This is a genomic window from Niallia sp. FSL R7-0271 (genome assembly GCF_038005785.1).
Lineage (GTDB): Bacteria > Bacillota > Bacilli > Bacillales > Cytobacillaceae > Niallia.
In genome coordinates, this window is sequence record NZ_JBBOTZ010000001.1 from 188,015 (window position 1) to 418,700 (window position 230,686).

General features: G+C 39.9%; 209 protein-coding genes, 12 tRNA genes, 6 rRNA genes, 6 riboswitches and 1 other annotated feature (1 of these 234 only partly in view). Of the genes, 190 read left to right on the forward strand and 37 right to left on the reverse strand.

Annotation, left to right across the window (positions count from 1 at the left end; genetic code table 11):
• Window positions 1-41: 41 nt before the first annotated feature.
• Complete coding sequence (locus MKX82_RS01070) at window positions 42-689, forward strand: SDR family oxidoreductase (protein WP_233316822.1); 648 nt, start codon at window positions 42-44, stop codon at window positions 687-689.
• A gap of 38 nt (window positions 690-727) precedes the next feature.
• Here the strand turns inward: MKX82_RS01070 and cysI are convergent, their stop codons facing one another.
• Both cysI and MKX82_RS01080 read right to left on the reverse strand, forming a co-directional pair.
• Window positions 728-2,452, reverse strand: a complete 1,725-nt coding sequence (gene cysI / locus MKX82_RS01075; RefSeq protein ID WP_251646678.1) for an assimilatory sulfite reductase (NADPH) hemoprotein subunit — start codon at window positions 2,450-2,452, stop codon at window positions 728-730.
• Between the two features lie 22 nt (window positions 2,453-2,474).
• On the reverse strand, window positions 2,475-4,292 hold the full coding sequence (locus MKX82_RS01080) for an assimilatory sulfite reductase (NADPH) flavoprotein subunit (RefSeq protein ID WP_341074556.1): 1,818 nt from the start codon (window positions 4,290-4,292) through the stop codon (window positions 2,475-2,477).
• A gap of 291 nt (window positions 4,293-4,583) precedes the next feature.
• Here MKX82_RS01080 and MKX82_RS01085 point away from each other — a divergent pair, with 291 nt between their 5' ends.
• The 11 genes from MKX82_RS01085 to MKX82_RS01135 all read left to right on the forward strand — a co-directional run bounded on the left by MKX82_RS01085 (window position 4,584) and on the right by MKX82_RS01135 (window position 13,276).
• Window positions 4,584-5,492 carry a LysR family transcriptional regulator gene (locus tag MKX82_RS01085; protein WP_233316825.1) on the forward strand — a complete coding sequence of 303 codons (909 nt, stop codon included), beginning with the start codon at window positions 4,584-4,586 and terminating at the stop codon, window positions 5,490-5,492.
• A gap of 134 nt (window positions 5,493-5,626) precedes the next feature.
• On the forward strand, window positions 5,627-6,214 hold the full coding sequence (locus MKX82_RS01090; RefSeq protein ID WP_251646676.1) for an ECF transporter S component: 588 nt from the start codon (window positions 5,627-5,629) through the stop codon (window positions 6,212-6,214).
• A gap of 91 nt (window positions 6,215-6,305) precedes the next feature.
• Complete coding sequence (locus MKX82_RS01095) at window positions 6,306-6,728, forward strand: CBS domain-containing protein (RefSeq protein ID WP_233316827.1); 423 nt, start codon at window positions 6,306-6,308, stop codon at window positions 6,726-6,728.
• Between the two features lie 194 nt (window positions 6,729-6,922).
• Window positions 6,923-7,036, forward strand: a riboswitch (SAM riboswitch).
• A gap of 93 nt (window positions 7,037-7,129) precedes the next feature.
• Window positions 7,130-7,279, forward strand: coding sequence for a YezD family protein (locus MKX82_RS01100; protein WP_233316828.1), 150 nt, complete (start codon window positions 7,130-7,132; stop codon window positions 7,277-7,279).
• Between the two features lie 79 nt (window positions 7,280-7,358).
• On the forward strand, window positions 7,359-8,096 hold the full coding sequence (locus MKX82_RS01105; protein WP_341079341.1) for a phosphoadenylyl-sulfate reductase: 738 nt from the start codon (window positions 7,359-7,361) through the stop codon (window positions 8,094-8,096).
• An 18-nt stretch (window positions 8,097-8,114) separates the two neighbouring features.
• A complete protein-coding gene (locus tag MKX82_RS01110; RefSeq protein ID WP_396953819.1) occupies window positions 8,115-9,191 on the forward strand; it encodes an inorganic phosphate transporter in 1,077 nt (358 codons plus the stop codon).
• 78 nt (window positions 9,192-9,269) lie between these two features.
• Entirely contained in the window at window positions 9,270-10,418 is a 1,149-nt protein-coding gene (gene sat / locus MKX82_RS01115; protein WP_341074558.1) for a sulfate adenylyltransferase, read from the forward strand.
• Between the two features lie 17 nt (window positions 10,419-10,435).
• Window positions 10,436-11,047 (forward strand): adenylyl-sulfate kinase, encoded by a 612-nt coding sequence (gene cysC, locus MKX82_RS01120; RefSeq protein ID WP_233316831.1) that lies wholly within the window; start codon window positions 10,436-10,438, stop codon window positions 11,045-11,047.
• Window positions 11,048-11,158: 111 nt separating this feature from the next.
• On the forward strand, window positions 11,159-11,932 hold the full coding sequence (gene cobA / locus MKX82_RS01125) for a uroporphyrinogen-III C-methyltransferase (RefSeq protein ID WP_251646674.1): 774 nt from the start codon (window positions 11,159-11,161) through the stop codon (window positions 11,930-11,932).
• Window positions 11,932-12,690: a sirohydrochlorin chelatase gene (locus tag MKX82_RS01130; protein WP_341074560.1), complete on the forward strand. Its 759-nt coding sequence runs from the start codon at window positions 11,932-11,934 to the stop codon at window positions 12,688-12,690. Before cobA ends, MKX82_RS01130 begins: the two co-directional genes overlap by 1 nt.
• Window positions 12,683-13,276, forward strand: a complete 594-nt coding sequence (locus tag MKX82_RS01135; RefSeq protein ID WP_237940553.1) for an NAD(P)-dependent oxidoreductase — start codon at window positions 12,683-12,685, stop codon at window positions 13,274-13,276. Before MKX82_RS01130 ends, MKX82_RS01135 begins: the two co-directional genes overlap by 8 nt.
• A gap of 69 nt (window positions 13,277-13,345) precedes the next feature.
• Here the strand turns inward: MKX82_RS01135 and MKX82_RS01140 are convergent, their stop codons facing one another.
• The 3 genes from MKX82_RS01140 to MKX82_RS01150 form a co-directional block, all read right to left on the reverse strand.
• Entirely contained in the window at window positions 13,346-14,527 is a 1,182-nt protein-coding gene (locus MKX82_RS01140) for a DHH family phosphoesterase (RefSeq protein ID WP_233316835.1), read from the reverse strand.
• A 123-nt stretch (window positions 14,528-14,650) separates the two neighbouring features.
• Window positions 14,651-17,740 (reverse strand): isoleucine--tRNA ligase, encoded by a 3,090-nt coding sequence (gene ileS / locus MKX82_RS01145; RefSeq protein WP_445738836.1) that lies wholly within the window; start codon window positions 17,738-17,740, stop codon window positions 14,651-14,653.
• Window positions 17,741-17,823: 83 nt separating this feature from the next.
• Window positions 17,824-18,069, reverse strand: a binding site (T-box leader).
• Window positions 18,070-18,155: 86 nt separating this feature from the next.
• On the reverse strand, window positions 18,156-20,048 hold the full coding sequence (locus MKX82_RS01150) for a terpene cyclase/mutase family protein (protein WP_445738822.1): 1,893 nt from the start codon (window positions 20,046-20,048) through the stop codon (window positions 18,156-18,158).
• 148 nt (window positions 20,049-20,196) lie between these two features.
• On the opposite strand from MKX82_RS01150, the gene MKX82_RS01155 reads away from it, so the two are divergent.
• The gene (locus MKX82_RS01155; protein ID WP_341074566.1) at window positions 20,197-21,078 is read left to right on the forward strand and encodes an SMP-30/gluconolactonase/LRE family protein; all 882 of its coding nucleotides are present in this window, start codon (window positions 20,197-20,199) and stop codon (window positions 21,076-21,078) included.
• Between the two features lie 34 nt (window positions 21,079-21,112).
• On the opposite strand, the gene MKX82_RS01160 is transcribed toward MKX82_RS01155, so the two are convergent.
• Window positions 21,113-22,576 carry a SulP family inorganic anion transporter gene (locus MKX82_RS01160; RefSeq protein WP_341074568.1) on the reverse strand — a complete coding sequence of 488 codons (1,464 nt, stop codon included), beginning with the start codon at window positions 22,574-22,576 and terminating at the stop codon, window positions 21,113-21,115.
• Between the two features lie 153 nt (window positions 22,577-22,729).
• Here MKX82_RS01160 and MKX82_RS01165 point away from each other — a divergent pair, with 153 nt between their 5' ends.
• The 3 genes from MKX82_RS01165 (at window position 22,730) to MKX82_RS01175 (ending at window position 24,965) form a co-directional block, all read left to right on the forward strand.
• The gene (locus tag MKX82_RS01165) at window positions 22,730-23,269 is read left to right on the forward strand and encodes a recombinase family protein (protein ID WP_233316840.1); all 540 of its coding nucleotides are present in this window, start codon (window positions 22,730-22,732) and stop codon (window positions 23,267-23,269) included.
• Window positions 23,270-23,291: 22 nt separating this feature from the next.
• Window positions 23,292-23,828 (forward strand): GrpB family protein, encoded by a 537-nt coding sequence (locus MKX82_RS01170; RefSeq protein WP_233316841.1) that lies wholly within the window; start codon window positions 23,292-23,294, stop codon window positions 23,826-23,828.
• Window positions 23,829-23,939: 111 nt separating this feature from the next.
• On the forward strand, window positions 23,940-24,965 hold the full coding sequence (locus tag MKX82_RS01175; RefSeq protein WP_233316842.1) for a DUF3231 family protein: 1,026 nt from the start codon (window positions 23,940-23,942) through the stop codon (window positions 24,963-24,965).
• Window positions 24,966-25,011: 46 nt separating this feature from the next.
• Here the strand turns inward: MKX82_RS01175 and MKX82_RS01180 are convergent, their stop codons facing one another.
• Window positions 25,012-25,749 carry a MurR/RpiR family transcriptional regulator gene (locus MKX82_RS01180; RefSeq protein ID WP_237942198.1) on the reverse strand — a complete coding sequence of 246 codons (738 nt, stop codon included), beginning with the start codon at window positions 25,747-25,749 and terminating at the stop codon, window positions 25,012-25,014.
• A 227-nt stretch (window positions 25,750-25,976) separates the two neighbouring features.
• Between MKX82_RS01180 and MKX82_RS01185 the strand changes: the two genes are divergently transcribed.
• The 3 genes from MKX82_RS01185 to MKX82_RS01195 all read left to right on the forward strand — a co-directional run bounded on the left by MKX82_RS01185 (window position 25,977) and on the right by MKX82_RS01195 (window position 27,997).
• Entirely contained in the window at window positions 25,977-26,276 is a 300-nt protein-coding gene (locus MKX82_RS01185; protein WP_233316843.1) for a PTS sugar transporter subunit IIB, read from the forward strand.
• Window positions 26,277-26,406: 130 nt separating this feature from the next.
• The gene (locus MKX82_RS01190; protein ID WP_233316844.1) at window positions 26,407-27,747 is read left to right on the forward strand and encodes a PTS sugar transporter subunit IIC; all 1,341 of its coding nucleotides are present in this window, start codon (window positions 26,407-26,409) and stop codon (window positions 27,745-27,747) included.
• Window positions 27,716-27,997 carry a hypothetical protein gene (locus tag MKX82_RS01195; protein ID WP_341074579.1) on the forward strand — a complete coding sequence of 94 codons (282 nt, stop codon included), beginning with the start codon at window positions 27,716-27,718 and terminating at the stop codon, window positions 27,995-27,997. The genes MKX82_RS01190 and MKX82_RS01195 overlap by 32 nt, the downstream gene beginning before the upstream one ends.
• 102 nt (window positions 27,998-28,099) lie before the next feature.
• Here the strand turns inward: MKX82_RS01195 and MKX82_RS01200 are convergent, their stop codons facing one another.
• Window positions 28,100-28,570 carry an Lrp/AsnC family transcriptional regulator gene (locus MKX82_RS01200; RefSeq protein ID WP_233316846.1) on the reverse strand — a complete coding sequence of 157 codons (471 nt, stop codon included), beginning with the start codon at window positions 28,568-28,570 and terminating at the stop codon, window positions 28,100-28,102.
• A 198-nt stretch (window positions 28,571-28,768) separates the two neighbouring features.
• Between MKX82_RS01200 and MKX82_RS01205 the strand changes: the two genes are divergently transcribed.
• Window positions 28,769-29,707 (forward strand): DMT family transporter, encoded by a 939-nt coding sequence (locus MKX82_RS01205; protein WP_341074580.1) that lies wholly within the window; start codon window positions 28,769-28,771, stop codon window positions 29,705-29,707.
• 202 nt (window positions 29,708-29,909) lie between these two features.
• Window positions 29,910-30,890 carry an oxygen-dependent tRNA uridine(34) hydroxylase TrhO gene (gene trhO, locus MKX82_RS01210; RefSeq protein WP_233316848.1) on the forward strand — a complete coding sequence of 327 codons (981 nt, stop codon included), beginning with the start codon at window positions 29,910-29,912 and terminating at the stop codon, window positions 30,888-30,890.
• Window positions 30,891-30,929: 39 nt separating this feature from the next.
• On the opposite strand, the gene MKX82_RS01215 is transcribed toward trhO, so the two are convergent.
• Window positions 30,930-31,622, reverse strand: a complete 693-nt coding sequence (locus MKX82_RS01215) for a metal-dependent hydrolase (protein ID WP_233316849.1) — start codon at window positions 31,620-31,622, stop codon at window positions 30,930-30,932.
• A gap of 409 nt (window positions 31,623-32,031) precedes the next feature.
• Between MKX82_RS01215 and MKX82_RS01220 the strand changes: the two genes are divergently transcribed.
• The 17 genes from MKX82_RS01220 to MKX82_RS01300 all read left to right on the forward strand — a co-directional run bounded on the left by MKX82_RS01220 (window position 32,032) and on the right by MKX82_RS01300 (window position 46,724).
• Window positions 32,032-32,478 carry a hypothetical protein gene (locus tag MKX82_RS01220; RefSeq protein WP_237940557.1) on the forward strand — a complete coding sequence of 149 codons (447 nt, stop codon included), beginning with the start codon at window positions 32,032-32,034 and terminating at the stop codon, window positions 32,476-32,478.
• A 181-nt stretch (window positions 32,479-32,659) separates the two neighbouring features.
• Window positions 32,660-33,268, forward strand: a complete 609-nt coding sequence (locus tag MKX82_RS01225) for a sigma factor-like helix-turn-helix DNA-binding protein (RefSeq protein WP_233316851.1) — start codon at window positions 32,660-32,662, stop codon at window positions 33,266-33,268.
• Complete coding sequence (locus MKX82_RS01230; RefSeq protein WP_233316852.1) at window positions 33,265-33,423, forward strand: YvrJ family protein; 159 nt, start codon at window positions 33,265-33,267, stop codon at window positions 33,421-33,423. The genes MKX82_RS01225 and MKX82_RS01230 overlap by 4 nt, the downstream gene beginning before the upstream one ends.
• Window positions 33,420-33,659, forward strand: a complete 240-nt coding sequence (locus MKX82_RS01235) for a helix-turn-helix domain-containing protein (protein ID WP_233316853.1) — start codon at window positions 33,420-33,422, stop codon at window positions 33,657-33,659. Before MKX82_RS01230 ends, MKX82_RS01235 begins: the two co-directional genes overlap by 4 nt.
• A gap of 154 nt (window positions 33,660-33,813) precedes the next feature.
• A complete protein-coding gene (locus MKX82_RS01240) occupies window positions 33,814-34,137 on the forward strand; it encodes a PadR family transcriptional regulator (RefSeq protein ID WP_233316854.1) in 324 nt (107 codons plus the stop codon).
• Complete coding sequence (locus tag MKX82_RS01245) at window positions 34,130-34,681, forward strand: HAAS signaling domain-containing protein (RefSeq protein ID WP_341074585.1); 552 nt, start codon at window positions 34,130-34,132, stop codon at window positions 34,679-34,681. The genes MKX82_RS01240 and MKX82_RS01245 overlap by 8 nt, the downstream gene beginning before the upstream one ends.
• Window positions 34,681-35,481, forward strand: a complete 801-nt coding sequence (locus tag MKX82_RS01250) for a DUF4097 family beta strand repeat-containing protein (protein WP_237940558.1) — start codon at window positions 34,681-34,683, stop codon at window positions 35,479-35,481. Before MKX82_RS01245 ends, MKX82_RS01250 begins: the two co-directional genes overlap by 1 nt.
• A gap of 141 nt (window positions 35,482-35,622) precedes the next feature.
• Complete coding sequence (locus tag MKX82_RS01255; protein WP_233316857.1) at window positions 35,623-36,198, forward strand: TetR/AcrR family transcriptional regulator; 576 nt, start codon at window positions 35,623-35,625, stop codon at window positions 36,196-36,198.
• 58 nt (window positions 36,199-36,256) lie between these two features.
• Window positions 36,257-37,684 carry a lincomycin efflux MFS transporter Lmr(B) gene (gene lmr(B), locus MKX82_RS01260; RefSeq protein ID WP_233316935.1) on the forward strand — a complete coding sequence of 476 codons (1,428 nt, stop codon included), beginning with the start codon at window positions 36,257-36,259 and terminating at the stop codon, window positions 37,682-37,684.
• A 292-nt stretch (window positions 37,685-37,976) separates the two neighbouring features.
• Window positions 37,977-38,633 (forward strand): sugar transferase, encoded by a 657-nt coding sequence (locus MKX82_RS01265; protein ID WP_233316858.1) that lies wholly within the window; start codon window positions 37,977-37,979, stop codon window positions 38,631-38,633.
• A 256-nt stretch (window positions 38,634-38,889) separates the two neighbouring features.
• On the forward strand, window positions 38,890-40,098 hold the full coding sequence (gene tuaC, locus MKX82_RS01270; RefSeq protein WP_341074590.1) for a teichuronic acid biosynthesis protein TuaC: 1,209 nt from the start codon (window positions 38,890-38,892) through the stop codon (window positions 40,096-40,098).
• A gap of 2 nt (window positions 40,099-40,100) precedes the next feature.
• Window positions 40,101-41,036 (forward strand): NAD-dependent epimerase/dehydratase family protein, encoded by a 936-nt coding sequence (locus MKX82_RS01275; protein WP_341074593.1) that lies wholly within the window; start codon window positions 40,101-40,103, stop codon window positions 41,034-41,036.
• Between the two features lie 29 nt (window positions 41,037-41,065).
• Window positions 41,066-42,532, forward strand: coding sequence for a teichuronic acid biosynthesis protein TuaE (gene tuaE / locus MKX82_RS01280; protein ID WP_341074594.1), 1,467 nt, complete (start codon window positions 41,066-41,068; stop codon window positions 42,530-42,532).
• A complete protein-coding gene (locus tag MKX82_RS01285) occupies window positions 42,522-43,193 on the forward strand; it encodes a hypothetical protein (protein WP_233316862.1) in 672 nt (223 codons plus the stop codon). Before tuaE ends, MKX82_RS01285 begins: the two co-directional genes overlap by 11 nt.
• Before the next feature lies 1 nt (window position 43,194).
• On the forward strand, window positions 43,195-43,953 hold the full coding sequence (tuaG, locus tag MKX82_RS01290) for a teichuronic acid biosynthesis protein TuaG (protein WP_341074595.1): 759 nt from the start codon (window positions 43,195-43,197) through the stop codon (window positions 43,951-43,953).
• A gap of 11 nt (window positions 43,954-43,964) precedes the next feature.
• Window positions 43,965-45,122 (forward strand): teichuronic acid biosynthesis protein TuaH, encoded by a 1,158-nt coding sequence (gene tuaH, locus MKX82_RS01295; protein WP_341074597.1) that lies wholly within the window; start codon window positions 43,965-43,967, stop codon window positions 45,120-45,122.
• Window positions 45,123-45,335: 213 nt separating this feature from the next.
• Window positions 45,336-46,724, forward strand: a complete 1,389-nt coding sequence (locus tag MKX82_RS01300; RefSeq protein ID WP_233316865.1) for a protoporphyrinogen oxidase — start codon at window positions 45,336-45,338, stop codon at window positions 46,722-46,724.
• Between the two features lie 31 nt (window positions 46,725-46,755).
• Here MKX82_RS01300 and MKX82_RS01305 read toward each other — a convergent pair whose 3' ends face one another.
• Window positions 46,756-47,472, reverse strand: a complete 717-nt coding sequence (locus tag MKX82_RS01305) for a tryptophan-rich sensory protein (protein WP_341074600.1) — start codon at window positions 47,470-47,472, stop codon at window positions 46,756-46,758.
• A gap of 234 nt (window positions 47,473-47,706) precedes the next feature.
• On the opposite strand from MKX82_RS01305, the gene MKX82_RS01310 reads away from it, so the two are divergent.
• From MKX82_RS01310 to murB, 3 genes are all read left to right on the forward strand, one after another.
• Window positions 47,707-49,296, forward strand: coding sequence for a histidine kinase N-terminal 7TM domain-containing diguanylate cyclase (locus MKX82_RS01310; protein WP_341074602.1), 1,590 nt, complete (start codon window positions 47,707-47,709; stop codon window positions 49,294-49,296).
• A 50-nt stretch (window positions 49,297-49,346) separates the two neighbouring features.
• The gene (locus MKX82_RS01315; protein ID WP_233316868.1) at window positions 49,347-50,168 is read left to right on the forward strand and encodes an ABC transporter ATP-binding protein; all 822 of its coding nucleotides are present in this window, start codon (window positions 49,347-49,349) and stop codon (window positions 50,166-50,168) included.
• Window positions 50,169-50,315: 147 nt separating this feature from the next.
• A complete protein-coding gene (gene murB, locus MKX82_RS01320; protein WP_341074605.1) occupies window positions 50,316-51,230 on the forward strand; it encodes a UDP-N-acetylmuramate dehydrogenase in 915 nt (304 codons plus the stop codon).
• Between the two features lie 30 nt (window positions 51,231-51,260).
• On the opposite strand, the gene MKX82_RS01325 is transcribed toward murB, so the two are convergent.
• A complete protein-coding gene (locus tag MKX82_RS01325) occupies window positions 51,261-51,893 on the reverse strand; it encodes a VanZ family protein (protein WP_237942200.1) in 633 nt (210 codons plus the stop codon).
• Window positions 51,894-52,133: 240 nt separating this feature from the next.
• Between MKX82_RS01325 and MKX82_RS01330 the strand changes: the two genes are divergently transcribed.
• Both MKX82_RS01330 and ilvD read left to right on the forward strand, forming a co-directional pair.
• On the forward strand, window positions 52,134-53,033 hold the full coding sequence (locus MKX82_RS01330; protein WP_233316937.1) for an aldo/keto reductase: 900 nt from the start codon (window positions 52,134-52,136) through the stop codon (window positions 53,031-53,033).
• 293 nt (window positions 53,034-53,326) lie between these two features.
• Window positions 53,327-55,003 carry a dihydroxy-acid dehydratase gene (ilvD, locus tag MKX82_RS01335; RefSeq protein ID WP_233316870.1) on the forward strand — a complete coding sequence of 559 codons (1,677 nt, stop codon included), beginning with the start codon at window positions 53,327-53,329 and terminating at the stop codon, window positions 55,001-55,003.
• A 35-nt stretch (window positions 55,004-55,038) separates the two neighbouring features.
• Here the strand turns inward: ilvD and MKX82_RS01340 are convergent, their stop codons facing one another.
• The 4 genes from MKX82_RS01340 to MKX82_RS01355 all read right to left on the reverse strand — a co-directional run bounded on the left by MKX82_RS01340 (window position 55,039) and on the right by MKX82_RS01355 (window position 58,447).
• On the reverse strand, window positions 55,039-56,052 hold the full coding sequence (locus tag MKX82_RS01340) for an AI-2E family transporter (protein ID WP_233316871.1): 1,014 nt from the start codon (window positions 56,050-56,052) through the stop codon (window positions 55,039-55,041).
• Between the two features lie 77 nt (window positions 56,053-56,129).
• Entirely contained in the window at window positions 56,130-57,356 is a 1,227-nt protein-coding gene (locus MKX82_RS01345; RefSeq protein ID WP_233316872.1) for a cation:proton antiporter, read from the reverse strand.
• The gene (locus MKX82_RS01350; RefSeq protein WP_233316873.1) at window positions 57,356-57,862 is read right to left on the reverse strand and encodes a cation:proton antiporter regulatory subunit; all 507 of its coding nucleotides are present in this window, start codon (window positions 57,860-57,862) and stop codon (window positions 57,356-57,358) included. The genes MKX82_RS01345 and MKX82_RS01350 overlap by 1 nt, the downstream gene beginning before the upstream one ends.
• A gap of 21 nt (window positions 57,863-57,883) precedes the next feature.
• Complete coding sequence (locus tag MKX82_RS01355; protein ID WP_233316874.1) at window positions 57,884-58,447, reverse strand: tyrosine-type recombinase/integrase; 564 nt, start codon at window positions 58,445-58,447, stop codon at window positions 57,884-57,886.
• A 616-nt stretch (window positions 58,448-59,063) separates the two neighbouring features.
• Here MKX82_RS01355 and MKX82_RS01360 point away from each other — a divergent pair.
• From MKX82_RS01360 to MKX82_RS01385, 6 genes are all read left to right on the forward strand, one after another.
• Window positions 59,064-60,371, forward strand: a complete 1,308-nt coding sequence (locus tag MKX82_RS01360) for a hemolysin family protein (RefSeq protein WP_237940570.1) — start codon at window positions 59,064-59,066, stop codon at window positions 60,369-60,371.
• 248 nt (window positions 60,372-60,619) lie between these two features.
• Complete coding sequence (locus MKX82_RS01365) at window positions 60,620-62,080, forward strand: PTS mannitol transporter subunit IICB (RefSeq protein WP_341074612.1); 1,461 nt, start codon at window positions 60,620-60,622, stop codon at window positions 62,078-62,080.
• Window positions 62,081-62,287: 207 nt separating this feature from the next.
• Window positions 62,288-64,402: a BglG family transcription antiterminator gene (locus MKX82_RS01370; RefSeq protein ID WP_341074613.1), complete on the forward strand. Its 2,115-nt coding sequence runs from the start codon at window positions 62,288-62,290 to the stop codon at window positions 64,400-64,402.
• Window positions 64,390-64,821 (forward strand): PTS sugar transporter subunit IIA, encoded by a 432-nt coding sequence (locus MKX82_RS01375; protein WP_233316878.1) that lies wholly within the window; start codon window positions 64,390-64,392, stop codon window positions 64,819-64,821. The genes MKX82_RS01370 and MKX82_RS01375 overlap by 13 nt, the downstream gene beginning before the upstream one ends.
• A gap of 1 nt (window position 64,822) precedes the next feature.
• The gene (locus MKX82_RS01380) at window positions 64,823-65,971 is read left to right on the forward strand and encodes a mannitol-1-phosphate 5-dehydrogenase (protein WP_233316879.1); all 1,149 of its coding nucleotides are present in this window, start codon (window positions 64,823-64,825) and stop codon (window positions 65,969-65,971) included.
• A 113-nt stretch (window positions 65,972-66,084) separates the two neighbouring features.
• Window positions 66,085-66,942 carry a glycosyltransferase family 8 protein gene (locus tag MKX82_RS01385; protein ID WP_233316880.1) on the forward strand — a complete coding sequence of 286 codons (858 nt, stop codon included), beginning with the start codon at window positions 66,085-66,087 and terminating at the stop codon, window positions 66,940-66,942.
• Window positions 66,943-67,023: 81 nt separating this feature from the next.
• Here MKX82_RS01385 and MKX82_RS01390 read toward each other — a convergent pair whose 3' ends face one another.
• Window positions 67,024-67,149 carry a hypothetical protein gene (locus MKX82_RS01390; protein ID WP_233316881.1) on the reverse strand — a complete coding sequence of 42 codons (126 nt, stop codon included), beginning with the start codon at window positions 67,147-67,149 and terminating at the stop codon, window positions 67,024-67,026.
• Window positions 67,150-67,358: 209 nt separating this feature from the next.
• Between MKX82_RS01390 and MKX82_RS01395 the strand changes: the two genes are divergently transcribed.
• The 11 genes from MKX82_RS01395 to MKX82_RS01445 all read left to right on the forward strand — a co-directional run bounded on the left by MKX82_RS01395 (window position 67,359) and on the right by MKX82_RS01445 (window position 79,924).
• The gene (locus MKX82_RS01395; protein ID WP_251646688.1) at window positions 67,359-69,455 is read left to right on the forward strand and encodes a transglycosylase domain-containing protein; all 2,097 of its coding nucleotides are present in this window, start codon (window positions 67,359-67,361) and stop codon (window positions 69,453-69,455) included.
• Window positions 69,456-69,878: 423 nt separating this feature from the next.
• Window positions 69,879-70,823, forward strand: a complete 945-nt coding sequence (gene qoxA, locus MKX82_RS01400) for a cytochrome aa3 quinol oxidase subunit II (RefSeq protein ID WP_233316882.1) — start codon at window positions 69,879-69,881, stop codon at window positions 70,821-70,823.
• Window positions 70,823-72,778, forward strand: a complete 1,956-nt coding sequence (qoxB, locus tag MKX82_RS01405; protein ID WP_233316883.1) for a cytochrome aa3 quinol oxidase subunit I — start codon at window positions 70,823-70,825, stop codon at window positions 72,776-72,778. The genes qoxA and qoxB overlap by 1 nt, the downstream gene beginning before the upstream one ends.
• Window positions 72,778-73,377, forward strand: a complete 600-nt coding sequence (qoxC, locus tag MKX82_RS01410; protein WP_245399827.1) for a cytochrome aa3 quinol oxidase subunit III — start codon at window positions 72,778-72,780, stop codon at window positions 73,375-73,377. The genes qoxB and qoxC overlap by 1 nt, the downstream gene beginning before the upstream one ends.
• Before the next feature lie 3 nt (window positions 73,378-73,380).
• On the forward strand, window positions 73,381-73,680 hold the full coding sequence (gene qoxD / locus MKX82_RS01415; protein ID WP_233316884.1) for a cytochrome aa3 quinol oxidase subunit IV: 300 nt from the start codon (window positions 73,381-73,383) through the stop codon (window positions 73,678-73,680).
• Window positions 73,681-73,928: 248 nt separating this feature from the next.
• The gene (locus tag MKX82_RS01420; RefSeq protein WP_233316885.1) at window positions 73,929-74,885 is read left to right on the forward strand and encodes an ABC transporter permease; all 957 of its coding nucleotides are present in this window, start codon (window positions 73,929-73,931) and stop codon (window positions 74,883-74,885) included.
• On the forward strand, window positions 74,872-75,828 hold the full coding sequence (locus MKX82_RS01425; protein ID WP_237940573.1) for an iron chelate uptake ABC transporter family permease subunit: 957 nt from the start codon (window positions 74,872-74,874) through the stop codon (window positions 75,826-75,828). The genes MKX82_RS01420 and MKX82_RS01425 overlap by 14 nt, the downstream gene beginning before the upstream one ends.
• Complete coding sequence (locus MKX82_RS01430; protein ID WP_233316887.1) at window positions 75,822-76,580, forward strand: iron ABC transporter ATP-binding protein; 759 nt, start codon at window positions 75,822-75,824, stop codon at window positions 76,578-76,580. Before MKX82_RS01425 ends, MKX82_RS01430 begins: the two co-directional genes overlap by 7 nt.
• A 270-nt stretch (window positions 76,581-76,850) precedes the next feature.
• Window positions 76,851-77,798 carry a siderophore ABC transporter substrate-binding protein gene (locus MKX82_RS01435; protein WP_282581412.1) on the forward strand — a complete coding sequence of 316 codons (948 nt, stop codon included), beginning with the start codon at window positions 76,851-76,853 and terminating at the stop codon, window positions 77,796-77,798.
• A gap of 153 nt (window positions 77,799-77,951) precedes the next feature.
• Window positions 77,952-78,941, forward strand: a complete 990-nt coding sequence (locus MKX82_RS01440; protein WP_233316888.1) for a Gfo/Idh/MocA family protein — start codon at window positions 77,952-77,954, stop codon at window positions 78,939-78,941.
• Between the two features lie 92 nt (window positions 78,942-79,033).
• Window positions 79,034-79,924: an ROK family protein gene (locus MKX82_RS01445; RefSeq protein ID WP_233316889.1), complete on the forward strand. Its 891-nt coding sequence runs from the start codon at window positions 79,034-79,036 to the stop codon at window positions 79,922-79,924.
• Between the two features lie 48 nt (window positions 79,925-79,972).
• On the opposite strand, the gene MKX82_RS01450 is transcribed toward MKX82_RS01445, so the two are convergent.
• On the reverse strand, window positions 79,973-80,416 hold the full coding sequence (locus tag MKX82_RS01450) for a GNAT family N-acetyltransferase (RefSeq protein ID WP_233316890.1): 444 nt from the start codon (window positions 80,414-80,416) through the stop codon (window positions 79,973-79,975).
• Window positions 80,417-80,591: 175 nt separating this feature from the next.
• On the opposite strand from MKX82_RS01450, the gene MKX82_RS01455 reads away from it, so the two are divergent.
• The 4 genes from MKX82_RS01455 to MKX82_RS01470 all read left to right on the forward strand — a co-directional run bounded on the left by MKX82_RS01455 (window position 80,592) and on the right by MKX82_RS01470 (window position 85,627).
• A complete protein-coding gene (locus tag MKX82_RS01455) occupies window positions 80,592-81,290 on the forward strand; it encodes a response regulator transcription factor (RefSeq protein ID WP_233316891.1) in 699 nt (232 codons plus the stop codon).
• Entirely contained in the window at window positions 81,280-82,689 is a 1,410-nt protein-coding gene (locus MKX82_RS01460; protein WP_233316892.1) for a sensor histidine kinase, read from the forward strand. The genes MKX82_RS01455 and MKX82_RS01460 overlap by 11 nt, the downstream gene beginning before the upstream one ends.
• Window positions 82,690-82,935: 246 nt before the next feature.
• Window positions 82,936-84,549: a trypsin-like peptidase domain-containing protein gene (locus tag MKX82_RS01465; protein WP_341074624.1), complete on the forward strand. Its 1,614-nt coding sequence runs from the start codon at window positions 82,936-82,938 to the stop codon at window positions 84,547-84,549.
• A gap of 181 nt (window positions 84,550-84,730) precedes the next feature.
• Window positions 84,731-85,627 (forward strand): peptidylprolyl isomerase, encoded by an 897-nt coding sequence (locus tag MKX82_RS01470; protein WP_233316893.1) that lies wholly within the window; start codon window positions 84,731-84,733, stop codon window positions 85,625-85,627.
• Between the two features lie 46 nt (window positions 85,628-85,673).
• On the opposite strand, the gene def is transcribed toward MKX82_RS01470, so the two are convergent.
• Window positions 85,674-86,249, reverse strand: a complete 576-nt coding sequence (def, locus tag MKX82_RS01475) for a peptide deformylase (RefSeq protein ID WP_341074626.1) — start codon at window positions 86,247-86,249, stop codon at window positions 85,674-85,676.
• Between the two features lie 208 nt (window positions 86,250-86,457).
• On the opposite strand from def, the gene MKX82_RS01480 reads away from it, so the two are divergent.
• From MKX82_RS01480 to MKX82_RS01515, 8 genes are all read left to right on the forward strand, one after another.
• A complete protein-coding gene (locus MKX82_RS01480) occupies window positions 86,458-87,183 on the forward strand; it encodes a hypothetical protein (protein WP_237940575.1) in 726 nt (241 codons plus the stop codon).
• A 461-nt stretch (window positions 87,184-87,644) separates the two neighbouring features.
• Window positions 87,645-87,890 carry a hypothetical protein gene (locus MKX82_RS01485; protein ID WP_233316896.1) on the forward strand — a complete coding sequence of 82 codons (246 nt, stop codon included), beginning with the start codon at window positions 87,645-87,647 and terminating at the stop codon, window positions 87,888-87,890.
• 199 nt (window positions 87,891-88,089) lie between these two features.
• Complete coding sequence (locus MKX82_RS01490; protein ID WP_233316897.1) at window positions 88,090-88,632, forward strand: helix-turn-helix domain-containing protein; 543 nt, start codon at window positions 88,090-88,092, stop codon at window positions 88,630-88,632.
• A 23-nt stretch (window positions 88,633-88,655) separates the two neighbouring features.
• Window positions 88,656-89,762 carry an ABC transporter ATP-binding protein gene (locus MKX82_RS01495; protein WP_233316898.1) on the forward strand — a complete coding sequence of 369 codons (1,107 nt, stop codon included), beginning with the start codon at window positions 88,656-88,658 and terminating at the stop codon, window positions 89,760-89,762.
• A complete protein-coding gene (locus tag MKX82_RS01500; protein WP_233316942.1) occupies window positions 89,752-90,555 on the forward strand; it encodes an ABC transporter permease in 804 nt (267 codons plus the stop codon). The genes MKX82_RS01495 and MKX82_RS01500 overlap by 11 nt, the downstream gene beginning before the upstream one ends.
• Window positions 90,552-91,355, forward strand: coding sequence for an ABC transporter permease (locus tag MKX82_RS01505; protein ID WP_233316899.1), 804 nt, complete (start codon window positions 90,552-90,554; stop codon window positions 91,353-91,355). The genes MKX82_RS01500 and MKX82_RS01505 overlap by 4 nt, the downstream gene beginning before the upstream one ends.
• A complete protein-coding gene (locus MKX82_RS01510; protein ID WP_233316900.1) occupies window positions 91,352-92,425 on the forward strand; it encodes an ABC transporter substrate-binding protein in 1,074 nt (357 codons plus the stop codon). Before MKX82_RS01505 ends, MKX82_RS01510 begins: the two co-directional genes overlap by 4 nt.
• Window positions 92,426-92,523: 98 nt before the next feature.
• Window positions 92,524-93,303, forward strand: a complete 780-nt coding sequence (locus tag MKX82_RS01515) for a divergent polysaccharide deacetylase family protein (RefSeq protein ID WP_233316901.1) — start codon at window positions 92,524-92,526, stop codon at window positions 93,301-93,303.
• A 198-nt stretch (window positions 93,304-93,501) separates the two neighbouring features.
• Here MKX82_RS01515 and MKX82_RS01520 read toward each other — a convergent pair whose 3' ends face one another.
• Together MKX82_RS01520 and MKX82_RS01525 are read right to left on the reverse strand one after the other, a co-directional pair.
• Window positions 93,502-95,016, reverse strand: coding sequence for a mechanosensitive ion channel (locus tag MKX82_RS01520; protein ID WP_233316902.1), 1,515 nt, complete (start codon window positions 95,014-95,016; stop codon window positions 93,502-93,504).
• Window positions 95,017-95,169: 153 nt separating this feature from the next.
• A complete protein-coding gene (locus MKX82_RS01525) occupies window positions 95,170-95,826 on the reverse strand; it encodes a potassium channel family protein (protein WP_233316903.1) in 657 nt (218 codons plus the stop codon).
• 138 nt (window positions 95,827-95,964) lie between these two features.
• On the opposite strand from MKX82_RS01525, the gene MKX82_RS01530 reads away from it, so the two are divergent.
• The gene (locus tag MKX82_RS01530) at window positions 95,965-96,867 is read left to right on the forward strand and encodes a YegS/Rv2252/BmrU family lipid kinase (protein ID WP_341074634.1); all 903 of its coding nucleotides are present in this window, start codon (window positions 95,965-95,967) and stop codon (window positions 96,865-96,867) included.
• A gap of 33 nt (window positions 96,868-96,900) precedes the next feature.
• Here the strand turns inward: MKX82_RS01530 and MKX82_RS01535 are convergent, their stop codons facing one another.
• From MKX82_RS01535 to mgtE, 3 genes are all read right to left on the reverse strand, one after another.
• Complete coding sequence (locus MKX82_RS01535) at window positions 96,901-97,353, reverse strand: Dps family protein (protein WP_233316905.1); 453 nt, start codon at window positions 97,351-97,353, stop codon at window positions 96,901-96,903.
• Between the two features lie 295 nt (window positions 97,354-97,648).
• Entirely contained in the window at window positions 97,649-98,809 is a 1,161-nt protein-coding gene (locus MKX82_RS01540; protein WP_233316906.1) for an FtsW/RodA/SpoVE family cell cycle protein, read from the reverse strand.
• 171 nt (window positions 98,810-98,980) lie between these two features.
• A complete protein-coding gene (mgtE, locus tag MKX82_RS01545) occupies window positions 98,981-100,339 on the reverse strand; it encodes a magnesium transporter (protein WP_233316907.1) in 1,359 nt (452 codons plus the stop codon).
• Between the two features lie 175 nt (window positions 100,340-100,514).
• Window positions 100,515-100,614, forward strand: a riboswitch (purine riboswitch).
• A 45-nt stretch (window positions 100,615-100,659) separates the two neighbouring features.
• Here mgtE and MKX82_RS01550 point away from each other — a divergent pair.
• From MKX82_RS01550 to uvsE, 12 genes are all read left to right on the forward strand, one after another.
• Window positions 100,660-101,994 (forward strand): 5'-deoxyadenosine deaminase, encoded by a 1,335-nt coding sequence (locus tag MKX82_RS01550; protein WP_341074635.1) that lies wholly within the window; start codon window positions 100,660-100,662, stop codon window positions 101,992-101,994.
• Window positions 101,995-102,315: 321 nt separating this feature from the next.
• Window positions 102,316-103,095, forward strand: coding sequence for a hypothetical protein (locus MKX82_RS01555; RefSeq protein WP_233316909.1), 780 nt, complete (start codon window positions 102,316-102,318; stop codon window positions 103,093-103,095).
• 20 nt (window positions 103,096-103,115) lie between these two features.
• Window positions 103,116-103,859, forward strand: coding sequence for a DNA/RNA nuclease SfsA (gene sfsA, locus MKX82_RS01560; protein WP_251646652.1), 744 nt, complete (start codon window positions 103,116-103,118; stop codon window positions 103,857-103,859).
• 43 nt (window positions 103,860-103,902) lie between these two features.
• Window positions 103,903-104,091, forward strand: a riboswitch (cobalamin riboswitch).
• Between the two features lie 189 nt (window positions 104,092-104,280).
• Window positions 104,281-105,240, forward strand: coding sequence for an ABC transporter substrate-binding protein (locus tag MKX82_RS01565; RefSeq protein WP_233316911.1), 960 nt, complete (start codon window positions 104,281-104,283; stop codon window positions 105,238-105,240).
• Window positions 105,227-106,258: a FecCD family ABC transporter permease gene (locus MKX82_RS01570; protein WP_341074636.1), complete on the forward strand. Its 1,032-nt coding sequence runs from the start codon at window positions 105,227-105,229 to the stop codon at window positions 106,256-106,258. The genes MKX82_RS01565 and MKX82_RS01570 overlap by 14 nt, the downstream gene beginning before the upstream one ends.
• Before the next feature lie 4 nt (window positions 106,259-106,262).
• On the forward strand, window positions 106,263-107,747 hold the full coding sequence (locus tag MKX82_RS01575; protein WP_341074637.1) for an adenosylcobinamide amidohydrolase: 1,485 nt from the start codon (window positions 106,263-106,265) through the stop codon (window positions 107,745-107,747).
• Complete coding sequence (locus tag MKX82_RS01580; RefSeq protein WP_341074638.1) at window positions 107,744-108,325, forward strand: cob(I)yrinic acid a,c-diamide adenosyltransferase; 582 nt, start codon at window positions 107,744-107,746, stop codon at window positions 108,323-108,325. Before MKX82_RS01575 ends, MKX82_RS01580 begins: the two co-directional genes overlap by 4 nt.
• 217 nt (window positions 108,326-108,542) lie before the next feature.
• Window positions 108,543-109,613, forward strand: coding sequence for a D-alanine--D-alanine ligase (locus MKX82_RS01585; RefSeq protein WP_237940578.1), 1,071 nt, complete (start codon window positions 108,543-108,545; stop codon window positions 109,611-109,613).
• 115 nt (window positions 109,614-109,728) lie between these two features.
• The gene (locus MKX82_RS01590) at window positions 109,729-111,111 is read left to right on the forward strand and encodes a UDP-N-acetylmuramoyl-tripeptide--D-alanyl-D-alanine ligase (protein WP_341074639.1); all 1,383 of its coding nucleotides are present in this window, start codon (window positions 109,729-109,731) and stop codon (window positions 111,109-111,111) included.
• Window positions 111,112-111,256: 145 nt separating this feature from the next.
• Window positions 111,257-111,940: an alpha/beta hydrolase gene (locus MKX82_RS01595; protein ID WP_237940580.1), complete on the forward strand. Its 684-nt coding sequence runs from the start codon at window positions 111,257-111,259 to the stop codon at window positions 111,938-111,940.
• Window positions 111,941-112,659: 719 nt separating this feature from the next.
• Window positions 112,660-114,150 carry a DEAD/DEAH box helicase gene (locus MKX82_RS01600; RefSeq protein WP_282581413.1) on the forward strand — a complete coding sequence of 497 codons (1,491 nt, stop codon included), beginning with the start codon at window positions 112,660-112,662 and terminating at the stop codon, window positions 114,148-114,150.
• Window positions 114,151-114,246: 96 nt separating this feature from the next.
• Window positions 114,247-115,221: a UV DNA damage repair endonuclease UvsE gene (uvsE, locus tag MKX82_RS01605; protein ID WP_237940582.1), complete on the forward strand. Its 975-nt coding sequence runs from the start codon at window positions 114,247-114,249 to the stop codon at window positions 115,219-115,221.
• 14 nt (window positions 115,222-115,235) lie between these two features.
• Here the strand turns inward: uvsE and MKX82_RS01610 are convergent, their stop codons facing one another.
• Window positions 115,236-115,958 (reverse strand): rhomboid family intramembrane serine protease, encoded by a 723-nt coding sequence (locus MKX82_RS01610; protein WP_233316919.1) that lies wholly within the window; start codon window positions 115,956-115,958, stop codon window positions 115,236-115,238.
• Between the two features lie 100 nt (window positions 115,959-116,058).
• Here MKX82_RS01610 and acpS point away from each other — a divergent pair, with 100 nt between their 5' ends.
• From acpS to MKX82_RS01680, 14 genes are all read left to right on the forward strand, one after another.
• On the forward strand, window positions 116,059-116,409 hold the full coding sequence (acpS, locus tag MKX82_RS01615) for a holo-ACP synthase (protein ID WP_233316920.1): 351 nt from the start codon (window positions 116,059-116,061) through the stop codon (window positions 116,407-116,409).
• 165 nt (window positions 116,410-116,574) lie between these two features.
• Window positions 116,575-117,585: a LolA family protein gene (locus MKX82_RS01620; protein ID WP_233316921.1), complete on the forward strand. Its 1,011-nt coding sequence runs from the start codon at window positions 116,575-116,577 to the stop codon at window positions 117,583-117,585.
• A 149-nt stretch (window positions 117,586-117,734) separates the two neighbouring features.
• On the forward strand, window positions 117,735-118,889 hold the full coding sequence (alr, locus tag MKX82_RS01625) for an alanine racemase (protein WP_341079346.1): 1,155 nt from the start codon (window positions 117,735-117,737) through the stop codon (window positions 118,887-118,889).
• 237 nt (window positions 118,890-119,126) lie between these two features.
• Window positions 119,127-119,408 (forward strand): CopG family ribbon-helix-helix protein, encoded by a 282-nt coding sequence (locus MKX82_RS01630; protein WP_127740842.1) that lies wholly within the window; start codon window positions 119,127-119,129, stop codon window positions 119,406-119,408.
• A gap of 4 nt (window positions 119,409-119,412) precedes the next feature.
• Window positions 119,413-119,763 (forward strand): type II toxin-antitoxin system endoribonuclease NdoA, encoded by a 351-nt coding sequence (ndoA, locus tag MKX82_RS01635; RefSeq protein WP_019156408.1) that lies wholly within the window; start codon window positions 119,413-119,415, stop codon window positions 119,761-119,763.
• 272 nt (window positions 119,764-120,035) lie between these two features.
• Entirely contained in the window at window positions 120,036-120,857 is an 822-nt protein-coding gene (locus tag MKX82_RS01640) for an STAS domain-containing protein (protein WP_233316922.1), read from the forward strand.
• Between the two features lies 1 nt (window position 120,858).
• Window positions 120,859-121,215 (forward strand): STAS domain-containing protein, encoded by a 357-nt coding sequence (locus MKX82_RS01645; protein WP_127740846.1) that lies wholly within the window; start codon window positions 120,859-120,861, stop codon window positions 121,213-121,215.
• A 3-nt stretch (window positions 121,216-121,218) separates the two neighbouring features.
• Window positions 121,219-121,620: an anti-sigma regulatory factor gene (locus MKX82_RS01650; protein WP_233316923.1), complete on the forward strand. Its 402-nt coding sequence runs from the start codon at window positions 121,219-121,221 to the stop codon at window positions 121,618-121,620.
• Between the two features lie 11 nt (window positions 121,621-121,631).
• Window positions 121,632-122,642 carry a PP2C family protein-serine/threonine phosphatase gene (locus MKX82_RS01655; protein ID WP_233316924.1) on the forward strand — a complete coding sequence of 337 codons (1,011 nt, stop codon included), beginning with the start codon at window positions 121,632-121,634 and terminating at the stop codon, window positions 122,640-122,642.
• 57 nt (window positions 122,643-122,699) lie between these two features.
• On the forward strand, window positions 122,700-123,032 hold the full coding sequence (locus tag MKX82_RS01660; RefSeq protein WP_233316925.1) for an anti-sigma factor antagonist: 333 nt from the start codon (window positions 122,700-122,702) through the stop codon (window positions 123,030-123,032).
• Window positions 123,029-123,502, forward strand: a complete 474-nt coding sequence (gene rsbW, locus MKX82_RS01665) for an anti-sigma B factor RsbW (RefSeq protein ID WP_233316926.1) — start codon at window positions 123,029-123,031, stop codon at window positions 123,500-123,502. Before MKX82_RS01660 ends, rsbW begins: the two co-directional genes overlap by 4 nt.
• Window positions 123,480-124,277 carry an RNA polymerase sigma factor SigB gene (gene sigB, locus MKX82_RS01670; protein WP_233316927.1) on the forward strand — a complete coding sequence of 266 codons (798 nt, stop codon included), beginning with the start codon at window positions 123,480-123,482 and terminating at the stop codon, window positions 124,275-124,277. The genes rsbW and sigB overlap by 23 nt, the downstream gene beginning before the upstream one ends.
• A complete protein-coding gene (locus MKX82_RS01675) occupies window positions 124,274-124,870 on the forward strand; it encodes a PP2C family serine/threonine-protein phosphatase (RefSeq protein WP_233316928.1) in 597 nt (198 codons plus the stop codon). The genes sigB and MKX82_RS01675 overlap by 4 nt, the downstream gene beginning before the upstream one ends.
• Before the next feature lie 140 nt (window positions 124,871-125,010).
• Window positions 125,011-127,185 carry a Tex family protein gene (locus tag MKX82_RS01680; protein ID WP_233316929.1) on the forward strand — a complete coding sequence of 725 codons (2,175 nt, stop codon included), beginning with the start codon at window positions 125,011-125,013 and terminating at the stop codon, window positions 127,183-127,185.
• A 53-nt stretch (window positions 127,186-127,238) separates the two neighbouring features.
• Here MKX82_RS01680 and cmpA read toward each other — a convergent pair whose 3' ends face one another.
• Complete coding sequence (cmpA, locus tag MKX82_RS01685; RefSeq protein ID WP_233316930.1) at window positions 127,239-127,352, reverse strand: cortex morphogenetic protein CmpA; 114 nt, start codon at window positions 127,350-127,352, stop codon at window positions 127,239-127,241.
• Window positions 127,353-127,511: 159 nt separating this feature from the next.
• Between cmpA and MKX82_RS01690 the strand changes: the two genes are divergently transcribed.
• The 20 genes from MKX82_RS01690 to tsaD all read left to right on the forward strand — a co-directional run bounded on the left by MKX82_RS01690 (window position 127,512) and on the right by tsaD (window position 137,493).
• Window positions 127,512-127,982 carry a SprT family protein gene (locus MKX82_RS01690; RefSeq protein ID WP_233316931.1) on the forward strand — a complete coding sequence of 157 codons (471 nt, stop codon included), beginning with the start codon at window positions 127,512-127,514 and terminating at the stop codon, window positions 127,980-127,982.
• A 182-nt stretch (window positions 127,983-128,164) separates the two neighbouring features.
• Window positions 128,165-128,239 (forward strand) — tRNA-Asn (locus MKX82_RS01695).
• 11 nt (window positions 128,240-128,250) lie between these two features.
• Window positions 128,251-128,341 (forward strand) — tRNA-Ser (locus MKX82_RS01700).
• Between the two features lie 12 nt (window positions 128,342-128,353).
• Window positions 128,354-128,425: transfer RNA gene (locus MKX82_RS01705), tRNA-Glu, on the forward strand.
• Between the two features lie 38 nt (window positions 128,426-128,463).
• A tRNA-Asp gene (locus tag MKX82_RS01710) sits at window positions 128,464-128,539 on the forward strand.
• Between the two features lie 10 nt (window positions 128,540-128,549).
• A tRNA-Gln gene (locus tag MKX82_RS01715) sits at window positions 128,550-128,624 on the forward strand.
• A 7-nt stretch (window positions 128,625-128,631) separates the two neighbouring features.
• A tRNA-Lys gene (locus tag MKX82_RS01720) sits at window positions 128,632-128,707 on the forward strand.
• A gap of 17 nt (window positions 128,708-128,724) precedes the next feature.
• Window positions 128,725-128,809: transfer RNA gene (locus MKX82_RS01725), tRNA-Leu, on the forward strand.
• A 54-nt stretch (window positions 128,810-128,863) separates the two neighbouring features.
• Window positions 128,864-128,947: transfer RNA gene (locus MKX82_RS01730), tRNA-Leu, on the forward strand.
• A gap of 66 nt (window positions 128,948-129,013) precedes the next feature.
• A tRNA-Arg gene (locus MKX82_RS01735) sits at window positions 129,014-129,090 on the forward strand.
• Window positions 129,091-129,096: 6 nt separating this feature from the next.
• A tRNA-Pro gene (locus MKX82_RS01740) sits at window positions 129,097-129,173 on the forward strand.
• A 34-nt stretch (window positions 129,174-129,207) separates the two neighbouring features.
• A tRNA-Gly gene (locus tag MKX82_RS01745) sits at window positions 129,208-129,281 on the forward strand.
• A gap of 132 nt (window positions 129,282-129,413) precedes the next feature.
• Window positions 129,414-130,962: ribosomal RNA gene (locus tag MKX82_RS01750) — 16S ribosomal RNA — on the forward strand.
• A gap of 418 nt (window positions 130,963-131,380) precedes the next feature.
• A 23S ribosomal RNA gene (locus tag MKX82_RS01755) occupies window positions 131,381-134,316 on the forward strand.
• A gap of 191 nt (window positions 134,317-134,507) precedes the next feature.
• Window positions 134,508-134,624: ribosomal RNA gene (rrf, locus tag MKX82_RS01760) — 5S ribosomal RNA — on the forward strand.
• Together the 16S, 23S and 5S rRNA genes with 12 tRNA genes alongside form the textbook arrangement of a ribosomal RNA operon.
• Window positions 134,625-134,641: 17 nt before the next feature.
• Window positions 134,642-134,715 (forward strand) — tRNA-Met (locus MKX82_RS01765).
• A gap of 141 nt (window positions 134,716-134,856) precedes the next feature.
• The gene (gene tsaE, locus MKX82_RS01770) at window positions 134,857-135,312 is read left to right on the forward strand and encodes a tRNA (adenosine(37)-N6)-threonylcarbamoyltransferase complex ATPase subunit type 1 TsaE (protein WP_341074657.1); all 456 of its coding nucleotides are present in this window, start codon (window positions 134,857-134,859) and stop codon (window positions 135,310-135,312) included.
• Window positions 135,309-136,007, forward strand: coding sequence for a tRNA (adenosine(37)-N6)-threonylcarbamoyltransferase complex dimerization subunit type 1 TsaB (gene tsaB / locus MKX82_RS01775; protein WP_237940586.1), 699 nt, complete (start codon window positions 135,309-135,311; stop codon window positions 136,005-136,007). Before tsaE ends, tsaB begins: the two co-directional genes overlap by 4 nt.
• A gap of 20 nt (window positions 136,008-136,027) precedes the next feature.
• Window positions 136,028-136,474, forward strand: coding sequence for a ribosomal protein S18-alanine N-acetyltransferase (rimI, locus tag MKX82_RS01780; protein ID WP_233319037.1), 447 nt, complete (start codon window positions 136,028-136,030; stop codon window positions 136,472-136,474).
• Window positions 136,474-137,493, forward strand: coding sequence for a tRNA (adenosine(37)-N6)-threonylcarbamoyltransferase complex transferase subunit TsaD (gene tsaD, locus MKX82_RS01785; protein WP_237940588.1), 1,020 nt, complete (start codon window positions 136,474-136,476; stop codon window positions 137,491-137,493). Before rimI ends, tsaD begins: the two co-directional genes overlap by 1 nt.
• A gap of 211 nt (window positions 137,494-137,704) precedes the next feature.
• Here the strand turns inward: tsaD and MKX82_RS01790 are convergent, their stop codons facing one another.
• The gene (locus MKX82_RS01790; protein WP_341074660.1) at window positions 137,705-139,630 is read right to left on the reverse strand and encodes an ABC-F family ATP-binding cassette domain-containing protein; all 1,926 of its coding nucleotides are present in this window, start codon (window positions 139,628-139,630) and stop codon (window positions 137,705-137,707) included.
• Between the two features lie 146 nt (window positions 139,631-139,776).
• Here MKX82_RS01790 and moaC point away from each other — a divergent pair, with 146 nt between their 5' ends.
• The gene (gene moaC / locus MKX82_RS01795) at window positions 139,777-140,268 is read left to right on the forward strand and encodes a cyclic pyranopterin monophosphate synthase MoaC (RefSeq protein WP_233319030.1); all 492 of its coding nucleotides are present in this window, start codon (window positions 139,777-139,779) and stop codon (window positions 140,266-140,268) included.
• A gap of 50 nt (window positions 140,269-140,318) precedes the next feature.
• Complete coding sequence (locus MKX82_RS01800; protein ID WP_233319027.1) at window positions 140,319-140,981, forward strand: redox-sensing transcriptional repressor Rex; 663 nt, start codon at window positions 140,319-140,321, stop codon at window positions 140,979-140,981.
• 62 nt (window positions 140,982-141,043) lie between these two features.
• Here MKX82_RS01800 and MKX82_RS01805 read toward each other — a convergent pair whose 3' ends face one another.
• Both MKX82_RS01805 and MKX82_RS01810 read right to left on the reverse strand, forming a co-directional pair.
• Entirely contained in the window at window positions 141,044-141,259 is a 216-nt protein-coding gene (locus MKX82_RS01805) for a YdiK family protein (RefSeq protein WP_233319025.1), read from the reverse strand.
• Complete coding sequence (locus MKX82_RS01810; RefSeq protein ID WP_233319023.1) at window positions 141,256-141,984, reverse strand: CPBP family intramembrane glutamic endopeptidase; 729 nt, start codon at window positions 141,982-141,984, stop codon at window positions 141,256-141,258. The genes MKX82_RS01805 and MKX82_RS01810 overlap by 4 nt, the downstream gene beginning before the upstream one ends.
• Before the next feature lie 382 nt (window positions 141,985-142,366).
• On the opposite strand from MKX82_RS01810, the gene groES reads away from it, so the two are divergent.
• The 13 genes from groES (at window position 142,367) to MKX82_RS01875 (ending at window position 157,062) form a co-directional block, all read left to right on the forward strand.
• A complete protein-coding gene (gene groES / locus MKX82_RS01815; RefSeq protein ID WP_127742660.1) occupies window positions 142,367-142,651 on the forward strand; it encodes a co-chaperone GroES in 285 nt (94 codons plus the stop codon).
• 52 nt (window positions 142,652-142,703) lie between these two features.
• Window positions 142,704-144,335: a chaperonin GroEL gene (gene groL / locus MKX82_RS01820; RefSeq protein ID WP_233319021.1), complete on the forward strand. Its 1,632-nt coding sequence runs from the start codon at window positions 142,704-142,706 to the stop codon at window positions 144,333-144,335.
• Between the two features lie 316 nt (window positions 144,336-144,651).
• Entirely contained in the window at window positions 144,652-146,253 is a 1,602-nt protein-coding gene (gene dcuS / locus MKX82_RS01825; RefSeq protein ID WP_341074669.1) for a DcuS/MalK family sensor histidine kinase, read from the forward strand.
• A complete protein-coding gene (locus tag MKX82_RS01830; RefSeq protein WP_341074671.1) occupies window positions 146,250-146,957 on the forward strand; it encodes a response regulator in 708 nt (235 codons plus the stop codon). The genes dcuS and MKX82_RS01830 overlap by 4 nt, the downstream gene beginning before the upstream one ends.
• 193 nt (window positions 146,958-147,150) lie before the next feature.
• A complete protein-coding gene (locus MKX82_RS01835) occupies window positions 147,151-148,119 on the forward strand; it encodes a 2-keto-3-deoxygluconate permease (RefSeq protein WP_233319013.1) in 969 nt (322 codons plus the stop codon).
• Between the two features lie 42 nt (window positions 148,120-148,161).
• Window positions 148,162-149,868 carry an NAD-dependent malic enzyme gene (locus MKX82_RS01840; RefSeq protein WP_341074673.1) on the forward strand — a complete coding sequence of 569 codons (1,707 nt, stop codon included), beginning with the start codon at window positions 148,162-148,164 and terminating at the stop codon, window positions 149,866-149,868.
• 192 nt (window positions 149,869-150,060) lie between these two features.
• On the forward strand, window positions 150,061-150,204 hold the full coding sequence (locus MKX82_RS01845) for a hypothetical protein (RefSeq protein ID WP_341074674.1): 144 nt from the start codon (window positions 150,061-150,063) through the stop codon (window positions 150,202-150,204).
• Window positions 150,205-150,216: 12 nt separating this feature from the next.
• Window positions 150,217-150,720 (forward strand): response regulator transcription factor, encoded by a 504-nt coding sequence (locus MKX82_RS01850; protein ID WP_341079349.1) that lies wholly within the window; start codon window positions 150,217-150,219, stop codon window positions 150,718-150,720.
• On the forward strand, window positions 150,717-152,117 hold the full coding sequence (locus MKX82_RS01855) for a sensor histidine kinase (protein WP_341074676.1): 1,401 nt from the start codon (window positions 150,717-150,719) through the stop codon (window positions 152,115-152,117). The genes MKX82_RS01850 and MKX82_RS01855 overlap by 4 nt, the downstream gene beginning before the upstream one ends.
• A 449-nt stretch (window positions 152,118-152,566) precedes the next feature.
• Complete coding sequence (locus MKX82_RS01860) at window positions 152,567-152,728, forward strand: hypothetical protein (RefSeq protein ID WP_341074678.1); 162 nt, start codon at window positions 152,567-152,569, stop codon at window positions 152,726-152,728.
• A 184-nt stretch (window positions 152,729-152,912) separates the two neighbouring features.
• A complete protein-coding gene (locus tag MKX82_RS01865) occupies window positions 152,913-153,671 on the forward strand; it encodes an ABC transporter ATP-binding protein (RefSeq protein ID WP_341074681.1) in 759 nt (252 codons plus the stop codon).
• The gene (locus MKX82_RS01870; protein ID WP_341074683.1) at window positions 153,668-156,154 is read left to right on the forward strand and encodes an ABC transporter permease; all 2,487 of its coding nucleotides are present in this window, start codon (window positions 153,668-153,670) and stop codon (window positions 156,152-156,154) included. The genes MKX82_RS01865 and MKX82_RS01870 overlap by 4 nt, the downstream gene beginning before the upstream one ends.
• Window positions 156,155-156,306: 152 nt before the next feature.
• Window positions 156,307-157,062 carry an IclR family transcriptional regulator gene (locus tag MKX82_RS01875; RefSeq protein ID WP_233318998.1) on the forward strand — a complete coding sequence of 252 codons (756 nt, stop codon included), beginning with the start codon at window positions 156,307-156,309 and terminating at the stop codon, window positions 157,060-157,062.
• A 45-nt stretch (window positions 157,063-157,107) separates the two neighbouring features.
• Here MKX82_RS01875 and pxpA read toward each other — a convergent pair whose 3' ends face one another.
• On the reverse strand, window positions 157,108-157,869 hold the full coding sequence (gene pxpA, locus MKX82_RS01880; protein WP_341074687.1) for a 5-oxoprolinase subunit PxpA: 762 nt from the start codon (window positions 157,867-157,869) through the stop codon (window positions 157,108-157,110).
• A gap of 313 nt (window positions 157,870-158,182) precedes the next feature.
• Between pxpA and MKX82_RS01885 the strand changes: the two genes are divergently transcribed.
• From MKX82_RS01885 to MKX82_RS01915, 7 genes are all read left to right on the forward strand, one after another.
• The gene (locus MKX82_RS01885) at window positions 158,183-158,902 is read left to right on the forward strand and encodes a DUF969 domain-containing protein (protein WP_233318994.1); all 720 of its coding nucleotides are present in this window, start codon (window positions 158,183-158,185) and stop codon (window positions 158,900-158,902) included.
• A complete protein-coding gene (locus MKX82_RS01890; RefSeq protein ID WP_341074689.1) occupies window positions 158,902-159,864 on the forward strand; it encodes a DUF979 domain-containing protein in 963 nt (320 codons plus the stop codon). Before MKX82_RS01885 ends, MKX82_RS01890 begins: the two co-directional genes overlap by 1 nt.
• A gap of 35 nt (window positions 159,865-159,899) precedes the next feature.
• Complete coding sequence (gene pcp / locus MKX82_RS01895) at window positions 159,900-160,547, forward strand: pyroglutamyl-peptidase I (RefSeq protein ID WP_341074692.1); 648 nt, start codon at window positions 159,900-159,902, stop codon at window positions 160,545-160,547.
• A gap of 175 nt (window positions 160,548-160,722) precedes the next feature.
• Complete coding sequence (gene pxpB, locus MKX82_RS01900; protein ID WP_341074694.1) at window positions 160,723-161,478, forward strand: 5-oxoprolinase subunit PxpB; 756 nt, start codon at window positions 160,723-160,725, stop codon at window positions 161,476-161,478.
• Window positions 161,475-162,473, forward strand: coding sequence for a 5-oxoprolinase subunit C family protein (locus tag MKX82_RS01905; protein WP_341074697.1), 999 nt, complete (start codon window positions 161,475-161,477; stop codon window positions 162,471-162,473). The genes pxpB and MKX82_RS01905 overlap by 4 nt, the downstream gene beginning before the upstream one ends.
• Window positions 162,474-162,512: 39 nt before the next feature.
• Window positions 162,513-162,671 carry a hypothetical protein gene (locus tag MKX82_RS01910; protein WP_341074700.1) on the forward strand — a complete coding sequence of 53 codons (159 nt, stop codon included), beginning with the start codon at window positions 162,513-162,515 and terminating at the stop codon, window positions 162,669-162,671.
• A gap of 139 nt (window positions 162,672-162,810) precedes the next feature.
• Window positions 162,811-163,659 (forward strand): STAS domain-containing protein, encoded by an 849-nt coding sequence (locus MKX82_RS01915; protein ID WP_233318981.1) that lies wholly within the window; start codon window positions 162,811-162,813, stop codon window positions 163,657-163,659.
• Between the two features lie 42 nt (window positions 163,660-163,701).
• Here MKX82_RS01915 and MKX82_RS01920 read toward each other — a convergent pair whose 3' ends face one another.
• Window positions 163,702-164,541, reverse strand: coding sequence for a manganese catalase family protein (locus tag MKX82_RS01920; protein ID WP_233318980.1), 840 nt, complete (start codon window positions 164,539-164,541; stop codon window positions 163,702-163,704).
• Between the two features lie 109 nt (window positions 164,542-164,650).
• The gene (locus tag MKX82_RS01925) at window positions 164,651-164,830 is read right to left on the reverse strand and encodes a hypothetical protein (RefSeq protein WP_233318978.1); all 180 of its coding nucleotides are present in this window, start codon (window positions 164,828-164,830) and stop codon (window positions 164,651-164,653) included.
• 260 nt (window positions 164,831-165,090) lie between these two features.
• Between MKX82_RS01925 and MKX82_RS01930 the strand changes: the two genes are divergently transcribed.
• The 29 genes from MKX82_RS01930 to purD all read left to right on the forward strand — a co-directional run bounded on the left by MKX82_RS01930 (window position 165,091) and on the right by purD (window position 202,980).
• Window positions 165,091-166,995, forward strand: coding sequence for a putative bifunctional diguanylate cyclase/phosphodiesterase (locus tag MKX82_RS01930; protein ID WP_341074703.1), 1,905 nt, complete (start codon window positions 165,091-165,093; stop codon window positions 166,993-166,995).
• Window positions 166,996-167,196: 201 nt separating this feature from the next.
• Window positions 167,197-168,624 (forward strand): TerD family protein, encoded by a 1,428-nt coding sequence (locus MKX82_RS01935; protein WP_233318974.1) that lies wholly within the window; start codon window positions 167,197-167,199, stop codon window positions 168,622-168,624.
• A gap of 88 nt (window positions 168,625-168,712) precedes the next feature.
• On the forward strand, window positions 168,713-169,672 hold the full coding sequence (locus MKX82_RS01940) for an AAA family ATPase (protein WP_341074707.1): 960 nt from the start codon (window positions 168,713-168,715) through the stop codon (window positions 169,670-169,672).
• Window positions 169,672-170,880, forward strand: a complete 1,209-nt coding sequence (locus MKX82_RS01945; RefSeq protein ID WP_341079351.1) for a DUF58 domain-containing protein — start codon at window positions 169,672-169,674, stop codon at window positions 170,878-170,880. Before MKX82_RS01940 ends, MKX82_RS01945 begins: the two co-directional genes overlap by 1 nt.
• Complete coding sequence (locus MKX82_RS01950) at window positions 170,877-173,108, forward strand: transglutaminase-like domain-containing protein (RefSeq protein ID WP_341074708.1); 2,232 nt, start codon at window positions 170,877-170,879, stop codon at window positions 173,106-173,108. Before MKX82_RS01945 ends, MKX82_RS01950 begins: the two co-directional genes overlap by 4 nt.
• Window positions 173,109-173,325: 217 nt before the next feature.
• A riboswitch (purine riboswitch) is annotated at window positions 173,326-173,427 on the forward strand.
• A gap of 232 nt (window positions 173,428-173,659) precedes the next feature.
• The gene (guaA, locus tag MKX82_RS01955; protein WP_233318968.1) at window positions 173,660-175,210 is read left to right on the forward strand and encodes a glutamine-hydrolyzing GMP synthase; all 1,551 of its coding nucleotides are present in this window, start codon (window positions 173,660-173,662) and stop codon (window positions 175,208-175,210) included.
• A 180-nt stretch (window positions 175,211-175,390) separates the two neighbouring features.
• A riboswitch (purine riboswitch) is annotated at window positions 175,391-175,493 on the forward strand.
• 130 nt (window positions 175,494-175,623) lie between these two features.
• Window positions 175,624-176,952: an NCS2 family permease gene (locus MKX82_RS01960; protein ID WP_233318967.1), complete on the forward strand. Its 1,329-nt coding sequence runs from the start codon at window positions 175,624-175,626 to the stop codon at window positions 176,950-176,952.
• A 119-nt stretch (window positions 176,953-177,071) separates the two neighbouring features.
• Window positions 177,072-177,914, forward strand: coding sequence for a glucose PTS transporter transcription antiterminator GlcT (gene glcT, locus MKX82_RS01965; protein WP_233318965.1), 843 nt, complete (start codon window positions 177,072-177,074; stop codon window positions 177,912-177,914).
• A gap of 191 nt (window positions 177,915-178,105) precedes the next feature.
• The gene (ptsG, locus tag MKX82_RS01970; RefSeq protein ID WP_341074715.1) at window positions 178,106-180,169 is read left to right on the forward strand and encodes a glucose-specific PTS transporter subunit IIBC; all 2,064 of its coding nucleotides are present in this window, start codon (window positions 178,106-178,108) and stop codon (window positions 180,167-180,169) included.
• A gap of 346 nt (window positions 180,170-180,515) precedes the next feature.
• A 16S ribosomal RNA gene (locus MKX82_RS01975) occupies window positions 180,516-182,064 on the forward strand.
• A 326-nt stretch (window positions 182,065-182,390) separates the two neighbouring features.
• A 23S ribosomal RNA gene (locus MKX82_RS01980) occupies window positions 182,391-185,326 on the forward strand.
• Between the two features lie 190 nt (window positions 185,327-185,516).
• A 5S ribosomal RNA gene (gene rrf / locus MKX82_RS01985) occupies window positions 185,517-185,633 on the forward strand.
• A 180-nt stretch (window positions 185,634-185,813) separates the two neighbouring features.
• Entirely contained in the window at window positions 185,814-187,049 is a 1,236-nt protein-coding gene (locus tag MKX82_RS01990; protein ID WP_341079352.1) for a sugar ABC transporter substrate-binding protein, read from the forward strand.
• 100 nt (window positions 187,050-187,149) lie between these two features.
• Window positions 187,150-188,037 (forward strand): carbohydrate ABC transporter permease, encoded by an 888-nt coding sequence (locus MKX82_RS01995; RefSeq protein ID WP_233316171.1) that lies wholly within the window; start codon window positions 187,150-187,152, stop codon window positions 188,035-188,037.
• A 16-nt stretch (window positions 188,038-188,053) separates the two neighbouring features.
• On the forward strand, window positions 188,054-188,884 hold the full coding sequence (locus tag MKX82_RS02000) for a carbohydrate ABC transporter permease (protein WP_233316173.1): 831 nt from the start codon (window positions 188,054-188,056) through the stop codon (window positions 188,882-188,884).
• Between the two features lie 167 nt (window positions 188,885-189,051).
• Window positions 189,052-189,612 (forward strand): DUF2179 domain-containing protein, encoded by a 561-nt coding sequence (locus tag MKX82_RS02005; protein WP_233316175.1) that lies wholly within the window; start codon window positions 189,052-189,054, stop codon window positions 189,610-189,612.
• On the forward strand, window positions 189,590-189,787 hold the full coding sequence (locus tag MKX82_RS02010; RefSeq protein WP_341074727.1) for an NETI motif-containing protein: 198 nt from the start codon (window positions 189,590-189,592) through the stop codon (window positions 189,785-189,787). Before MKX82_RS02005 ends, MKX82_RS02010 begins: the two co-directional genes overlap by 23 nt.
• Window positions 189,788-189,894: 107 nt before the next feature.
• Window positions 189,895-189,995: riboswitch (purine riboswitch) on the forward strand.
• A 127-nt stretch (window positions 189,996-190,122) separates the two neighbouring features.
• Complete coding sequence (gene purE, locus MKX82_RS02015; protein WP_233316177.1) at window positions 190,123-190,611, forward strand: 5-(carboxyamino)imidazole ribonucleotide mutase; 489 nt, start codon at window positions 190,123-190,125, stop codon at window positions 190,609-190,611.
• Window positions 190,598-191,752, forward strand: a complete 1,155-nt coding sequence (gene purK / locus MKX82_RS02020) for a 5-(carboxyamino)imidazole ribonucleotide synthase (RefSeq protein WP_251647201.1) — start codon at window positions 190,598-190,600, stop codon at window positions 191,750-191,752. The genes purE and purK overlap by 14 nt, the downstream gene beginning before the upstream one ends.
• 3 nt (window positions 191,753-191,755) lie before the next feature.
• The gene (purB, locus tag MKX82_RS02025) at window positions 191,756-193,048 is read left to right on the forward strand and encodes an adenylosuccinate lyase (RefSeq protein WP_341074737.1); all 1,293 of its coding nucleotides are present in this window, start codon (window positions 191,756-191,758) and stop codon (window positions 193,046-193,048) included.
• Between the two features lie 111 nt (window positions 193,049-193,159).
• On the forward strand, window positions 193,160-193,879 hold the full coding sequence (gene purC, locus MKX82_RS02030) for a phosphoribosylaminoimidazolesuccinocarboxamide synthase (protein ID WP_341074739.1): 720 nt from the start codon (window positions 193,160-193,162) through the stop codon (window positions 193,877-193,879).
• Window positions 193,872-194,126: a phosphoribosylformylglycinamidine synthase subunit PurS gene (gene purS, locus MKX82_RS02035; protein WP_144456273.1), complete on the forward strand. Its 255-nt coding sequence runs from the start codon at window positions 193,872-193,874 to the stop codon at window positions 194,124-194,126. Before purC ends, purS begins: the two co-directional genes overlap by 8 nt.
• Window positions 194,123-194,809: a phosphoribosylformylglycinamidine synthase subunit PurQ gene (gene purQ, locus MKX82_RS02040; protein WP_233316183.1), complete on the forward strand. Its 687-nt coding sequence runs from the start codon at window positions 194,123-194,125 to the stop codon at window positions 194,807-194,809. Before purS ends, purQ begins: the two co-directional genes overlap by 4 nt.
• Complete coding sequence (gene purL, locus MKX82_RS02045) at window positions 194,793-197,009, forward strand: phosphoribosylformylglycinamidine synthase subunit PurL (protein ID WP_233316185.1); 2,217 nt, start codon at window positions 194,793-194,795, stop codon at window positions 197,007-197,009. The genes purQ and purL overlap by 17 nt, the downstream gene beginning before the upstream one ends.
• Entirely contained in the window at window positions 196,994-198,406 is a 1,413-nt protein-coding gene (purF, locus tag MKX82_RS02050) for an amidophosphoribosyltransferase (RefSeq protein WP_233316187.1), read from the forward strand. Before purL ends, purF begins: the two co-directional genes overlap by 16 nt.
• Window positions 198,407-198,497: 91 nt before the next feature.
• The gene (gene purM / locus MKX82_RS02055; protein WP_341074749.1) at window positions 198,498-199,532 is read left to right on the forward strand and encodes a phosphoribosylformylglycinamidine cyclo-ligase; all 1,035 of its coding nucleotides are present in this window, start codon (window positions 198,498-198,500) and stop codon (window positions 199,530-199,532) included.
• A 13-nt stretch (window positions 199,533-199,545) separates the two neighbouring features.
• Window positions 199,546-200,115, forward strand: coding sequence for a phosphoribosylglycinamide formyltransferase (gene purN, locus MKX82_RS02060; protein WP_233316189.1), 570 nt, complete (start codon window positions 199,546-199,548; stop codon window positions 200,113-200,115).
• A gap of 48 nt (window positions 200,116-200,163) precedes the next feature.
• Window positions 200,164-201,699, forward strand: a complete 1,536-nt coding sequence (gene purH / locus MKX82_RS02065) for a bifunctional phosphoribosylaminoimidazolecarboxamide formyltransferase/IMP cyclohydrolase (protein WP_233316191.1) — start codon at window positions 200,164-200,166, stop codon at window positions 201,697-201,699.
• A 24-nt stretch (window positions 201,700-201,723) separates the two neighbouring features.
• Window positions 201,724-202,980 (forward strand): phosphoribosylamine--glycine ligase, encoded by a 1,257-nt coding sequence (gene purD, locus MKX82_RS02070; protein WP_341079354.1) that lies wholly within the window; start codon window positions 201,724-201,726, stop codon window positions 202,978-202,980.
• 34 nt (window positions 202,981-203,014) lie between these two features.
• Here the strand turns inward: purD and MKX82_RS02075 are convergent, their stop codons facing one another.
• Window positions 203,015-203,905 carry an SDR family oxidoreductase gene (locus MKX82_RS02075; RefSeq protein ID WP_233316401.1) on the reverse strand — a complete coding sequence of 297 codons (891 nt, stop codon included), beginning with the start codon at window positions 203,903-203,905 and terminating at the stop codon, window positions 203,015-203,017.
• A 203-nt stretch (window positions 203,906-204,108) separates the two neighbouring features.
• A complete protein-coding gene (locus MKX82_RS02080; RefSeq protein ID WP_233316192.1) occupies window positions 204,109-204,468 on the reverse strand; it encodes a YgaP-like transmembrane domain in 360 nt (119 codons plus the stop codon).
• Between the two features lie 139 nt (window positions 204,469-204,607).
• Here MKX82_RS02080 and MKX82_RS02085 point away from each other — a divergent pair, with 139 nt between their 5' ends.
• The 9 genes from MKX82_RS02085 (at window position 204,608) to MKX82_RS02125 (ending at window position 215,607) form a co-directional block, all read left to right on the forward strand.
• Window positions 204,608-206,353: an adenine deaminase C-terminal domain-containing protein gene (locus MKX82_RS02085; RefSeq protein ID WP_233316194.1), complete on the forward strand. Its 1,746-nt coding sequence runs from the start codon at window positions 204,608-204,610 to the stop codon at window positions 206,351-206,353.
• A 234-nt stretch (window positions 206,354-206,587) separates the two neighbouring features.
• Window positions 206,588-207,640, forward strand: coding sequence for a DUF3048 domain-containing protein (locus MKX82_RS02090; RefSeq protein ID WP_237940619.1), 1,053 nt, complete (start codon window positions 206,588-206,590; stop codon window positions 207,638-207,640).
• A 31-nt stretch (window positions 207,641-207,671) separates the two neighbouring features.
• Window positions 207,672-207,989 (forward strand): YerC/YecD family TrpR-related protein, encoded by a 318-nt coding sequence (locus tag MKX82_RS02095; RefSeq protein ID WP_237940620.1) that lies wholly within the window; start codon window positions 207,672-207,674, stop codon window positions 207,987-207,989.
• A gap of 243 nt (window positions 207,990-208,232) precedes the next feature.
• Window positions 208,233-208,922: a heptaprenylglyceryl phosphate synthase gene (locus MKX82_RS02100; RefSeq protein WP_341074756.1), complete on the forward strand. Its 690-nt coding sequence runs from the start codon at window positions 208,233-208,235 to the stop codon at window positions 208,920-208,922.
• 54 nt (window positions 208,923-208,976) lie between these two features.
• On the forward strand, window positions 208,977-211,184 hold the full coding sequence (gene pcrA, locus MKX82_RS02105; protein ID WP_233316198.1) for a DNA helicase PcrA: 2,208 nt from the start codon (window positions 208,977-208,979) through the stop codon (window positions 211,182-211,184).
• A 22-nt stretch (window positions 211,185-211,206) separates the two neighbouring features.
• The gene (ligA, locus tag MKX82_RS02110; protein WP_341074758.1) at window positions 211,207-213,222 is read left to right on the forward strand and encodes an NAD-dependent DNA ligase LigA; all 2,016 of its coding nucleotides are present in this window, start codon (window positions 211,207-211,209) and stop codon (window positions 213,220-213,222) included.
• A gap of 5 nt (window positions 213,223-213,227) precedes the next feature.
• The gene (locus MKX82_RS02115; RefSeq protein ID WP_237940621.1) at window positions 213,228-214,397 is read left to right on the forward strand and encodes a CamS family sex pheromone protein; all 1,170 of its coding nucleotides are present in this window, start codon (window positions 213,228-213,230) and stop codon (window positions 214,395-214,397) included.
• Between the two features lie 127 nt (window positions 214,398-214,524).
• A complete protein-coding gene (locus tag MKX82_RS02120; RefSeq protein WP_233316204.1) occupies window positions 214,525-214,962 on the forward strand; it encodes a YueI family protein in 438 nt (145 codons plus the stop codon).
• 216 nt (window positions 214,963-215,178) lie between these two features.
• Window positions 215,179-215,607: an organic hydroperoxide resistance protein gene (locus MKX82_RS02125; RefSeq protein WP_233316206.1), complete on the forward strand. Its 429-nt coding sequence runs from the start codon at window positions 215,179-215,181 to the stop codon at window positions 215,605-215,607.
• A gap of 78 nt (window positions 215,608-215,685) precedes the next feature.
• Here the strand turns inward: MKX82_RS02125 and MKX82_RS02130 are convergent, their stop codons facing one another.
• Window positions 215,686-216,123, reverse strand: a complete 438-nt coding sequence (locus tag MKX82_RS02130; protein WP_233316208.1) for a MarR family winged helix-turn-helix transcriptional regulator — start codon at window positions 216,121-216,123, stop codon at window positions 215,686-215,688.
• 205 nt (window positions 216,124-216,328) lie between these two features.
• Here MKX82_RS02130 and gatC point away from each other — a divergent pair, with 205 nt between their 5' ends.
• The 3 genes from gatC to gatB are packed head-to-tail and all read left to right on the forward strand — an operon-like array spanning window position 216,329 to window position 219,529.
• The gene (gene gatC / locus MKX82_RS02135) at window positions 216,329-216,619 is read left to right on the forward strand and encodes an Asp-tRNA(Asn)/Glu-tRNA(Gln) amidotransferase subunit GatC (RefSeq protein ID WP_233316210.1); all 291 of its coding nucleotides are present in this window, start codon (window positions 216,329-216,331) and stop codon (window positions 216,617-216,619) included.
• Window positions 216,620-216,631: 12 nt separating this feature from the next.
• Window positions 216,632-218,089 carry an Asp-tRNA(Asn)/Glu-tRNA(Gln) amidotransferase subunit GatA gene (gatA, locus tag MKX82_RS02140; RefSeq protein ID WP_237940622.1) on the forward strand — a complete coding sequence of 486 codons (1,458 nt, stop codon included), beginning with the start codon at window positions 216,632-216,634 and terminating at the stop codon, window positions 218,087-218,089.
• 12 nt (window positions 218,090-218,101) lie between these two features.
• Window positions 218,102-219,529 carry an Asp-tRNA(Asn)/Glu-tRNA(Gln) amidotransferase subunit GatB gene (gene gatB / locus MKX82_RS02145; protein WP_233316213.1) on the forward strand — a complete coding sequence of 476 codons (1,428 nt, stop codon included), beginning with the start codon at window positions 218,102-218,104 and terminating at the stop codon, window positions 219,527-219,529.
• 133 nt (window positions 219,530-219,662) lie between these two features.
• Here gatB and plsY read toward each other — a convergent pair whose 3' ends face one another.
• On the reverse strand, window positions 219,663-220,280 hold the full coding sequence (plsY, locus tag MKX82_RS02150; RefSeq protein WP_233316215.1) for a glycerol-3-phosphate 1-O-acyltransferase PlsY: 618 nt from the start codon (window positions 220,278-220,280) through the stop codon (window positions 219,663-219,665).
• 150 nt (window positions 220,281-220,430) lie between these two features.
• Window positions 220,431-222,101, reverse strand: coding sequence for a hypothetical protein (locus MKX82_RS02155; RefSeq protein ID WP_233316217.1), 1,671 nt, complete (start codon window positions 222,099-222,101; stop codon window positions 220,431-220,433).
• Window positions 222,102-222,320: 219 nt separating this feature from the next.
• Between MKX82_RS02155 and MKX82_RS02160 the strand changes: the two genes are divergently transcribed.
• The 6 genes from MKX82_RS02160 (at window position 222,321) to rlmD (ending at window position 228,139) form a co-directional block, all read left to right on the forward strand.
• Complete coding sequence (locus MKX82_RS02160; RefSeq protein ID WP_233316218.1) at window positions 222,321-222,884, forward strand: RNA polymerase sigma factor; 564 nt, start codon at window positions 222,321-222,323, stop codon at window positions 222,882-222,884.
• On the forward strand, window positions 222,881-223,369 hold the full coding sequence (locus MKX82_RS02165; protein WP_341074766.1) for an anti-sigma factor family protein: 489 nt from the start codon (window positions 222,881-222,883) through the stop codon (window positions 223,367-223,369). The genes MKX82_RS02160 and MKX82_RS02165 overlap by 4 nt, the downstream gene beginning before the upstream one ends.
• A complete protein-coding gene (locus MKX82_RS02170) occupies window positions 223,366-224,457 on the forward strand; it encodes a hypothetical protein (protein ID WP_233316222.1) in 1,092 nt (363 codons plus the stop codon). Before MKX82_RS02165 ends, MKX82_RS02170 begins: the two co-directional genes overlap by 4 nt.
• A 43-nt stretch (window positions 224,458-224,500) precedes the next feature.
• A complete protein-coding gene (locus tag MKX82_RS02175) occupies window positions 224,501-225,442 on the forward strand; it encodes a hypothetical protein (protein ID WP_341074769.1) in 942 nt (313 codons plus the stop codon).
• 203 nt (window positions 225,443-225,645) lie between these two features.
• Complete coding sequence (locus tag MKX82_RS02180; protein WP_233316227.1) at window positions 225,646-226,593, forward strand: diacylglycerol kinase; 948 nt, start codon at window positions 225,646-225,648, stop codon at window positions 226,591-226,593.
• Between the two features lie 178 nt (window positions 226,594-226,771).
• Window positions 226,772-228,139, forward strand: a complete 1,368-nt coding sequence (rlmD, locus tag MKX82_RS02185; RefSeq protein WP_251647187.1) for a 23S rRNA (uracil(1939)-C(5))-methyltransferase RlmD — start codon at window positions 226,772-226,774, stop codon at window positions 228,137-228,139.
• 172 nt (window positions 228,140-228,311) lie between these two features.
• Here rlmD and MKX82_RS02190 read toward each other — a convergent pair whose 3' ends face one another.
• Window positions 228,312-228,476 carry a hypothetical protein gene (locus MKX82_RS02190; protein ID WP_341074772.1) on the reverse strand — a complete coding sequence of 55 codons (165 nt, stop codon included), beginning with the start codon at window positions 228,474-228,476 and terminating at the stop codon, window positions 228,312-228,314.
• 479 nt (window positions 228,477-228,955) lie between these two features.
• Between MKX82_RS02190 and MKX82_RS02195 the strand changes: the two genes are divergently transcribed.
• Together MKX82_RS02195 and MKX82_RS02200 are read left to right on the forward strand one after the other, a co-directional pair.
• Window positions 228,956-230,275, forward strand: coding sequence for a sugar ABC transporter substrate-binding protein (locus MKX82_RS02195; RefSeq protein WP_341074774.1), 1,320 nt, complete (start codon window positions 228,956-228,958; stop codon window positions 230,273-230,275).
• 157 nt (window positions 230,276-230,432) lie between these two features.
• A protein-coding gene (locus MKX82_RS02200) for a carbohydrate ABC transporter permease (protein ID WP_233316402.1) crosses the window boundary here: on the forward strand, window positions 230,433-230,686 show its beginning. The gene runs 1,039 nt beyond the window's last position; only the first 254 of its 1,293 coding nucleotides appear in the window; its start codon is at window positions 230,433-230,435; its stop codon lies off the right edge, out of view.

The window sequence follows — 230,686 nt, forward strand, 5'->3', positions numbered from 1 at the left end:
AGACAATCTATATAAGGTATAAAAAAGGAGGAGCTAAAATAGTGAAAGTGTTAGTTGTAGGAGCAAATGGAAAAATAGGCAAACAGCTTGTAGACTTGTTGCAGAATGAGAACAAACATGCTGTGCGGGCTATGGTCCGTTCTGAGGAGCAAAGTGAGGCATATGCCAACAAAGGCATTGAAACAGTTTTAGCTAATCTTGAGGGAAGCGTGGATGAGCTGGCCGAAGCTATGAAAGGCTGTGATGCCATCGTGTTTACAGCTGGTTCAGGTGGAAGCACTGGGGCGGATAAAACATTGTTAATCGATTTAGATGGTGCAGTGAAAACTGTGGAAGCAGCCGAAAAGGTGGGAATTGACCGCTTTATCATGGTTAGTGCCTTACAGGCTCATAAGAGAGAAAATTGGAATGAGCATATTTTACCTTATTACGTTGCAAAGCATTATGCAGACCGCATGCTGCTCGCCAGCAATCTCAATTACACAATCATTCGGCCTGGAGGACTTACGGATGAGACTGCAACAGGAAGGATACAGCTTGGGGAAAATTTAACTAGAGGCTTTATTCCAAGGGGAGATGTCGCAAAAGTTATCGCCGCGTCTCTTGATGATTCAAGAACATATAAGCGTTCCTTTGATTTAGTTTCAGGTGAAGAGCAATTGCCGGAAGCCTTTAATCAACTAGCATGAAAAAAACCGAGATAGGAACAACCTATCTCGGTTTTTGCTTATACTGCATGGAAGTTTGTTCCGTCTGTCACTGCTTTAACAACACCAGCACGAATGACGAAGTCACCAAAGTGTTCGCCTTCTAATCTTTCTTTTGCGTAGCGCGGCAGAAGAACACCAAGCTCGCTTAAAATATCTTCTTCTCCGACATTTTCACGATAAAGCTTGCTCAATCTGCTTCCGTTAAAGGCTGCGCCAAGATACATGTTATATTTGCCAGGACCTCTTCCGATAAATGCGATTTCAGCGATTGTATGTCGAGCACATCCATTAGGGCAGCCTGTCATGCGAATAGTAATTTCTTTATCATGTAAGCCATTCGCATCGACGATTTCTTCAATCTTATCGATTAGGCGCGGCAAGTAGCGCTCAGCCTCTGCCATTGCAAGACCGCATGTCGGCAAAGAAACACAAGCAAGGGAGTTTCTGCGCAATGCAGAGAAATGCTTGCCATCTAATAGACCATACTGTTCGATTAGTTCTGTAATTTTTTTCTTATTTTTCGTTGATATATTAGCAATGATTAAGTTTTGGTTAGCTGTAAGACGGAAATCACCTGTATGGATTTTCGCAATTTCACGCAAGCCTGTCATCAGCTTGTAGTCATCAAAGTCTTTAATACGTCCGCCTTCTACAAACAGGGTGAAATGCCATTTCCCTTTAACACCTTTTTCCCAGCCATATCTGTCGCCATTATGATCAAAATGGAATTCCCTTGTTTCCTGTAAATCCCAGCCGAGGCGATACTCTAATTCTGCTTTAACATTTTCTAAGCCGAGGCGATCGACAGTATATTTAAAACGGGCATTTTTACGCACAGAGCGGTTTCCGTAGTCACGCTGGATGGTAATTACCTTTTCTGCAACTTCTAAAACTTGCTCAGGCTCACAGAAGCCAATAACCTTCCCGAGCTGTGGATACGTTTCTGTATCTCCATGTGTCATACCCATGCCGCCGCCGATGGAAATATTGAAACCAACCAATTTCCCTTCTTCAACAATCGCGATAAAGCCAAGATCTTGTGAGTATACATCCACATCATTAGAAGGAGGGACAGCTACCCCGATTTTAAACTTTCTTGGCAAGTAAACAGGACCGTACATTGGCTCTATTTCTTCATCCACTGTTGGAGAAGAAGCGACTTTTTCTTCATCAAGCCAGATTTCATGATAGGCACGAGTCCGAGGAAGAAGGTAATCGCTCAATCTCTGTGACCAGCTGAATACCTCTTCGTGAACTTCCGACTGATAGGGATTTGGATTACACATAACGTTACGGTTAACGTCACCGCAAGCTGCTATTGTATCAAGCATCGATTGGTGAATTTCCTGGATAGTGCTCTTCATATTCCACTTCAGAATACCATGCATTTGAAATGCCTGACGCGTTGTAAGCTTCAATGTTTGGTTACCATAACGCTGGGCAAGGTCATCCATTTTCAGCCATTGCTCAGGTGTTGCGACACCTCCAGGAGTTCGAACGCGAAGCATGAATTGATAAGCAGGCTCTAATTTTTGCTTTTGACGTTCATTCCGAAGGTCGCGATCATCCTGCAGATAACTTCCATGGAATTTCATTAGCACGTTATCATCATGTGGAATCCCTGATGTCAGAGGTTCCTGCATCGTGTCTGCTAAGCTTCCGCGCAAATAGTTACTGTCTATTTTTAGTTGCTCATTTGGAGAGGGTGGTCCTTCTGGTGCTGTTAATACTGGTCTAGCCATTAGAAAAACTCCTTTCAATTACTTAATAGACATCACGCTGGTAGCGTTTGTCCTGCTGCATTGCTGCAAGATATTTTTCGGCATCTTCACGGTTTAGATTGCCTTCTTTTTCAATGATGCTGATTAATGTTTCGTGTACATCATGGGCCATATGCTTTTCATCACCGCAAACATAAACAGCGGCACCTTCCTGCAGCCATTCGAATAATTCTTTGCTGTGCTCAAGCATACGATGCTGTACATAAACTTTCTCGGCAGTGTCGCGGGAGAATGCGACGTTCATTTTTGTTAATACCCCGCTTTTGAGGTAATTTTGCCATTCTGTTTGATAAAGGAAGTCTGTTACAAAATGCTGATCACCAAAGAACAGCCATGATTTACCTTCAGCACCGATTTCTTCACGTTCTTGGATAAAGGAACGGAATGGTGCAATACCTGTGCCTGGCCCAATCATAATGACAGGGGTATCAGGATTTTCAGGCAGCTTAAAGTTTTCATTCTGCTGGATAAATACTGGAATTTTATCACCTGGATTAAGACGCTCCGCACATAGTATCGAGCAAACACCTTTGCGTTCACGGTCATGGGCATTATAGCGGACTGCTCCAATTGTCAAATGAACTTCCTCAGGATTTGCTGTATAGCTGCTTGCAATAGAGTAAAGGCGCGCAGGCAATTTACGTAATTGCGAGATAAAGTTTTGAGCTGTAAAATTCCAAGGACCAAATTCACTAACTAAATCAAGCAAGTCCCTTCCATCTATATAGGCTTTCAATTGTTCTTGATTCTTGAGAAGATTTTGAAGCGCTTCGTTTGTCGAATACGCTGCTAACTTTTCTAATAAAGGTTTTGTTAAAACGGTTATTTCAAATTCGGAAAGAAGTGCTTCCTTAATGGAACGAATCTCACCTTTTTTATTAATAGAGACTGTTTCTTCTGGATTAAAGGACAGTTTATTAAGCAGCAGTTCAACAAGCTCTGGGTCATTCTTCGGATAAATTCCAAGGCTGTCTCCAGGTTTATATGTCAATCCAGATTCCTCAAGAGATAGCTCAATATGAAGCGTCTCTTTATTGGAGCCTCGGCCGTTTAAGTTTTGGATGTCCAGTACTTCAGCGAGGAAAGGGTTTGATCTAGAATATTCTGTTTCTGCCGTTGTTGCTGTATTTGGATTTGCTGTGCTTTGAGCAGCTGCTGCGCTTGTATTACCAAGCTCTGCAAGCACACCTTCGAGCCATTCATTTGCCGGCTCTTCAAAATCTAAGTCACAGTCAACGCGTGGAAATAGGCGCTTACCGCCAATTTCTTCTAAGCGTTCATCAAATTCTTTACCAGTCTGGCAGAAGAATTCATAGGAGCTGTCACCAAGTGCCAATACAGAGAAGCTCAAATCATCCAATTTAGGCGCTCTTTTACCATGAAGAAACTCATGGAATGTTAAGGCAGTATCAGGTGGATCTCCTTCCCCATGTGTGCTGACAATAATAAGCAAGTTTTTAACTTTCTTAATATTATTTGGCTTAAAGTCGCTCATTGATAATGTTGTAACATGGAAGCCTTTATCTGTCAGAGTTTTTGCACTCTTTTTGGCAAGGTTTTGTGCATTGCCTGTTTGAGATCCAAATAGGATTGTGACATCTTTAGTGACTGGTTCGGCAGGTGCAGGAGCAGAAGACGGGACTTCAGCTGCCAGTCCAGCGGGACTTACCGTTGTTGCTGCTGTTGCAGAAAGATAGCCGTTAAGCCATACCTTTTGTGTTTCTGATAAAGTCGGCAAAAGCCGATTTAAAAGCTCTGTCTGTTCCTGGTTAAAAGGACTGTTCGTTACTAGTAATTGCAAAAGTATTCACCTCACATAAAAATCCGTTGCTTTTTCAAATGTCAAAGTTCATTAATTAACAAACCGTTTTTAAGAAGTTGATTCTAACTAATTAATCCAATAAGACAAATCGGATTTTAGATAGATTCTTTTTTCTAATTGTTTCATGCATATATAATTGTACTTTACTGGAAGTCAAAGAATTAGTAAAATACATTTAACTTATTGGAGCTATTAATAATCTTAATAATTAAACAAATAGCTGTTTGGAATTTACATGTAAGATTCAAAAAGTCGAAAGGAGTGTTTTTGTTGCAGTATGATGCGTTAAAAACATTTGTCACCCTTGTAGAAGTGAAAAATTTCACTAAAACAGCTGAAATTCTGCTGATGTCTCAGCCAAGTGTAAGCCTCCATATTAAAAACTTAGAAAAGGAATTTCAAACGAAGCTGTTTGAACGTTCTCCAAAATATTTAAAAGTAACTCCTACAGGGGAAATTCTCTATGATTGTGCAGTACAAATGATTACTATATATGAACAGACAAGGCAAAATATATTAGACCACCATCATTCCATCAAAGGAGATTTAAAAATAGGCGCAAGCTTCACGATAGGAGAATATATACTGCCCCCATTATTGCTGGAACTTCAGAAAACCCATCCCGATTTGGCACTCCAAGTAACAATTGGTAACACAGAAGAGGTAGTCGAGTCAGTCAGACGTTATCAAGTGGATATCGGTTTAATTGAAGGACAAACTAATGATAAGGAAATTTCTGTCCATCCATTTATGGAAGACGAACTGTTTGTTGTTGCATCTGCTAAACACCCGCTTGCTAGTAAGGAAATGGTTCCTATAAAGGAATTGCAAAACCAAGCGTGGATTACCCGGGAAATCGGATCAGGGACGAGGGAATACTTGGATCATGTCATCCGTTCAAACGGATTGAAGATGAACACACTTCTGACAATCAGCAGCAACCAGGCGATTAAAGAAACGGTCATAAGCGGCCTAGGGTTAACCCTTTTGTCTAAATGTGTAATAGAAAGGGACCTGCAGGCAGGAAATCTTTCGACCATCTCCCTTGATAAAGAAGTATTTAAAAGGACACTCTCCTATGTATACTCGCCTGTTATGAAGGAAAAGCAGAATGTAAAAACATTTATTCAGGCATTAAACAGCAAGTATCCATACCAGGAAGAGGAACATAGAAATTAAGATAAACATGCATAAAGAAATAATAAACCGCAACTACCTAGAAAGGAAGCTTTTATAGTCGTTCGCCTATTGCCTCTTTTGGATTTTGTAGTATGATAACGAAGGAGATTTTTTTCGTTAAAAGGAGTATTGTTATGAACAAAAACAATAAGACATTTCGGATTGTCCTATTAGGGATGCTTTCTGCTATCATCATTATTCAAACGACAATCCCGTTTTTAGGATATATCCCGATTGGACCGCTTAGCTTGACGATTATTCAAGTAACAGTCATTATTGCAGCGATTGTTCTTGGCCCGAGGGAAGGAGCAATAGTCGGCGGTATATGGGGAATCATTACCTTTATCAGGGCATTTGTTGCACCGACAAGTCCAATTGCCCCGATTGTATTTACGAATCCCCTTGTCTCTGTTCTGCCCCGAATATTAATAGGTGTTGTAGCAGCATATGTATTTCATAAGCTGCTCAAAGACAAGCTTAATGAAACAGTTAGAATGAGTGTAGCTGGTGTGCTTGGATCTTTAACAAATACTGTTTTAGTGCTGGGATTGATTTATTTATTTTACCGGGAACCGTATGCGAATTTTCTAGAAATGAATATGGATCAGCTTTTGCCTGCGCTATTGACCATAATAGCTACTAATGGGGTTACCGAAGCAATTCTTTCAGGTATATTAGCCCCGATTATTTCAAAACCATTATTAAGAATTAGAAAAAAATAGCAGCTTAGGCTGCTTTTTTTTACGCCGTTTGCTGACATAATAATCTTTTAAAACGGCACAATATAAGAGATTAATTTTGGAGGTGAGTTTTTTGACAACTGTTAAAGATATAATGACAACGGATGTAAAGGTATGTCAGCCCCATGATTCTCTTGTGGAAGCGGCAAAAATAATGCGTGATGTTAACGTTGGGATTGTTCCTGTATGTGAAGGAAAAAAGGTTATTGGCATGATTACTGACCGTGATATTGTTATCAATGCAATCGCTGATGGCAAAGACGGAAATACGGTTCACTGCCATGATGTGATGACAGCGGATGTAACTACATGTACGCCTGATACAGATGTTCATGAATGTGCAAACATCATGTCAGAGAATCAGATTCGCCGCCTGCCTGTAGTTGAGAACGGCGAACTTGTCGGAATATGCGCGATTGGTGACCTTGCAAGAATCAATATTCATATGGATGAAGCAGGGCAAGCTTTGAGCGATATATCTGAACCACTTCATTAATTCTGTAAGCAAAAAAACTCGCTTTTTAAAAAGTGGGTTTTTTTGGCATGGACTTGCTGCTTATTTTTTATATATGCATATGTTAAAATAAGGTTATCAAAAAATTGTAAATGTTAGATGATTTAATTCCGACTAAACAACTAGAAAAACTTGTTGACAATATAATCAATTGTGATAAAATTTAGAAAAAACATTGCTTATCCAGAGCGACAGAGGGAATTGGCCCTATGATGTCCAGCAACCTGCATTTGTAACCAAGAGCAAGGTGCTAAATCCAACAAAATGGTCTCCATTTTGAAAGATAAGGTAGTTATATTACCTTGTGTCTTTCCGAATTGGGAAGATTTTTTTATTGCTATGATCATCGGTAACAGTTTTTTGTTTGTAGGAGGGATTTGTTAATGGGGGAAAAAACAAATCAACTGGACAAAATAAAAGATCAGTTGGAAGAAATGTTGAAAAATATGAAATTTGGCTCCATTACCTTAATTGTTCAGGATGGAAAAGTCATTCAAATCGAAAAAAGCGAAAAGATTAGACTTGGAAAATAAATTGCTGACTAGAGAAACTAGAGGCAGTTTTAACACAGGAATTGTGTTAAAGCTGTCTTTTTTGCATGTAAAGCAATTTATGTGGAGAGGAGTAGGCAACTTGAGTGAACTATTAACTTATGAAAATCTTGATCGTTATACATTGCCAGCATTCCCGAGCGACACAGAAACAAAAGGAGCTTTGGAAGTACTGGAATGGGCATATGAGACATATGAAGAGGAAATTGTATATGCCTGCAGCTTTGGTATAGAAGGAATTGTACTTATCGACTTAATTTCAAAAGTGAAGGAAGACGCCAAAATCGTCTTTTTAGATACAGATGTGCATTTTAAAGAAACATATGAATTGATAGAAAAAGTGAAAAAAAAATATCCGCTACTGCAAATTGAAATGAAAAAACCAGAATTAACATTGGCAGAGCAAGCAGAACAGTATGGGGATGAGCTATGGACATCTAATCCAAATAAGTGCTGTGAAATTAGAAAAGTTATTCCATTAAATTCTGTTCTTTCAGGTTCAACTGCTTGGATATCTGGATTAAGAAGAGAACAGGGCGGAGCAAGGGCGAATACGGAATATATCAATCTAGACAATAAATTCAAAAGTATTAAAGTATGCCCGCTTATTCACTGGACTTGGAAGGATGTTTGGAGATACGCACACAAGAATCAGCTTGACTATAATGTCCTTCATGATAACGGCTATCCGAGCATTGGCTGCAGAACATGCACACAGCCTGCTTTCACAATGGAAGATATGCGCTCTGGAAGATGGTCTGGCAAAGGAAAAACAGAATGCGGGCTACATTTACAATAACTTAAAGGAAACTAAATGATGATGATAATTCTTGCAGGCATAATGTCTTTATTCTTTGCCATGAACATAGGCGCAAGTGGTGCTGCGGCAAGCCTTGGCGTTGCCTATGGTTCAGGTGCGATTCCAAGCAAAAGGCATGCCCTCCTTTTATGCGGTGTTGCGATTTTTTTAGGGGCCTTTTTAGGAGGCAGTGAAGTAGTTAAAACGATAGGGGAAGATCTCATTCCAAGCAGCTTGCTTAATGCAAAAATCGTGTTAATTATTCTGTCATCTGCCGCCATTTCCCTGTTTATCGCAAATTTAATGGGGATTCCGTTATCAACTAGTGAAATCACTGTTGGCAGCGTTGTTGGTGTTGGCGTAGCATATAAAAGCCTTTTTATTGGACATATTTTATGGATTGTATTCTTTTGGATTTTTATTCCCTTCGTTTCCTTTGGAATTGCTTTGGCAGCAGGGAAGCTAATCATGCGAGCTGAGAGGAAGTACACTTGGCTGAAAGCGAGCAAATCACAGCGTTACTTATCCGTTTTCGTAATTGTTGTTGGTTTTTTTGAAGCTTTTTCGGCAGGAATGAATAATGTAGCTAATGCTGTTGGTCCGATGGTTGGAGCCAATCTCATCTCGATGAGCAGCGGAATATTAATAGGCGGTTTGGCTATCAGTATTGGAGCTATTTTGCTGGGTGGAAGGGTATTGCAGACAAATGGGAAGAAAATCGTCCAATTCAGCAAGCTGGAAGGCGGAATTATTTCTGGTATCGGAGCAACCTTAGTTACAATTGCTTCCATTTTTGGACTTCCTGTGCCGTTGACTCAAGTAACAAGCACAGCGATTATTGGCATCGGTGTTGCGAAGAATGGTGTAGGACTTTTCAAAAAGCAGATGATTCATCGAATTATAAAGGTATGGATTGTTTCACCAGTCTTGTCTCTTGTTATTTCCTACTGTCTTGTACAACTATTTGTTAAAAATGATTTCTACAATGTCATTGTGCTGTCGAGTGTATGTATCGCCACATTAGGCATCTTAAGCCTCGTGAAATCAATCAAAGAAGATAATCGCTCTATATATGAGGACGGAGGCGGCATTTGATATATGCAAATCCGTTTCTATTAAATATAAATAATAATATAACTAGATGTTAAATTAGGAAGGATAGGTGCAAAGATTATGGCATTAAGCAAACCTCATGGAGGAACACTAATTAATTTATGGGAACCAAATTATGATGTGAGCGGCATTACACAAGAGCTTGAAATTGATGGCGTTGCGCTAAGTGATTTAGAATTAATCGGAAATGGAGCTTTCAGCCCACTAACTGGGTTTTTGACACAGAAAGACTATGAATCTGTTGTAGAGAACATGAGGCTTGCTTCAGGGCAAATTTGGAGTATTCCAATTACACTTCCTGTATCACAAGAGCAAGCAGACAAATTAGAAGTGAATGACATAGTGAAGCTTGTACATGACGGTGATGTGTATGGTGTGCTTACTGTTGAAGATAAATTTATACCAAATAAAGAAAAAGAAGCAGAAGCTGTTTACCGCACTGCAGATTTGGCTCATCCTGGAGTAAAGAAGGTTTTTGAAAGAGGAAATGTGTATATTGGTGGTTCTATTAAACTGCTGAAAAAATTAAAAAGAACTAAATTTGAAAGCTTCTACCTAGATCCTAAAGATACTAGAGAAGTGTTCCAAGAGAAGGGCTGGAAGACTGTTGTCGGTTTCCAAACTAGAAACCCTGTGCACCGTGCTCATGAATATATTCAGAAGACGGCTTTAGAAACAGTGGATGGATTATTCTTGAACCCGCTTGTTGGTGAAACAAAATCAGATGACATTCCTGCAGATGTACGAATGGAAAGCTACCAAGTACTATTGAAAAACTATTACCCAGAAGACCGTGTATATCTTGCTGTTTTCCCTGCTGCAATGCGTTATGCTGGACCGAGAGAAGCAGTATTCCATGCACTTGTAAGGAAAAACTACGGCTGCACACACTTTATTGTGGGACGAGATCATGCAGGTGTGGGCAATTATTATGGCACATATGATGCGCAAAGGATTTTTGATCAATTTGAATCAGAAGAACTTGGTATTAATCTGTTGTTCTTTGAACACAGCTTCTATTGCAAAAAGTGTGAAAACATGGCGTCTACAAAAACTTGCCCTCATGACAAGGAATATCATGAAATCTTATCTGGAACAAAGGTGCGCGAGCTTCTAAGAAATGGTGAAATTCCGCCAAGCACGTTCAGCCGCAAAGAAGTAGTGGAAGTGCTGATAAAAGGCTTGAAAAACCAAGAGATCCATTCATAATACAGGGGGAAAAGTAAATGAGCGGCAAAAGTACAAATATCACATGGCATGAACAAACTGTTTCAAAAGAACGCAGAAGAGAGAAAAATAAACATCACAGCTATGTATTGTGGTTTACTGGTCTTTCCGGTTCAGGAAAATCATCTGTAGCTAACGCAGTTGCAGAGAGGCTGTTCCAAGATGATACGCTCACATATGTGCTGGATGGTGATAATATCCGTTTCGGAATCAATAAAGATCTTGGCTTCTCTGAAGAAGACAGGAAGGAAAACATTCGCAGAATTGGCGAAGTCAGCAAGCTGTTTGTAGACAGTGGGCAAGTGGTGCTGACTGCCTTTATCTCTCCGTTCCGCAATGATCGAGAAGGAGTCAGAGAATTGCTGGAGGGCAATGAGTTTGTTGAAGTATATGTGAAATGTTCATTGGAAGCTTGTGAAGCTAGAGATCCTAAAGGTCTTTATGAGAAGGCAAGGCAAGGAATCATCAAGGACTTCACAGGAATCAGCTCTCCTTATGAAGAGCCGGTTAATCCGGAGATTGTGATTGACTCGGAAAAAAATTCCATTGAAGAATGTGTGGAGCAAATTGTTCAATTTTTGAAAGAAAAAGGCTATTATAGAAATATATAAATATAGAAAGAAAGGAATTATAGTGTCTCTAGTTTTGAGAGAATCCTATAATTCCTTTCTGTTAATATGCCAAAGCTTAGGATTATGCAGCAACAGAGGAAGGTGAAAGATGTGGGGAAAGTTTATTTGGTAGGAGCAGGGCCTGGAGATCCTGATTTAATTACTGTTAAAGGGCTGAATTGCATTAAAAATGCTGATGTTATCGTATATGACCGACTTGTTAACAAAGAGCTGCTGCATTACGCAAAGCCGAAGGCAGAATTGGTATATTGCGGAAAGCTGCCGCATCATCATGTAATGAAACAGGAATTGATTAATCAGACGCTCGTCAAGCATGCTAAAAGAGGAAAGATAGTGACAAGATTAAAAGGGGGAGACCCTTTTGTATTTGGCAGGGGCGGAGAAGAAGCAGAAGAATTGGCTAAAAATCAGATTCCGTTTGAAATTGTGCCAGGCATCACTGCGGGTATTGCTGCACCGAGCTATGCAGGAATCCCCGTTACACACAGAGATTATGGTTCATCCTTTGCTTTTGTAACAGGACATATGAAGAATGGGGAAGAAGACAGCATCAAGTGGGAGGCATTATGCCATATAGATACACTTGCCATCTATATGGGAGTTAAAAACTTACCGAATATCAGGGAGAAGCTGCTTTCCTATCAAAAAAGCGGGGATACTCCTGTTGCCTTGATTAATTGGGGAACTACGAGCAGCCAGCGAACGATTGTAACAACATTAGATAAAGCTGTAGAGGATGCGCAAAACGGGCAGATTGAAAATCCGTGCATGATTATTATCGGTGAGGTTGTCCGCATGCGTGAAAAAATTAAATGGTTTGAAAACTCATTTGAAGATTCATTGGCGAAAGAAGTGGTTTTATAATGAAAGCAGTTTTGTATATATGCCATGGCAGCAGGGTAAAGGAAGCGAGTGACCAGGCAATATCCTTTGTAAAGGAATGCATGAAAGAGAATGATTACCCCATTCAGGAGTATTGCTTTTTAGAGCTCTCAGAGCCAAGCATTGAGGAAGGCTTTAAGACATGTGTAGAAAAAGGCGCAACAACGATAATAGCTGTTCCTGTCTTGTTGCTGACAGCAGCTCATGCAAAGATTGATATTCCTGAAGTCCTCGACGAACTCGTTAAAGCATATCCAGACGTAGCATTACATTATGGACGCCCGATTGGTGTACATGAGAAGATGGCAGAGATTGTCATAGCTAAAATTAAACAGTCTGAATTGTATGTTAAAAACAAGTCACTTGTTCTGCTTGTTGGCAGGGGCAGCAGTGATCCGGATGTAAAGCGGGATTTACGGGAAATTAGTGACTTGGTAGAGCGGTCGCTGGACGGTGTTAAAGTGGAGGACTGTTATTTGACAGCAGCATCTCCTAGCTTTGAAGCTGCCCTTCAGGCTGCAAGCAACTCTCAGTACGAAAATATCATCGTCATTCCATATTTGCTGTTTACAGGTATACTGATGAACACGATGCGCAAGACAATCAACGGATTATCAAATTCAAATAAAAACTATGCGCTTTGCAACTACTTAGGATACCAGCCTGCTATTGCTAGTATTCTGAAGGATCGAATTGATGAAGCAGCTGGGGCTAAACTGTATGTTCCCATTAATGGTTAATATGCAGAATAAGAAATGTATCGTTGCAGGTGGAGGCAAGGTTGCCTTAAGGAAAGTAAAAGCACTAATTGCAGAAGGTGCAAACATTACAGTTATTAGTCCTGTACTATGTCCTGAGCTTGAGGAGCTCGAGCAAGCGGGAGCAATCGCTGCAGTTAGAAAAAAAGCAGCAGAAAGTGATTGTAAGGATGCTTTTTTTGTAGTTACAGCAACGAATGACGATAAAGCAAACCAAAGATTAGCGAACAGGTTGAAGCACCGTATGCTAGTTAATAATGCTAGCTCTGCTGATAATGGAAACTGTCATATACCGGCAAGTTTGCAAAGAGGCAGGCTTATCTTAAGTGTGTCGACAATGGGTGCAAGCCCAATCCTCGCAAGAAAAATCAAGGATGAATGGGCACAGGAATACCCTGATGGTTTGGAGGATTATTTCGATTTTTTATTTAATGCCCGGGAAATGATTAAAAGAGCTAATCTAAATTCTGTTGATAAGAAGGGCTTGTTAGAGGAGATAACGGACAATAAATACAAGCAATCTCCACAATTGAGAGATGATTTTTATAAGCTGCTCCAAAACTTCTAACGAGGAATGTTAGAGGTTTTTTTGTGAGAAAAAATGCCTGCTGATCTTTCCAGACAGCAGGCATTCGTTTTAATTTTTTGTTTTTACATATTCCATCACATACCGAACGTACTTGTCGTCCTTACACATCCAGGCTCCGTGATTTCTCTTTAAAAAGTTTTCTCCTTCTTGGAAGGAAGAAAAAGTTTCAGGCAGCTTTGTTTTCTTTTTGTTGATAACCCATTGCTGCTTGCCAGTCGGATATAGATAAAATATATCATCATGTTTATTCTCATAAAGTGTGCCTAATGGAGAATTCTTCTTATTATATTCATTCTTTTTAGGATCTTCCCTTAATGCTTCAAGCGGGAATGTATCTGTTACGAAGTTTTTATATGCTTCACTCGTCATTGTGCAGCCAGACGCTTTCACATGTCCGCCTCCACCATATGTACCGGCAACTTTGGAGACATCGACGTGGTCATGAATGGTTCGGAAACCGACCCTCTTGCCGCCAATATTAAGGATTGCTATATAATCGAGATGCGGGTATTCTTTGCCTAGCTCATTGCCTAGTTCTGAGTGGTATGATTCGGCATAAACAACACCTGCATAAAGACCGTCGATTTGTGTTTGAACAAGCTCCCGCCGTTTGCGGCGAATATATCGTTCAATTTTTTTCTCTTCCAAATCAAGAATTTGCTGCTCTACTTCATCAAAGAAGAAGTGGTTGTTATTCTCAAGACGCGCAACCATTTTTTCTACAAATTCGTCAAATGATATTAAATAGAAAAGTGCATTCAGCTTTTGGGCATCAAAGTTTTCATTCTTTTCCCAATCCCATGTATCGTACTGTCTGACAAGCTCTACAAACTCAAGCACACTGTCAGAGGGAGTGAGATGCCCGTTTTTAACAAGGTACTCATATAATAATGAAGTAGCACAGGTGGAAATTCCTTCTTCATCTTCTACTACTACATGTCCCCATTCAAAATCATTTAAATGTAAGGCTGTTTTATGATGATCTATCAGTTGGACCTTGCCGCCCTTCTTATAGTAATCATCCAACCTGATAGCATTCTCTTCACTTACAGAAAGGTCTGTAACGATAAGGAATGTATCCTCAGGCTTTTGGTCAAGGAATCTTTCTACCTCAAGATTCAGGCTGGAAACAGAATTATAGCGGATTTCCACATCTTCTCCAAAGGCAAGCTTTGCGATGATTCCACAGCCGACCCCATCAAGGTCATTATGCGACAATAATTTATACATTTTTTTCACCCCTGCCCAATAGTATAATCTAATATGGAAAAAATAGAACATGTTTCTTTTGAAAAGGACATATAAACGAGAAAGACCTAAGGTAATATGTACTTAGGTCTGACTCTTATGGACTTATTCAAAAGCAACAAAAACCTGGTAGCTGCCTATACGCAATTCAGTCATGCTTTCTGACACTGTGTAACGAATGCTATTTAAAAGGACACCTTTATTAATAAGATTCTCATACTCCTGTGCCAAGGAAATAAATTCTTTTGATCCGCCAAGCTTCAAAGTAATCCGCTGCTCGACAGGCAAATTCTTTTGTTTTCTCAAGTCTTGAACAGAGCGGATAAAATCCCTTACTAATCCTTCTTTTGCTAATTCGTCTGTGATGCTAGTATCTATTATAACAGTAAAGTTCCTGTTTGACGCCTCGCTGTAGCCTGACATAGATGCAGTTTTCTGGACAAGCACATCCTCTTTAAAGAGTTCAACCTGCTGTTCGTCTGCTGTGATGGTTAACTTTCCATCGTAAAGAAACTGTTCTATCTCTTCTTTTGTGAGATGGCCGAGAGCTTTATGAACGGGATTTGCCTTTTTACCGAGACGCTTGCCGGCATTTTTGAAGTCGAGCTTGAGGCTGTATTGTACATAGCCTTTACTTGACTCAGTCCAGTCTATCGTTTTTACATTCAGCTCACTTTTAATGATTTGGCTGAAAGATTGCAATGCCGAAGGCGGAGTGTCATTTGAGACTATAGCCATCATGGCAAGCGGCTGTTTCGTCTTGATTTGGCTTTGATGCCGTATGTTTCTTCCCAGTTCCACAATTTCTCTTACACCGCTCATTTTCCTTTCAAGCTCTATGTCGATGTTCGCTTCTTCACCAGCTGGGAAATCTTCTAAATGAACGCTTTTTCCAGTCAGCTTATAATGAATATCTTCAGCAGTAAAAGGTGTGAACGGTGCGAGCAGCTTAGAGATATGAACAAGCAGGCTGTAAAGAGTATGGTAAGCACACGCTTTATCCTCAGACATGCCTTCACTCCAAAACCGTTCTCTGTTTCTTCTGATATACCAATTACTTACGTCTTCTAAAAGAGTGCCAATATGTCTTGCTGCATTTGTCAGCTGGAAGCTTTCCATTTCTTTGCGGACTTGCGAGACAGTTGAAGCAAGCCGGGAAAGAGCCCATTTATCCATCAAGGTTAAGGAAAGACTAGCTGGCGTTGAATTCGGATCAAATCCATCGATATCAGCATACATTTTGTAGAAATGATGAAGACTTGTTAGAGTATCGACTAGCTTTGACTTAGCTTCCTGTACATTTTTGACAGAAAATCGCTTCTGGTTCCAAGGTGCGCTGTCCTCTATCAATGCCCATCTTAGCGAATCGGCGCCAAACTTGTGGATCAGCTCTACTGGGTCAAGGGCGTTGCCTTTGCTTTTTGACATTTTTTGTCCTGCCTCATCAAGAACGTGGCCAGTCGCCAGTACATTCTTATACGGCAGCTCGCCTTTATAAAGAGTGGAGACAGCCAATAAGGAGTAGAACCAGCCTCTTGTCTGGTCAATTCCCTCAACTATCACATCGGCTGGGAATTGCCTTTGCCATAACTCCTCATTCTCAAAAGGGGTATGATATTGGGCGAATGGCATAGACCCGCTATCGAACCAGACATCGATTACTTCAGGTGTGCGCACCATCATTGTGCTGCAGGAAGGACAAGGGAATGTCACCTCATCGACATATGGTTTATGAAGCTCAAGCTCAGCAAGATTGCTGCCGGTTAATGCTGCTAATTCTGCTATTGATTTGGGAGCCTCCTGATGGTTACAGGAAGGACATTCCCATACATTTAAAGGTGTACCCCAATAGCGGCTCCGGCTTATATTCCAATCTACCATTCCCTCAAGAAATTTCCCGAAACGCCCGTCCTTGATAGTGTCTGGATGCCAGTTTACCTGCTGGTTATTAAGTAGCATTGCCTCCTTGACAGCTGTTGTTCGGATGAACCAGCTCTCTAGTGCATAATAAAGCAGGGGAGAATCACAACGCCAGCAGTGCGGGTAAGAATGTTCATATCTTTCTTTATGGAACAATAGCCCTTTCTCATGAAGGAGCTTGATGATGTCGACATCACAATCCTTAACGAATCTGCCTGTCAAAGGTGTGACCGCTTCTGTATATTTGCCCTGTTCATCCACGACTTGAACAAAGGAAAGGTTATTTTCTTGTACAAGACGATAATCGTCCTCCCCATATGCTGGAGCAATATGAACAATGCCAGTTCCGCTGTCTGCAGTCACAAAGTCGCCATGAACAACATAATGGCCTTTTGCGACTTTGATAAAGGAGAATGGCGGTTCGTAACTGAGACCGAGCAATGCAGACCCCTTCACTGTCTCTAAGAGGACGCTGTCAGGAGACATTAATGTAGGAGCCAAATCCTTTGCTACGATATATACTTCGTCTCCAGTCTGTATTCGAACGTAGTCTAACTTTTCATTCACTGCAAGAGCAACGTTTGCAGGCAGTGTCCAAGGTGTTGTCGTCCAGCCGAGGATAAACTCATTGTCCTTATTCTTTAGTTTAAACCTTACAGTTGCGCTCAAGTCCTTTACATCTTTATAGCCTTGCGCGACCTCATGAGAGCTTAATGATGTCTGACAGCTCGGGCAGTAAGGGGAAACTCTGTGACCTTTATAAAGCAGGCCTTTTTCATGGATGGTTCCGAGTATGTGCCATACCGATTCAATATACTCATTGCTCATTGTCATATAAGGGTTCTCCATGTCGACCCAGTATCCTAGTTCCTTTGTAAAGTCTCTCCATTGCTTTTCATAGGAGAAGACGCTCGCCTTGCATTTTTGAATAAATGCCTCTACTCCATATTCTTCAATGGCCTGCTTTCCGGATATGCCAAGCTCTTTTTCCACACCAAGCTCTACAGGCAGACCGTGCGTGTCCCAGCCAGCCTTTCGGATTACCTGCTTGCCTGCCATTGTCTGGTAACGTGCTATGATGTCTTTGATTGTGCGCCCAAGAGCATGGCCAACATGGGGTAAGCCATTTGCAGTAGGCGGTCCCTCGTAGAAAACAAAGGATTCCTGATTTTTTCTTGCCTCAACTGATTTTTCAAAAATATGATTGTGCTCCCAAAGAGCAAGGATTCTTTTTTCTCTTTCTGCTTGTGTTTCTTGCTGGCTATTTTTCATGATAAAATCCTCCTTGGATTTAATAGTTACCAGAAAATACCGGAACATGACAGAGTCGGAGTAAACAAAAAACACTCGTCCCTATAAATAGGGACGAGTGTATATACCCGCGTTACCACCCAAATTCTGCTGCAAAAAGCAGTCAGCGCTTAGTCAACGTACTATCATACGCGTTCCTTTTTAACGGGGGAAATCCCGTCAAGGCTTACTTTAAATATTCAGCCTTGCATCTCAGAGATGATTTTTCCGTCAGAATCCCTTGCCGGCTTCCACCAGTTCCGGCTCGCTTATAAGTTCATGCATGACGTACTTGTTCTCTTCATCGATTTATAAGTTTCTGGAATGTTTTGTATATAATATCACTTATTATACCTTAATTCAAGGTAATTGATTCTTGATATTTTAGTATATGAGCGGTTTAGGATTTAGTTGCTTGCAAGTAATGAGAAATGGCTAGCAGGGGGAAGATTTTGCTGTAGCTATAATAATCAATATAGAATTGCCCAGGCAAACCTATACCTGTAGGGTAGGTGAGGCTGCGTTCATCCTTCATGCCCTTTAAGAGAAATTCTATCCCTTTTGTTACAGCCTTGCTTTTCCACTCTCCTGCAGCAATTAACGCGTCAAGTGCCCATGCTGTCTGGGAATCTGTACTAAAGGGAAGAGGGATATAATGGCGCTTTTCGCAGCTATGACAAGATTCACCCCAACCTCCATCCTCTCTTTGAATAGTTTTCAGCCATTTGATGCCTTTCTTTATGCTCTGGTCGCTTGCTGCTGTTCCGGTTGCCCTTAAACCAGTGATAGCAGCCCATGTTCCATATATATAACAGACACCCCAGCGGCCATACCAAGAACCATCTTTTTCTTGATTGTCTATTAGCCATCGCGCAGCTGACTTAATATGAGGGTGTTTCTGTTGAAGTTTGGCAAAACGACCTAAATATTCAAGTACTCTGCCCGTCAAATCTGTTGTAGACGGGTCAACAGCAGCGTCCTTTGCATTCTCAATAGGAACATGCTGAAGAATCTCCCAATCAGTGTTTTTTTCAAATGCACCCCAGCCTCCATCGCTGTTTTGCATGGAAAGGAGATAGTTAGTTCCGCGCTGCCAGGAGCTATGAACATTCGTATTTAGAAGAGCTGTTCTAGTTAAAGCTCGCAAAGCGGCCGATGTATCGTCATTGTCTGGATTGTTTGTATTAATATCTGAAAAGCCCCAGCCTCCAGGAGTTGTATCTGGATTATGGACTTTCCAGTCTCCCGCTGCTGTATGCTGTTTTTTAAGGAGATAGTTAACAGACTTCCTAATAACAGGACTGTCAGGCAAGCAGCCTGCTTCTTGGAGACTGTAGCTTGTTAATGCTGTGTCCCAGACGGTGCTTGTTGAGTTTTCCAAGTGGGCGTTTTCTCCTTTTTTGTCAATCAGGGAGGATAATCCTGATATTGCCTTTTTAATAACCGGCGAATCCTTGCGATAGCCAATGGAAAGCAGGCCGTAAATCATAAAAAAAGTTGCACTAGCATAGCTGTAAAGTGTACCATCCTCTTCAAGCCGATCAAGTATATATTTTTCCGCATAATAATATCCGAGCTGATGGAGGTAAGCAGGCCATCTTCCAATTTGTTTTATTTCTTTCCAAACAAATGACAGTGGTGATCTTTCAGCCTCCAAATGAGCAATCGGGTTGAACATTTCCTCGCTTCTTCCGTACAGGTCGCTTAAATCAGGCTTGTTTTTAGTGTGGACGGCAAATTTTTTATTGGATGCAAGCAGCATAGGGATGAAATGAATGCGAGCATAGGCACTGAACTGAAAGAAATTAACAGGCTGGTAGGAAGGCAAAAGTAAAAAGGTCATTGGAACATAAACCATTCGGGACCATGGATACAGTCCGTTGGCAGAGAGCATCCATCTAATCATAAAATGGGCTTTGGAAATCCCTCCGTTTTGAACAATAAAGGACTTTGCCTTTATCATATTGTCGTCTGTCTGCTTAGCGTAACCAGAGTATAAAAGGGCCGTATACGCAATGATTGTCGCAGATAAATGCCCATTCGGTGCATCTATGTATGCTTTCCAATAGCCTTCTTTATGCTGGGAATTTTTTAAGGATGTGGCAAGAAGTTTAATATTATCTTCCTCCGTACTAATTTCCAACGCTCTGCATGTAATGATAAAGAAAGCATCTGTCATTAAACTGCCTTGAAAGCGAAAGCGGAAAGACCCGTCGCTATGCTGTAGCTTTACAAACTCATCAATTCTGTGTTTTTTTTCGTTTTCAATATCTGCTATTTTCAAGTTAATCACCTCAAATCTTGATTATCTATACATAAGGTATGCATCTCATCCCCAGTATCGTGAATACAAAGGCAAAAAGAATAGATGAAAGCAGTTTCTAGACAAAGGAATCGAGGTATAGGAAAAGAAAATACGAAGTTAGAAAGTAGGGAATTGTATGGTACATCATTTAAAGCTTGCAGTAGATGCAAATGCTGCCTTAGGAGAGGGACCGTTTTGGGATCACAAGGAAAATGTGCTTTATTGGGTTGATATTAATAACAAAAAAATCTGCATGTATAATCCAGCTGACAATGAAAATAAGGAATTAGAGCTTCCTGAGAAGGTCAGTGCTGTCATTCCGGCGAACAGCGGAAAGGGAGCAATAGCTGCTTTGGAAAATGGCTTTCATTATGTCGATCTTACAAACGGTGAGATTCAACCGATTTTTGATCCAGAAGAGCATTTGTCTAATAACAGGTTTAATGATGGGAAATGTGACGCACAAGGTCGATTTTGGGCAGGTACGATGAGCACAAAGGACGAGATGGAGCAAGGCGCGTTATATTGTTTGGATAAGGATGGCACGATTACAAAAAAGCTTGATAAGTTAAGCATATCTAATGGATTGGCTTGGTCATTGGATAACAAGTACCTATACTTGATTGATACCCCTGTGCAAAAGGTATACCGATTCGATTATGAAGTTCATTCAGGCAATATTGACAATAGCGTGGCTATTATTGATTTTTCAAATGAAGAAGGGTTTCCTGATGGTATGACAATAGATGAAGAGGGGATGCTGTGGATTGCTCATTGGGGTGGCGCGCGTGTATCAAGGTGGAATCCTCATAGTGGCGAAAAAATAGATGAAATTAAAGTGCCAGCCCAAAACGTTACCTCCTGTGTATTTGGAGGAGAAGAATTAAATGAGCTTTATATTACTACAGCTCAAGAAGGAATGACTTCAGAGGAATTGGAAAAATACCCGCTGTCAGGGGCACTTTTCACATGCAAAATGGACATAAAAGGTCTGCCTGGTAATTATTACGGCGGATAATGAAAAAGATTCATGGCAATTGCCATGAATCTTTTTAATGACCTGAAGGATTAGCATCAGGGTTTTGGAAAATGGCCAGCTTATCGACGAGTTTCTTACTGGCCGAATCAAGGCCGTTAATGCTGACTGTATTATTATTTTCTTTAAGTTTAAGGACTACTTTATCAATTGCTCCTACAGCAGAATCATCCCAAACACGAGCTGAAGAGAAATCAATGGAAATTTGCTTGTTCTGCTCAGATGTATCGAATGCTGCAATAAAGCTGTCAACAGAAGCAAAAAATAATTGTCCTTGCACAAAATATTTATACTCTTTTTCTGTTTGCTCTTTGTTTATTTTCAGATGAGATATTTTTGCAGCAAAGAACACCGCGCTCAAGATAACACCTGCAATTACTCCTTTTGACAAGTCATGTGTTGCAACGACTATAACTACTGTAACAACCATAACAATTGCGTCTGTTCGAGGAGCTCTTACTACATATTTAAAGGAAGACCAGTCAAATGTACCGATGCAGACCATAATCATAATGCCAACAAGTACAGGCATTGGTATTTGGACAACTAGATCTCCCAGCACAATAATCAAGAACATTAAAAATGCACCAGCAACAAAGGTCGAAAGTCTGCCCCTGCCTCCTGATCTTACGTTGATTCCAGACTGTCCAATCATAGCGCAGCCAGCCATACCGCCAAAAAAGCCAGTGATAAAATTGGCAATTCCTTGTCCTCTAGCTTCTCTGTTCTTATCGCTGTCTGTATCTGTTGCATCATCTAGAATGCTTGCAGTAAGAAGTGATTCTAGTAAACCTACAATCGCCATAGCGATACTGAATGGAAAAATAATAGCTAAAGTTTCAAATGAAAATGGTACATCCGGAATCAAGAAGGACGGCAAGGTTTGCGTAATATTTCCTAAATCGCCAACTGTTTCAACATGGATATGACCAAAAATTGCTACTGCTGTCAAAACGATGATTGCAATTAACGGTGCCGGCACTGCCTTGACATATCGAGGCAATATATAAACGATTAATAATGTTATGCCGACAAAAAGATAAGTCATATTAGAGATCCCAATAAAATGAGGAACTTGTGCCATAAAAATTAGGATGGCAAGGGAATTAACAAATCCAATCATAACCGCTCTCGGAATGAATTTCATCAGCTTAGCAATTTTAAATACTCCAAAAAGCACCTGAAATACTCCTGTCAAAATAGTTGCTGCAAAGAGGTACTGCAGACCGTAATCCCTTACTAGCGGTCCCATCAGCAATGCCATTGCCCCTGTTGCTGCGGAAATCATCGCAGGTCTACCGCCTGCAAAGGAGATGATGATTGCAATACAGAAGGAAGCATACAACCCTACCATCGGGTCGACTCCTGCAATAATCGAGAAAGCGATTGCCTCAGGAATAAGGGCCAATGCAACGACGATGCCTGAAAGAATATCAGCTCGTACATTGAAGAACCACTCTCGTTTTATTTTTTCTATCAAAATGTTCACCTCAATTTTTTATCGCAGTAGTTCAATAAGGAGAAGTGTAACAGAATTATTCCCAAAAGGGAATATATATTGGGAAGTTTTTTTACAAAACTCATTTTCCTATCTATAATGGTTAGTAGCAGAAATGACAAGGGAGCGAAAAAGATGATAATAGGTTATATGAGGCCATCTCAGGAAGATGAAGATTGTCAGCAGCAGGAGCAAATGCTTAAGGACATCTGCGGTAGTATAGTCCGGGAGGAGCATTCATCTGCTAAAAAAAGAGCGGTTCTTACTCAGATGCTGGAGCAAATAAATGAAGGGGACAAGATTGTTGTATCCAGATTATTTACGCTAGCTGATTCTAGCAGGCATCTATTTGAGCTGCTGGAAATACTAGAACAAAAAGGTGTCTACCTGCAAGCAATATATGAGGAAATTGACACAGAAGCAAAGAAGGAATACTCCCTAAGGAAAATGGTCGGCTATTTAGTGGAATTTCAAAATGAAATTATCAGTGAACGGACAAAAAAAGGAATGGAATATGCAAAACAAAAAGGCATCTCCACAGGACGGCCAAGAAAAGCAGATGAAAATGTAAAAAAGGCCATCAAAATGTATCAAAGCAAAAAATATAGTCTAAAGGAAATAAAAGAATCTACAGGCATAAGTAAATCAACTCTATACCGCTATCTAGAAAATTAGTGCGAAGAAGGGAGCTTGATGTATGAGGAAAGTGGAAGTGTGCCCATACAGCAATGAGTGGCGTGTTTTATTTGAAACAGAGAAAAAACTTCTTCAGCATATATTTGAAGCAGAGTTGCTGGAAATCCACCATATAGGGAGCACAAGCATACGAGGTATGAAAGCTAAACCAATCATTGACATTATGCCCATTGTAATAAATATACATAATATTGACAGCTATAATGGGAAAATGATTGAAATCGGCTATGAAGCAAAGGGAGAAAACGGAATTTCTGGCAGGCGATATTTTCAAAAAGGCGGCGATGAAAGGACACATCATGTTCATATTTATGAAGCTGGCAGTCCAGAGATTTTCCGTCATCTAGCATTTAGGGATTTTTTGCGTGCTAACAAGGAGGAAGCCGAGAAGTACGGTGATTTAAAAGAAAAACTCTCCCAAAAATATCCTGCTGATATACAGGCATATATAAACGGCAAACATGATGCCGCAGCATCTTTGGAACAAAAGGCTTTAAAATGGGCTAACCTCAGAAAATCAAACCTCCATTTCCAGTAACAATTTTATTCGTTAGGCACAAATTCCTCACAAGTATTTATCTGACAATTGCTGATAAAAACAAATAAAAAGGAGAATATAAGGAATATCAACATTCGTGGGAGGATCATCATGCCAGAACAGAATATTGAGCTTACTTCAACAGAGATTGCTTCGTTATGGACTTCTTATATGAATAACACCATGTCCAAGTGTGTGCTTAGCCATATGAGTAACTCCATAACCGATCAAACGATTGCAGATGCGATAGACAAAGCACTTGTTATCTCTGTCAAGGAGGTAGAGAAGCTTGAACAAATCTTTCAGGAAGAAAATTTTGCACAGCCGTATGGGTTTACAGACAAAGATGTGAATTTAGCAGCTCCTGCTTTGTTTACGGACACTTTCTCCCTTCAATATATTAATCATATGGCAAAAGCAGGTATGCTTGCATACAGCGGATTCACTGCAATGAGTTTTCGGGAAGATATCATCCAGCACTTTACAACAACCTTAAGCGAAACTGCCAAGCTTTATAACCAAACGAATAATGCATTAAAGGAAAAAGGGATGCTGGTTCGCTCACCTTACATAATCCCGCCTTCAGAAAATGATTATATTGACAGTAACAGCTACTTAAGCGGTTTGAATCTTTTTCATAAAAAACGCCCTTTGAATGCCATTGAGATTTCACATTTGTTTCTGAATACCCAAACGAATAATATCGGTTATAAAATCAGCCTTGCATTCGGACAAACATCTAATGACAAAGATGTTCAGGATTATATGATGCGAGGAAAGGATATCTCGCAAAAACATGTGAAAATCTTTGCTGATACGTTAATTGAGGGGAATATACAGAGTCCTATGTCTTCCGATATTGGGATTACGGAGTCCACAAACAAGACATTTTCTGATAAGTTAATGATGTTTCATATGTCTCTACTAAGTGCTTCTGGAATCGGTAACTATGCAGCAGCAGCTGGCGCCAGCCAAAGGAGCGATCTTGCCGTTAATTATGAGCGGCTTTCCTTTGAAATAGCACAGTATGCAAAAGCAGGAGCAAATATCATGATTAAAAACGCTTGGCTGGAGCAGCCTCCAGCAACAGCTGATCGTGAAAACCTCATTAAAAACAAAAAATCAGAACAGAGATGAAGGATAGAAGACAGAGCTATACATAAAAGCTCTGTCTTTTATCATATTAAGGCGCAGGTTTCTTTAAATTTTTTTGAATAATGTGAGCGCTTTCTTCCAATATGTACATAACCGGCATCTGGGATGTAATATTCGAATCCCCGAGAAATACTTCTGTCACATAATAGGCAATATTTATATCTGATATCCTGGCAAGCTGGCAGTTTTTACTATTAGTAATACTGACAATATTGGAACCTTCTACTTTCAGTTGATTTGCCAAGTTAAGAGTGAAGTCAGTTTCCCCAGAAACGGAAAGAATAATGGATGTACTGTTTTTTAAATCCTTGCTGTTTATTGGATAAAATGGATCTTTAATAAAGGAGGAGAATTTTCCAAGACTGGAAAAATACCTTGCACCATATTCGGCTAAAATGCCTGAACTTCCTGTACCTACAAAAATAATCTTATCAGTCCGCAACACGAGTTCTGCCATTTTTTGAATATCGGACTCAAGATTTCCTTTTAGCGTTCGTTCTAAAAACTCGGAGAGATAGTATTGAGTAGATTTCAGATTTTCTTGTTCATTTCTGTCCAAATATAGCTTGAGCTTTACTTTAAATTCTGAGAAGCCATCACAGTTAAGCTTCCTGCAGAAACGCAAGATGCTGGAAGTGGATACATGGGTTTGATCGGACAGCTCTCTAATCCGCATATAAATGACTTTATCGCTGTTTTTCGTAATGAAGTTATAAAGAATCATTTCCAATTCATTGAATGTTTGGACCATTTCTTTTGTAAACAGGTTAATCTCCTCCTAATAGGATCTGTTTTTATTCCAGCAATGATTTCAATCCACAATATAAATATAAAACAACATGTGCCATAATTGAAACAATTTCCACAAATTGAAACAAAAATCTAAGTATCTAAATTATATTGATTAATAAATGAAAGCGTATACAATACAATTTAAGGAGGAGTTAACAAAACCTAGATAGGTTAAAGAAAAAATATCTGGAGGGGTTCATAATGAAAAAACTGTTATTAGTTTGTGCAGCAGGGATGTCTACAAGTCTCTTAGTCAATAAAATGAAGGATGCAGCAGAGGAAAAAGGGGTAAGTATCGAGATATTTGCATTGCCTGTTTCAGAATGCCAAAGCGTAGCAGATCAGGTTGATGTGGTGCTGCTTGGCCCGCAGGTAAGATACCAGAAACCGCAGGTGGAATCCATTATCGCAGGCAGAGTTCCCGTCGAGGTAATTGACATGCGAGCATATGGAACGATGAATGGGAAAGCCGTTTTAGAAAGAGCACTTGAGCTGCTGTAATCAGCAGCTTACAAAGAGAAAAAGATCAGGCAAGACCTCCTGTACAGCATGAATTTACACCCATTGCCTAATCAAACAAATTCTTCATCTAAAGGGTGGAAGAATTATATATTAATAGGGGGAGTAACTTATGGGTTTTATGGCTAATTTTGAAAAATTTGCTGAGAAGGCTTTGGTGCCAGTTGCCTCTAAACTGAACTCACAGCGACATATTGTAGCAATTCGCGATGCATTCATTTTATCATTTCCGATTACGTTAGCTGGTTCACTTATCGTTTTGCTCAATTTCGCTGTATTGGCGCCAGATGGGTTTATTGCAAAAATACTGTTTCTTCACAAGCTGTTCCCTGGCTTAGCAGATTTACAAGCAGTCTTTTCCCCTGTCCTAAATGGATCGACGAATATTCTTTCTATGTTTATCGTCTTTCTAGTGGCAAGGAATATGGCAATTTCGCTTAAAGCAGATGAACTGCTGAGCGGCTTGACGGCATTATCTACATTCTTTATTATTTATCCGCCATATACGGCTGTTGAAGGAACTAACTTCCTGACTACACAGTGGGTAGGGGCCCAAGGTCTTTTCGTTGCCATTATAGTTGGTTTGATTGTCGGTGAGTTTTTCAGTGTGCTTTCCAAGTCAAAGAAATTGCAGATTAATATGCCAGCATCTGTCCCGCCTGCTGTTGCCAGGTCCTTTAAGGTGCTGTTCCCGATCATTATTATTACTGTAGTGTTCGCAGTTGGGAACGCTATCATCAATGCCTTTTATCCGAAAGGCCTGCATGAGTTCATTTATGCAGTAATTCAAACACCGCTAAAGCATTTGGGCACTAATATTTTCTCACTTGTTATTTTGGCAATTGTCTCTAACCTTTTATGGGTATTTGGGATTCATGGTCCAAACACGATTGCTGCTATTCGTGAGGCTATGTTTGCAGAAGCAGGTCTAGAGAACTTGAACTATGTGGCAGAACATGGTTCGGCATGGGGAGCACCATATCCTGTTACTTGGGCAATAAATGATGCCTTTGCTAACTATGGTGGTTCAGGGATGACATTAGGTTTATTGATTGCGATATTTATCGTCGCTAAACGGAAGGATTACCGAGATATCGGCAAGCTATCGATTGCTCCAGGATTATTCAATATTAATGAACCTGTCATTTTCGGTTTACCGGTCGTGTTAAACCCGATTTTGATTTTGCCATTCATATTGGTTCCTGCCGTGAACATTATCATAGGCTATGCTGCTATTGTGACTGGCTTAATTCCGCCAATTGCGTACTCTGTGCCATGGACGACTCCAGGTCCGCTGATCGCATTCTTAGGCACAGGAGGAAACTGGCTTGCATTAGTTATCGGCTTTGTTTGCCTGGCTGTCTCAACACTTATTTATATTCCATTTGTAATGGCAGCAAACAAAGCAGCTGCTGATAACAATGTCTCTAGCGATTCGGAGAAGTCCGCGTAAGAAAATGAACGAATATACAATTGAGTTCTACTGTGGGCAGATTAAATTTATAAAGGATTTTTTTGAGGGCTACCAAGACAGCAGGGTGTCCACATATGTGGAGCAATCAAGCAGAATAAAGGCTGACGTCAAGGTGCATACATTGCTGCCAATCCATGAAACAAAGAAGCATTTAGAGAATGTTTTTAAGCAGTCCAAATATGGATGCGCCCTCCATTTTACAGTTAAGGCAATAGATGAACCCTTTTAATAAATAAGCAAAGAAACCTCTATTTATAATAGAGGTTTCTTTTTTTATAACAATATTTGCTTCATTAAACAACTAAAGGCACAGAGTGTCTCTGAAGCTTTATCAAATCGGCAGGACCGTAGAGGATTTTATTTCTCTTAGGGCAAGGCTGGTATTTATTTTGGAGATGCCAAGTTTATTCAGCTTCTTGATAAAGCTCTCTAATCCACCTGTATCTTTATTGGCAACCTTCAACAAATAGTCGTACTCTCCTGTTAAACAATGACATTCCAATATTTCCTCCATACTGCTTAACACACCTTCAAGCTCTGCAATAGCTTCCTCTTGGTGGATATTAGTCGAAATGAAAATATAGCATAACAAATCAAACCCTAATTTTTTATGATTCAAGATTGCCACATGCCTCTCGATAAATCCCTCCTTTTCAAGGCGCTTAATGCGGGCATGTGTGGCTGGAGGAGATAAATTAACGAGTTTAGCAAGCTCGGCGTTGGAAATAGCGGCGTTTTTTTGCAATAAATCTAATAAAGTAATATCAACCGAATCGAGCACTTTATGAACAATGGATTCCATAAATGTAACCTGCCTTTCTTTTATTCTGATTCTGCTGTAAAAATCAGTACACTTCTTTATAAAATTCGGTAAAATCGAAAAATAAATATGAAAGTTTTGTATTTATTGCATTATACAGAATTTTATATCGTTTTAAAAGGTACGGTGATACGATATTAACAAGAAATTTCTAACTTTGTGCTTGAAGGAGTTGTTTGTATGCCGTATGTATTTCTGTTGATCACAAGCTTTTTATTTGGAGGGAATTTTGTTTTAGGCAAATTTCTTGTTGGGCATGCTTCGCCTGCAACACTGACAAGCTTAAGGTGGGCGCTTGCTGTTATCTGTCTGTTGCCGATTATTTGGAAACGAGAACAAAGATTGATTCCGCCTAAAGCTGCATTGCTGCCTTTATTCCTTATGGGTCTGACAGGAGTAGCTGCTTTTAATCTATTGCAATTTCAGGCATTAGAATATACTTCAGCTAGCAATGTAGGTTTAATCTCAACATTAAATACAATCTCTATTGCGCTGTTTTCCTTTCTTTTATTGAAGGAAAAAATCAATAGCTGGCAAATGGCTGCCATGCTTTTGTCCTTCTCTGGAGTTCTTGTTGTACTAACAGAAGGTACTTTAAGTCAGTTATTAGATTTACGCTTTAACAAAGGAGATTTATATATGATGGGAGCAGTATGCATTTGGGGGCTTTACTCTGTGTGCAGCAGGTGGGCAATGCAAAAAACATCACCGCTGATGGCCACCTTTTTTTCTGGAGCAATCGGTGTTGTTCTGCTCTTGCCATTTAATGCAGCTGATTTTTCAATCACAGAATTCAATGTTTCCTTCATGGTATCCATCCTTTATACCGGTGTTGTTTCAACAGTCGTTTGTATGGTGTTTTGGAATATCGGCGTACAAAAACTCGGTGCTACAGAAGCAGGGCTGTTCCTTAATTTCAACCCAATCTTTACGGCTGTGCTGGCGTCTGTATTTTTGCATGAGAAATGGAGCTGGATGCAGGTTATAGGAAGCCTTGTCGTTATCCTGGGCTGTATTCTTTTTACGAAGCTTAAAAAGCCTCCACAGCTTACTTTAAAAAAGAGTGCGATAGTAATTAATGAAGAGAAATCGAGAAATTTCGTCCATGGAAAAAAGTAGCCCTTTCTATTTTAGTGGAAATTTACTATAATAATAAGTACACATAAGCAAGAGGGGATTTCATAATTGGAGTCTCCTTTTGTTTGTTCTAAAATTCTTCATAGTGGATTTAGCAAGTGAGCAATGAGTTTTTACTGTTATCACTTTTATTGTATAGTTAAATATATGTTAATAAATTTGTATAGAACAGGATGTTGAAATAATGAGCGAAAAACCATATAGAGTACTTCTTTACTATAAATATGCAACTATTGAGAACCCAGAAGAATTCACTAGCGAACATTTAGCTTTTTGTAAGGAGCTAGGTTTGTTGGGACGTATTCTTGTATCATCAGAAGGAATTAATGGTACGGTATCTGGTACAGTTGAACAGACTGATAAGTATATCGAGGCAATGAGAAAAGACCCTCGTTTTGCAGACACTGTCTTTAAAATAGACGAAGAAGAGGGACATGCTTTCAAGAAAATGCATGTGCGTCATAAAAAAGAATTGGTAAACTTAAGTCTTGAAGATGATGTTAATCCGTTGGAGTTAACTGGAAACCATCTAAAACCAGCTGAGTGGCTGGAACAAATGCAGGATCCTAATGCCGTAATTATTGATGCCCGCAATGACTATGAGTTTGACTTAGGTCATTTCAGAGGAGCAATTAAACCTGAAATTGAAACATTCCGGGAATTACCTCAATGGATTCAAGACAACCGTGAAATGCTAGAAGGAAAGAAAATCCTGACTTATTGCACAGGCGGCGTGCGTTGTGAGAAATTCTCAGGCTGGCTTAAGCGCGAAGGCTTTGATGATGTATCACAGCTTGACGGTGGTATCGTAACATACGGTAAAGATCCAGAGGTGCAAGGTAAGCTTTGGGATGGCCAATGCTATGTATTCGACCAACGAATTAGTGTTCCAGTTAACAGAGTCGAGAATGTAGTAGTAGGTAAAGACTACTTTACTGGTGAACCATGTGAGCGTTATGTGAACTGTGCAAACCCAGAATGCAACAGAAAAATTCTTTGCTCACCTGAAAATGAAGAGAAGTTCATGAAGAGCTGCAGTCATGAGTGCCGTACACATTCAAGAAACCTTTATGTAAAAGCACATGACCTTACACCAGAACAAGTGGAAGCAAGAGTGAAAGAAATTGCTGAGTGGGAAGCAAACCATGCTGGCAATTTAGCTTAATGAAAAGAGGATGTCTTAAGGACATCCTCTTTTTGTATTTTACAATTCGATGCTTTCACCAATCTGAAGGACTTTGCCTTTAATACCGCGGTCTTTTAGCGCCTTTACGAAGGCATCTCCATCTTGTTCGATAGCTGGGAAAGTATTGTAATGGATAGGTATGATTAAATCCGCTTTATACCATTCTGCAGCCAGCACAGCATCTTCAGGTCCCATTGTATAGTGATCGCCAATTGGGAGGAATGCGATATCGATATCATGTCTGTCGCCAATAATCTTCATGTCTCCAAAAAGGCCTGTGTCACCAGCATGAAGAATCGTTTTTCCTTCTGCCTCAATGACGAATCCAGCAGGCATGCCGCCATAAAGAATATTTTTGTTTTCTTCATCAATGATACCAGAGCTGTGAAATGCATGTGTCATCTTCGCTTTGGCAAACTGTAAATCTAATGTGCCGCCAATATTCATTCCGATTGTCTCGGCGCCTTGCCAGGACATGTATGCAGCCAATTCAGGTATAGCAACAATTGGTGCATTATTTGCTTTGGAGATTGGTGCTGCATCTAGAATATGATCTCCATGAGCATGTGTTAATAGCACAGCATCAACCTTAATATCATCCACTTTCACTTTAGCTGCTGGGTTTCCACTGATGAAAGGATCAATAATAAGTGATTTTCCATTTGCTTCAATTACAATAGTTGATTGTCCGTGATAGGTAATCTTCATCATACCATCTCCCTTTTTTTTCTTTCCAATAATGACGCTTTGATTTTCACTACTTAGATTAGAATAGTTTAGCCGATTTTGCCAAGCAATATGCTTGTTAGCAGCTAGACTGTTTTTCTTTTGTCAGGAATATATTATAATGAGCCGTTAATCTGAGGAAATTGATGCACTAAATAATTAACGTATCTGTTTCTTAAGAAAATCATGTTCTTGGCAGATTTGTATGTGAACAAATTTTTTTCTACATAATGGGTAGCTTCTTGTTGGCTGACCAATCGGGTATTCAATGCAAGGCTAAAAGAAATAAAGTGTTTAAACACTATCATTTCAACTCCTGACAAGATTATTTTATAATTAGTGTAGTGGAAAAATTAGAATATAACTATTTTTCAGAATAAGGGGGATTCGGGAAATGGCAGAGAAGGTGGCTTTAAATTACGCATTAATGATTGAACAGGTCAAAAGCAGAGGATACAGCAATGAGGAAATACTTGAGGCTCTAAATAAGGGGAATATTGATTTCTTTCGAGAGTTTGGCAAGGGACTTCCAGATTGGGAAACGCTTTTCTCTTATTTTCATGATAAAAAGGAAAAAGTGGAACAGCTGCTTAGAGGCAATTATGAGATTGCATTTTTAACAAAAGGGACGTTAAAAAGATACTTGCTGTTTAAATTTGGTTTGGCTGAGGGCAAAGATTTTAAGGATAAGGGAGAAGTGCTTGGAGTATTTATGCTATCACGTGAAGACTACCAGGCTTTATCGAAAAATATAGCAAAAAACTGGATTATCACTAATGTAGAAGAGGATAAGAATAATGTACAATTTACAATTGAATTACAATTTAAACCAGTCCTCTAATAAAATTTTTATAAATAGGTTGTTATTTTTTCAAGAAATCTTTCTTTATTATATAGAGGAGGAAAGATTGATGAAATTCGTTCATGGAAGGATATGTTATAATAAGAAAGTGGCTAATGCGAGTTAGTCCCTTTTTTTACACTAAAAACAGAACATACGTTCCTTTTAGGGGGTGCTAATCATGTGTGAGGAATCTGTTAATGGATTGAAAAGGTTTATAGAAGAGAACAAAGAATTTATGGGAAATACAATTGTACAAGGTTTTTTACGGGAAAAGGGTCATTTTAAGCTGTTTGCCGACGCTGTTTGTTATCCTTCTAAAGAAAACAAAGAAAATTTAGATGAAGCGTTTAAAAAGTATTATTTTACGATTCGGTTCACGTCCTATATCTCCTCTTCCATACATTTTAGCACATTAAATTTTCATAGGAAGCAAAGGCTCTATGCAAACAGATATCCTTTGTTATTGGACGCTGAAACAGAAGATGGTAGGACGCATAAAGACAGAATGGAAGATAGGAATGCAAATTTGGAAGCATATGCAGAAAGGGAGGGAATTCGGGAAAGCATTTCTGAATATATAGCTGATCCTTTACTTTATGATGCAATACAATCACTGTCTGACTCCCAAAAGACCGTTCTCTATTTTGCTTATATTAAGAAGCTCAATGATACAGAGATAGCGGAGGTGATCCAAAAAAGCCAGCAATATGTGTCGAAGTGCCATCAAAAAGCTTTGCAAAGGATATACAGCTATATGGCCCAAAAAAAGGAGGATTATAGACGATGAGTATTGGAGACTTGACGCAATGGATGACAATTGTAAGCAATTACGCATTTCCGGTGAGTGTTTCTATATATCTGTTATTAAGAATTGATAAAAAGCTTGAACGGTTGGGAAAAGAGCTGACAAAAAGGACGGAAGAAGGAAAGGAAAATGGATGATGGCCACATTATATTCGTTAGTAAAAGAGTCGAAGATTAACAAGGATGCATTAGAAGAAGTGATAGAGATGTTTGAACCAAAGTTGAACAAAGCAGTCCAATATACTTCCCCTAATGAACAAGATGATCTCTCACAAGAATTGAAAATGCTGTTAATGAAATGCATTCAGCTATATGATTTAGATAATATCCCAGGCTTCTGGGAATTTAGAGACAAAATCAATAAAATCAAATAATAAGATAAAAGGCTCCTTTCGCCAGATAGCAAAGGAGCACTTTTTTTAAAAAAGTATTAATCAGTACCTTGCATTGAACAGTAGGTGGTGTTATATTATTAATCAAAGACCAGTACTGTTCATTGTATAGTACTAAAAGAAAGGAGATCTGTAATTGAACGTCCAATTTAAAAAGGGAGTCCTTGAGCTTTGTGTTCTTGTTCTGCTTGATAAACAAGACAGGTACGGATATGAGCTTGTTCAAAAAATTTCTGATCAGATCGAAATATCAGAAGGCTCTGTTTACCCGCTGTTAAGAAGGTTGACGAAAGAAGAATACTTTTCAACCTACCTCCAAGAATCTACAGAAGGCCCTCCAAGAAAATATTACAAGCTTACTGAAAAAGGCAGGGAATATCTCCAAACATTACTTAGTGAATGGCAACAATTCAGAGACGGTGTTGATACTTTAATTAAAGAAGGTGCTAGTGATGAATAAAGATCAATTTATAAAGGAACTGTCTGTGTTACTGAAGGATTTAAATGGTAAGGAAAAACAAGAGATATTGCATGATTACGAGGAGCATTTCCAATTTGGAATCGAAGAAGGCAAAGCAGAGAACGAGATTGCTGCTTCTTTAGGATCACCAAAATTGCTGGCAAAAGAAATACTTGCCAATTACCACCTTGAAAATGCTAAGGGTGCTCAAACAGCTGGAAATGTTATGCGGGCAGTATGGGCGGTGATTGGGTTGAGCTTCTTTAATATCATCATTGTGTTAGGTCCGTTTATTGCGCTTGTTGGTGTTATATTAGCTGGCTGGGCTGTAAGCATTGCCGGCATCAGTACTCCGCTTCTCGTTCTTCTTAACAATCTTTTTGGAAGTTCCTTTGATCTTTTTGAATGGTTTTTATCCTTTGTCTACTGTGGAGCTGGTTTAATGCTATTTGTAGGGATGCAATGGATAACAAAATGGTTTATGCACGGCTTCGTCCGTTATATTTCATTCAATACAGCATTAGTTAAAGGAGGCATCAAGTAATGAACAAACGAAAGTTACTGTGGGCTGGAGCAGTTTTGCTTGTGATTGGACTGATTGGCAGTCTAGCCACCTATAAACAAAGTGCAGAAAAATTTGATTTGAATGAAAGAAAAGTAATAGAAAGCAATAACTTTGAGCATGTGGAAATTTCAGCAGATAACGCTGCAATTGAAATTCATCCAATACAAGAGTCTTCAGCTTATGTTCAGCTATCGGGAACAAAAAGAGGAAATAGAGAATTGAATTATTCAGCAGAAGTTGAAAGCAATAAACTTAAAGTGATATTAAAGGAAAAAGGACATCAGCTTATTCCAATGAGCTTATTTGGGGACAGTGAGCTTAGCTTAGATTTGTACTTGCCGGAGAAACAATATGCCAGCATGATAGCAGATATTAAAAACGGCAGGATAAAAATGACAGAGTTGTCTTCAAGAGAAGTTGTGCTCCATACAGCAAACGGCCGTCTGGAATTGGCAAATATAACTGCAGAAACAGTTAAGGCAGACTCTTCTAATGGAAGAATTCAGTTGGATAATGTCTCAGGGGAAATCGATGGAAAAACAATCAATGGAAGAATTGAATTGAACGCAAGCGCATTAAATCAGGATATACAATTACAAACAAACAACGGCGAAATCTCCATAACAGCAGAGAAGGAACCAGAAAATGCTAACATAAGTGCAGAAACAGATAATGGGGATATTGAAATTTTTAAGCAAGCCAATTCTAATGTAATCTTCGGTGATGGTGAGTATAAGATAAGATTAAAAACAAATAATGGAGATATAGAGGTAAATTAAAAGAGTAGCCCTTTTTTCAGGAAAAAAGGGCTTATTTTTTTATGTGATTTTTTATTTAAAAAAGCAGTTGACAAGTAACCGTTTACAGAATTACCTTTATATAGACCAATCGTTATAATTTTTCCTAAGGAGGATATGAGCTTGGGTGAAAAGGGGAACACTCGTGAGTTGATCCTAGAGACTGCCTCTCGCTTATTCCAGATTCAAGGCTATTATGGAACTGGCTTGAATCAGATTATTGCAGAGAGCAATACACCAAAGGGATCACTTTATTACTATTTCCCTAGTGGTAAAGAGGAATTAGCAATAGAGGCAATAAAATATACAGAAAATGTGCTGTTGCAGAAGACAAAGGATATTCTGTTTTCCGTCAACGACGCAATAACAGCATTTCAGTTGCATATCAATGAAATCGCTGCTGATTTTGACAAGAAGGAAAGCATACACGGAATGCCAATCGGACTTATAGCGTCAGAAACAGCGTCGACATGTGAGCCAATTAGAAAGACTTGCTTAGTGACTTTCGAGAAATGGCAAGCTGTATATGCAGAAAAGCTTAAGGAAAGCGGATTTTCTGCTGAAGAGGCTGCAGATTTAAGTATACTTATCAATTCTATGATAGAAGGAGCCATCGTCCTGTGCTTAACAAAGCAATCAGGAAAGCCGATGAGAATTGTTGCAGATAAGCTTCCAAAGCTGCTGTCACAAGAATGTTAAGAAAGATGAAAGGGGATTTTTTATGGAAATGAATATGGACGCGGTAAAGGGGAAGGGAATGGAAGGAAGGCAATTTAAGACATTGCCTATCGTAACTTCTTTCTTGATTGCCGGTTTTATAGGTATGTTCAGTGAAACTGCCTTAAATATGGCATTGAATGATTTAATTGTTATTTTTAATATTGAGCCGACAACAGTTCAATGGCTGACAACAGGCTTTTTGCTTACATTGGGTATTTTAGTCCCAATTTCAGGATTATTGCTGCAATGGTTTAAAACTAGACAGCTTTTCTTTGCATCATTAAGTTTCTCTATATTAGGAACACTAATTGCTGCACTTGCACCAACCTTTGAATTTTTATTAGTGGCAAGAATTGTGCAGGCTGTCGGAACAGCGTTGCTGCTGCCGCTAATGTTTAACACGATTTTGCTGATTTTCCCTCCTGAGAAAAGGGGAGGAGCAATGGGAATGATCGGGCTTGTTATTATGTTTGCTCCAGCTACTGGGCCAACAATTTCTGGTTTGATTATTGAAAATCTGACATGGCATTGGATTTTCTGGATTTCCTTGCCGTTTCTAGTATTTGCTTTATTGTTCGGTATTCGTTATATGGAAAATGTCTCAACTGTTACAAAACCGAAAATTGATATAGTATCGATTATCTTGTCTACATTAGGCTTCGGCGGAATTGTATTTGGCTTCAGCAGTGCTGGAGAAGGCGGAGACCATTCAGGCGGCTGGGAAAGCCCGGTTGTAATTGTCTCTCTAATCGTAGGTGTAGTTTCACTTATTCTTTTCTCCATTCGTCAGTTTAAAATGGAACAGCCAATGATTAATCTTCGAGCATTTAAATACCCGATGTTCGTCTTAGGACTTATCTTAGTCTTCATGTCTATGATGCTTATTCTGTCTACGATGCTTCTTCTTCCAATGTATCTGCAAGGCGGTTTAGGTTTAACAAGCTTTACAGCAGGACTACTGTTGTTGCCTGGAGGTTTAATTAACGGATTCCTTTCACCAGTGATGGGAAGATTGTTTGATAAATATGGACCAAAATGGCTCGTCATTCCAGGTCTTGCCCTATGTTCAGTTGTTCTATGGTTCTTTACAGGAATTACAACAACATCAACAGTTGCGCTGATTATCGTGCTGCACAGCTGTTTAATGATTGGTGTATCCATGATTATGATGCCAGCACAAACAAATGGTTTAAACCAGCTGCCACCTCAATTATATCCTGATGGTACAGCGATTATGAACACATTACAGCAAGTTGCAGGAGCGATTGGTACAGCAGTTGGTGTATCTATATTGGCTTCTGGTCAGAAGAACTTCCTGGCAGGGGTAAGCAACCCTATGGACCCTGCTAATATTCCTGCTGCATTAACTTCAGGTGTACAAAGTGCCTTTACTTTTGCACTGATTGTAGCAATAATCGGATTTATTTGCAGTCTCGTAATAAAAAGAGTAAATCCAAAACATTAATCATAAAAAACAGTCTGTATGAAAAATGCAGGCTGTTTTTTTGTGCTTAGAATTTCGAGAATATTGAAGAACTTTGGCGAAATACCGCGCTAGCATCCGGCAACAAATCCTCTAAAACTGCTATTTTGCTAAGCAGCATCAAAGCAAGAGCATTTTTTCTCCTAAATATTAAAACTGTCTTTACAAAGATTTACCAATATTTAATTTTCCCTAAACGATTACCATACAATCTCATTCTATACTTGACACAAAGGTTCAAAATACACATAAACAGTCTACGAGGTGACAATATATGCGTGAAAAGAGCTTTAATATCTACCACGATTACACCATTGTCGAGGGGGAAAAGTTCTCTGTACCAAAGGAAGCAGAATACTACTTGTATACAAAAAGGTGTTTGGATCTGCTGCTGGCAAGCGTTGGGCTAATTTTAGCAATACCGATTATTGCTGTCTTCGCAATTCTAGTTGTGTTAGAGAGCCCAGGCTCCCCATTTTATATACAGCAGCGCGTTGGAAAAAACGGAAATTACTTTAATTTAATAAAGCTTCGCTCTATGCACAATGATGCCGAAAAGGAAGGCGCTAAATGGGCCGAAGCAAATGACCCGCGTGTTACGAAAGTTGGTCATTTCATGAGAAAAACTAGAATAGACGAGCTTCCTCAGCTGTTATCAGTTTTAAAAGGAGATATGTCTATTGTTGGTCCGCGTCCGGAAAGACCAGTCTTTACTGCACAGTTTGACAGTGAGATTCCTGGTTTTGCGAAAAGGCTAGCAGTAAGACCTGGTTTGACTGGACTTGCTCAGGTAAGCGGAGGATATGAAATTACTCCTCGTGAAAAACTTCAGTATGATCTTGAGTACATTTCAAATTTGACGTTTAAGCTTGAACTGAAGATTATGCTGAAAACAGTAAAGGTATTGGTTACAGGTGAAGGCGCGCGCTAATTGACCGTATCTAAAGAGTTAAGCATAGGAATGAGCAGATTTTAACATTGCCATAGTTTTAAGCGAAGTTGGACCAACAGTCCCAGCTTAAAGCATTGTGTCTGCTGTTCCTGCTTTTTAGTATGTTTCTAAAGCTAGTTTTTGCCTACCAGGTTTTTTGAGCTGGATTCAGATGAAAGTGTAGTGATTATGAGTCTAATGCTCGTTAATATGCTTTATTTCCAGTTAGCTAAATAAATGTAAAAGGAAGAGAAGCATGAAGATTCTATGGATTACGAGTGTTTATCCGAGTAAAGAACAGCCTGGCAATGGGGTATTCCATGAAACACAGGTTCAAGCTTTGAAAAAACGAGGGTTAGAGATAACGGTAATCTGCCCAACTCCGCAAAACCCTACCGTTTTAAGAGCGTTAAAGAAAACATATAAGCGCAAAACTTTGCCGTTTTATGAAGTACGAGAGGGAGTGAAGGTTTATAGGCCGATTTATAGAGCACTTCCAGGGCAGCTCAGATGGGCACAGCCGGACAAGAGAATTGCTAAGGCAATTCTAAAGACGATCCAAGACAAAAGTCTGCAATTTGATACGATCCACGCACATTTTGCGATGCCGTCAGGAGGCGCTGCTCATATTATTTCAAAAGAGCTGCAGAAACCATGGCTTTTAACACTGCATGGAAGTGATGTGCATATTTATCCTGCTTTTAGCAGAAGTGCCAACAAAGCATTTCAGCGCTCTGTTCACTCTGCCGATGAAGTGATATCAATCGGAAGACATCTTGCTCTAGCAGCAAAGGAAAAGACAGGCAGGGATAGCTTTGTTCTCCCTATTGGGATAAACCTTTCTAGATTTCAGGCTGCAGCATTGCCGAAGGAGAACGTAAGAAAAGAGCTTAAGCTGCCTTCTGACAAACAGCTGATTACCTTTATTGGAAGGCTTGTAAAGGAGAAAGGCGTGTATGAACTTGCTGAAAGTCTTAACCGACTGCCAAAAAATATGGCAGTTGTCTTAGTCGGAGATGGCCCTGCAATGGATGATTTAAAAAAGCATGAACAATATGGAAAAAGGCTGTTTCTTCCTGGCCAAATTAGCAATGATAAAGTGAAGGATTACTTGCAGGCAAGTGATATATTTGCATTGCCTTCTTATTCGGAAGGGATGCCGACTGTTGTCATAGAGGCAATATCTATGAAAGTGCCAGTTATTTGTACAGCAGTAGGCGGGGTACCCGACTTGTTCGGCGAGTTCAATCATTTGCTTATTAAGCCAAAGTCCGTTGACAGCATTGTTGAAAGAGTATTGGACTATCATTCAGAAAAATATGACCTTCCTATTATTAAGGATCAATTGCTTCAATATGTACAAGACAACTTCCATGTGGGCAGAAATGCTGAAGTCTTGGAAAAACGCTATCGGAAACTGGCATGGAATGAAGGCAAAGCTTCATTAAGCATTAAGGGGGATTAAGGATGAGCAGAGCAGTTGTAACAGGTGGAGCAGGATTCATTGGTTCCCATATTGTCGAAGAATTATTAGCAAATAATTATGAAGTGATTGTAGTTGATAATTTCACTACAGGTCATTATCGAAATATTAGCCATCTTCCTATTAAAATCTATGACTATGATATTACCGATCCTTCCTGCATTGATTTTATATCATCATTAAATCCGGAATATATTATCCATCAGGCTGCCCAAGTAAGTGTAGCTGAATCAGTACATGATATATTGCACGATGAAAATGTTAATGTAAAGGGTTCACTGCACGTCATTAAAGCAGGCATTAAAGCATCCATAAAAAAAATAGTATTCGCTTCATCGGCTGCTGTTTATGGAAATCCGCATTTTCTGCCTGTTACGACAGATCACCCTACAATGCCTGAGTCTCCGTATGGGTTAACAAAGCTGACTGTTGAGCGCTACTTGCAAATGGCTTATAAGTTTTACCGGTTGCCATACAGCATCCTTCGGTACAGCAATGTTTATGGTCCACGACAAGACGCGAAAGGAGAAGGCGGGGTTGTCTCTATATTTGCTGACAAGATAGCTGAAGGAAAAGCACCTGTTATATTTGGAGACGGCGAACAAACAAGGGACTTCATTTATGTAAAGGATGTAGCAAAGGCTAATGTTAAAGCGATGGAGGCGCAAGGGAATATTTGTGTAAATATCTCCACTCAAACCAAAATTACGGTCAATGAATTATGGGAGACAATGGTCAAGGCTGGTGATATCCAATTAAAAGCAGAGCATCAAGCTGCAAGGCCAGGGGATATTCTGCACAGCACTCTTTGCAATCAAAAAACATTGGATGTATTAAATTGGGTCCCGCAAACAAGCTTGGAAACGGGGTTAAAGGAAACGCTAGTTTTTACAAGGAGTATGCTCCAAGGAACAAAATGACTAATGGAAAGAAAGGGTCTGAACAGTAAATGGAAAGCAAGCAACTAGTTCGTCAGACAATTGGAGCGCTAATTGTTGTCATGGTATTACTCTCCCTTTTATATGCGATCCAAAATTTTGATATGAAGCTGCTGCTTCTTCTCCTCGGGGGCTTTGGGGGACTGCTCCTTTTTTTATACTTAAAATCGACTATTGGGCTGGAGGATATGGTGAGAGGGGCAGTTTATGCCCTTCTCATCACTACGTTTTTGAATCAGTCTATTATCAACATTAATATTGGTTTTTTTAGCTTGTTTTTGTATAGAATTCTGCTTATTGCTGCAGTATTTATTTATTTTATGTATGCCATTTCAGACAAGGGCTTAAAAAAAGACTTCGATGGTTTGTCTATTAAAGGTATCTGGCTGTTTTTAGCAATATGGCTTGTGTATGGAACAGTATCCATGCTTTGGGCAAGATCGATTATCGAAACATTCAAGTACATGTCGCTTATGTGGATGGGCTTGTTGTTCGTCTACTTAGCAAATGTCACATTTACAAGAGTATCCCGTCTGATAATCTTTTATGTCATTTGGATGGGAATGACGCTTCTTTTAATGGCCATTGGATTGGTGAACCATTATCTGCATATTCAACTGCCAACCTCGAGCCTTTATGGTGCTGGCGAATACAGAATCGGCTATCCGACAGCAGTGTTTTTTAACCAAAATGACTTTGCTGCATTTTTGAGTATTTCTTTCTTTTTCTATTTAGCAGCAGCAAAAAACGGCAGCAGTATAAAGGTCCGAATTCCTGCTCTTGTTTTGAGTGTTTTATCCTTTTATGTCATCTATTTGACACAATCTCGCGCAGGTATCCTTTCCGTATTAATCGGGCTGTGTTTTTATGTTTTCCTGCTGGTCAATGATAAGCTGAAAAAGCTGCTTTTAATCGGTGCTTTTTCAGCCGCAGGGATTGCAGTCCTCTTGTTTTCAGGAAGATTAATAGGGAAATTCCAGCATGCTTTCACACAAGCAAACCTTTATGGAGCAGATGAGACGATGCCCTCCAATTTGGCAAGAATAAATCTGCTACGAAATATACAGCAGTATATTATTGATACATTTGGTATTGGTGTAGGAGCAGGGAATATTCCTTATTACTTAAAAAACCATCCTGTATTTTCTACGGGAGGTGTGCAGCAGGCGCATAATTGGCTGGCTGAAATAGCAGGCAACTTCGGGATTTTTATCCTTCTTGGTTACGTAGGGCTTATCCTTTCCCTGTTTATCCAATTGTACAGGATCTACAAAAAGGCAAACAGCAGGACATATAAAATGCTTTTAGAGGCAAGCATGCTTGGACTGGCAGCTTTTATGGCATCCAGTATCAGTCCCAGCACAGTCAGCAATTTGTATTTTCATTGGGTATTGATGGGCTTTATCATTTCTGTCCTGTCAGTGTTTAAAAAAAGAATTAAAGCAATGGATAAGGGGATTGTATCTCATGAAAGATAGCATAAAACGAATTGTTGGCCGACTGAAGAAATATATATGGGCAATTTTAATTATTTGCGTGGCAATGCCGATTCTTGGCTGGTTCATGCCTACAGGCAACGGACAGTCGGAATACACATCAGAAGCGATAATCAAACTAGGAAACTATGAAACCAGCTATTTAACAAATGCTGATCAGCTTGTTTCCTTGTTATCAAATGAAGCATCATTTAAACAAATCCTCCCGGATGTTTGGGAAGAGGAGGTAACTGATAAGCTCGCTGTCTCCTCTACGCCTAGTAAACTGCTTGTGCTTAGCCTTACAGGAAAAACAGAAGAGGAAGCATTAAACAATCTGACAACTATTGTTGATGGCTTTATGAAGCTTGATCAGTCTTCCTTTGAAGAAAAAAGCACAATTATTGAATCAAGCATTCAGGCATTAGAGACAGAAAATGCAAGCAGTGATACGATTGTTGACCAACAGCGGTTTCTTTATGAATTAAAGAACGAAAAGCTTGGTCTCGAGCAGGCTATCTTGATTAAGGATGTTTATGTAAAAGGGCAGATAGTGGAGGCTTCTGCAGAAGACAGAGTTATATTAGGGGCTTTATTAGGTATCATGGCGAGTATTTTAATATTAATCACTCCAGAGTTTATACGAGCACATTCCCGACAGTGAGGTGTCTTTCTTGAAAGAATTAGTTTCGGTAATTATGCCTTCATATAACAGCAAGGATTATATTTCGTTCAGCATTGAGTCTGTTTTAAAACAGACTTACCCTAATTGGGAGTTGATTATTGTCGATGATTGTTCGACAGATGGAACCCCTGATTTGCTGGCAGAGTGGGCAAAAGCAGATGAGCGAATACATTTTATTAACAGGAAGGAAAACGGCGGAGCAGCTATGGCGCGAAATACAGCATTGGATTATTCGTCAGGGAGGTATATTGCCTTTTTAGACAGTGATGACAAGTGGAAGCCGAATAAACTGGAACTGCAGCTTCGTTTCATGGAAGAGAACAATTATGCCTTTACGTTTACATCGTATGAATATATTACAAAAGATGGAGAACAGCTGGAGAAGCAAGTTCACGCTCCGAGGATTATCTCCTATCAGGATATGCTGAAAAACACGATTGTCGGCTGTCTTACAGTCATCGTCGACAGAAGTATCATTGGTTCCTTCCACATGCCGAATATAAGAACTCGACAAGATTTGGCTACGTGGTTAAGTATCCTGAAAAAGGGACATAACGCTTATGGTATGAAAGAAATTCTGGCTGAATACCGTATCGGCAATGATTCTATTTCCAATAACAAGTGGAAATCAGCGCAAAAAACATGGTTTGTTTACCGGGAAATTGAGAGACTTAATCTCGCTAAAGCAGCATGGTGTTTTTCCCATTATGCTTACCATGCGATTAGAAAAAGGATATAAGGTGGTCAAAAATGAAATCAATCCATGTACTTGTAGCAACAGCAGAATGGGAGAATGACCAGTTGCGCTACAGAAGACATCGTTTGGCAGAATATTTGCATAAACAAGAAAAAACAGCTGAAGTGATTTGGTTATGTCCTGGGAAATCTCTGGACAGCGAGGCAGTAGAAATACTTCCAAACGGTATTAAGCAATGGAAAGTTGCTGATTTGGGTGACAATAAGCTGCTTCGTTTCAGCCGCTTTATATCTATATTCTATAAGAAAAAACTAGAGAAACTGGTTGCTTATTTACAGGCAAAGCAAAGTGCGTATGATATCAACCTATGGTACACCTATCCTGCTTTTCCAATTCTTGCGGAGATGTTCCCTTGGAGAAAAATTGTATATGATTGCAGTGATTTATGGGCAGCATCCATTGATGGAAACAAATCTGCAGTAAATATGCTTAAGTATAAGATTATTCAATCAAGTGAGAGCAGAATTATCGAGAGTGCTCATACTGTTACATGCACCTCTGTCTATTTAGCTGAGCAAGTAAAAGATAAGCTGCCAATCCCAAAACAAAAAAAGGTCTATACGTATGAAAATGGGGTTGATTTTTCGCTGTTTCAGCATAATGAGAAAGCTGCGCACGTGTTAGCAGACAAGGGAAATGGACCTGTGCTAGGGTATATTGGCGGAATAAAACCGAAGCTGGACTTTGCTCTTATTCAAGAAGCAGCAGAGCAAAGAAAGGATTGGCAGTTTTTATTTGTTGGGCCTGACGGAACGAACCAAAGTGAAGAATTCCAGAAATTATTGAAGCTTCCGAATGTTACTTGGACAGGAAGTGTACCGCCCACATTAGTTTCCCATTATATGAATTTAATTGATATAGGAATTATGCCGTATAAACCATCTACTTATAACAAAGCAATATTTCCGCTTAAGCTGTTCGAATTTCTTGCAGCAGGGAAGGCAGTTATTGGGACGAACTTGCCGTCAACCAAAAGATATGCTGAAAATGGCATCTATACACATCTTGAAGGAACCAGTGTTAGCAGCTTCCTAAAAGCATGCGAAGAGATCCGCATTAATAAAGCCGAGACAGAAACAGCAGAGAGAAGGATATCACTGGCAAAAACCAAAGATTGGAATATGATTTTCGCCCAAATGATGGAGCTATAAATAATTAAACAAAAAGGGAATGTAAGCAGCCGGCTTGCATTCCCTTTTCTTTATAGTTGCTGTGATGAGACTGGTAAGAGGATATAATGCTAAAATAGTTTTAGCAGCTTTATATAATTTGTGAACAAAAAGTCATTATATATCCGCTCTTTTTTAGTGGGAATAATGGCATAATACATCATATAGGAAAGATTATTTTAGGCGGTGTAATTATTGAAGACTATAGTCGTTGTCGGCGGAGGAATCACAGGATTGTCTGCCATGTACTATTTACAGAAATTAAAACGAGAACATAAGCTGGATATTAAGCTTATCCTGATTGAAGGGGAGATGTCGCTAGGCGGGAAAATTCACTCGATTCATAAAGGCGACTTCATCATGGAAACAGGCGCAGATTCAATTGTAGCACGAAATAAAAACGTTCTTCCCTTTGTACAGGAGCTTGGATTAGAAGAAGAGCTTGTCTATAATGCAACAGGGATTTCTTACATTCATACGAGAGATAAGCTTTTGGAAATCCCGAAGGACTCTGTATTCGGCATCCCTATGACATTAGAATCCTTGCTTTCGAGTGAGCTGATTTCCCAAAAAGGAAAGCTGGAAGCATTAAAGGATTTGTTAAGAACTAATAAGCATTTTACAAAGGAAACATCTATCGGCGAGTTTTTAGAGTACTTCTTAGGGAAAGAGATCGTCGAAAAGCAGATTACCCCTGTATTAGCAGGAGTATATTCTGGAGGTTTATATAACTTAACGATGGCATCAACGCTTCCGTATTTACTTGAATACAAGGAGAAGTATGGCAGCATTATTCGAGGACTGGGCAAGAACAAAAGTCAATTCCAGTCTGCCTCTAATAAAAAATTCATCTCCTTCCAGAATGGACTTTCCACCATTATAAACCGGCTGGAGGAAGTGCTGGAAGATGTTGAATTTAAAAAGGGTAAAGCAGTTGAATCAATCAAGAAAGAGCAGGATGGCTACAGTATAAGTCTAGCAGAGGGTGAAGCTGTTCAGGCACAATTTATTGTGCTGGCAGCACCTCATCAAGCTGCAGAAAAAATCCTTGCTGAAAGCAGCCTTTCTACAGAGTTTGCTAAGCTTCAAAACTCTTCTAATATCACCATGTATCTTGCTTATGATATTCCAGATGAACAGCTGCCAAAGGACGGAACAGGCTTTATTGTGGCAGAGGACAGCGATTTGACTTGCAATGCCTGTACGTGGACAAGCAGAAAGTGGACACACACCTCCAAAAGCAGCAGTCTGTTGCTTAGACTTTTTTATAAGAAATCTAATCCTGCATATGAGCAGCTTAATTCATTGTCTGAAGAGGAACTGTTAAAGGTCGCTAAAAAGGATATTGAAAAAAGTCTCGGAATTACAGAAAAGCCAATCAGTTATGAAGTGACGAAGTGGAATGAGTTAATGCCGGTTTATTCCTTGCAGCATAAATCCGCAATAGATACGATAAATGCTAAGATGGCCGAGCTTTTTCCAAATGTATTATTAGCAGGAAGCTCCTATTATGGAGTTGGAATTGCAGCCTGCATCGCAAATGGAGAGGAAACAGCAGGGAAATTGACCAAGTCTCTACTTTAAAAAAAGGTGCTGGATGAACCAGCACCTTTCCTTATGTTCTTTTCTTTTTAAATGGTATAAACACAAGAATAAGCAGCAACAGTGAGATAAACAAAGCCGAATAAGATACAGCTTGTGCAGATGACCAATTTTTGATTGCTATTGCAAGATAAGCCCAGATAATAACAAGGGAATATGCCCAATCCTTTTCAAAGATGCGAAAGAAAATCCCCAGAATACCGCCCATAGCTAACAGGGAAACGGTCCAAAGCGGGTCAGTGACATTTAAGCCGATATAAGTTACGTAATAGCTTATGTTAACAATAGAGGCTACGGATATCCACCCAATATAAATAGAAAAAGGGAAGATATCGAATAAACGATTAGACGCAGCCTTTATTGCTTTATAAAGGAAAAGCAAGGTTAATAGCAAGAGCAGAATGACGGCTACTGACAAGGCAAATAGTTCATAATGCCAGACGAGTATCCAGCCGGCGTTTAGAATGCAGGTAAGCACGAATAGAATGCTGTTTGTTTTCGAATATATAAGTGCTCTGTGTTTGCGCATAAAGCCGCGCGCAAGCCAAATTGCTAATAGAATATAAATAACTCCCCAAATCATAAAAGCATAAGAAGCAGGAGTTACAAGCACTGCTAATTTATTTGATATTTCGCCAGTTGTTTGCCCGTTGATAGGAATGATATTGGCGAGGGCATTTACTCCTACCATCATCACATAGAACAATAGGCTCAGAATTATATAGGCCAAGACAATTCCTCCTTTTTTATATACTTATTCCACCCACAACGAGAATATAATCCAAAAAAAGAAGAATACTCCAAGCAGATTGGGAGTATTCTTCTCCTTATCTATATGGATGATATAAAGAAAAAAACAGGGTATTATTTCCACTTTTATGTATTATCAAGTTTTAGTAGCAAGTTAGTTAACTTATTTAATATAATAAAAAAGGTCAAAATACCTGAATAGGGGCTAGTAAAAATGATGGACCAAATCATATTAACATATATTGTCATAATGACGGTTGGTGGGGTTTTACAGCTTGTATTGGCATTTATAGGCTATACCAATAGACATGTTTTTGCGGGAACTAGAACGTTTGCGTGGCTTTCGTTATTTTCAGCCATCTATGCATTCGGACATGCGCTAGAGCTTACGAGCAGTACAGGAACAGCGATTATGTTTTGGGTTGTGTTTCAATACTTAGGAATGCCGTTTTCTGCTCCAGCGACCTTGATTCTTGTTTTGCAGTACATAGGCTTGGATAAGCATTTGAACAGAAAAACCTTGCTCTTGTATTATCTCATCCCTGTGCTCACCTTTCTTTTTATCGTAACAAATGATTTTCACCATTTATTTTATAAACAAGTTAATTTTGTGCAAAGTCATGGTGCTTTATTGTTAGATATGACAGTAGGCCAATGGTATGTAGTTCATGGAAGCTACACATTTGGCACTTTGTTTGTCGGAGCTAATATTTTAATTTGGTATTGGATTAAGTCGAAGACAAAGCATTGGAAACAGGTACTAACACTTTTAATCGGCATTTTATTGCCAATTACAACATCATTGCTCTACTTATTAGGATTAACACCATATGGCATTGATCCTGTACCGATTGTGATGGGTATCACAGGCTTGTTGTATCTATGGGCGATTATGTCTACACATATGCTGACAGTGGCTCCTGTTGCAAAAGATTATTTATTTGAAAGCATGAGGGACGCAGTCATTGTTCTTGATTTGTCTGGAAAAATAGTTGAGTTCAATCCGCTTGCTTCCCTGCTGTTTCCTTCCTTGAAGAATGGAAAACAAATTGATGATATAATGGAAGACAGAGACCGACTTTTAGCATTTGGCGACAGAATAATAAATGATGATACTGTATATGAGATGGAATGGAAAGACAGTGGGAAATACTATCAAGTAAGGATATCGCCGATTCACAAACGAAATCATATTCTTGTGGGAACAGCGATTGTTATTATAGATATTACAGAACTAAAAGTAGTGCAGAAACAGCTGCGAGAATTGGCCTATAAAGATGGCCTTACAAAAATATATAACCGCACCTTTTTTATGGAGAAATCCAAGGAAGTGATAAGTCGGGACAGAGGTGCACAGGATTATACATCATTGCTGCTTTTTGATGTAGATCATTTCAAAGGAATCAATGATACTTTTGGACATTTTGCTGGTGATGATGCGTTACGGCATATTGTGTCTGTCACACAAGGCCTGCTAAAAGAAGACATGCTATTCGGAAGATATGGGGGAGAAGAGTTTATTGTGCTACTCCCTGGATATTCCCTTGAATCAGCAGCTGAAATAGGCCATTCAATCAGAAGTTGCCTTGAAAATTCGAGTTTTTACTCTAAAGCAGAAAAGATTGCTATTACAGCAAGCTTTGGAGTTGCAGCAACAGAGAACATCTCTCATCCGGAGGCTGCTTTAAGCGAGCTTGTTGAAAAGGCCGATGTTGCTCTGTATGAAGCAAAAAGGAATGGCAGAAACAGAGTATATGTCGGGATTAATAGTGAATATGAGGAATACAGCTTTATATCGCATTAAAACGAACTAAATGACTTAACATACGAAATAGGCTAGGGGTGAAAGCGCAAATGAATATCCTTTCAGCGAAAGATGTGAAAATAGGTTATGATGATAAAATCATTGTCGAGCAGCTGAGCCTGGAAATTGAAACAGGTAAAATTACAACCATCATCGGACCGAATGGATGCGGAAAGTCAACGATATTAAAAGCGCTGGCTAGACTAAATAAGGTGAAGGCTGGAGCTGTTTACTTAGATGGTGAGGCTATTCAAAAGATTCCAACCAAAAAAATCGCTAAAAAGATGGCGGTTTTGCCCCAATCTCCAGATGCCCCAAGCGGATTAACGACTTATGACCTCGTTTCCTATGGACGATCTCCACACCAAGTGGGATTTGGTCGGTTAGGGGAAAAAGATAAAGAAATAATTGATTGGGCACTTGAAGTGACAGGTCTAACTGAATGGAAGTATCAAGAGGTAGATACGTTATCAGGCGGTCAAAGACAAAGAGCGTGGATTGCAATGGCAATTGCCCAAGAAACAGAACTGCTTCTATTGGATGAGCCGACGACCTATCTTGATATGGCACATCAGCTTGAGGTGCTGCAATTGCTTAAAAAGCTCAATGAAGAGGAAAAGAGAACAATTGTAATGGTCATACATGATCTTAATCATGCTTCCCGTTTTTCTGATAAAATGATTGCCATGAAAAAAGGAAAGCTGAGAAAAGAAGGCACCCCGAATGAAGTCATGACAGCAGAAGTTTTAAAGGATGTCTTTCAAGTGGATGCAGAAATTGTTACAGATCCAAGGACAAATAAGCCGGCCTGTTTATCCTATGATTTGGTTGGTGCAGAAATGAGAAATACAGGGGTGCTGTCCCGAGGGTGATAGGCATAAAACAGCAAATTAACTCATATAATGTTACAAAAATATAAAATTCACATAAAAACAATAAGTGTTTTTGTTTCAAACAGTTAGAATGTTATACAATGGTAAATGGTAAAAGGATTGAAATATTAGCAGAAGGTTGAGATTATGAAAAATTATGATGTAAAAGAAAAGTTCTTACAGATAATGACAGAAGATGAAGTTAAGATAGATGAGCCGCTAAGTCAATATACGTATACAAAAATAGGAGGGAAGGCAGATTACCTGCTTTTTCCGACTACGTTTGAACAACTACAGAATGCTTATAAAGTAGCATTAGAGGCTGGAATTCCCATCACGATTTTAGGGAATGGATCTAATGTCCTTATAAAGGATGGAGGAATTCGTGGTGTTGTGTTCAACTTGACGAAGCTTGTGACCATTCGGCTTGAAGGAGATAAAGTATTTGCTGAGAGCGGAGCAGCACTTATCGATACTTCCCGATTCGCGCTTGAGCATTCCTTAGCTGGTCTTGAATTTGCTTGTGGAATTCCAGGCTCTATCGGCGGTGCGCTCTATATGAATGCAGGGGCTTACGGCGGTGAGATTGCAGATGTATTAGAGAGTGCAACTGTTCTGACTAGTGCCGGGGAAATCATCTCAGTACGTAAAGAGGATTTGGATTTAGGTTACCGCACAAGCAATATTGCCAAGAACCATTATGTTGTCTTAGAAGCGGTTTTTAAACTGCAACCAGGTAAACAGGAAGAAATTAAGGCGAAAATGGATGAACTGACATTTTTGCGAGAATCAAAACAGCCTCTTGAGTATCCTTCTTGCGGCAGTGTCTTTAAAAGACCTCCAGGCTACTTTGCAGGGAAACTGATACAGGACAGCAATCTTCAAGGAACAAAAATAGGCGGAGCGCAAGTTTCCACAAAGCACGCAGGCTTTATTGTCAATGTGGATAATGCAACTGCTGATGATTATATTTCTCTCATCAAACATGTTCAAAAGACAGTCAAAGAGAATTATGATGTTAACTTAGAAACAGAAGTTAGAATCATTGGGGAAGACAAATAAAAAATAACCACACTGAACTTTACAGTGTGGTTATTTTTTATTGATCACTTGAATGACAGGGATTTTCGGCGGATACTTAGTTGTGAATTTTTGGTGAATCTTAAATAGGATATATCCTAACATACTGCCTATAACATTTAAAATAAAGTCATCTATATCTGCAGCCCGGTTTACGGTAAAGAAGTATTGTGTAACCTCAATGATAAGCGAAGTAACAGCCCCGAGAAATACAGTTGCAAGCCATTTGAAGCGTCTGCGGTAAATAGCCGGGAACAGCATGCCAAAAGGAATAAACATGATAATATTGCCAAGTGTATAAAGCATCCAAAATATTGGAGGCTTATTTTCATATTGATAAAGAATCTGCACATACGGAATCAAGTTAATATTCTCTCTATTGCCGGGTGGAGTGAAATGGAACGGATTTAATGTCACATACATAACCATTAATAAGTAGAGAAAAAAGATATTGACGATCCATTCTCTTTTTGCGGCAACAAATTGCTTTTTCTTTGAGCGATATATTCTGTAATAAATCCAAACTGGCACCAGCATTAGCAGGATTATTGGAAAATTGAGCGTTAATTCGATATCCGTCTGAATCCAAATAATAAATAACAGGGCCAGAAAAGTGAGTAAAATAATCTTTTTCGGTATGTACACTTTCAAAACTCAAAATCCTTTCGTGTTATAACTATATTATATATATATGGCCAGGCAAATTAAAGTAGAAGCCGTAAATGAAAGAAGCAGATTGCTTTACTATTTATCCAATGATTCCCATAATAAAAGAGAAGGGTCATATTCTTCATAGGAATCGAGTGATTTCCTGAACGAAGCCCGAATTTGGAAATAAGGAGATGGAACATTTTGAGTAGTAAAGTTCAAATTGGGAAAACATCAATGAACGTCACAAAGCTAGGGTATGGAGCAAACTCAGTTGGAGGGCATAATTTATTTCCAAACTTAAAAGATGAAACTGGTAAGGAAGTAGTGAATGCAGCCTTAGATGCAGGAGTAGACTTTATAGATACTGCGTTTATTTATGGGCTGGGGAAATCAGAGGAGCTAATCGGAGAAGTGCTCAAAGAACGGGGAATTAGAGATAAAGTGGTTATTGCCAGCAAAGCTGCCCATAAAGCAGTCGACGGCAAGATTGTTCTCGATAATAGCCGTCAATTTTTGCGAGATTCAGTAGAGGAAAGCTTAAAAAAACTGCAGACAGATTTTATTGATTTGTTTTATGTTCATTATCCAGATGGTGTTACTCCACTGGCCGAAGTGGCAGGCACTTTAAAGGAATTAAAGGATGAAGGTAAAATCGGAGCAGTCGGTGCGTCTAACTTAAATGAAGAACAACTAAAGGAATTTAACAAGGATGGCTACTTGGAAGTATTTCAAGGAGAGTATTCGCTGTTAAAAAGGGAAGCAGAACATTCCTTTTTACCGTATTGTGCGGAAAATGGGATAAGCTTTGTCCCTTATTTTCCTTTGGCATCAGGGCTTTTGACAGGTAAATTCTCTAAAGATGCTAAATTTGATGATATTCGTGCAAAAGATCCGCTTTTCCAAGGAGATGCATTCCTTAAAAATCTCGAAAAAGTTGACCAGTTAAAAAAGCTGGCTGAAGAGAAAGGATTTGAAGCAACACATTTGGCACTTGCTTGGCTGTTAGAGCAGCAGGCAGTAGATGTCATTATTCCAGGAGCGAAAACGGTCGCTCAACTGCAAAACAACTTACGGACATTAGAAGTTACTTTAACAAATGAAGAGATAGCAAGTATCAGTAGAATCTTTTCTTGATAGATAAGGAGCATCCTTTACATAGGGTGCTCTTTTTGCTTCGGTTGATATTATTTCAAAATAGTAAAACTCGAAACAGAATAAGTCGGGGATATCCTCGTATTCTCCTTCATGTTAGTATATTTAACGCGTGGTGTAACGAAGGTCATAATTACTTGCTGGTTTTAAGCTGATATATTTTTTCTGAAAAACGTTGAGAAGAAATTATACCAATTTTTCTATGATAGTGTTACAATGATTTAAAGTTTAAATATACAGATAATTCGTTTTAATCGGAAAATGGAGGGGTAAAAGTGGCAGAGTTAAGAAGCAACATGATCAAAAAGGGGTTTGACCGCGCTCCGCACAGAAGCCTATTGCGTGCAGCTGGTGTAAAAGAAGAGGATTTTAATAAACCATTTATCGCTGTAGTGAATTCATATATTGATATTGTTCCAGGTCATGTCCATTTACAGGAGTTCGGAAAAATTGTAAAAGAAGCAATTAGAGAAGCAGGTGGCGTACCGTTTGAAATGAACACGATTGGTGTGGATGACGGTATTGCTATGGGGCATATTGGAATGAGATATTCGCTTCCGAGCCGAGAAATCATTGCAGACTCCATTGAAACAGTAGTTTCAGCTCACTGGTTTGATGGTATGGTATGTATCCCTAACTGTGACAAAATCACACCAGGAATGATGATGGCTGCAATGCGTCTAAACATTCCAACTGTGTTTGTCAGCGGCGGTCCTATGAAAGCAGGGGTTACTAGTGATGGCAGAAAGATTTCCCTATCATCCGTATTTGAAGGAGTAGGAGCATATCAATCAGGCAAGCTTGATGATAAAGGGTTGCTTGAATTAGAACAATTTGGCTGTCCGACTTGCGGTTCATGTTCAGGCATGTTTACAGCTAATTCTATGAACTGTTTAGCAGAAGCTTTAGGACTGGCATTGCCGGGTAATGGTACTATTTTGGCTGTGGCACCAGAGCGCAAAGAATTCGTGAAAAAATCTGCCAAGCAGCTTATGACTCTAATTGAAAAAGATATTAAGCCAAAAGATATCGTGACAGAAAAGGCAATCGATAATGCCTTTGCGTTGGACATGGCATTGGGCGGTTCAACAAACACTGTCTTGCATACATTGGCATTGGCTAATGAAGCAGGTATTGATTATCCGCTGGAAAGAATTAATGAAGTGGCAAACAGGGTGCCGCATCTGTCGAAATTGGCTCCATCCTCTGATGTGCATATTGAAGATTTGCATGAAGCAGGCGGAGTTTCAGCAGCGCTTAATGAGCTGTCGAAAAAAGAGGATGCTCTTCATTTAGATACATTAACTGTAACAGGCAGAACACTTGGTGAAAATATTGCTGGTTGTGAAGTGCAGAATTATGATGTTATCCGTCCAATTGATAACCCGCATACAGAAAAGGGCGGCTTGGCAGTATTGTTCGGCAACCTGGCTCCGGATGGCGCAATCATCAAAACAGGCGGTGTGCAAAACGGTATTACTAGACATGAAGGACCTGCAATTATATTTGAGTCACAAGAGGATGCTCTTGAAGGTATCTCTAAAGGCAAGGTACAGGCTGGTCATGTTGTAATCATTCGCTATGAAGGACCGAAGGGTGGTCCGGGAATGCCGGAAATGCTTGCCCCGACATCACAGATTGTGGGCATGGGTCTTGGGCCGAAAGTGGCATTAGTAACCGATGGGCGTTTCTCTGGAGCATCCCGTGGTTTGTCAATCGGCCATGCTTCTCCGGAAGCTGCTGAAGGCGGTCCGCTGGCATTTGTTGAAGATGGTGATCACATCGTTATTGATATCGAAAACCGTTCAATGGATGTTATCGTTGATGATGTGGAATGGGAAAGACGGAAGTCAGAATGGAAAGGGTTCGAACCAAAAGTTAAAACAGGTTATCTTGCCCGTTATTCTAAATTGGTTACATCTGCAAGCACTGGCGGAATCATGAAAATCTAATAAAAAAAGTCGATGGCATATGCCATCGACTTTTTTTATTCTTCCTCCGTATGAATGCTTTGCACTTGAAGGATATCGAGCAGGAAGACAAATACCGGTATACCAAGAATTAATCCCCAGACTCCGAAGAAGTGCTCTGAGAAAATCAAGACAATAAATGTAAAGAATACAGGCAAGTCTGTTTTAGAAGACATTAGTTTAGGATTCAGAACATAGGCCTCTAATGCATGAATGATGCAAATGAAAACGATGAGGATAATGATATACATATAACCGCCAATCGTATAACCTATTGTCAAAAGTGGAATGAGAGATATGACAACCCCTGCAACTGGTATCAAACCGAAAAGGAAGACCATAATCGACAGACCGAGCAATTGCGGGAATCCTAAAATCCATAAACCGATTGTTGTTAAAATACAATTAACTAATGCAATAATGAATTGTGCTTCCAAAACTTTTCCGAAAGTCAGTACGAACTTCTTTCCGAAGAAAGCTATTTCGTTGTAAAAAGCAGCAATTTTGCTTGTTTTAAAGTTTTCTTTGTACTTAAGAAGTCTTGGTTTTTCCAGCAGAAAGAAAAAGCTTAAAATAATCGCGAGCAAAAACTGAATGCTGAAATGGCTGATTGTCGTAAAGTAAACGACGATAACCCCAAGTCCTTGTTCTAAATAACTGTCAATATCCCTAGCTTGAATTGCCTTTACAATATAATTCAAGACGGCATTATCGTGAGGCTGGGAATAGAAATCCATCAGCTGTCTGACCAACGCTGTAATTTCTTCGATAAGCATCGGCAAATACTTAATGAAGCCGTAAGATAGTAAGCTGATTGTTATGAGGTAAAGCAGGCTAACAATGATGTTTCGTTTAATCGGTATTTTTTTGGAGATGATTTTTTCCAGCCTATCCATTAGAAATGAAAGGATAAAGGTGAAAAGCATCAAATTGATCATGCTTCTTAAAAAGTAAATCCCTAAAATAAGCAACCCGAAAATGACGATGCGCTTTGCACTTTTATTTGCTATTAATTTGTTTACTAACTCCATTCTCCTTCTCCTGACCCTTATTGTTATACTTCTTTACCTTAATTCTACCTTATATGGGAGAATATCATAACAAAAACTTACGATATTTGACTGGTTTTTTTCTTTTTTGTGTCAACTTTTTTCCATTTGAAAATTTTGTTCAGTAAATTGAATATTTTCGTTGATTCCTTTGTGAGCAAAGGACCTAAAATGGCAAGTATTAACACGTAAAGAGCAGAGAATGGCTTCAGCATTGGCATAAGACCGCCGGCAATGCCTAAGTTAGCGACGATGATGGAGAATTCACCGCGGGAAACAATTGTTAAGCCGATATTGGCTGATGCTTTGTGGGACAAACCTGTTCTTCGTCCGGCAATCATACCTGCAATGAAGTTTCCGAAAATAGTCAGGATGACAGCACCAAGAGTAAACCAGACTGCACCGCCTAATTCGAATGGATCGATTGTCAAACCGAAGCTAAAGAAGAAGATAGCTCCGAAAAAGTCGCGGAACGGAACAACAAGTTGTTCTATGCGGTGGCTGTGTTCTGTTTCAGAGAAAACAAGCCCTAATAGCAATGCGCCAATTGCTTCTGCAACGTGAATTGTTTCTGAGAAGCCAGCAACAAAAAATAGTGCTGCAAAGATAACGATGATAAAGATTTCGTTTGAGGAAATATCAAGCAACTTATTTAATAAAGGTGCGCCTTTGCGAGCGATAATGAAAAATAGCAGCATATATCCTAGAGCAGTTCCGATGCTGATCAGCGTTCCACCAATTGATGTGGAGTCGCCCATAACGAGTCCGGAAATGACAGATAAATAAACAGCAAGGAAAATATCCTCGAACATGATTATTCCTAAGATAAGCTCTGTCTCTGCATTACCTGTTCTGCGCAAATCGACAAGAACCTTTGCGACTATTGCGCTAGAGGAAATAGTGATAATACCTGAAATGATTAGTACCTCGATTAGGTCATAACCATTCAAGAATCCGTATAAAAGACCTAATGAGAAGTTGATTACTATATATATCGTGCCGGCAGTGACAATAGAGCGACCTGATTTAATCAGCTTGCCAACGGAGAATTCCAGCCCTAAATAGAACAAGAGGAATAAAACTCCGATTCTGCCCATGAAGTTAATGATTTCGGCACTTTCAATGAATCTCAGGTCAATTATTCCGAAGTGGGGTGCATGGGGACCAACCAGCATGCCGACAATGATTAAAAATGGGATAATGGAGAACTTCAATTTGCCTGCCAATATGGCTGCAAGGGCAACTAGAAGCAGTGCGGTACCAACTTCAAAAACTAAGTGATCCATTAAGTGTCACCTCCAGTGCTTTTTGTCAGTTGCTCAAGTATCAATCTTTTTAAATGCTGTCTTTCACCTGAAATGACAAGTGTATCGCCTGCCTCAACTAATGTCTCAGGTCCAGGGCTTAACATCTTATCTGCTCCTTTTTTCATGATAGCAATAACATTTACATTGTAATTGTTGCGGATATCCATATCTCCGATTGTATGATTAGCAGCTCTCGATTCACGCTCTACTTTATACCATTCAATAATGAGGTCGTTAAATGCCATCTCAATCGTTTCAAGCGCTTTAGGTTTGTATGCTAAACCACCTAATATACCGGCGATTTGCCTCGACTCTAAATCGTTGAATGTCACGCTAGAAATGCTTTCCTCATGATCGTCATCATCAAAATGATAAACCTCTCGTCTGCCGTCATCGTGAATGACGATAACTACCTTATCGTTATTTTTGGTTACTAGTTCGAATTTTTTTCCAATGCCAGGGAGTTCAGTCTCTCTGATATTCATCTTTCTTTCCTCCTTAATAATTTATAGGTTTACATCAATGCGAGGAGTGGTTACCTCTTCTTTGTTAATCCCAAGGAACTTGTATGTCTCTTGTTTTGTAGAATGGTTAAAGTGCCTCTGCAATAACGAAATGGCAACACCTCGCTTGTAAGCATGATAACCAAAGGTCTTTCGCATCGAGTTAGTACCGATATTGGAGCCGATGCCTAAAGCTTCTGCAGCCTGATGAATAATCCGGTATGCCTGCTGTCTGCTTAAATGATTTTTGGATTTCTTCGATTGGAATAAATAGCTTTCCGGTGGAAGCTGGCTCACTTGGATATAGTGAAGAATTTCCTTTTTAACCTTTTGGTTCAAATAAACCTTGCGCTCATCCCGAAGATCATCCTTTTTAATTGTGTAGAAATCGCGAATACCTGCCTCTTCGAGAAGATCAGAGATGCGGATATCCAGTAGCTCCGTAATCGTCAAACCAGTATTGATGCCAAGCAAAAACAGCAAGTAGTCCCGTTCAGACTGCTTCTTTAAATAGCGTTTCATACTGTTTATTTGCTTTAAGTCCTTTATTGCCTCTACAACTTCCATTTTCTTTTGCTCCTTTGGATTTAATGTAACTCAACATATAAAAAACATAGTATTGAGTAACATAACTCTATTATAGGTCATAATAGATGGTCAGTCAAATGTAAACGTTGTTCTGCTGTCAAAGCTAGAACTGCTGCTTCATATAAAGAGGTAGAAAAGGTTTTTTTCTTGAATATTATTTGTGTTCGACTATATAATTATTTCATTAAAGTAAAAAGTTTTTTGAGGGGGTGGAAGAAATGGGGCTGTGCAATTAAAGATTGATTTCCTAATAACAAAAAGAACTATTAATCATTACACGAACCTAGGTCTCTCCATCCATTTGCTAACAAGTTGCCGATTGCGATGAACTTGCTAAAAAAAGTTTCATCATTATATAGGAAGTGGTGGAAGGAAAATAGCTTAAATCTAAAAGAGATCAAGGTATGTAATGAGCACAAAAACGGGTATGGCCGTAATATCCATTGAGGAAAAAGGGGAGAATGGCCGCCCGACATAAAAAGAAGGAAGTTAGAAATACTATTCACATGAGTGTATTTCCTTCTTTGCAGGCATTGCTGCTTTTAAGCTAATTTTCTTATAATATCAGGAGGTGTAAGCCTTTTTAGGCTGTTCATTGGAAATTTTTAATTTAATTTTATTCGCAATACTTATAGCTTTTACAGGATTTTTTGTTGCAACGGAGTTTGCGATCGTCAAAGTAAGAGGATCGAGGATAGATCAACTGGTTGCGGAAGGAAGAAAAGGAGCTTTAGCGGCGAAAAGGGTAACTACTCATCTGGATGAATACTTATCTGCGTGTCAGCTTGGTATTACAGTTACAGCGCTCGGATTAGGGTGGATTGGTGAGCCGACGGTGGAAGCAATCCTTCATCCGGTATTCGAAAAGCTTCATATATCTGGATCACTTTCGACAATCCTGTCTTTTGGGATAGCCTTTATATCTGTAACCTTTATACATGTTGTAGTTGGGGAGCTTGCTCCGAAAACAGTTGCTATCCAAAAAGCAGAAACGATTACCTTGCTTTTTGCTCCGCCAATTATTTGGTTCTACAGACTTCTGTACCCGTTTATTTGGCTTTTGAACGGATCTGCCCGTGTCTTGACTGGAATGTTTGGCCTAAAGCCTGCCTCAGAGCATGAGCTAGCCCATTCGGAGGAAGAGCTCCGCATTTTAATGTCTGAAAGTTATAAGAGCGGTGAAATAAATAAAAATGAATTAAAATACGTGAACAATATTTTTGAATTCGATGAAAGAATAGCGAAGGAAATTATGGTTCCCCGTACAGAAATGGTCACAATCAGTGTAGACAATACTTTTGATGAAATCATGGACATTCTGGAAGAGGAAAACTATACTCGTTATCCATTAGTGAATGGTGATAAAGACAATGTTATTGGTCTAATCAACATTAGAGAATTCTTGACGGCAAGGATCCAAGAGAAGGAACAGATGGACCTGGAGAAATACATGAAGCCGATTATCCGCGTAATTGAGACAATACCTATTCGCGATTTGCTTATTAAAATGCAGAAGGAAAGAACCCATATGGCAATTTTGTTAGATGAATATGGCGGTACTTCTGGTATTGTTACAGCAGAGGATATATTAGAAGAAATCGTTGGTGATATCCGCGATGAGTTCGATGAAGATGAAGTTGCAGAAATTCGCAAGCTGAAAGAAAATCACTATATCTTAAGCGGTAAAGTACTAATCAGTGAAGTTAATGACCTGCTTGGCATTCATCTGTCAGAAGAAGAAGTTGATACAATTGGCGGCTGGTTCTTGACAAATAATTTTGAAGCGGTCGAAGGTGATGAAATTGAGGAAGAAGGTTTTATCTTCAAGCTGAAAAGTATTGAGGAACATCATATTCATTTCATTGAAGTATTTAAATCTGCTTTTGAAAAAGAAACAATTTAATAAAAAGAGGACTTCAGTGTGCATGAAGTCCTCTTTTTTTGCGGAAAATAACAGCAGATTATAAGTTAACAGTTTAAAACAGTAAATAAACCCAATAATAGGTATTTTTTTAAACTAATAATTGGAAAAGAATCATTCTATTTAATTATGTCAACATTGTGTCCGTCAAAGTTATGCTTAGTTTAAATTGTAACGAAGCTGAAACCGCTTTATCATTAAGGTTAGAAAGAATAAGGGGTGAACAATTAATGTCTAACGAAAATAATAAAGGTTTTCGCGTTAAAATACAGCGTTTCGGAAGTCACTTGAGCGGAATGGTAATGCCGAATATCGGCGCATTTATCGCTTGGGGAATCATCACAGCGCTTTTTATACCTAAAGGATATTTCCCAAATGAAGAATTAGCAAAGCTAGTTGATCCAATGATCAAATACTTGCTGCCATTATTAATCGGTTATACTGGCGGTAAAATGGTATATGATGTCCGCGGGGGCGTAGTCGGTGCAATCGCAACGATGGGTGTTATCGTCGGTTCAGATATACCGATGTTCCTTGGGGCAATGGTTATGGGTCCTCTTGGCGGATATTTAATCAAAAAGGTTGACGATCTGTTCAGAGGTAAAGTAAAAGCAGGCTTTGAAATGTTAGTAAACAACTTCTCAGCAGGTATTCTAGGAGCAATTATTACTATTCTTGCATTTAAGTTTGTAGGACCTGTTGTTGAAGCGATAAGCCAAATGCTTTCAAACGGAGTGGAGTTCATCGTTGATGCTAATCTACTTCCACTTGCGAGCATTATTATTGAACCAGCTAAAGTATTGTTCTTGAACAATGCAATCAACCAAGGTATTCTTGGACCAATCGGTGTAGACCAAGCAAAAGAAGTAGGGAAATCAATCCTATTCTTATTAGAAGCAAACCCAGGACCAGGTCTTGGTGTCTTGTTGGCTTATAGCATTTTCGGTAAAGGCACATCTAGACAAACTGCACCAGGTGCAGCTATTATCCACTTCTTAGGTGGTATTCATGAGATTTACTTCCCTTACATCCTGATGAAGCCTGCAATGCTATTGGCAGTTATCGGTGGAGGAATGAGTGGTGTGTTCACATTCACATTATTCAATGCAGGACTTGTAGCAACACCATCACCAGGAAGCATTATTGCCATTATGGCATTGTCTCCAAAAGGTGAGCATTTAGGAGTATTAGCTGGTGTAATCGTTGCAGCCGTTGTTTCCTTTGTAATCGGTGCAATCGTATTGAAAACAAGCAAAGGCGAAGCAGAAGACATCAACGCTGCTGCTGATAAAATGCAAGAGCTTAAAGGTAAAAAGAGCACTGTTGCCGGTGCAGTTACTGGTGCAGCTACTGGTGCTGATGCTTCTGTTGAAGCTGCTGAAGCAACAAACAAAGCTGCAGACTTCGATTACCACAGTGTGAAGAAAATCATCTTTGCTTGTGATGCAGGAATGGGTTCAAGTGCAATGGGTGCTTCTATCATGCGTAATAAAGTGAAAAAAGCAGGCATTGAAGGTGTGGATGTAACAAATACATCGATTGCCAACCTTCCAAGTGATGCAGATCTTGTTATCACACATAAAGATTTAACAGATCGTGCAGTTGCGAAGCTTCCAGATGCACACCATGTGTCTGTAGAAAACTTTATGAACAGCCCTAAATATGATGAGATTATCAATAACTTGAAATAATGATAAAAGGAGCATCGCCTAAAATGGTGATGCTCTTATTTATGTTGTAAAAGGATTAAAAGTGGGTAATATAAACAAAATGATTTTTACGATCTAATATTTAATAATGGCAACATTGAGTGTGAAAAAAATGCTATAACAACTGTTTGAATCCAAGTAATTACTTACTTATAATTAAATTATGTCAAGAAAACAAGGTGATATGGCATGGTTATTTCTGCTAGAGAAAGACTGATTCTGCAATTTTTGCTTGAAGATATGAAAGAGGATGTCACCATTAAGCAGCTTGCTGACATTGTAAATGTGAGTGAGCGGACAATCCATCGCGACCTGAAGAATATTGAAGATGTTCTGCAGGCATTTCATTTGAAGTTGCAGAAAAAAGCAGGAGTGGGAGTAAAGGTAATCGGTACACAAGGTGATATTTATCAATTAAGGGTCACCATCCTAAAGCAGGATTTTACAGAATATACCCCAGATGAAAGGCTTATCGTCGCATTATGTACACTGTTAGCCAATAAGGAGCCTGTGAAACTCTTTTCCCTTGCAAATGATATGGGTGTGACTACAGCAACGGTCAGTCATGACTTGGATAAGCTGGAGCCGATCATAAAAGAATACGACTTGCGGCTTGTGCGCAAACGGGGCTATGGAATCGAGCTGGAGGGTTCTGAAGATGCAAAAAGAAAGGCGATAACAAGTCTGATTTCAGAAAGATTTGATGTGCCGGAATTTTTGAAGATGGTCAGAGACAATATCCAAAAGAAATCCACCAACAAAATAGATTCCATTTCAGAACGGCTGTTAGGTCTCGTTCATAAGGAAAAGATTATCCTGATTGAGGGAATCATTGAAGATATTAATGAAGAGCTTCCTTACAGCCTGGCAGACAGTTCGTATGTAGGGCTGGTTGTCCATATTGCATTGGCGATGGAGCGTATCCAGCGGGGAGAAAATATCACTCTTCAGGAAGATTACTTAAGCGAGTTAAAGATAACAAAAGAGTTTGAATTCGCTCGTAAAATCGCCATGCGTCTGGAGCGGACCTTTGAGGTTGCAATACCAGATGAAGAAATTGGCTATATAACCATGCATTTGCGGGGAGCGAAAATTCGCTATGACAAGGATATAGGGATAAAGGATGAAAACATTGAGGTCGCTGTCATTGTACAGAGCTTAATAAAAAATGTGGAAAATTTGCTTCATACAAGATTATTAGATGAAACCTTATCTCAAGGGCTTTTAGCGCATCTCAAGCCAGCTTTATACAGGCTTAAACAAAAAATGAGAATTTCCAACCCGCTGCTAAGCGATATAAAATTGGACTATCATGACCTGTTTAAAGTTGTAAAAAAAGCAGCAGAATTAACATTACCTAAACTGCAGATTCCAGATGAGGAAATTGGTTATTTAGTTCTTCATTTTGGGGCAGCGTTGAATTCCAAGCAGCTTACGACTAAATTAAGGGTTTTAATTATTTGTTCAAGTGGAATTGGTACATCAAAAATGCTTGCCACCAAAATCGGCAATGAAATACCAGGGCTGTCTGAAATAAAAACAGCATCTGTGTTTGAATTGAAAAATATTACCCTTGATGATTATGATGCCATTCTTTCTACTATCCCGATTGAGGAAATCAACAGAGATTATTTTGTGGTAAGTCCGATTTTAACGAATCAGGAACTCGAGATTGTCAAAAACTACTTACAGGAAAAAGGTGGACAATTAACAGAATCAGCTGATCCAGCTGTTGATGGGATGGAGATATTATCCTTAAGCTTTGAGCATTTTGATCAGTTAGGAAAGCAAGTCACAGTTCTTGCCAATCTGCTCAAAAGTTTCGAAGTGTGGGAAGCAGCTACTAATGCTGATTTATCTAGGTTATTACAAGATGGGCTGGAAAAGCTTAAGCAAAAAGATTCCATCACAGATGCATCAGAAGTGTTACAGTCACTCCAGGCAAGAGAAAAGATAGGAGGCTTAGCCATTCCAGATACAACACTTGCTCTTTATCATACAAGAAGCAATTCAGTGGCGTTTCCATCTTTTAATATAATAAATACAACAAATGCTTTTGAATTAAAGGCGATGAATGGCGGAAGCGAAAAAGTTACAAGGATTTTGCTGCTCTTAGCACCATTCGATCTTGCTTCGTCCACTTTAGAATTGCTGAGCTTTATCAGTTCCCTTATAATCCAGTCGCAAACAAGCATCAGGATGTTTGAAAAGGGGTCAAAAGAAGAGTTGGCACATTTCATAAGCAACCAATACTTAAAAAACTATATTCATACAAATCAGGAGGCAACAAAATGTCTATATTAAAAAAAGAAAACATCATCTTAAACAGCAATGTATCTGAAAAAACGGAAGCTATTAAATTAGCTGGTCAAATCTTGGTAGATCAAGGCTATGTATCAGCAGATTATATTCCAGCGATGCTTCAAAGAGAAGAGATGTCGTCCACTTACATGGGGAACTTCCTAGCAATCCCTCACGGTACAGATGAAGCGAAAGCAGCTGTTCTTCAATCAGGTCTTTCTGTAGTGCAAGTCCCAAATGGTGTAGATTTTGGTGACGGCAATATTGTTAAATTGCTTGTTGGTATTGCAGGAAAAGATGGAGAGCATTTGGAAATCCTTTCTCAAATCGCTATCGTATGTTCTGAAGAAGAAAATGTAGAAAAGCTTGTACAAGCAAAATCAGAAGAGGAAATCATTTCAATTCTAAGCGAGGTTAACTAATATGAAAGCTATCCATTTTGGAGCAGGAAATATTGGGAGAGGCTTTATCGGTCTCTTGTTACATCAATCAAATTATGAAGTTCACTTTGTGGATGTAAATGAAAAAATTATTGATGAAATAAATCAAGAGGGAACATACCGAGTTCTCCTTGCGAACGATGCGAAGGATGAATTTACAGTTTCGAATATTAAAGGCATTAACAGTAAGGCGAACCCTCAGCTGGCTGTCGAGGAAATAGCTTCAGCTGATTTAGTAACAACTGCTATCGGTCCGAACATCCTTAAGTTCATTGCACCATTGATTGCAGACGGATTAAAAGCAAGAAAAGCAAATGATGGTTCATTCTTAAATATTATCGCATGTGAAAACATGATAGGCGGCAGCACAGAATTAAAAAAATTCGTGTTTGAGCACTTAAATGATGAAGAAAAGACTTGGGCTGAAGAATATATCGGATTCCCTGATTCTGCAGTGGATCGAATTGTTCCGAACCAGTCGAATGAAAAGCTGCTTGATGTTCTTGTAGAGCCATTTTTTGAGTGGGTTATTGATGAAACAAAAATTAAAGGCGAAAAGCCTGTAATTCCAGATGCGCATTTTGTTGAGAATCTGACTGCTTATATTGAAAGAAAACTTTTCACAGTTAATACTGGTCATGCTACTACAGCTTATTTAGGTAACAGAAAAGATTATAAAACTATATCTGAAACAATCGAACATAAAGATGTTGAGGAAAAAGTGCTGCAAGTATTGAGTGAGACTGGAAAAGTACTTGTTGAAAAATACAAGTTCGACAAGGATGAGCATCAAAAATATATCCAAAAAATTATTGGCAGATTTGCAAACCCTCATATCGTTGACGATGTGAAAAGGGTTGGACGTTCTCCGCTTCGTAAGCTAAGCCGTAATGACCGTCTGGTTGCACCGGCAATGGAATATATAGAATTGTTTAAAGAAAAGCCTGCTGGTTTAGTAGAAGTTATGGCATCGGCTCTGCTGTTTTTCTCTGGAGAAGACCAAGAGTCAGTTGAGTTGAAAGAATTAATTTTGGATAAAGGTGTGGAACAAGCATTCAGTGAAGTTTCCGGACTGCCTTTAGACAATCAACTAGTTGGTGCTGTCTCTGCTGCTTACAAAGAAATGCAATAAATTGTTTAGAAAGCTGTCCTTTAATGGGCGGCTTTATTTGTATTATTTTCCAAGAGGTTTCACTGAATTTGGACAAGGGTAAATTATTAGCAAATAGAAAGGAGCGAGTAGTAATGAATTCTAGCAAGACTATCCATGTAGTTTCTTCAACAGATGATAATTATGTTCCCCATCTAGGAGTAATGTTTGTCTCACTTCTAGAAAACACACAAAAAAACAGAAAGGTGCAGCTGTATGTCCTTAATGGCGGCATAACGGAGAAGAACAAACAATGGCTGCAAAACACTGTGGCCCCGTACCAAACTTCCATACAATTCCTGGACGTCGATCCAAAACAATATGAAAATGCAGTCGAAAGCAGACATATCACAAAAGCCTCCTATTATCGTATTTCCATTCCTGATTTAATTTCAGAACCAGATATTGAAAAGGTGCTTTATATTGACAGCGACACTGTTGTGCTTGAAGATGTCTCTTCCATTTATGATCAGGATATTTCTCCAAACATAGCTGCGGCTGTAATAGATTGTGGACTTCATGACAGATTAGCAACACTCGGTGTCAGTGAGGAAGCCAATTATTTCAATGCTGGTATCATGCTTATCGACTTAAAAAACTGGCGTGAGAACCAAATTACAGAGAAAGCCTTTGAGTATATTAAGAATGCAACAGATGAGCAGCTAGAATACCATGACCAAGATATTCTTAATACATTGCTTTGCAATAAGTGGCTGGAGCTTCATCCAAAATGGAATGCTCAGGCGTATTTATTGTTAAAACAGAGGAGATTAGAGTTTATAGATGAAATTAAAAAGCAAGAAGCCTTTAGCAAACCTGCCATCGTTCATTTCTGCGGAGAGGAAAAACCGTGGCTTAAAGGCTATGTTCATCCATATAAAAAGACATACTATCATTTCTTAGCTAAAACAGCGTCTGGATTAGAGCAAGGGACAAGCGCTAAGAATTTTTAAAGGGAAAAAGCTGATAAATTCAGCTTTTTTTATATAGAAGAGGCCGAAACTTAAGTTTCGGCCTCTTTTAATGTCTTTTATTTAGTTAGGCATTCGTGATCTAGAGCGAGTACTTCCTTTAGATTGCTTCTTTTTATCCATCATCTTTTTTACGATAGGATAGATGACAGGAGCCCATTTAATGACTGTACGTATCATTTTTTTCATATCTATCACTCCTTTTTCTTATCTATTCCCTGCAATAAGTGTATATAAACAAGCCAAAATGAGGCAGAGTCCTGTATTTTGGCTATAATAAATATTGTATTTGCAGAAGAAAGAGCATATAGTTTTTATTAAATGAGATGCAACAATTTAAGACGGAAATACGTCTAAATAGAAAGTATAGAGAAATAAGCAAAGGAAAGGGTAAAATGATGGAGAAAATCAAATCCCTGCTGGAGATGTTCTGGCGGTTTTGGAAAAGAAGACATTTAACACAAATTCTTCTTTTAGCATTGTTATTATTTGTTCTAGTTTCTATATTATATTTTATGTATTTAGCAAGTCAGGCAAATGTAAGTACGTTGAAGGCTGGGCTTAGCCAAGCTACTGTTATTTATGATAAAGACGGCGACGAGGCAACGGAGATAAAGACAGAACGGACAGAAGGCATTGAGCTTAAGGATGTGCCGGACTATGTACCGGGTGCAGTCGTTTCTATTGAAGATGAGCGGTTCTACAGCCATAATGGCTTTGATTTGAAAGGGATAACGCGAGCGTTTTTTAAAAACCTGCTTGCTGGAAGTATAACAGGCGGGGGCAGCACGATCACCCAGCAGCTGACAAAAAATGCACTGTTATCTTCTGAACAAACATACAAACGAAAAGCAGAGGAATTGTTTTTGGCTGTGGAAATAGAGAAGCACTACAGCAAGGATGAAATTCTGCAGATGTATTTAAATCATGTTTATTTTGGCAGCGGTGCTTGGGGTATTGATCAAGCAGCCAAAAAATATTACAACAAGAATATCAAGGATGTTTCCATAAGCGAAGCAGCATTGCTTGCAGGGCTTTTACAGGCTCCATCTTCTCTTGATCCGTACAAAAATTATGATGGTGCCATCAAGCGAAGAAATGTAGTGTTAGGGAAAATGAAAGAAGAAAATGTCATTACAGAAGATGAATATAAGGATGCTGTCGCTGAAAAGATTGTTCTAGAGGACGGCGGAGGTTCGTTCATTGACAGAGATTATCCTTATTTTGTTGATTCCGTTATAAGTGAAGCAATTTCCGAGTATGGTCTTACTCAAGAGGAAATTCTGACTAGAGGGTATAAAATTTATACAGAAATGGACCAGAATCTCCAATCAACACTTGAAAAAACATTTGCAAACGATGCGCTTTTCCCATCGAGCAGTGATGGAACAAGCGCACAGGGCGGGGCTGTGCTGCTCGACCCCGAGACAGGCGGTATAAGAGGTCTTGTTGGAGGCAGAGGCGAACAAGTCTTCAGAGGATTAAACAGAGCTACACAAATTAAGGTGCAGCCTGGTTCGACAATGAAGCCGCTGGCAGTTTACACCCCCGCATTGGAACAGGGCTATAAGACAACCTCCATTTTGAAGGATGAGCCGTTTAAAAAGGGTAACTATGAGCCGCAAAACTTCTCGAAAACATATCAAGGAGAAGTGCCAATGTATGAGGCGTTAGAGAAGTCCTTAAATGTTCCTGCTGTTTGGCTTTTAGATAAAATTGGCATTGATAAAGGGCTAGATGCATTAAATAGATTCGGCATTCCATATGATGAGAAAGAAGATAAATATTTAGGTATTGCGCTTGGAGGAATGTATGAGGGAGTGTCGCCGCTGCAGATGGCAGAAGCGTACTCAACATTTCCGAATGATGGCGTTCGGATGGAAGGACATTTAATCACTAAAATCGTCGGACCGACAGGCAATGTGATTGCAGAGTATAAGTCGAAGTCGACTAAAGTAACATCAAAATCCGTCGCAGAGGATATGACCTCGATGCTGCTGGATGTTATAGATTCAGGAACAGGCCAAGGAGCAAAGGTTACAGGCTTTGAGATTGCTGGGAAAACAGGCTCGACTCAATTAGACAATGCTAATCTGTCTGGCACAAAGGATCAATGGTTTGTAGGCTATACACCAAATCTAGTTGGAGCGATGTGGCTTGGGTATGATAAAACAGATGAGCAGCATTATTTAAAGAGTAAAAGCTCTGGAGATGTTGTGCCGATTTTTAAAACGATTATGGATCAAGCAGTACAGTATGTAGAACCAGAAAATTTCTCTGTAATATCTGTAAGTGACCAGCTTGCTGGCAAGACTGAGCGAACACAGAAAGTAGAGGAAACAAAAGAAGCAATCAAGGAAAAAGCGAAAGAGATACAGACTACCATTGAAGAGAATTCTTCCAAATGGGGCCAAGTATTGGATGAAATGAAAGAGGACGCAGGCATCATCAGTGATAAGCTCAAGAATAAATGGAATGAAATAATGGGTCAATAAAATAAAGGAGGCTGGAACACAATGTTCCAGCCTCCTTTATATGATTTGTGCCAATTTTTAAAGGAAAAAAAGAGTATATATAATAGAAGCGTTTAGTTTGGCTAAAAATGGTTCAATATCCTTTTAAAAAAGTATATGTGACAAGTTTATGGACATAGATTTTCATAGCCACATCTGCTATAATTACTGAGTTGGTATCTTCTTGGAAAATGTTTGCTAGATTTAGGGGTAAATCAATTATGACAATTGGTAAATTTATCCTTACGATTTTTGTCACATTTACAGGCTTCGAGATATGATATCATCATACAGGTAGTAATAATAGATATTTTACCTATTTAAAATGAATGTTCTATGTCTAAATCTTGAACATTCTGTGAATATTTTAACATTTAAAGTTAAATTGGAAGGAGATGCACTAAATTGAAGTCAAAAAAAGGCTTGTTATTATCACTTCTAGCGATTTTGCCAATTTTTGTACTGAGCGGCTGTGAAAGCATGGTTGTTTTTGATCCTAAGGGCCCTGTTGCTAAGAGCTTAATGGATTTGATCAACTGGTCGCTTATTTTTATGACAATTATCGTACTAGTTGTTTTTGGTTTGTTCGCGTACATTGTTTGGAAATACCGCGCTAAACCGGAAAACGAAGGCTATGAGCCGCCAGAGGAGCACGGAAGCACAGTGCTTGAAATTGTCTGGACAGTTATTCCTTTCTTAATTATCATTGCTTTGACTATCCCAACTGTTAAAACTATTTATGCAGTAGAGGATATTCCGAAGAATTATGAAGATCAAGAACCAGTTGTGATTAATGTAACATCTGCAGATTGGAAATGGATTTTCAGCTATCCGGAAGAAGGAATTGAAACTGTTAACTATGTAAAAATTCCTGCTGGTGTTCCGATTGAGTTCAAATTGACTTCTGCTGGAACAATGCAATCTTTCTGGGTTCCACAGCTTGCTGGGCAAAAGTACACAATGTATGGAGCTGAAACTGAGTTGTACTTAGTTGCGGATCATACAGGAGAATACTTAGGACAAAATACAAACTTCAACGGTAAAGGATATGCAGAGATGCAATTCAACGTAGAAGCTGAAACACAAGACGATTACGATGCTTGGGTTGATGAAGTTAAAGATACTGCACCTAAGTTGACAGAAGATAAATATAAAGAATTGTTGAAGCCGACTCATCTAGGGCGCATGACATTCTCTAATACTCATTTAGAGTGGATTGACCATGGAAAAGGCGGAACTTCTAACTACTACTTGAACCCTGAATTGTACAAAGTTCATGGTTATCAAGGTAAAATCTTCGATCATGAAGATGCAGACAGCGAAGAGAAAACTGATGGGGGTGAGCATTGATGGACATTAAATGGAATGAAATCCTTGTACAAGGAGATCCGTTGATCCTCGGTTCCCAAATCGGTATCGCATTGACGATGATTGGTGCTGTTGTTCTAATCACGTACTTGAAAAAATGGCGTTACCTTTGGGATGAGTGGATCACAACTGTCGATCATAAACGTATTGGTATAATGTACATCATTGTTGCGGTATTGATGTTCTTCCGCGGCGGTATTGATGGATTAATGATGAAAACACAAACAGCGGCACCAGACATGAAGTTCCTGGATGCACAGCACTATGATGAAGTATTTACAACACATGGTGTTATCATGATCTTGTTCATGGCGATGCCTGCTTTAATTGGTCTTATGAACGTTGTTATTCCGTTGCAAATCGGAGCGCGTGACGTTGCATTCCCGCAGCTGAACGCATTAAGCTTCTGGCTGACTTTCGCTGGAGCAATGCTTTTCAATATTTCTTTCGTAGTCGGTGGTTCACCAGATGCTGGTTGGACATCGTACTTCCCGCTTGCAGGTAAGGAGTTCACACCTGGGGTAGGTAACAACTATTACGCAATTGCCTTGCAGATTGCCGGGGCAGGTACATTGATGACAGGTATTAACTTTGTTGTCACAATCCTGAAAATGCGTACTAAAGGCATGACATTAATGAAAATGCCTATGTTTACATGGACTGCGTTATTGACAAACGTCCTAATCATTTTTGCATTCCCAATCCTTACAGTTGCATTAGCATTGATGACATTTGACCGTATGTTCGGTACACATTTCTTCACTGTTTCTGGCGGAGGAAATGCAATGCTTTGGAACAACTTATTCTGGCTATGGGGACATCCAGAAGTATATATTGTTGTCCTGCCGGCTTTCGGTATGTTCTCAGAAATTATTTCTACGTTCTCAAGAAAAACATTATATGGTTATAAATCTATGATTATTTCCATTGTTGGTATTGCGATTTTGAGTTTCGTTGTTTGGGTTCACCATTTCTACACAATGGGATCTGGACCTGTCGTTAACTCCGTATTCTCTATTACAACAATGCTGATTGCGGTTCCGACCGGGGTTAAGATTTTCAACTGGTTGTTTACCATGAGAAAAGGTCGTATCCAATTTACGACTGCAATGCTATGGTCACTTGCATTTATTCCAACCTTCACTATCGGTGGGGTAACAGGGGTTATGCTTGCAATGGCTGCAGCTGACTATCAATACCATAATACGTTATTCCTAGTGGCTCACTTCCATTATGTGTTGATTCCTGGGGTAGTATACGCAGTATTTGCTGGATTCTATTACTGGTGGCCAAAGATGTTCGGTCATGCATTGAACGAACGTCTTGGAAAATGGCATTTCTGGTTATTTAATATCGGTTTCAACGTAACATTCATGCCAATGTTCTTCCTTGGCCTTAAAGGTGCAGTTAGACGTTCTTACACGTTCTCTGCAGAATCAGGATTTGCACCGTTATTCGCAGTTTCAGCAGTAGGATCATTGATTCTAGCAGCTGGTTTCGCAGTATTAGTGTACAACATCTACTGGAGTGCACGTTATGCAAAACGCAATATCTCTACAGATCCATGGGATGCAAGAACATTAGAATGGCATACAGCTTCACCTGTACAGTTCTATAACTTTGCTCAACTGCCTGAAGTTAAAACATTAGATGCTTTCTGGCACATGAAGAAAAAAGATAAAGATGCGTTAGTTCTAAAAGAAGACGAGTTAGAAGAAATTCATATGCCAAGCAATTCAGGGCTTCCATTCATTATGTGTGTAATCTTTGGAGCTGCCGGATTCTTCATGGTATTTGAGTGGATTCCTCTAGCAGCAATTGCAGCTGCCTTTATATTCGTAGGCTTGCTTGTACGTTCCTTCGATTACGATGAAGGTTACCACGTAAAAGTCGACGAAGTTAAGAAAATTGAGCGTGCATGGAGGGGTGAAAAATAATGGCTAAAGTAGATACTTCTTTACCGTTGGAGTACCAAACGGAACAGAACCGTCTGAACATTTTCGGTTTCTGGATTTTCTTGGGTGCTGAAATAGTCTTATTTGCATCATTGTTCGCCGCACATGGCTCTCTATACAATGCATTCGCAGATGGACCTACTCCTAAAGATTTATTTATACTAAAAGACGTTATGATTGAAACATTGCTGCTGTTAACAAGTAGTTTCACATGCGGTATTGCTATCTGGTATATGCGCCGCAACAACTTGAAAGGCTTGTTAACATGGCTTGTTATTACATTGTTACTTGGTGCTGGTTTCGTATTCTTCGAGGTGACTGAGTTCATCCATTATGTTCATGAAGGTGCGAAAATGCAGACAAGCGCATATTTCTCAAGCTTCTTTGTACTGTTAGGAACACACGGACTTCACGTTTCTATCGGTATCGGCTGGGCAATTGCAGTTATTATTCAATTAGTTAAACGTGGATTGACACCTACGACTGCGCGTAAAACGTTTATTATCAGCTTATATTGGCACTTTTTAGACGTTGTGTGGATCTTTATCTTCACATTCGTTTATCTAGCAAGGATGGTGTAATAGATGGCGAAACATAATAGCAGTTTTCCGACAGGTCACGTAGCAGGATTTATCGTATCTATATTGCTGACTTTTGCAACAGTAGGTGCTGTAAGATATACAGATCTGCCTTTCGTGACAATCATGTGGATTATTGGTTCTTTAGCAGTTATCCAAGCACTTCTTCAGCTTTTCATGTTCATGCATTTAACTGAAGGTGAAGGCAAAATGCAAATGATTAATATCATTTATGCATTCTTCTGTGCGATTGTTGTTGCAGCAGGAACTATTTGGGTAATGACATCAGGACATGTTCATTACTAATTGATAAAAACCTCCGAGAAATCGGAGGTTTTTTTGTTGTTTTAAGCCTAGTACGAACGAACTAATTGAGAATAAAATGACTGGAAAATGGAAACTTGTTCAAGAAAAACCATTGACGATAATCAAAAAAATGATAAAATCAGTTTAAGAGCGTAAATGATAATGAAAATCATTTGAGAATTTTTTTTAGATAGAATTACTTTTTAAGGAGGCGAGTTGAGAGAGGTTTTTGACTCAATCTACCATCTATGAAGATAAGATATTTAGCCATCATGTTAATAGTGTTGTCAATCGCCTCCTTGTTTATAGGAGTTATTGATATTAATCCTTTGAGCATCTTTAAGCTGACAGAGGATCAAAAAGAAATATTATTAATCAGCAGGTTCCCCCGATTAATAAGCATTATTATTGCAGGTGTAAGCCTTAGCGTTTGCGGACTAATTATGCAGCAAATTACCAGAAATAAATTTGTGTCTCCAACAACAGCAGGCACGATGGACTGGGCAAGATTTGGCATTCTTATTGCGCTCATGATGTTCACAACTGCAACTCCGATTGTTAAAATGCTTGTTGCCTTCGTTTTTGCATTGCTTGGTACATTCCTGTTTATGCAAATACTGAATCGAATCAAATTTAAGGATGCCATTTTCATCCCGCTTGTCGGCTTGATGCTTGGAAACATCATCAGCTCCATTACAACATTCTTTTCTATGAAGAATGATCTTGTACAAAACATGTCATCATGGCTCCAAGGTGATTTTTCACTGATCATGGAAGGAAGATATGAGCTCCTGTACATAAGCATTCCTGTCGTCATTATCGCATATCTATATGCGAACAAATTCACAATCGCCGGCATGGGTGAAGAGTTTTCCACGAACTTAGGTCTTAACCATAAAAGAGTGGTAAATATTGGGCTGATTATTGTTGCCCTTGTTTCATCAGTTGTACTGCTCACGGTCGGTATGATTCCATTTTTAGGGCTTATCATTCCTAATATAGTCTCTCTCTACAGAGGAGATAACTTGAAGAACAGCTTAACGCACACAGCATTACTTGGTGCAAACTTTGTGCTGATATGCGATATCCTTGGACGGATAATCATTTATCCTTATGAAATCTCGATAGGTGTAATGGTTGGCGTTATCGGGAGTGCCATATTCCTTTATTTATTGATAAGGAGAAGAACGTATGAATCAGCCTAAGAGAAAACTTTTACTTCTAGCGATAATAGCCGTTCTGCTTATTGCAGTATTCATGCTGATAAAGGTGAGCAGTGTGAATTGGGAATATGTTATACCAAGAAGAGCAATCAAAATATTAGCAATATGCCTGACAGGCGGATGTATCGCATTTTCATCCATGGTTTTCCAGACCATCACTAATAACCGAATCCTAACACCGAGTATTCTAGGTCTAGATTCTTTGTATTTATTTATCCAAACGTTTGTAGTTTTCTTTTTCGGTTCACAGAGCTTAACGATGTTGAACAGTAATGTTAACTTTCTGTTATCAGTCGGGCTGATGATTCTTTTCTCAGTTGCCCTTTACTACTTGTTCTTCCGAAAAGGAAGTCAGAATATCCTGCTGCTTCTCCTGATTGGAATTATTCTTGGCAGCTTCTTCTCAAGTCTGTCATCTTTTATGCAGATGCTGATAGATCCTAATGAGTTTTTGATTGTTCAAGACAAAATGTTTGCTAGCTTTAATAGTGTAAATACGGATATTTTGACAATATGTATTGTGATAATTGCAGTGATTGCTATTTACGTGTCACGCTACAGCAAGTTTTTCGATGTAATGTCACTTGGAAAAGAGCAGGCAATCAATCTGGGAATTGATTATGATCGTGTTGTAAGAAATATGCTCGTTGTAGTTGCAATTCTGGTCAGTGTATCAACTGCTCTTGTCGGACCAATCACCTTCCTTGGATTGCTCGTCGTGAATCTTGCAAGAGAATTCCTTAGAACGTATAAACACAGCCAACTCATTGCAGGTTCCATCTTGTTAAGCATCATAGCCCTTGTTGGCGGTTTGCTCATAGTGGAAAGAGTGTTTACATTCTCGACAACAATCAGTGTTATCATCAACTTTGTCGGCGGAATTTATTTCATCTATTTATTGTTAAAGGAGAGAAGAGCATGGTAGAGGTCAAGAATGTCAGTAAACAATACAATGGAAAAAGCGTCCTTGAAAATGTGTCTCTTTCCATCGAAAAAGGAAAGATTACTTCCTTTATCGGCCCGAACGGTGCCGGGAAAAGCACATTGTTATCCATCATCAGCAGGCTGATTAAAGCTGACAACGGTGAAGTCCTGATTGATGGGCAAGATGTCTCCACTACAAAAAGCAATATTCTGGCAAAAAAGATTTCCATCCTCAAGCAGAGCAATCATATTAATATACGATTGACTGTTAAGGAACTAGTAAGTTTCGGAAGGTTTCCTTATTCACAAGGAAGACTGACGAAAGAGGATGAAACAGCCGTGGCAGAAGCAATTTCGTATATGGAGCTTGATGAAATTCAGCATAAATATTTGGATCAATTGAGCGGCGGTCAGAAACAGCGAGCATATATTGCGATGGTTATTGCACAGGATACAGAATACATCTTGCTCGATGAGCCGCTGAACAATCTGGATATGAAGCATTCTGTGCAAATCATGAAGGTTCTTAGAAGGCTTGTAAATGAGCTGGGAAAAACAGTTGTCATTGTAATTCATGATATTAATTTTGCCTCTGTTTATTCTGACAATATAGTGGCATTAAAGAATGGCAAACTAGTTAATAATGGTCCAGCAGACAGTATTATCAATCAAGCTGTTCTAAAGGATATCTATGAAATGGATATGCAGATTGAGGAGATTAACGATCATAAAATCTGTGTCTATTTCGCTTAAAATCATAAATTAATGACTGTAAAGCTAAGCGGAACTAATGGTAGATGTTCGATAAAAAGAAAGGAGGCAGTGTTTCTATGGAATACTTAAAAATAAGTCTCTTCGCCAGAAGAACCATAATAACACTACCATTAGCATTAGTACTTTTCTGTGTGACATTCTAGGAAAATGCACTAGGAAAATACTAATATCTCAATCATAGGATATTCTGTTTATCATTGCAATCAATTTAATTTAAATAATCTAAATATAATAATAGGGGTGTCTTAATTGAAGAAAAAACTATCTATATTATTCATAGCATTAGTTATGGCAGTATTAGCAGCTTGCGGCAATACTTCTACAAGCAGCAGTTCATCTGATAATGAAAAAGCAGCAGAACCAATTACAGTAAAACATGATTTAGGCGAAACAAAAGTTGATCCAAATCCAAAAAAAGTGGTTGTATTTGATATGGGTATCTTAGACACATTAGACAAACTTGGTGTAGAAGTAGCAGGTGTTCCACAAGACAGCCTTCCAGAGTATCTTTCAAAGTACAGTGACAGCAAATATACAAATGTCGGTGGACTTAAAGAGCCAGACTTAGAGGCAATAAGCGAATTGGCTCCAGATGTTATCTTTATTTCAGGCAGACAATCAGCAGCATATGAAGACTTAAGCGAAATTGCGCCAACTGTTTATGTGGGTGTTGATACGACTAAATATATGGAATCATTTAAGAGCAATATGGAACTAGTTGGACAAATCTTCGGTAAAGAAGATGCAGTAAAAGAAGAATTAGCAAATATTGATGAAACAATTTCAGCATTAAACGATAAAGCGAAGGCAGTAGAAGGTAAATCATTAGTAGTATTAGTAAATGACGGCAGTGTGAGTGCGTATGGATCTGGATCAAGATTCGGAATCATTCATGACGTATTTGGATTGGCTCAAGCAGATGAAAAAATTGAGGCTTCAACACATGGACAAAGCATTTCCTTTGAGTATATCGCAGAAAAGAACCCAGAATATCTATTTGTTGTAGATAGAGGCGCTGTTGTCGGCGGAGAATCCTCTGCAGAAAAAGTATTGGATAACGAGCTAGTTAACGGTACTGATGCAGCTAAAGACGGTCATATCATCTACTTAAATCCTAACTATTGGTACCTTTCTGGCGGTGGTTTGATTTCTACAGAAGAAATGGCGAAAGAAATCGATGCTGGTATTTCAAAATAATAATTTCTAAGATAGGAACCCGGTTTGCTTATAAGCAGAACGGGTTCTTTCATTTACAATTTATGAAAATGCTGCTATAGAGTTGCTTTTTCATAATTTTCGATAGAAAATATAAAAGAGAAAATATGTTTAAGATGGGCAAGGAGGATTTTCATGAGTATTCGATTTGGAATTATAGGAACAAACTGGATTACAGAATCATTTATTCAAGCAGCAAGTATGGTGGAGGAGTTCACTTTAGCTGCTGTGTATTCACGTTCAAAAGAAAAAGGTGAAGCATTTGCGCAAAAGTATAATGCAGAACATATATTCACAAGTCTGACTGAGATGGCAGAAAGTGATCAAGTCGATGCCGTATATATTGCAAGCCCCAACTCATTGCATGCGGAGCAGTCCATCCTTTTTTTAAAGAATAAAAAGCATGTTTTAACAGAAAAAGCATTCGCTTCGAATGTTAAGGAAGCGGAAATAATGATATCGGTTGCAAAAGAAAACAATGTGCTGCTGATGGAAGCTTTAAAGACAACCATGCTGCCTAATTTCAAGGTAATTCAAGAAAATATACATAAAATAGGGAAAGTTAGACGTGCTTTCGCAAGCTATTGTCAGTATTCTTCCCGCTATGACGCATACAAAGAAGGGAATATTCTTAATGCTTTCAAGCCGGAATTCTCTAATGGAGCATTAATGGATATCGGCGTGTACTGCATTTACCCAATGGTAGCCTTATTTGGAAAGCCTCAGTCTGTCAAAGCATCAAGCTATCTGCTTGAGAGCGGTGTCGATGGAGAAGGAAGCATCATTATGACCTATAAGGATATGGATATTGTGCTAATGTACTCTAAGATCACAAACTCCCTTATCCCATCAGAAATCCAAGGTGAGGATGGCAATATCTTAATAGATCAAATGAATACACCGCAAAAGATAGAGATAGCGTTCCGCAACGGGGAAAGAGAAGATGTTTCTGTTCAGCAAAAGGAAGAAGCTATGTATTACGAAGCGAAGGAGTTTATTGATACTATCCTTGCAGGGAAGACAGAATCGTCCATAAATTCCCTTGATTTATCCTTAGCTGTAATGGAAGTAATGGAAGAAGTAAGAAAACAAACAGGAATTGTGTTTCCTGCAGATAAAAAGTAAATCCTTGTTTAGACACTTAAAATAGCCTGGTGCTATTTTAAGAGAAAATATTGAAAGCGTTCTTACTGATTATGAAAAGGGGGAGAAAATGCATGAAATTATTCGGTGCAGTGGAGGCTGGCGGAACAAAATTTGTATGTGCGGCGGGAACGGAAACAGGAGAAATTAAGGAACGTATCTCAATACCTACTACTACTCCAGAAGAAACGATGCCAGAGGTAATTGCTTTTTTTAAAAAACATAAAGTGGAAGCAATCGGCATCGGCTCTTTCGGACCAATTGATGTAGATAATAATAGTCCGACATATGGCAACATCACGACAACTCCTAAGCTTGCTTGGAGAGATTACCCATTACTAAATGCGCTTAAGAAGGAATTTTCCATTCCAATGGGCTTCAATACGGATGTAAACATTGCAGCCTTAGGAGAAGCAGTTCTTGGAGCAGCTAAGGGACTTGACAGCTGTCTCTATATAACTGTAGGAACCGGAATAGGTGCAGGAGCAATAGTTCAAGGAGAGCTACTCCAAGGTTTAACACATCCTGAAATGGGTCACATCCTAGTGAGGAGACATCCTGAAGATAACTATAAGGGAAGATGTCCTTATCATGGAGATTGCCTTGAAGGATTAGCTGCAGGACCTGCTATTGAAGAAAGATGGGGCAAAAAAGCAATAGAATTAAGCGATAATGACAAGGTCTGGGAAATAGAAGGATATTATATTGCTCAAGCACTTATGCAATATATATTAATACTGTCACCGAAAAAAATCATCCTCGGTGGCGGGGTTATGAACCAGGAGCATGTTTTGTCACATATTAACCGCAATCTCAAGGAGCTTTTGAATGGCTATATCGAATTTCCCCAAGTCTCCTCAGATATAGACAATTATATTGTGAGACCGGGCCTTGGCGACAATGCAGGTATAACAGGCGGAATACTGCTGGCAAGCCGTGTATGGAAAGAAAGCATAAATAAATAATGAACAGGAAAAGCCTCCAGGGAAAACCCTTTTCCCTGAGGCTTTTTATTATTTTATCTCAAGCTGGACGAGAACAGGGCCGCCTGCAGGTGTAAATGTCTTCGTTATTTCAAAACCCCATTTTTGGTAAAGCCGGACTGCTGGCGTATTCTTCGCAGCAGTGCATACATGAACTGGTTTCCCCCGTTTTTCCAACAGGCTGCTTAGAAGTCTTGAAGCTACGCCTTGCTGAAAATAGGCAGGGTGAACAATGAGTCTGCTGATGAGAAGGATATTCTCTGTTTCCTCGTAAGAAAGAACACCAACCAATTCTTTATTAACCTTCCAGCCGATAAACACTTCACAGCTGTTCTGAATATGAAAGAGGCTCTCCTTTAATGGAGGCAGATCATCATATTCAATAAGATCAGCCTCCACTTGATAGGAAAGCTTTTGTAATTTATGAATAGCTCCTGCAGCTAATTCATCTGCTTGATTTAAATGGATAAGCATAAACATCAGCTCCTTTGTTGTTTCCTTTTATTATAAAGCTTAAGCATAATTTTGAAATTATGAACAAATTATTGCTAACCCATTAACATTCATTTAAACCTGTTCAAGAACTGTTGCATAGAGGAAGGAAAGCAGGTTTAATAAATAAAAAAGCAAGAGGCGGAGGGCAGCAAATATGAAAGTTTTAGTTGTAGAAGATAATATTGGTGTTTGCTCTATGTTAGAGATGTTTTTTGGGAAAGAAGGATTCAATGGAGTATTTCTTCATGATGGATTAGAAGGATATAAACATTTTATAAATAATGAATATGATATGGTTATTTTGGATTGGATGCTGCCGGGAATGGACGGAATAACAGTTTGTCGGAAAATTAGAGAAGTGGACCAAAATGTGCCGATTATAATGTTAACAGCAAAGGATACAGAATCTGATCAAGTTCTTGGTCTTGAGATGGGCGCTGACGATTATGTCACTAAGCCGTTCAGTCCGTTGGCGCTGACTGCGAGAATGAAAGCAATAATCAGAAGACAGGTAAAGGATAAAAATAGTTTGGAAGAAGCGTTAGAAACGAGTATCATTAAGATTAATAAGGAAACACGGGAAGTATATATTTCAGACAAGCTTATTCCTAATCTTACTCCTAAAGAGTTTGACCTTCTATCGTTTTTTGCACAGCATCCAAAACAAGTGTTTTCAAGGGATCAAATCCTTGAACAAGTGTGGGGCTTTCAATTTTACGGAGATGATCGTACAGTAGATGTTCATATTAAAAGGCTGAGACGGAAAATCGGCCGTGATAATCAGCCATTCTTTCACACTGTGTGGGGAGTAGGCTATAAATACGATGAAACGGTGGTAATGAATGAGAATTAAGTATTTATACCAGCAGCTGATCAGCCATATCAGTGTCATAGTAGTTGCGTTTTTAGTTGTAAGCATTGCCTCCACTCATTTTGTAGAGAAGGTCGTGCTCACCATTAAAGGACAGGAGCTTTATGATTATGGCATCAACATCCTGACAGATATTCAAGGAAACCAAATGCAGACCTCCGCTCAGGAAACACTGCTGAATTACGCAGATGTGCTCAAAAGCAGGGGCGTAACATTCGGGATTTTTGATACACAGCAAAATGTCATTGCATCTGTCGGCAAAAGAATTAATATAACGGATGAAGAATGGAATGCCATTAAAGACGGAGAGAACAATAAAGTAATTAAAAGCAGTACACGACGGGGCAATCAAGAAGTTACCCTTGTTGCTATTCCTTATAGTGTGAACGGAGAGGTGGAAGGTGGAATATTGCTGACCGCTCCTTTAAGTGATTCGAAGCAGCTTATAAATGAAATAAATAAATATCTTGTGTATTCTGTGTTTTTTGCATTTGGAGTAGCATTGCTGTTAAGTATATTGTTGTCGAGAATTCACGTGAGAAGGATTAAAAAGCTGCAGGAAGCAACAAGTCTTGTTGCTGTTGGAGACTACAGTGTCAGAGTTCACTCCTCGAACTTTGATGAGATTGGCGAATTAGCGAGTGACTTTAATTCCATGGTTGATCGTCTGCGTATTTCAAAGGAAGAGATAGATGCCTTAGAAAATCGACGAAGACAGTTCATGTCAGATGTATCTCATGAATTGAAAACACCGCTAACAACCATCAGCGGTGTTATCGAAGGACTCAATAATAATATGATACCTGAAGCAGAAAAAGGAAAAGGGATTACTCTTGTGAGTCAGGAAACGAAAAGGCTTATTAGGCTTGTGAATGAGAATTTGGATTATGATAAAATTCGCTCCAACCAGATAGTGCTGATGAAGGAAACAATTCAGCTTGGAGAAGTTCTGGAGATTATTCAAGAACAGCTTTATACACAGGCAGTCGAGAAAAATTTGGCAATCAATGTCGATGTGGCGGATGATATTTATATTTATGCCGATTATGACAGACTGATTCAAATTATTATGAATATCACGAAGAATAGTATTCAGTTTACAGATGCCGGCGAAATTTGGTTAAGAGGCAGAACGGATGAAAGTTATACAATAATAGAAATCAAAGATACAGGTATTGGAATGGACCCAGCAGAAATTGAAAATATTTGGAAGAGGTTTTATAAGGCTGATATTTCAAGAACGAATAATCCATACGGAGAGTTTGGGTTAGGGTTATCGATTGTAAAACAGCTTGTACAGTTCCATAATGGGAAAATTGAAGTAAGCAGCCAAAAAGGAGCAGGAACGAGATTTACGATTTATTTTCCAATATTTAAATAGGAGAGATGCTTCTGATTATGCTGGGTAGTAAGGTTTATGCTTAGCGTAATCAGAGCTTTTTTACTATCTGCAGCAACAGTAGGTGGAAATTCTCTATTTCGTCCTTAATTTTTCTAGGTCTATTAAAACTTTGTTAATAATTTATTCATATATAAGTTTTATTATATAAACATGAAATCAAAACAATAATTAATTTCTTCTTATAGATGATGCATAGTTGGTAATTATTATAGGAGGTATAAAACGATGAATGAGTTTGAAAAAAACAAAGAGAATATGAACGGAGAACAGGACTTTGAAAGCAAAAATGAGAGTGTGAACGAAGAACAAAATGTTGAAATGCAAAAAGAGCTCACAAACAATGCTGAGTTTACGGCAAGAAAGGAAGAAGACAAAGCGAATGATGAAGCAGTTGATTTAAACAAGCTGGAAGAAAATCCAATAGTAAAATCAGAGAATCAGGAGGATGACAGCCAAAATACAGGTATGTCCGACTTCGATAAGGCAGATGCGATAGCTCGTGAATATGAAAAAATGGCAAGTGACGCCGAGGAGGAAAGACTTGCAGCCCAAAAGCAGATTCACGTTCAGCAAACAATGGCAGCAGCTGCAACAGCTGAAGAGCCTTCTGGCAAAAGAAGCAAGGAGCGGCCGTCAGCAGGCAGTCCTAAATGGAAAGGGTTCTTTTCCTTGCTGGCAGCCGGTGTTGTCGGGTCTGCATTGACATTTGTTGCTGTTCCACATACGAATTTGCTTGATGGGCAGTATGAAAAGCTGGAACAACAGGTAGAGGAATTAAGTAGTAAAGTTGGCAATAGCAGCTCTAGCTCTAATAATATAACAGCACAGACTACATCAGCCCAAACTTCTGACAGTTCAACGTCCATTGCAGATATGGTTGAGTCCTCTTCTAAGGCAATTGTTGGAATTGTGAATGTTCAGCAACAAACAACGAGCCAATTTTCCCAAAGCACGTCCACTGACGTCGAATCAGGGTCAGGCTCTGGAATCATCTTTAAAAAGGATGATAAATATGCGTACATTGCTACAAACAATCACGTGATAGAAGGTGCGAATTCATTAGAGATCTCACTGTATAACGGTGATAAGACAAAAGGGAAATTAATCGGTGCAGATGCCCTTACTGACTTGGCTGTTGTCAGAATTGATGCGAAGTATGCTACGGATGTAATTAATTTTGGGGATTCCACTACACTGCGCCCAGGTGATCAAGTTTGGGCAATCGGTAACCCACTTGGCCTTGATTTATCGAGAACAGTTACACAAGGTATTGTAAGTGCGGTGGACAGAAGTATTACTGTTAACACATCTGCTGGTGACTGGGAGTTTAACGTAATTCAGACAGATGCGGCGATAAACCCAGGGAACAGCGGAGGTGCCTTGATTAACTCTGCAGGCGAGGTTGTCGGCATCAACAGCTTGAAAATCTCAGAGGATGGAGTAGAGGGGCTTGGCTTTGCAATACCAAGTAATGATTTGCTTCCAATCGTCAATGAAATCATTGAAAATGGCGAGGTAGAGCGTCCATATATCGGTGTCGGACTGGCAAGCTTAGAAGAAGTTCCGCAGATGTACTTGCAGGACCTTCCTGACTCTGTAACAAAAGGAGTTATGGTAACAAATATTGATTCTAACTCTGCGGCAGCTAAAGCAGGTCTTGAAGTACAAGATGTAATTGTCTCCATAAACGGAACTGAACTAGAAGGGTCTTCTGACTTGAGAAAATATCTATATACGAAAGTGGATATCGGCGATAAAGTAAAAATGGTCGTATATCATGATGGCAGTAAGAAGACAGTAGAGCTGACTTTAACGAGCAACAGCAGCAGCACTAATTAAGAGGCTTGTTTCATACTAAAAATCCCATCTGGTAAAATTACTAAAAATCAGATGGGATTTCTATTTTTGTTAATATTTTTGTAATATTTTTATGGTATGATGTATTTTATGTGGCAGTGGAATTGTCATATCTATTATGATAGTTTTAGTTTATTAAAATATAGTTTAGAGAGGACACAGGATGAAAAACAAAAAGATCATTTTACCCATTTTAGCAGTAGTACTAATAGCGTTGATCGTTGTTGCTGTTATTCTAGTTCAGAAGAATAACACAGTAGCATCTATCGATGGAGAAAAAATCACGCAAGATGACTTAAACGAGGCGTTGAATAAGCAATACGGGACATCTATCCTTGAGACTTTAATTGCTAATAAAGTAGTTGATTTAGAAGCGGAAAAAGAAAAAGTTAAGGTAACGGATAAAGAACAAGAGGACGAGCTTAACGAGCTTATTGAATCTTCAGGCGGCGAAGATGCTTTCAATGCTGCATTAGAAGCGAACGGTGCATCTAAAGCAGATATCGAAGAAGAGCTGTTGCGCTATTTGAAAATCAAAAAATTGCTTGAGCCAAGAATCGAAGTTACGGATGATGAAATCCAGGCTTACTTTGATGAAAACAAAGCAAGCTTTGACACTCCTGAGCAAGTAGAAGCAAGTCATATTCTAGTTGCTGACGAAAAAACAGCAAAAGAAGTGAAGCAAAAGCTTGATGACGGTGAAGATTTCGCTGATCTTGCAAAAGAATACTCAACTGATACAGCAACAAAAGAAAACGGCGGTGAGCTAGGATACTTCTCATCTGGCCAAATGGTTGAAGAGTTTGAAAAAGCTGCTTTCGCTATGGATGTAGATGAAATCAGTGATCCAGTTGAAACAACAAACGGCTGGCACATCATTAAAGTAACAGGCCATAAAGATGCAGTAGAAGCTAAATTGGACGATCATAAAGATGAAATTAAAGATACAGTGTTCGAGAGCAAAATGAACACAGAATACAGCACATGGTTGGAAGAAGTAAAAGCTGACTACGACATCAAGAACAACTTGGATACTGCTAGCACAACAAGTGCAAGCTAATGAAAAAAGCGACTTTCCTGTAAAAGGGAAAGTCGCTTTTTTATGCTTAAAGAGGATTGATATCCATATCTGGAAGCTGAAATGGATTAGTGCTGTTAATATGGTCCGGAAACAATATACCGTTTAAATGATCGATTTCATGCTGAAATATAATTGCTTCATAGTCTTTCAGTTTAATTTTTACTTCTTTCCCGTTAATATCATAAGCCTTCACTGTAATTCTTTTAAAACGGGGCACATAGCCAATGACAGGTCTGTCAATAGAGAGACATCCTTCGCTGTCAGGCAGGTATATCATGCTTGCAGAGTGGCTGATGATTTTTGGATTGATTAGCATATGCTCAAAGTTATTGCCATTTTCACCTTTAATAAAGGCCGCAAACATCCTTTTGTTAAGCCCGATTTGATTTGCGGAGATGCCGACACCGGGACGAAGCTTATACTTTTTAGCAAGGCTAGGGTCCTGGCTGTTTTTTAAGTATTGCAGCATGCACAGAAGCTCTTGTTTATCCTCCTCGGTTGGCGGCAGTGAAAGTTCAGGCATTTTCTCTCTGAGGATATCATCACCTTCTCTTACGATATCCTGCATCGTTATTACATATGATTGATTGTACTTGCTCATGTATTTAATCAACTCCATTATTGTCCTTTTATAGTCGAAAAACCATATAAGTAAAATAGCAAAAGAATGGATGGAAGTCTAATTCTAACTTACGGGATCATCATAAAAATAATGTCTGTTTTCTTCAAGTTAATTTACAATAAAAAATTACATAAATTATGAAACGAAGGAAAAGATAGGAGGGAAGGAAAATAAAGGAGGAAGCAATGTGAAAAAAATACTGGTAGTTGGATTGTTAACACTTAGTTTTATGATGCCTAGCTTTTTACATACAGCAAAAGCAGCTCCGGAGAACCCGCCGATAAACCATCAGGCGCCTGAGGAGGACCAAGCCTTCATTAAGAAGATGGCTGAGAGCTTAGGAATAAAAACAGACGGGAAAGACGGAGAAGCGCTAAAAAAGGAAATTCATGAGGTTTTAATTAAAAAAGAGGCAAGTAAGCTTGGTATTAAAACAGACGGAAAAGACATGAAGCAAATTGCTGCAGAGGTTCATGAAAAAAGACTGCAGGATGAAGCTAAAAAGCTGGGAATCAGCACAGAGGGCAAAGATCCACGCACGTTGATGAAAGAGTTATACGAAGCAAAGATTAAGCAAAAGGCAAAGGAATTAAATATTAAGACAGAAGGTAAAACACTTGAGCAGCTCAGTAAAGAAGTCAGAGAACAATTAATACTGTCAGAGGCAAAAAAATTGAACATTAAAACAGAGGGTAAGGATTTAAGAGCTCTTGCAAATGAAGTGAGAGAAGTCCAGATTACAAATGCCGCTAAGGAGCTTGGCATTGAAACGAAGGATAAAACACCGAAAGAACTGTTGAAGGAAATGATGATTAGTTACCCAGAAGAAGTGAAAAAGCTTAAGCTGCTGCCATTTCATGAAGGACCTATGATGGGGCATCACCATCGAGGCAAAGAAGCACGAGAGAATTAAATAACGATATTCTACAATACAGAGCTATAGACGCTGCTTTAAAGAGCAGCGTCTTCTCTATGGTTTATAGTGGAAAATTGTATTTTTATGCAAAATTAAAACAAATGATAAATGTACTATAAACCGGCAGAGAATAAGCAGTTTTTTAATAAAGGGAGTATTTGGAAGGAGAAACAGTGAGTGATTTGCGTAGTTTAATGCTATTTATCGACTAAATATTAAGACTATTATACCTGTGTTCTATATATTGAAATGATATGAAATACCTATTAACAAATCAGATTATCAACCCTAATATCTATTTTTGTAAAAAATATGCATAAATGAATGTTATTTTCGTTAATGATTAGTATTCTTATTTTACAGGGGTCTGTCTTTCATTCATTTTTGGTTAGAGAAATGAACAGAAGTCAGCTTAGATAAATTATCGAATAAGGGAGAAGCATTAGGAGGAATACATTTTGAAACAATATTCCAAACTACGAATTACCGAAAAAGATCAGAATATATACAACGCTTTGTGTGATTTGTATAAGGAAAAGAACGAGGAAGCTGGAATAGGTCCTACCGAGATTGGGATAAGAGTTGGCAGGGATTCGTATGATGCTTCTGCTTACTGTAATGCTTCACTTAAAAAGCTTATACATTTCGGGAAAATAGAAAAAGTGGAGAATGGAAAGTATAGACCGTTAATGGAGGAAGAATAAGTTTCTATTCAATGTGGGAGGATTTTGCGAAAGCAAAGTCCTCCATTTTTTTATATGTTGGATGTTTTTTTAAAATAGGATTGCAGTCCATTCAAATTATTGTATAATGAACGGAGTAAAATTAAACTTAAAGTTTAGTTTCAGTAAACTTTTATGACTTTGAGTTTACTATTTCTAAACAAAAAAGTAGGTTAAAAATATGGAAATAGGTAAAAAGATAAAGAACTTGCGTTTGAAAAAGGGTCTGACCCAGGAAGAGCTTGGGGAAAGGACAGATTTAAGCAAAGGTTATATATCACAGCTCGAACGAGATTTAAGCTCTCCTTCTATTGAAACATTCTTTGATATTTTGGAAGTGTTAGGCTGTTCTCCAAAAGAATTTTTTGATGATGAAGAGAGGAAGCAGAAGGTTGTTTATACAGAAGAGGATGTAACAGACTTTTTTGATGAAGAAAAAGGCTATCATATTCAATGGCTAGTACCGGAATCCAATGAAAAGGAAATGGAGCCAATAAAGCTTAGCTTTAGTAAAAAAGGTGAATTTAAAAAGTTTGAGCCTTCCCTGTCTGAAACATATGCCTTCGTTTTGGAAGGGGAAGTGCTGTTAAAGCTCGGAAAACAAGAATACAGAGCAAGACAAGGGGAGTCCATCTATTTCCATGCGACAGAGGAGCACCAGTTCTTTAACATCGCTGATGGTAAGTCCTCACTGCTGCTTGTAGCAACTGATTCTTACTTATAAATTTAGGAGAAAAGGAGAATATCATGCCAGGTGAATCTATTATAAGGTTTGAAAATGTAACAAAAGCCTATGACCAAAATACGACTGTGCTAGAGAATGTCAGCTTTGAAATAGAACGAGGCAAATTCTATACACTGCTTGGACCTTCAGGCTGCGGAAAAACAACAATTCTGCGCCTTATCGCAGGCTTTATGGAGCCGACTGAGGGGAATATTTACTTTAATGATAAAGTTATCAATAAAATTCCAGCGAATAAACGACAAGTAAATACGGTGTTTCAAGATTATGCGTTATTTCCTCATTTAAATGTTTTTGAAAATGTTGCCTTCGGTTTGCGCATTAAAAAGCTGAAAAAGCAGGAAATAGAGAAGCGAGTAAAGGACGCATTACGGTTTGTCAATTTAGATTCCTATGAGAATAGGGAAATAAGTGAAATGTCAGGTGGCCAAAAGCAGCGTGTGGCCATTGCGAGAGCTATTGTAAATGAACCGGAAATAATTCTTCTTGATGAGCCTCTTTCTGCATTGGATTTAAAGCTGCGCACAGAAATGCAGTATGAGCTGAGAGAACTTCAGCAAAGGCTTGGGATTACGTTTATCTTTGTCACACATGACCAGGAAGAGGCATTAGCAATGTCAGATGAAATATTTGTCTTAAATAAAGGCAAAATCGAACAAAGCGGCACACCTACGGATATTTATGATGAGCCGATTAATCGTTTTGTCGCTGATTTTATTGGAGAATCCAATATAGTCTCAGCGAGAATGGAGAAAGACTTTGTCGTTCATTTTGCAAGCAAAACATTTGAATGTGTCGACCAAGGCTTTAACCATAATGAAGCGGTGGAGGTTGTTATCCGTCCAGAGGATTTAAACATTACTTCACCAGATGCAGGAAAGCTTAAAGTAAAGGTAGATTCCCAGCTGTTTAGGGGAGTTCATTATGAAATTTGCGGATATGATGAGGATGGCAATGAGTGGCTTGTTCATTCCACTAAAAAAGTTGTTGTAGGGGAAGAAATTGGTCTTGATTTTGAAAAAGAGGCAATTCATGTCATGAGAATAGGAGAAACAGAAGAAGAGTTTGACAGACGCCTTGAGGCATATGAAGGTGCAAATGATGAAAAATAAGGCAAATTGGTATACGATTCCCTACTACTTATGGATTGCGTTGTTTGTAATTGCTCCTGTGGTGCTGATTGTTTATTATTCTTTTTTTGATATTGAAGATCAGCTGACATTCAGTAACTACGAAAAGTTTTTTACACCTGTTTACTTGAAAATGACGTTAAACTCCTTTTGGTATGCGTTTTTGATCACTTTTTTCTCCTTGATTATCGCTTATCCAACAGCATATATATTAACGAAGACTAAGCATAAGCAATTATGGCTGCTCCTTATTATACTGCCTTCATGGATTAACCTGCTTTTAAAGGCTTACGCATTTTTAGGGATTTTCGGAACATATGGTGCAGCAAACGAGGTGCTGGACTTCTTAGGAATTGGTAAACAGCAAATTCTGTTTACAGATTTCAGCTTCCTGTTTGTCAGTGTGTATATCTTTATTCCGTTTATGATATTACCAATCTTTAATGCACTAGAAAAGTTGAATCCTAGTCTTGTAGATGCGTCAAAAGATTTAGGTGCATCGAGCTGGACGACGTTCTCAAAGGTAATATTTCCATTAACAATAGATGGGGTCAAGTCAGGCTGCCAGGCTGTTTTTATTCCAGCATTATCTCTGTTTATGATTACAAGATTGATTGCCGGCAACAGAGTCATCACGCTTGGAACAGCCATTGAACAGCATTTCTTAATCACACAAGACTGGGGAATGGGTTCTACAATAGCTGTTTTCCTGATTATTATCATGATTGTGATTATGATGCTAACAGGTAGCAAGAAAGAGAGGGGGATAAGATGAATAAATTATCGAAAGTATCTGTACTATATTTAGTTTTCATTTTTATTCTTCTATATGCCCCAATCTTTTATTTGATTTTTTATTCCTTTAACAGCGGTGGTACAATGCATGATTTCCAAAGCTTCACTTGGAAGTGGTACAAAGAGCTGTTTCAAGACACAAGGCTGCTTGTGATTGTACTGAACACGATAATTGTCGCACTGCTGTCAGCATCGATTGCGACCATTATCGGTGTGTTTGGAGCAATCAGTCTTTCCATGATGAGAAGAAAACGATTAAGGAATACGGTGTTGTCCTTAAATAATGTTTTGATTGTAAGTCCTGATGTTATCATTGGTGCATCGTTTCTGATTTTCTTTACTATTTTAGGAATAAAACTCGGTTTTGTATCTGTTCTCTTGTCGCATATTGCCTTTTCTATTCCGATAGTGGTAATAATGGTGCTGCCAAAGCTTCAGGAAATGAGCCCAACCTTAATGGATGCAGCTTTTGACCTTGGCGCAGGCTGGAAGGAAGTTCTGTCGAAGGTTATTCTGCCATATATTGCTCCAGGTATCTATGCTGGATTTTTTATGGCGCTAACCTATTCTTTGGACGATTTTGCAGTTACCTTCTTTGTGACAGGCAATGGTTTTTCTACTTTATCTGTAGAAATATATTCATTGGCAAGAAGAGGAATTTCGCTTAATATCAACGCACTTTCTGCTTTGCTATTCTTTATTACACTGCTGCTTGTCATCGGCTACTATTTCGTTGCGAAGCGAACAGTCAGAAGGCATAAACCGGGGGTGAGCAAATGAAGGGGCTAATAAGAGGGCTGACAGCAGCTCTCATCTTATCAGCTATCCTAATGGCAGTTGTTCATCAAGTGAACAGCAGCAGAGGGTATGCGGGTGGAAATACGATAACGGTCTATAACTGGGGAGATTATATCGATGCGGACCTTATCGATAAGTTTGAAAAAGAGACAGGAATAAAGGTTATATATGAGACATTTGATTCAAATGAAGCGATGATGACTAAAATAGAACAGGGCGGCACGAATTATGATATTGCCATCCCTTCTGAATATATGATTGATAAAATGAAAGAGGAGAATCTCCTTCTCCCGATTGATCATACAAAGTTACCGAATCTCAAAAATATTGACAGCAGATTCATGAATTTATCATTTGATCCGGATAATAAATATTCCATCCCTTATTTTTGGGGAACAGTAGGTATAGTGTATAATCCCGAAATGCTCGGAGGGAAAAAGATAACTTCCTGGAATGACTTATGGGATAGTGACTTGAAAAACCAAATCATGCTTATAGATGGAGCAAGAGAAATAATGGGGATGAGCCTTAACAGCTTAAACTATTCTCTTAATGACAAAGATCATAAGCATTTGCGGGAAGCGAAGGAGAAGCTGGATACGCTGACTCCTAATGTTAAAGCAATAGTTGGGGACGAAATTCGTATGCTTATAGAAAACGAAGAAGCAGCGATTGGCGTACTATGGTCAGGCATGGCAGCTGAAATCATGTGGGAAAATGAAGAGGTAGAATATGTGGTTCCACAGGAAGGCTCTAATCTTTGGTTTGATAATATGGTTATTCCGAAAACAGCAAAAAATATTGATGGTGCTCATCAGTTTATCAATTTTATGCTTGATGCAAAAAATGCAGCACAAAACACAGAGTATGTTGGCTATTCGACGCCAAATAAAGCGGCAATGCAATACTTGCCGGAAGAAATTACTTCTGATAAACGCTTTTATTTAGATGAGGAAATGACATCGAAACTTGAGGTGTATGAGAATCTTGGGCAGCGGTCTTTAGCTGAGTATAATGATCTGTTCCTGGAATTCAAAATGCATCGCAAATAGTGACTTGGCTTTATGCCAAGTCATTTTTTTATGGAAGTAAATAAGTGGATGAAGTCTGGATTAGAAGAAAATACTAAGGGAAAAAGCGAGGTGTTTTTATGAGAAAAACATTATTACTTTTTTGTTTGCTCACCTTTTCCTGTGTGACTGCATATGCGGAGGGTGAAAAGCAGCAGGCAAAAAAAGAGCTTGCGATTGTCATTGATGATTTCGGCAACAATATGAAGGGAACAGAAGAGATGCTGAATCTGCCTGTGCCAATCACTGCGGCAATTATGCCATTTATGCCGACGAGCAAAGAGGATGCCATTAAAGCTCACAAAAAGGGGCATGATGTTATCATTCATATGCCGTTAGAGCCTAAGCAAGGTAAAAAAAGCTGGCTTGGTCCTGGAGCAATCACAACGAATTTAAGCGATGAAGAAATTAGAAAAAGAGTTGTCTCCGCCATTGAAAGTATTCCTTATGCAGTTGGGATGAATCATCATATGGGTTCAAAGGCTACAGAGGATGAAAGAGTGATGAGGATAATATTAGAAGAGTGTAAAAAACACGATTTATTTTATCTCGACAGCAAAACGACAGGGAAGAGCGTCGTAAAAAAACTGGCAGAGGAATTGCAAGTGCCTTATTTGGAGAACAATATGTTCTTCGATCACATTTATTCTAACCAGCATATCCAAAAGCAGGCAACAAGTCTTGTTAAGAACCTTAATAAGAAGGACGAGTATATTGCAATCGGCCATGTAGGCATTTCCGGTCCTGCTGTTGTATCTGTGCTGAAACAATATATTCCGTTATACCAAAAAGATGCCGAAATCGTGCCGTTGTCCACATTGGTAGACGGTTATGAATTGCTTGATACAGACTTGCCGTAAGAATAAGCAGCGGAGCAGCTGACCATCACGCTATGCAAAATTCACGCATATAACGCTGAAAAGCTGCGCCGTTTAGTTAAGCATAAACTATGAAATTGGTTTCATATCAACTAATAACTTATAAGAAATGACGGTTTTTTCAGATGATTGAAAAAAACTCCGCAAGCAAATTGCGGAGTTTCTTTACATATAAGCTTATTACATACTGCTGTCATCTTGATTCTTATTGATTCCTGATTCATCCATCTTTGCATCAAGCTTTCTTAATCTCTTAGCAGCAAAATCTTTTCCGCCAAGACCGAAGGCTAGTCCGAATGCAAGAGCTAGACCACCAAGGATAAGAGTGAATGCAGCTGTAACAATAGAAGAAGCAACACCTAATTGATCTAATGCCATAAAGATTGTAATGGCAATAATAGAGTACTTCGCTATGGAAGGAAGCAGTCTAAATGCCGCTCCATGAAGTAGTCCTGCAAGTGTGTTTTTCACAAGAACTCCGAGCCACAAACCTACACCAATAATTACAACAGCGGCAATGACTTGCGGCAAGTAAGCCACAACAGCCGTTGATAATGTAACTAAGAACTCAAGGCCGAGCAGATTTAATGCTTGGACTGCCATCAAGAAAACAACTAAAATTTGTGCAATTGAACCAATCAGGTTGGCAATGCTTGTAGAAGGTGCAATTCCTATCTTATGGACATAAGAATCGATTCCTAAGCCAGATAATAGGGATGAGACGATTTGTTTAATCCATTTACCAATCCATACGCCCAGCAATACAAGGAAGATTGCCACAGCAATGTTTGGAATCATTGTCAGTACATCATTCAGCATGCTTACTGCAGGCTGGGAGATTCCGTCTATATCCAGTTTCTCTAATGCAGAAATAACGACAGGAATCATAATGAAGATAAATACGATATTACCTACTATAGTAGATAGGGATGTTTTTTCAAATAACTTCGCCATTCCAAAGCGGTTAGCCAATGATTCTAAACCGACGCTTTGCAGGAAGCTTGTAATGATTGTGCGGACGATTTTTGCTGCAAAATAACCGACTAAAACAATCAACGCTGCTGCAAGAAGCTTAGGCAGGAATGCAAGAATATTTTGAAGCATGTTAGCAAATGGTTCTGAAACCCCGTATAAATCAAGTGCGCCTAAAACCGCAGGCAAGAAAAGAAGTAGTACAAAATAAAAGACGATATTCGCAATCTTGTCTATCAGGTTAGGCTGCTGTTGATTGTTGTCTAGTAATTTCCATTTGTTAAGTTTCTCATGGACTTTCAATGTGTTCCCTGACTTTTTAATCAAGTACTTTAAGCCAGAAGCAACCAGCCATGCAACCAATAGAATGATGGCAGCTTTTAGAATATTAGGGATTGCTCCAAAAATAGATGAGAGCATTGATACTAATGGTGATGTAATAACAGTTAAATTCAAGATGTTAAAGAAGAGACTGAATACATACACAAGTAGAATGTAAAATATTATTTTACTGATAATTTTTTCAGAAGAGTACTTTTTTGGTTTTCCTTCAGGAAAAATTTTATCATCGAGCTTTGTTTTCTGAAGTCCTTTATAAATGGCTTTCTCAATGATTTTTGCGATAATCCAACCGAGGATTAATACGACCACTGCCAAGAGAAAATCTGGCAATCTGTCTAAGTAGTTGTTCCATCCATTCCAATTTCCACTGTTATTTATCATATTATTCCTCCTTGTCATGACTTATTGTCCTTATTACCCGTCAGATTTGAGAATAAACTAAAAAGTTAGAAGGAAGGTTAGCTGAAATTGGAGTGGAAACAGAGAAGGTCTGCATTCTAGCTGCATAAAAAAAAGCGGATTTTCTCCGCTTGCTTATAATCCATCTTCTTCGAATCGGTAAATATCTTCATTGCTGCCGATGACAATCAGTGTATCGCCTTTATAAATTTTCTCTTCGGCAGAAGGGGAGACGATTGTATCGCCCTTTCGTTGAATGCCGATTATCGTACAGCCGAAATTGGCTCGAACATTTAATTCAAGAAGTGTTTGCTGGTGTACTTTCTCTGTGGCAGCTAATTCTACAATGCCGTGTTTATCTGACAGCTCAATATAATCAATCATTTTTTCAGAGATAACATGATGGGCGATTCTTTTAGCCATATCCCTTTCTGGATGGATGACTCGGTCTGCTCCTATCTTTTCTAGGACTCTTTTATGATAAGTATCTGCTGCTTTAACCCAAACTTGCTTCATGCCCATTTCTTTTAAAATCAAGGTTGTAAGTACGCTCGACTCAATGTCATCTCCCAAAGCAACAAAAGCATGATCCATGTTGCGGATTCCAAGAGTTGTCAGCGTTGCCTCGCTCATATTGTTGACCTGTACACAGTGCGTGGCAAACGGGCGGTATTTTTCGACCCTTTCCAGGCTTTGATCAATTGCCAATACCTCTGTTCCTGCCTCATGAAATTCTTTAACAAGACTCCCGCCAAAATTCCCTAGTCCAATCACCACAAATTGTTTTTTCACATAAGTTCCTCCGCTGCTTTTGTATTTGGACTATATTTTATCATAATGCTAGATATTTCCAAAGTTATGCAGAGACAAGTTAGCTTTTATGTACTTTATGGGTAAAGGGTATAAAAAGAAGGAGGATGCATAGAAACTATGAATTATAAAAATGCCCTTTTTATTTATAATGGCAATGCAGGCAAAAAGGAAACGGATGTACAGCTTCAAAGCTGTTTACCTGTGTTTGCAAATGAAATAGATCAATTGCATGTTTTTAAAACGAGCCGGCCAAAGCATGCTGCAGAAATATGCAGAGAGTATGGAGAGAAGGTAGATCTTGTAATTGTTCTTGGTGGAGATGGAACTATCCACGAATGCATAAATGGACTGGCCGGCTTACAGAAACGACCTGTGCTGACTGTCTTGCCAGGGGGGACATGCAATGATTTCAGCCGGACTTTAAATATACAGCAAAATTTGCAAAAAGCAGCCAAGGAGCTTGTTTCTAATGGAGAAGAAGAAGCTGTTGATATTGTTCAAACTGATTCTGCTTACTTCTTGAATTTTTGGGGGATAGGCATTGTTGCTGAAACATCAAATAATATTAGGGAAGAGGAGAAAAACGTTCTTGGAAAGGCGAGTTATGTTCTAAGTGCTATTAGAACCATCCAAAACACAGAGCCGAAAGAGCTTGTCATGAATATAGACGGCAAGGAAATACGTGAAAAGGCTGTTTTGGCAATAGTAGTGAATGGTAACTATATTGGGGGGAAACGATTGCCATTCTCCATTTCCTATAATGATGGAATGGTTGATGTTTTCCTTGTCAGGAATACAAATTTTCAGCTAGTAAAAGAGTTAAATGACTTGCGGAAAATTGACTTCGAAACAGATAAGGCGTTTATGGAGGAGGTTGTGTATATAAGAGGGAAACATATTAAAATAAGCTCTGAGCATTTTGTGGATGTGGATATGGATGGCGAGGTTTACACAAAAACACCAAGTGAACTGAAGGTTCTTCCTGGACATATTAAAATGCTGAAGCCAAAGTTAACATGAGAAAAGGCATCCTTTGAAAGGATGCCTTATTTTTTATTCAGATAAGTATGCTGTAAGCATCCATAGATGCTTCTCGATTTTTTCTGTTAATCCAATTGCGATATCATGTGTCACAGTATCGTCAAGCTCGTCAGCATGTCCCGCTAATGCTCTAAGTTGTGTATTGATGTGGCTGTAATCTTCTACAAGAGATTTCACCATTTCAGTTGCTGATAATTTTTCTGTGCTTTCTGATAGTGTAGAAGTTTCCATAAATTCTTTTAATGTGGAAACAGGCTTTCCGCCGATTGCCAATAAACGTTCTGCAAGTTCATCTACAACTTCTGCCGCTTCGTCGTAGAGCTCTTCAAATTTTTCATGTAATGTAAAGAAGAAAGGTCCTTTTACATACCAGTGATGCTGGTGAAGTTTTGTGTAAAGCACGCTCCAGTTTGCTACTTGTACATTTAATTCTTTTTGTAATTCAACTTTAGTTTGTAATCCCATTTTGATTAGCTCCCTTCGATTTATCATACTTTAATTATAACAAGTTTTAATTTAAAATCAATACTTAATTATAATTATTTTAATTTAGTTTTGATTTCAATTTACTGATGATTCTTTCTACTACTATCATATACAGGAAACATGTGGAAAACTAGTGTAAAACACATAAGTTCAAATAACTTTCAAATATCACCATTATTTTCTGCAGCTGTTAGAAAACTATACCCGGTTGCTGCTAGGATTTAAACAAGCAAAAAAGCAGCAATGAATGATTTGCTGCTTTTTTTGCTTTCTATTATATGGAAAGAGAGGGAGAGAACATATAGCTGCGATGATGATAGCGAATGCTGAAGATTAGCCCCATTGCCATCATATTCGTCATTAGCGAGCTTCCTCCATAGCTGATAAAGGGAAGCGGAATACCTGTAATAGGAAGGAGCTGGATTGTCATCCCAATGTTCTCAAATACATGGAACGCAATCATGCTAATAACACCGACACATATATAAATGCTGTAAGGATCATTAGATAGAAAGGCAGTTCTGATTAAATGATATATAAGCAGGAAATATAGAATAATTAGGATGCTTCCACCCACAAAGCCATATTCCTCTCCAATAATAGTAAACACAAAATCTGTATGCCTTTCGGGGATATAAACCTCAACGTTCCCATAGCCCTTTCCTGAAATAAGACCTGAGCCTATTGCCTGCAGAGACCAGACGAGCTGGAGACCGGAATCTCCTGCTTCAACAGGATCAAGCCATGAGTCAATTCTGGCAAACTGATACTGGTCGATGCTTAAGTATTTAGCGAGAAGGCTTCTGCCGAAAACAGCTAAATACATCACAAGCGCCCCGAAGGAAATAATGGAGCTGTATAACGGAATAATGATCTTCCAGGTAATGCCTGAAACAAGAACCATCCCTGCGACGATGGCAATTAAAACTAATGTCGTTCCAAAGTCTTGTACAATAACAAGTCCTATTGGAATTCCTGCCGTAAGGCCTATTTTACATAAAAGGATAAGGTCTGTTTTTAATGAAGTATAAACTGTCTTTTCATGATGGTCATGGATAACCTTTGATAATGCCATAATCGTGAATACTTTCATATATTCCGAAGGCTGGATGCTGCCAACAGATGGGATGACATACCAGCTTTGAGCGCCGTTTCGTTCTGGAGTGAAATCGGTGATCGGTGCAAAAACGAGTCCTAGAAGAAGGGCGATTCCGATTCCGTATAAAATCCACGTCAGCTTTCTCAACTGGTCATTATCAAAGCAAGTAATAACAGCGATAGCGACCGAGCCGATCACATACCACATAATTTGTGAGGGCAGATAATCTTTGTCTGCACTGTATATCGACACACAGCTTGTCAAACAAAACAGCAGCAGCAGCAAACATAATGTCCAATCAACTTTATCTGAAACACTGTTGTTTCTTCCTCTCATAAGCAAAACTCCTTATAAATAACTGGAAATGAATTGCAATTATTAAGACGGTTACAAGGGACTAATAGTTTCCATTTTTTTATATTGGCAAAAAATATTTAACTTTTGCTTAAGTGAAAAAAATAACGCCTCATTAGAAATTGGGAAGTCATTCTAATGAAGCGTCTGGCTTTACATAATATGTTTGAGGAAGGCACTTGCGATGCCAAAATAAATAAACAAAGAAAAAATATCATTTAATGTAGTAATAAGTGGACCTGAAGCTACTGCCGGATCAATCTTAAAGCGATACAAAATCAGCGGAATGATTGTACCAGACAGTGTTCCGATAATAAGTGTAAAGAAAAGGGAGCATCCAACCACAAATCCTAAGACAGGATCTCCTTGCCATACATATGCTATTAATGTGATGATTATGCCACATGTTGCTCCAATTATAAGGCCGACAAGCAATTCCCTGAAAATTACCTTAGTAACAATCTTTTTATTAATTGTATTAGAAATTAATCCGCGAACGATAACCGCAAGCGATTGTGTGCCAGTATTACCGGTCATTCCGGAAATCATCGGCATGAAAAAGGACAACGCTACAGCTTTACTGAGAATATCCTCATAAGAACTGATAATGCTGCCTGACACTATGCCGATAAACAGGAGCAAAATAAGCCAAGGCAGTCTGCGATATGCTGCAACATGAGCTTTCGTATCGAAGTCTATATCCTTACCGCCGGCAGATAATTTTTGAATATCTTCATCAGCTTCCTGGATAACAACGTCAATAATATCATCGACGGTAACAATACCCATCAGCATGTTTTCATCATCAACAACAGGAATGGCTAAGAAATCATATTTCTGGATGATATGAGCAACTTGCTCTTGGTCCTCAGCAACAGAAACACTGATTACCCGCTCATACATAATGTCCCTGATTTTATCCTGCGGCTCTGCAATTAATAAATCCCGGTAAGATACTACTCCAACTAATTTCCGTTTTTGATCAATGACATAAAGATAGCTTAATGTTTCTGCAAAATCAGCAAAGCTCTTAAGCTTATCGACTGCTTCTCTTGTCGAATAATAATCGCGTATCCAAACAAAGCGGTTCGTCATTAGTCGGCCGGCTGTTTCATCCGGGTAGTTCATTAAGTTTTGGACGATGATGGACTCTTCTTTTTTCATCCCCGAAAGCAATTGTTCCGTTTTTTCCGGTGAAAGTTCATTAAGAAGGGATGCGAGGTCATCGTTGTCCATTAAATCAAGAACCTTCCCTGTCTTTTCAATGCCAAGTTTATTCAATATATCAAGCTGCTCTTCTTTATTAACCTCTTCGAGCAGGTCTGCTAACAAATCTGTATTTAGATAAAGGAGAAAGTGGGTCCTATGCTTATCGGGGAGTGATTCATAAATTTGAGCAATGTCGTATGGCTGAAGCTCATCAACAATTGTCTCAAATTCTGCTTTTTTATTTTCTTTCAGTGTTTTAATAATGTGAAGTGTGATTTGATTGTCTGACATGTTTTGTATCATACTTCCCACTCCTTTCCGCCAAAGTCATAGTTGTTTATACCCTGTACTATTATATGAAATAAACAACAAGAATGAAATGGATATTTTTTTACCATCGGGTTGTAAAAAGTATGTTAAGTTTTCTGACAATTAACTTGCTGTCAAATGAGATTGAGTTAATATTATCTTATAAAAGTTAATTTAATTATGTTACTTTCGTATATCCTTAATAATTGGTTTAAGGGTCTCTACTTAGAAACCGTAAATTTCTAGCTACGAAAAAACAGGCATTTTCAGCTTGTTTTTTCGTAGCTTTTTATGTGTATAGGGGGAAAAGGACAATGACGACAATATTAATCAAGAATGCACAAATCGTAACGATGAATGGGCAAGAAGAAATAGTAACCGGGGATATATTAATTGAAAATGACCTTATCAAGGCAATTGGACCAGAAATTGATGCTAGCACTGCAGATAAAATAATAGAGGCGGCAGGACATACGGTAATCCCAGGATTTGTGCAAACACATATTCATTTATGTCAGACCTTATTCAGGGGCAAGGGAGATGATTTAGAGCTGATGGATTGGCTGCGCAAACGAATCTGGCCACTAGAAGCTGCTCATGATGAGGACTCAATTTATTACTCAGCAATGCTGGGGATCGGTGAGCTGATGGAAAGCGGTACAACAACAATTGTCGATATGGAGACCGTTCATCATGCTGATTATGCTTTTCAGGCAATCGCCAAAAGCGGAATCAGGGCGGTTTCAGGGAAGGTGATGATGGATAAGGGCAGCGAGGTGCCAAAGGCTCTGCAAGAAAAAACGGCAGACTCTATCCAGCAAAGTGTGGATTTATTGGAAAAGTGGGATCAATTTGATGGAGGAAGAATAAAATACGCCTTTTCACCGAGATTTGTTGTGTCCTGTACAGAGGAACTCCTCAAAGAAGTAAAGGTGCTTTCAGATAAGTATAATGTGCTTGTACACACACACGCATCTGAAAACAAAACAGAAATTGAAATTGTTCAAGAAGAAACAGGAATGAGGAATGTAGTCTATCTTGATCATCTCGGCCTGGCCAATGAGCGGCTGATATTGGCTCACTGTATTTGGCTTGATGAAGAGGAAAAGAGGATTATAAAAGAAAAAGGAGTTCATGTAAGCCACTGCCCAGGCTCTAACCTAAAGCTGGCATCAGGTATTGCAGATACCCCTGAGCTCCTGTGTAATCATGCCTCAGTAAGCCTTGGTGCAGATGGAGCTCCATGCAATAATAATCTTGATATGTTCAATGAAATGAGATTAGCTGCATTAATCCAAAAGCCAATTCATGGTCCGACAGCAATGGATGCAAGAACAGTATTTAGAATGGCGACAATCGGCGGCGCAAAGGCAGTAGGATTAGAGAAAGAAATCGGAAGCATTGAAGTGGGGAAAAAAGCAGATATAGCCATTCTCAATTTACAAAACTTCCACACATATCCTTCTTATGATGTAGATCCAATATCGAGGATTGTCTACTCAGCAACAAGAGCTGATGTAGTAACAACAATAATTGACGGCAGAATCGTAATGGAAAATAAAATAATGCGAACAATAGATAAACCGCTCATTTTGAAGGAAGCAGATAGCAGCATAAAAAGATTATTGAAAAAAACGAATATTGTGTAGGGGTATCCCATCATAAAACCGTCTCTTTTATTGAGGCGGTTTTTTAAAATAAAATTACATCTATATATCATTTTTTATATTCCTTCGATAATTATATAAAACAACACAGATACCTTGTATAATGTAATGGAAAATGGCTTGCTGCTGTATCAATCTACGTATATTAGGAAAGCATACAGGGAGAAATTAAAATACTCCGAGACAGTTTACATATTTGTTTTTGACGAAAATCATTTAGAAGCTATTTAAGTTTGTTTTTGATAAACTAAATGGGATAAAAAGTATCTATTATTTTTGCTTAAAGGGTTTGGGGGGTACTTTATGAAAAAAGGCAATCATGATATCCGGGATGTAGTGTATATTCATCTTCATGAAAAGGAACGATTCGTCCTATCATACGGAATTGAATTTTACGAATTTTATCAATTTTTATCTGAATCGATTTCATCAATCTTACTTATGAAGCATCAGTTTGATGACGGAGAATTACATACACACACAATGTTTGAATATGTTTCTGACCAAAAAATTGCAAAGCTTGCCAAAGAAGATGTTTATGGTTACGGTGACTTTGCGTGGATCGATTTTGAGGAGACAGAGGCATTAGATGTGCTTGATGGGCAAACAATTGCGGAGCTACTATATCTTGCTCATAAAAGAGACCATTTAAGGGCGCCGTTCTATCAGCATCTCAACAACCAGTTTGTATATTTAGCTCATGATGACGGCTGGTTCAATAAGACATATTATAAAAACCTTCCTGTATTTTATTCCTTTTTCGGTGAGGTGTTAGGACAGAAACTGAACCGTTTGAAGGCAGACAAAACTTTGTTTGGGGTAAAAAAGAAGCGGGTATATACACCGCTGAGTCAGCAAGGAGTTCTGCTTTTAAAGGGTTTAATGAAAGAAGGAATGGTCATTTCCATTCAAAAGGCAAGCCAAAACCGGCTTCGGATTGAAATCCCTATATGGGTCATCGGTGATTATCTGAATATGGATAATATGTACGAAGAATATGAGAAAAAAAGCAAACAAAGCAATTATGATGCAAAGCTAATTTATGATAAAAGAACAAAAGAGTGGGAGGTTATCATTAACTAGCTAGAAAGTGGTGAATAGTTTTGAGCAACTCGATTTCGGAAGCTTTTCCCCAGCCGCTTGTCAGAATGCTGTTTAAAGAAAGACCAAATCGCTTTATTCTTACATGTCTGCACGAAGAAACAAACTCTATCGAGACTGTTCATTTAGCTGATCCTGGCAGATTGAAGGAACTGTTAGTCAAGGATACGGTCGTATATGTGCTCCCAAGTACAAATCCTAACAGGAAAACTAAATGGACTGCCGTGCTTGTTGAGCATGAAGGGATATTTGTATCTGTTAATACGACATTTCCTAACAAGCTGATTGAAAAAGTGTTGAAAAGCAGTGCGCTTCCCGAGCTTAACACGTTTAAATGGGTGAAATCAGAGTTTGCTTATGGCAATTCCAGATGGGATTTTATGCTGCAGAATGAAAAAGGCGAGGGGCTTTTGCTTGAAGTGAAAAGTGTCACACTTGCAGAGGGGAAGATCGGAATGTTTCCTGATGCTGTAACAGCACGAGGGGCTAAGCATGTTCAAGAGCTTGCAGCAATAGCGAAGGAAGGGACATGGAATACGGCTATATTATTTGTTGTCCAGCGGGAAGATGTTGATTTAGTTACATCTGCAGCACATATTGACCCCTTCTTTGCAGAATCACTCATCCAAGCTGAACAGGCTGGTGTGAGGCTGTTGGCATATACATGCAAGCTGTCTCTGGAGGGAATCCATCTTGATCGCCCGATACCTGTTGAGCTCGATAAAAAAATGCTTGCTGTTAACTAACTTTGACAGCTTAATTTAGTGTATAATCAACGTTGATGAAAAATGAAAAAGATAGAGGATGGTGCTTGGTGTGCTTTGCATTAAGCTTAAAAGGGAAGCTGGTGAAAATCCAGCACGGTCCCGCCACTGTAAATGACTGCTGTTCTTGCAATGATGCCACTGTAAACATATGGGAAGGCGCAAGGAAGCAATAGTCATAAGTCAGGAGACCTGCCATCCATCTATACACCTTAAAATGCCTACGAGGATAGGATGGTGTGGAGCGCGATTTTTATAATGAAAGTCCTTCCCGGAGGTTGTCCAATGGGACCTTTTAAAGCTGCCACACTCTTTTGCTAAAAAAGTGTGTTTTTTTATGGGTTCTAATCTATGAGGACAAGCCCCTTTTTATTTTTCCAAACAAATAAAGGGAGGAAATAAAATGAAAAAGTATTATTCATTATTTTGCGGAGCGTTAATGGCGTGTTTAGTGTTGGCTGGATGCGGACAAGCTTCTGACAGTGAAAGTAATGACAAGCAGAAATCTGAACAAGCAGAGGCAGAGTTTCCTGTTACTATTACAGATGCAGTTGATAAAGAGGTAGTCATTGAAGAAGATCCTCAAAAAATCGTTTCCTTAATGCCAAGCAACACAGAAGTAGCTTTTGCATTAGGCGTGGGAGATGAAGTTGTTGGTGTTTCTGAAAGTGATGATTATCCAGAAGAAACGAAAGATATCGAAAAAGTAGTGGGGATGGAGCTTAATGTGGAGAAGATCCTTTCCTTAGATCCTGATTTAGTGCTTGCACATGAATCAGTCGCTGACACATGGGCAGATGGACTGCAGCAGATGAGCGACGCTGGGATAGATGTACTTGTCGTAAATGATGCGACTGATTTTAATGGTGTTTATAACAGTATTGAAATGATTGGTAAAGCAGTTGGTGAAAAAGAGAAAGCTGAAGAAATAGTTCAAGATATGAAGGATGACATTGCCTCTATTAAAGAAAAGGCTGCAAGCATATCTGAAAAAGACAAAAAGGATGTGTATGTAGAGGTCAGCCCTGAACCAAGTATTTTTACAACTGGAAAAGATACATTTATGCAAGAAATGATTGATACCATTAATGCAACAAATGTTATCAAGGAAGCTGGCTGGGTTCAAGTTGACCAAGAGGCAGTCATTGAGGCAGATCCAGATGTAGTTATAACTACTTATGGCGGCTACTCACCAGATCCGGTCGGACAAGTAACAAAAAGGGATGGCTGGGATCAGGTAACGGCAGTAAAGGATAAACAAATAGTGGAAGTGGATGAAGATCTTGTATCACGTTCTGGCCCAAGGCTGGCACAAGGGGTAGAGGAATTTGCGAAGGCAGTATATCCGGATGTATTTAAATAAAACAAAAGCGGCTTATTTTTTGGCCGCTTTTTTTCTCATCATCGCACTTTTTTTAGGGATATCCATTGGAACGGTTTCTGTGTCTTTCTTAACGATCATCAAGATATTCATAAATTCAGTCAGTCATACAGAAGTATTTACAGTAGATACGATGCAAGCCAACATCGTTAGTAATATTCGTCTGCCTCGTGTTATCCTAGCGGGCCTTGTTGGTGCAAGCCTTGCAATTGCAGGCTGTGCTTTTCAAGGATTGCTGCGCAATCCGTTGGCAGACCCGTATACTCTCGGTGTATCCTCAGGTGCCTCTGTTGGTGCTGTGGCAACCTTGTTTTTTCATATTACCATTCCCTTTTTAGGGAGCTATACGTTGCCTGTGCTGAGTATTGTGACCGCTTTTTTAACCGTTTTTCTGGTGCTGTTATTTGCAAAAAAGCTGGACCCTGCTATGAAGGTAGAAACGATTATACTGACAGGCATTATTTTCAGTTCCTTTTTAGGAGCTTTTATTTCCTTGTTAATTGCGTTAACAGGAGATGAGCTAAGACAGATTATTGGCTGGCTGCTTGGAAGTGTTTCAATGAGGGGATGGACGTATATTCAAATGTTCCTGCCCTTTTTTATCATTGGCTGTTTGATTCTTTTATTGCAAGGCAGGGAGCTTAATATATTGGCATTCGGGGAAGAAAGAGCACAGCATTTAGGAGTGCAAGTAAGGTTTAGGAAAATGACCATTATACTTGCCGGCAGCATGCTCACAAGTGCTGCTGTTGCAGTATCTGGGACAATTGGCTTTGTTGGGCTTGTTATCCCACATTTAGTCAGGATAGTGGCTGGAAGTAATCACCGTCATGTACTGCCGCTGTCTATATTCGTTGGCAGCGGATTTTTAATCTTGGCAGATTTATTGGCAAGATCGATAATTTCCCCGGCGGAGCTGCCAATCGGTGTAATTACAGCCCTTTCCGGAGCTCCTGTATTTGCCATTTTGCTGTTGAACTATAGAAAGAAAGGGAGGTAAGACGATGCTGGAGGCAAAAAAGCTGTCATTTCAATATGGAGAGAAAAAAGTGTTAACGGATATTACTTTTTCTGTACAAAAAGGGGAAATGCTTGGCATACTCGGCCCGAATGGCAGCGGAAAAACAACTTTATTTAAGCTGATAAGCGGGATTGTTATACCTAATGCTGGGGAGCTTTTTATTAAAGGCAGAAAAGTCTCCGAATATAAACAAAAGGAATTTGCCCAGATCGTTTCTACCCTTTCTCAACAAACCGCAGAGGCATTTTCTTATACTGTCGAGGAAATCGTTTCAATGGGCAGATATGCACATCAAAAAGGCTGGATGCAAGGATTATCAAGGGAGGATAAAGCTGTCATTCATAGCGCAATGGAACAGACAGGCATCAGCCATTACAGCAATACCTTGATTGGTGAGCTGTCTGGAGGGGAAAAGCAAAGGGTGTATTTAGCGCAATGCTTGGCACAGGAGCCTGAAATTCTCCTACTTGATGAACCGACTAACCATCTTGATCTTTCCTTTCAAAAGGAGCTGCTTGAATTATTAAAAGAGTGGAGCAAAAAGCGGGGCTTGACGGTTGTTTGTATTTTTCATGACTTAAATTTGGCTAGTCTATATTGTGACAGGCTATTATTGCTTCATAACAGCGAGATTGAAGCAGACTCGCACCCGCGGAACGTTCTTCAAGAGGATAAAATAAAAAAAGTATACGGCACAGATGTGATAAGAGCACAGCATCCGCAAGTGCCGGCGGCGAACCTTGTGCTCTCTCTTAGAGAAAGCAGTGCTGATTTGCAAGAGGAAGTTGGCGAAGCTAATTTGACCCTCTCTAAAGAATACATAGCCATTACAACCGATATTCCACTGAAATCATTATCTTCTGGTGTGACAGGAGCAGGGATAGGCTGGCACAAATATTTTATTAACCGTCATGTGAATAAAGACTACAACTGTGATGATTATAAAATGGAGATGAATGATTATCTCGTTAAAAACGGGTTTTTGCCAAGTGAAACGGTTGCGATGATGACAGCGGTTGAGCTGGAGGATACTGCTTACCGCAAATATCAGGCAGGTGCCACCAGTCTTTTCTTCGTCGTTACTGCCAGTGTCGGCAATCCGGCGGATGCAGCTTTGAGTGAGCAGCACTCCTCACTCATTGTCCCGGGCACGATTAATATTTGGATATTTATAAATGGCGAGCTGTCTGAGCAAGCATTTCTGCAATGTGCGATGACGGCAACAGAGACGAAAGCAAGCGTACTTCGGAACAGACAAGTAACTGATCCTGCTACTGGCACGCCTGCAACGGGAACTCCCACAGACAGCTTGCTTGTTGCTGCTACCCAAAAAGGCAAATTTCATGAATTTGGCGGCAACATTACAGATTTAGGGAAAGCTGTTGCTAAAGGAGTTTATGAGGTAATGACGATGGCTTTGGATAAAAGGCAAAATAGGAAGACAGCTTTAGAAAGAGGGATGAAATGAAAATTTATACGAAAACAGGAGATAAAGGCCAGACACATATCATTGGCGGAAGAGCTTATAAAGATGATATCAGAGTGGAAGCTTACGGCACAGTGGATGAAGCGAATTGCTTCGTTGGCCAGGCCATTTCTTTGTTAGTGGAGGATATTTATTCAGATGTAAAGGCGGATTTAGAAAAAATTCAGCATGAGCTTTTTGACTGCGGTGGAGATTTAGCTAGCATAACAAAAAACAGGCCGTTAAAGTTATCGGAAGAAGCTGTTTTGTATTTGGAAGAGCGCATCGATGATTTAATGGAGGAAGCGCCGCCGATTGAACGGTTTATTCTGCCAGGGGGAACAGCTGCGGCCAGTGCCATCCATATTGCCCGAACAGTAACAAGAAGAGCGGAGCGGTGTGTTGTTACTTTAATGAGGGAAGAGGAGCATGTCCCTGAATTGCCCTTAAAGTATTTAAACCGTTTATCTGATTATTTCTTTGCATTAGCGCGAGTCATTAATTTTCGCAGCAATGTAAGTGATATAGAGTATGTCAGAAGTGCCAAGGTTTTTCGCGGAGAAAATAAGAAAGAAGATTAAAGGCTTGGCAGCCTGTCTTAGATGACCGATAAATAGCCTATAGAAATTTCTTTGAATAAGCTGCATTTACATGGCTTGTGACATAATTTATTACAAAAGCATGCGCAAATTTTACAATTTGATAAAAAGCAGCGCTAGTCCATGATTCCTCTTTTGAAGATAAGGGTGTAGTGGTAGAATAACAAGTGTGTGTCTTTAAAATATGGAGGTACGAATTATGAAAAAGAAAATTGGTTTACTATATGGCGGAAAATCCGCTGAACATAGAGTCAGCATGCAAACTGCCTTGGCTGTTATAAAAGCCTTGGATACAGATAAATTTGATATTCATCCAATTTACATAACAGAGACGGGTGAATGGATTAGAGGAGAACAGCTTACTGGGCCTGTAGAAACAGTGAAAGAATTAGAGTTTAAAAGACAGGAAGGGCTATCAGGAACAGTTCTTTCTCCTGACTTGTTCCAAGCTGGTGACACTCAGCTTGATGTTATTTTCCCATTGCTTCACGGACCGAACGGGGAAGACGGAACAGTGCAAGGGCTGCTTGAGCTGTTGAATCTTCCTTATGTAGGTAATGGTGTATTAGCATCATCTGCTGGTATGGATAAGGTAATCATGAAGAATATCTTTGAGGTAGCCGGATTAAACCAGGTTAAATACACTTCTTTCATTCGAAGTGAATGGCAAAGTGAAAAAGAAGCAGCCTATACAAAAGTAGAACAAGACTTAGGATATCCATGTTTTGTGAAACCAGCTAATTTAGGCTCAAGTGTAGGCATCAGCAAATGTACGTCTCGAAATGAGCTGGATGCTGCGTTTGAAGAAGCATTCCAATTCGACCGCAAAATCATTGTGGAAGAGGGCGTTACAGCAAGAGAAATCGAAGTGGGTGTTCTTGGCAACGATTTCCCAGCAGTGTCTGTTGCTGGGGAAATCGTTCCGAAGAAAGATTTCTATGACTATAAGGCGAAATATGAGGATGGAAATACTGGTCTAATCATCCCGGCAGAAGTGTCAGAGCAAGAATATGCAGCAATTAAGGAAGATGCAATTAAAGCTTTCAAGGCACTAGATTGCTCTGGTCTTGTTCGTGCTGACTTCTTCTTGACAAAAGACGGCAAAGTTTATATAAACGAAGTGAACACAATGCCTGGCTTTACTCCATTCAGCATGTTCCCATTGTTATGGAAGCATACAAATGTTGAATATGCAGCTCTTATCGAAAAGCTTGTAGACTTGGCAGTAGAAAGACATGAAGAAAAACAAAGCATCAAATATACTTTTTAAGGGTAAGGGCATATTTGAAAGAAGACAGCCCGCCCTTTAAAGAAAAAAGGAGGCATTTTTTAACTGCCTCTTTTTTTTGCCAAACAATAATCTACCTAAAAAGGAGGAGACTGCTATGATCCGGAGATCTTTGCAACAAGCAGCAGATATGATTGGACCAGATGCAACTTTAAGTTCAAGCGATATTGGAGAAGTCATCATTCATGGGGTGACAATTGATTCAAGAAAAATACAGCCAGGCAACCTTTTTATCCCCTTTAAAGGAGATAAAACAGATGGTCATAAGTATGTTGAGGCTGCTATTCAAAATGGGGCAGCTGCGTCCTTTTGGCAGAAGGATGTTCCAAATCCCCCCGAGCATTTACCGCTTATTTTTGTGAGCGACCCGATGACTAGCATCCAGAATCTTGCAAAAAGCTACCGTCATGAACTGGATATAAAAGTGGTTGGTATAACAGGAAGCAATGGGAAAACGTCTACAAAGGACATTACTACTAATCTCCTGTCATTGAAATATAAAGTGCAAAAAACAGAAGGTAATTATAACAACCATTTAGGACTTCCTCTAACAGTGCTGAGCCTAGAGGAAGACACAGATGTGGCTGTGCTGGAAATGGGCATGAGCGGCCGGGGAGAGATTGATTTCCTGACAAAATTGGCTGAACCTGATGTTGTTGTTATCACTAATATTGGAGAATCCCACCTGCAGGATCTTGGTTCAAGAGAAGGCATTGCTGAAGCGAAGCTGGAGATTTTGAATGGGTTGAAAAAGCAAGGCAGAATTGTTTACTTTGGTGATGAACCGCTGTTGGCTGAAAGAATACCGACTTTTGATAAACCTGATGCTGCTATATGTTCTTTCGGCTTAGAAGATAAGAATAGTCTTTATCCGTTTGAAATAGAAGAAAGCAGTACAGGCAGCAAATTTAAGATAAACAAAAGTGATAAGGAGTTCAGCCTGCCGATATTAGGGAAGCACAATATCCTCAATGCATTGGCAGCAATGCTTGTAGCAGATTATTTTGATATCAGCTATGAGAAAATGGATGAAGGGTTCCAGAATTTAAAGCTGACTAATATGAGAATGGAGCTTTTAGAAGGGCAAGGTGGCCTGAAAGTCATTAATGACGCTTATAATGCCAGCCCTACAAGCATGAGAGCTGCTATAAATGTACTGCAAAGCCTTCCTGGCTTTAAGCAAAAAGTTCTAGTACTAGGAGATATGCTTGAGTTAGGACCAGATGAGGCAACATTCCATTACGAAATTGGCGAGGAGATTGATGCTGCGGCAATTGATTATGTTTTCACGTTTGGTGAACTGGGCAAGCATATTGCACAAGGAGCAAAGACAGTATTTGCAAATGAAAGAGTTCAATCCTTCCTAGACAAAAGCGAATTGATTCAAGAATTGAAAAAAGTTGTTGATGGCGAAACAGCAGTCTTAGTTAAAGCATCAAGAGGAATGAGGCTGGAAGAGGTAGTAAAAGCTCTCCAGTAAGGTTTTTGAGTTAACAAGACAGGGAACAAAGGAATCTAGATGATTCTAGTTCCCTTTTTTGGTTTTAAATAGAATCGCAGAAGATATAGTGTAATTTACCATTAAATAGTGTAAAATGTAAACAAAACAATTGGTGGTGTTATCATTGACTGCTTGTTTATGTATTCACGGTTTTACCGGGGCTCCTAATGAGGTGGAGCCATTGGCGGAATTTTTAGGAGAAAACACAGATTGGGAATGTGCTGTACCTGTTTTACCTGGTCATGGTGAGCTTTTGCAATTAAGAGGAGTTCCTTTTAATGAATGGATAAGTTGTGCGGAAAGAGCATTGGAGGATTTATTGAAGAGGCATAAGGAGGTTTATGTAATCGGTTTTTCCATGGGAGGAATGATTGCAAGCTATCTAGCTGCCCATTATCCTGTAAAGAAGCTGGTACTGTTAAGCGCCGCTGCTTATTATATTAATCCACGGCAGTTGGGTGCAGACATCATTAGTATGTGCAAAGATCTTTATAGTGGGAAATTGCTTCAAAATGAACTGTTTAACCGCTATTCTTATAAAATCAAAACAACTCCCATTTCTGCGACTATCCAATTTAGAAAGCTTGTGCGGCATATTAAGCCGTTGCTTGAAACTATCACTATTCCTACGTTTATAGCCCAAGGAGAAAGTGATGGAATCGTCCCACTAAAGAGTGCGGAGTACTTATACGAAACCATTAAGGCAAGAAAGAAAAAGATTATGTATATGAAAGATTCCAAGCACTTAATCTGTCATTGTAAGGAAAAGCAAGTCCTTTTCTCTGAAATATTAAGCTTTTTATCATGAAGAAAAGGACCTTCCCTTTTCTGATAAAGTATGGAAGAATCTAGGATTAATATCCTATTTTTGTATGTGGAAACGAAAGAAAATTAGCTGTTTTTTTAATGATAGCAAGCCTTGAGCTCCATTTTAAAACCGAGAAAGAAACTTGGCTTTTGAACTTCCACATTATTGCAAACCGATATTGTAAGTGATAAGATTATTTCTAAAAGTATTATGAAAATAAATGAAATGGTTATACTGAAAAAGGCACAATAAACATATTCAAATAAAAAGCAGTCAAATAGAGAGAAATTATTCAGCATGGCAGATGCTTTGCATCCTCTTTATGGAGGAGATGTTTGCAAATTGTGCCCAAAATTTCTCTGTCTTTGGCTGACTTTTCAGTTTTAGCTAGCTATAAAAATTATAGAGTCATTTGAAATATTTCTCCTATTAACTTGGTTGAAAAGTATCTCATACTTGAGAAAAAAAGCATATAGCCTCGGAGTTTCTCCTTATAATTTTAAGTGATGATTATAATCCACAAAAACTTATGCATTCATAAAAAATATACGTAGTTTATTGTAATTATTAACTGTTTGGGGAAAAAACGGATAAGTGGACGGGTCAAACCATTTTTTATATGTTTCATTGATGGTAAAAAGGGGTACATACAATGGTTATTATTGGGGTAGACCATTATACCGTGGATATTTTTAATGACTAGAAGGAGATTGAATATATTGGTTAAGTTTCAAGATTTAGGCATCAGTTCTGCGACAATGAAAGCTTTAAATAGAATGGGGTTTGAGGAAGCGACTCCTATTCAAGCCGAAACAATTCCGTTGAGCCTTCAAAATAAGGACCTTATCGGTCAGGCGCAAACAGGAACAGGAAAAACAGCAGCATTCGGTGTGCCTCTAGTAGACAAAATAGATATAAGCAATGAAGTAGTGCAAGGCATAATCATTGCACCAACACGTGAATTAGCGATACAAGTATCAGAAGAGCTATACAAAATTGGTTTTGGAAAGCGTACAAGAGTATTGTCCATTTTCGGAGGCCAAGACATTAACCGCCAAATCCGTGCACTGAAGAAGAATCCGCATATCATTGTAGGAACTCCAGGGCGGATATTAGATCATATCAACAGAAAAACACTTCGTTTAGATAATGTTTCTACTGTTATATTGGATGAGGCAGATGAAATGCTGAACATGGGATTCATCGATGATATCGAAGCAATCCTTTCTAAAATTCCAGAAGAGAGACAAACATTGCTATTCTCAGCTACAATGCCTCCGCAAATCAGAAGAATGGCAGAGCGCTTCATGAAGGAGCCTCAAGTGGTCAAGGTAAAAGCAAAAGAAATGACTACACCGCTTATTGAACAATATTATGTTGAAACACAAGAAAAAACGAAGTTCGATATTTTAACAAGATTATTGGATATCCAATCACCAGAATTAGCAATCATCTTCGGACGCACAAAGCGCCGTGTTGATGAGCTGTCTGAGGCTTTGAACCTGCGCGGTTATACAGCAGAAGGCATTCATGGTGACCTTAGCCAAGCGAAACGTATGTCTGTTTTGCGTAAATTTAAAGAAGGTGCCATTGATGTTCTTGTAGCTACAGATGTTGCTGCACGTGGATTGGATATTTCCGGAGTTACACATGTTTATAATTTCGATATCCCGCAAGATCCAGAAAGCTATGTGCACCGTATCGGAAGAACGGGAAGAGCTGGTAAAGAAGGAATGGCGATTACGTTTATCACATACCGTGAAAGATCATATCTTCAAGTTGTCGAAAAAGTGACAAAGAAAAAAATGGAGAAGATGATTCCGCCTACTGTTGATCAAGCACTAGAAGGACAGCAAAAAGCTGTATTGGAAAAAATCATGCAGACAATTGATGAGAATAATCTTGATTCTTACAAAACAGCTGCAGATGAACTTCTGGAACAAAAAGATGCTTCTACAGTTGTAGCTGCTGTTCTAAAAATGATGACAAAAGAACCGGATACAACTCCAGTTAAATTGACAGAGGAAAAGCCGCTTCCACAAAGACGTGACCGTAAGTTTAATGACCGCAACAGCGGTGGCGGTTATAAAGGCAAGAAGAGCTATAACTCTAACTCTAATTCTAATTCTCGCCAAAGACAAGGCTACAGCAACAAAAGATCAGGCCAATCTAGCAGCAGCAGCTATTCTAAATCTAATTCTTACAGATAAGAATTCAACCCCTGTGAAGTGAATCTTCACAGGGGTTTTTTATGTTTTTTCTTGTGCATACTAACCAAAAGGCTTATAAGGAAGGATGTTAGCCAATTGACTATATTCAAACTAGGCTATGTTGCAATGAGTGAAAATCTCAAAAATGCATCACCATCTCAAACGATGACATATAAGCAATTCTCCCAAATTGCGAATAAGGAAGCGGCATTGCAGAAGCTTGAGAGGATTGCCATCAGCAATCTTGAGAATTGCTTAAGACTCTTAAAACATAATATAGGTAATGATATTCACTTCTTTCGTTTTAGCTCTAAGCTGATACCTCTTGCCAATCACCCAGAGCTTCAAGGCTGGAACTTTATGCGGCCGCTGAAACCAAAGCTGTCAGAATTGGGGGAATGGGTGAAGAAGCATTCCATGCGCGTCGATTTTCATCCTGACCATTTTGTTGTTTTAAACAATTCTCATGCTGATATCTTAAAAGCATCCTTGAAGACACTGTCTGTCCATGAGGGGTTGCTGAAAGGGATGGCTATAAATACTACTCACAGATGTGTGCTTCATGTCGGAGGAGCCCATGATGATAAGGAAGGGGCACTAGAGCAGTTTATCGTCAATTGGGGATTTGTTCCTGAGAAGCTGCAAAGAATGATTATCCTTGAAAATGATGATACGACCTTTACGATTGATGACACCCTTTATTTATGTGAAAAATTAGGGATACCGTTTGTTTTTGATTTGCATCATCACCTAGCCAACCATACGGACAGCAATTGGGAGGAACAGTGGCCGAGAATGATAGAAACGTGGAAAGACTCTCCGCTACCTCTGAAAATGCATATATCCAGTCCCCGTTCTGAAGCAGAATTTCGGGCGCACGCCGATTATATTGATGTTGATATGTTTATGGGATTTTTGGAGAAAGTCAATCAGACTTTGCCAGAAATACATTGTATGATTGAAGCGAAAGCAAAGGATAATGCCCTCTTTCAACTGGCAAAAGATCTTCGTGAGTCAGGGAGGGCAGAATTCATTGATCAGTCTACCTTTACTTTGAAAAATCAATCATAAATGAGTTTTTTAGGTCAGCGAAACAGACCGATTAATGCAAGCAAAATAATAATTGTCCAAATCGTCAGCGTTCGCGCTGGCGGTTTTCTGTTTGAGCGAACTCTTCCTTTGAGTTCTAAAAACTCTTCTTTATACGAAGAGAAGATTTTTCTGCCTTTCGCTTCAATAAGGCTCCCGGCTGCCATTCCAAAGAAAAAGCCGAATAGATGTGCAGCAATATTAATATTGGGTTGGAGGAACGTCATGATTAAGCTTAATGCCGCAATCGTGCCAATTACTTGTGAATTATTCCTTGATATAATATCTTTGCGGAATACAATTAAAGCGATATAGTAGCCGAATAGACCAAAAATGCTGCCGCTTGCACCGAGATGTGAAAAGGTGAGCGGTTCTGTCACAAGGGTGGCGAGATTTGCTAATATGCCAGTTAACAAGTAAATAGCAATAAATTTAAATTTACCAAGTATTCTTTCTAATGCAGGTCCAAATAAAAAGATGCTGAAGCAATTGAACAGGAAATGGGAAAAGCTCGTATGCAGGAAAATCGGTGTGATCAGTCTCCACCAGTCTCCTTGGATAATATAGAGATTGACGCCAACCATGTTCGTCATGATAAGCTGGTTTGGAAAAACAGGCAGTACAGTTGATAAGTAAACCAACAAGTTAATGAACAGAATGAGAGAAACAATAGGATAGTAAGTTAAATACTCTTTAAAGCTTTCTCTTCTTGTAAACAATAAAAAACCTCCTTTGCACTTAGTTTCATGATAGCCAATGGGAAGGGAAAGATACAAATAATTTATGCTTACTAAATAGAAAATAGAAGGATGTGTCCTGATGATAAAGGGAATTGGAATCGATATTGTAGAACTTAAGAGAATAGCTGAGCTGCTAGAGCGTAAACCGCAATTTGCGGACAGAATTTTGACAGCATATGAAAAGGAAAGATTTGATAAACTGCTATTAAAAAGAAAAATAGAGTTTCTAGCAGGCAGATTTGCAGCAAAGGAAGCATTCTCAAAAGCTGTTGGAACAGGTATTGGCAAAGGGCTCAGCTTTATAGATATAGAAGTTGGGCAAACCGAGCAAGGTAAGCCGTATATAGTCAGGCCTTATTCAGATGGAGTTCATTTATCCATCACCCATAGCAGCGAGTATGCGTTCGCCCAGGTGGTAATAGAGGAATAATAACCAAAAAAATGAACAGCTTGTTTCTTTCTGATGTGCATATTCCCTATAGTTGTCTCATATATTCATAGAGCAAAAGGAGACAAGTTTAAAGTCAGCTTTATGCTAATAAGACCTAAACTTCTCTTCTTAAATCGATGAAATGAGAATAAGGGAGTTGAAAAAATGAACAAGAAATTATGGTTGCTTTTCGTAGGGCTAGCGGTCATGGTAATGTTAACTGCCTGTGGAACAAAATCCAAGGAGGATGTACTTAAAGATTTGGATGAAAAGGTTGCTACAAAAGGCTATAAAGCCGATGCAGAAATGACATTGCAAATGGGCACTGAGCCGCAAACCTATGATGTTCAAATCTGGCATAAAGATCCTACGTATTACAGGGTGAATTTAAAGAATGCGAAAAAGGACCAAAGCCAGATGATCCTCAGAAATGATGAGGGTGTTTATGTACTGACACCAGCATTGAACAAAAGCTTTAAGTTTCAAAGCGATTGGCCAGAAAACAGCAGCCAAGCGTATCTATATGAGTCTTTAGTTAAGGACATCGAGGAAGACAAGGATGCGAAATTCTCCTCTACAGATAAATATTATGTATTTGAAACAAAAACTAGATACCAAAATAATAAGATGCTGCCTACACAGGAAATCACTTTAAACAAAAAAGATTTATCACCTGTGAGTGTTAAGGTGAAGGACACAGACGGCAAAGCACTTGTCACTGTGAAATTCTCTAATGTGAAATTTGATGTGAATTTTGATAAAGCTGACTTTGATTTACAAAAGAGCATGACTGCAGCCAAACTAGCTGTGCCTGTAATGGCTGAAGTGGATGAGGATGAATCATTCTCCGTCAAATATCCGGAAACTTTATTAGGTGCAAGCCTTGTTGAAGAGAAAAAGGTTGCAACTGAAGATGGTGAAAGGGTAGTTCTGACATATGACGGACAGAAATCATACACAATCATTCAAGAAAAAGCAGAAGTAGCCCCTGCGACAGCAGGTCCAATTAATATGACTGGAAATCCTGTCGACTTAGGTTTTGCGATTGGAGCTGTTTCTGGCAATAAGATATCGTGGACATATGAAGGAGTAGACTATGTTATTGCATCTACAGAGCTGTCAGAGGATGAAATGGCAGAGATAGCACGGTCTGTTCAAGGAGAAGCAATTAAATAAGCCGTAAACAAGCCGGGTGTGGTACCACACCCGGCTGTTTTTTTGTTATGCTGGTCCGTATCATTGATAATTTATTGACAAGCAAAAGTGGAAATAGAATAATTTAACTATTATACTTCGTGTTTAGGAAAGAAGGAAGGTTAGCTTTGATGCTAGAAAATACATTTTTTCGGGATACTTGGGCAGAAATAAATTTAGATTATATAGAAGAAAATGTGAAAAACATGAGAAGCAGGATGAAGCAAGACAGCAAACTTTTTGCAGTAGTGAAAGCGAATGGTTATGGTCACGGAGCTGAAGAGGTTGCTCGTGCTGCACTTCATGCAGGAGCAGATTATTTAGCGGTAGCTTTTTTAGATGAGGCTCTTTCACTACGGAAAAAGGGCATTGCTGCACCGATATTGGTATTAGGAGCAAGCAGACCTGCTGATGCCTTAATAGCAGCACAGCAAAACATCTCCTTGACCGTTTTTGATATACAATGGTTAGAAGAAGCTGCGATTCAACTGCAAGGCAGTGATATTAACATTCATGTAAAAGTCGATTCAGGCATGGGAAGATTAGGGCTAAGAACGGAAAGGGAAGTTAAGGGAATTGAGGAATTTCTTTCTCGGCACACAGAGTTTATTTTAGAAGGAATTTATACCCATTTTGCAACAGCAGATGAGCGTGATTCCGATTACTTAAACAAGCAGTCACAAAAATTCGCAGAAATATTAGCTAGCTTTACAGCTAAGCCTCCGATTGTACATTGCAGCAATAGTGCTGCAGGACTTCTTCATCCTGAACTGGCGTTCAATGGAATCAGGCTGGGGATTTCCATGTACGGCTTGTCTCCTTCAATGGAAATTGAAGAATTGCTACCATTTAAGCTTAAAGAAGCTTTCTCGCTTCACACAAAAATTGTCCAAGTGAAAAAGCTTCAAAAGGGTGATAAAGTAAGTTATGGTGCCACATATGAGGCGAAGGAAGATGAGTGGATTGGGACATTGCCGATAGGTTATGCAGATGGGTGGCTCAGAAAGCTGCATGGCCAAGAGGTTCTTGTTGATGGCAGAAGAGTTCCGATTGTAGGCAGGATATGCATGGACCAATGTATGATTAAACTTCCCTTTCAAATGGAGGTTGGAACAAAGGTTACATTGGTTGGAATTCAGCAAGAGCAAGCGATTTCTATTAATGAAATTGCCAAAAAACTGGACACGATAAATTATGAAGTGACCTGCACCATTGCTAGCAGAGTGCCGAGAGTATATATAAAAGACAAAGCACAGCGAAATATCGTTAATCCGCTCCTAAATTAATGTAATGGAAACATACTATGCAGAATAGGATTAATAAGGGTTGCTGCCTAAATACTTGAGGCAGTGTGTGAATATAAAAAAATGTACAAAATTTATTGGGAATGATGCATAAAACCTATAATTTTTGGCGGATAATACATTAGAATTGCTGAATGGACTTTGCAGATTGGGTTATTAGTGGTATGATTAAAAAAAAGAGCTAAATATGGTGTGTAGTGATGGTGGAGGTGTATGTTTGTGTCTGAATCCAGCGCAACGACAGAGATCATGATAAAATTACCAAAGCATTTATTATCTGAATTGGACGGCTTCGTAAAGCAAGAAAATGTGAATCGTAGTGAATTTATTTATCAAGCAACGAAAATGTACCTTCGTGAACGGAAAAAGAGACATATCCGGGAATCAATGAGAAGAGGCTACATGGAAATGGCAAAATTAAATTTATCCATTGCATCGGAAAGCTTTCTAGCAGAATATGAGGCAGAGCATACAGTAGAACGTCTAGTTAGCGGAGGATAATCCTTTGATTGTCAAACGTGGTGACGTTTATTTTGCAGACCTATCCCCAGTTGTTGGCTCAGAGCAAGGCGGTGTCCGTCCTGTACTTGTCATTCAAAACGACATCGGGAATCGGTTCAGTCCCACAGTCATTATTGCAGCAATTACGGCTCAAATTCAGAAGGCTAAATTGCCGACTCATGTGGAAATTGACGCGAAGCGCTATGGTTTTGAGAGAGATTCAGTAATTCTTTTGGAACAAATTCGCACGATAGATAAACAGAGGTTAACGGACAAAATTACCCATCTTGATGATGAAATGATGGAAAAAGTAGATGAAGCTCTGCAAATAAGCTTGGGTCTCATTGAATTTTGATAGGGATTATTGCGCTCTTTTTTAAAGAGCGTATTTTTTTTGCATTCATGCACATAAATTTTATATATTTTTCTTGAAAACAGGTTTTGAGGCAGACGATAAAGGGAAAATAGAAAAGTCAAATAGACTTTGTTCATATTCGAAGCATATTAATGGTTCGTAAAGATATTGTATACTAATAATTTCATCTGCTAGTTATGAAATTTGATGATGATAGACCTGTAAAAAACCCCATTACTATCATCCGAATATGTTAAAATGGAGGTTGAACCTTGAAAAAAGAAATAATAGATTTTTTGAAATCTAATCATAAAGAAATCCATTCTGACTGGCTCAACAAGATGGAAGAAAATAGGGATAAACTGACTATCAGGATCACCTCTGATCATGATTATTACATGATGGGCGAGGAATTTATTAACCTGCTCCTTGTGGATTCATTAGGTAATAAAGTGTTTAATGATAAGCTGCCTGCTTTTATAGAAAAGGCTGTCAGCTATAATTGGCCTCTCCGGTTCTTGGTGCAAGGAATACAGGTGCTTGAGCAGGTAGTGTTGGAACATCTGGAGAAATCTGAGTCGAGTCATAATAAGGCCTATGAGCAAGTCAGCCTCTTAAATGCTTGGGTTCATCCACTGTGCCAAAGGATTGTAGAAGTATACTCCGAAACATGGGAAAGGACTTTCTCCTTGCAAAAGATTGCGCTGCAGGAACTGTCAGCTCCTTTAATTCCAGTTTTTGATGGAATTACAATAATGCCGCTTGTTGGTACAATAGATACACAGCGTGCAAAGCATATAATGGAAAATCTGCTCCAGGGTGTAGTTAAGCACCGATCAGAAGTTGTGCTGATTGATATAACAGGTGTTCCTGTTGTTGATACGATGGTTGCCCACCATATCATTCAAGCCGTTCAAGCCGTTCGGCTGGTAGGAGCAAAAAGCATGATTGTCGGAATTAGGCCGGAGATTGCACAAACCATTGTTAATCTTGGAATTAAATTAGATCAGTTTGAAACGAAAAATACATTAAAAAAAGGCATGGAAAAAGCTTTAGAATATACAAACAGAAAGTTGGTTGAAATTGGTGAATAAAGTGAGAATACCAATATTAAAGCTGCATGATTGTTTGCTTGTTTCTATCCAGTGGGAGTTGGATGACCAGACAGCCCTCCAGTTTCAGGAGGATTTGCTGAATAAAATCCATGAAACAAGTGCAAATGGTGTCGTAATCGATTTAACTTCTATTGATTTTATCGATTCATTTATAGCGAAGGTGCTGGGCGACGTTATTGGCATGTCCAAATTGATGGGTGCCAAGGTTGTGTTGACAGGCATTCAACCTGCTGTTGCAATTACGTTAGTAGAACTTGGGATCAGCTTGAATGATGTGTTGACCGCCCTAGATCTAGAAAAAGGTTTGGAGAAATTACAACAGGAATTGGGGGATTGACCTATGGGAGACCAATCCTGCGTAAAGATTGTCAACGAGTGGGACATTGTAGCTGCTCGTCAATTAGGAAGAAATGTAGCAAAAGAGCTAGGGTTCGGTACCGTAGATCAAGCGAGAATAACTACGGCTATTAGTGAGCTAGCTAGAAATATATACTTATATGCTGGCCAAGGCCAAATATGCATCAGCAAGCTTTCCGAGAACGGCAAAGTTGGCTTGAAATTAAGTGCTGTTGACAGCGGTCCAGGTATTAAAGATTTACGCCAGGTCATGCAGGACGGATTTTCGACCTCAGGCGGATTAGGAGCTGGCCTTCCGGGAGTGAAAAGGCTGATGGATGAGTTCCAGATAGAAACAGCAGTAGGAAAGGGTACAGATATCCAAGCAATCAAGTGGCTCAGATAAGGAGGGGGAACATGGATTTCCGTGAAATGATGGATTCTAAGTATCGAGATCTTCTTGTCAGTTACATCAAAGACGAATCTGAGCAAGCCCTCTATCAAGGGCAGAAGTTCAGCAGGAAATCGATTGAACATAAAATATCACCAGAGGATATCATAAGCCTACATAAATACTTAATGATGGATTTATATCCAGATTTACCGGAGCATGTAACAAGGTCTTTTGATATATTGCTCGAGGTTATGATGGGTTACGGTCTTGCGTACAGAGAGCATCAGAGCCTCCGCCATGTGCAGCAGGAGATTAGAAGCGAGATGGAGATTGCTTCTAATGTTCAGCAAACCTTGCTGCGTACAGAGATTCCTGATGTGGAAAGTATTGATATTGGTGCAATAAGTGTTCCTGCTAAAATGATGAATGGTGATTATCACCATTTTGTACAGGATGAAGATAAGTTTATCAATATTGCCATAGCTGATGTTATCGGCAAAGGGATACCTGCCGCTCTTTGTATGTCCATGATTAAGTATGCGATGGACAGTCTGCCGGAAAACCGCAACTTTCCAAGTAAGGTTCTGGAAAACTTGAACCGAGTAGTTGAACAAAATGTTGATCCAAGCATGTTTATAACAATGTTCTATGGCGCTTATGAAATGCAAACACATATTTTTCATTATGCTTCTGCCGGTCATGAACCAGGATTTTTCTTTGAAGCAAAAACCGGTGAGTTCAGCGACTTGGAGGCAAAAGGGCTCCTTTTAGGTGTAGATAAACAAGCTAAATATAAACAGTTTGAAAAAGAAGTGAATATTGGCGATATGATTATCCTGATGTCAGACGGCGTGACTGAGTGCAGGACAGAAGAAGGTTTTATCGAAAAGGAAACTTTAATCGGTTACATAAAAAAACATATTCACTTGAAAGCACAGGAAATAGTTAACAATGTCTATGAAGAGCTAGTGAAAATACAGGATTTTCAACTAAGAGATGATTTCACTTTAATTATTTTTAAAAGAGAAGTTTAAACTTCCTGCGCATCGGGTATTTATCTAAGACATTAGAATGTTAAAGGTGGGTCGTACATGAATATTGTGATAGATGTAAACGAAAAAGAGTTAGATGTTGATATTAAGGTGGCTGGTGAAATTGACGCATATACAGCACCGAAATTAAAAGAAACAATTTATTCCTTCTCTGAAAAAGAGGGTGTAAGGATGACTATAGACTTATCAGATGTAAATTATATGGACAGCACAGGTCTTGGAGTATTTGTTGGCGTCTTTAAAAATGTACGTTCAAACGATGGAGAATTTAAGCTTATCGGCTTATCTGAACGCCTAATCAGGCTGTTTGAAATAACAGGTTTAGCAGATATTATCGACATTAACAGTAAGATTGAAGGTGGGATTAAATGAGCCAGCATTTTGAATACATTGAAATGAAAATCCCTTCAAAACCAGAGTATGTAGGTATCATTCGGTTAACCCTTTCCGGAATTGCGAGCAGAATGGGATTTAATTACGATGAGATTGAGGACTTGAAAATTGCCACAAGTGAAGCATGTACAAATGCTGTTCAGCATGCTTATAAAAATAAAGAGTCAGGGGAAGTGCTGATTGGGTTTCGACTTTATAATGACCGTCTAGAGGTTATTGTTGCTGATAATGGAAAAAGCTTTGATTTTGACAGCACAACAAAAGATATCGGACCATACGATCAGGATGAATCTATTGAGTTCCTTCGAGAAGGAGGCCTTGGACTCTATCTGATTGAAACACTAATGGATGAAGTTAAAATTCATCACAATGAAGGTGTTACGGTCTTGATGACGAAATACCTTGAGGGAGAGCAGGTGGAGAGTGATGCCGAGACAATCTCAACCTAAGCGCCAATTAACAAAAGAAGAAGTAAATGAGCTTATAAAAAAATTCCAGCTAAATCAAGATGAGGAAGCCCAGAATATACTTGTGATGAATTATCGGGATTTAGTAGAAGTGCTGGCAAGAAAGTACTCTAAAGGAAAAATGTTTCATGAGGATATCAGCCAGGTAGGCATAATCGGGCTGCTCGGAGCTATTCGCAGATATGACGAAAGTTTTGGGAAAAGCTTTGAAGCATTTGCTGTGCCGACTATTATAGGTGAGATAAAAAGATTCTTACGAGACAAGACGTGGAGTGTCCATGTTCCTAGAAGAATAAAAGAGATTGGTCCGAAAATAAAGAAAACAGTAGAGCATTTAACAACTGAATTACAAAGATCACCAAAAGTTGATGAAATTGCTGACTATCTAGAAGTCTCTGAAGAGGAAGTGCTTGAGGCAATGGAGATGGGTAAAAGCTACCAAGCTTTATCTGTTGACCATTCCATCGAGGCAGACTCTGAGGGCGGTACAGTAACCTTGCTTGATATTGTAGGGGATGTAGATAAAGGCTTTGAGCGTGTCAATCAAAAGCTTGTGCTTGAAAAAGTGCTGCATGTATTGAGTGAGAGGGAAAAGAGTATCATTCAATATACATACCTGGATAATATGAGCCAGAAGGAAGCTGGTGACAAGCTCGGAATTTCCCAAATGCATGTCTCCAGACTGCAAAGAAGGGCGATTAAAAAACTCCAGGAAGCGATTCATGCTGAATCCAGCAATTCGGAGTTTATTCTATGACTGCTATAGCTGACTCCAACATTCAAGTTTTAGCACATCAGACGAACAAGCAAGGTAAAACATTATGTGGTGACAGCTATTTTTTTCTATCGACAGAAGAATACTTTATCTGTGTGCTTGCAGATGGCCTGGGGAGTGGAGAGTTTGCCAATGAATCATCCCAAGCGGTAGCAGACGTAATTGAAGGTAATCACACTGCAGACGTGGAAGAATTGATGGAGTTGGCAAACAAGGCTCTTCTTAAGAAAAGAGGTGCCGCTGTTAGTGTTTTCAAAGTGGATTATGAATCGAAAAGCATTAAGTACAGCTGTGTCGGAAATATCCGGTTTTTCTTGTACACTTCCGGCGGAAAACTCACCTACCCGCTTCCTGTAACAGGTTATCTGTCAGGAAGACCACAAGTTTATCATACTCAAATTTTTTCATATGAAGCTAATTCGAAGTTCCTTGTCCATTCAGACGGCTATAATATTCAAGGAGTGAAGGATTTACTGAAGGGCTATCACCCATTGCGTAATATTGCCGATACAATCGCCAAAAAATATAATAATTCAGATGATGATTCTACCTTTATTTTAGGAAGCTTGCTTTAATGTAAGCTTTTTTTTTTGTCTTTTAAAGTTTGATATACCTTATTTTGGGATGATAGGGTTAGATAATTTCATTCAATATATAGTAATATGAAGGAAGCAACTCTTTATGATACATATAAGGAAGGACAGTGGTAGTTCGTATGGAGAAAGTTTTAATTAAAGAGGATTATCAAAATATGATTGCGAAGGAGCAATCAATCACGAAAAAACAAGTATCTAGTGTTCTTGCGCTTTTAGAAGAGGGGAATACAGTGCCCTTCATCGCCCGTTACCGCAAGGAGCAAACCGGTGCTTTAGACGAAGTGCAGATAAAGGATATTATGGACCGATATCATTATATTCAGAACCTGGAGCAGAGGAAAGAAGAAGTTATACGGTTGATAGATGAACAAGGAAAGCTTACAGAAGAATTGCGAAAGAGTATTTCAGCATCTGTTAAGCTGCAAGAAGTAGAGGACTTATATCGTCCTTATAAGCTTAAAAGACGAACTAAAGCTACAATTGCAAAGGAAAAAGGGTTAGAGCCACTTGCTCAATGGCTGCTTGAATATAACGGTAGCTCTCCTATAGAACAAGAGGCAGTTAAATATATTTCAGAAGAAAAAGAAGTGCTGACAGCTGAAGATGCCATCGCAGGTGCAAGGGATATTATTGCAGAGGTAGTATCAGATGATGCTGACAGCAGGAAATGGATACGAAATAAAACATTTCAAGGAGGACTTATCGCATCAAGTGCTAAAGATGCTGATAAAGATGAAAAAAATGTTTATGAAATGTACTATGAATATGAGGAGCCTTTAAACAAAATTGTACCTCATCGTACATTGGCGTTAAATCGAGGCGAGAAAGAAGACATATTGAAAGTATCCATTAAGGCGCCTGTTGATACAATTGTCAGCTATCTCGAAAAAAAATGGATGAAAAGAGAAGGTTCCCCGTCTCATGACACGATTAAAGCTGCAATTGAAGACAGCTATAAGAGACTTATACAGCCTTCTATTGAGAGGGAACTTCGAGGAGAGCTGACAGAAAAAGCCGAGGAGCAAGCAATTCATATCTTCTCGGAAAATCTTCGGAATCTGCTGCTACAGCCGCCTCTAAAAGGGAAAATGGTGTTAGGAGTCGATCCAGCTTACAGGACAGGCTGTAAATTAGCAGTCGTAGATGAAACGGGTAAGGTGTTAGAAATAGGAGTTATCTATCCTCATCCCCCGGTCTCGAAAGCGAAAGAAGCAGCTGCTAAGTTTCAAGAGCTGTTAACAAAATATAAAATTGAAATGGTTGCTGTAGGGAATGGAACAGCCTCCAGGGAAACAGAACAATTTGTTGCCGAGCAGATTAAGAAGCAAGACAAGGAAATATTCTATCTGATTGTCAATGAGGCAGGGGCGAGTGTATACTCAGCTTCAGAAATTGCCAGGGAGGAGTTCCCGAACTTTCAAGTAGAGGAAAGAAGTGCAGTATCCATTGCAAGAAGGCTTCAAGATCCTTTGGCAGAACTAGTGAAAATTGATCCGAAGTCAGTCGGCGTCGGACAATATCAGCATGATGTGTCTCAGAAAAAACTGTCCGAATCTCTTGGATTTGTCGTTGAAACGAGCGTAAATAAAGTTGGGGTTAATGTAAATACGGCATCTTCTTCTCTTTTGCAATATGTTGCTGGTCTTTCTAAAGCGGTAGCTAATAATGTTGTTAAAAAGAGAGAAGAAGAAGGAAAGTTTACAAACAGAAAGCAGCTAAAGAAGATTCCGAGGCTCGGTGCGAAAACATATGAACAGGCAATCGGCTTTTTGCGCATATTAGACGGTGATGAACCGTTAGACAGAACAGGAATACATCCGGAGCATTATGATGAAGTGAAGGCCCTGTTGAAAAAAATCGGTTTTGATTCTAAACAAATTGGGACAGATGAATTGAAGGAAGCATTAAGCGGTCTTAATATAAAGGCGGTTTCAGCTGAGCTTGGAATCGGTGAGTTGACTTTAGGTGATATTGTCGATGCTTTAATGCGTCCAAGTCGTGACCCAAGGGATGAACTTGCAGCACCGCTCCTTAGAACGGATGTTTTGAAGCTTGAAGATTTACAAGCAGGCATGGAGCTTCAAGGGACTGTCCGGAATGTTGTTGACTTTGGTGCCTTTGTTGATATCGGCGTTAAGCAGGACGGTTTGGTTCATATCTCAAAACTCAGCAATAAGTTTGTTAAGCACCCATTGGATATAGTGAGTGTAGGCGATGTGGTCACAGTATGGGTCGACGGTATTGATCATAATAAAGGAAGAGTCGCTTTGACTATGCTGCCGCCAAAAGCATAATTTCCAATGCTGAAAAAACCAAAGGACATGCTTAGTCCTTTGGTTTTTTATTTTCATGAGCAATTTTTTCTTCTATAATAATACCAGCATTGGTTAAGCAACCTGACTTGGTAGGTGTTTTTTTCATAAAACGCCTTTTTAATTTGATTTTGCAGCCATGTAGGCATAAGCTTATACCCCCTTTGTAATGTGCTGAAAAAATAGATGAAGCGCAGTTGCTGCTAAACCCAGCTTAGTAAAGGAAATATAAATCCTAGTAGTTACGAATTGCTGATGCTTAAATCATCATATGCTATAATATTTGTCTTGTTGAGGAGGGGACACTATTGACTGATCAGGAGCTGCAATTGTTAGTGGAAGAATTGTCAAACACTCATTTTAAAATACCGTTTATGCATAAAGCATCCTTTAACCCGAGACTCAGGACAACTGGAGGCAGATATTTACTGAACAGCCACAATATTGAGATCAATAGAAAGTACTTAGATGAATTGGGGATGGAGGAACTAATCGGAATTATTAAACATGAGCTGTGTCATTACCATCTTCATATAAATAAAAAAGGCTATCAGCATAAGGATGCTGATTTTAAAAACTTGCTGCGAAAAGTGGGGGGGCCCCGTTTTTGTTCTTCCTTGCCGCAGGAAAAAACGCAAAACAAACCAAAGCGAACACTCATATACAGATGCCAATCATGTAATCAAATTTATTTTCGCCGAAAAAAAGTAGATATGAAAAAGTATGTTTGCGGGAAATGCAGAGGGAAATTGAGTCTTGAGGAGATAAGAAACAGCTAGAAATTACAGTGTTTATAAGGCATTTATATGCAGTGAAGGCATGTTCAGATTCGTTTTAAAAAAAGTTTTAGAAATACGCTTGACTTTTAATATATACCTGCCTATAATGTAAAGAGTCGACAAGAGAGAGCGACGAACTAACGAAGTTCTCTAGATGACAAGCTTTATAGAATAAACATTATTCCGCAGTAGCTCAGTGGTAGAGCACTCGGCTGTTAACCGAGCGGTCGTAGGTTCGAATCCTACCTGCGGAGCCATTATTTTTTTCGGGGAAGTACTCAAGAGGCTGAAGAGGCGCCCCTGCTAAGGGTGTAGGTCGCGATAGCGGCGCGAGGGTTCAAATCCCTCCTTCTCCGCCATTATTTTTTAATGGCCCATTGGTCAAGCGGTTAAGACACCGCCCTTTCACGGCGGTAACACGGGTTCGAATCCCGTATGGGTCACTTTATTAATTTAATAAACATTATGCAAAAAGCGAAATGGTCCCGTGGTGTAGCGGTTAACATGCCTGCCTGTCACGCAGGAGATCGCGGGTTCGATTCCCGTCGGGACCGCCATTTTTGTTGGTGGGCTATAGCCAAGCGGTAAGGCAACGGACTTTGACTCCGTCACTCGTTGGTTCGAATCCAGCTAGCCCAGCCATTTTTAAGAGCCATTAGCTCAGTTGGTAGAGCATCTGACTTTTAATCAGAGGGTCGCAGGTTCGAATCCTGCATGGCTCACCATTTATTATTGTAGATTCGCGGGTGTGGCGGAATTGGCAGACGCACTAGACTTAGGATCTAGCGCCGCAAGGCGTGGGGGTTCGACTCCCTTCACCCGCACCATGAATTTTAAACGAAATCGTTTATTGTAGTATGATGAAGGTTATCTAATATAGTGCGGTCGTGGCGGAATGGCAGACGCGCTAGGTTGAGGGCCTAGTGGGGGTTAACCCCGTGGAGGTTCAAGTCCTCTCGGCCGCATCTTTAAAAGACACTTGACAACCAGATATAAACATTATATGATAGTAAAGTCGCTTTCGTGGATATGCGCCCGTAGCTCAATTGGATAGAGCGTCTGACTACGGATCAGAAGGTTATGGGTTCGACTCCTTTCGGGCGCGCCATATTAGCGGGAAGTAGCTCAGCTTGGTAGAGCACTTGGTTTGGGACCAAGGGGTCGCAGGTTCGAATCCTGTCTTCCCGACCATTATCAAGTTGATTTAAGAAATTATAATTTAAATGCGGGTGTAGTTTAATGGTAAAACCTCAGCCTTCCAAGCTGATGTCGTGAGTTCGATTCTCATCACCCGCTCCAATTTATTTAAAATTGCTCTTTGAAAACTGAACAAACAAAACGTCAACAATAATCGTTTTTATAACTTGCGTTATAAAGATGAAAACAAAGTAACAAAAAGCTAGAGTTTAGCAAATGAGCTAATCTTACTCTTTATCGGAGAGTTTGATCCTGGCTCAGGACGAACGCTGGCGGCGTGCCTAATACATGCAAGTCGAGCGGACTTAAAAAGCTTGCTTTTTAAGTTAGCGGCGGACGGGTGAGTAACACGTGGGCAACCTGCCTGTAAGACTGGGATAACTTCGGGAAACCGGAGCTAATACCGGATAATCCTTTTCTACTCATGTAGAAAAGCTGAAAGACGGTTTACGCTGTCACTTACAGATGGGCCCGCGGCGCATTAGCTAGTTGGTGAGGTAACGGCTCACCAAGGCGACGATGCGTAGCCGACCTGAGAGGGTGATCGGCCACACTGGGACTGAGACACGGCCCAGACTCCTACGGGAGGCAGCAGTAGGGAATCTTCCGCAATGGACGAAAGTCTGACGGAGCAACGCCGCGTGAGTGATGAAGGTTTTCGGATCGTAAAACTCTGTTGTTAGGGAAGAACAAGTACGAGAGTAACTGCTCGTACCTTGACGGTACCTAACCAGAAAGCCACGGCTAACTACGTGCCAGCAGCCGCGGTAATACGTAGGTGGCAAGCGTTGTCCGGAATTATTGGGCGTAAAGCGCGCGCAGGCGGTCCTTTAAGTCTGATGTGAAAGCCCACGGCTCAACCGTGGAGGGTCATTGGAAACTGGGGGACTTGAGTGCAGAAGAGAAGAGTGGAATTCCACGTGTAGCGGTGAAATGCGTAGAGATGTGGAGGAACACCAGTGGCGAAGGCGACTCTTTGGTCTGTAACTGACGCTGAGGCGCGAAAGCGTGGGGAGCAAACAGGATTAGATACCCTGGTAGTCCACGCCGTAAACGATGAGTGCTAAGTGTTAGAGGGTTTCCGCCCTTTAGTGCTGCAGCAAACGCATTAAGCACTCCGCCTGGGGAGTACGGCCGCAAGGCTGAAACTCAAAGGAATTGACGGGGGCCCGCACAAGCGGTGGAGCATGTGGTTTAATTCGAAGCAACGCGAAGAACCTTACCAGGTCTTGACATCTCCTGACAATCCTAGAGATAGGACGTTCCCCTTCGGGGGACAGGATGACAGGTGGTGCATGGTTGTCGTCAGCTCGTGTCGTGAGATGTTGGGTTAAGTCCCGCAACGAGCGCAACCCTTGATCTTAGTTGCCAGCATTTAGTTGGGCACTCTAAGGTGACTGCCGGTGACAAACCGGAGGAAGGTGGGGATGACGTCAAATCATCATGCCCCTTATGACCTGGGCTACACACGTGCTACAATGGATGGTACAAAGGGCAGCAAAACCGCGAGGTCGAGCCAATCCCATAAAACCATTCTCAGTTCGGATTGTAGGCTGCAACTCGCCTACATGAAGCTGGAATCGCTAGTAATCGCGGATCAGCATGCCGCGGTGAATACGTTCCCGGGCCTTGTACACACCGCCCGTCACACCACGAGAGTTTGTAACACCCGAAGTCGGTGGGGTAACCTTTTAGGAGCCAGCCGCCTAAGGTGGGATAGATGATTGGGGTGAAGTCGTAACAAGGTAGCCGTATCGGAAGGTGCGGCTGGATCACCTCCTTTCTAAGGAAAAATGGAATTCGTTCCATTCACAGATTGTTGATGATTTTGTTGTTCAGTTTTGAGGGAGCAATTCCTCAAAACATCAGGGTAATGAGTAGCGAGCAGATCAAGGAAACGACTGATCGAGCACCGCAGCGTACGACAGTACGTGAGGAGCACAGAGAAGAAGTTGACGCAGAGATGCGAAGTTAATCATTAGCCGAATTTGTTCCTTGAAAACTAGATTATGAATAGTAAGAACCAAGAAAGAAACCGAGTAATCGCCATCTTAGATTCTCTATTATTAGTAGAATTTTAGGGTAAAGAGAAACGAGCAGGTCGAGGAAGCGACTAAACGAGCACCGGAGCGTACGACAGTACGTGAGGAGCGGAGTGAGGGAGCTGACGAAGAGATGCGAAGTTTATCTTTAGCCGAATAAGTTAAGTTAGAAAGGGCGCACGGTGGATGCCTTGGCACTAGGAGCCGATGAAGGACGGTACTAACACCGATATGCTTCGGGGAGCTGTAAGTAAGCTTTGATCCGGAGATTTCCGAATGGGGGAACCCACTATCCGTAATGGGATAGTATCGTTACTTGAATACATAGAGTAACAGAAGGCAGACCCGGGGAACTGAAACATCTAAGTACCCGGAGGAAGAGAAAGCAAACGCGATTCCCTGAGTAGCGGCGAGCGAAACGGGATTAGCCCAAACCAAGAGGCTTGCCTCTTGGGGTTGTAGGACACTCTACATGGAGTTACAAAGGAACGGGGTAGATGAATAGGTCTGGAAAGGCCAGTCATAGAAGGTAAAAACCCTGTAGTCGAAACTTCGTTCCCTCCTGAGTGGATCCTGAGTACGGCGGGACACGTGAAATCCCGTCGGAAGCAGGGAGGACCATCTCCCAAGGCTAAATACTCCCTAGTGACCGATAGTGAACCAGTACCGTGAGGGAAAGGTGAAAAGCACCCCGGAAGGGGAGTGAAATAGATCCTGAAACCGTGTGCCTACAAGTAGTTAGAGCCCATTAATGGGTGATAGCGTGCCTTTTGTAGAATGAACCGGCGAGTTACGATTACATGCGAGGTTAAGTTGAAGAGACGGAGCCGCAGCGAAAGCGAGTCTGAATAGGGCGTAATAGTATGTGGTCGTAGACCCGAAACCAGGTGATCTACCCATGTCCAGGGTGAAGTCCAGGTAACACTGGATGGAGGCCCGAACCCACGCACGTTGAAAAGTGCGGGGATGAGGTGTGGGTAGCGGAGAAATTCCAATCGAACTTGGAGATAGCTGGTTCTCTCCGAAATAGCTTTAGGGCTAGCCTCAAGGTAAGAGTATTGGAGGTAGAGCACTGTTTGGACTAGGGGCCCCCATCGGGTTACCGAATTCAGACAAACTCCGAATGCCAAATACTTATCCTTGGGAGTCAGACTGCGAGTGATAAGATCCGTAGTCAAGAGGGAAACAGCCCAGACCACCAGCTAAGGTCCCAAAGTATACGTTAAGTGGAAAAGGATGTGGAGTTGCTTAGACAACCAGGATGTTGGCTTAGAAGCAGCCACCATTTAAAGAGTGCGTAATAGCTCACTGGTCGAGTGACTCTGCGCCGAAAATGTACCGGGGCTAAACGTATCACCGAAGCTGTGGATTGACATCTAGTGATGTCAGTGGTAGGAGAGCGTTCTAAGGGCGTTGAAGCTAGACCGTAAGGACTGGTGGAGCGCTTAGAAGTGAGAATGCCGGTATGAGTAGCGAAAGATGAGTGAGAATCTCATCCACCGAATGCCTAAGGTTTCCTGAGGAAGGCTCGTCCACTCAGGGTTAGTCGGGACCTAAGCCGAGGCTGAAGAGCGTAGGCGATGGACAACAGGTTGATATTCCTGTACCACCTTATGAATCGTTTGAGCGATGGGGGGACGCAGGAGGATAGGGTAAGCGTGCTGTTGGATTAGCACGTCCAAGCAGTTAGGCTGGTAATGAGGCAAATCCCATTACCGTGAAGGCGGAGCTGTGACGGCGAGGGAAATATAGTACCGAAGTTCCTGATTCCACACTGCCAAGAAAAGCCTCTAGCGAGATTCAAGGTGCCCGTACCGCAAACCGACACAGGTAGGCGAGGAGAGAATCCTAAGGTGAGCGAGAGAACTCTCGTTAAGGAACTCGGCAAAATGACCCCGTAACTTCGGGAGAAGGGGTGCTCTTTTGGGTGCAAGCCCGAGAGAGCCGCAGTGAATAGGCCCAGGCGACTGTTTAGCAAAAACACAGGTCTCTGCGAAGCCGTAAGGCGAAGTATAGGGGCTGACACCTGCCCGGTGCTGGAAGGTTAAGAGGAGGGGTTAGCGTTCGCGCGAAGCTCTGAATTGAAGCCCCAGTAAACGGCGGCCGTAACTATAACGGTCCTAAGGTAGCGAAATTCCTTGTCGGGTAAGTTCCGACCCGCACGAAAGGTGTAACGATCTGGGCACTGTCTCAACGAGAGACTCGGTGAAATTATAGTACCTGTGAAGATGCAGGTTACCCGCGACAGGACGGAAAGACCCCGTGGAGCTTTACTGTAGCCTGATATTGAATTTTGGTACAGCTTGTACAGGATAGGTAGGAGCCTTGGAAGCCGGAGCGCCAGCTTCGGTGGAGGCATTGGTGGGATACTACCCTGGCTGTATTGACATTCTAACCCGCACCCCTTATCGGGGTGGGAGACAGTGTCAGGTGGGCAGTTTGACTGGGGCGGTCGCCTCCTAAAAAGTAACGGAGGCGCCCAAAGGTTCCCTCAGAATGGTTGGAAATCATTCGTAGAGTGTAAAGGCACAAGGGAGCTTGACTGCGAGACCTACAAGTCGAGCAGGGACGAAAGTCGGGCTTAGTGATCCGGTGGTTCCGCATGGAAGGGCCATCGCTCAACGGATAAAAGCTACCCCGGGGATAACAGGCTTATCTCCCCCAAGAGTCCACATCGACGGGGAGGTTTGGCACCTCGATGTCGGCTCATCGCATCCTGGGGCTGTAGTCGGTCCCAAGGGTTGGGCTGTTCGCCCATTAAAGCGGTACGCGAGCTGGGTTCAGAACGTCGTGAGACAGTTCGGTCCCTATCCGTCGTGGGCGTAGGAAATTTGAGAGGAGCTGTCCTTAGTACGAGAGGACCGGGATGGACGCACCGCTGGTGTACCAGTTGTCTTGCCAAAGGCATAGCTGGGTAGCTATGTGCGGAAGGGATAAGTGCTGAAAGCATCTAAGCATGAAGCCCCCCTCAAGATGAGATTTCCCATAGCGTAAGCTAGTAAGATCCCTGAAAGATGATCAGGTTGATAGGTTTGAGGTGGAAGCGTGGTGACACGTGGAGCTGACAAATACTAATAGATCGAGGACTTAACTAAAACGAAAAGCGGAAGGAGCCCGCTTAAATCGATAGGATGTTGGAGCGCGCGAGAAGCAGTCGCAAGACTGTGCACGAGTGAGTGAAACAGCCGTACGATTTGGCTTCTGCAGCTGGACATGAATGATTACTCATTCTTTCTTCTTACAACATAATCTAGTTTTGAGGGAATAACTCTCAAAATACAAATAGTCTGGTGGCGATAGCGAGAAGGTCACACCCGTTCCCATACCGAACACGGAAGTTAAGCTTCTCAGCGCCGATGGTAGTTGGGGGCTCTCCCCCTGTGAGAGTAGGACGTCGCCAGGCATATTTAATATTACCGTCGCGGGGTGGAGCAGTCTGGTAGCTCGTCGGGCTCATAACCCGAAGGTCGCAGGTTCAAATCCTGTCCCCGCAATCAAAGCAGAAAATCCTTAGGGTCTAACCTAAGGATTTTTTTTTAGAAAAAGAAACATGCTGTATTTATTAGGAAAGTTCTAGCACTATCTATATAATGAAGATAGGCTAAAAATAATATAGGACAAACTGGGTGAGTTTTATGGATAAATATATGTGGACAACAAATAATGCTGATGAGACAATGGCTTTTGCTGAAAGACTTGCTGAGCTTTTGGATCAAGGTGATGTACTGACATTAGAAGGAGACTTAGGTGCAGGAAAAACAACCTTAACAAAGGGACTTGCTAAAGGGCTAGGCATTACAAAAACAGTAAACAGCCCAACCTTTACAATTATTAAGGAGTATGCGGGCAGGCTTCCGCTTTATCATATGGATGTTTATCGTGTCGAGGATGCCTTTGAGGACCTTGGTTTTGATGAGTATTTTCATGGCAATGGAGTTACAGTGGTAGAATGGGCACACTTAATAGGGGAACAGCTGCCTGAAGAGTATTTAAACATAAGTATTCATTATAAAAATGAAACAGGAAGAGAAATTGTGCTAACCCCCTATGGGTCTAGATATGTGCAAGTATGTAAGGAGTTAATGAAATGAAAATACTAGCAATTGATACTTCCAATCTTGTATTGGGAATTGCCATTATGGATCAAGATAAAGTAATTGGAGAATATATTACGAATTTAAAAAAGAATCATTCTGTCAGGGCAATGCCGGCAGTAGAGATGCTGATGAAGGAATGTGACGTGAAACCAGCTGATTTAACAAAGATAGTGGTTGCTAAAGGTCCTGGTTCTTACACAGGTGTCCGAATAGGAGTCACAATTGCGAAGACTCTTGCTTGGACATTAAATATTCCTCTTGTTGGTGTTTCGAGCCTTGAGGTATTGGCAGCAAGTGCAGGCCGATATTTTCCTGGCAGTGTAAGTCCGTTGTTTGATGCAAGAAGGGGGCAAATTTATACAGGGCTGTACAAGTTTTCAGATGGAGCAGTAGAACAGCTGGAAAAAGACCAGCTTATTCTGGCAAAGGATTGGGTTAGCCGGTTACGAGATGAGCAAGGCAAGGTTTTATTTACAGGTAATGATCTGTCTATCCATAAAGAGCTGCTTGAAGCTGAACTAAAAGATATTGCTGTATTTGCTGATTATGCTGACTTTAATCCAAGACCGGCAGTGCTGGCGAGATTGGGGCAAACGAGGGAAGCAGAAGAGGTTCATCCGTTTACTCCAAATTATATTCGTTTGGCTGAGGCAGAAGCGAATTGGCTTAAGGCAAATAATAAAGAGTAAAAAGGAAGAGAGTAGGTATCATGGAGGATTATCTTTTTCGGGATATGACGATTGGGGATATAGATAAGGTACACATGGTTGAAACACTTTCTTTTAGCACACCATGGAGTAAAGAGGCCTTTTTTAATGAGCTGACAAAGAATCGGTTTGCCAAGTATATAGTTATAGAACATGGCGAACAGTTGGTTGGTTATATTGGAGCATGGATTGTTATAGATGAGGTTCATATAACTAATATTGCCATATTGCCTGATTTCCGGGGGCAAAAGCTTGGAGAAAAACTATTAAGAGCAATGATGGAAGAAGCGAAAAAGCAGGAAGCTAAGTCTATGACATTGGAAGTAAGGGTGACAAATATAGTTGCTCAAAACTTGTACAAAAAGCTTGGTTTCCAAAGCGGCGCTATCAGAAAGAATTATTATACCGATAATCAAGAAGATGCTTTAGTAATGTGGGTGAAAATATAATGATAAAAGATGTATTAATAATGGGAATGGAAACAAGCTGTGATGAAACAGCCGTATCCATCGTTAAAAATGGAACGGAAATCTTATCGAATGTTGTTGCTTCACAAATCGAAAGCCATAAAAGATTTGGCGGTGTTGTCCCAGAGATTGCTTCTAGGCATCATGTTGAACAAATAACATTGGTCATTGAAGAAGCACTGCGCACTGCTGATGTTTCTTATGAAAATTTAGATGCAATTGCTGTCACAGAAGGACCTGGACTTGTCGGTGCTTTGCTTGTTGGTGTTAATGCTGCTAAGGCAATCAGCTTTGCACATGGCATTCCTCTTGTTGGTGTTCATCATATTGCTGGCCATATTTATGCGAATCAGCTTGTGGATAAGTTAGAATTCCCGCTGTTATCTCTAGTAGTCTCAGGGGGACATACAGAGCTTGTCTATATGAAGGAGCATGGTCATTTTGAAGTAATTGGTGAGACAAGGGATGATGCAGCCGGAGAAGCATATGATAAAGTAGCAAGAACGCTAAATCTGCCGTACCCAGGAGGACCTCATATTGACAGGCTTGCCGCAGAAGGAAAGCCATCAATTAAGTTGCCGCGTGCATGGCTAGAAGGCAGTTATGACTTTAGTTTCAGCGGGCTGAAATCAGCAGTTATCAACACTGTTCATAATGCTGAACAGCGAGGGGAAACCATAAAGCCAGAAGATTTGGCGGCAAGTTTCCAGGAAAGTGTCATTGATGTGCTGACAACAAAAGCCTTTGACGCAGCAAAAGAGTATAAAGTAAAACAAGTAGTCCTAGCAGGCGGAGTAGCTGCAAATAAAGGATTAAGGTCTGCGTTGGAAAAGAAATTTTCAAGCCTTAATGATGTCAGACTGACAATACCGCCATTATCTTTATGTACAGATAATGCTGCGATGATTGCTGCTGCAGGAACAGTTTTCTATGAGAAGGGACAAAGAGCTTTCTCTGATTTAAATGGAAATCCTGGCTTGGATATTACTATCCACAACTAGAAATAGGTATAGGTCTAAATCCCTGTTGAAAAACAGGGGTTTTATTTTAGGATATAAACAGAAATGTCCACAACACTGTGGATAATGTGAGTAAAATCAATAGAAATTGTGGATAATGTGAATAAATCTGTGGAAAGCTAGTTTAATAACTACTTTTATGTGGATAAATATGTGGAAAAAAAGTACTGGGCAAATCACTGCCCAGTACTTTTTACTTATCTGACAATTCAGTCCACTCATCCATAAGGTTGTCGATTTCGCTTTTAAATTCTTCTAGTTCTTTGTTCAGTGCAAATACCTTTTCATGGTCTTGGAAGATGTCAGGCTCACAGAGCTTTTCCTCATGATCTGCTACCTTTTGTTCCAAGCTTTCGATTGTTTTTTCAATTTCTTCAATTCTGCGCATGCGCTGCCGTTCTGCTTTCTTAGCTTCCTTATCTTGTTGATAAGATGTTTTTTCAGTATTATCAACAGCAGGAGCAGAATTGGAAACGGCTGTTTCCATTGCCAGCAACTCTTCTTGTTCGAGTTTCTTCTCTACATAATAGTCATAGTCTCCAAGATATTCCGTTGAACCTTCCTGTTGAAGCTCAATTACTTTTGTAGCAATTCGGTTAATGAAATAACGGTCATGGGAAACGAATAATAGAGTACCAGGATAATCAATTAAAGCATTTTCAAGCACTTCTTTGCTGTCTAGATCAAGATGGTTTGTTGGCTCATCTAAAATCAGCACATTTGGCTTTTCCATCATAAGCTTTGCAAGAGCAAGTCTAGCCTTTTCCCCGCCGCTCAGTGAATTGACAATCTTTAGTACATCGTCTCCTGAGAAGAGAAAATTACCTAGAACGGTTCTAATTTCTTTTTCAGGTCTTAGTGGGAACTCATCCCACAATTCATTTAATACTCTCTTGTTCGAATGGAGTTCTGCTTGCTCTTGGTCATAATAACCAACCATGACATTTGTTCCCCAAGCTGTTGCGCCTGCTTGCTTGTCTATTTTTGAGATAATTGTTTTTAGTAATGTTGATTTACCGACACCGTTAGGTCCCACTAAAGCAACACTGTCTCCTCTGGTTAATTGGAAAGAGATATGTTCAGAAACAGTGTTTCCCTCGTAACCAATCGCAAGATCCTGCACCTTTAACACATCATTGCCGGATTGCTTCTCAATTTGGAATCCGAAAGAAGCTGACTTTTCATCACCATCAGGACGCTCAAGACGGTCCATTCGATCCAGTGTTTTTCTTCTGCTTTGAGCTCTTTTTGTTGTCGATGCTCTAGCAAGATTCTTTTGAATAAATGTTTCTAGCTTAGCAATCTCTTCTTGCTGCTTTTCATATACCTTCATTTCTCTTTCGTAATTCTCAGCTTTTTGCTGAAGGTAAGAGCTGTAGTTACCATTGAACTTTTGGATATTGGTTCTGGAAAGTTCATATATTTGGGTTACAACTTTATCAAGGAAGTAGCGGTCATGGGAAACAATTAAGACAGCACCATCGTAGCCTTGCAAATATTGTTCCAGCCATGATAGGGTCTCAATATCCAAATGGTTAGTCGGCTCATCCAAAATTAAAATTTCAGGGGTTGTCAGCAAAAGCTTTGCTAAGGCAAGTCTTGTCTTTTGTCCGCCGCTTAATGTAGATATTTTTGTGCTGTAATCAAAGGAACCGAAGTTCAAACCATGAAGTACAGAACGAATATCAGCTTCATACTGATAACCGCCATTTTCCTTAAAGTTATATTGAAGAGTATCATATTCCTTCAATATCTTTTCGAATCTTTCCGGTTGGCTGCTTATGTCAGGGTCTGCCATCTGCTGTTCCAGCTTTCTTAGCTCTGCTTCCTGCTGCTGAAGGCCTTTAAATACGGTCAACATCTCATCCCAAATGGACAGATTAGATTCGAGCCCTGTATTCTGAGCAAGATAACCTATTTCTACATTTTTTGGTTTAATGATTTCCCCAGTATCATATGAAAGGTGGCCAGCGATCATCTTTAGCAATGTCGATTTTCCAGCACCGTTTCGGCCTACTAACGCGATTCTATCTCTTGTTTGCACTTCTAATTTTATATTGGATAAGATAATTTCAGCTCCAAAGTATTTGGAAAGTTGATTCACTTGTAATAGTATCATTGCGTAATTCACCTCAGAATGTATGTATATCAAGTGTAACTTATATACGTGGGAAACCGCAATAAAGGCAATCGCAGGCAGTGAAAATTCTTTAATGATACACTTTAGAAGGAAAATAGTGTATGATTTGCTTAGAGGTGTTAAAAATGAAGAGTTTTACACACTTTAATGATGAGGGCCGAGCGAAAATGGTTGATATAAGCGAAAAAAGCGAAACCGCTCGCATAGCAGTTGCCCACTCAAGCATTATAGTAAATAAATATATATACGACAGCATCATCCATAATACGATAAAAAAAGGAGATGTTTTGGCTGTCGCCCAAGTAGCAGGCATCATGGCAGCAAAGAAAACATCTGACTTAATACCGATGTGCCATCCCATCTCTTTGAAAGGGGTCGATATTTCTTTTCGTTGGGAAGAAGAAGGACAAGAACAAGAAGCTTACCGTTTAGTAATAGAAGTATCAGCAAAGACGATTGGGAGCACCGGCGTGGAAATGGAAGCACTGACTGCAGCATCCGTCACGGCATTAACGATTTATGATATGTGTAAAAGCATTGATAAAGGAATGGTCATCGGCGAAACTTACTTGCTTGAAAAATCAGGCGGTATCAATGGTCCATACAAGAGGGTTTAAAGTTTATCAGGAAAGATAGATGTATTATTAATTACAGGTAGGGGATTACAATGAGCAATGAGATAATGAAGATACCGCAAGCTACTGCTAAGCGGTTGCCTTTATATTATCGCTTCTTAAAAAATTTACATTCTTCAGGGAAACAAAGGGTTTCATCTGCCGAATTAAGTGAGGCAGTTAAGGTAGATTCAGCTACCATCAGAAGGGACTTCTCGTATTTTGGAGCATTAGGGAAAAAGGGTTACGGATATAATGTAAACTACCTGCTTTCCTTTTTCCGGAAGACATTGGACCAAGATGAGCTGACGAAGGTTGCCCTGATTGGTGTGGGTAATTTAGGGGTTGCCTTCTTAAACTATAACTTCTTGAAAAACAACAATACAAAAATAGAAGTGGCATTTGATATTGCAGAAGATAAGACAGGAACGTCAATTGGAGAGGTAGATATCCATCATATGGATGATTTGGAGAAGGTCATTTTAGAGCATGATATCCAGGTTGCCATCTTAACTGTTCCGGCAGCAGTTGCCCAAACGATTACTGATCGTTTAATAGACTGCTCTATTAAAGGCATTCTGAACTTTACACCAGCTCGGCTGACTGTGCCTGCTAGTGTGCGAATTCATCATATCGACTTGGCTGTTGAACTTCAATCTCTAGTCTACTTCCTTAAACACTATCCGACTCCAGCAGATGAAGCGGAAGAGGAATGAGCCACAAAAAAAGCAATTATAAATGCTTCCATTTATAATTGCTTTTTTTATTATATATGGCATTATCTCTCCTGATTTTTGCGGGTAGCCTTTTTAATCATAAAATGGAAGGAAATGAGCCGGATTCCAGTGCCTATATCAAATGTCGCCAGTATGACAAGTATATAGGAGAAGAAGCCCCATCCTCCATGATCACGGACTGATTGAACAGCAAAATAGGTAAATAAAGCACCAAGTATTAAATAAAGTATTCCAGAGAGTAATGCTGATTTCCTCATAAAAATCCTCCAATAAATTGTGAAATGTTCTCCATATTTCGCTGCCATTCCTGGATGGCATCCAGATTAAACTGGATGATGACGACCAGTGTGTTCATTGACACATGAGCAAAAATAGGAACCCAGATTCTTTTTGTTCTTACATAAAGGAAAGCAAAGGTGAAACCCATGCTGGCGTACAGCAAGATATGTACAAATTCCATGTGTGCTGCTGCAAAGACAAGAGAACTGATCAATGCAGACAGGAAAAAGCCTAGTCGTTTATAGAGTACCCCGAATATGATTTTCCGAAAAATGATTTCTTCTAAGATTGGACCGACAACGCTGATAACTATAATCACAAGCGGAGAATACTCAACAAAGGTCATAAGCTGCTGTGTATTTTCTGATTCTTGTTCAATTCCTAATGCCATTTCGATTGAACCGGCTATTGATTGAGCAACTAAGGAAAGAAAGATACCTGCCACTGCCCAGCCAATGCTTGCAGGGATGCTTGCGGGATTTTCGCGAAGCGGATTCCTCATCTCATGGCGAAGCAGGAAAAGAACAACGAGCAATGTGACAAGGAAGCTGAAAATCAGCCAAATAACGACAGAAGCCATGCCAAGCTCTGCAGAATCATATCCCATAAGGTTGCCGAAAAACATGACAATCGGAACGCCAATTAAGGTAGATAATTGCATAGCAATATACGATATTACAATAATCCAATATTCTTTTTTCAAGATATCGTACTCCTTTTCGATATTCTAATATATAAATTAATCATATAAACTTTTGAGCATTAGTATTCTTCGCATTCAGCAAATGCTGTCTTTTGCACAAACATGATTAGAATTAGTAATACACATACTATTTATTCTACTAATAAGTGCGTGCTTACTCAAATAGAACACATTAAAAAAGAGGAGATTTTATGAATAAAGTCGAAGAAAGAGTGTATACTTCTTAAAGGCGTGTACAGGGCAGTATAATTTTTTGTAAAATCTAAGGCTTGTCTCTTGCAAATTATAAAAAGATTAATTAATATAATAATTGTGTTAGCACTCAAGAGTGATGAGTGCTAATAATAATAAATTTACATATTATTTGAGGAGGTTGTTTCACTTGTTAAAGCCATTAGGAGATCGTATTGTTATTGAGCTTGTTGAAACAGAAGAAAAAACTGCAAGTGGCATCGTGCTACCTGACTCTGCTAAGGAAAAGCCGCAAGAAGGCAAAGTAGTAGCAGTTGGTAACGGCCGTGTTCTAGACAACGGAGAGCGTGCTGCACTTGATGTATCTGTTGATGATGTAATTATCTTCTCAAAATATTCTGGAACTGAAGTTAAATATGAAGGGAAAGAATATTTAATCCTTCGCGAAAGCGACATTTTGGCAATCGTACAATAATTTGAAATTAATATATAAGAAATAACATAAATTCTTGAGGAGGTTTTTTAAAATGGCTAAAGATATTAAATTTAGTGAAGAAGCGCGCCGCTCTATGCTTCGTGGTGTAGATGCACTTGCTGATGCAGTTAAAGTAACACTTGGACCTAAAGGACGCAATGTCGTGCTTGAAAAAAAATACGGTTCACCGCTAATTACAAATGACGGTGTTACTATCGCAAAAGAAATCGAGTTGGAAGATGCATTTGAAAATATGGGTGCTAAACTTGTAGCTGAAGTTGCAAGCAAAACAAACGATGTTGCTGGGGACGGTACAACAACTGCTACAGTATTGGCACAAGCAATGATCCGTGAAGGACTTAAAAACGTAACTGCTGGTGCAAACCCAATGGGTATCCGCAAAGGGATGGACAAAGCGATTTCAACTGCTATTGAAGAGTTGAAGGCTATCTCAAAACCAATCGAAGGCAAAGCTTCTATCGCACAAGTAGCTGCTATCTCTGCTGCTGACGAAGAAGTTGGCCAATTGATCGCAGAAGCTATGGAACGCGTTGGCAACGACGGTGTAATCACAATTGAAGAATCTAAAGGCTTCACAACTGAATTAGATGTAGTAGAAGGTATGCAATTCGACCGCGGATACGTATCTCCTTACATGGTAACTGATTCAGATAAAATGGAAGCTGTTCTTGATAACCCATACATCTTAATCACTGACAAAAAGATTTCTAACATTCAAGAAATCCTGCCAGTGCTTGAGCAAGTAGTTCAACAAGGCAAGCCATTATTGATCGTAGCTGAAGATGTAGAAGGTGAAGCAAACGCTACATTGGTAGTGAACAAACTTCGCGGAACTTTCACAGCTGTTGCTGTTAAAGCACCAGGCTTTGGTGATCGCCGCAAAGCAATGCTAGAAGATATCGCTGTATTGACTGGCGGAGAGGTTATTACAGAAGATCTTGGCTTAGATCTTAAATCTGCAACAATCGAATCATTAGGCCGCGCTGCGAAAGTTGTTGTTACGAAAGAAAACACAACAATTGTAGAAGGTGCTGGAGATTCAGCAAACATCGCATCACGCATCAACCAAATCCGCGCTCAATTAGAAGAAACTACTTCTGAATTCGACCGTGAGAAATTGCAAGAGCGTCTTGCTAAACTTGCAGGCGGAGTTGCTGTCGTAAAAGTCGGCGCTGCGACTGAAACAGAATTAAAAGAGCGCAAATTGCGCATTGAAGATGCATTGAACTCTACTCGTGCTGCAGTTGAAGAAGGTATTGTAGCTGGTGGTGGTACTGCACTTCTAAACGTATACAACAAAGTTGCTTCTATTGAAGCAGAAGGCGACGAAGCTACTGGTATCAACATCGTTCTTCGCGCAATCGAAGAGCCGGTTCGTCAAATTGCTCACAACGCAGGTCTTGAAGGATCAGTTATCGTTGAGCGCCTTAAAAACGAAGCAGTTGGAACAGGATTCAACGCTGCTAACGGTCAATGGGTTAACATGATCGAAGCTGGTATCGTTGATCCAACTAAAGTTACTCGTTCTGCGCTTCAAAACGCAGGAAGCGTTGCTGCTATGTTCTTAACAACAGAAGCAGTAGTTGCTGACAAGCCAGAACCAGCAGGTAGCGCTGCAATGCCTGATATGGGCGGCATGGGTGGAATGGGCGGCATGATGTAAGGCCGTTTACGCCTAACATCTGATAAATAGTTGCAACTATTTTACCTAATACTAAACCCCACTTCTTTTTTAAAGAAGTGGGGTTTTTTTGCGTTACTATCCCAATGGATACTTTTTTTAATTACATAAATCGCCCTGCTTGTTTCAAGTACTATAATAAAATGGGATAATTATAAACTATTTGAATGAAAGCGTTTAATAAATATCAATCAAACATATTTACGGATATAGCTAAGATGATTAATTAAGTAATAGGTGTTTAGCAGTCTTTGCTTTTTGGATACATGTTGAAACTTCGATAAACTTGGAGGAATTTATGAAAAAGGGCAAACTTAGTTTACAAGCTATCATAATTATTTTTGTATGTATTGTGGTTGCGTTATCACTTGGGATAACCGACTTGCTTATAAGTAAAAGTATTACTTCCAGTGTAGAAGAGACACAGAAAGAAAAGGCGCTGGATGTTGCAAGGACAATGGCGGTTACTCCAGCTGTAATCAAGACTCTTGAAGGACAAGCTAATCAAGCGGAATTACAGGATTTTGCTAATGTAATAAAAGACAAAACGAATGTGAACTTTGTTGTTGTTATGAATATGAAGGGAATTCGGCTGTCTCACCCAGAGTCTAGTAAGGTGGGTAAGCATTTCTTTGGGGGAGATGAAGGCCCTGTTCTTAAAGGGGAGGAGTATGTTTCCATTTCAAAAGGAACGCTCGGTAAATCTATGAGGGCATTTACGCCAATAAAGGATGCACAGGGCAAACAAATTGGAGCGGTTGCTGTCGGGATTTCTTTGAAAAGTGTTACAGAGGCTGTTGATAAAGGACGGATGGGAATTGTTTTGGGGACGTTAATCGGACTTATGATTGGAATAATTGGTGCGGTCGTTCTAGCAAGGTATATTAAAAAAATCCTTTTAGGACTTGAGCCGTTTGTTATTGCGAAGCTGCTTGAAGAGCGCAGTTCTATGCTTCAGTCTGTACGTGAGGGCATTATAGCCATTGACCAGGAAGGAAAAATCACCCTTGTTAACAAGGCAGCGAGTAAGCTTTTTAAAAAGGCAGGTCTTGAGGAAGAGCCAATGGGGATAAATATTGAGGATTACTTGCCAGAAACCCGGTTAACTCGCATTATCAAATCAGGTGAAACAGAGCTCGATCAAGAACAGAACCTGCAGGGGGTTACTATTTTAGTAAACCGGGTACCGGTCGTTGTTGGAAATCAGGCTGTAGGAGCCATCGCTACATTTCGGGATAAAACAGAGGTCCAGCATCTGGCTGAACAGCTGACAGGTGTCCGTAATTATGCGGATGCTCTCCGTGCTCAAGCTCATGAATTTATGAATAAGCTCCATGTTATCTTAGGTCTTGTCAGAACGGAACAATATGATACACTTGCTGATTATGTAAGTGAAACGGTTAATCATCGGGAAACGGAAATGGACTTTGTGACAAGAAAAGTCCAAGATCCTGTGCTTGCTGGTTTTCTGATTGGGAAGCTAAGCTTTGCAAGAGAATCAGGAGTTTCCTTTGCATTTGATTGTGCCAGTAAGCTGCCGAAGCCGGCAAACTCGGAAATTACACATGAGCTGATTACGATTATTGGCAATCTTTTGGATAATGCAATAGAGGCTATTGCAAACAGTATAAATAAAAAGGTCCATCTTAAATTGGATTATGCAGAGGATATTTTAACAATCGAGGTTAAAGACACAGGAATGGGAATGACGAATTCACTCCAAAACAAAATCCTAGATAAAGGCTTTTCTACTAAAGGAAATAACCGCGGATACGGATTATACCTTTTGGCGCAAGCAATTGAAAGGCTGGAAGGAGAACTGATTATTTCGTCCAAGCCAGGGAAGGGAACGAGTTTTGCTGTGTATATATCATATCAAGAGGAGGATAAAGAGAATTGATTAATGTAATGATCGTTGAAGATGACCCGATGGTAGCACAAATTAATAAACGATATCTTGCCAAAATTGAAGGATTCCGATTAGCGGCAACAGCTACATCAGTTGATGAAGCTCTACAATTACTAAATACAGAAGAAATCCAGCTTATCCTTTTGGATATTTTTATGCCGGGAAAGCTTGGGATTGAACTATTAGCACATCTGCGGAAAAATGAACTTGAAATTGATGTGATCATCATTTCTGCTGCATCCGATCTTGATCGAATAAAGAGGGCATTAAGATATGGGATTGTCGACTATTTAATCAAGCCGTTTGAGTTTGACCGGTTTAACACGGCACTTACTACCTATCTTGAACAAACTCGGTTAATTGATAAGCAAGATTCAGTAAGTCAGCAGGAGCTGGATTCCTTACTGTTGCACAGAGATGAACATGTCATCGCAGAGGAGCTGCCAAAGGGGTTAGCGAAGGATACGTTAAAGCAAGTATGGGATGCCATTCAGCGATTAAAGGCAGACCCTTTTTCGACTGATGACATTGTAAATATTGTAGGCATCTCAAGAGTTTCTGCCAGAAAGTATCTTAATTTTCTTAAGGATACAGGAATCCTGGAGGTTAAGGTTATCTATGGAGCAGTCGGAAGGCCTGTGTATCAGCATGAATATAATCAATTTAAAGAACACTTAATTAAAAATTTTTTGTAAGCAGTTAGGAAAGCTGCTTACTTTTTTTATTTACAAAAAGAATTATTAAACTTTATTAAACTATGAAAACGGTTTACAGGGGAATATGATGTACACGTAACAAAGGGGAGTAATATTGGCAATCACACTATCGCGATTGCAAAGGGAATTTGGATTTTTTACATGATGATAAAAATGACAAGGGGGATTAAATATGCAAATTCCAATTAAGAAGACGCTCGATAAAATTCCAGGCGGAATGATGGTAGTTCCGTTATTTTTAGGGGTACTAACAAACACTTTTTTTCCACAGTTTTTAGAAATAGGGCATTTTACAACGGCATTATTCAGTAAAGAGGCATCATCAACTATTTTAGCTTGTTTTATGTTTTTAATTGGTTCACAAATTAACTTTAAACTAGCACCAAAAGCGATTAAAAAAGGTGCAATTTTATTATCTGGTAAATTTATAGTAGGTGCAGGTCTAGGTATCTTTATAGCGATGGTTTTTGGACCGGCTGGTATTCTAGGATTGTCACCACTAGCTATCCTTGCAGCATTGTTAAACGCTAACGGTGGGTTATATGCTTCACTAGCTTCATCTTATGGTGACGAAACAGATGTAGGGGCATACGCATTATTTTCTTTAAAAGATGGTCCATTTTTCACATTAGTTGCTTTAGGTGCATCCGGCCTTGCTTCTATTCCTTTTCAAGCACTTGTAGGCGTGTTAATTCCTATCGTAATTGGGATGATTTTAGGAAATATCGATCCGGATATGAGAAAGTTTCTTGGAAGCAGTAAGTTATTATTAATCCCATTTTTCTCTTTCCCATTAGGGGCAGGCATGAATCTGAATACAATTGTAGAAGCGGGTGGTCCAGGCTTACTACTAGGATTAATCGCTTCATTTACAGGAATTGGTGCTTTCTTGCTTTTGAAATTATTCAAAGAAAATCCTATCGTCGGTTTAGCAACAGGGTCAACTGCAGGTAACGCTGTAGCGACACCAGCTGTAGTTGCGGCAGCAGATCCAACACTTTCTGCAATAGCACCAGCAGCTACTGCGCAAGTTGCAGCAGCATGTGTTGTTTCTGCAATCGTTTGTCCGATTATTGTCAGCTATGTATATAAACGGTCAGAAAAGAAAAAAGCTAAAAAGCTTATAACAAAGGCTGCATGATAAAAAATATATTAAATTTCTATAGAAAGAAGGATTTCCATAATGAGCGTGCCTGATAATGTAATTATTACAACATTAAAAGGAAAAGAAGTTCTGTCTAATCCTTTTATCAATAAGGGAACAGCATTTACTAGAGAGGAAAGGGAAGAGCTTGGACTTGACGGCCTGTTGCCGCCTCACGTGCTTACCCTTGATGAACAGGCTAACAGAGCCTATGAGCAATATTCCATGCGGACTACAAATCTTTTCAAAAACGGTTTGCTTTATGATTTATATAACCGGAATGTTGTCCTTTTTTACCGACTTTTAAAAGATCATTTAGCAGAGATGCTTCCAATCATCTATACACCTACTGTCGGAGAAGCGATTCAGACATACTCTCATAGCTATCATCGCCCAGGTGGATTATATCTTTCCATTGATCATCCTGAAGGTGTTGAAAAAGGATTTGCTAATCTTGGGGTCTCAAAAAATGACATAGACTTAATCGTTGTCACTGACTCTGAAAGTATCCTTGGAATCGGGGATCAAGGGGTAGGAGGTATTAATATTGCAATCGGTAAACTGGCTGTTTATACAGCGGCAGCTGGGATTGATCCAAGCCGCGTCCTGCCAATCGTATTGGATGTTGGCACAAACAATCAATCTTTAATTGACGACCCTATCTATATTGGTAACAAGTTCGCCCGTGTCCGCGGTGAACGTTATGATAAATTCATTGATTTATTTGTACACACTGCCAGAAAATTCTTCCCAGAAGTGCTTATCCATTGGGAGGATCTTGGCAATGTAAATGCTCGAAATATTTTAGAAAAATACGGTGACAAAATCCTTACATTTAATGATGATATCCAAGGAACAGGTGCTGTTACGCTTGCAGCGGTTATGTCTGCATTAAAGGTCACAGGAACTTCTCTGAAAGATCAGCGTATTGTTGTCTTTGGACCAGGTGCTGCGGGGATCGGGAACGCAGACCAAATGGCAGATGCAATGGTCCTTGAAGGATTGACAGAAGAAGAAGCATACGACCGTTTCTGGGCAATCGATTATCGAGGATTACTGACAGATGAAACACCGGATGTCCTGAAATTCCAACTTCCTTACGTAAGAGAAGGAGCGGAAGTAGAGGGCTGGGAGAGAAACGAGGACGGAATCATTCCATTAATGGAAGTAGTGAAGAGAGTAAAACCTACCATCCTTATCGGTACTTCCGGTCAAGCTGGCGCCTTCACAGAGGAAATAGTGAAGGAGATGGCTAAGCATGTTGAACGTCCAATCATCATGCCTATGTCTAATCCGACTCATCTTGCAGAAGCCATACCAGAAGATTTAATTAAATGGACAGACGGCAAAGCGTTAATTGCGACAGGAAGCCCATTTGATAATGTAGAATATAACGGTGTTTCCTATGAAATCGGACAGTCTAATAACGCATTTGTATTTCCAGGTCTAGGGCTTGGAGCGATTGTTGCAAAAGCCCAAGTAATCTCAAAAGGAATGTTCGCAGCAGCTGCAAATGCTGTAGCAGAGATGTGCGACAATACTGAGCCAGGCTCGTCATTGCTGCCGTCTATTGAGAAACTACATGATGTATCAATCTATGTGGCTGTTGAAGTAGCTAAGGCTGCACTAGAGGAAGGTATCGCAAAAGCAGATATTTCCAATGACGTACCAAAAGCTGTTGTTGATGCTGTTTGGCAGCCTGAGTATAAGGAAATTAAGAGTGTTGGGATTTGGACGAGAGTTTAACCATAAACAGATAATAATTAATTTTATAAAGATGGACTACTCCTGAATTGGGGTAGTCTTTTTTGTTGATACCCAGGATGCGACTATTTTAATGCTTGTTCAATAATATAACTGTCAATATAATGTATGTGTATTATTTCACATTCTGGTTGCTGCTAATTAACAGAAACTTAAATGAAAGTAGGTATTGTTATGGCAAAAATATTAATAATTGAAGATGATCAGGCAATTAACAATTTAATCTTTATGAATTTGGATTTGGTTGGCTATGATTGTAAACAGATGTTTGACGGAAAAGAGGCTAGTGAAGTTATATATAGTTGGCAACCAGATTAAATTTTGCTAGATGTGATGATTCCATATGTAGATGGGTTTACACTTATAGAACAAAACAAGTTTAGTGCTATTCCGGTTATATTTGTTACTGTAAAAGATAATATTTCTTTTAAGGTTAAGGGGTTACAACTAGGTGCTGATGATTATATTGTAAAACCGTTTGAATCAATTGAATTGCTTGCGAGAATAGAAGCAGTACTACGACGTACAAAACCAGTTAAAAGGAGATATAGTATCGGCAGTACTATTATTGATCTGGATGAGCATATAACTATTGTAAAAAATGAACCTGTAAGTCTGACTAACCAAGAGTTTGTGCTTTTAGAAGCATTAATTAACAATTGTAATTTAGCCTTATCTAGGGAGCAATTACTTAATTTGGCTTGGGGTCAGGATTATTTTGGGGATGCTAGGACTGTAGATGTTCATATTACTAAATTGCGAAAAAAGTTACAATTAGAGTCATATATACAGACGGTATACAAGTTTGGGTATCGACTGGAGTTTCAAAAATGAACTTCTGGCAAAAGATTTTTTTGAGTACATTTTTCATTTTTATTACGTTATTTGACATAGCAGCTTTTGTACTAATATCTTCTTCTTACCATTTCAGTCTTCAAAGAGAAGAAGAAAATAGTATACGGGAACAATCGATTATTTTAAAATCCATAGAAAATAGTATAAGTCAATTCCTTCAGTCTGCTTCTTACAACAAAGAGCAACTAACCTCTCTTATAAAACCACTTGCAAATTACTATGAGAATCAAAATGTTTACCTTGCATTATACAATGAAAACACGAAAGTATATTCAAATACTCCAATCTTAGATAGTAAGCTACTAGGTATTCAAGAGAAAGAAACGAGGAAGATACAAACGAAAAAATTGGGTGGCAAGAGATATTTATTTGTATCTTCACCATTACCTTCAAATCCAAATTACTCCCTTGTTTATGCTCGAAATATTAGTCAACTTGATGTCTATCTTTCTTCAATGAGCCGTGTATTCGTAATAGTTAGTATTCTAGTATGTATTGTACTGGGTATTTTAAATTTCATATTTTTAAAACGATTAACTGGTCCACTAAATAAAATGATTTCTATTACAAGTGAGATAGCAAATGGAGCTTTTCATAAAAGAGTTCATATTAAACGAAGGGATGACCTTGGCACTCTGGGGAGTACGTTTAATAAGATGGCTGATTCAATAGAAGATAAAGTTGGTCAATTAACAAAGGAATCACAAAATAAACAGCAGTTTATTGATAATCTTGCTCATGAAATGAAGACGCCGCTTACTTCTATTTTAGGTTATTCAGAATACTTGCAAAAGGCAAAGTATAAGGAGAAACAACGTCTCATCGCAACTCAACATCTCAATGAAGCAGCAGAAAGACTGCAAAAATTGTCCATTAAACTTCTTGATTTAACATCAATGCGTACCAAAAATAAAGATTTTAAAGAGGTTAATATGGAGGGGTTGTTTGCTGCTTTATATAGGTTCATGAATCCAATTTTAAAAAAGAAAAATATTCATCTAGAGATAAGAGCAGAGGTAAAGTCCTTGTTAGGTGATGAAACACTGTTACTGTCGCTATTAATTAACTTGGTAGAGAATTCAGCAAGAGCCTCTAAGGATAATGACTTAATAGCTGTAAGGTCATATGTTGATGAGAAGGAAGAGTTTATAGTTGAAGTAAAAGATTATGGTATTGGTTTAGATAAAGAAGAAATAAAAAAAATAACTGAACCCTTTTATCGTGTTGATAAATCTCATTCTCGTGAATTTGGAGGTTTCGGCTTAGGTCTAAGTATTGTTGCTCAAATAGCTAAATATCATAATGCTGATTTGGACATTCAATCACAAAAAGGTACGACAATAAGGATAATCTTTAACAAGACTCTAACAACTTAATAGCAACTCAAAAATATCATGAGTGTATCCTTGCTTCATATAAGGGATATTACATTCTGTATATAGGGGGCTTAAATGAAAAAGGGAAATATATAGTCGGGGCATACATTACAGGATTCACTTTTTGCGCTGGGCTTTTAGTCAATAGCTTTGCTTTTCCTTCTGTTCTAGCTGCAACAACAGAAAATTCAAAGGTTAAAACCGTTGAGGCTGCTAATCTTGAAGAAAATCAGAAAACTGAGCAAATAAAAGATTCATCAAATGAATTATCTCAATATGGAATCAAAGATGGCATTTCAGAAAAAGAAGCGCTATTAATAGCTATTAACGCATTTAAAGAAACAAAGGATGTCAGCAACCTAACTTATGATATTAAAATTGTCCAGGAGGATATTCCAGTAGATCCAATCAAGTGGTTTGTTACATTTTATGATAATAACGATGGATATATGGCTACTATAAATCCCTTTTCCGGTACAATTATTACTCTGGAGCAATTTTCAGGAGTTAAAGAAGTTTTCTCTAAAGATATGGAAAAAGCCAGAGAGGAAAAGGAAAAACTTTATAACGAGTATTATAAAGAGATATTTTCTATCTACAATAACGAATAAACAAGGAATATATCCCTTATGAAGTTAAAAAAGTATTCTTACCCTCTAACTGATTGGTAAGGATACTTTTTTATTTTCCAATATATCTTAGTTATTACTTGGAAAATTATTGAAACTATGAAAAAATATAATCAGAAAATCATTGGAAGAAACATGCACTTATATAATTTTGAGGTGACTTGTTGTGGTTAATAAATCTGTTTTATCTGTAAGAAATCTATCAAAAGTTTATAAAGGTGTCGGTCATGAGGTGCAAGCATTAAAGGATGTTTCATTTGAGTTATATGAAGGGGAACTGATTGCCATAATGGGGACAAGCGGTTCGGGAAAAAGTACGTTGCTTAACGTGTTGGCAGCATTGGATGAGCCAGATAAAGGGGAAATTCAATTATATGGCCAAAAACAAACAGAAATGTTTACAGAACCAAATGCTACTCATTATCGGCGAGATAAAATTGGCTTTATCTTTCAAGCTTTTCATCTTTTGAAAGATTTAACAGTGGAAGAGAATATTGCTTTGCCACTTATTCTAAAGGGAGAGAAAAAGTCTTATATAGATGAGAAAGTAGATGAGATGTTACAGTTTGTCGGGCTCTTGGGCTGGAGGAAACAAAGACCAGTTCAATTATCAGGCGGACAACAGCAGCGGGTTGCAATCGGCAGGGCATTGATAACTGCACCGCCAATTGTGTTGGCGGATGAACTCACAGGGAACTTGGATTATAATACTTCAAATGAAATTCTTCAGGTTTTAGTAAAGATGAAAGAGACGTTGAACCAAGCAATTATAGTTGTTACACATGATCCACATGTTGCAGCTTTTGCTGATCGTGTGCTGTTTTTTCATGATGGACAGATTGTGAATGAATATGATTGTTCTGGGAATCAAGCGATGGATGATATTTTAGAGAATTTTGGGAAGCTGTTGGAGTTCAAGGTATGATGAAAACAATACAAGGACTAGCCTTGCGCTTCTTTCAAAAAAATATATTTATAACATTTTCCTCTGTTATTAGTGTACTTTTATCGGTCTTTTTAGTGGTTGTTATGGTAGCTTTCGCAACAAATGCGGAGCGCTCGTTAAGAGAAGAAGTGCAAAAAATGTATGGAGAGATGGATTTATCTGTCGGCTATAATGCGGAACTGAGTAAAAACGTCGATCGAGACTTTATTTCTGCTTTGCAGACAAACAAAGATATTCAAAAGATATCTCCAGTCATCATTAACCAGCTAAAGGTAGATAAATTGCAAGCAGACATTTATTCAGTTGGTCTAGAAAATGATTATCTAGCAAAGAGCAGATATCATTTAAAAGAGGATATAAATGAAAATGAAGTTATGATGAATGAAAGTTTGGCTGAAAGCTTACAAGTAAAAGCTGGTCAAAAGGTAGGTATTGAAGGCAGGGAGTTTACGGTAACAGAGATATTAGAGGATTTAAACGCAAGTGGGCTTACTCCCGATATGCTCATTGTATCTAAACCAACAGCCAAAGAATTAGTAAAGCATAGGTCCGGTCAACATGTAGAGGCTACTTATGTGCTAGTCAAAGCGAAAAAGAATATTGATCCACTTTTGCTTGCCAATGATATTAAGAAATATGATGCCGGTGTAAGGATTGATATTGCTGAAGAAGATGAATTTCTAAAAAGGAATGTACAGTCTCTGAAAATTTTCATCTACTCTTTAGCTTTTCTAATGTTAATCATTACAGCGTTATTGATTGTTGCCAATTTTGAATTATTTTTATATAAGTATAAAAATCAATTTGCGATTTTGCGTTCCATTGGCGCCACAACCAAACAATTATCTAACATAATACTCATTCAAAGCAGTCTTATTACAATAGCGGGCACAATAGGCGGCTTCCTATTAGCTATCGTTAGTCATCAATATATTCAACCGGGGCTTGAAGCGATATTTTCTTTCCATTTACCAACAGCAGCGGGTTATAACTATAAGGAAAGTTTAATGATTGCACTAGCAAGCGGTATGATTATACAAATATTTATGCTGATTCCAGCTTATAAAAGTTCAAAATTATTACCGCTTAAAATCATGCAGGAAAATGAAAAGAATGATTTCAGTTATAGGAAAACTCGCAGAAATATTGGGTTTGGTTTGATCTTTATTGCCCTGTTATTGATTTGTATTGGTAAAGTAATGCCCAAAACAGAAGGGACGGGGGTTTTGTGTATCTTTATAGCTGCGTTGTTTTTACTAAGCAGCCTTTATCTTCTTTTTCCTGTCTATCTATCAGCTGCTTTAATAGGGGTTCTGCCAATAATAAAAAAGCTGTTTGGAAATGTTTCTTATATCGCAATTAAAAACTTAGTGCCTCAAGTCAGAAAAAATACATTCGTGATGTTAACAATCAGCGCGATGATGATTATCGCTGTATTTGGGTCTGTTATGTTAAAGACAATCCAGCAAAATGAAATAAACTATTTAAAAGAACAATTTCCAACCTCCATTGTGCTGAATAGTCGTCTAGTATATGATTCAATGATTGAACCAAAGGATTTGGAGAAAAACGTAAAAGAAATTAGCGGAGTTCAGAAAGTAAGCTCTCAAAGCACTACTTCTGGGGCAGTGATAATCGGAAACGATGATGATCCTAATTTGGAGTATACATTAGCCGATATAAAAGGGATGGAGCAACAAGGAATCATTCCAAAAATGGAGGATGATAGTAAATTAATTGTTGTATCTGAGGCATTTTTAGAAAAGCATGGACTTAAAGTAGGTGATTCTATCGACTTGGGCTTATACTCGGAAGAAAAGCAAAGTCCTGTATTTTTGGATACATTTATTGTGGGAGCTGCAGTAAAAAATCTACCTAATGCTGATGCTTATATCGATTGGGAAAATACATCATTCAAAGAGGAATTTACGAAATTTAGCGCAATGTACATCACTTCTAACGATGAAAAACAAACTGTTCAAGAATTAGAAGCACTAAAACAGCAGTACCCAGAACTTCAGGTTAATGTATATCAGCAGTCTGTTGAAAAAGCTAATGAGTTGTTCTTGCAAAGATGGTCTGTTTTTATTGTGGTTATGGTTGTCATCTTGGTGTGTGTGATGTTGGGTGTAGTTACTACACTAGGTAACAATATTTATTCCAAAAGAAAAGAGTTTGCAATATTAAGGACTATTTCTGTTGATCGGAAGGGGATAAAAAAGGTCATTTTAACCCAAGTCAATCTGTATATAATAATAGGGCTGCTGCTTGGAATAATAGCAGGTTTACTTTTTACCGCCGTGATTTTGCTAATAGATTCTGGGCAAATTTCGATTTATTACTCATTGATCATCGGAATTACAGCAGCGCTATTGTTAGTTGGAAATAGTGTGTTTCTTCCTATTGCAAGTAAGATAGGGAAAAAGAAGATATCCTTAGAGCTTACGGAGGATAATAAATAAATTTTTCTTAAAAGATAAGGCCATTCATCTGTTTATGACTGATGGATGGCCTTATCTTTTCTGGAATACCCATTCTTCCAATCCTCTCAATAAGGTATAATGATGGCATGAACAAAAAACGGAAATACCATGCTCAAAAAGGAGGAATGCTCTTGCAAAGCAAAAATAAAACGGTAGTAAAGTCAATGGACATTCTTAATCTTTTCCTTCACCATTCAAAGCTGAGCTTTAATGAGATTGTTCAGTTTTCAGGTATTCCAAAGACGTCTGTGTACAGGATGGTGCTGTCGCTCGAGGAAATGGGTTTACTTGATAAGGATGTGGATGGGAAATATTCGCTTGGGCTTTTGTTTCTTCAGTTCGGCCATTTGGTGTCAGAGAGGCTTGATATTAGGCAGTTAGCTTTGCCTGTAATGCATATGCTTCACCAGGAGGTTGGCGAAGCAGTTAACTTGATTGTCCGCGATGGAAATGAGGCCATTTATATTGAAAAGCTGGACACGAAACAGCCTGTGAGGCTTTATACGGCAATTGGGAGAAGGACACCTCTTTATGCGGGTGCTTGCTCTCGTGTTATTCTTGCTTTCCTGCCGTATATGGAGCGGGAGAAATATATAGATGAAACAGAATTACAGCCAATTGCGTCAGGTACAATCACAGACAGAGAAAAACTGCGTCAGCTGATTACGGAATCAAGGGAAAATGGTTTCTCTGTCAGTTATTCAGAGCTAGAGGATTATTCGGCTGCTCTTGCTGCACCGGTTTTTAACTTTAAAGGAGAAATCGTAGCTGGCATTAGCGTTGCTGGGCTTGATGTTAATTATAAGCAGGACAAGCTGGGGCCGCTTTCTGAGAAAGTGAAGGCAGCTGCATTGGAGATTTCCCGCAAATTGGGATATATAGAATAAGATAAAGGACATGGATGTATAATCTCATGTCCTTTTTATATGTCCTTAAGAGCGGAAAGGGGTAATCTCAATCCTTGATTTTTCAAGGGTTTCCTTGATTTGCTGGGCAAAAGTGAGAGCTTCAGAGCCGTCGCCATGAATGCAAATAGTATCAGCTTTGACAGATATCTCTGCTCCTTGTCTAGTAGTGACTTTTCCTTCCTTAACCATGCGGACTACTTGGCCGACCGCTTGGTTCTTGTCATGGATAAGGGCATCTGGCTCTGTTCGCGGTGTTAACGTACCGCCGCTATCGTATGTGCGATCGGCAAATACTTCATTTGCTGTTTGCAGACCGATTCTTTCACCAGCAGTGACTAGTTCACTGCCAGCTAAACCGAATAGTATTAATTCTGGGTCAACTTTATAGACTGCTTCTGCGATTGCAGTTGCAAGAAGGCTGTTTTTGGCAGCCATATTGTATAACGCTCCATGGGGTTTAACATGCTGCATCTTTGCACCTTCTGCTTTGACGAAGCCAGACAAAGCGCCAATCTGATAAATGACAATATCATGTGCTTCTTGTGGCGAGATATTCATGTTTCGTCGTCCAAACCCAGCTAAATCGGGAAGGCCTGGATGTGCACCGATTTTAACGTTATTATTGAGTGCAAGCTTTACCGTATTCCTCATCACTGATGGATCGCCAGCATGAAAACCACAGGCAATATTTGCTGATGTAACGAATCGAAGAATCTCTTCATCCATTCCTATCTTATATGCTCCGAAACTTTCACCTAAATCACAGTTCAAATCAACTTTATACAAAAAAATGCCTCCCAACTTAATTAATATTCCGATTTAAGGAACTATTGTTTCGAATATAGTAGCATAAAACAGTATTTATGCATATCAGCAAATTTTTATAATATTTAAATTAGTTGATTTAAACCTCTACATGTAGTGTCTTTTCGATAATGTTAGTTTGAAATAATAAATTATATTGTATTTTTATTCTTACTAGTATAATATAACAGATAAATCTAATAATTCAGAACTTCAGTTCCGAAAATCGGAACTGTTAGAAATGGATGTCGTTATACTTAAAGTAATAGATACATAGAAGGGAGTAATCTTATAGATGATTAAACTAATAGGAATTCTTGTTGTGGCAATTGGCTTTGCATTTCGTTTTAACACATTGCTGGTTGTTACCGTTGCAGGTATTGTAACAGGCCTTGTGTCAGGCTATTCTTTTAATGAAATACTAACTTTATTTGGGCAATTCTTTATCGATAACCGCTATATGTCTTTACCAATTATCCTGACATTGCCGGTGATTGGGGTGCTCGAGCGTTATGGTCTGAAAGAGCGAGCAGAATCTTTAATTAAAAAAGCAAAAAATGCAACAACAGGACGTGTGTTGTTGACTTACTTGTTTATCCGCGAAGGTTCTGCGGCAATAGGCCTTAATATCGGCGGACATGCTCAAACGGTCCGGCCTCTTGTTGCACCAATGGCTGAAGGAGCGGCGGCTGCACGATATGGCGATCTGTCGGAAAAAACAAAAAATGATATAAAGGCACATTCTGCTGCTGCCGAAAATACAGGCTGGTTTTTCGGAGAGGATATCTTTATCGCAACAGGTGCAATCCTGCTGATGAAGGGCTTCTTTGATTCAGTCGGCATTCATGTAGAGGTTTGGGATATGGCATTATGGGGCATTCCTACTGCCATTACTGCATTGATTGTAAGCTGGTTCCGTTTTAACAGACTTGATAGGCGTATTGCCAAAGCGGCAGGAAAAAACGGCAGTTTAAACAACTTGGCAAAAACGAACAAAGATGAGGAGGTAATGTAATGCACTTAATAACGCTTGATACACTTTATTACTTATTAGGTATTATCGTTGCCTTCGTTGCAGTTCGTGTTGCATTGGATAAGAATCATCCAACCCGGTGGGGATCCACTATTTTCTGGGGGATTTTTGCGATAACTTTCCTGGTTGGCAAACAAATCCCGCCGCTTTATGTTGGATACCTTGTATTAGTGATGGTGATAGTTGCTTCAATTGGAAAGGTGACAAAGTCAAAAGAGGAAGAATCAGATTCTGCTGAAAGAGTAGGGCATGCAGAAAGACTTAGAAATAAAATATTCCTTCCAGCTATCTTGATTCCAGTTCTCACCATTGTAGGAACACTGACTCTTGGAAAAATCAAGTTTGGCTCTGTCCAGCTTGTAAATCCGGAGAATGTTACATTGATTGCTCTTGGGCTTGCAACAATTATCGCCTTTATAGCGGCACAGCTAATCACAAAGGCAAAGGCAACAGTTCCTATTAATGAAGGGAGCCGTCTCCTTCAAGCTGTAGGCTGGGCAGTTATTTTGCCGCAGATGCTCGCAGCATTAGGCGGAATATTCTCTAAGGCAGGCGTCGGTGATGTTGTATCAGGAATTGTCGGAGATTTCCTGCCGACAAATTATGCTTTTGTAGCTGTAGCTGCTTATTGTATCGGAATGTTGCTGTTCACGATGATTATGGGAAATGCTTTTGCTGCTTTTGCTGTAATAACAGGAGGAATCGGGCTTCCTTTGATTGTTCAGCTCCATGGCGGCAATCCTGCTATCATGGCAGCACTTGGTATGTTTGCAGGCTATTGTGGAACATTGATGACGCCGATGGCTGCTAATTTTAATATTGTTCCAGCAATGCTTTTGAATTTAAAGGATAAAAATGCAGTCATTAAAGCACAAATACCTGTGGCTATACCAGTGTTTATTATTAATATGCTGCTGATGTATTTCCTTGTATACCATTTTTGATTTCGTATTAACCAAACAATTAGGAGGGATATGAAATGCAGAAGATTTTGCTGACAGGATTTGATCCATTTGGAGGAGAAGCAACTAACCCAGCTTTAGAATCTGTTAAAAAGCTTGATGGTGTTAAAATTGGAGATTATTTAATAGAAGCACGAGAAGTTCCAACTGTTTTTGATGAATCAATAGCGAGATTAAAAGAATATATAAAGGAAATAAAGCCAGCGCTGGTTATTTGTGTTGGTCAAGCAGGCGGCCGTCCTGATGTTACGATTGAGCGGATTGCGATTAATGTCAATGACGCACGGATTGCAGACAATCAAGGACAGCAGCCGATTGATACAGCCGTTGTAGAAGGAGGTCCAGCAGCCTATTGGTCTACACTTCCCATCAAGGCCATCGTGAAAGCAATGCGAAAGGAGGGAGTGCCAGCCTCTGTTTCCCAGACTGCAGGCACATTTGTCTGCAACCATATTTTCTATGGTCTAATGAATGTATTAGAGCAAATGGGTAACAAGATAAAAGGAGGCTTTATTCATATTCCATTCCTTCCTGAGCAGGCGACAGCACATCCAGGTCAGCCAAGCATGGCACTTGATACGATAGTTAAAGGGCTGAAGACAGCAGTTGAAGCAGCGGTTGTTAATGAAAAGGACATTCAGGAAATAGGCGGACAGACTCATTAAACAGGAAATATAGTGCTGTCTAAAGAATAGATAAAAGTGACATGAGTAATGGTTGCTCATGTCACTTTTCTATTCAGAGAAGTTGCGTTTTAAATTTCTGATAATTATAATAGTTTTATAATCTAATATACGGAACTGTAATTCCGAAAATCGGAATTTGAGAAGGGGGGATAATATGGGAGAAAATATTGTCGGTGACAAACCAGAAACTCAAATGAAACCACTCGGAGACTCAGGGATACTTGTCCAATTCGGCACAGAAATAAGTCCCGATGTACATGAAGAGGTAAAGGCATTTACAGACTGTATAGAAGCAAATTCTTTTCCCGGCTTTATAGAATGTGTGCCAGCTTTTACTAGTGTGACCATCTTTTATAGTCCTTTACTCGTCTTTCAAATGTATAAAGGGCAAGGCAAGCCAGAGGATTTGTCACCATATAGTATTGTCCAATCTATTCTGCAGGAAAGATTAAAGAGTCTTCATACGTCAAAAAGAAGGGAAAAAAGAGTGGTTGATATTCCTGTGTGCTATGGGGGAGAGCTTGGCCCTGATTTAGAGGCAGTGGCAAAATATCATCAATTAACACCGGCAGAAGTAATAGATATCCATTCACAAGCAGAATATCTCGTTTATATGATTGGCTTTGCTCCTGGCTTTCCCTATTTAGGAGGAATGTCTGAACAGATTGCCACACCGCGCCATTCTTCTCCAAGATTATCAATACCAGCAGGTTCTGTCGGTATTGCTGGCATGCAAACTGGTGTTTATCCGATTTCCACCCCAGGGGGCTGGCAGATCATTGGACGAACACCAATTAACCTCTTTTATCCAGACAAGAATCCGCCAACTCTATTAACATCTGGTGATATTGTCCGATTTAAGCCGATTTCAATAGAAGATTATAAGGAATATAAGGAGACAGTGCTATGAGCTTAAGAGTGGAGCGCCCTGGTATGCTGACAAGTTTGCAGGATCTGGGCAGATACGGTTATCAAAAATATGGAGTAGTTGTCAGCGGAGCAATGGATTCCGTCGCTTTGCGTATTGCTAATTTGCTCGTCGGCAATAAGGAGAATGAGGCAGGGCTGGAGATGACGTTAATGGGCGGGTCATTCCTTGTTGAAGAAGACTTGCTTATTGCTGTTACAGGCGGAGATTTGGCTCCGGTTATAGAAGAAGAGTCAATCCCGCTATGGAGGCCAGTGTGGATAAAAAAGGGAAGTCTGCTTCGGTTCCGAGCTTCCCGTTCAGGCTGCAGAACGTATATGGCTGTTGCTGGCGGTTTTGATGTGCAGGAGGTGCTTGGAAGCAAAAGCACTTATTTGCGAGGAGAACTCGGCGGGCTGAAAGGGCGGGCTCTTTCAGCAGGTGACAAACTGACTTGCGGCGGGGCTGCCCACCGTTTTCAGCACTTAAAAAGCAGCGCTGGGGCAATATCCTTTGCTGCCACTGCTTGGCATGTTAATCCAGAACCGTTTATTAATCTGAAGGAAACAGTGATACGTGTAATAAGAGGCGGAGAATTCGATTATTTTACTGAATCAAGCAGAGACCGTTTCTTTAAGGAGGATTTTCGTATTACACCGAATTCAGATCGGATGGGATACAGAATGGAAGGCACTCCCTTGGAAATGACCGATTCATTTGAACTCCTATCTGAACCTGTAACAAATGGGACGATTCAAGTGCCGAAGGATGGAAACCCCATTATCTTGCTGGCAGATCGGCAGACGACGGGAGGTTACCCGAAAATCGCACAAGTCGCAACGGTGGACCTACCGCTGCTAGCTCAAAAGAAGCCGGGGGAAATTGTCCGCTTTAAAGAAATATCGTTAGCAGAGGCCGAACAGCTTTATTTAAGGCAAGAACTGCAATTAGAAAAACTAAAGGCCGGCCTATCATTGAAAGTTGATGAAACAGCGTAAATTAGGAAATAAAGATAAAAAAGGAGATGCAAAAAACGGATGTGGGTTATAACCGTCTATTCACCAGAAAATGATATTGCGCAATTTGAATTCACTACAGAACAAGAAGCTCGGGAAGCATTTGAGCAATTGCAAGGCTGCAAGATTCTCACAGAGGTTATTTACTTTAATGACGAGATTCTCTTAGCAACAGCTTAAGACAGCTTTTCCTTTAAGCTCTAGTTATGCACCCTTACAATTCAATAGATTCTAGACAATAGGATTCTATGAAAGTAGCAACTGAAATTGCTATAATAGGTAGTACAAGCTATTGAATATCAATTGGAGGAGCAGGTTAATGAGTGAAAATATAAAGCATTTAGGGAATTTGCTGTTGCAAAATTCACAAGAAATTGCGCTGACTGTGCATAAGCGGAGAATAGAGGGAGAAAGCTCTGAAAAATTAGCGCAAATCAGCTCTGTTGAAGGAGAAATTCTTCAGCTGCGCGCTCATTTTGTTTCCTTATTCGGTAAAAGCCTGTTAAACTATCCAGATTTAAAAGGAGCTCGTTCTTTATTTACCGATTGGGGAATCAGCACTGGTGCGAATTTATCCTCCGAAGGAGTACCGTTAGATGAGGCATTAAAGGATGTGTCATTCTACAGAACAGCAATTTGGGAAGTTTTAAAGACAGAGATGAAAGAAAAGGATTATTCCATCGATGAGGCTTTTGAGGTGAAGGATATTATTGATCCTTTACTGGATTATGCGTTGTACAATTTCAGCCTGTCTTATGTGGATTCCTATGCGAATACACTCAATAATTCAAGAAAAGCGTTTTTGGAGCTGTCTGTTCCAGTTGTGCCGATTACAGAAAATATCGCTATTCTGCCTTTAATTGGGGATTTAGATACAGAAAGAGCACAGCTGCTTATGGAAGAAACATTGGTTAAAACTAGAGATATGGGAATCAGTCACTTAATCATTGACATTTCTGGGGTTATCATTATAGATACGATGGTTGCTAATGAATTGTTTAAACTTATGGATGCATTAAGACTGCTCGGGATTGGCACAATTTTCTCTGGAGTGAGGCCGGAGATAGCCCAGACGATGGTAAGTCTTGGTCTCGACATTAAGAATTTAGTGACGAAGGCAAGCTTAAGACAAGCACTTGCTCTCCTTGAAAGAGAAAATGTGATTTAAATAGGAAAAGAGCTGGCGGATATGGCCAGCTCTTTGTTGTTTTTATTTCAATGTATTTAATGTATTTAAATCATGGTGCAATGATTCTGACGGTACTTTAGTTATTGGCACATTCCCTTTTGCGACAGGCTCTTTCACATAGACGAAGTCTCCTGTGCCATCAGGGGCGCTTCCAGTTGCCCATAAGCCGTCAGATGACTCGGATCCTTCAGAGAGGTTCCAGAATTCATAAGCTTCAGGCTGTGATTCCTTCTCTGCTTCTGGCGGGAAGCTTGCTGGTACAACGACACCGTTTTTGCTTTCCAATTCCTCAATTGCTGCAAGCCATTGATATTGGTGATATCTGTCGCGAGCAAGCATTTTTCTAAATGTAGCGCGGACACCCTCATCCTTTGTCATATGGTACAGTCTTGCAACTTGCAGGCGGCCTTGACTTTCTGCATGCAGGTTAGAGCGCATATCTGCAAGTAAGTTTCCGCTTGCTACGATATAAGAACCATTCCACGGCACTCCATTAGAGTTAGTTGGAAGACCTCCTAATCCGCTCACAAGCAGATGCTGCGGATTGACTCCACCCATGATGGCAGCAATCGTCGGATCTTTAGCTGCTTCTGCCTGATCATCTGGTGATGCACCATCTAGAAGTTGGCTTATAAGGGAACATAACATTTCTACATGCCCGATTTCCTCTGTACCAATGTCCATCAGCATGTCCTTGTATTTTTCTTCCCCGCGGCAGTTAAAACCTTGAAAAAGATATTGCATCATAACAGTCATTTCTCCGAATTGTCCACCAAGAACCTCTTGAATTTGGCGGGCCAGCATTGGATCTGGCTTGTCCACTTTTACTTCAAATTGTAATTCTTTCTGATGACGAAACACATATATCTCCTCCTTTTGGTTTTGCAGTTACGCTTATGAAGTACCCCTGCTAAATTAGAGATAAACACAGTGCTAAAAATTGCCAAAAAAAATGAGCCTTCAAGGCTCATCATTTATTAATGGATTCTTCCTGGTTATTTGTTTTGTGAGTTTCTTCCATAACTTGTTTTTCGTTCTTATCTTTTTCATATTCCTTACGGATTTTTCCGCATGTTATACACTCGCCGCTATAATAATAGCTGTATTTATGGTACTTGCGGATTGAACAAATTATCGATCCAAAAAGCATATGTAACACAACTCCTTTACATATAAATTGTACAATAAAGAGAATGAAGCGAAGATTAAATAAAAGTGACACAACAAGTCAGATAGGTGACAAAAACCGTCTTTGATTACCGAATGAAAACATTATGACGATGAACATTAAAGGTTTGTTATAAAAGAAATAACGATGTAATATCTACTCTTTGCATCCTTCATAAATTTCTTTTCCCTTCTTGGTTAATACTAATAATCCTGTTAAAAAGACGCCTTAGGAGGGGGAAGATGAAAAGACTAAAAAATCTGCATAAATCAGATTTAAAGATACCGTTTATCTATTTACTCATTTCTGCATGCTGGGTTATGTTTTCATCTTATCTACTCCCCTATTTCACTGGCGATTTGCGAAATTTGGCATCCTATGAAATGCTGAAAGGCTGGATTTTCATCTGTGTTACAAGTACTATTCTTTTCCTTCTAATAAGAAGGGAAAGACTGAAGGATGAACAATCGAATAAAAGAATTTCAGAAGCTGAATTTAAATTTCGAACATTAGTAGAGGAGTCTTTGTTAGGAATTTATATCCTTCGTGAAGGAAGATTTGCGTATGTCAATTCTACTTTGCTTGCATTAAGCGGCTATCACAGTAAAGAGCTGCTTTGCATGCATTTTTCAGACTTGATTTTGCCACTTCATGAAGGGGAAGAAGTCGGTCTTTACAACAATAGAGCTGAACTTCAGCTTCAGAAAAAGGATGGCACGCTGTTGGATGTAGTGGTTCTTTCTCACAAATTAAGTGTGATACATAATGATGCACCTGCCATTATGGGTTCTATTCTAGATAATACGGAGAAGCGTAAATACCAGCGGAAATTGGAGAGACTGGCATTCTACGATCCATTAACAAACCTAGCCAACCGCCGCCTGCTTAGCAATTCAATGAATGAGGCAATGAATAAAGCAAGAACAACAAATGAGAAGCTTGCGCTTTTATTTATAGATTTAGATCATTTTAAAGGTATCAATGACAGCATTGGGCACGATATGGGGGACAAGGTGTTAAAGGAGCTCGCAGATAGAATTGTTGGTTGTATCCCGAAAAGCGGACTTGTTTCCCGATATGGAGGAGATGAGTTTACTGTTATGCTTCCGGGACTTCAGTCTGCTAAGGAAGCGGAAAGGATTGCCAAAGATTTAATTTCCCTTTTTAACGAGCCGCTTCATATTGAAAATCAGAAGTTCTATATTACATTAAGCATTGGTATATCTATTTTTCCCGATCATGGAAAAGAGTTAGAAACTCTCGAAAAGAATGCGGATATTGCGATGTATTTTGCGAAAGAAAAGGGGCGTAATAATTCACAGTTGTTTACAAAAAGCATGAAGGTGTTTATGGTTGAGCGGCTTCACCTCCAGCATGAACTTAGAAAAGCAACAGAAGATATGGATAATCATTTCTTTCTTGTGTATCAGCCGAAAATTGATGTGTTCTTAAATAAGGTAATTGGAGTGGAAGCATTGCTGCGCTGGAATCATCCTGTGTCTGGTCTAATATCTCCTAGTCGCTTTATTCCTGTTGCAGAGGAAATGGGGACAATAGGTGCTATAAGCAATTGGGTCATTAATAAAGCTTGCAGACAATTAAAATACTGGAATGAACAAGGAATCAGCCTGACCATTTGCATCAATATATCACCTTTATTATTTCAGCAGGCTGATTTTGTAGACAACATTCTTGAGCCAATTTCCCAAGCAGGAGTAAAACCAAGCCATATCCAGTTAGAGATTACCGAAAGTGTGCTCACTAATTATCTTGATGAGGCGATAGACAAACTGAAATTGCTGAAGAGGAATGGACTTACAATTGCTATTGATGATTTTGGCACAGGATATTCCTCCTTGAGTGTACTAAGAAAAATGCCGATTGACCGATTGAAAATTGATCAATCCTTTATTAGAGATCTGCAGAAGGAACAGGATATTGTTGCGTTGATTATATCGATGGCGCATAAGCTTTCCATGCATGTAACGGCAGAAGGTGTGGAGACGGTGGAGCAATGCAGGCTTCTCCGAGATTTAAATTGCAGAGAGATGCAAGGCTACTTATTCAGTAAACCAATTACAGCAGTAGAAATGGAAGAATACTTAAAGAAGCGGCCGATTGCTGCTTCCATACAAGAAAGGCTCTGACAAAGTTGGAGCCTTTTGTTTTTGGAAAGAAGGAATCAGTTGCTTTTCTCGCGAATGGATACGGAAAAAGGGAACTTTTTGTTATTTTTGTACGTATATAGGCAGGTTAGAAAATTCCAAATAATAACGAACTCATGTACAATAAAAATAATACAATGGCACTGGACACAAGGGTGAATTAGTTGCTAAGGAGGAATAGTAATGGGCGTAATGCTTAGCAAAGGACAGAAGGTGGACTTAACGAAAACCTATCCAGGTTTGAGCACTGTAATAGTAGGGTTAGGATGGGATATCAATCATACAGGTGCTGATTATGATCTTGATGCTTCCGCATTTTTACTTGGGGGCAACAGCAAGGTTCTCAGCGACCAAGATTTTATTTTTTACAATAATCCGAGCGGAGCGGGCGGCTCTGTTATGTACAGCGGAGATAACAGGACAGGAGCAGGGCATCTTGACGACGAACAAATAAGAATTGACTTAAACAGGGTACCTCCGTCCATTCAGCGAATTGCCTTTTCTATTACCATACATAATGCATATGAAAAAGGGCAGAATTTTGGCCATATATCTAATGCATATGTTCGTGTGTTTAATGAAGGAAACCAAACAGAGTTAATTCGCTTTAATCTTGGCAGAGATTACACCGTGGAAACAGCAATTGTGGCTGCGGAGCTTTATCGCCATAACGGGGAGTGGAAGTTCAATGCAATCGGAAGCGGCTTCCAAGGAGGACTTGGTGCTTTATGCAGGAACTTTGGTGTAACGGTCGATGACGAACCAGCACCGCAAAATAGCTTTAATGCCCAGCCGCATAGCTTTGCTCCACCTGTGCAAAACCAGCCATACTACGAGAACTCGAACACCTATGCAAATACATACCCATCTAGCAGTGCTGGAACATATCCTCCTGTCAATCAGCCATCCTATGGACAAGCACCTTTTCATGGCGGCAATCAGCAGCAAGGCTTTGGCCAAAGCCAAACAGGGTATGGCGGTGACCATATTGCTTGCCCGAGGTGTAACAGCACAAATGTAAGAACAGGAGAGAAGGGCTTCGGATTGGGGAAAGCAGCTATCGGCGGCTTAATTCTTGGCCCAATCGGCCTATTAGGCGGATTTATTGGCAAAAATCAATTGAAATTTACATGCAACAGCTGCAGAAACACCTGGTCACCTTCTAGTACAGATTATGCGGAGTGGGGAAGACAGCAAAAGCAGAGAGCAAAGGAGCTGTTCATGCGCTTTAAAAGTCCGGATGTTCTTGATGCTGTTGTTGCCTCCTGTGCCCTTGTCAGCATGGCAGATGGCAGGCTGGACCCTGCCGAAGAACGGAAGATGATAGAGTTTATCCATCAGAGTGAAGAACTGCGAGTATTTGATACAAACAAAGTGCAGCAGCAATTTAATCATTTTGTAAGAAGAATGGAATATGACCAAATAATTGGACGCGCTGAAGCTTTTAGAGCTATTGGGAAAGTTCGTTCCAAGCCGGAGGTTGCGCGGCTTGTGGCACGGTATTGTATATCTATCGGTTATGCAGACGGAAACTTCGACCAAAGAGAAAAGCAAACAGTTGCAGAAATCTGTCAGGAGCTTGGGCTTAATCCGAATGAATTTCTTTCATAACAAAAATAGATAAAGGCAGAAGGATGGCTTGTTTTAAGCTTTCCTTCCGCGGCAATTTTTACAGGTACTTTTATATAGGAGGAGAAGCATGACAATCACACAAGAAGCTAATGGCAAAGTGAACAGAATAATTGAAAATATAGAGAAGGTAATGATTGGCAAGCGGGAAGTGGCAGAGCTAAGTTTGATTGCTCTGTTGGCACAAGGTCATGTGCTCCTCGAAGATGTTCCAGGCGTAGGAAAGACAATGATGGTTCGTTCATTGGCTAAATCGGTCGGCGCAAATTTCCGCAGAATTCAATTTACTCCAGATTTGCTTCCATCTGACGTAACTGGTGTGTCTATCTATAATCCAAAGGAAATGGAGTTTCAGTTTCTTCCTGGACCAATACTTGGCAATATAATTCTCGCAGATGAGATTAACAGAACTTCCCCTAAAACCCAATCCGCATTATTAGAGGCAATGGAAGAAAGCAGTGTCACCATAGATGGTGTGACACATAAGCTGAATAATCCCTTTTTTGTTATGGCCACTCAAAACCCGATTGAATATGAAGGGACATATCCTTTGCCAGAGGCTCAGCTGGACAGATTTCTTTTGAAGATGAAAATGGGTTATCCAACACATGAAGAGGAGATGGAGGTACTGACAAGAGTCCAAACGTCAGCTCCTATTGAAGAATTGGAAAGTGTTGTTTCATTAGAAGAGCTGCTTATGCTGCAGGCAGAAGTGAAGAAGGTTTATGTTGATGCTACGATTAAGAAGTACATTGTCGATCTTGCAACAGAATCGAGAGCGCATCGCAATGTTTATTTAGGTGTCAGTCCCCGTGGATCAATTGCCTTGATGAGAGCTGTTCAAAGTTATGCATTTGTTCAAGGCAGAGATTATGTTATTCCTGATGATGTTCAATATCTTGCCAAGGCTGTATTTTCCCATAGAATTATCTTAAAGTCAGAGGCTAAGTTTGACGGTATCTCTGCAGAGGATATAATGGGCGAGATTCTGGCAGCTGTTCAAGTTCCTGTCAGAAGGCTAGGTACGTGATGAACAGGATACTTAGAAGATTGCTTCGCATCTGGAAGTTACTTGTTTTGTTTCTGTTGGCAGGTGCAGCTTTTGCGTATGCAATGTTTCAAGGTGGGTTTGTCAGCTGGTTTTTGTTTTACAGCTTTTTGCCATTTGCCATATACGGAGCTTTGCTTGCTATGTATCCGTTAAAGGCTTGGAAAGCAGTAAGGAAAATTACGAAGCATGAATACACTGCGATGGAGAAAATGACAGTGGAGTTGGAGCTGACAAGATCGTCCGTGTTTCCCCTTTTTTACTTGGTGGTAGAGGATGTGTTCAGCGCCAGCTTGAAAGAGCAGGCTTCAGGAAAAGTATTAGTCTTTCCTGGTTTTAAAAGGCGAATTGTTCTTTCTTATCATATAGATGCCGTACCAAGAGGAGAGCATCTGTTTACAGAGGTAGCTGTTAAAACAGGTGATCCGCTTGGCTTAATGGAAAAGGAATTAAAGCTTGCTTTGCCAGACCAGATTATTGTTTATCCAGTATATGAGGAGCTTTCCTACAAACCGTTTATGACACATTATGATCAAGGGGCGACAGTATCGAAGGAACGGGTCCAACGTGATACAACGATGGCAGTCGGTATTCGAGAATATCAGACTGGTGACAGATTTTCGTGGATTAACTGGAAGGCGAGTGCTAAAAGGGATTCCTTTATGACTAAGGAATTCGAACAGAAACAGTCACATGACATTTTAGTTGTACTTGACTGTGAAAAAAGCGAAAAATTCGAGACGCTTGTTTCGTTTACTGCTTCTTTAATTAGAGGGATTATTCGTAAAGGCGCACAAGCAGGTTTGCTTACGGTCGAAAAGGAGCGGACAACCTTTCCGATAAGAGGCGGGGAAGGCCAGCGCAGTCTTCTATTCCATCACCTAGCTAAGTGTGAGGATGCATCTCCGCTTTCCTTGGCAAATGTGCTTGATAATGAAATGTCCTTATTGCAGCAGCAAGCCACCTTGTTAATCACTACAACAAACTTGACGAAGCAGCTTGTTGAAAAGACAAGCTATCTCGCTAATAAACGCTATCAGGTAGCTGTTTTTCTTGTGAAGGAGGCAAATGAGAGCTTGACTCAGGAAGAAAGAAGTTTAAAAGCTGCGGCTTCTTCGAGGGGAATTATGGTTATACCTGTGTCTAAGGGAAGATTCAAGGATGCATTTTTGGAGGTGGCAACTAGTTGAGATTTATAGGAATTCATACGGCTATTTCTAATTTTTTGCTGTATGTGCTAGGTTTTTTTCTTATATGGGAATGGCTGCGGCCGATGGAGCAACTAACTAATACAGGGAATGTTGTCGTGTTTATCCTGTTTTTGCTTCTCTCACTTGTTATGGCCTATCTGCGTTTTCATCCTACTTTAAGCGGTATTATTAAAATTGGCTATATTCTATTTGTTTTACAATATTTGTACTATGGAAATTCCTTTTTTACATTCAACTGGATTGGTGCCTTTACAACAGAAGTAATGGATAATTTTGCGATTTTATTTGATACGAATTGGCCTGAGTTAACCAATATGTTCAAAAGTCTGCTTTTCTTTATTTTGCTTTGGTTAATGTCATATCTTATTGATTACTGGCTGATTAAACGCAGAAGAATATTTACCTTCTTTCTATTAACGATGGTTTATATAACGGTTCTTGATACATTTACTCCATATGATGCATCAATAGCAATCATAAGGACAACTATCATAGGCTTTACAGCAATGGGCATGCTGACCTTCTATCGGATGAAGGATAAGGAAAATATAACTGACCGAAGATTCTTAGCATTAAAGTGGATGGCTCCATTGCTTTTCTTTGTTTTTGCTAGTGCGGCAATAGCATATGCAGCGCCGAAAGCAAATCCAATCTGGCCAGATCCTGTGCCGTTTATCCAGACAATTGGTGACAATGGTGGTGAAGGCGAAGGTAATGGCAACGGACCCCATCGAGTAGGCTACAGTGTTGATGATTCAAGGCTTGGCGGAGACTTTGAGCCGGATGATACATTAATGTTTCAGACTGAAGTTGAATCCTCTCATTATTGGAAGGTAGAGACGAAGGATACGTATACAGGTAAGGGCTGGGTTCAATCGGAAGAAGCAGTCACAATGAATGGACAAGACTTTCAGAGATTAGAAGGAGCTGGTGATATCCCGTTCGTATCTTTTGAGGAAGGCGACAGTGTAAAGACAGAAGCACAGGAAAGTACGGTTAACTTTGCACAGCCTTTTGATTATCTCTTATATCCTTTAGGAGTGACAGAAGCAGCTTCAAGTATGGATACGACGATGATTGTAGAAACAGGAAGTGAACGGATTTCCTTCGATTTTCCAACAGATTCCTATAGTGTGAGTTATGAAAAGCCTGAATACAGTTTAAGTACATTGACGAGTGCTGACATGAGCGGCTATTTAAGAGAAAATCCGGAGATAGCAGCAAGATATACGCAGCTACCGCAAAATTTGCCGCAGAGAGTCTTTGATTTAGCAGCTGAAATCACGAAGGATGAGGATAATGTTTTTGCAAAGGCAAGAGCAATTGAAAACTACTTTTCCGGAAATGGTTTTGTATACAGCCAAAGCGATGTGGCCATACCAGCAGATGATGAAGATTATGTCGATCAGTTTCTTTTTGAAACAAAAATAGGTTATTGTGATAATTATTCAACTTCAATGGTTGTGATGCTGCGATCTCTCGGCATTCCTGCAAGATGGGTTAAAGGATTTACTGAAGGTGATCTCATCAAACAGGAAAACAATAGAAGCCATTATGAAGTAACCAATAACAATGCTCATTCCTGGGTAGAAGCATATTTTCCTGGAGCTGGCTGGGTAACCTTTGAACCGACACAAGGATTCTCCAATGAAAATACGTATGTGAATGATGTTCGAAACGAAGCGGACACAAACACAGAAGAAAATGAACAAACCGAGCAGGAAGCACAACAGCAGCGGGAAGAGCAACAAGTACCAGAAGAAGAGACAGTAGCATCAGATCAGTCTGAAGAGAAATCATTCGGAAAGTGGTGGAATACAATTGCAAACTTTGCTGCTGAAAGATGGCAGTGGCTGGTTGGCGGAGCTGTTCTAATCATAGCCATGAGCTGGATACTGTTCTGGAAGAGACATAAGTGGCTGCCTATATTTTATATATGGAAATACAAGCGCGGGAAAAAAGGCAATGACTTTGAAAAAGCCTATTTAACCTTGCTCAAAATGCTCAAGCTCTCAGGTTGGGGCAAACAAGACAACATGACATTGCGGGAATATGCCAAATACATTGACCATGTTTTAAAAACGAATGAAATGGCTGTTTTGACTGCCAAATATGAGGAGCTCTTGTATAAAGGGAATAGTCAGGACAATAATTGGACGGAATGGAAGGAAATGTGGGAAAGGCTGATTAGAAAGACAGCAGCTTGACCTGTTGAAAGGAATTCAACACATTTTTATTGTGGTGTTGGATTCCTTTTTTTATAGCATTTATCAGATTAGAATGATAAAAGGATCTGCCAAATAGAGGAAGTTATTAAATGAAAGCAAGCTACAAAAGTATGAATAGAATGACTTGGTGAATTGTGCGAAAATTTAATCAAAACAACAACACCTTGACCAGCAATTCGACATGTTGTTACAATGTTCTAAACTAATAAATTTCCTTCATATATCCTCGATGATATGGTTCGAGAGTCTCTACCGGGTCACCTTAAAGGATCCGACTATGAAGGCAGATGGGTCTTATTTTTATATGGTGTGTGTAAACCATTGTAATAGTAAAAGACTAGAATTCTGCCTTCGTTTTTATTTGAGGCCGAATTCTAGTCTTTTTTATATGAAGAAATACCTTTTTTGCTGCTATAAAATAGTCTTTTTCAATGTTTTTTGCTATGGCTTTTCGTTTTATAGCATGAATAAGCAAAAATGTGAAAAAATAGTAACAATGAGCTTTTTAATAGATTAATGAGGTGAATAACATGGGGAAAACAAGCATTCAAGACCAACAAATGATTGTCGTTCTTGATTTCGGCAGTCAGTACAATCAATTAATCACAAGAAGAATTAGGGAATTTGGCGTTTATAGTGAGCTTCACCCACATACAATTACAGCAGAAGAAATCAAAGCGCTAAATCCAGCGGGGATTATCTTCTCTGGCGGACCTAACAGTGTTTATGATGAGAATGCATTCGGCTGCGACGAGCGAATCTTTGATTTAGGGCTGCCAATCTTCGGTATTTGCTACGGCATGCAGCTGATGACAAAGCATTTCGGCGGTAAAGTTGAAAAAGCGAAGCACCGTGAATATGGAAAAGCTGAAATTAAAATCGAAAACAGCACAAAGCTTTTCTCTGATCTGCCAAGTGAGCAAATCGTGTGGATGAGCCACGGAGATCTTGTAGTCGAGCAGCCTGAAGGATTTACAGTAGACGCAATTAATCCTTCTTGCCCAATTGCTTCTATGAGCAACGAGGAAAAAGGTCTTTATGCTGTTCAATTCCATCCTGAAGTGCGCCATTCCGTATACGGAAATGAACTGTTGAAAAACTTTGTTTTCGGTGTATGTGGATGTAAAGGCGACTGGTCAATGGAAAACTTCATTGAAATCGAAATGGAGAAAATCCGTCAAACAGTTGGAGACAGAAAAGTTCTTTGCGCACTTAGCGGCGGGGTAGACTCCTCTGTTGTTGCTGTTCTTATCCATAAAGCAATCGGCGATCAGTTGACATGTATCTTCGTTGACCATGGTCTATTGCGTAAAGGCGAAGCAGAAAGTGTTATGAAGACTTTCACAGAAGGCTTCCATATGAACGTAATCAAAGTGGATGCTAAAGAACGTTTCATGTCTAAATTGGAAGGTGTCAGCGATCCAGAGAAAAAACGTAAAATTATCGGTAACGAGTTCATCTACGTATTTGATGATGAAGCAAGCAAGCTTGAAGGAATTGACTTCCTTGCACAAGGAACGCTTTACACAGATATTATCGAAAGTGGTACAGCAACTGCACAAACGATTAAGTCCCACCACAATGTTGGCGGACTGCCAGAAGATATGCAGTTCGAACTAATCGAGCCATTAAATACATTGTTCAAGGATGAAGTAAGAGCATTAGGTACAGAGCTAGGAATAGCTGATGAAATCGTTTGGAGACAACCATTCCCAGGACCGGGTCTTGGTATCCGTGTATTGGGCGCAATCAGCGAAGATAAGCTGGAAATCGTTCGTGAGTCTGACTACATCCTGCGTGAAGAAATTAAAAAAGCAGGCTTAGACCGTGATATCTGGCAATACTTCACAGTTCTGCCTGACATCCGCAGTGTTGGTGTAATGGGTGATGCGCGCACATACGATTACACAATCGGAATCCGTGCAGTTACATCTATCGATGGTATGACATCTGACTGGGCACGTATTCCATGGGAAGTGCTTGAAGTTATTTCAACAAGAATTGTTAACGAAGTGGATCATGTTAACCGCGTCGTTTATGATATTACAAGTAAGCCACCTGCTACTATTGAGTGGGAATAATAAAGGTTGCCTAAGGGAACGGTCCCTTAGGTAATTTGGTATAATAATTTCCAAATTAATCTAATAGAAATATCCAAACACGAACATTAAGGGGTAAAAAGTAAGCGAACGTTTACAAAAAAATATCCTCTTAATGTTCGTTTTTTGTATTGACGAAAAGAAAACATGCTGATAAACTAAATTTGCAACTAAAGAAATACTCGTATAATTATGGGGGATATGGCCCAAAAGTTTCTACCGAGCTACCGTAAATAGCTTGACTACGAGGTTGTGTATATAAAGGGATACGTATTAGAACTTTTATTCTTTATTATCTAATCCCTGCTATATTTCACAAACCCTAGTCAACGCTCCTACGATAATGGAGTGTTTTTTTGTTCTTATTGAATTGGAACATGAAAGGGGAAAAAAGAATGAAAAAGTTTTTCAAATTTGAGGAACTGGGAACGAATTACCGTAAAGAGTTTGTTGGTGGTTTTACAACGTTCCTAGCAATGGCATATATATTGGCGGTTAACCCATTTACATTAACACTAGGCGATGTAGCAGACTTGCCGGATGCGCTTCGTATGGATTACGGTGCAGTGTTTGTGGCAACGGCATTAGCTGCAGCAGTTGGATCTCTTATCATGGGATTGTTTGCTAATTATCCAATTGCACTTGCACCAGGTTTGGGTTTAAATGCGTTTTTTGCATATACAGTTGTTTTAACACAAGGTGAGCCATGGGAATACGCTTTGGCAGCAGTATTTATTTCAAGTTTCTTCTTCCTGCTGTTGACGATTACCGGTCTTCGTGAAAAGTTAATAAATGCAATACCAGTTGAGTTAAAGCTTGCAGTTGGAGCGGGAATAGGTTTATTCATTACATTCATCGGCTTGCAAAATGCTGAAATCATCGTCGACAATCCTGCAACATTAGTTCATATCGGTGATTTGTCAAAGCCTAGCACACTGCTGGCAATCTTCGGGATTTTCGTAACAATCATTTTAATGGTTAAAAAAATTCATGGCGGCGTATTCTACGGAATGATAATTACAGCTGTGGTCGGAATGATTTTTGGTGTTATTAATACGCCATCAGGTGTTGTATCAGCAGTGCCAAGTATAGAGCCGACTTTCGGTAAATTGTTCTCCGCTTTCGGAGACGGCGCATTCTATACACAAAGCATGCTTGTTGTTATTCTTACATTCTTATTCGTAGATTTCTTTGATAATGCTGGAACATTGGTTGCTGTAGCGAACCAAGCAGGATTAATGAAAGACAATAAATTGCCAAGAGCAGGTAAAGCATTGTTTGCAGATTCTATTGCTTCAATGGTAGGTTCTATCTTCGGAACTTCAACAACGACTTCTTTCGTTGAATCATCTGCTGGTGTTGCAGCAGGAGCTCGCTCAGGTTTTGCATCAGTTGTAACAGCAGGATTTTTCTTGCTTTCCCTGTTCTTCTTCCCGCTATTGGAAGTAGTTACATCTGCTGTTACTACACCGGCGCTAGTTGTTGTCGGAATATTGATGGTATCGTCTCTAGGGAAAATTGATTGGACTAAGTTTGAAATTGCAGTGCCTTCTTTCTTGGTAATCGTGTCAATGCCTTTAACATACAGTATTGCAACAGGTATTGCTGTTGGATTCATTTTCTACCCGATTACAATGCTGTTAAGCGGCCGCAGAAAAGAAATCAATCCAATCATGTATATTTTCTTTGCCATCTTTGCACTATACTTTGTTTTCCTTCAATAAGGAATAAGATTTTAAAGGCTGCTATTTTTAGCAGCCTTTTGTTATTTTTTCGTTGACTTACAAGTTCGACTTTAATAACATTAAATTACCTAGAAGTCTGTCGAAGTGAGGAAAAAATCATGCCAAATTTACTAGTGAAAAAAGCGCTTAATAATAATGTGCTTATTGGTGAGCATCCTTCATATGGAGAAGTTGTGCTAATTGGAAAAGGAATAGGGTTTAACAGAAAGAATGGTGACTCTATTGACGCGGATGTAGTTGAGAAACTTTTTGTTCTTCGCAATGAAAAAGAACAAATAAACTACCTGAAACTCCTTCCTCAAGTAGACAACGATTTGCTAGATGTTATTATTTCTTCTATAGAGCTTATTAAAAGCAAAACAAATGCGATGCTCAATGAGCATATTCATGTTGCGTTAACAGATCACATCATGTTTGCGGCTTCGAGATTATCAAATGGGCTTGTGCTTAATAATCCCTTTTTGATCGAAACGAAGGCTCTATATCCTTTTGAATATAAGATTGCTGAGGATGTAGTAAAGCTAATTAGTGAACAGACAAAAATTAATTTGCCTGTAGGTGAAATCGGTTTCATTGCTCTTCATATCCACAGCGCAATGATGAATAGAAATCTTTCTGAGGTTAACCAGCATTCTCAATTAGTGACACATCTTGTCAATTTAATTGAAGAACAGCTGGAAATCGAAATTGATAAAGACAGCATTGATTATATGAGACTAGTGCGTCATCTTCGTTTTACGATTGAAAGAGTTCATAATGGGGAAAAAGTGGATGAGCCAGAAAAAATAACTTCCCTATTGAAAGATGAATATCCGCTGTGCTATAATCTCTCATGGAAGCTCATTAAAGTGATGCAACAATCATTAAAGAAACCTGTATTTGATGCGGAAGCTGTGTATTTAACAATGCATCTTCAGCGACTTCAAAAAAAGGTTAAATAGTTATTATCTTATAAACGTGTTACTGATTCGATCAGGCATGAGTGAAAAAGATGATTGAACGGAGTTATTTAGGGCAATATATCCCTGAACAGCTTTTTTCAGTTACTTTTTACTCATGCCTTTTTGTTTTGCCTTTTGATAACGCTTTATGGGCTAGAAGAATTTTTTTAATAAAGTAGGAGGAAAAACGAATGTTTAAAAAGATTTTCGGTGTTTTGCAAAAAGTCGGAAAAGCACTTATGCTTCCGGTTGCATTATTGCCAGCTGCTGGTATTTTGCTTGCGCTAGGTAATGCGCTTCACAATGAAGCATTGCTAGATCTTGCTCCATTCTTAGATAATAGTGGAGTATCGATGGTAGCGTCCGTAATGGAAAACGCGGGTAATATCGTATTCAGCAACTTGCCGCTGTTGTTTGCAGTTGGTGTTGCAGTAGGTTTATCTGGCGGTGAGGGTGTTGCAGGTCTTGCTGCAATTATTGGTTACTTAATTATGAACGTAACAATGGGTACTGTTAAAGGCTATACAGCTGAATCTGTTAACGGTATCGATATTGCTAACGTACTTGGTATTCCAACGCTTCAAACAGGGGTGTTCGGCGGTATTATCGTAGGTATACTTGCTTCTATGCTTTATAACAAGTTCTATGAAATAGAATTGCCATCATATTTAGGGTTCTTTGCTGGAAAGCGTTTTGTGCCGATTATTACGGCAGGAAGTGCTGTTATCTTAGGTTTGTTAATGGTATTAATCTGGCCTCCAATCCAAACTGGTCTAAATGCATTCTCTCAAAACATGGTTAATGCAAACTTGACTATTTCAGCATTGATTTTTGGTATCATTGAACGTTCATTGATTCCATTCGGATTGCACCATATCTTCTACTCTCCATTCTGGTATGAGTTTGGACAATACACTACTGCTGCTGGTGATGTAGTACGTGGTGACCAACGTATCTTCATGGCTGAAATTAAAGATGGTGTACAAAACTTGACTGCTGGTACATTCATGACAGGTAAATTCCCGTTCATGATGTTCGGATTGCCAGCTGCAGCTCTTGCTATTTATCATGAGGCACGTCCAGAAAGAAAAGCAGTTGTTGGTGGTTTGATGGCTTCTGCTGCATTAACTTCTTTCTTAACAGGTATTACTGAGCCTTTAGAATTCTCATTCTTATTCGTAGCACCAGTTCTATTCGGTATCCACGCAGTATTTGCAGGTCTATCATTTATGACAATGCAACTGTTGGATGTTAAGGTTGGTATGACTTTCTCTGGTGGTTTAATTGACTATATTCTATTTGGATTAATTAACCCACAAACAAATGCTTGGATTATCATTCCGGTTGGTTTAGTGTTCGCTGTTATTTATTACTTTGGTTTCCGTTTCGCAATCCGCAAGTTTAACTTGAAAACTCCAGGACGTGAAGATGAAACTGAAGAAGAAGAAACTGCAGGCGGCACTACTAGCGACCTTCCATATGAAGTACTAGAAGCAATGGGTGGACAAGAAAATATCGCTCACCTTGATGCATGTATCACAAGACTTCGTGTGTCAGTTAATGACATTAAAGATGTTGATAAAGATCGTTTGAAAAAGCTTGGTGCTGCTGGGGTACTTGAAGTCGGCAATAACATTCAAGCAATATTCGGTCCTCGTTCTGAAACAATTAAAGGTCAAATGAGAGATATTATGAGCGGTAAAAGACCGCGTCCAGCTGCAAATGCTTCAATGGATAAAGAAGTGAAGCAGCAAATTGAAGAGGTAAATCCAAATGCTCTTAAAGGTGATGTTGACGGTGACGATTCACTTGTATCACCAATTAAAGGTCAGTTGGTGCCAATTACAGAAGTTCCAGATCCAGTGTTCGCTGGTAAAATGATGGGTGATGGCTTTGCAATCATTCCATCTGAAGGTACTGTTGTATCTCCTGTTGACGGGAAAATTGTAAACTTGTTCCCGACAAAACACGCAATTGGTATTATGGCAGATTCAGGCCGTGAAATCTTAATCCACTTCGGTATCGATACAGTGAAACTGAAAGGGGAAGGATTCGAAACTCTAGTAGGGGAAAATGACGAAGTTAAAAAAGGTCAGCCTCTATTGAAAGTAGACCTGGACTTCATTAAAGAAAATGCAACATCAACAACAACGCCAATTATCTTCACTAATTTAGCTGAAGGTGAATCTGTACAGATTAATAAACCAGGCAATGTTGATTTGAATGAAGAAGATATTATTTCTATCGTGAAATAAACTTTTTGAGAACCCGGCTGTTATTGCTGGGTTCTTTTTTATATATATAATAGAAGAAAGTGTTTTATTAATGATTTTTTTTAAAAGTTATGTTGACTATTGGGTTAGATGGTGATATTATATGAAAACAGCGTCTTTGAGGAACATCTTGTAAAAAAATAAGCTGTTGACTTTGAAGAAAAATGCTGGTATTATTTAAAAAGTCACTTCTAACAGTGATTTAAAATTGCTCTTTGAAAACTGAACAAACAAAACGTCAACAATAATCGTTTTTATAACTTGCGTTATAAAGATGAAAACAAAGTAACAAAAAGCTAGAGTTTAGCAAATGAGCTAATCTTACTCTTTATCGGAGAGTTTGATCCTGGCTCAGGACGAACGCTGGCGGCGTGCCTAATACATGCAAGTCGAGCGGACTTAAAAAGCTTGCTTTTTAAGTTAGCGGCGGACGGGTGAGTAACACGTGGGCAACCTGCCTGTAAGACTGGGATAACTTCGGGAAACCGGAGCTAATACCGGATAATCCTTTTCTACTCATGTAGAAAAGCTGAAAGACGGTTTACGCTGTCACTTACAGATGGGCCCGCGGCGCATTAGCTAGTTGGTGAGGTAACGGCTCACCAAGGCGACGATGCGTAGCCGACCTGAGAGGGTGATCGGCCACACTGGGACTGAGACACGGCCCAGACTCCTACGGGAGGCAGCAGTAGGGAATCTTCCGCAATGGACGAAAGTCTGACGGAGCAACGCCGCGTGAGTGATGAAGGTTTTCGGATCGTAAAACTCTGTTGTTAGGGAAGAACAAGTACGAGAGTAACTGCTCGTACCTTGACGGTACCTAACCAGAAAGCCACGGCTAACTACGTGCCAGCAGCCGCGGTAATACGTAGGTGGCAAGCGTTGTCCGGAATTATTGGGCGTAAAGCGCGCGCAGGCGGTCCTTTAAGTCTGATGTGAAAGCCCACGGCTCAACCGTGGAGGGTCATTGGAAACTGGGGGACTTGAGTGCAGAAGAGAAGAGTGGAATTCCACGTGTAGCGGTGAAATGCGTAGAGATGTGGAGGAACACCAGTGGCGAAGGCGACTCTTTGGTCTGTAACTGACGCTGAGGCGCGAAAGCGTGGGGAGCAAACAGGATTAGATACCCTGGTAGTCCACGCCGTAAACGATGAGTGCTAAGTGTTAGAGGGTTTCCGCCCTTTAGTGCTGCAGCAAACGCATTAAGCACTCCGCCTGGGGAGTACGGCCGCAAGGCTGAAACTCAAAGGAATTGACGGGGGCCCGCACAAGCGGTGGAGCATGTGGTTTAATTCGAAGCAACGCGAAGAACCTTACCAGGTCTTGACATCTCCTGACAATCCTAGAGATAGGACGTTCCCCTTCGGGGGACAGGATGACAGGTGGTGCATGGTTGTCGTCAGCTCGTGTCGTGAGATGTTGGGTTAAGTCCCGCAACGAGCGCAACCCTTGATCTTAGTTGCCAGCATTTAGTTGGGCACTCTAAGGTGACTGCCGGTGACAAACCGGAGGAAGGTGGGGATGACGTCAAATCATCATGCCCCTTATGACCTGGGCTACACACGTGCTACAATGGATGGTACAAAGGGCAGCAAAACCGCGAGGTCGAGCCAATCCCATAAAACCATTCTCAGTTCGGATTGTAGGCTGCAACTCGCCTACATGAAGCTGGAATCGCTAGTAATCGCGGATCAGCATGCCGCGGTGAATACGTTCCCGGGCCTTGTACACACCGCCCGTCACACCACGAGAGTTTGTAACACCCGAAGTCGGTGGGGTAACCTTTTAGGAGCCAGCCGCCTAAGGTGGGATAGATGATTGGGGTGAAGTCGTAACAAGGTAGCCGTATCGGAAGGTGCGGCTGGATCACCTCCTTTCTAAGGAAAAATGGAATTCGTTCCATTCACAGATTGTTGATGATTTTGTTGTTCAGTTTTGAGGGAGCAATTCCTCAAAACATCAGGGTAATGATTAACATCATTAGCCGAATTTGTTCCTTGAAAACTAGATTATGAATAGTAAGAACCAAGAAAGAAACCGAGTAATCGCCATCTTAGATTCTCTATTATTAGTAGAATTTTAGGGTAAAGAGAAACGAGCAGGTCGAGGAAGCGACTAAACGAGCACCGGAGCGTACGACAGTACGTGAGGAGCGGAGTGAGGGAGCTGACGAAGAGATGCGAAGTTTATCTTTAGCCGAATAAGTTAAGTTAGAAAGGGCGCACGGTGGATGCCTTGGCACTAGGAGCCGATGAAGGACGGTACTAACACCGATATGCTTCGGGGAGCTGTAAGTAAGCTTTGATCCGGAGATTTCCGAATGGGGGAACCCACTATCCGTAATGGGATAGTATCGTTACTTGAATACATAGAGTAACAGAAGGCAGACCCGGGGAACTGAAACATCTAAGTACCCGGAGGAAGAGAAAGCAAACGCGATTCCCTGAGTAGCGGCGAGCGAAACGGGATTAGCCCAAACCAAGAGGCTTGCCTCTTGGGGTTGTAGGACACTCTACATGGAGTTACAAAGGAACGGGGTAGATGAATAGGTCTGGAAAGGCCAGTCATAGAAGGTAAAAACCCTGTAGTCGAAACTTCGTTCCCTCCTGAGTGGATCCTGAGTACGGCGGGACACGTGAAATCCCGTCGGAAGCAGGGAGGACCATCTCCCAAGGCTAAATACTCCCTAGTGACCGATAGTGAACCAGTACCGTGAGGGAAAGGTGAAAAGCACCCCGGAAGGGGAGTGAAATAGATCCTGAAACCGTGTGCCTACAAGTAGTTAGAGCCCATTAATGGGTGATAGCGTGCCTTTTGTAGAATGAACCGGCGAGTTACGATTACATGCGAGGTTAAGTTGAAGAGACGGAGCCGCAGCGAAAGCGAGTCTGAATAGGGCGTAATAGTATGTGGTCGTAGACCCGAAACCAGGTGATCTACCCATGTCCAGGGTGAAGTCCAGGTAACACTGGATGGAGGCCCGAACCCACGCACGTTGAAAAGTGCGGGGATGAGGTGTGGGTAGCGGAGAAATTCCAATCGAACTTGGAGATAGCTGGTTCTCTCCGAAATAGCTTTAGGGCTAGCCTCAAGGTAAGAGTATTGGAGGTAGAGCACTGTTTGGACTAGGGGCCCCCATCGGGTTACCGAATTCAGACAAACTCCGAATGCCAAATACTTATCCTTGGGAGTCAGACTGCGAGTGATAAGATCCGTAGTCAAGAGGGAAACAGCCCAGACCACCAGCTAAGGTCCCAAAGTATACGTTAAGTGGAAAAGGATGTGGAGTTGCTTAGACAACCAGGATGTTGGCTTAGAAGCAGCCACCATTTAAAGAGTGCGTAATAGCTCACTGGTCGAGTGACTCTGCGCCGAAAATGTACCGGGGCTAAACGTATCACCGAAGCTGTGGATTGACATCTAGTGATGTCAGTGGTAGGAGAGCGTTCTAAGGGCGTTGAAGCTAGACCGTAAGGACTGGTGGAGCGCTTAGAAGTGAGAATGCCGGTATGAGTAGCGAAAGATGAGTGAGAATCTCATCCACCGAATGCCTAAGGTTTCCTGAGGAAGGCTCGTCCACTCAGGGTTAGTCGGGACCTAAGCCGAGGCTGAAGAGCGTAGGCGATGGACAACAGGTTGATATTCCTGTACCACCTTATGAATCGTTTGAGCGATGGGGGGACGCAGGAGGATAGGGTAAGCGTGCTGTTGGATTAGCACGTCCAAGCAGTTAGGCTGGTAATGAGGCAAATCCCATTACCGTGAAGGCGGAGCTGTGACGGCGAGGGAAATATAGTACCGAAGTTCCTGATTCCACACTGCCAAGAAAAGCCTCTAGCGAGATTCAAGGTGCCCGTACCGCAAACCGACACAGGTAGGCGAGGAGAGAATCCTAAGGTGAGCGAGAGAACTCTCGTTAAGGAACTCGGCAAAATGACCCCGTAACTTCGGGAGAAGGGGTGCTCTTTTGGGTGCAAGCCCGAGAGAGCCGCAGTGAATAGGCCCAGGCGACTGTTTAGCAAAAACACAGGTCTCTGCGAAGCCGTAAGGCGAAGTATAGGGGCTGACACCTGCCCGGTGCTGGAAGGTTAAGAGGAGGGGTTAGCGTTCGCGCGAAGCTCTGAATTGAAGCCCCAGTAAACGGCGGCCGTAACTATAACGGTCCTAAGGTAGCGAAATTCCTTGTCGGGTAAGTTCCGACCCGCACGAAAGGTGTAACGATCTGGGCACTGTCTCAACGAGAGACTCGGTGAAATTATAGTACCTGTGAAGATGCAGGTTACCCGCGACAGGACGGAAAGACCCCGTGGAGCTTTACTGTAGCCTGATATTGAATTTTGGTACAGCTTGTACAGGATAGGTAGGAGCCTTGGAAGCCGGAGCGCCAGCTTCGGTGGAGGCATTGGTGGGATACTACCCTGGCTGTATTGACATTCTAACCCGCACCCCTTATCGGGGTGGGAGACAGTGTCAGGTGGGCAGTTTGACTGGGGCGGTCGCCTCCTAAAAAGTAACGGAGGCGCCCAAAGGTTCCCTCAGAATGGTTGGAAATCATTCGTAGAGTGTAAAGGCACAAGGGAGCTTGACTGCGAGACCTACAAGTCGAGCAGGGACGAAAGTCGGGCTTAGTGATCCGGTGGTTCCGCATGGAAGGGCCATCGCTCAACGGATAAAAGCTACCCCGGGGATAACAGGCTTATCTCCCCCAAGAGTCCACATCGACGGGGAGGTTTGGCACCTCGATGTCGGCTCATCGCATCCTGGGGCTGTAGTCGGTCCCAAGGGTTGGGCTGTTCGCCCATTAAAGCGGTACGCGAGCTGGGTTCAGAACGTCGTGAGACAGTTCGGTCCCTATCCGTCGTGGGCGTAGGAAATTTGAGAGGAGCTGTCCTTAGTACGAGAGGACCGGGATGGACGCACCGCTGGTGTACCAGTTGTCTTGCCAAAGGCATAGCTGGGTAGCTATGTGCGGAAGGGATAAGTGCTGAAAGCATCTAAGCATGAAGCCCCCCTCAAGATGAGATTTCCCATAGCGTAAGCTAGTAAGATCCCTGAAAGATGATCAGGTTGATAGGTTTGAGGTGGAAGCGTGGTGACACGTGGAGCTGACAAATACTAATAGATCGAGGACTTAACTAAAACGAAAAGCTAAAAGAACAGCTTAAATCGATAGGATGTTGGAGCGCGCGAGAAGCAGTCGCAAGACTGTGCACGAGTGAGTGAAACAGCCGTACGATTTGGCTTCTGCAGCTGGACATAAATGATTACTCATTCTTTCTTCTTACAACATAATCTAGTTTTGAGGGAATAACTCTCAAAATACAAATAGTCTGGTGGCGATAGCGAGAAGGTCACACCCGTTCCCATACCGAACACGGAAGTTAAGCTTCTCAGCGCCGATGGTAGTTGGGGGCTCTCCCCCTGTGAGAGTAGGACGTCGCCAGGCACCTTAAAAAAGAGACAGCAGTCATTTTGACTGCTGTCTCTTTTTTTATTTTGTTTCTTTCAAGTATCGGTTCCTTTGTAATTTGTTTAAAGAAAACGCTTGCAAGATATTAGAAACTAGTTTATCATTTCCCTATCGAAACGTTTCGATAAATCAGATTAGGAGGAATCAATGATGGGCTTGAAAAAGAAGTGGTTTATTTTCGGCATTACAGCTTTACTGGCACTTGGTTTAATGGCAGGTTGTTCACAGAAAAGCAGTTCAAGTGATTCTGATGTATTAACAGTCTGGGGTATGGGAGATGAGGTAAAGCAGCTTCCAAAAATGGCAGAGGAATTTACGAAGGAAACTGGGATTGAGGTTAAAATACAGTCGATTCCGTGGGCGAGTGCTCATGATAAGCTGTTAACGGCAGTCGCCTCTAAAAAAGGACCGGATGTACTGCAAATGGGCACAACATGGATGCCTGAGTTTCAGGCAGCGGGAGCTCTTGCTGATATGGGGGAATACTTGGATAAATATCCGAATTTAAAACCAGACAACTTCTTTGAAGGTTCTGTTGAAACAACTCTTTTCGATAATAAATATTATGGTATTCCTTGGGCTGCGGAAACCCGTGTCCTTTTCTACCGTACGGATATTCTTGAATCCGTTGGATATAAAAAAGCACCACAGACTTGGGAAGAGCTTAAGAATGCTGCTAAAAAGTTATCTGAACGCGGTGAAAACATGTACGGACTTAATGTAGATGCAAAGGAACAAACCTTGGCATTTATGTTTGCAAGACAGAATGGATCTGCTTTGTTGTCTGAAGGGAAACCAGAGTTTAATGAACAAGCGTTTAAAGACGCAGTTTCTTATTTAAATGATTTTATTCAAAAGGGTTATGCTCCAAAGCAGGAGTTAGGTATGGATGTCTCCCAAACATTTTCAGGTGATGCCATTGTTCCGATGTTTATAAGTGGGCCATGGATGGTCAAGGCAGTGAACGATACAGTTGAAGGTATTGAGGGGAAATGGGCAACCGCGGTTCTTCCAACTGGCGCGGATAATAATCTGTCTAGTTTGGGCGGTTCGAATCTGACCATTTTTGAACACTCCAGTAAAAAGGATGAAGCAGCTCAGTTTATTGATTTCATGATGAAAAAGGAAAATCAGCTGAAATGGCTGGGACTGACTAATGCTATGCCAACAGTGAAATCAGCCTGGGAGGATGATAGATTAGCAAAAGATCCATTATATGAAGTTTTCGGTCAACAAATGGAGGCTTCCCGCTCGATGCCTTTAATACCTGAGTTTGAGGAAATCGCCCAAAATTACTTAAAGCATTTTGAACAAATCTATTTAGGTGGAAATAATGTTGAGAAGGAAATGGAAGCCTTTAATAGAGAGACAGAGGAATTGTTAAATAAGTAATAGATGAGTGAGGGTAGCTTAAACGGGAAGTTTACTCAGCAAGCATTTATTAGCAGCAGTTTAACATACCCTCCTTCATTTACAAAAGGGAGTGCTAGTTATGCGGAATTTTGTTAATAAAAGGGCGCCTTATTTATTCATTTCCCCTGCCTTAATTTTATTAATGATGTTTTCTTTAATACCTATTGTCGTAGCTTTTGTAATCAGTTTTACAGATATTAGCTTAATAGGCTTGGCAGATTGGTCACAAATTAACTTTGTTGGTATTGATAATTATATAGATATTATGACAGATCCTCTCTTTTTAAAATCTATTGGTAATACGTTATTTTATGTCATTATTGGTGTTCCGCTGGTGATTATATGTTCCTTAGGAATAGCTGTATTAATCAACTTTGGCGAGAGTAGAGTCTTTCAATTTTTTCGGCTGATTTTTTATACTCCATCCATTACAAATGTTGTTGCCGTAGCTGTTGTATGGAGCTACTTATATAACCCCAGCTTTGGTTTTCTTAATTATTTATTATCATTGGCAGATATCCCCCCAGTTCCGTGGCTTCAGCATCCAGTTGTTGCTAAAATTTCACTAATAATTTTAGCCCTTTGGCGTGCAATTGGAACAAATATGATCATATTTTTGGCTGCTCTTCAAGGCATTCCAAAAGAGTATTATGAAGCTGCTTCTTTAGATGGAGCTAACAAACGGCAGCAGCTGATTAAAATTACTGTGCCTATGCTGAAATTTGCCATCTTCTTTGTGACAGTCACGACGATGATAGGCTGGCTCCAATTTTTTGAGGAACCGTTTATTATGACGAATGGAGGACCTCTGGACAGTACTACTTCTGTATCTTTATTTATCTATCGCAATGGCTTTCAATTTAGTAAATTCGGCTATGCAGCAGCAGGATCTTTCCTATTATTTATAGCGATAATAATTGTCACCTTGATTCAATTCCGTATGCAAAAAGTTAAAACGGAGGATTAAATAGAGGAGGGATAAAATGAATACAGCACATAAAAAGACAAAAGCTAGCAAATGGGTTGTTGCCATCATCCTTACTGCAGGCGGTATGCTTATGGTGCTTCCTTTCATTTGGATGTTGTTATCCTCATTAAAAACAGACACAGAAATCATGCAGTTTCCACCAACGATTTTACCGCAAGATCCCACTATGGATAACTTTAAAGAACTATTCTCTGCTTTTAACTTCTTTGTTTATTTTAAGAACACAATGATTATCGTTCTTTGTTCATTTGGAGGACTTTTTCTTAATGCAATGGCAGGCTACGGTTTTGCTAAATACAAATTTAAAGGAAAAAACTTTCTTTTCTATTTAGTGCTTGCAACGATGATGATTCCTGGACAAGTCACGATGATTCCGGTGTATTTAATCTTGAATGCGATGGGATTAACGAATACAATGGCGGGAATAGTCCTTCCTGGCTTAGTAGGTGCATTTGGCATATTTCTGTTTCGGCAGTTTATGTCTACAATATCAAATGAAATGTTTGAAGCTGCAAGGCTGGACGGTGCTAGTGAATGGAAAATCTTTTGGAGTATAGTTCTTCCTGTTTCGCGCCCTGTTCTAGCAGTACAAGGCATACTGACTTTCATTGGAGCCTGGAATTCGTTCTTATGGCCGTTAATTGTCGCCAATGATGAAAAATATTATACACTATCTGTCGGGCTACAGCTGTTAAAAGGGCAATATGCAAGCAATTATGCCTTACAAATGGCTGGTTCAACCTTCATGATTATTCCCATTATTATCGTATTTTTAGTTTTTCAGAAGTATATTTTGCAAGGCTTCAATGTTTCTGGAATGAAGTAATAATAATAAATAATATGAAAAAGGCTTAAAAGGAGATTTTCCTTTTAAGCCTTTTCTATTTTAAATACTCATACATATAAATAGGAAGAGATTTGTTTACAATTAAAAATTAAGGTAATTATAAAAAGAAACGCACAATTAAATGCTGAAAAAAGGGTGATGGATTAATGCTGGAAAACAGTGTTACAATGGTCGTAATCATATTAGTCATTAATATTGTATATGTGTCATTTTTTACAATCAGGATGATATTGACTTTAAAAGGGCAAAGATATTTGGCGGCTTTTCTCAGCATGATAGAAGTAGTTATTTATGTCATCGGCCTCGGGCTGGTATTAGATAATCTTGATCAGATTCAAAATCTAGTGGCTTATGCTGTAGGTTATGGAATTGGTGTTATCGTAGGCATGAAAATAGAAGAGAAGCTTGCGTTAGGATACATAACAGTTAATGTTATTACGAAAGAATATGATAGAGATTTACCTAAGGCCTTACGGGAAAAGGGTTATGGAGTTACGAGCTGGGCTGCACATGGCTTAGAAGGAGACAGAATGGCTCTGCAAATACTGTCGCCGAGAAAATATGAGCTGCGCCTCTATGATACAATAAAGAACTTAGACCCAAAGGCGTTTATTATTGCATATGAGCCAAAGACAATCTACGGCGGCTTTTGGGTAAAGAGCGTAAAGAAAGGAAAGTTATTTAATGGGCAAAAAGATGAAGTTTGAAGTACAAGAAAATGAAACGATTGATCAGTGTTTAGATCGGATAAAGAGTGAAGGCTACACTCCTGTAAAAAGATTAGAAAAACCGATTTTTAAAGAAAATGTAATAAATGGACAGAAATCTTATGAACCTGTAGCCAGCCAAATAGTGTTTGAGGCGGTTAAGCTGGAAGGGTAAATCACGAACAATAAATATGATATTAGTATAATTGTTCGATTTTTATGTTGACAACGGGTGAAAATGCTTGTTAATATGGTATTGTGTTAATAAATAATATAAATGACAAACTAAATTTTAATAGCCCTCATATATAATGGGAATATGGCCCATAAGTTTCTACCTGGCTGCCGAGAACTGCCGGACTATGAGGGAAAGCAATAGAACGCCAGCAGAAGGGATTGGTATTTTTCCAGTCTTTTCAGGTTATTTGAGCTCTGGACGGATGCTTTCTCTCTATGTAGTAGAAACATCTGGGCAGGGCTTTTTATATGTAATAATTCAGGAGGAGAAATATGACTGCTCAAATTGGCGTTATTATGGGAAGCAAATCAGATTGGGAGACAATGAAGCATGCTTGTGACATCTTGGATATGCTGGAAGTGAGTTATGAAAAGAAGGTTGTATCTGCACATCGCACCCCTGATTTAATGTTTGAATATGCCGAGAGTGCTAGAAGCCGGGGACTGCGTGCTATTATTGCAGGTGCTGGCGGTGCCGCTCACTTACCAGGGATGGTTGCAGCAAAAACGACATTGCCTGTGATTGGAGTTCCGGTCCAATCAAGAGCGCTTAACGGGCTTGACTCTCTGTTATCAATTGTGCAGATGCCAGGCGGTGTTCCTGTTGCTACAGTGGCAATTGGTAAGGCTGGTGCGACTAATGCAGGCTTGCTGGCTGCCCAAATAATAGCTGCCTTTGAACCAGAATTAGCTGAAAGAATTTCCTCTATGAGAGAGAAAACCAAAACCGAGGTTATAGAAAGTAGTGATGAACTTGTCTAACTCAGTGATTCTTCCAGGTCAAACTATTGGTATAATTGGTGGTGGGCAATTAGGCAGAATGATGGCATTGGCTGCAAAAGCGCAAGGGTATCGAATTGCTGTGTTGGATCCAACAGAGGACTCACCATGCGGTCAAGTGGCTGATTATAAGATTGTGGCTGCATATAACAGTATGGAAGGCATTAAACAGCTGGCGCAGGTGAGTGATGTTATCACATATGAATTTGAGAATATTGATGCAGAAGGATTGGAATGGCTGCAAACACATGCATATGTACCGCAGGGATCTTCCGTCCTGGAAATAACGCAGGACCGAATTAGCGAAAAATTAGCCATTCAAAAAGCCGGCGTTAAGGTTGCTCCATTCGAGGTAATCGAGGAGCCTGCAGACTTAAAAAAGGCACTGGAAACGATAGGTATTCCGGCTGTTTTGAAAACAGCAAGAGGCGGTTATGATGGTAAAGGTCAATTTGTAATCACTTCAAGCGCTGAAGTACAGGAAGCAGAGAAGCTGCTGACGCAAGGCATATGTGTTCTGGAAAAATGGATTCCTTTTGAAAAAGAAATCTCTGTTATTGTGACAAGAGGCACTAATGGAGAATCAACTGTCTTTCCAGTGAGTGAAAACATCCATATTAACAATATACTTCACCAATCAATTGTGCCTGCCAGAATAAGCGACCATGCAAAAGAGGCTGCGATTCAAAAGGCAGGAATTATCGCTGAACACCTGCAGCTAGTCGGCACATTGGCAGTGGAAATGTTCTTAAGCAAGGGTGACGATATATATATCAATGAATTGGCGCCAAGACCGCATAACTCAGGACACTATACGATAGAGGCATGTGAAACATCACAATTTGAGCAGCATATTCGAGCAGTTTGTGGAATGCCGCTGGGAAGCACGAAGTTATTGAGACCAGCAGTAATGGTTAATATATTAGGTGAACATCAAGCTCCTATTATCAACGTACTTCCAGAACTGCAAGACTGGAAAGTCCACCTTTACGGAAAGCTAGAACCAAAGGAAAAGCGCAAGATGGGACATGCGACGTTGCTGCGTTCGTCTGTTGAAATTGCCCTTGATGAAATAGACAGGTCCAGTATTTGGAGCCTGCAAACAGAAAAAATCGGAGGATAAGATATGATTGATCGTTATACGAGACCAGAAATGGGAAATATTTGGACTGAGCAAAATCGTTTTCAAGCATGGCTGGAGGTTGAAATCCTTGCATGTGAAGCATGGGTGAAGCTAGGTGAAATACCTGAAGAGGATGTTAAGAAAATCCGCGAAAACGCGTCCTTTGACATTGCACGAATTCAAGAAATTGAGCAGGATACACGTCATGATGTTGTTGCGTTCACAAGAGCTGTTTCCGAAACATTGGGAGAAGAGCGCAAATGGGTTCATTACGGATTAACATCAACTGACGTAGTGGATACAGCATTATCTTACTTAATCAGACAAGCAAATGAAATTATTTTAAAGGACTTGGAGAACTTTATTGAAGTCTTGAAAAATAAAGCAATTGAACATAAATACACAGTCATGATGGGCCGTACACATGGTGTCCATGCAGAACCGACAACATTTGGGTTGAAGCTGGCATTATGGCATGAGGAAATGAAGCGCAATCTAGAACGCTTTAAAGCTGCAGCAGCAGGTGTAGAGTTTGGAAAGATTTCAGGAGCAGTTGGAACATATGCCAATATCGATCCATTTGTGGAGCAATACGTATGTGAGCAGTTAGGTTTGCAACCAGCACCGATTTCCACACAAACATTACAGCGTGACCGTCATGCAGACTATATGGGGACAATCGCTCTCATTGCAACATCAATCGAAAAGTTTGCTGTTGAAATCCGCGGACTGCAAAAGAGTGAAACTAGAGAAGTGGAAGAATTCTTTGCTAAAGGGCAAAAAGGTTCTTCAGCAATGCCGCATAAGCGTAATCCGATTGGTTCAGAAAATATGGCAGGTCTTGCTCGTGTTATCCGCGGCTATATGATGACTGCTTATGAAAATGTTCCGCTATGGCATGAAAGAGATATCTCTCATTCTTCAGCTGAACGAATTATCATTCCAGATGCAACAATTGCTATCAACTATATGTTAAACAGATTCAGCAATATTGTTAAGAACTTAACTGTATTCCCAGAGAACATGAAACGCAACATGGATCGCACATTAGGATTGATCTATTCGCAACGAGTACTATTAGCCTTGATCGATAAAGGACTTACAAGAGAAGAGGCTTACGATACAGTTCAGCCGAGAGCAATGGAATCTTGGGAAATGCAAGTTCCTTTCCGTGAACTAGTAGACAATGACCCAACTATCTCATCTAAGCTGACTAAAGAAGAAATTGATGATTGCTTTGATTACCATTTCCATATCAAGCATGTTGATACTATCTTTAACAGATTGGGACTTTAATAAATTTGGCATAAAAGCACCGTGGGGCGCTTTTATGCCGAATACCCTAATTTAGCAAGTTAATCTTACATTCGTTTTATCCCTAATTTTTTTGATAAGGAGACTCTTCAAATGGAAAAGAGAGCTTTATTGTACGAAGGAAAGGCAAAAAGAGTTTATGGAACGTCTGATGAAAATATCGTCTGGCTTGAATATAAAGATTCTGCAACAGCATTTAACGGTGAAAAGAAGGCAGATATCACAGGTAAGGGCCGTTTAAATAACGAGATTACGAGCTTGCTATTTTTAAAGCTAAAAGACATGGGCATAGAATCCCACTTTATCGAAAAACTGTCAGAAACAGAACAGCTAGTGAAGAAGGTTTCCATCATTCCATTAGAAGTTGTTGTTAGGAATTTAGCTGCTGGGAGCTTTTCAAAAAGATTAGGAATAGAAGAGGGGCAGCCATTATCAAAGCCTCTTGTTGAATTTTATTATAAAGATGACTCTCTAGGAGATCCGATTATGACGGAGGATCATATAGAAGAGCTAAAGCTTGCGACAGAAAAAGAAGTTGCAATATTGAAAAAAAACGCTCTTGAAGTGAATAAAGCATTAAGTGCTTTCTTTGCAGAGTTAGGCATCCGTCTTATCGATTTTAAGCTTGAGTTCGGCAAGGAAAGCAATGGAGAAATAATGCTAGCTGATGAGGTTTCTCCTGATACATGCCGTTTATGGGATATAAAAACAAACGCGAAATTAGATAAGGATGTATTTCGTCGCGATTTAGGAAATTTGACAGAAGCATATGAGAATATTCTAGCTAGATTAGGGGGAAAACAGCATGTTTAAAGTTAAAGTATATATCACATTAAGAGAGAGTGTTTTAGATCCACAAGGAAATGCAGTGAAAGGGTCTCTTCATTCCCTTAACTATCAAGAAGTAAATGATGTACGCATCGGGAAGTATTTAGAGCTTACTCTAGAAAAATCGGATAGAAATGTAGATGAGCTTGTAAAGGAAATGTGTGAAAAATTGTTGGCAAACACTGTAATTGAAGATTACACATATGAGGTTGAGGAGGTTGTTGCACAGTGAAATTCGCGGTAGTCGTATTTCCAGGGTCCAATTGTGATGTCGATATGTTGCACGCAATAACGGATGAATTGGGAGAAGAAGCAGAATACGTATGGCATGACGCAGATAGCTTGGAAGGTTATGACGGAATTTTACTGCCTGGCGGATTCTCATACGGTGACTATCTTCGCACCGGCGCCATTGCAAGATTCAGCAATGTCATGAAGGAAGTTGTAAAAGCAGCCGAAGCGGGCAAACCAGTATTGGGTGTCTGCAATGGATTCCAAATTTTACTGGAGGCTGGACTTTTGCCAGGAGCAATGAGACGGAACGATCAGCTTAAGTTCATCTGCCGTCCTGTTGAACTGAAGGTCGAAAACAACAGCACAATGTTCTCCAATGCATATAAAGAGCAGGAAGTCATCACTGTTCCTATCGCCCATGGAGAAGGAAACTACTATTGTGATGAAAAAACGTTAGCTAGATTACAAGAAAACAAGCAAATTGTATTCACATATAATGGCGAAAATCCAAATGGAAGCCTAGAAAATATTGCAGGAATCACTAATGAAAAAGGAAATGTCCTTGGCATGATGCCGCATCCAGAAAGAGCAGTTGATGAGCTGTTAGGCGGAGCGGATGGCCTAAAGATTTTCCAATCAATCGTTAAACAGTGGAGGGAAGCAAATGTCGTTAATGCTTGAGCCAAGTCCAGAACAAATTAAGTCAGAGGAAATTTACAAACAAATGGGTGTTACGGACGAAGAATTCGCTATGGTCGAAAAGATTCTTGGCCGCAAGCCTAACTACACAGAAATTGGACTGTTTTCAGTTATGTGGTCTGAGCATTGCAGCTACAAAAACTCTAAACCAGTGTTAAGAAAATTCCCGACATCTGGTCCGCAAGTGCTTCAAGGTCCTGGTGAAGGTGCAGGGATTGTGGATATAGGGGATGGGCAAGCAGTGGCATTCAAAATTGAAAGCCATAACCATCCGTCTGCAATCGAGCCGTATCAAGGAGCTGCAACTGGAGTGGGCGGCATTATCCGCGACGTTTTCTCCATGGGAGCAAGACCGATTGCTATTCTGAACTCTCTTCGTTTTGGCGAATTGGATAATGCTCGTACAAAGTATCTTTTTGAAGAAGTTGTTGCAGGGATTGCAGGTTACGGAAACTGTATCGGTATTCCGACAGTGGGGGGAGAAATTGCTTTTGATTCATCCTATGCAGGCAACCCGCTTGTAAATGCGATGTGTGTTGGTTTAATTAACCATGAAGACATTAAAAAAGGCCAGGCACATGGAGTTGGCAACACGGTAATGTACGTAGGAGCAAAGACAGGCCGTGATGGTATTCATGGGGCAACATTCGCATCAGAAGAGCTGACAGAGAATTCAGATGAAAAGCGTCCGGCAGTTCAAGTTGGCGACCCGTTCATGGAGAAACTTTTACTTGAGGCATGCTTGGAACTGATCAAATCAGATGCTCTAGTCGGTATTCAGGATATGGGTGCAGCAGGACTTGCGAGCTCAAGTGCAGAGATGGCAAGCAAAGCTGGATCTGGAATTGAAATGAATCTTGATTTAGTGCCGCAGCGTGAAGTGGGCATGACAGCTTATGAAATGATGCTGTCAGAATCTCAAGAACGTATGCTGATTGTTGTTAAAAAAGGCAGAGAGCAAGAGATTAAGGATCTATTCGATAAATATGATTTGGAAGCAGTTGCTATCGGTGTTGTTACAGATGATAAAATGCTGCGACTTCTTCATAAAGGGGAAGTAGTTGCGAACGTACCAGCTGATGCTTTGGCTGAGGATGCTCCTGTTTACCAAAAACCTTCTGCAGAACCGCAATATTTCCGTGATTTCCAAGCAATGGAGAACACAATCCCTGCAGTTGATAATTATGGAGAAGCACTTGCTAATCTTCTTAAACAGCCGACAATCGCTTCAAAGGAATGGGTTTATAACCAATATGACTATATGGTTCGCACAAGTACAGTAGTTGCACCAGGATCAGATGCTGCTGTTGTCCGTATTCGCGGAACGAAAAAAGCGTTAGCGATGACGACTGACTGTAATGCGCGTTATCTTTACCTAGATCCAGAAACAGGCGGGAAAATTGCTGTTGCAGAGGCTGCTCGCAATATCGTCTGCTCAGGGGCAGAGCCATTGGCAATTACAGACAACTTAAACTTTGGTAACCCTGAAAAGCCAGAAATATTCTGGCAGATTGAAAAAGCTGCTGACGGTATAAGTGAAGCATGCTTAGCACTTAATGCACCGGTTATTGGCGGTAACGTGTCCCTATACAATGAAACAAACGGAACAGCAATCTATCCGACACCAGTAATCGGAATGGTTGGTCTGATTAAAGATACAAATGATATAACAACACAAAGCTTTAAAGCAAGCGGAGATCTTATTTATCTTCTTGGTGAAACGAAGGATGAATTCGGAGGAAGCGAACTTCAAAAGATGCTTGAAGGCTCCATTTCAGGAAAATCACCTGAATTAGACTTAGAAGTAGAAAAGAGCCATCAAGCTGCAGTGCTTGCTGCTATCAGAGCAGGTGTTGTTGAATCTGCTCATGATCTAGCTGAAGGCGGCTTAGCAGTTGCAGCTGCAGAAAGCTTGTTTGGACCGAACGGTTTGGGTGCGAAGCTTGATTTGGAAGGCAACCCTGTTTCTGCTCTATTCAGTGAATCTCAATCACGTTTCTTGCTTTCTGTTAAACCAGGTAACAAAGAAGAATTCGAAAAGCTAGTTCCTGCAACATTGATTGGAAAAGTAACAGACGACAATATTCTTGCTGTTAGCCAAGGGGAAAATATCCTAATTAAGGAACAGGTGGAAGTGTTAGAAGCCGCCTGGAGAGGAGCTATTCCATGCTTGCTGAAATAAGAGGGTTAAATGAAGAATGCGGAGTCTTTGGTGTTTGGGGCCATAACGATGCTGCGCAGCTTGCTTATTACGGGCTTCACAGCCTGCAGCACAGGGGACAAGAAGGTACAGGAATTGTTACAACAGACGGGAAACAGCTAAAAGGCATTAAAGGGGAAGGACTTGTTGCAGAGGTCTTCACACAGGATGCCATGAAGGAATTGACAGGAAAAGCTGCAATCGGTCATGTTCGTTATGCAACAGCAGGAGGTGGGGGCTATGAAAATGTCCAGCCCCTTCTGTTTCATTTCCAAAGCGGAAGCATGGCACTTGCTCATAATGGAAATCTTGTTAATGCTAATGCGCTCAAAAGCCAATTGGAAGCGCAAGGCAGCATCTTTCAGACTAGCTCTGATACAGAGGTACTTGCTCACTTAATTAGAAGAGGCGGTTTTTCTGCCTTTAATGAAAGAGTGAAAAATGCTTTGACAATGATTAAAGGGGCATATGCTTTCTTAATCTTGACAGAGACAGAGCTGATGGTTGCACTAGATCCAAATGGTATGAGACCACTTTCTTTAGGAAAACTGGGTGATGCTTATGTTGTTGCCTCAGAAACATGTGCATTTGATGTTGTCGGTGCAGAATTTATCCGCGATGTCCTGCCGGGAGAGCTTTTGATTATTGACGATAATGGTTTCCGTTCTGAGATGTTCTCAGTGGCTTCCAATATTGCAATGTGTACGATGGAGTATGTGTATTTCTCAAGACCAGACAGCAATATCAATGGTATCAATGTTCATACTGCCAGAAAAAACTTAGGGAAAAGACTGGCTTTTGAAGCGCCAATTGAAGCAGATGTCGTAACAGGCGTTCCTGACTCAAGTATTTCTGCAGCAATTGGCTATGCAGAGGAAACAGGCATACCTTACGAGTTAGGCTTAATTAAGAACCGATATGTAGGACGCACCTTCATTCAGCCATCCCAATCATTGCGTGAACAAGGGGTGAAAATGAAGCTTTCAGCAGTCCGTGGTGTCGTTGAAGGCAAACGTGTCATCATGGTGGACGATTCTATCGTTAGAGGAACAACAAGCAGAAGAATCGTGTCCATGCTTCGTGAGGCTGGTGCAACAGAAGTGCATGTATTAATCAGTTCACCACCTATTAAAAACCCGTGTTTTTACGGAATCGATACATCTACAAAAGAAGAGCTGATTGCATCGAGATACTCGGTTGATGAGCTTCGGGAAATCATTGGTGCTGACTCTCTCATTTTCTTGAGCACAGAAGGAATGGTAGAAGCGATCGGCAGAAATGAAGAAGGGGAGAATAGAGGTTCCTGCTTAGCTTGCTTTACAGGCAAATATCCGACAGAAATCTATCCTTCTGCACTGCAATCATATGAAAAGGTGTAAAAGTAAACAGAAGTGAAAAGCGGCATATGGGTGTGTCGCTTTTCCATTGAAATGCACATAAGAGATGTCTTTGAATAGTAGGAGGATACGTATGGCTGAAAGCTACAAACAAGCAGGAGTTAATATCGAGGCAGGCTATGAAGCAGTTTCGAGAATGAAGAAGCATGTAAATAAAACAATCAGACCTGGTGTAATGGGAGGTCTTGGCGGTTTCGGAGGCATGTTCGATCTGTCAGTATTAAACCTGAAAAATCCAGTGCTGGTTTCTGGAACAGATGGGGTAGGTACAAAGCTGATGCTTGCATTTATGCTTGATAAGCATGATACAATCGGCGTAGATGCTGTGGCAATGTGTGTAAATGATATTGTCGTACAAGGAGCAGAACCTATTTACTTCCTTGATTATATTGCGTGCGGCAAAGCAGAGCCTGCAAAGATTGAAGCTATTGTAAAAGGGATTGCAGATGGCTGTGAACAAGCTGGTTGCGCATTAGTCGGCGGGGAAACTGCTGAAATGCCAGGGATGTACAGCGAAGAGGAATATGACCTTGCTGGATTTGCTGTTGGTGCTTGTGAGAAAGAACGTGTCATTACAGGGGAAAATATTAAGGCTGGAGATGTTCTGATTGGTTTGGCTTCAAGCGGAATTCACAGCAATGGCTATTCTCTTGTCCGCAAGCTTTTCTTTGAAAAAGCTAATATGTCTTTATCTGATTATGTAGACGAATTAGGCTGTACACTTGGAGAAGAATTAATCAAGCCGACGAAAATCTATGTAAAATCAGTTCTGTCTGCTCTTCAAAAGTTCGAGATTAAGGGATTATCCCATATAACAGGCGGAGGTTTCATTGAAAATATTCCTCGCATGCTTCCAGAAGGATTAGGGATCGAACTTGAAGAAACTAATTGGGAAGTGCCTCCTGTTTTTAAGCTGATGGAAAAAATAGGAGATTTACAGCGCGAGGAAATGTATAATATTTTTAACATGGGCACAGGAATGGTTCTTGCTGTGGACAGCGATGCGGAGCAAGATGTTCTAAAGCATTTTCAGGCAATCGGCGAAAAGGCATATACAATCGGCAAGGTAACAGATGATGGGGAAATCAACATCATTCTGAAACAATAACGGAGGAACAGACATGAAAAATATTGCTGTTTTTGCGTCAGGCAGCGGCTCCAATTTCCAAGCACTTGTAGATGCTGCAGAAAAAAATGAGCTGCAGGCGTCTATTAAATTACTAGTCTGTGACAAACCTAAGGCGTATGTTGTAGAAAGAGCTGCGAACCACAATGTTGATGTGTTTACATTCACAGCCAAAGATTATCCTTCAAAGGCGGAATATGAACAAGATATACTTCGGAAACTAAAAGATTACGAGATAGAGTGGATTATCCTTGCAGGTTATATGCGTTTGATTGGAGATACACTGCTTCAGGAATTCCCTGGTAAGATAATAAATATCCACCCGTCCTTGCTTCCTAATTTTCCTGGCAAAGATGCTGTCGGCCAAGCGCTTGCAGCAGGTGCAAAGGAAACAGGGGTAACGGTTCACTATGTGGATGAAGGAATGGATACAGGACCGATAATTGCTCAAGAGGCCGTCGGTATCATAGAAGGAGAAACGAATGAAAGCCTTCAAGCGAAAATCCAAAGCATCGAGCATGGACTGTATCCGAAGGTAGTTCAATCATTAGTCCTTTCCAATTGAGTAATTGCAGCAATAGACTACTATATGAAACAGGGGGAAATAAAGGAAATGAAAAAGCGTGCATTAATAAGTGTTTCAGATAAAACAGGAATTACAAGCTTTGCAAAAGAGCTTCATGAATTAGGATTCGAGCTGATTTCTACAGGTGGAACAAAAAAGGCCATTCAAGAGAGCGGCATCCCAGTACTTAGTGTCAGTGACGTAACTGGATTTCCGGAAATCCTGGAAGGCAGGGTAAAAACTTTAAATCCGTATATTCATGGCGGTCTTTTGGCGAAATTTGACGAACCTGGACACCAAGCACAGCTTGAGGAGCATAAAATTCAGCCAATCCAGCTAGTTTGTGTGAATCTTTATCCTTTCCAAGCAACAATTGCGAAGGAAGACGTAACAGTGGAGGATGCCATTGAAAATATTGATATCGGCGGTCCAACAATGCTTCGCGCTTCTGCAAAAAACCATCAATATGTAACAGTTGTAGTGGACCCAAGTGATTATACAACGGTTGTCGATGAACTAAAGCAAGATGGAGAAGTGAAGTTTGAAACAAGAAGAAAGCTTGCTGCTAAAGTGTTCCGTCACACTGCTGCTTACGATTCCATGATTTCTCAATACATGAGCGATCTTTCAGGTGAAGAAAACCCTGAATCATTGACTGTCACATATGAACTGAAGCAATCTTTAAGATATGGAGAAAACCCGCATCAAAATGCAGCGTTTTACCGTAAGCCTTTAGGTTCTGCATTTTCTATTGCGAATGCAACACAGCTGCATGGCAAGGAGCTTTCTTACAATAATATCAATGATGCAGATGCTGCAATTCAAATCGTCAAAGAATTCACAGAACCAGCAGCTGTTGCAATTAAGCATAGCAACCCATGCGGAGTTGGAACAGGCGAGGATATTTTCACTGCGTACACAAGAGCATTTGAGGCAGATCCTGTTTCTATTTTCGGAGGAATTGTCGCATTGAACAGAGAGGTTGACGCTGCAACAGCTCAGAAGCTGCATGAAATCTTTTTAGAAATCGTCATTGCGCCATCTTATTCAGAAGAGGCTTTAGAGATTCTTAAAGGGAAGAAAAACATTCGTCTGTTAACTATTCCATTCTCTGCAGGCAACAAGAAGGAAATGAAATTTACGACAATTGAAGGCGGCTTGCTTGTTCAAGATTTCGACCATTTTACATTGGATGATGCAACAATCACTATCCCAACTGACAAAAAGCCGACAGATGAAGAATGGGAAGCACTGAAGTTTGGCTGGAAGGTTGTTAAGCATGTGAAATCGAATGCGATTGTCGTTAATAATCAGGAAATGACTTTAGGAGTAGGTGCAGGTCAAATGAACCGTGTTGGTTCAGCAAAGATTGCCTTGGAACAGGCTGGAGAAAAGGCAGTTGGAGCAGTATTGGCTTCCGATGCGTTCTTCCCAATGGATGATACAGTCGAAGCAGCAGCAAAAGCTGGAGTCACTGCAATCATTCAAACAGGCGGCAGTATCAGAGATGAAGATTCCATCAAGAAAGCAAACGAGTATGGAATTGCCATGGTATTGACAGGAGTAAGGCACTTTAAACACTAAAAGCTTTGATGGAGGATGGAAATGATGAAGGTACTCGTAATCGGCCGTGGTGGAAGAGAGCATACGATTTGCACAAAAATTAAAGAAAGCAAATTTGTTGAAACTATCTTTGTAGCACCAGGCAATGTAGGAATGACAGATGTTGCCGAACGCGTTTCAATTGAAGAGACAGAAGTAGATAAGCTTGTTGAATTTGCTCTAGATAATAAAGTGGACCTGACGGTAGTAGGACCTGAAGTTCCTTTGCTGTTAGGTGTTGTTGATAAATTGGAGGCTGCTGGGCTGAAGGTTTTCGGACCAAGGCAAAAAGCAGCAGAAATTGAAGGCAGTAAATCCTTTGCGAAGGATTTAATGAAGAAATATGAGATCCCGACAGGAAAGTATGAAACATTTTCTGATTATGAGCAAGCTAAAGCATATATATTAGAGCATGGGGCGCCGATTGTTATTAAGGCAGACGGCCTTGCAGCAGGCAAGGGTGTAACAGTTGCAATGACATTGGAAGAAGCTTTGGCAAGCATTGAAGAAATGCTTGTCGGTGCGAAATTCGGTGATGCATCTGCGACTGTTGTTATTGAAGAATTCCTGGCTGGTGAGGAGTTTTCCTTAATGTCCTTCGTCAATGGGGACACAGTCATTCCATTAGAGATTGCTCAAGACCATAAACGAGCATATGATGGTGATCAAGGACCGAATACTGGCGGCATGGGAGCTTATTCTCCTGTTCCTCATATCGATGAGAAAATCGTGCAGACTGCCATTGAAACAATCGTTAAGCCGACTGCACAGGCAATGATTACAGAAGACAGATCGTTTACGGGAATCTTATATGCCGGTCTTATTGCTACAGAAGAAGGCCCGAAAGTGATTGAATTTAATGCTCGCCTCGGCGATCCAGAAACACAGGTTGTTTTGCCTAGGATGAAATCTGATTTAGTTGAAGTGCTGCTTGCTATCCTTGAAGGAGAGACTCCTGTTATTGAGTGGCACGATGAGGATATGCTTGGTGTTGTCGTTGCAGCGAAAGGATATCCAGAAAGCTATGGAAAAGGTGCTGTCATCAAAGGTTTAAACACGATGGAGGATGTATCTATTTTCCACGCTGGCACAAGTTTGGACGAAGACGGTAACTTTACAGTGGACGGCGGCAGAGTATTGCTTGTTGCTGCTAAGAGCAAAACAATTAAGGCTGCCCAAGACAAGGTATATAAAGAGTTAGAAAAGCTGGAAAGCGATGGAGTTTTCTACAGAAAAGACATCGGCTTTAAAGCAATTAAATAATATGAAAAAAGATCCCAGTTGGGATCTTTTTTTGTTAGGCTAGTTCAATACCGCCTGTAATTCCATATACTTGTGCTGTTACGTAGCTTGATTCCTCAGATGCAAGGAACACATATACGGAAGACAATTCAACAGGCTGTCCGCTTCGCTGCAACGGTGTATTTTGACCAAATTGTGGAATTTTGTCACTAGGCTGTCCTCCAGTAACCTGCAATGCTGTCCAAATTGGACCTGGTGCCACCGTATTTACACGAATGCCTTTTGAGGCAACTTGTTTAGCCAACCCGCGTGTAAATCCGGTAATCGCAAATTTAGTAGAAGCGTAATCAAGCAGGTTCGGGCTTGGATTATAGCCTTGAACAGAAGTAGTCGTAATAATGGAAGCCCCTTTTGGCAGAAGTGGCAACGCTGCTTTTACAACCCAGAACAATGAAAATACATTAATTTCAAATGTGCTTCGAAGCTGTTCTGTCGTCAAATCAGCAATATCTTCAACTGCTTGCTGCTTGCCTGCTACTAATGCCAGCACATCAAGACCGCCGAGCTCATCATATGCTTTTTTAACTAATTCACCACAAAAAGCCTCATCACTTAAATCACCAGGGATAAGAACAGCTTTTCGTCCTTCCGCTTCAATCAGTTCCTTTACTTCTTCTGCATCGGGCTGTTCTTCTGGCAGATAATTGATTGCGACATCTGCCCCTTCTCGAGCATAAGCAATAGCAGCTGCACGGCCGATACCAGAATCTCCTCCGGTTACAAGAGCTTTGCGGTTTGTCAATCTGCCATTTCCTTTGTAGCTTTTTTCTCCGCAGTCAGGCACTGGCTCCATTTTTTGCTGCAGTCCTGGCGGGTCCTGATATTGCTTAGGGAAGTCTCCTGTAAAGTATTGTTCTAATGGATTGTTTAGATTAGACAATGCAATCTCTCCTTTTTGTTTTATTTCCGTTTACTCTTTTTTCATGCTTCTCTATTTGGATTCCCAATCATACACAACAATAAACAATACTTTGGTGAAAAATTACAAAGAGAAATAAAAGTAAGAGGTATGGATAATGAGTCTTTTGCATATTATTTACGAATACAATAAGAAGCCTGCAGGCTAGCAAGGCTGCAGGCATTAGTGGTTTATTTTTTCATATCCTCAGGTGAAAAGATGGTTGCAGGATTAAATTCGCTCATGATGTTTTGAATGTCCGCAGGAGAAGCTTTTTCACTATCCTTAGGTTTTTCCTTATTTTCCTTGTGGGCAGTGTGCTCATTGTCTTTTTTAGGTGTATGTCCCTTACTGTTGTCAAATAGAGCAACAATCGGACAATAACGCACAATTCCTTCTGCGATTTTCATTCCAGCAAGCATAGCTATCCATAAATAGGATTGCTGATTAGGTCTTTTTGCGAGCTTAGCTGTGCTCCAGGCTAAAAAGGTAAAGCCAAGTGTGATGCGAATCATTGCATTTATCAAGCTGATATTTTGCTTAGGGTTCATAATAAAAACAGCCTCCTTAGAAAATTTAACGTAATAGTAATATTAGAAAAATCTTTCTGTGATAAAATGATTTTAATGATAAACATTTCCATTTTTTTAAAATAAAAACAAAAGCTGCAAATACAAAGGGGAGAAAACAATGTTAGAGCAACGTTACCGTTGGAAAAACAAATTGTTAAGAAAACATGTTTCCGTCCTAAATGGCGAAATTGCGCCATCCATCATATTGCAAAACGCAAAATATCTTAATCAGATTTTGCGAAAATGGATTTGTGCAAACATTTGGATATACCAAGATAGAATCATTTATGTCGGGCAAGAGATGCCTGGAAATGTCCGCGGCAGTGAAATTATTGATTGTGATGGTCAATATTTAGTGCCGGGCTATATAGAACCGCATTCCCATCCTTTTCAAATATATAATCCCCTTACACTTGCTCAATATACATCTCAATTTGGAACAACAACGCTCATAAATGATAACCTTCTATTGGCTTTGCAGTTAGAAAAAAAGAAAGCGTTTTCTTTTATGAGTCAGATGCGGAACCTTCCAACGTCAATGTTTTGGTGGTGCCGGTATGATTCTCAGACAGAGCTTGCAGAAGAGGAAAAAGTATTCTCCCACAGCAATGTTAAAAGCTGGCTTGAGCATGATGCTGTCATTCAAGGTGGGGAGCTTAGCGGTTGGCCGCAACTGTTGGATGGTGATGATATGATGCTCCATTGGATTCAAGAGACGAAACGGATGCGAAAGCAAGTAGAGGGACATTTTCCCGGAGCATCGGAAAAAACATTAGCAAAGCTGATGCTGCTTGGAGTTGACAGTGATCATGAGGCAATGACAGGCAAGGAAGTGCTTGACCGGCTGATGCAAGGTTATATGGTCAGTCTCAGATACTCATCTATACGCCCTGATTTGCCAAAGCTTGTCAAAGAAATGAAGGAGCTTGGAATCAGCCAGTTTGATAAATGCATGCTGACAACAGATGGGTCTCCGTCCTATTTTTATGAAAGCGGGCATATTGACCAGCTTATCCGCATAGCAATGGAACAAGGAATTCCTTCTGTGGATGCCTATAATATGGCAACCATAAATATTGCAAGATACTACAATATTGAGCACCTGCACGGAAATATTGCGACTGGCAGAGTCGCTAATATTAATTTCCTAAAGGACATCGCTGATCCAACACCTCACTCTGTTTTGGCAAAAGGAGTCTGGGTAAAGCGGGCAGGTGAGATAGTGACAGAAGCGTACCCTTCCATTGATTGGGTGGAATTTGGTTTTGAGCCATTAAAGCTGGACTGGGAATTGACTTATGACGATATGCAATTCTCCATGCCATTCGGAATAAAGCTTGAAAACTCTGTTATCACAAAACCATACTCCATTTCCATTGATGTATCTGGTGAGGCGCTTTCCCAAAATCATGATGAGTGTTTCTTTATGCTGTTAGGAAGAAACGGAAATTGGAGAATAAACACACTTCTTAAAGGATTCTCGAAGGAAATAGGCGGTTTGGCAAGCTCTTATACAGGCGATGGAGATATTATCCTCTTAGGAAAAAATCAGAAAGACATGATAAAGGCTTTCAATAGGATGAAAGAGATAGGCGGAGGAATTGTCATATACAAGGACGGCCAATTGGCTTTAGAGCTGCCGCTGCCTTTAAAAGGTGTAATGGCTGATATGTCTGTTAATGAATTGATTAAGACAGAAAAAAAGTTATTACAATATATTAAGGATGCTGGCTTTCCTTTTGACGATCCAATATATACGCTTGTTTTCTTTTCCGCTACCCATCTACCGTATATAAGAATTACCCAGAGAGGTTTATATGATGTCATGAATAAAAATGTACTCTTTCCGTCAATAATGCGTTAAAATATAAAAGAGATCCTTTTATAAATGAGAATATTCTGATATATGTATAAAAAGGCAACAATATAGCAATAAAATATTGATTGTAGCCCGTGTAACAGCAAATCAATCTGGTACGTATTCTTAGTAAGTGCAGCCTTTTTAGCCTATTTTTACAGAGAACCACTGTTTGCCTTCAGCGTTTTTCCGCCCATTCTTCCTAGCAGGTTTAAAAAAAACGCGCTATTAGGAGGATTTATGAAAAAGAGCATAGTATTGTTTTTGGCGGCAGTTTTTCTTTTATTGACAGCATGCAGCAAAGAACCGGAAAGTGTAGGCACACATGATGAAAATCATCAGGGCGGTGATGCTGGCAAGGACGAAGGCAGTGTGGAGGATTTAGGGTATACATTTCCTCTGACAGGCCTGTCTGCAGATGTGAAAAGCAGTGAGCGAGCAGTCAGCGTTATGGTGAATAATCATCCGAAAGCAAGGCCGCAGACTGGTTTAACTGATGCTGATATTGTATATGAGGTTCTGGCTGAAGGAGAGATAACAAGGTTTCTTGCCATCTATCAGAGCAAGGCTCCAAAGCTGATTGGGCCTGTCAGAAGCGCAAGGGACTACTATATTGAACTTGCTAAAGGTTATGATGGCCTTTATATTGCGCATGGCTATAGTCCGGAAGCAAAGAGGCTGTTGACAGAGGGCTTTATTGATAATCTTAACGGTATGCAGTATGACGGAACATTGTTTCAGCGTTCCGCTCAAAGGCAAGCGCCTCATAATTCGTATATCAGCTATAGCAATATATTAAAAGGGGCGCAACAAAATAATTATGATATGGATGTATCACCTAGACCGCTCACCTTTTTAAATGAACAAGAGGTAAACCAAATACAAGGGGAAGCAGCGAATAAAATATCCATATATTATGGTTCGAACCCACAGTACAATTCTTTATTCTATTATGATAAAGACACTGAAAAGTATATCAGGTATTCAAACGGCGAAAAAACCGTGGATTACGAATCCGGCATGCCTGTTGCCGTAAGCAATGTGTTCATTTTGGAAGCAGAACATCACACAGCCGACAGCAAAGGCAGACGAGATATAGATTTGCAATCTGGTGGAGATGGCTACTTGCTTCAAAAAGGCAAGTGGAATAAGGTTGAATGGAAAAACATAGATGGCCGGCTTCTTCCGTTTGACGGTGACCGGCAAATAGGACTTGTTCCCGGAAAGACATGGATAAATATCATACCTTCTGATCCTGGATTAGACGCAGCCGTTTCATTAGAGACACAATAAACTAATATATGTAACCGATGGAGGTCATGAAATGCAAATTGATAAACTAAGAGGGAAAGAGCTGGATCAGCTATTTAAATCCATCCTTTCATTAGAGAATTTAGAAGAATGCTATCAATTTTTCGATGATTTATGCACAGTTAATGAAATTCAATCACTTTCACAGCGTCTTGAGGTTGCAAGAATGTTGCGAGAAGGAAATACCTATCATAGCATTGAAAAAGAAACTGGTGCTAGCACAGCTACAATCTCCCGTGTGAAAAGATGCTTGAACTACGGCAATGACGCCTATGTTATGGCATTGGACAGAATTCAAGAAGACAAGACTTCGGAAGAAGAAAGTGAATAAGATATTTTCCTGAGCAGGCAATGATTGCCTGCTTTTTTGTTTAGTTAAAAAAGCTGAGCTTGCTGAAACATTGTCTCTTACAAAATCGTCCTATTATAAAGCAGAACTACGTGAAACTTATTGTTATTCATAACGAAATATCCTGCAAATATTTACATGCATAATTCCCGCCTTTCATTTCTTTTTTGTAACATAGACAAATGCTATAATGATGTAATGGAAGTTAGAATGGAGGATTTTTGCATGTACAATATCCGTGAGTGGCGTCACGTTTTTAAATTAGATCCGAATAAAGAAATTTCAGATGAACATTTAGAGAAAATAGCTGAATCAGGAACAGATGCGATTATCATTGGCGGGACAGATGGGGTTACGCTTGAAAATGTGCTGAGCATCATGTCCCGAGTCAGAAGATATACAGTTCCTTGCATACTAGAAATATCAACAATCGATGCTATTACTCCCGGTTTTGATCTTTACTTCATACCAACTGTCTTAAACAGCAAGGATACAAAATGGGTGACAGGTCTGCATCATGAAGCAGTAAAGGAATATGGTGAGATTATGAATTGGGAAGAGATACTTGTCCAAGGCTATTGCATCTTAAACAGTGATTGCAAAGCAGCTAAAGCAACAGATGCGAATACCGACCTCGATGCCCTTGATGTTGCTGCATATGCAATGATGGCAGAGAAAATGTTGCACCTGCCTATTTTTTATCTTGAGTACAGCGGTTCTTACGGAGACGTGGAGGTTGTCAAGGCAGCGAAAAGAAATCTGACCGATACTGTCCTTTTTTACGGCGGAGGAATAAGATCACTGGATGACGCGCAGAAAATGGCGCTCGAGGCAGATGTAGTGGTTGTTGGAAATATTATTTATGATGATATAGCGGCTGCTTTAAGCACCGTGAAAATAAAGAATCTGCATTGATTACAAAAACGGAAAAAGGTATTATAGAATATATGTTCTTATGGCGGTGAGATAATGCAATTTTTAACAGATAAAATATTAAATGGTTTAAATCCTGAACAGCAAAAGGCTGTTAAGGCAACAGAAGGCCCGCTTCTTATAATGGCAGGAGCAGGAAGTGGAAAGACAAGAGTGCTTACACAAAGAATCGCTTATTTGATGGTTGAAAAAGGGGTTAATCCATACAACATCTTAGCGATAACATTTACGAATAAAGCAGCAAAGGAAATGAGACATAGGATTGCAGGAGTGCTTGGCGGCGCGAGCGAGGATATCTGGATTTCCACATTCCACTCCATGTGTGTCCGCATCCTGAGGAAGGATATCGACAGAATCGGCTATAACAGAAACTTTACGATTTTGGATACGACAGACCAACAGTCTGTAGTAAAGCAAATTTTAAAGGAAAGAAACATCGATCCGAAGAAACATGATCCTCGGGCGATATTGGCAAGCATCAGCTCTGCTAAAAACGAACTGATTACACCAGAGGAATATGCAAAAACAGCAGGGGATTATTTCGCTCAGATTGCCAGTGATGTATATACCGAATACCAAAGACGTTTAAGAAAGAACCACGCTTTGGATTTCGATGACTTGATTATGCAGACAATCCACTTGTTCCAGCGTGTACCGGAAGTTCTTGAATTTTATCAACGCAAGTTCCAGTATATTCATGTAGACGAGTATCAAGATACGAATAGATCTCAGTATATGCTTGTAAAACTGCTTGCAAGCAGATTCCGCAATCTTTGTGTTGTAGGTGATTCTGACCAGTCTATTTATCGTTGGCGCGGGGCGGATATTGCCAACATCCTTTCATTCGAGAAGGATTACCCGAACGCAACGGTGGTCATGCTTGAGCAAAACTACCGTTCTACGAAGAAGATTCTTCAAGCTGCCAACAAAGTTATTGAAAACAACACAGGCAGAAAAGATAAAAATCTGTGGACGGAAAATGAAGATGGAAATAAAATTCATTACTATCGTGCAGACAGTGAGCAAGGGGAAGCACAATTTGTAATTGGTAAGATCCAAGAAATCAGAAGAGAAACCTCAAAAAAACTGGCTGATATTGCGATTCTTTACCGTACAAATGCTCAATCTCGTGTAATGGAAGAAATGCTTCTAAAATCAAATATTGAATATTCCATTGTCGGGGGAATAAAGTTCTACGATAGAAAAGAAATTAAAGATACACTTGCTTATTTAAGACTGATTGCAAATCCCGATGATGATATTAGCTTGCAAAGGGTCATAAATGTGCCGAAACGAGGGATTGGTTCAAGCTCTATCGATAAAATCGCTAATTTTGCAGCAATGCATGATATGTCTATGTATGATGCGATTGAATCAGTTGAGCTAATTGGATTAAGCCCAAAAATCACAAAATCAGTAGCAGAATTCCACAACTTCATCCGTAAGTACAGTGAAATGCAGGAGTACTTGTCTGTAACGGAGCTGGTGGAGGAAGTGATTGAAAAGTCTGGTTATCTAGAGGCGCTGAAAGCAGAGAAATCGATTGAATCCCAAAGCAGAATTGAGAATATCGAGGAGTTCATGTCTGTTACGAAAAACTTTGAGGACACGAATGAAGACAAGTCTTTAATTGCCTTCCTGACAGATTTAGCTCTTGTTGCAGACATCGATAAGCTTGATGATGACGGCAATCAGGCAGATGCTGTTGTACTAATGACGCTCCACTCGGCAAAAGGACTGGAGTTTCCAGTAGTATTCTTGATTGGTCTGGAAGAAGGGGTTTTCCCGCATTCCCGTTCCCTTATGGAGGAAGTGGAAATGGAGGAGGAAAGAAGACTTGCCTATGTTGGGATTACAAGGGCAGAACAGCAGCTGTTCATAACAAACGCTCAAATGAGAACATTGTTTGGTCGTACGAATATGAATCCTCCTTCCCGTTTCATTAAGGAAATACCAGAAGATTTATTAGAAGGAGTTCCAGAAAGAAAGAGCGAATCGAGATTCAGTGCCAGACCTGCAGCACCTGCAGCAAGAAAAGCAGTTATACGCCCTGCGGCAAGGACAACAGGTGGAGAGGATATTGGCTGGAATGTCGGAGATAAGGCGGTTCACGGTAAATGGGGAACCGGTACGGTAGTAAGCGTTAAGGGAGACGGAGACTCCAAGGAGCTTGATATTGCATTCCCAAGTCCGGTAGGCATAAAGAGACTATTGGCGAAATTTGCGCCGATCCAAAAAGGCTGATGAACGAGAAAGGAATGGAAGTATGGATCTACAAGCAGCAGAAAAAAGGGTAAAGGAATTGCATAACCTTTTAAATAAATATAACTATGAATATCATGTACTTGATAATCCCTCTGTTCCCGATGCAGAATATGATGCTCTTTTAAAAGAGCTTGTTGATTTGGAACAAACATTTCCTGAATTAAAGACAAGCGACTCTCCTTCCCAAAGGGTTGGAGGGGAAATTTTGGATATGTTCTCAAAGGTCCAGCATGAGACACCGATGCTTAGTCTTGGGAATGCCTTTAATGAAGCTGATTTACGTGATTTTGACAGAAAGGTGCGCCAAGCAATTGGAGACAACTTTTCTTATGTTTGTGAGCTGAAGATAGATGGACTGGCTGTGTCGCTTCGCTATGTAGAGGGATTGTTTGAACTGGGAGCGACACGCGGTGATGGCACTACTGGGGAGGATATTACAGCGAACTTAAAGACAATTCGCTCCATCCCTCTTCGGTTAAATCAGCCTGTAAGCATTGAAGTGCGAGGCGAAGCCTTCATGCCGAAGAAATCCTTTGAAGCACTGAATAAAGCAAAAGATGAGAACGGAGAAGAGCCGTTTGCCAACCCAAGGAATGCGGCAGCTGGCTCTCTCAGACAGCTTGATCCAAGGATTGCGGCTTCCCGAAATCTTGACATCTTCCTTTATGCGATTGGAGATCCTGGAGAAACAGGTGTGCGATCTCACAGCCAAGGACTTGATTTGTTAGATGAGCTAGGCTTTAAAACGAATAAAGAAAGACAGCGTTGTGCAACAATTGAGGATGTACTTCAGTATGTGGAAGGCTGGCAGGATAAGCGCCCTCATCTTCCATATGAAATCGATGGAATTGTTATTAAGGTTGACAGCTTGGAGCAGCAAGACGAGCTAGGTACTACTGCGAAAAGTCCAAGATGGGCAATCGCCTATAAGTTCCCTGCTGAAGAGGTTGTCACAAAGCTCCTTGATATCGAGCTAAGCATCGGACGAACAGGTGTGTTGACGCCGACAGCGTTGCTTGCCCCTGTTAAGGTGGCAGGGACTACTGTCAAACGGGCATCTTTGCATAATGAAGATTTAATTCGCGAAAAAGATATTAAAATCGGCGACAGTGTTGTTGTAAAAAAAGCGGGCGACATTATTCCTGAGGTCGTGAATGTTCTTGTGGAAAGACGAACAGGCGAAGAGCAGGACTTTATCATGCCGACTGAATGTCCTGAATGCGGCAGTGAACTGGTAAGAATTGAAGGAGAAGTGGCTCTGCGCTGCATTAATCCTAAATGTCCTGCCCAAATAAGAGAAGGGCTAATCCACTTTGTGTCCCGCAATGCCATGAATATTGACGGACTTGGCGAAAGGGTTGTTAGTCAGCTGTTTTCTGAAAAGCTGATTGAAGATGTTGCTGACCTCTATAAGCTTACATATGAGCAGCTTATTAATCTGGAAAGAATGGGCGAAAAGTCTGTGACGAACTTGTTGAATGCTATTGCTGCATCTAAAAGTAATTCCTTAGAGAGGCTGTTGTTTGGGTTAGGAATTCGTCATGTTGGAGCGAAGGCTGCTAAGACGATTGCGATGGAATTCAGCAATATGGACGCATTGGCTAATGCGAGTGTTGAAGACTTAAAAGCAATTAATGAGATAGGCGATAAAATGGCTGATTCAATTGTTGCATTCTTCGAGCAGGAAGAGGCTGCAGAGCTGATTGAGGAGCTTAAAGCTTCTGGAGTAAACATGGAATATACAGGTGCAAGACCTGTTGCACTTGAGGATTCAGACAGCGTGTTTGCCGGAAAAACAATTGTTTTAACTGGTAAACTAGAGCAGCTTTCCCGTAATGAAGCGAAAGAAAAAATCGAGCTTTTAGGCGGGAAGATTACGGGAAGTGTCAGCAAAAAAACAGATCTCGTAATCGCCGGTGAGGATGCAGGCAGCAAATTGACGAAAGCAGAACAGCTGGGAATTGAAGTTTGGGATGAGGATAAGCTGTTGGAAGAACTAAAGGTTAAAGGTGTGTAATGTTGATGAAAAGAAGCTTTTTATTTATAGCCAGTCTCGTTTTTCTACTTACTGCCTGTGCCCCCAACTTCCAGAAAGAAGAGGAAGTAAAGAGTGAAACAGGCGATAATGAAACGGAGACAGCCATCCTGCCGAAATTCAAAATATCGGATGAGTATTACAGCATGAGTCTTCCTTTCAAAACATCGGAGGCGAGAGGGCTTGTCGTCAATAATTTGAATTCAAGGTACGACATCAGTGAGTTTGAGAGCGGTTTGATGCGAGTTGCCCAAAACACATTCAGTACAGAAAACTATTATTTTCAAGAGGGGCAGTATTTGAATAGTTCAACAGTTGCTTCATGGCTGAACAGAAAGTACACAGCGAAGGAACTGAAAGATAAGAAAATGTCTGAAAGTGACAATGTCGGGTTGAATCCTTCTGATGAAGATAAGAGCCAAGCAGAAAGTGGAGAGATGGATCCGATATATCTTGCACATATTCTCGAGCATGATTATTTAGTGAAAAATGAAGAAACAAATAAATTGGAGCTGGGCGGTGTGACAATCGGCCTTGCACTAAATTCGGTTTATTATTATCAGGAAAAAAATAACGGATCTACAAAAAAGAAAGATATTAGTCAGCAAACACTTCAAAGAGAAGGGAAGAAAATTGCTGCAGAGGTTATCAAAAGGCTCAGAAAAATCGAAGGCTTAGAAAATGTACCAATCAACATCGCCTTGTTTGAACAAAAAGAGACGTCCTCTGTTGTACCAGGCAATTTTATTGCTTATGCGAATGCAGGAAGTGGAGAATCTTCTTTAGGTGAGTGGAAAAGTATAAATGAGAAGTATGTGATTTATCCGAATAATGATAGCCAGTATAAAACAGAAAATGCTGCCTTCTCAAAATTTCAAAATGATATTGAAGAATATTTCCCGAATTTCAATGGTGTAATCGGCAAAGGATTTTATATAAACAATAAGCTGCGGAGCCTCAGCATTGAGATGAAGATACAATTTTATGGAGCGACAGAAGTCATCGGTTTCTCCCAATATGTAGCTGGGAAAGTGATGGATCGTTTCAAAGACACAAACCAGGCAGTACAGGTTAGCATAACTTCTGCAAATGGAGAAGAAGCACTGATAGTCAGAGATGCAGGTCAGGATGAACCGTTCGTTCATATTTATCAGTAAGGTATAAAGATTATCCCAATACGGGGTAGTCTTTTTTATTTTCCTTTTTTTGCAACAATTTCAATGACTGTAGGTGGAATTTTTTTAGTATAGTGGTAAAGAGTATCTATATAAGGAGTTGGAAAGAATGACAAATCCAAATTTAGATGATTACCTGCAGCAAGGTATGTACGGCACTAAAGAAACAAAGCCTGAAGAAAGAAGGCAGTTTCTCGGAACAATCAGGGAAAGGATTGTTCTTGCTTTGAGGCAGAGCCAAGTAAGAGAACCAGATGTCTATAAAGAGGCAGAGGAAGCTATTAAAGGCAATAAGGGGGCAAAACTTTATTTAAACGGCCACTTGGATTATTCCTATTTGTCTAAGTACTTAAAAATCGCCAATCAGCAAAACATGGAATATACAATTGTAACAAATAACGATTATAACAGTGATATCGGTTTGCTGATAGCATATGACCATGCAGTAGACAAAGAAGATATTTATGTAACAGAAAATTCAGCAGAAAAGAAGGCAGACGAACCGAAAGAGAAAAAAGGATTTTTTGCTAAGCTCTTCAAAAGATAATAAGGTTTATGGCGAGAGGGAAAAGAATACTGATTCTTTTCCCTTGTTTCTTTAGATGAGGTTTAAAAGGGACAGGCACGTGATATACAAAAAACAACAGGATATTTCGTTAATTTATGGGAAATGTAAAAAAAGTAAGTTATATAACTTGTAATGTAAAATTAAATTGTGTACAATACAATTGTGTAAAACATTATTTAATTGGAGGGTTTAACTATGTCAGAAACATTGTTCACTACATCTGTAAAAGCGGTTGGCGGAAGAGAAGGAAGAGTAGAATCAGAGGATTATGTCATTCAATTAGAAACAGCAATGCCTGGAACACCAAGAGCAAAACAGCTTGAGGATGCAACTAACCCAGAGCAGCTGTTTGCAGCAGGCTATGCAGCTTGTTTCGATGGAGCTCTTCAGATGATCGCAGGAAAAGAACGTGTGAAGTTTGAATCAGAAGTGACAGCAAGTGTCAGCCTGATAAAAGATCCAACAGATCAAGGTTTTAAACTTGGTGTTAAATTGTCTGTCAAAGGTACTGGCGTAGATAAAGCTACTTTAGAAGATCTTGTTCATAAAGCACATAATTTCTGCCCATACTCTAAAGCAACTAGAGGCAATATTGACGTTACACTTGAAGTTATTGCTGCATAATAAATCAAAAAACCATCGCCTACATGTGATGGTTTTTTTATACCTAAAAAGAAGCGCCTTTTTAAAGACGCTTCTTTTTTATTTGGCAAGCTGCTGTAAAAGATGAGCCAGGGAATTTTTTAACTGACTAAATTCCTGTGGTTCTTTATTAGAAAGCTTGAATATTTCTGCTGGAATGCAGGCTGCTTTTTCTTTAAGGCTTTTGCCTTGTTCTGTTAACGATACCATAACAGAGCGCTCGTCTTCTTGGGAACGTTCCCTCTTGATAAGACCGTTCTGTTCCATCCGTTTTAACATTGGAGTTAATGTGCCTGAATCAAGGTACAGCTCTTCTCCCATGCTTTTCACACTTAGCACCTCATGCTCCCATAATAACAGTAGAACTAAATATTGAGGATAAGTCACATCAAGATCCTCAAGCAAAGTTTTGTATTTTTTAGTCATTTCTCTTGAACTGGCGTAAAGCAAAAAACAGAGCTGATTTTCCAGTTTAAGCATATCTATTTCATTTGCCATTGTAGTTCACCAACTTTAAAGTATCTTAATAATATTACTATTGTAATCCAATTATAGCTTTTTTCCTAATGAAGTAAATTGGGGCAGCATTATAAAGGCAAGATTTTTGGAAGGATAACAAATACTTCATTGTTCTTGTTGCCTTAATAGAGGCTTGTTTGATATCATCAGATTATTGCATGGAACGTACTTGGAGGTGACAATTATGTCAAGGATTACAAAAGAAGAAGTAAAGCATGTTGCAAACCTTGCGAGGCTTGCGATTACAGAAGATGAAGCTGAAAAATTTCAGAAACAGCTTGATGCAATCATTTCATTTGCTGAGCAGTTGAATGAGCTGGATACAGAAGGTGTTGTACCAACATCCCATGTGCTCGATACGAAAAACGTATTGCGTGAAGATGTTGCAGGAAAAGGCCTGCCAATCGAGGATGTCCTGCGAAATGCTCCAGAGCATCAGGACGGCCAGATCAAGGTGCCATCAATTATTGAGTAAGGAGGGAAGAGGATGAGCTTATTTGATCAAAAAGCGGCAGATTTACAAGAAATGCTGCTTAAAAAAGAACTTTCTGTTACAGATTTGGTGCAGGAAGCATACACGAGAATTAAGGACGTAGATGAAAAAGTACAAGCCTTTATGACATTAGATGAGGAAAATGCCTTTAATCAGGCGAAGCAGCTTGATGCAAGATTGGCTACAGGTGAAACGACAGGTCCACTGTTCGGTTTGCCAATCGGGATAAAGGATAATATTGTCACTAAGGATTTAAGAACAACATGTTCTAGCCGCATATTGGAGAACTTCCAGCCAATCTACAATGCGACAGTTATGGAGAAATTACATAATGCAGGCACGATTACAATCGGGAAGCTGAATATGGATGAGTTCGCGATGGGGTCATCAACAGAAAACTCCTATTATATGAACACAAAGAACCCTTGGAGTTTAGATAGAGTGCCAGGTGGTTCATCAGGCGGATCAGCAGCTGCAGTTGCTGCAGGAGAAGTTCTGTTTTCACTTGGATCTGACACAGGCGGCTCTATCAGACAGCCGGCTGCGTATTGCGGAGTTGTCGGCTTAAAGCCTACATACGGACGTATTTCACGTTTTGGTCTTGTGGCATTTGCGTCTTCTTTAGACCAAATCGGACCGATTACAAGAACAGTTGAAGACAATGCCTTCTTGCTGAAAGCTATTTCAGGAGTAGATCCGATGGACAGCACATCAGCAAATGTGGCAGTTCCGGACTTTACGAAGAGCTTAACAGGTGATATTAAGAACTTGAAAATCGCAGTGCCAAAAGAATACTTAGGCGAAGGTGTAAGCGAGGAAGTGCGTCAATCTGTGCTTGATGCTCTTAAGGTGTTAGAAAAGCTTGGAGCAACATGGGAAGAAGTATCATTGCCACACAGCAAATATGCGTTGGCAACTTATTATCTGCTGTCTTCTTCAGAGGCTTCTGCTAACTTGTCCCGCTTTGACGGAATCCGCTACGGCTACCGTGCAGAAGATGCAGGAAGCTTAATTGAACTCTATAAAAAGACTAGGGCAGAAGGCTTCGGAGATGAAGTGAAACGCAGAATCATGCTTGGAACTTTTGCATTGAGCTCTGGTTATTATGATGCTTACTATAAAAAAGCACAAAAAGTCCGCACACTTATTAAGAAGGACTTTGAGGATGTATTTGAGAAATACGATGTAATCGTAGGACCTACAACCCCAACACCAGCATTCAAAATCGGTGAAAATGTGAATGATCCATTGACGATGTATGCAAATGACATTCTGACAATTCCAGTAAACCTTGCTGGAGTGCCTGGAATCTCTGTTCCTTGCGGATTCACAAACGGATTGCCGCTTGGCTTGCAAATTATCGGTAAGCACTTTGATGAAGAAACTGTTTATAAAGTGGCATATGCATTTGAACAAGCAACGGACTATCATAAGCAAAAACCAACGCTGTAAGGGGTGAAATAAATGGAATTTGAAACAGTCATAGGACTTGAAGTCCATGTGGAATTAAAAACAGAATCGAAGATATTTTCTGCAAGCCCGAACCATTTTGGGGCTGCACCAAATACAAATACGACAGTTGTCGATTTAGGTTATCCAGGCGTATTGCCGGTCTTGAACAAAAAAGCTGTCGATTACGGTATGAAAGCGTCAATGGCATTGAACTGCCAAATTGCAACAGAAACAAAGTTTGACCGTAAAAACTATTTCTATCCAGATAATCCGAAAGCATATCAAATTTCTCAGTTTGATAAACCAATCGGTGAGCATGGCTATATCGATATAGAAGTGGACGGTTATAAGAAAAGAATCGGAATCACACGTGTTCATATGGAAGAGGATGCTGGAAAGCTGAACCATGGTGACGGTTATTCTCTAGTCGACTTTAACCGCCAAGGAACACCTTTGATTGAGATTGTTTCAGAGCCTGATATCAGAACACCAAACGAAGCATATGCATACCTGGAAAAACTGAAATCAATCATCCAGTATACTGGAGTATCTGACTGTAAGATGGAAGAAGGCTCTTTACGCTGTGATGCGAATATTTCCATTCGCCCTGTTGGACAAGAAGAATTCGGAACAAAAACAGAATTGAAGAACTTAAATTCATTTAACTTTGTTAGAAAAGGTCTTGAATACGAGGAAAAGCGTCAGCGTGAAGTTGTTCTTGGCGGCGGTGTGATAGAGCAGGAAACACGTCGTTATGATGAAGCAGCAAATACAACAATATTGATGCGTGTTAAGGAAGGTTCAGATGATTATCGATATTTCCCAGAGCCAGACTTAATGGACCTATATATCGATGAAGATTGGAAAGCTAGAATTCGTGCGGAAATTCCAGAGCTTCCTGATGCTCGTCAGAAGAGATATGTAGAAGAATTAGGCTTGCCTGAATACGATGCTAATGTATTGACTGTTACGAAAGAAATGGCAGATTTCTTTGAAGCGACAGTAAATGCTAAAGCAGATCCTAAGCTTGCCTCTAACTGGATTATGGGTGATGTATCAGCATACTTGAATGCAGAAGGAAAAGAGCTGGCAGATGTTGCACTGACTCCAGAGAGTCTTGCAAGCATGATTAAACTCATTGAAGATGGGACAATCTCCAGCAAAATTGCTAAGCAAGTGTTCAAAGAGCTGATTGAAAACGGCGGCGACGCAGAACAAATCGTTAAAGATAAAGGATTAGTGCAAATTTCGGATGAAGGAGCTCTCCTTCAGGTAATTTCCGAAGCATTGGACAATAATCCGCAATCAATTGATGACTTCAAGAACGGCAAACAAAAGGCTGTCGGCTTCCTTGTTGGTCAAATCATGAAAGCAACAAAAGGACAGGCTAACCCGCAAATGGTCAACAAGCTGCTTGTTCAAGAAATAAACAAAAGATAATGTAGAAAAACCAAGAGCTAACTGCTCTTGGTTTTTTCATTTATTTCGACATTTTCTCTGCATATTTCCCAGGAAAAGTGTTCTCTTGGCAATTTTCGAACTTTTTTTGCAAAGCTTGTCCTAATGAAGATACTTAGCTAATCTTTTTCGGTCCGATGCGGTCTTTTTTTATTGTTTTATCATTTATTTTCGGTTCAGTGTGATTAAAGAAATTAATAATATTGGATCTGTGCAAGTATATAAGCAGTAAAAGATAGATGATAAATATAAGTTCATGTTCTAAAGTAGCATCGAATAGGGCATACAGCAATATCGTAATTCCGACAGATATGCTGCCGAGGAATACATATTTAGTTATCCAGATAACAGCGATAAATGTTAAGTAGACAACCAAGAACATAACAGGATTTGCGACAATCAGCATACCTGCTGTAGTGGCGATGGCCTTTCCGCCACGGAAGCCTGCGAACACAGGGAAACAATGGCCGATTACAGCCGCCAAACCTGTATAAATCGGATCGATATCCTGGTGCAATAAAATTGGAAGAGCTGCAGCTAGTGCACCCTTGCCGATATCGAAGATGAGTACGGCGAGACCAGCTTTTTTCCCAAGAACGCGAATAGAGTTCGTTGCTCCTGGATTAAAGCTGCCGTGCTTTCTTATATCGATACCAAAAAACATCTTACCTATTATAATGGCAGCTGGAATAGATCCTATTAAATATGCGATTAATATCGTATACAAAAGCATTCTCCTTTGACGGTATGATAAATATTCCCATTTCCTATGTTAGTATATGCAAGCAGAAAAGTATACTTGTTCCTGAATAACATGATTTTAAAAAAACGGCAAAAAAGCCGCCAATTTTAATTGATAGGCGGCTCTTGTGACAAATATAGTCTATTCAAATCCTGCCATGACAAGTTCTTGGACACTGACAACAACCTCTTCTGTATCCATATATTTCACAGAAACATTCATCCCTTTTTCTAGGAAGATGCTGTAAGGGAAATCATTAGATGACACTTGGAATATTCGTTTATCTTTATCTACCATAAAGCGGACGACAGTGCTGCCTTCCATTTCTGATTTATAGACATTGCTGATTGTCCCTTGTAATTCCTTCATATCAGCCAAATCGGTAGGAACTGTGTTATCGTCCTTTAGCAATGTAGCAATTGCATATTTATAATCATTAAATAGCTTTGATTTTTCATTGCTGTAGCTGTAAACCTTCTCATCCTTGGCGTTGACAAGAACAATTTGTCTCAGCACGTTGTTGCTGTCCATCAAAGGAACTACCCATGTAAACTGGCCATAGATCGTATAAAGTATAGGCGTGCCAGCTTCATATTTTTCCGCTCTGAATGTCTTTTCCGCCACATTGATGGCAGACTTTCCATTTAACGATCCATTTGCATTCTCATAGAATGTGAGCTTGCCATCTCTGGCATTTATGAGAGAGTAGCCGACCATGCTGCCGCTGTCTGATTTAGGACGAGTGAAATCTGTAAACCAGTTTAACGCAAGATCCTTATTGAACACTCCATTCACTTCATCTATGTCTTCCCATTCTGTTGGCACCTTTATATCTTCTTTAGAGAAAATAGTATTCCAGAAGCCATGCACATATTTTCCATACCATTCATTCCAATCTTCCGCTACACTTGTTGGGATGACATGATCGATAAATGCAGGAATCTCGTTCATCTTATAATCTTTTATTTCCCCGCTTTCTGGGTCAATAATATAAATGCCCTTTACATCGACAATTTCCCTAAATTTATTGTAGTCCCCATATGGAACAACATAATAGGGCTTATCATTATCATCGGGTTCAAAGCTTGCTTCGAGCAGGACAGAGTCCTTGTGTTTTTTTCTTACAAGACGCTTTAAGTCTTCGTTGAAATAGGCAGATGGAACATAAGTCATTTCTGATTTTACTAAAACGGCATCTTTATTTTCATCCTCTGCACTCATTTTAACGAATCCAGGAACAGGCACATCTTTCATCCATTTAAAGAAGCCTGTGTATTCAATGGGCGTTACCCAATAAAGATGATCGTCGATTTTTTGCAAAGTAGATTCCCCGAGGTCATAGTAGGAGGCATGTGACAGCTCCCCAAGCTTTTTTTCACTTCGATACCTTGCGTATTTTTCCGGAACCACAGCAATATGCTGTTCATCTGTAGATTCTTCTTGCTCTTTGGCAACAGTGGCCTTTGCTGCTACAAAATCATACTTATCATTAGCTATTGTCAAAGGATAAACAAATTGGAAGTAAGCACTTGCGACCAGCATGGCAATCCCGAGAAAGCTTGTGTAATAAAATCCTTTTGCTTTCCGATAAATGATGTCAGCCAAAAAGAACAGCGCTAAATAAAATAAGCTAAACTTAATTGCAGCCTGCACAGAATAATCGATAAGCTGGAAATAAGTTAAAATAAAGATGATAATCGCTCCAAGTATGACGCGCAGAAGCTGTGTGTATAAAAAAACTTTACTGCGATAATAAGCTTTCCAAACAATTGGATTAAGCGTTAACGCGAGCAATGATAATAAATATATCATTAACATAAACCTCCTTATGATAATTGCTTCCATTGTAATACGGAATGTTCCCCATAATAGTTTCATAAATCATTCCTAACTTAATCCGACAAAAAACATCTTTATAAGATCAGAAAAATGTTACTATAAAAAAGTATGACTCGCTGGAAAGCTTATTAATTGAAAAAAATATAACATTAGTGTAGGGGTTGAGCATTTTATAACGTCTATTATGTGAACATGTTTAGAAGGGGGGAGAGAATAATAGCAGATCAAGAGTTGATTGAGTTAGTCAAACTTGGAGATGATGATGCATTTAGACAGCTCGTCGAGAAGTATCGCCAAGATGTATTTCGCACAATTTACAGCATCCTGAAGGATCAGAAGGAAGCTGAAGATGCTGCACAGGAAGTATTCCTTAAAATTTATTACTCTCTCCCTAAATATGAAAACCAAGGATTTAAGACTTGGATAACGAGAATTGCTGTCAATCATTCGATTGATGTTAAGCGAAAACAGCAAAGAAGAAAAGAGGACATTACAGAACAAATCGAGCTGGATACAGGAAAAAAAGACAATGTAGTAGCAGAAGTGCTCATTAGGCAGCAGCGCAAGCTGTTAAGAGAAAAGCTCAACGATATTCCAGATAACTACCGTGATGTTATTTATGGCTACTATATTGCGGAAAAGAGCTATCAGCAATTGGCAGAAGAGCAAAATGTTCAAGTCAAAACAATTGAAACAAAACTGTACCGGGCAAGAATCTGGTTGAAGAAGCATTGGAAGGAGGAGGATTTCTTATGATAACACACTATTCTTTTGAACAATGGCTAGAGTATGCAAAGGATGAACTGGACGAGGGTAATCGTTCACAAATGGAAGACCATCTATATGGATGTGATCATTGTCTTGATTTGTATGTCCAAGCAGTAGAAGCACAAGAACAGGAACTACCGTCTATTTCGGATGTGGAAGCATTCACAGATCAAATCATGCAAAAAATTACACAGGAACAGGCAGAATTAATGGATATACCTGTTGTAAAACCGAAAAAGAAAAAATCATTCTATCAATCCTCTATCTTTCACTACGCAATTGCGGCCAGCATTACACTAGTTTTGATGACGACTGGAGTTTTCCAATCGATTATCAAACATACTGAAAGCATTCAGAAGGCAGAAATGCCAATGAAACAGGAAGAGGTAAAAGTAGGCTTTGTTGATAAAACATTTTCTTGGCTAAATACATTTGATGGGAGTATGAGTATGAAGGAGGAAAAGAAAAAATGAAAAACCCGTTTGCCGCATTTATATTAGCTTTCTTTCCGGGAGGCGGACTATTTTACATTGGAAACCGGATAAGAGGGTCCTTGTATGGAGCAGCTGTATTCGGACTGGCTGTATTCTCGATATTTCTGTTTAGCATGTCTGGATATATGGATGGGGTTGTTGCAGCCGTTATTTTTATTGGCTTTCTCATCTATTGCATAAGCATTTTGGACACTTATATTACAGCTAGCCGCTATTTTAAAAGACAGGTTCTCCCAAGCAGTCAGACAGGTGATGGAACGGAGAGAACAGTGCTTGTAAATACAATAGAATCACAGCGTTTTTACACCATTGTTTTATCCTTTGTGCCTGGTTTAGGACATATTCAATTAGGATTGATGTACCGAGGGATAACTCTATTGTCCACTTTCTTAGGGCTGATTATCATGGTGCTGTTTGTTTCCATATTGACAGGTGCAGGAGAGTTTCTGCTGTTTCTTGCTATCCTGCCGGTCATTTGGGTATATGGATTTTTTGATGTGATGCAGCAGTTTACCAAAAAGCAAAATGGAGAGGAATTGGTTGACCAGACGATTTTCCAAGACTTTGAAAAAAATCGTGAAGACGGAAAGAAAAGCAAAATCATTGCCACTTTTTTATCCATTTTTCCAGGAGCCGGCCATCTTTATTTAGGGTTGCAGCAAAGGGGGCTGCAGCTGATGGCAGCATTCCTGTTTGCAATCTTTTTAATCAATGAGCTTTACTTAGGGATTTTCCTATTTCTAATTCCGATTATTTGGTTCTACAGCTTTTTCGATGGACTCCAAAAAGCATCTAAAATAGGAGAAGTGGAGCTGGAAGATACACCTGTTATCGCCTATTTGACCAATTATCAAAAATGGGTTGGAGTTGGACTTCTTCTTGTAGGCTTCTATTACATGATCGTTAATATCCTGCTTCCTGCCTTTTCTTCAAGGCTGAAAGTATGGCTTGGAATTGATTTGCAATTCTTGTTCTATCATTATTTCCAGACAGGAGTAGTCTGCATCATTCTTATTCTAGGCGGATTGCGGGTGCTTGTCGGCAATAAGAAAAATACAGACAAATAAGCAGTCAGCAAAAAAAGATTGCATAAAGGGGGAGAAGCACGGAATGAGAACATGGAGAGTTGGAACATTTTCGATGGGGTTGTCACTTTTGTTTCTGGGGGTTTTCTTGTTATTGTCGCAAATATTGGATTGGAATATCACAACGGCATTAAAGCTGTGGTGGCCTGTCATTCTTGTAGTCCTTGGGTTGGAAATCCTTGTGTATCTGTTCCTTAGCAAGCAAGAGAAGCCATATTTGAATTTTGACCTTTTCAGCATCGTTATCGTTGGGATATTAGGTACAGCAGGGGTCATCATGGTTTTTTTGCAGACTTCAGGCGTTATGGATTTAATTCAAGATGAAATTAAAAAGGAAGCAATAACATTGGACCTTCCAGCCTTTAACCAAGATATAAGCAAGGATATTAAAAGAGTCGTAGTAGAAGGTGACGGCATAGAGCAATTTAGAGTTGAAGGAATAAACGAAAGAAATGTCTCCATGTTTGGTACATACAGACAAGACAGTACAATCGAAAAGATAGAAAAAGCAGAGGATTATCTTACCATTACGGATAAAGGAGATACACTGTATATTAGGGTGAAGGAGCGTCCGCATCAAACAGGATTGTATGAAGATTATTCAAGTTTGGATGCTACTCTGCTTGTGCCGACAGATGTCCAACTGGAGCTTGCTGATCTTTGGAGCAATATTTCTCTTAATCCAAGAAATTTGAACAGTGATTGGAAAATAGCAGGTACAGGGGAGATCGGATTGGATATTAGAGAGACAGATAATGTTCGTGTCTCCGTCCAAAATACGGACATATACAATAAAGAGGACCAGAATTGGAAGTTTGCTAAGCTGGATAATGACATAGACGGGAACGCGGATTCAGTTAGTGAAGTGGAAGTCACAACGCCTAATGCTACCCTTGAAAAAGGAAAAGCGGAAAATCATATATATGTATCCAATAGTGACACATTGATCTTAAATAATATGAAATAAGAATTTAATCAAACGTTTGTTTAATTTTATAAAACAGGCAAAAGCGGTTGGAACGCCAATTATTAGGGTATAATTGATAGCAGATTTCTAAATCCTGCAGAGCATTTTTCGCAGGATACTAAATATTGCCTAATGAAGTAGTTTTCGTATATGATGTTAGATGGTAGAAACAAGTCATGAAATTATGAAATAGGATGATGGGTATGAAAAGGGCTAGAATTATATATAATCCTACATCAGGCCGGGAAGCTTTTAAGAAGCATTTACCGGAGGTGCTGAAAAAACTGGAGAACGCAGGGTATGAAACATCCTGCCATGCTACGACAGGTCCAGAGGACGCTACAACAGCGGCAAGGATTGCAGTAGAAAGAAGATATGATCTTGTTGTTGCTGCAGGCGGTGACGGGACGATTAATGAAGTAGTAAATGGGCTTGCAGAGCAGGAGTACCGGCCGAAGCTTGGGATTATCCCAGTGGGAACGACTAATGATTTCGCAAGAGCCTTGCATATCCCCCGAGATATTGAAGCTGCTGCCGATATAATTGCAAAAGGAGACACAATTCCTGTTGATATCGGACGGCTGAATGAAGATAAGTACTTCATCAATATTGGCGGCGGAGGCAATTTGACAGAGCTTTCTTATGAAGTGCCAAGCAAGTTAAAAACAATGCTTGGACAGCTTGCCTATTATTTAAAGGGTATGGAAAAGCTGCCTTTCATTAAAGCGACGAAAGTAAAGATAGAATACGACGGCAAATTGTTTGAGGGAGAAGTCATGCTGTTTTTAATTGGGCTGACTAACTCTGTCGGAGGGTTTGAGAAACTTGCGCCAGGCTCTTCCATTAATGATGGTCTATTCTCTTTGCTAATCTTGAAAAAGGCAAATTTAGCTGATTTTATTCGAATCGCTACATTGGCTCTGCGCGGAGAGCATATTAATGATCCAAGCGTTATCTATGTTAATGCCAACCACATTAAAGTAACATCAGAGGAAAAGGTTCAACTAAATCTCGACGGTGAATTTGGCGGGGTTCTTCCAGCTGAATTTGTTAATTTGTACAGACATTTTGAAGTGTTTGTTCCAATAGACAGTATCCGTGATGAGGACCGTCCTGATAAAGAGACAGCAGTAAAAGAAACAGACGAGTAAAGCTATAGAGTGAGGATGACTCACTCTATCCACCACTCTTTTAACCCCCAAAAAAGCCCCTTTTTTCCATTGTTTTCAACTGACCAAAAACGAACAAGGATTATAGATTACAGGAAAAGTATGATACAATTTGTTCGGTATACTTTTTAAAAGATAAATGTAGCAAAGGAAGTAGACAATGAGCAGAACATTGCCCGTTCAAAAGAACGATATAATAGATATAGTATTTGAAGATTTGACACATGACGGCTCTGGTGTAGCAAAAGTTGAAGGTTATCCACTGTTTATCCCCAATGGACTTCCTGGAGAAAAAGCAAAAGTTAAAGTTATTAAAACGAATAAGAATTACGGCTTTGGCAGAATGCTCGAGCTGGAGGAAAAAAGCCCTTACCGAGTGGAAGCACCATGTCCTATTTATAAAGAATGCGGCGGCTGCCAGCTTCAGCATCTTAATTATGAAGGCCAGCTTATAATGAAGCATAAGCATGTCCAGGACGTTCTTACAAGAATCGGGAAAATAGACGCTGTTGTACACCCGACTATCGGGATGAGTGAGCCGTGGCGCTACCGCAACAAAGCACAAGTGCCGATAGGAGAGCATGAAGGCGGACTGATAGGCGGTTTCTATCAGCAGCGCAGCCACCAAATTATCAATATGGAAGCTTGCCTTATTCAACAAGAGGAAAATGATGATGTCGTAAGAGCAGTGAAAGAAATCTGCCAAAAACACGGAGTAAAGGCATATAATGAAGAGCGTCACAAGGGTGAGCTTCGTCATATTATGGCCCGCCGCGGGTTAGTTACCGGTGAAATTATGGTTGTTCTTATCACCAGAACAAATGAAATTACTAACAAAAATAAAATTGTGGATGAAATTGCACAAGCTGTTCCAGGCTTAAAATCAATTATCCACAATGTGAATAACAAAAAAACAAATGTAATTATGGGAGATACGACTAAGGTATTATGGGGACAAGAAACAATCACTGATTATATTGGTGATGTTAAGTTCGCTATTTCTGCCCGTTCTTTCTATCAAGTGAATCCAGAACAGACAAAGGTTCTCTATGAAAAGGCGCTCGAATATGCTAATTTGCAAGGAGAAGAAAGTGTTATTGATGCCTATTGCGGTATAGGCACCATTTCCTTATTCCTCGCTAAAAAAGCGAAAAAGGTATTCGGTGTAGAAATCGTTCCCCAAGCAATAGAAGACGCAGGCAAAAACGCCTTGCTCAATGATATCCACAATGTGGATTTTGCTGTCGGCAAAGCAGAAGAAGTTATCCCCAACTGGTATAAGGAAGGGAATACAGCAGACGTGCTCGTAGTCGATCCGCCAAGAAAAGGCTGTGATGAAGCACTATTGCAGACAATCATTGACATGAAACCGAAAAAGGTCGTATACGTTTCCTGTAATCCGGCAACATTAGCAAGAGATTTACGCGTCCTTGAAGACGGCGGCTATAAAACACTTGAAGTACAGCCTGTGGATATGTTCCCGCAGACAATGCATGTAGAGGCTGTTGCGCAGTTGGTATTAAAATAGAATGCTTCCCGGGTTTCTTTCATGAAATCCGGGATTTATTTTTTTATGCATCTAATTTTAAAGTGCGGGGGAGCTATATGTAGAATTTAAAAGGGGAACTATTAACAGCATAAATAGCAACTAGACTTAGGGATTAATGTGTAAGGATGAAACAATTTATTTTTTTATGGAGTTATTGCTTAAAAACCATTGTTTCTTTCCATCCGAAGACCCCTAATCTTCCTTTTTGCAGTTCTCTAATGATTAATTCGTTTTGCTCTTTTAACAAACGACTTTTTACATCTGCAAGAGGTATGTTTGCTGTTCTTCTTATTTTTTTAGTTGGAGCTATTGCCATCACTATCACCGCCTTGAGTTCATATACGATAAGTAAAGAATTAATCACCTGTGCATCAAGAAATGTGCCCCATTTTTCTCTTAGTCTTATCTAATGATTCTTGCGTTCTATATCTATCTTCAATATCTCATAACCATTTCTCCTCCTCTATGCTTCCGTTAATGAGTAGTTTATTATTCTGTGAACAACAAGATAACTTAAAGGGAAGCCTCTGGTCAAAAGTCGAAATTCCTCGAAAAATAAAGCTATTCAGTTATTGACAGAGCCAATACAGAAACTTATAATTAACCTGTAAATTGAAAGGGTTTTCATTTTTGGGTTATCACTTTATGTGATATTTTTTTGATGTATTGATAAAACGTTTAATCATTTTTTACTTAAATATATAGTTGGTTTTATTCCTATATTTTTTACATAATGATAAAACGTTTAATCAATTTTTTTATGCTGCAAAATTATATAAAAGGTGGGGAAAATGAATGAAAAAATCTTTGTCAGTAATACTAGTTTTCATGTTGATTGTGTTGGCTGCTTGCAATAAACCTGGCAGCAGTTCAACGGGAGGAAATGAAGCAAGTTCTGATTCTTCGAATGACTCTAAACAGGAAAACAGTGCAGAGATAGAACCGGAGGATGGAGCCGAGCTGGTAATGTGGACAAATGGAGATGAAGAAGCAGAATGGTCCAAATTTGTTGCAGAAAAGTACACCGATAAATATGGGGTTCCTGTCAAAATTGAAGAGGTGAGCCATGTGGAGGCTGCCGGGAAACTGGAAACAGACGGACCAGCAGGGCTGGGTGGTGATGTATTTACCGGGGCACATGATCATGTAGGGACAATGAACGCAGCAGGACTAATTTATGAAAACTATTTTGCTGATGAATATAAACAGCGTTTCATGGAAGGAGCCATCACTGGCGTTTCTTCAAAGACAGATGAGGAGATGAAAGTTTATGGATATCCAGTTGGTATTGAAACAATAGGATTATTTTACAACCAAGATTTATTAGATGAGATGGGCTTTAAGCCGGCAGAAACGATGGATGAGCTTATTGACCAATCAAAGCAATTTATGGAAAAGAATCCTAAGTCATACGGATTTATGGTTGAGCCAGGCAACTATTATTTAGTGCATGGGTTTCTTGGAGGATACGGCGGTTATATCTTTGGTGAGGATAATACAAATCCAGAGGACATTGGTTTGAACGGGGAAGGCGGACTTAAAGCTGCAGAGCTGATGACAAAAATACATGATGAAATTCTGCCGCTTAAAAAAGAAGACATTACTGGTGATGTTATCAGTTCCCAGTTTAATGAAGGAAAGTTGCTGTACTATATAACAGGTCCATGGGCAGTAAAAGGGCATCAAGATGCTGGAATTAACTTTGGTGTTAAAACAATGCCTTTATTGGACAATGGGGAACATCCTCAAACCTTCTCGAGTGTTAAATCATTATTTGTAAACGCATACAGCAAATATCCAAAGGCTGCAACATTACTTGCACAATTTGCAACCTCTGACGAAATGCTGCTGGAACGTTATGAAATGACAGGGCAATTACCGCCTGTAAAAACATTGATGGAGAATGAAACAATTAAAGCAGATGAGATGAATGCTGCTTTCTTGGAGCAAGCGCAATATTCTATATCAATGCCTAACATCCCAGCAATGCAGCATGTGTGGGCAAGTATGGAAGTCGCATTTACAGCATTATGGAATGGCCAGTCTGAACCAAAAGAGGCCCTTGATAAAGGTGTTCAGCAAATTAAAGATGCAATTGCTTCACAAACTGAATAGACATGTGTTGAGCCAATGCCTTCTTGGGATTGGCTCAACAGCATAACTAAGGAGGGAATGATAAATGGCAACACCAGAACGGAAGCTGAATGAGGGTCTGCCGACAAACAACGAAAAGGCGGCACCGCCTGTAAAGAAACAGTTCTTTACAAAACCTATGCTTGCAGCAGGTTTATCTGTTCTTTTTATGGGACTCGGACAGCTCTATAATAAACAATACTTAAAGGGATTAACTTTTCTGTTGCTAGAATTGTATCTTCTTATTTTTTGGACAGTGCCCTTCCAATGGGCGATGTGGGGTCTCACAACTTTAGGAGAAACTGTTCAGACTAGACAAGGGTTTGAAATTATTCAAGGAGACCATTCCATCTTTTTAATGATTGAAGGGATATTGTTTCTGATTTCATTCTT

Bases quoted from the DNA above. Each gene is read 5' to 3' on its own strand.
- groL (WP_233319021.1), top strand. From the start codon at position 142,704: ATGGCTAAAGATATTAAATTTAGTGAAGAAGCGCGCCGCTCTATGCTT.
- MKX82_RS02090 (WP_237940619.1), top strand. From the start codon at position 206,588: ATGAAAAAGAGCATAGTATTGTTTTTGGCGGCAGTTTTTCTTTTATTG.
- MKX82_RS01430 (WP_233316887.1), top strand. From the start codon at position 75,822: ATGGTAGAGGTCAAGAATGTCAGTAAACAATACAATGGAAAAAGCGTC.
- MKX82_RS02010 (WP_341074727.1), top strand. From the start codon at position 189,590: ATGGGCAAAAAGATGAAGTTTGAAGTACAAGAAAATGAAACGATTGAT.
- dcuS (WP_341074669.1), top strand. From the start codon at position 144,652: ATGAAAAAGGGCAAACTTAGTTTACAAGCTATCATAATTATTTTTGTA.
- tsaD (WP_237940588.1), top strand. From the start codon at position 136,474: ATGATAAAAGATGTATTAATAATGGGAATGGAAACAAGCTGTGATGAA.
- purC (WP_341074739.1), top strand. From the start codon at position 193,160: ATGGAAAAGAGAGCTTTATTGTACGAAGGAAAGGCAAAAAGAGTTTAT.
- purF (WP_233316187.1), top strand. From the start codon at position 196,994: ATGCTTGCTGAAATAAGAGGGTTAAATGAAGAATGCGGAGTCTTTGGT.
- MKX82_RS01100 (WP_233316828.1), top strand. From the start codon at position 7,130: ATGGGGGAAAAAACAAATCAACTGGACAAAATAAAAGATCAGTTGGAA.
- qoxD (WP_233316884.1), top strand. From the start codon at position 73,381: ATGGCGAAACATAATAGCAGTTTTCCGACAGGTCACGTAGCAGGATTT.
- MKX82_RS01220 (WP_237940557.1), top strand. From the start codon at position 32,032: ATGGCAGAGAAGGTGGCTTTAAATTACGCATTAATGATTGAACAGGTC.
- MKX82_RS01650 (WP_233316923.1), top strand. From the start codon at position 121,219: ATGGGAGACCAATCCTGCGTAAAGATTGTCAACGAGTGGGACATTGTA.
- MKX82_RS01090 (WP_251646676.1), top strand. From the start codon at position 5,627: ATGAACAAAAACAATAAGACATTTCGGATTGTCCTATTAGGGATGCTT.
- moaC (WP_233319030.1), top strand. From the start codon at position 139,777: ATGAAGAGTTTTACACACTTTAATGATGAGGGCCGAGCGAAAATGGTT.
- MKX82_RS01960 (WP_233318967.1), top strand. From the start codon at position 175,624: ATGAAAAAGTTTTTCAAATTTGAGGAACTGGGAACGAATTACCGTAAA.
- MKX82_RS01195 (WP_341074579.1), top strand. From the start codon at position 27,716: ATGTCTCTAGCGATTCGGAGAAGTCCGCGTAAGAAAATGAACGAATAT.
- MKX82_RS01165 (WP_233316840.1), top strand. From the start codon at position 22,730: ATGATAATAGGTTATATGAGGCCATCTCAGGAAGATGAAGATTGTCAG.
- MKX82_RS02080 (WP_233316192.1), bottom strand. From the start codon at position 204,468: ATGAACCCTAAGCAAAATATCAGCTTGATAAATGCAATGATTCGCATC.
- qoxB (WP_233316883.1), top strand. From the start codon at position 70,823: ATGGACATTAAATGGAATGAAATCCTTGTACAAGGAGATCCGTTGATC.
- MKX82_RS01105 (WP_341079341.1), top strand. From the start codon at position 7,359: ATGTGGAGAGGAGTAGGCAACTTGAGTGAACTATTAACTTATGAAAAT.
- MKX82_RS01490 (WP_233316897.1), top strand. From the start codon at position 88,090: ATGGAAATAGGTAAAAAGATAAAGAACTTGCGTTTGAAAAAGGGTCTG.
- qoxC (WP_245399827.1), top strand. From the start codon at position 72,778: ATGGCTAAAGTAGATACTTCTTTACCGTTGGAGTACCAAACGGAACAG.
- purD (WP_341079354.1), top strand. From the start codon at position 201,724: ATGAAGGTACTCGTAATCGGCCGTGGTGGAAGAGAGCATACGATTTGC.
- MKX82_RS01885 (WP_233318994.1), top strand. From the start codon at position 158,183: ATGATTAAACTAATAGGAATTCTTGTTGTGGCAATTGGCTTTGCATTT.
- MKX82_RS02170 (WP_233316222.1), top strand. From the start codon at position 223,366: ATGAAAAACCCGTTTGCCGCATTTATATTAGCTTTCTTTCCGGGAGGC.
- MKX82_RS01945 (WP_341079351.1), top strand. From the start codon at position 169,672: ATGAACAGGATACTTAGAAGATTGCTTCGCATCTGGAAGTTACTTGTT.
- MKX82_RS01395 (WP_251646688.1), top strand. From the start codon at position 67,359: ATGGAGAAAATCAAATCCCTGCTGGAGATGTTCTGGCGGTTTTGGAAA.
- MKX82_RS01355 (WP_233316874.1), bottom strand. From the start codon at position 58,447: ATGGAAGTTGTAGAGGCAATAAAGGACTTAAAGCAAATAAACAGTATG.
- MKX82_RS01205 (WP_341074580.1), top strand. From the start codon at position 28,769: ATGCCGTATGTATTTCTGTTGATCACAAGCTTTTTATTTGGAGGGAAT.
- MKX82_RS02175 (WP_341074769.1), top strand. From the start codon at position 224,501: ATGAGAACATGGAGAGTTGGAACATTTTCGATGGGGTTGTCACTTTTG.
- purN (WP_233316189.1), top strand. From the start codon at position 199,546: ATGAAAAATATTGCTGTTTTTGCGTCAGGCAGCGGCTCCAATTTCCAA.
- MKX82_RS01580 (WP_341074638.1), top strand. From the start codon at position 107,744: ATGAAAATTTATACGAAAACAGGAGATAAAGGCCAGACACATATCATT.
- MKX82_RS01425 (WP_237940573.1), top strand. From the start codon at position 74,872: ATGAATCAGCCTAAGAGAAAACTTTTACTTCTAGCGATAATAGCCGTT.
- guaA (WP_233318968.1), top strand. From the start codon at position 173,660: ATGGGGAAAACAAGCATTCAAGACCAACAAATGATTGTCGTTCTTGAT.
- purH (WP_233316191.1), top strand. From the start codon at position 200,164: ATGAAAAAGCGTGCATTAATAAGTGTTTCAGATAAAACAGGAATTACA.
- MKX82_RS02085 (WP_233316194.1), top strand. From the start codon at position 204,608: ATGTTAGAGCAACGTTACCGTTGGAAAAACAAATTGTTAAGAAAACAT.
- ptsG (WP_341074715.1), top strand. From the start codon at position 178,106: ATGTTTAAAAAGATTTTCGGTGTTTTGCAAAAAGTCGGAAAAGCACTT.
- MKX82_RS01450 (WP_233316890.1), bottom strand. From the start codon at position 80,416: ATGCTTATCCATTTAAATCAAGCAGATGAATTAGCTGCAGGAGCTATT.
- purE (WP_233316177.1), top strand. From the start codon at position 190,123: ATGACTGCTCAAATTGGCGTTATTATGGGAAGCAAATCAGATTGGGAG.
- tuaH (WP_341074597.1), top strand. From the start codon at position 43,965: ATGAAATCAATCCATGTACTTGTAGCAACAGCAGAATGGGAGAATGAC.
- MKX82_RS02115 (WP_237940621.1), top strand. From the start codon at position 213,228: ATGAAAAGAAGCTTTTTATTTATAGCCAGTCTCGTTTTTCTACTTACT.
- MKX82_RS01170 (WP_233316841.1), top strand. From the start codon at position 23,292: ATGAGGAAAGTGGAAGTGTGCCCATACAGCAATGAGTGGCGTGTTTTA.
- trhO (WP_233316848.1), top strand. From the start codon at position 29,910: ATGAGCGAAAAACCATATAGAGTACTTCTTTACTATAAATATGCAACT.
- MKX82_RS01340 (WP_233316871.1), bottom strand. From the start codon at position 56,052: ATGGAGTTAGTAAACAAATTAATAGCAAATAAAAGTGCAAAGCGCATC.
- gatA (WP_237940622.1), top strand. From the start codon at position 216,632: ATGAGCTTATTTGATCAAAAAGCGGCAGATTTACAAGAAATGCTGCTT.
- MKX82_RS02005 (WP_233316175.1), top strand. From the start codon at position 189,052: ATGCTGGAAAACAGTGTTACAATGGTCGTAATCATATTAGTCATTAAT.
- cysI (WP_251646678.1), bottom strand. From the start codon at position 2,452: ATGGCTAGACCAGTATTAACAGCACCAGAAGGACCACCCTCTCCAAAT.
- MKX82_RS01840 (WP_341074673.1), top strand. From the start codon at position 148,162: ATGAGCGTGCCTGATAATGTAATTATTACAACATTAAAAGGAAAAGAA.
- MKX82_RS01440 (WP_233316888.1), top strand. From the start codon at position 77,952: ATGAGTATTCGATTTGGAATTATAGGAACAAACTGGATTACAGAATCA.
- MKX82_RS01370 (WP_341074613.1), top strand. From the start codon at position 62,288: ATGGTTATTTCTGCTAGAGAAAGACTGATTCTGCAATTTTTGCTTGAA.
- MKX82_RS01590 (WP_341074639.1), top strand. From the start codon at position 109,729: ATGATCCGGAGATCTTTGCAACAAGCAGCAGATATGATTGGACCAGAT.
- rimI (WP_233319037.1), top strand. From the start codon at position 136,028: ATGGAGGATTATCTTTTTCGGGATATGACGATTGGGGATATAGATAAG.
- MKX82_RS01265 (WP_233316858.1), top strand. From the start codon at position 37,977: ATGCGTGAAAAGAGCTTTAATATCTACCACGATTACACCATTGTCGAG.
- MKX82_RS01680 (WP_233316929.1), top strand. From the start codon at position 125,011: ATGGAGAAAGTTTTAATTAAAGAGGATTATCAAAATATGATTGCGAAG.
- MKX82_RS01225 (WP_233316851.1), top strand. From the start codon at position 32,660: ATGTGTGAGGAATCTGTTAATGGATTGAAAAGGTTTATAGAAGAGAAC.
- MKX82_RS02195 (WP_341074774.1), top strand. From the start codon at position 228,956: ATGAAAAAATCTTTGTCAGTAATACTAGTTTTCATGTTGATTGTGTTG.
- MKX82_RS01535 (WP_233316905.1), bottom strand. From the start codon at position 97,353: ATGGGATTACAAACTAAAGTTGAATTACAAAAAGAATTAAATGTACAA.
- MKX82_RS01890 (WP_341074689.1), top strand. From the start codon at position 158,902: ATGCACTTAATAACGCTTGATACACTTTATTACTTATTAGGTATTATC.
- rlmD (WP_251647187.1), top strand. From the start codon at position 226,772: ATGAGCAGAACATTGCCCGTTCAAAAGAACGATATAATAGATATAGTA.
- tsaE (WP_341074657.1), top strand. From the start codon at position 134,857: ATGGATAAATATATGTGGACAACAAATAATGCTGATGAGACAATGGCT.
- MKX82_RS02160 (WP_233316218.1), top strand. From the start codon at position 222,321: ATGTTTAGAAGGGGGGAGAGAATAATAGCAGATCAAGAGTTGATTGAG.
- MKX82_RS02120 (WP_233316204.1), top strand. From the start codon at position 214,525: ATGACAAATCCAAATTTAGATGATTACCTGCAGCAAGGTATGTACGGC.
- MKX82_RS01365 (WP_341074612.1), top strand. From the start codon at position 60,620: ATGTCTAACGAAAATAATAAAGGTTTTCGCGTTAAAATACAGCGTTTC.
- pcp (WP_341074692.1), top strand. From the start codon at position 159,900: ATGCAGAAGATTTTGCTGACAGGATTTGATCCATTTGGAGGAGAAGCA.
- tsaB (WP_237940586.1), top strand. From the start codon at position 135,309: ATGAAAATACTAGCAATTGATACTTCCAATCTTGTATTGGGAATTGCC.
- MKX82_RS02125 (WP_233316206.1), top strand. From the start codon at position 215,179: ATGTCAGAAACATTGTTCACTACATCTGTAAAAGCGGTTGGCGGAAGA.
- MKX82_RS01135 (WP_237940553.1), top strand. From the start codon at position 12,683: ATGGTTAATATGCAGAATAAGAAATGTATCGTTGCAGGTGGAGGCAAG.
- MKX82_RS01510 (WP_233316900.1), top strand. From the start codon at position 91,352: ATGAAGGGGCTAATAAGAGGGCTGACAGCAGCTCTCATCTTATCAGCT.
- MKX82_RS01870 (WP_341074683.1), top strand. From the start codon at position 153,668: ATGATGAAAACAATACAAGGACTAGCCTTGCGCTTCTTTCAAAAAAAT.
- MKX82_RS01470 (WP_233316893.1), top strand. From the start codon at position 84,731: ATGAAAAACAAAAAGATCATTTTACCCATTTTAGCAGTAGTACTAATA.
- MKX82_RS01805 (WP_233319025.1), bottom strand. From the start codon at position 141,259: ATGAGGAAATCAGCATTACTCTCTGGAATACTTTATTTAATACTTGGT.
- MKX82_RS01185 (WP_233316843.1), top strand. From the start codon at position 25,977: ATGAAAAAACTGTTATTAGTTTGTGCAGCAGGGATGTCTACAAGTCTC.
- MKX82_RS01245 (WP_341074585.1), top strand. From the start codon at position 34,130: ATGAATAAAGATCAATTTATAAAGGAACTGTCTGTGTTACTGAAGGAT.
- MKX82_RS01575 (WP_341074637.1), top strand. From the start codon at position 106,263: ATGCTGGAGGCAAAAAAGCTGTCATTTCAATATGGAGAGAAAAAAGTG.
- MKX82_RS01420 (WP_233316885.1), top strand. From the start codon at position 73,929: ATGAAGATAAGATATTTAGCCATCATGTTAATAGTGTTGTCAATCGCC.
- MKX82_RS01235 (WP_233316853.1), top strand. From the start codon at position 33,420: ATGATGGCCACATTATATTCGTTAGTAAAAGAGTCGAAGATTAACAAG.
- MKX82_RS01550 (WP_341074635.1), top strand. From the start codon at position 100,660: ATGACGACAATATTAATCAAGAATGCACAAATCGTAACGATGAATGGG.
- MKX82_RS01800 (WP_233319027.1), top strand. From the start codon at position 140,319: ATGAGCAATGAGATAATGAAGATACCGCAAGCTACTGCTAAGCGGTTG.
- MKX82_RS01330 (WP_233316937.1), top strand. From the start codon at position 52,134: ATGAACGTCACAAAGCTAGGGTATGGAGCAAACTCAGTTGGAGGGCAT.
- MKX82_RS02000 (WP_233316173.1), top strand. From the start codon at position 188,054: ATGAATACAGCACATAAAAAGACAAAAGCTAGCAAATGGGTTGTTGCC.
- MKX82_RS01110 (WP_396953819.1), top strand. From the start codon at position 8,115: ATGATGATAATTCTTGCAGGCATAATGTCTTTATTCTTTGCCATGAAC.
- def (WP_341074626.1), bottom strand. From the start codon at position 86,249: ATGAGCAAGTACAATCAATCATATGTAATAACGATGCAGGATATCGTA.
- rsbW (WP_233316926.1), top strand. From the start codon at position 123,029: ATGAGCCAGCATTTTGAATACATTGAAATGAAAATCCCTTCAAAACCA.
- purS (WP_144456273.1), top strand. From the start codon at position 193,872: ATGTTTAAAGTTAAAGTATATATCACATTAAGAGAGAGTGTTTTAGAT.
- MKX82_RS01930 (WP_341074703.1), top strand. From the start codon at position 165,091: ATGAAAAGACTAAAAAATCTGCATAAATCAGATTTAAAGATACCGTTT.
- glcT (WP_233318965.1), top strand. From the start codon at position 177,072: ATGCCAAATTTACTAGTGAAAAAAGCGCTTAATAATAATGTGCTTATT.
- MKX82_RS01215 (WP_233316849.1), bottom strand. From the start codon at position 31,622: ATGATGAAGATTACCTATCACGGACAATCAACTATTGTAATTGAAGCA.
- MKX82_RS01285 (WP_233316862.1), top strand. From the start codon at position 42,522: ATGAAAGATAGCATAAAACGAATTGTTGGCCGACTGAAGAAATATATA.
- MKX82_RS01140 (WP_233316835.1), bottom strand. From the start codon at position 14,527: ATGTATAAATTATTGTCGCATAATGACCTTGATGGGGTCGGCTGTGGA.
- purL (WP_233316185.1), top strand. From the start codon at position 194,793: ATGTCGTTAATGCTTGAGCCAAGTCCAGAACAAATTAAGTCAGAGGAA.
- MKX82_RS01155 (WP_341074566.1), top strand. From the start codon at position 20,197: ATGGTACATCATTTAAAGCTTGCAGTAGATGCAAATGCTGCCTTAGGA.
- MKX82_RS01275 (WP_341074593.1), top strand. From the start codon at position 40,101: ATGAGCAGAGCAGTTGTAACAGGTGGAGCAGGATTCATTGGTTCCCAT.
- MKX82_RS01385 (WP_233316880.1), top strand. From the start codon at position 66,085: ATGAATTCTAGCAAGACTATCCATGTAGTTTCTTCAACAGATGATAAT.
- MKX82_RS01500 (WP_233316942.1), top strand. From the start codon at position 89,752: ATGAAAAATAAGGCAAATTGGTATACGATTCCCTACTACTTATGGATT.
- MKX82_RS01860 (WP_341074678.1), top strand. From the start codon at position 152,567: ATGGCTACTATAAATCCCTTTTCCGGTACAATTATTACTCTGGAGCAA.
- purK (WP_251647201.1), top strand. From the start codon at position 190,598: ATGAACTTGTCTAACTCAGTGATTCTTCCAGGTCAAACTATTGGTATA.
- MKX82_RS02100 (WP_341074756.1), top strand. From the start codon at position 208,233: ATGTACAATATCCGTGAGTGGCGTCACGTTTTTAAATTAGATCCGAAT.
- sat (WP_341074558.1), top strand. From the start codon at position 9,270: ATGGCATTAAGCAAACCTCATGGAGGAACACTAATTAATTTATGGGAA.
- MKX82_RS01380 (WP_233316879.1), top strand. From the start codon at position 64,823: ATGAAAGCTATCCATTTTGGAGCAGGAAATATTGGGAGAGGCTTTATC.
- MKX82_RS01350 (WP_233316873.1), bottom strand. From the start codon at position 57,862: ATGAATATCAGAGAGACTGAACTCCCTGGCATTGGAAAAAAATTCGAA.
- murB (WP_341074605.1), top strand. From the start codon at position 50,316: ATGAAAAATTATGATGTAAAAGAAAAGTTCTTACAGATAATGACAGAA.
- MKX82_RS01465 (WP_341074624.1), top strand. From the start codon at position 82,936: ATGAATGAGTTTGAAAAAAACAAAGAGAATATGAACGGAGAACAGGAC.
- MKX82_RS01655 (WP_233316924.1), top strand. From the start codon at position 121,632: ATGGATTTCCGTGAAATGATGGATTCTAAGTATCGAGATCTTCTTGTC.
- MKX82_RS01520 (WP_233316902.1), bottom strand. From the start codon at position 95,016: ATGATAAATAACAGTGGAAATTGGAATGGATGGAACAACTACTTAGAC.
- MKX82_RS01835 (WP_233319013.1), top strand. From the start codon at position 147,151: ATGCAAATTCCAATTAAGAAGACGCTCGATAAAATTCCAGGCGGAATG.
- MKX82_RS01345 (WP_233316872.1), bottom strand. From the start codon at position 57,356: ATGGATCACTTAGTTTTTGAAGTTGGTACCGCACTGCTTCTAGTTGCC.
- purB (WP_341074737.1), top strand. From the start codon at position 191,756: ATGATTGATCGTTATACGAGACCAGAAATGGGAAATATTTGGACTGAG.
- MKX82_RS01505 (WP_233316899.1), top strand. From the start codon at position 90,552: ATGAATAAATTATCGAAAGTATCTGTACTATATTTAGTTTTCATTTTT.
- MKX82_RS01935 (WP_233318974.1), top strand. From the start codon at position 167,197: ATGGGCGTAATGCTTAGCAAAGGACAGAAGGTGGACTTAACGAAAACC.
- MKX82_RS02095 (WP_237940620.1), top strand. From the start codon at position 207,672: ATGCAAATTGATAAACTAAGAGGGAAAGAGCTGGATCAGCTATTTAAA.
- MKX82_RS01515 (WP_233316901.1), top strand. From the start codon at position 92,524: ATGAGAAAAACATTATTACTTTTTTGTTTGCTCACCTTTTCCTGTGTG.
- MKX82_RS01660 (WP_233316925.1), top strand. From the start codon at position 122,700: ATGAATATTGTGATAGATGTAAACGAAAAAGAGTTAGATGTTGATATT.
- MKX82_RS01445 (WP_233316889.1), top strand. From the start codon at position 79,034: ATGAAATTATTCGGTGCAGTGGAGGCTGGCGGAACAAAATTTGTATGT.
- MKX82_RS02165 (WP_341074766.1), top strand. From the start codon at position 222,881: ATGATAACACACTATTCTTTTGAACAATGGCTAGAGTATGCAAAGGAT.
- MKX82_RS01995 (WP_233316171.1), top strand. From the start codon at position 187,150: ATGCGGAATTTTGTTAATAAAAGGGCGCCTTATTTATTCATTTCCCCT.
- alr (WP_341079346.1), top strand. From the start codon at position 117,735: ATGCTAGAAAATACATTTTTTCGGGATACTTGGGCAGAAATAAATTTA.
- MKX82_RS01390 (WP_233316881.1), bottom strand. From the start codon at position 67,149: ATGAAAAAAATGATACGTACAGTCATTAAATGGGCTCCTGTCATCTAT.
- plsY (WP_233316215.1), bottom strand. From the start codon at position 220,280: ATGCTTTTGTATACGATATTAATCGCATATTTAATAGGATCTATTCCA.
- MKX82_RS01130 (WP_341074560.1), top strand. From the start codon at position 11,932: ATGAAAGCAGTTTTGTATATATGCCATGGCAGCAGGGTAAAGGAAGCG.
- MKX82_RS02130 (WP_233316208.1), bottom strand. From the start codon at position 216,123: ATGGCAAATGAAATAGATATGCTTAAACTGGAAAATCAGCTCTGTTTT.
- MKX82_RS01925 (WP_233318978.1), bottom strand. From the start codon at position 164,830: ATGCTTTTTGGATCGATAATTTGTTCAATCCGCAAGTACCATAAATAC.
- MKX82_RS01230 (WP_233316852.1), top strand. From the start codon at position 33,265: ATGAGTATTGGAGACTTGACGCAATGGATGACAATTGTAAGCAATTAC.
- MKX82_RS01555 (WP_233316909.1), top strand. From the start codon at position 102,316: ATGAAAAAAGGCAATCATGATATCCGGGATGTAGTGTATATTCATCTT.
- tuaC (WP_341074590.1), top strand. From the start codon at position 38,890: ATGAAGATTCTATGGATTACGAGTGTTTATCCGAGTAAAGAACAGCCT.
- MKX82_RS01495 (WP_233316898.1), top strand. From the start codon at position 88,656: ATGCCAGGTGAATCTATTATAAGGTTTGAAAATGTAACAAAAGCCTAT.
- MKX82_RS01315 (WP_233316868.1), top strand. From the start codon at position 49,347: ATGAATATCCTTTCAGCGAAAGATGTGAAAATAGGTTATGATGATAAA.
- MKX82_RS01190 (WP_233316844.1), top strand. From the start codon at position 26,407: ATGGGTTTTATGGCTAATTTTGAAAAATTTGCTGAGAAGGCTTTGGTG.
- MKX82_RS01940 (WP_341074707.1), top strand. From the start codon at position 168,713: ATGACAATCACACAAGAAGCTAATGGCAAAGTGAACAGAATAATTGAA.
- MKX82_RS01530 (WP_341074634.1), top strand. From the start codon at position 95,965: ATGAATTATAAAAATGCCCTTTTTATTTATAATGGCAATGCAGGCAAA.
- MKX82_RS01915 (WP_233318981.1), top strand. From the start codon at position 162,811: ATGAGTGAAAATATAAAGCATTTAGGGAATTTGCTGTTGCAAAATTCA.
- cmpA (WP_233316930.1), bottom strand. From the start codon at position 127,352: ATGCCTACATGGCTGCAAAATCAAATTAAAAAGGCGTTTTATGAAAAA.
- MKX82_RS01845 (WP_341074674.1), top strand. From the start codon at position 150,061: ATGGCAAAAATATTAATAATTGAAGATGATCAGGCAATTAACAATTTA.
- MKX82_RS02190 (WP_341074772.1), bottom strand. From the start codon at position 228,476: ATGGCAATAGCTCCAACTAAAAAAATAAGAAGAACAGCAAACATACCT.
- MKX82_RS02155 (WP_233316217.1), bottom strand. From the start codon at position 222,101: ATGATATATTTATTATCATTGCTCGCGTTAACGCTTAATCCAATTGTT.
- MKX82_RS01175 (WP_233316842.1), top strand. From the start codon at position 23,940: ATGCCAGAACAGAATATTGAGCTTACTTCAACAGAGATTGCTTCGTTA.
- acpS (WP_233316920.1), top strand. From the start codon at position 116,059: ATGATAAAGGGAATTGGAATCGATATTGTAGAACTTAAGAGAATAGCT.
- MKX82_RS01460 (WP_233316892.1), top strand. From the start codon at position 81,280: ATGAGAATTAAGTATTTATACCAGCAGCTGATCAGCCATATCAGTGTC.
- MKX82_RS01790 (WP_341074660.1), bottom strand. From the start codon at position 139,630: ATGATACTATTACAAGTGAATCAACTTTCCAAATACTTTGGAGCTGAA.
- MKX82_RS01375 (WP_233316878.1), top strand. From the start codon at position 64,390: ATGTCTATATTAAAAAAAGAAAACATCATCTTAAACAGCAATGTATCT.
- MKX82_RS01200 (WP_233316846.1), bottom strand. From the start codon at position 28,570: ATGGAATCCATTGTTCATAAAGTGCTCGATTCGGTTGATATTACTTTA.
- gatC (WP_233316210.1), top strand. From the start codon at position 216,329: ATGTCAAGGATTACAAAAGAAGAAGTAAAGCATGTTGCAAACCTTGCG.
- gatB (WP_233316213.1), top strand. From the start codon at position 218,102: ATGGAATTTGAAACAGTCATAGGACTTGAAGTCCATGTGGAATTAAAA.
- pcrA (WP_233316198.1), top strand. From the start codon at position 208,977: ATGCAATTTTTAACAGATAAAATATTAAATGGTTTAAATCCTGAACAG.
- tuaE (WP_341074594.1), top strand. From the start codon at position 41,066: ATGGAAAGCAAGCAACTAGTTCGTCAGACAATTGGAGCGCTAATTGTT.
- MKX82_RS01675 (WP_233316928.1), top strand. From the start codon at position 124,274: ATGACTGCTATAGCTGACTCCAACATTCAAGTTTTAGCACATCAGACG.
- pxpB (WP_341074694.1), top strand. From the start codon at position 160,723: ATGGGAGAAAATATTGTCGGTGACAAACCAGAAACTCAAATGAAACCA.
- MKX82_RS01250 (WP_237940558.1), top strand. From the start codon at position 34,681: ATGAACAAACGAAAGTTACTGTGGGCTGGAGCAGTTTTGCTTGTGATT.
- MKX82_RS01310 (WP_341074602.1), top strand. From the start codon at position 47,707: ATGATGGACCAAATCATATTAACATATATTGTCATAATGACGGTTGGT.
- MKX82_RS01855 (WP_341074676.1), top strand. From the start codon at position 150,717: ATGAACTTCTGGCAAAAGATTTTTTTGAGTACATTTTTCATTTTTATT.
- MKX82_RS01565 (WP_233316911.1), top strand. From the start codon at position 104,281: ATGAAAAAGTATTATTCATTATTTTGCGGAGCGTTAATGGCGTGTTTA.
- purM (WP_341074749.1), top strand. From the start codon at position 198,498: ATGGCTGAAAGCTACAAACAAGCAGGAGTTAATATCGAGGCAGGCTAT.
- MKX82_RS01455 (WP_233316891.1), top strand. From the start codon at position 80,592: ATGAAAGTTTTAGTTGTAGAAGATAATATTGGTGTTTGCTCTATGTTA.
- MKX82_RS01540 (WP_233316906.1), bottom strand. From the start codon at position 98,809: ATGAGAGGAAGAAACAACAGTGTTTCAGATAAAGTTGATTGGACATTA.
- ligA (WP_341074758.1), top strand. From the start codon at position 211,207: ATGGATCTACAAGCAGCAGAAAAAAGGGTAAAGGAATTGCATAACCTT.
- MKX82_RS01905 (WP_341074697.1), top strand. From the start codon at position 161,475: ATGAGCTTAAGAGTGGAGCGCCCTGGTATGCTGACAAGTTTGCAGGAT.
- MKX82_RS01620 (WP_233316921.1), top strand. From the start codon at position 116,575: ATGAACAAGAAATTATGGTTGCTTTTCGTAGGGCTAGCGGTCATGGTA.
- mgtE (WP_233316907.1), bottom strand. From the start codon at position 100,339: ATGATACAAAACATGTCAGACAATCAAATCACACTTCACATTATTAAA.
- MKX82_RS02180 (WP_233316227.1), top strand. From the start codon at position 225,646: ATGAAAAGGGCTAGAATTATATATAATCCTACATCAGGCCGGGAAGCT.
- cysC (WP_233316831.1), top strand. From the start codon at position 10,436: ATGAGCGGCAAAAGTACAAATATCACATGGCATGAACAAACTGTTTCA.
- MKX82_RS01585 (WP_237940578.1), top strand. From the start codon at position 108,543: ATGAAAAAGAAAATTGGTTTACTATATGGCGGAAAATCCGCTGAACAT.
- MKX82_RS01910 (WP_341074700.1), top strand. From the start codon at position 162,513: ATGTGGGTTATAACCGTCTATTCACCAGAAAATGATATTGCGCAATTT.
- MKX82_RS01570 (WP_341074636.1), top strand. From the start codon at position 105,227: ATGTATTTAAATAAAACAAAAGCGGCTTATTTTTTGGCCGCTTTTTTT.
- sigB (WP_233316927.1), top strand. From the start codon at position 123,480: ATGCCGAGACAATCTCAACCTAAGCGCCAATTAACAAAAGAAGAAGTA.